Here is a 169,864-nt window from a genome sequence, read left to right as displayed (position 1 = left end):
AGTCTGACTCCACAAGCACCCACACGAATTGCTTGATTCAGTTGTTAAAGAGCGGTTGGTTAAGATCTTTCGTCTCAACCGAGGCGCGCATTCTACAGCAGCCTCATTTGCTGTCAAGTGATATTTTTCAGAAGTTTTCAAGGAATCCTTAACAACTTCAACCACTTGCGCTTTCGATCTCTCGTCAGCGGGAGGCGAATTCTACAGCGTTACTCGCTGCTGTCAACACCTCTTTTTCAACTTCCTTTCGGCTTCGATGACCTGAAGCAACCTGCTGCCGAAAACTGCGTAACTCTTTGTTTATCAAGGAGTTTTCCGTTTCGACTGCGCCGGAAGTGGGGCGAATTATAGACATCTATAATCTGCCGTCAAGCACTGATTCAGGCTTTCTACCGATATGTGCAAAAACACTGCTTATATATAGACGCGCCTGCGGGGAATGCGCAGTATATTGCCCAACACAAATAGAAACGCCCTTGATTCCCATATTCCGGACGATGCCACCTAATGAATGATCAGCCCCGCAGCCTGGCCTCTACCCTGTTCTCGGTTGGGCTGCTGCTCATCGCCATGGCGTCGATCCAGTCCGGAGCCTCGCTGGCCAAAAGCATGTTCTCCGTTGTCGGCCCTCAAGGGACGACAACATTACGCCTGATTTTTGCCAGTGTGATCATGATGCTGATACTGCGTCCATGGCGGGCAAAGCTCACCGCAAGGTCCCTGCGCACCGTCATCGTCTACGGGATGGCACTGGGCGGCATGAACTTCCTCTTCTATATGTCATTGCAAACCGTACCGCTGGGCATCGCGGTGGCGCTTGAGTTCACCGGCCCATTGGCCGTGGCGATCTACGCCTCGCGTCGCGCGATCGACTTTTTGTGGATCGCCCTGGCCGCCGTCGGCTTGCTGCTACTGATACCGACTGGAGAAGCGAGCGCAGGAATCGATCTGGTAGGTGCCGGTTATGCCTTGGGGGCGGGGGTCTGCTGGGCACTGTACATTTTGTTCGGGCAAAAAGCGGGGGCCGATAATGGCGTGCAAACCGCCGCGCTGGGGGTAATGATCGCTGCGCTCTTCGTAGCCCCTATCGGTATTGTCCATGCCGGCTCCGCGTTGCTGACCCCTTCATTGATCCCCATAGCCCTCGGCGTCGCCGTCTTGTCCACCGCCCTCCCCTACACCCTGGAGATGGTCGCCCTGACCCGCATGCCTGCCAGAACCTTCGGTACGCTGATGAGCATCGAGCCCGCCTTCGGCGCGTTATCAGGCTTGTTGTTCCTTCATGAATACCTCTCGCTGTCGCAGTGGATGGCAATCATGTGCATCATTCTGGCCTCCGTCGGTGCAACCATGACCATGGGCAATTCCACCAGGCCAGCAGTCGCGGCAGATTGATAGCAGATATAACGCAGGTCTGGTATTTGCCGCTCAATTAGGCCATGTTTAGCCCCGCACCCAGAGTCATGCCATGGACAATTTCAGATAGGGATATCGGTACGCTTCAAGCGAAAGCGAATGCAGCCAGACCCGGGCACAAGATCCGGGGACGCTATAAGGACAGTAATGAAACGATTTTTGATGCTGATCGCCGTACTTGCAATTGCGGGCTGCGCAGCGACATCCGACACACAGATCAAGCACGGCAAGAAAGGGCTACACATCAACTGTTCCGGACTGTCTTCGTCCTGGGACAAGTGCTACGCCAGCGCTGCCAACTCCTGCGCACCCAAGGGGTACAAGGTCATCGCCAAATCGGGAGACGCCGTGGAAGAGCCCGGTGATTATCCGTTCGGCCTCAATCCCGCGGGTTATACCAGCCGCAGCATGATTGTCATCTGCAAATAGGCAGGGCCGTCGCGTCAGGTTCCCGAACTTGCGATCTGACGGCCGATTTCATCGTAGCTGGACTTCAGCACCGTGCGCTGGACATCCGGGCTAGCCAGCATGCGCGCTACGACCAACGCGCCAATGCATTGCGACAGAATTGCCCACGCCAGGCTGTCGCTTTGCAGGACACCCGCCCAACTTTCCTGAAGGCGACAAATCCAGTGCTCTGCCTGTTGGCGGACACTCACATCGGAACGGGCAATTTCCGCCCCCAATGCCGGTAACGCGCAACCGGTTTCCGGATTCTCGACGTGAGACATGCTCAGGTACAGTTTCAGGCAGCGCTCAAGCTTGTCACGGTCCTGTCCTTCCCCCAGCCGCGCCAGACTTTGACCCAACTCACGCTCGACAATGGTTGCGAACAACTCGTCTTTCGATGAGAAGTGGCTGTAGAAGGCCCCACCACTCAAGCCAATGGCTTTCATCAGGCCGTCTACACCCACCGTGGAAAAACCGGACTTCTTGGCCGACAACGCGCTGCTTTCCAGCAGCCTTTGCCTGGTTTCCAGCTTGTGACCGGCCGAATAACGCATTGCCTTTCCCCTGAATTGCTCACCTTGACGTCTGTCGAATCATAGCATAACGTCCGTTTAGTTAACGATCGTTTACCAAAGGGATCAACCCATGAATAACAAGAAGGTCGTATTGGTCGTCGGTGCAGGTGATGCCACGGGCGGCGCCATTGCCAAGCGGTTTGCCCACGAAGGGTTTGTCGCCTGCGTCACCCGCCGCAGCGCGGACAAGCTCCAGCCACTGGTAGAGGCCATCAAGGCTGATGGCGGCGAGGCCCACGGGTTTGCCTGCGATGCACGTAAAGAAGAAGACGTGATCGCGCTGGTCGAGCAGATCGAAAGCCAGATCGGCCCCATCGAAGCCTTTGTCTTCAACATCGGCGCCAACGTGCCGTGTAGCATTCTCGAAGAAACCGCCCGCAAGTATTTCAAGATCTGGGAAATGGCCTGTTTTTCCGGTTTTCTCAATGCCCGTGAAGTGGCCAAGCGCATGGCCAGGCGCCAGCGCGGCACGATCCTGTTCACCGGCGCCACCGCTGGCATGCGTGGCGCTGCCGGGTTCGCCGCATTTGCCGGAGCCAAGCACGGCATTCGAGCTTTGGCGCAAAGCATGGCCCGAGAACTCGGGCCGATGAACATTCACGTGGCCCATGTCATCGTCGATGGCGCCATCGATACCGATTTCATCCGTGAAAGTTTTCCCGAGAAATACGCTACCAAGGATCAGGATGGCATCCTCAATCCCGAGCATATCGCCGAAAACTATTGGTACCTGCACAGCCAGCCCCGCGATGCCTGGACCTTCGAGCTGGACCTTCGCCCCTGGAGCGAACGCTGGTAATCGCCCACACACAACAATAAGACGAGCGCCTTGAACATGAGCAAAACCGTGGAGTTCTACTTCGACCTCGGCAGCCCCGCCACCTATCTGGCCTATACCCAGCTACCGAAGATTTGCGCACAGACCGATACCCGGCTGGTCTACATTCCGCTCTTGCTGGGCGGCGTATTCAAAGCCACCGGCAATGCTTCTCCGGCAACTATCCCGGCCAAGGGCCGCTACATGTTTCAGGACCTGGACCGCTACGCCAAGCGCTACGGCGTGCCCCTGAAGTTCAATCCGCACTTCCCGATCAACACCTTGATGCTCATGCGCGCCGTAACGGGCATGCAGTTGCGCCACCCGGAACGTTTTGCCGCCTTCCTCGACTGCCTGTTCAAGGCCATCTGGGTAGAGGGTCGTAGCCTGGACGAACCGGCAACCGTCGCGGCAGTGCTCAGCGAAAACGGCTTCAACCCACAGGAAGTCCTGGCCCTGACCGCCGATGAAGAAATCAAGTCGGTACTCAAGGACAACACCGAAAAAGCCGTACAGCGAGGTGTATTCGGAGCCCCGAGCATGTTTGTCGATAACCAGTTGTACTTCGGCCAGGATCGCCTGGACTTCGTGCTCGAAGCCCTGAGTTAGACCTCGATGACCAACCGCCCCTTTGCCGCTCCCGACAAGAGCAGTGCATGGGCGGCTTCTGCCGATTCCAGCGTAAACGAGTGCGGGTCAAGCAACGGCACGAGCTTGCCCGCCTCGATCAGCCGCGCCGCCTCGCGCAGAATCTCGCCGTGATGCTCGCGTCCCTGGCCCGTCAACAGTGGCAGCAGGGTGAAGACACCGGAGTAAGTCGCCCCGCGAAAGGAAAGCGGTGCCAGGCTGTGCTGCCCCCACCCCAGGCAACTGAGCACATGACCGTGATACACCCGGGCGGCCTTGAATGAAGCATCCAGCGTTTCGCCCCCCACGGTGTCATAGACAATGTCGAAACCCTCACCGGCCGTGTGCTCGGCCACATAGTCTTCGACCGAAGACTTGCGGTAATCGATAAACGTCGCGCCGAACCCCTCGATGATCGATTGCTGCCCGGCCGAGCCCGTGGCAAAAACCTCAGCACCAAAAGCGCGGGCGATTTGTACCGCTACATGTCCGACACCACCGGCGCCACCCTGTATCAATACCTTCTGACCGGACCGAACACGAGCCCGGTCCACCAGGCCTTCCCAAGCGGTGATCAGCACCAGTGGCAATCCGGCCGCTTCGCGCATGTCCAGGTTGTGCGGTTTGCGAGCCAACAGGCGTGCATCGACCGCCGCGAATTCGGCCAATGAACCTTGAACACCACCAATGCCGGTGGCCATGGCATACACCTCATCCCCTGGCAGCCAGCCACTGACGCCCTCCCCCAGCGCCTCTACGGTCCCCGCCAGATCCATTCCCACGATCGCCGGCAATGGTTGCCGCGCATGGGCCGCCTGCCCGGAGCGGATTTTTCCATCCAGTGGATTCACACCGCTGGCCTTGATCCTGACCAATACCTGCCCTGCCTGTGGCACGGGCCGCGCGATGGAAACCAGGCGTAACGGCGCATTGGCCGAGTCGATCATCAGAGCGCGCATGTTCAGTGAGTCAGTCATTTCGCCATCTCCCATCAGAAGTGAATACAGGTCAATCTTGCCTCGCCCTATACATGCCGATAAGACGCCATATCGCTATAGTGATCATGCCGAAACAGCATCAATGAGAAATACCGTGGACACACTCAATGCAATGGCGATTTTCGTACGGGTGGTCGAGCGTGGCAGCTTTTCCGCCGTTGCCCGGGAGTTGCAGACCAGTCAGCCAACCATCAGCAAGGTGCTGCAAGCGCTGGAAACCCGATTGGGCGGAAAGCTGATTGCCCGCAGTACCCGCAAGCTATCGCTGACGGACGAAGGTCAACGCTACTACAACGAATGCCGGATCATCCTCGCTGCCGTGGATGCGACGGAACACAGCTTCCAGTCCGGCCGGGAGCGGGTTGCAGGGCCTCTGAAAATCGGTTCGTCGGTCAGTTTCGGCCGCTTGCATATCGCCCCCCGATTGCCGGACTTTCTCAGGCACTACCCTGACGTACAGATAGACCTGCAACTGAACGATCAGAACCAGGATCTGGTCAGCGAAGGGCTGGACGTCACCTTCCGGATCGGTGCCCTGAACGACAGTGGCCTGATCGCTCGCCTGGTGGGTACGACCCATCGGGTGACCGTCGCATCACCTGACTACCTCAGGCAATACGGCCAACCGCAAACACCGCAGGAACTGGGCAGGCACAACTGCCTGATGTTCAACCTGCTGAGCAGTCAAAACCTGTGGGGTTACACAAAAGATGCGCAGCGTCATGAGGTGCGGATCAAGGGCAATGCGCAGAGCAACAGTTCCGAGGCGATCCGCGAACTGGTGCTGGGGGGATTGGGGATTGCGCTGTCGCCGACATGGTTGTTCAGTGAGGATCTGAAAGCCGGGAGAGTGACGGCGATTCTTCAGGACTACACGGCGCAGTCGCTACCGATTCATGCCGTGTCCCCGGCGAATCGTCGCCAATCCGCCAGGGTCAAAGCCTTTGTTGACTACATGAGCCAGGCGCTGGAGACAGCGCCCGAACTGAAAGCAATCAAATAGCCGCGGTACGAGTGTTCAGCCATTCAAGGGCCGCACCCTCGACCAATGGGCTCAGGCGTTCGCGCACTTCGGCGTGGTAGGCGTTGAACCACTGCTTTTCGTCTTCGGTCAGCAGCGTGGTTTCCAGGCAACGGGTGTCGATCGGACACAGGGTCAGCGTTTCGAACTTCAGGAACTCTCCGAATTCGCTTTTGCCTGCCTCACGGTTCATCGCCAGGTTTTCGATCCGCACGCCCCAACGGCCCGGACGATAGGTGCCCGGCTCAATGGACGTGATCATGCCCGGCTGCATCGCCGTCTGTGGCGCAGGCGCAGCCTGATAGGCGATGACTTGCGGACCTTCATGGACGTTGAGGAAGTAACCGACGCCATGACCGGTGCCGTGACCATAGTCGACACTTTCCGCCCAGATGGGCGCACGGGCGATGGCATCGAGCAGCGGCGACAGAATGCCTTTCGGGAACTGCGCGCGGGACAAGGCAATCACGCCCTTGAGCACGCGGGTGCAATCGCGTTTTTGCTCATCGGTCGGGGTGCCCACCGCAACCATCCGCGTGATGTCGGTGGTACCGCCCAGGTACTGGCCGCCGGAGTCGATCAACAGCAGACCGTCCCCTTCGATGACCGCGTGCTCCTCTTCGGTGGCGTGGTAGTGCGGCATCGCGCCATTGGCGTTGTAGGCGGCAATGGTATTGAAGCTCAGCGACACATAATCCGGACGACGCTCACGGGCGGCGGTGAGTTTTTCGTCGATGGTCAGTTCGGTGATGCGCTCACGGCCCAGCGCCGAGTCCAGCCAGGCGAAGAATTCGCACAGTGCTGCGCCGTCCTGCTCCATGGCCTGACGGATGTGTTCGGCATCGGCCAGGCTTTTTTGCGATTTGGCCAGGGTGGTCGGGTTCAGGCCCTCGATCAGTTTCACCCCGCTGTCGAGGTTGTCCAGCAACCCCGCCGTGACCCGCGCCGGGTCGACTTGCAGGCTCGCGCCGCTCGGCACGGCGCGCAGTGCGGCAGCGACTTCGCTGTAATCGCGCAAGGTCACGCCGTCCTGTTCAAGGATGGCGCGCAGTTCGGCACTGACTTTGCTCAGGGCGACAAACAGCGTGGCCTGTTGCTGATTGATCAGGGCGAAGGAAACGAATACCGGGTTGAACGACACGTCGCCGCCACGCAGGTTGAACAGCCAGGCGATGTCATCGAGGGTGGCGATGAAATGCCAGTCGGCACCACGGGCCTGAAGGGTTTCTCTCAGTTTGGCGAGTTTTTCGCCACGACTGACGGTCGCTTGTGGAGGCAGGTGCTGATAAATCGGTTCGTTCGGCAGGCTTGGGCGGTCGCTCCAGACGCCGCCAAGCAGGTCGATGTCGGTGCGCAGGCGGGCGCCACGCTCTTCAAGTTTAGCGCCCAGGGTCCGTGCCGAGGCCACGGCCATGACCGCGCCATCGACCGCGACGACGCCACCCTCGGGGGTTTGCTCGGCCAGCCACTCCAGTGGCCCGGGTTGACCCGGTTGCAGCTTGACCAGGTCAATGCCGCTGCCCTTGAGTTCCTTGGTCGCCTGCTCCCAATAACGGCTGTCGGCCCAGACGCCGGCAAAATCCGGGGTCACGATCAGGGTGCCGACCGAACCATGGAAACCCGACAACCACTGGCGCCCCTGCCAGTAACCCGGCAGGTATTCGGACAGGTGCGGGTCGGCCGACGGCACCAGCAAGGCGTGAATGCCCTCCCGGCTCATCAGTTCGCGGGTTTGCGCCAGGCGCTGGGGCACCGATCCATTGATCGAAAGCTGCGTATTCATCGTGTCTCCTGCTAACCACTTCATCATTATTGTTGAGTGCCGATCAACGTCGGCGCTTCGTCGCCCTATTGCCAGAATGCCGGAGCACTGGCGCAGGCTGCCTTGATCAGTTGAACCGCCTGGTCGATATCCTGCTCAGTGGTGAAACGCCCGAGGCTCAAGCGGATGGTGCGGCTGGCCGAGCGGGCATCATGCCCCAGGGCCAGCAGCACATGGGATGGGGTATTGCTCGCGGAATTGCAGGCCGAGGTCGCGGAAAACGCGATCGAGGACAGCAACGCCGCCGGATTGAACTCGCCTTCTGCGAAGGTCAGGCTCAGGGTATGGGGAATGCGCCGGGTCGGGCTGCCGTTGAGACGCACACCGGGAATGCCCTGCAATTGCTCGAGCAAGCGTTCACGCAATCGCACGATGGTGGCTTTCTCTTCATCGAACGCAGCGGCCGCCAGTGCAAAGGCCAAGCCCATGGCCACGATCTGATGGGTCGCCAGGGTGCCCGAACGCAATCCGCCCTCATGCCCGCCGCCATGGATCTGCGCCTGCAATCGTTGTTGGGCACGCGGACCGACGTACAACGCACCGATGCCTTTGGGGCCGTACAGTTTATGCGCGGAAAACGACATCAGGTCCACCGGCCACTGCCCGAGGTCGATCGCCACTTTGCCCGCGCCCTGTGCGGCGTCGACATGGAACAACGCCCCGCGTTCACGCACCACCTGACCGATGGCGGGAATATCGTTGAGCGTCCCCAGTTCATTGTTGACCAGCATCAGCGACACCAGGAAAGTGTCCTCGCGCATGGCTTCGCTGACCGCTTGCGCGGTGATCAGCCCATCGGCATCCGGCACCAGGTACGTCACGGCGACACCGGCATCCTGCAGTTGCCTGGCGGTATCGAGAATGGCCTTGTGTTCGATCTGGCTGGTGATGATATGGCCACCGCCAGTGCCACGGCCCTGGGCTACGCCTTTGAGCGCGAGGTTGTTGGATTCGGTCGCGCCTGAGGTCCAGACGATCTGTTCAGGTGTCGCGCCGACCAGTTCGGCGACCTGGCGTCGCGCCTGCTCAACCGATTGCCGGGCCTGTTGGCCGAAGACGTGGGAGCTGGAGGCCGGGTTGCCGAAATTGCCGGTAAAGCCCAGACACTCGACCATCACCTTGATGACCCGCTCATCCACCGGCGTGGTGGCGGCGTAATCGAAATACAACGGACGTTTGTTCATAAAAGACTCGCAGAGCGTGTTCCGGGATCAGGAAGCTCGTGACTGTAAACGGCAAAGCGCAGCCTTGTGAGCTGCGCGCTGTTTTCAGAACGTTACCAATACCTGATCGGATGCCGTTAAAGAAGGACTACTTCATTTAAAAGTGCGTAGGAACGCTCCTGAAAAGTCAGCTTAACAGGCATCGGGCAACCGGTTGAAGCAATGCGTCAGCTAAAGCTTTCGAGCAACAGCGGATATAACGACCCCACGAGCAGCGCGGCCATGCCCCAATTGAACAGACGCAGCCAGCGGCGATCCTTCAGAACGTTGCGCAACAGCGTGCCGCAAGCGGCCCAGACACCGACACTCGGCAGGTTGATGATGGCAAAAACGGCCGCTATCACGATCACATTAACGAAGTAACCCTGCATCGGTGTGTAGGTGCTGATGGCGCCAATGGCCATGATCCAGGCCTTGGGGTTGACCCACTGGAACGCGGCGGCGCCCAGATAACTGATCGGTTTCGCCTCGCTCTGCTGACTCTCCGACATGGGCCCGGAATGAGCGATTTTCCACGCCAGATACAGCAGATACGCCGCCCCCACGTAACGCAGCACGGTGTAGAGCAAAGGGTAGGCCTGGAATACCGCGCCAAGGCCGAAACCGACCGCCACCACCAGTACAAAGAAGCCACAAGTGATGCCGAGCATGTGCGGAATCGTGCGGTTGAAGCCGAAGTTCACCCCGGAAGCCAGCAACATGGTGTTGTTCGGACCGGGTGTGATCGAAGTGACGAGGGCGAACAGGGCAAAGCCCAGCAGCAGGTCGAGTGAGAGCGTCATGGGTGGCAGTCCGTCAGGGTCGGTCAGGTGTTGACCCTATCGCACACCTTGGGCGAAACCCATGGACAGTTACGCGAAACTTGGAGCGGTACAGTTTTGCCTCAGCTTGGACGACCGTGAAGCTGTACAGATCGCCCGGCGTTCATTTCCCCCTGGTTGTCGTAGCTGAACGACTTTTGCGGCTGGCCGAGCAATTCGGCTTTCTTCGCGTGGTATTCGTCGAAGGACAATCCGCGACGGTTCAGCGCCTCCAGCGCCAGTTCTTTGCTTTCTTCAGCCGTGTAAGGCCGAAGCTCCGGGGAAACATGGCTGGCACATCCGGCGAGTACGGAGACGGCGAGCATCAGCAAAGTGGCGATCATCGGTTTCATTTCTGGCGTCCTGGCGACTGGGTTCGAGGCAATGAACACAGGCTACCCGCGCCTCCCGGGTAGCAGAAATCAACGCTTTCAATAGTGGCTATCAGGAAATGGCGATCATTGTCCTTATCAACACTCGCCCACCAGACTGCAATGCAGTGCGTTGTCGTGACTGCGCTCCAGGCTGTGCAGCACCTGGAACGATCCGAAGGTCACTGACTTCGCCTGATGGATGCGGATCAACTGCCAGAAATCCTGTTCGCCGTTTTCAAAGGCCTGGAACGCGGCCTCCCCTGCTTCGCGGGTTTGCCATTGCAGATAGTTGAGTACGCGCCGGCCATCGTCACTGGCCTGGATGCTGGCACTGAGAAAGCCGCGGTGGTGTCGGGCCAGATGTTCGGTCTGTGCCGACAAGGCCAACACCAGCGCGGGTTGTTGATGCGGCTCGATCTGGAACTCGATCAGCTGGGTAAAGCTGCGATTCTTCGCTGAGGCTTGCATGAAATGTCCCCCACTCACAGGAAGGCGAATCTTGCGATCCGAAGGCGTGCAGGGTAAAACCTCTAGCTAACTAGAGGTCAAGAGGCAATTTTTAAATGATCACCCCGGAAAACCTGCATAAGGAACTCACCGTCGGCCAGGTCGCGGCACGTAGCGGTGTGGCGGTCACGGCGCTGCATTTCTATGAGTCCAAAGGGCTGATCAAGAGCAACCGCAATCAGGGCAACCAGCGCCGCTACCCCAGGGAAGTGCTGCGACGGGTGGCATTGATCAAGGTTGCCCAGCGCCTGGGGATTCCTTTGGCGGAGATCGGCGAAGCGCTCAAGTCGCTACCCGACAACCGGGCGCCGACGGCGGCGGACTGGAAAATCCTGTCGGCGCAATGGAGCCGGGATCTGGATGAGCGCATCAACCAACTGACCCTGCTGCGCGATCGGCTGAACGGCTGCATCGGTTGTGGTTGCCTGTCGATGGAGGCCTGTCCACTGCGCAACGCAGGTGATGTGCTGGGGGAGCGCGGGCCGGGAGCGCACTGGTTGGAGCCGACCTGATGGCACTTGTATGGCGTTGCTGCTCGTCGGGCGTTCGGTGAGGCGAAAGCGGCTGGCCTATATTTATTCGGCTGTACAACGAAGCAGGTACTTTCCACTCACAGAACAAGAACAGGGAGATCCATCATGAGTGTCAAACCCATTCCGGAGGGGTATCACAGCATCACCCCCTATCTGGGCATCCACAAAGCTGCCGAAGCCATCGATTTCTACAAGAAAGCCTTCGGCGCCATTGAGGTCATGCGCCTGGCCATGCCCGATGGTGGCATCGGTCACGCCGAACTGCGCATCGGCGATTGCCCGATCATGCTGGGCACACCGTGCGATCAAGGACCGCTGAGCAATCCGGACAATTCGCCGTCCGTGGGTCTGCATTTGTATGTGACGGATGTCGACAAGTCCTACAAACAGGCCATCAATGCCGGTGCCACCGTTGTATCCGAGGTCAAGGATCAGTTTTACGGCGATCGCTCGGGGACCTTGAAAGATCCCTACGGGCATCTGTGGTTCCTGGCGACGCGCAAGGAAAACCTGACTCAGGAACAGATTGAACAACGGGCGAAGGAAATGTTTCAGCAGGGTTGAAATCTTCGCGAGCAGGCTCGCTCGGACTCTGTGGGAGCGGGCTTGCTCGCGAAGGCGGTGTGTCAGGCAACATTGACATTGAGTGTGCCGTCCCCTTCGCGAGCAAGCCCGCTCCCACCGTTTGATCTTCAGTGAATGTGAATCCTGCGGCCGGCTGTGCGCGGAATGCTCTGCCTTTCTGCCTATCGAGAAACATTTTCTTTCACTTCCCCTTTCGGGATTTCCTTTGCTCATCCGTCTTATCTAGATGCAGTCCTGTCGCGTAGGCAAAAGCCACGACTGGACCTTCAGGGCGCTCATCCCTGCGAAGCCCGCAGCCGAGCGGCCTCTCATCCAGGCAAGACCTTCAATATGTCAAAGAAATCCCGTTCAAAAATCTGGTTCCTGGTCCATAGCTGGCTGGCGCTGCCGATCTGGTTTTTCGTGCTGATCGTCTGCGTGACCGGCACCCTGGCGGTGATCAGCCAGGAAATCGTCTGGCTGGCCAACCCGCCCATGCGCGCCAGCCAGCCTTCGGACGATGCACCGCTGCTCAGCTATCAGCAGGTCATCGAGGCCATCAACAAGGCCGAACCGCAGACCGTGGTGCAGAGCATCAGTCGGCCCGACGAGTCGCACTTCGCGCTGGATGTCGAAGTCAGCTATCCCGACGGACGCTCGGTGGTGATTTATGTCAATCCATACAGCGGCGTGATCCAGGGCGTCGCGCCGGAGTTCAACTTCCGCGCCTTCACCCGGGCGCTGCACGGCTGGTGGCTGGTGCCGTTCACCAACGGCTACAGCTGGGGCTGGTACCTGGTGTCGTTTCTCGGCTTGCCGCTGCTGGCTTCGCTGGTCACCGGGCTGGTGGTCTACAAACGCTTCTGGAAAGGCTTTTTCCGCCCGACCCTGCGGATTCGCCACGGTGCGCGGATTTTCTGGGGCGACTTCCATCGCTTGAGCGGCATCTGGTCGATTTGGTTCATCACGGTGATTTCCATCACCGGCACCTGGTTCCTGATCCAGGCATTGCTGTTCGACAACCAGATTTCCATCTCCACGGAAAAGATCATTCCGGCGATGTCCCGCGAAGCGGTACCGCTGTCGCCCGACGGGTCGCCCCCGCCGCGCATCGACCTTGATCGCGCGATTGAAATCGCCACGCAGAAGATCTCCGGGCTGGAAGCCAGCTTCGTCAGCCTGCCGGGCAATGCCTACAGCCATCTGGATGTCGGGGGACGTGGTTGGTATCCACTGATGTTCCAGACCGCGACCCTCAACCCGTACACCGGCGAAATCGCCGCCTCGCGCCTGATTTCGGACCGTTCGACCCTGGAGTTCGTCACCGAGTCCATGCGCCCGCTGCACACCGGCGACTTCGGTGGCCTGTGGATCAAGCTGATCTGGGCGTTCTTCGGCCTGTTGCTGAGCATGATGGTGCTCAGCGGCTTGCTGATCTGGACCAAGCGTACGGCACTGGCCACGGCCAATGCCTTCAAGCGCAGCAACAGGACACCGCGCGGCGCCACGGCGCAACCGGCCACCCGCAAGGAAACATCGGAGGCCAACCTGTGAGCAAAGACATTGCGGTCTCACCACCCTCGCGCCTGAGCGTGTTCTGGCACAAATGGCGCTTTCACCTGAACGTCCTGTTGCTGCTGATTCCGCTCGGTTTCATGCCCAAGTACTTCGCAGATGAAGCATTGATGCGTGGCGACAGTGGCCTGGGCGAACGCGAAGTCGGCGAAGTCCAGGTCGGCCCCTGGAGCCTGCGCCTGGCGGAGTTGCGCAACGCCGCCCCCACGCTCGATGGCCCGGCCGGCTACATGAAGGGTTTCAACGCAGCCCTGTGCGAGGCCTGTATCGGACAGGTCAAGGCCACCTACCTGCGCATCGGCAAACCCCGCAGCCTGCGCGCCGCCGGCGTGATTTTCTTCGGCACGCCGTACCGCATGGGCGCTTCACTGCCCGTCCCGGAAAAGACCACGGCCGACGCCGAGCTGTGGATCACCATGGAAGGCTGGGACGGCGCCATGCATCAGGCATCCATTCCTTTGAGCCAGGCCTCCCCCGCCACCATCGCCTGGCTGAACAAACAAGGAGGCAAACCATGATCAACCCGCTTCGTTCACTCAACACTCTATTGCTGCTGCTCTGCGCCGGCTTCAGCACCAGTGCCCTGGCCCACAACCCGATGTGCGAATGCAAGGCCATCGACGCCGAGCAGATCAAATGCACCGGCGGTTTTTCCGACGGCAGTGGCGCACCGGGCGTGACCCTCGATGTGATCGGCTACGACGAAACCATTCTGGTGCCTGGCAAACTCGGAGCCGATTCGACCCTGACGTTCAAGAAACCCGGCGCCGAGTTCTATGTGCTGTTCGACGCGGGCCCCGGTCACGTAGTGGAAATCGACCAGGCGGACATCCAGGCGCCATGAATACTTCAACGACCCAAGTCGTGCGCCCGGCGGGTGCCGGCCACGAAACCCTCTACGTCCTGCTGCTGTGCCTGATGATCCTTGCGGTCGCAGGTTCGGTGGTGCTCTGGCGCGGGGAATCCCATGAGGTGAGCAGCGTCAACAGCCACCAACTGGATGCACGCCGCGATCTCAGCGCTGCCGAGCAAGGCATCTACGCCGATTTGCGGGTGACCCTGGACGAGATTCATTTGCTGCGCCAGGAACAGCAAACCCTGCCGACTCCCGAGGCCCTCGCCGACGAGGGTTTTGCCCCGTTTGCCCGGGATGCCAGCTCCGTCAGCCGTGGCAGCCATGACTGGCAATTGCTCAACGCCAAGGCCTACTTCGGCCAGAGCCAGACGCCGACGGTCGCCGGTTCATTCCTGATGCGCCTGACCGCCACCGATGACGCTCCGGACATCTGGCTCAACCGCGCCGGCACGCTCACCGCTCCGGCCGACCTCAGCGACAGCGCGCTCGAAAGCGCCGGCTGGCAACAGATCGTCGCGCAATTCGATGCCGGCGTGACCCGCCAGCACCGGCATTGAACCCTCGCCCTCACCCGAGAGAAGACCGCTTTCCCATGTCCATTTCATCTCAACGTTCTATCTTGCGTGTGCTGCTGATCGGCCTGCTGGCCTGCCTGCTGCCATCCCTCGCCAGTGCCGAGGCAGCCAAGCACCTGCGCATCGGCATCACCCTGCACCCTTATTACAGCTACGTGGCGAACATCGTCGGCGACAAGGCCGAAGTGGTACCGCTGATTCCGGCCGGTTTCAACCCGCATGCCTACGAACCCCGCGCTGAAGACATCAAGCGCATCAGCGGGCTGGACGTGATCGTGCTCAACGGCGTAGGCCATGATGATTTCGCCGACCGCATGATCGCCGCCAGCGAAACCCCGAACGTGCCGGTGATCGAAGCCAATGAAAACGTGCCGCTGCTCGCCGCCACCGGTGTTGCCGCCCGGGGTGCCGGCAAAGTGGTGAACCCGCATACCTTCCTGTCGATCAGCGCCTCGATCGCCCAGGTCAACAACATCGCCCGGGAGCTGGGCAAGCTCGACCCGGCCAATGCCAAAACCTACACCGAGAACGCCCGCGCCTACGGCAAGCGCCTGCGCAAGATGCGCGCCGATGCCCTGGCCAAACTGACCCAGGCGCCGAACGCCGAGTTGCGCGTGGCCACGGTGCACGCTGCCTACGACTACCTGCTACGCGAGTTCGGCCTGGAAGTGACAGCCGTGGTCGAGCCGGCCCACGGCATCGAGCCGAGCCCGAGCCAGTTGAAAAAGACCATCGACCAGCTGCGTGAGCTGGACGTGAAGGTGATCTTCTCGGAGATGGATTTTCCCTCCACTTACGTCGACACCATCCAGCGCGAATCCGGCGTGAAGCTGTATCCGCTGTCGCATATTTCCTACGGCGAATACACCGCCGACAAGTACGAAAAGGAAATGACCGGCAACCTCGACACCGTCGTGCGGGCGATTCAGGAGTCAGGGGCATGACATCGAAAGAAACCATCCTGGCCGATACAGAGTCCCCTGTGGGAGCGAGCCTGCTCGCGAAGGCGTCCGGTCAGTCAGCATCATCGTTGAATGACACACCGCTATCGCGAGCAAGCTCGCTCCCACAGGTTTTGGGACCGACTCTGGAGTTCGCCGACGTCAGCCTGACCCTCGGGCGCACGACGATCCTCGACAAGGTGACCTTCCAGGTCCGTCCCGGGAGCGTGCATGCGCTGGTCGGCCCCAACGGCGGCGGCAAGAGTTCGCTGATCAAGACCCTGCTCGGGCAAATGCCGCATCAGGGCCGCTTGAGCCTGCAGTGGTCGGCCGAGCCGGGGACCATTGGCTATGTGCCACAGGCGCTGGAGTTCGACCGGGGGTTGCCGATGACCGTCGACGATTTCATGGCCGCCATGTGCCAGCGTCGCCCGGCCTTTCTCGGCTTGAGCAAACATTACGCGGCGGCGATTGGCGAGGCCCTTGAACGGGTCGGCATGCAGGACAAGCGCAAGCGCCGCATGGGCGCATTGTCCGGCGGCGAACGCCAGCGGGTGTTGCTGGCCCAAGGGCTGATTCCGCCTCCGCAATTGCTGGTGCTCGACGAGCCGATGTCGGCCCTCGATGAGGCCGGGATCCGGGTGTTCGAACGCCTGCTCGGCGACTGGCGAGCGGCGGGCATCACCGTGCTGTGGATCGAGCACGACCTGGAAGCGGTCGGGCGCCTGGCCGATCACGTCACCGGCCTCAATCGCCGCGTGTTGTTTGACGCCACGCCGCAACAGGCACTGACGCCGGAGCGCCTGCTGACGCTGTTCTCGACTCACCCACGGAGCCTTGCCTGATGAGTTACGAAGCTTTTCGCCTGATGGTCCAGGGTTGGGCATCGTCGGGTTATCTGCCCGAGGCGCTGGCCTATGGATTTGTGGTCAATGCGCTGCTCGCCGGCCTGCTGATCGGCCCGGTGCTGGGCGGCCTGGGTACGCTGGTGGTGGTCAAGCGCTTCGCGTTTTTCTCCGAAGCCGTCGGCCATGCCGCGTTGACCGGCGTGGCCATCGGCATTTTGCTCGGCGAACCCTACACCGGCCCCTACGGCAGCCTGTTCGGCTACTGCCTGCTGTTCGGCATTCTGCTCAACTACCTGCGCAACCGCACCGGCCTGGCGCCGGACACCTTGATCGGCGTGTTCCTCTCGGTGTCGCTCGCCTTGGGCGCCAGCCTGCTGTTGATTCTGGCGGGCAAAATCAACGTGCACATCCTGGAAAACGTGCTCTTCGGTTCGGTGCTGACGGTCAACGGCAATGACTTGCTGGTACTGGCCATCGTCGGTTCGCTGGTGATGGCCCTGGCTTTGCCTTTGTACAACCGCATCATGCTCGCCAGCTTCAATCCGCAACTGGCGGCGGTGCGCGGGGTGGCGGTGAAGGCCCTGGATTATCTGTTCGTGATTCTGGTGACGCTGATCACCGTCGCCGCGGTGAAGGTCATCGGTGCGATTCTGGTCGGCGCGCTGCTGGTGATTCCGGCAGCGGCGGCGCGTTTGCTCAGCCAATCGCTGAAGGGCTTTTTCTGGTGTTCGGTGCTGATCGCCACCGTCAGCACACTGTGCGGGATTCTCGCGCCGATCGTCTTCGACCTGCCGATTCCATCCGGCGCCGCGATCATCCTCGTGGCCGGTATCGCCTTCGCCCTGGCCGCCATTGCACGCGGCATCGTCCCCAGCCTGAAAGGGAACCTTGGATAAATGATTTTTTCTCTGCGCCAACTGACCCTCGCGGTGGCCCTGTGCGGGGTAGCCGCCACGACCTTCGCCGCAAACAACGGCAAACCGCTGCGCGTGCTGGCCTCTTTGCCGATCACTTATGGTCTAGGTGAAGTGCTGCTCAAAGGCACCGATGTCAGCCTCGAACGCGCCGCGCCGGCCAATCTGCCCGGCAGCCGCCAGACCGCCTACTTCACCGGCCGAGGTGCTCCGGCGCTAGCCCAGTTGGCGAAGGATGCCGATGCGGTGATCGGCCTGCGTTCACTATGGCCGGATGACCCGCTGTACCCGATCTCCCGGCGCAGCAATATCCGTATCGTCGAAGTCGATGCCGCCCGCCCGGTGGATGGCGCCCTGCCCGGCATCGCCGTGCAGCCGGGCAACAGGGTCGACGGTCTCAACAGCCAGCCGTGGTTTTCCAGCAACAACATGGGCCGCATGGCCGACGTGATGGCGGCGGACCTGGTACGCCTGGCTCCCGAGGCCAAGCCGAAAATCGATGCCAACCTGGCAGCCCTCAAGCAACGCTTGCTCAAGCTCAGTGCTGATAGCGAAGCGCGGCTGGCGACGGCCGATAACCTCAGTGTGATGAGCCTCAGCGATCATTTCGGCTACCTGATCGGTGGGCTCAATCTGGAGCTGGTAGGGCTGGATGCGCGACCGGATGCGCAATGGACACCGGAAGCGCTCAAGGCGTTGAGCGCGATGCTCAAGGACAATGATGTGGCGGTGGTGTTGCATCACCGACAGCCTTCGGAGACGGTGAAAGCCGCGATTACCGAGGCCGGGAGTCGGTTGGTGGTATTGAGTACCGATGCTGAAGACCCGGTGGGTGAACTGGAGGGGAATGTGGACAGGGTGATCAAGGGGTTGAGCAACGGGCCTTCGGCCTAAGATCAAAAGATCGCAGCCTTCGGCAGCTCCTACAGGATGCGCATCCTGTAGGAGCTGCCGAAGGCTGCGATCTTTTACCAGGAAGCCCGCTGATTCAAGCGGTCTTCTCAGCCGCCTGCTCATCCATCTTCTGGCGCAGGCTCAACGGACGCATGTCGGTCCAGGACTCTTCGATATAGGCCAGGCATTCCTTTTTCAGCCCGCTTTTGCCCACGGTGCGCCAGCCCTGCGGCACAGCTTTGTAATCGGGCCAGATCGAGTATTGCTCTTCATGGTTGACCACGACCTGAAAGAGGATGTCCTCGCGGTCGAATACTGAAGTCATGCTGTCTCTCCATCGATGTTGGGCGGGCTGCGCCGTGTGCGCAGCCGTTATGTAGAAGGAACGTTGCGCGGCGCGAAAAATTTACTGATCGCGGGTGGCAGCAGCCAGGGCCCGGCCGAAAATCCCGGCTACCTGATCGATTTCCGCAGCGCTGATCACCAGTGGCGGCAAGAAGCGCACCACCGCGCCATGGCGGCCACCGAGTTCCAGGATCAAGCCTCGCTTGAGGCATTCGCGCTGTACCAGGGGGGCCAGGCGGGCGAAGACCGGCGGGTGGCCTTGGGCATCCAGTGCGCCCGTCGGATCGACCAGTTCGACACCGAGCATCAAGCCACGCCCACGAATATCTCCCAGTTGCGGGAAGTCCCGTTGCAGGATGCGCAGGTGCTCGGCCAGGCGCTCGCCCATGGCGGCGGCATACTCGCAGACCTTGTGTTCGACCAGATAACGCATCACCGCGGAACCGGCGGCCATGGCCATCTGGTTGCCACGGAAGGTCCCGGCGTGGGCACCCGGCAGCCAGGTGTCGAGCCACTCGCGGTAGACCACCACCGCCAGCGGCAGGCTACCGCCGATGGCCTTGGACATCACCACGACATCGGGAATGATCCCGGCGTGCTCAAAGGCAAACATCTTGCCGGTACGGGCGAATCCGCTCTGGATTTCATCGACGATCAGGGCGACGCCCGCCTTTTCGGTGATCCGCCGCACACCGCGCAACCAGTCCAGGTCGGCCGGGATCACCCCGCCCTCGCCCTGCACCACTTCCACGATCACCGCCGCCGGTAATTGCACCCCGGCCTCGGGGTCGTTGAGCAGGTTTTCCAGATAACTCAGGTTGGCTTTCACCCCTTGCGCACCGCCCAGCCCGAACGGGCAGCGGTAATCGTAAGGGTACGGCATGAACTGCACGCCGCTGCCGAGCAAGGCGCCCAGCGGCTTCTTCGGCCCGAGGCTGCCCATCAGGCTCAACGCGCCCTGGCTCATGCCGTGATACCCGCCCTGGAACGAGATCACGGTGCTGCGGCCAGTGGCGGTACGCACCAGCTTCAGGGCGGCCTCCACGGCGTCGGTGCCCGTGGGACCGCAGAACTGGATCTTCGCTTCAGCAGCCAGGGCAGGCGGCAGCAGGCCGAACAGGTCCTGGACGAACTGATCCTTGACCGGGGTGGTCAGGTCCAGGGTGTGCAGCGGCAGTTCATCGGTCAGCACTTGCTGGATGGCCTGAATCACCACCGGGTGGTTGTGCCCCAGGGCCAGGGTCCCGGCACCGGCCAGGCAGTCGATGAACGTGCGGCCCTCGACGTCTTCGACGTAAATACCCTTGGCGCGCTTGAGCGCCAGGGGAATGCGTCGCGGATAGCTGCGGGCGTTTGATTCCTGCTGGCTCTGGCGGGCCAGCAGCGGTGATTCGTTGAATTGATAAAGCGTCTCGGCAGACGTCGGAGCGACCCGGGCCGGCTGATCTTCGATAAGGCTGGTAGCGACTGACATCTCTCGACCCCTCAATACGGTTTTCCTGTTCTGGAAACGCATCAGCGGGGTGAGGATTTAGGCGGATGGAGAGAAGATACATCTGATCCTTTGTGGGAGCGGGCTTGCTCGCGAAGGCGGCGTTACAGTCGACATTGATGTTGAATGTAATGGCCTCTTCGCGAGCAAGCCCGCTCCCACAGGGTTTTGTGGTGTTTTTCAGGCAGGTTGCAGCGGCATCGTCAGCTCGACCCGCAAGCCGTCCGGTCGACTATCGAAATGCAGCGTGCAACCGCAACGCTGAACGATGGCCTGGACAATCGCCAGCCCCAGGCCGCAACCCGTGCTATGGCCGTTGCGCCAGAAGCGTTGGGTCAAGTGTTGCAAATCCTCTTCGGCAATCCCCGGCCCATGGTCGCGCACCACGAACTGCACACGATTGCCGGTGGTTTCCAGGCTCAACTCCACCGCTTTGTCGGCGGGAGTGTGGCGCAGTGCGTTGTCGAGCAAGTTGCGCAGCGCGGCGATCGACAGCACGGCGGGCATTTGTACTGGCGCAGCGGAGACCTTGCCCGGCGCCTGAAACCTGATGCGCTGGCGATCGCCGCTCGCCGCATCCTGGATCGCCAGTTTTGCCACTTGCTCGGCGTTGCACTGCACACCGTCGTCAAACGACAGGCTGCCCTCGACCCGCGCCAGCAACAGCAATTGCTCGAGGGTACGGTGCATGCGATCCGCCCCTTCTTCGGCGCGCGCCAGGGATTGGTCCCGGGCGCTACCGTCGGTCATGCGCGCCACTTGCAGGTGGGTCTTGATGGCGGTCAGCGGGCTGCGCAACTCGTGGGCCGCGTCACCGGTCAGGCGACGTTCGCGCTCGATGGTCTTGCCGATGCGCTGGAGCAACTGGTTCTGGGTTTCCAGCAAGGGTTGCAGCTCACTGGGCAAGGGCTGGATCTGCAAGGGTTCCAGGGAGTCGGCGCTGCGGCGCATCAAGGCGTCGCGCATGCGGTTGAGCGGCGCCAGCCCCTGGCCGATGCCCAGCCAGAGCAGGCACAGGCAACCGAGCAGCGCCACGCCCACCGGTACCGAAGCGGCCAGCAGGATCGACATGTTCAACGCCTCGCGCTCGATCTGCCGGTCGGCGGTGGTGATGCGCAGATCGCCCCGGGCCAGTGTGAAACTGCGCCACGGCGCGCCGTCGATCATCTGATCGTGAAAACCCAGCTTCTCGGCCTCCAGCGTCTGCTGCGGATCGGTGTGGCTGCGGGCAAGGATTTCACCGCGCAGCGAGCTGACCTGGCACGCCATGCCACCCGGTATGTTCAGTTGTTCGGCGCTGAAGTGGGTGCCCTCGCCCTTGCTCGGCACGGGCGGCAGTTGCTCCATCAGGCCGGCGACCATGCGTGCCGACGCCACCAGGCGCTGGTCGAGGGAAAACATCATTTGATTGCGCAAATCGCTGAGCATCCAGGCCGCGGCCAGGGCCCAGATCAAGGCAAATGCGGCGCCGAGCGTCAGGCTCAGGCGCAAACGCAGACTCATCACTTCGATTCTTCTCCGCCATCAGCCGGCCCCAGGCGATAACCCAGGCCGCGCACGGTCTCGACAATGCCATTGCCGAGCTTGCGCCGCAGGTGATGGATATGGACGTTGAGGGCGTTGCTTTCCAGCTCGTCGTTGAAACCGTAGACGCTGTCCTTCAGTTGCTCGGTGGACAGCACTCGGCCACGGTTATGCAACAAGGCTTGCAGCAACGACTGCTCGCGACGCGAGAGGTCCACCGGCTGGCCAGCGAGTGTGGCTTCGCGGCTGCTCGGGTCGTAGGTCAGGGCGCCGTGTTCGATCAGGTTGACGCTGCGCCCCGCCACCCGTCGCAACAGCGTGTGCAGGCGCGCAGCGAGTTCGCGCAGGTCGAAGGGTTTGAGCAGGTAATCATCGGCACCGGCTTGCAGGCCATCGACGCGGTCGGTGACCGAATCCCGCGCGGTGAGGATCAAAACCGGCAACTCCAGGCCCTGATGGCGCAATTGCTGCAGCAGCTTGAGGCCGTCTTCGTCCGGCAAACCGAGGTCGAGCACCATCACGTCGAACTCGGCCACCTTGAGCATCGCCCGGGCAGCGGACGCCGTGGCCACGTGCTCCACGGTCAGGCCCTGGGCGGTCAGGCCGGCGACGATGCCGCTGGCGATCAGCTCATCGTCTTCGCAAACCAGTACGTGCATGGGGAGCCTCGTAGAAATAAAGCTGATTAAGCCTTTGACCGATTAAGCCGACATTATGCCGCAGAGGCCTTCGCCACAAGACCGGGACGGTTAATCATCGGTTAATCGCCACACGCCACTGTGCACCTCACTCGTACCGGGCAAAGGCTTATCCATGCATCGTCTGTTTTTACTGTTTACCCTTTTGATCGCGGGCCTGGCCCAGGCGGGAACCAATCCGTTCGACACCAAACCTGAATTTCTCCCGGTTGATAAAGCCTTCACCTTTACCTCTGAACGCCTGGAATCCGGTGAAACCCAGCTCTATTGGCAGATCACCGACGGCTACTACCTGTACCAGAAACGCTTGAAGTTCGACGGATTGCCTGTCGGGCAGCATCCTGCGCTGCCGGAAGGTGAAGCCCACAGCGACGAGTTTTTCGGTGAACAACAAGTCTACCGCCAGGGTCTGGAACTGAAGATACCGGCGGGTGCCAGCGGCCAGGTCAAGGTCAGTTACCAGGGTTGTGCCGATGCCGGTTTGTGTTACCCACCGCAAACCAGGATCGTGGACCTGGGCAATACCAATTTGCAGGGCGCGGCCAACGAAGCACCGGACCAGGCGCTGGCCAGCGGCCTGCAACAACGGGCGCTGGGCTGGAGCCTGCTGGTGTTCTTCGGTCTGGGCCTGCTGCTGGCCTTCACCCCTTGCTCGCTGCCGATGCTGCCGATTCTGGCCGGGCTGATCGTTGGCAGCGGCGCCTCGCCCAAGCGTGGTTTCGCCCTGGCCGGCAGTTACGTGGTCAGCATGGCGCTGGTATATGCAGCGATGGGTGTCCTGGCCGCCTCCCTGGGGGCGAACCTGCAAGCCTGGTTGCAGAATCCCTGGCTACTGGGCAGTTTCGCGGCGATTTTCGTGTTGCTGGCGCTGCCGATGTTCGGCTACTTCGAGCTGCAACTGCCAGTGGCCGTGCGGGATCGACTGGAAAACGTTTCGCGTAATCAGCGCGGCGGAAGCCTGGTCGGCGCGGGTGTGCTGGGTGCGTTGTCGGGGTTGTTGGTCGGCCCGTGCATGACCGCCCCACTGGCCGGCGCGCTGCTGTACATCGCGCAAAGCGGTAACGCGTTGCATGGCGGATTGATTCTGTTCGCCCTGGGCATCGGCATCGGTGTGCCGCTACTGTTGCTGGTGACCGTTGGCAATCGCTTCATGCCCAAGCCGGGCGCGTGGATGAACCTGGTCAAAGGCATTTTCGGCTTCCTGTTCCTCGCCACGGCGTTGCTGATGTTGCGCCCGGTGCTGGATGAGTCGTTATGGGTCGGCCTGTGCGGGGCGTTGTTGTTGATTGCGGCGTACAGTGCCTGGAAACAGTCGGATGGCTTCGGTCGCATTGCTCAACTGTTCGGTGCCAGCTCGTTGCTGCTCGGCTTGTGGGGCAGTCTGTTGATGATCGGTGCGGCCGGCGGCAGTGATGATCTGCTCAAGCCGTTACAGGTCTTCCGCGCCTCCAATTCCGCCGTCGCTGCCATGCCCACCGGCCACGACGCCTTCACTACGATCAAGGACCCGGTTGCGCTGCAAAGGGAGCTCGATGTGGCGCAGGCTCAGGGCCAGTGGGTGCTGCTGGATTACTACGCCGACTGGTGCGTGTCGTGCAAAGTCATGGAGAAGCAGGTGTTTGGCAAACCCCAAGTGCTTGAAGCCTTGAGCGATGTACGCTTGCTCCGCCTGGACGTCACCGCCGACAATGCCGCCAGCCGCGAGTTGCTCGGCCGTTACAAAGTGCCAGGACCACCGAGCCTGCTGTGGATTGGCGCTGACGGTGAAGAACGGCGCAGCCAGCGCATCACCGGCGAGGTCGATGCCGATACCTTCCTGCAACGCTGGATTACCACCCGAGACGCCCGTTGATGCTGACCTTCACCCTCGGCACCTTTGCCATCGCGCTCAATCACCTGCTGCTGATCAGCGCGTTGGCGCTGGCCACTTTTGTCGGCTGGCGGGTGGCCAAGCGTGGCGGAGAAAACCCCGAGTCCGCGCTGTTCAGCCTGTTTCTGCTGGGCATGCTGGCGGCCCGGATCAGTTTCGTGGCGGTCTATTGGGCGCACTACCGCAATGATCCGTGGCAGATCATCGACCTGCGCGATGGCGGTTTTCTCGCCTGGCCGGGGGTGATTGTCGTGCTGCTCGCCACGCTGTATCGCGGCTGGCGTCGCCCGGGTCTGCGCCGCCCACTGGGCTTTGGCGCGGCCAGCGGCCTGGCGTTCTGGTTGTTGGCAACGTTCTCCCTGTCGATTTATGAACAAGGCACACGCCTGCCGGAAATCGCCCTGCGCAACGCCGCTGGCGAAACCGTGCAACTGGCCGACTACAAGGGCGGCCCGTTGGTGATCAATCTCTGGGCCACCTGGTGCCCGCCGTGCCGCCGGGAAATGCCGGTGCTGGAAAGCGCCCAGCAACAACGTCCGGACCTGACGTTCCTGTTCGTCAACCAGGCGGAAAGCATGCAAAGCGTCGCGACCTTTCTGGAAACCCAGGGCCTGAGCCTGTCCAACGTGCTGTTCGACGGCGGCGGGCGACTGAGCCAGGCCGTCGGGTCCATGGCATTACCGACTACGCTGTTCTACAGCCCCGAAGGTCGCCTGCTGGGCAGCCATCTGGGTGAGCTGTCAAACGCCAGCCTGGCTCGCGCACTGGAAAACTTCGACACCGTACCCGCCACCTCTTCAAGGAAACTGCCATGCCCCGCCTCTGCCACCTGCTGACCCTGAGCCTCGGTGCTGCCCTATTGCACCTGCCATCGGTGCAGGCCGAAGAGTTGCCCGATGCGATCAGGAAAATCGAGGCCAAGGGCGCGAAAATCGTCGGCCAGTTCGACGCCCCTGACGGCTTGCGCGGGTATGCCGCGCAATATCAGGGCCGCGGCATGGCGCTGTACCTGACACCGGACGGTAAACACGTGCTGCTGGGCAACCTGTACGACGCCGAGGGCAATGACCTGAGCAGCGCGCCATTGCAAAAACTGGTGTACGCGCCGATGGCCAAGGAAGTCTGGGCCAAGTTCGAAACCAGCAACTGGATCGGTGACGGCAAGAAGGATGCGCCGCGCGTGGTGTACCTGTTCAGTGACCCGAACTGCCCGTACTGCAATATGTTCTGGGAACAGGCCCGGCCGTGGGTCAAGGCCGGCAAGGTGCAGTTGCGCCACATCATGGTGGGCATCATCCGCGAAGACAGCCCGGGAAAATCCGCCGCACTGCTTGCCGCCAAAGACCCGGAAAAAGCCCTGCAGGATCACGAAGCCGCCGGCAAGGGCAGCTCGCTCAAGGCCTTGAAGGAAGTGCCGCCAGCGATTCAGGCAAAGTTCGCGGCCAACATGCAATTGATGGAAGAGCTGGAGTTGCAGGCGACCCCGGCGATTTTCTACATGGACGACAAGGGTAATCTGCAACAACAGCAAGGCGCGCCTTCGCCGGACAAGCTGGTGAAGATTCTCGGGCCGAAGTAAGCAGGATCAAAAGATCGCAGCCTTCGGCAGCTCCTGCAGGGCTGCGATCTTTTTTCGAAAACCCTACGCCGGATTGCGCTCAGCCAAAAACTCCAGCAGCGCCTGGGTGACAAACTGCGGATTCTCCAGACTGGAAATATGCCCCGCCTCCGGCACCAGCACCCACGGGCAGCCGATCAACTCAGCCATTTCACGGGCTTCCTCCGGCGGACGCGGAATGTCCTGATCACCGCACATCACCAGAGTGCTGGCAGCGTCCAGCTCGCCCAGCCGGTTCATACAGTCATCACGACCAAAGGTAATGCGCCCCATCGGCACGATGCTTTCACGCAGGCGATCGGCGGGCAAGGCAGCCAACGCAGCACGGAAGTTCCGATACAGCGCCGATTGCGGGTCGATACCGGGGCGAAAGAAGATCGGCACTATGATATCCAGCAGCGCTGGAGTGATGACACCCGCCTCTTCGATCTGCTTCAACAGTGAAAAGTAATACTGGCGAGTCGGTTCCGGTTCGACGCCGAGGTAGGTGTCCATCAACACCAGGCCATTGAGCCGGTGCGCTGCCGATAGCGCCAGACGCACGCCCCACATGCCGCCGACCGACAAGCCGACCAGGGTGACCCGCTCGATGTCCAGATGATCGAGCAAGACCAATGCCTGACGCGCCAGGTCATCCAGCGATTCAGTGCCGACAGGCAACGGCCCGGATTGACCGTGCCCCCACAGGTCCAGGGCTATCACACGATACTGTTGCGCCAGCGCGGCAATCTGCGGCGCCCACATGCCCTGGTCCCACAGGTAACTGCCGGCCAGCAGCACCGCCGGGCCGGTGCCTTGATCGATATAGTGAAGGGCTTGTCCATCTATAGTTACGAAGGGCATCGACTGTCTCCGCGGGAAAAATTGAACCGGAAGACTGAGTGGCTGACCGGTCGCAGTCAATCGCCAGAATGTATGCGTTTGTATAAGCGCCATCGCGGGCAGGCGCTCGGAGCCATCGATCGGAATCACCTTTTTTCGCCAGTAAAACTGTCAACTCTGACAGTAGCCGCCACCCTGTTTCGAGTGCATACCTAACCACTGCCAAAATCGCCGATGTAGCGACAGGAGTGGTTACCGTGGCTAAAAAAAAGTCGCCGCAATTGCCGTACCCCAAAGTCAAGTACGCAACCAGTGAGAATCTGCTCTATCCCCTGGATGCCATGAATGGCACCAAGGTCACCGTTGCCTTTGAAGGCATGAGCAAAAGACACAGGATTCAATTGCATTGGGACAGGCCATCAGGGGCAAGCAGGCCAACACTGCCGGTTGTCGATGGCCGTGCCAGTGGCAGTGTGGGGATTCCGATCGATGCGTCAGTCATCGGTGCCTGTGTCGGTAAAACCATTCCCGTTTGGTACACCGCGACACTGGACGATCAGACGCAAGAGTCTTACCGACTGGAACTGACGGTCGAAATGATTGAACCTGAGGACCTGCCAGCACCTGAATTTTGTGATCTGGAATTGGTTGAAGGCGATTGGTGGCTGGACATGCGTTGGTTTCCCGGCAATGCCCGGATCGCCCTGCCCAAGTGGCCCCTCATTGCCGCCGGACAGCGCTTGTGGATCCTGGCTGTAGGCAATGAACACCTGATTGGCAACTACCGTTTCGCGTGGGTAGTGGAAAACCACGTCGTGACAACTCAGGAAGCCGAGTCTGGAGGTGAATTTGAACTGGAGCTCTCGCGCACCTGGCTGGCCGGTTGTGAGGACTATTCCTCCGTCACCTTGAATGTGGCCGTGACGTTCGACGGTGCACCCGGTACACCGCCGGTAGATCCTTCGGTCTCCCTCTTGCCGGAAAACGGCCATGAGCTGCTTCACACCACGGCCAAGCTACGGGTGACTGAAATTGAGGCGTTCGACGACTTTGAAAGCTATCCAAAAAAGGAGTTTCTCAGACCTGGCAGTACTATCGACACACGTTTTTTAAAGCTCGAACTGCCTCGAGACTCTCACACGGGCATCGGGCTCCATGTCGTGCGAACACCCTCCGAAAACTTTCCGGAAATGCTCAAGGGGCAGGCGTTGGCGCTGTGCTGCGCAGGCGCACTAGAACAATTGCGGCGAGCACGCTTACTGCTCAAGTGGAAGTGCAGCCGCATCCGGTTTGCCTACGCGACAACCGGCGAGGGTGCGACCTTCAGGTTCATCGGCGAGGGTGATGTATTGCTTGAGGAGCGCTGGGTGAAAAGTCGGACCTGGGTGAATTTTCAGGCCCCGCAAGGTCACCTGCTCCATTACATCGAAGTGGAAAGTTTAATGCACGGATCTATCGATAACCTGACCATCTGGCATAAGGGAGACCCCAATCCCGTCTGAGCATCCGACGGTACGCCGATGCAGCCTGCATCGACGTACCGTCAGCGTGACCCGTTCAACGGTGATGGAGATCTACAACCCCTCCAGCTCCGCCATCAGGTCATTCAAGCGATCCACCTTCTCCTCGGTGATCTCACTGGCCGCCAATCCGTCGATGTACCCGGCCAATTCCTCCACCGTGCTGCACTCGAACATCGCCCGCAACGGCACGTCCCGTTGCAGGGTTTTCTGCACCCGCGAGGCGATCTGCGTGGCCAGCAGCGAATGCCCGCCCAGTTCGAAGAAGTTGTCGCGAACACCCACCTTCTCGACCTTCAGTACCTCAGCCCAAATGTCCGCCAGGGTCTGCTCCAGATCATTGCGCGGCGCCTGGTAATCCTGGCTCTGCATCTGACCGATCTCCAGCGCCGGCAGGGCCTTGCGGTCCAGTTTGCCGTTGGCGTTGAGCGGCAGCCTGTCCAGCCACAGCCAGTGCAGCGGCACCATGTATTCCGGCAATTCGGCGCGCAGGCGTTGCTTGATCCGCTCCAATCCCTCGGCCGGACTCAACGCAACCTCCGTCGCCACCAGATAGCCCACCAGATGCTTGCCGTTCGCCCCTTCCTGCACACCCACCGCCGCATCGCGGACTTCCGGTTGTTCATGCAGGCGAGCCTCGATTTCACCCAGCTCGATGCGGTAGCCGCGAATCTTCACCTGATGGTCGATACGCCCCACGTACTCCAACACGCCATCGCTGCGACGGCGCGCCAGGTCGCCGGTGCGATACAGACGTTCACCCGGTGCACCGAACGGGTTCGGCACAAACACCGGAGCCGTGCGCAACGGATCGCTGACATAACCGCGCCCGACTCCGGTGCCGGCGACGCACAGTTCACCCACGGCACCCAGCGGTACCAGTTCCAGTGCACCATCGAGCACATACAACAGGTTATTGTCGGTCGGCGTGCCGATCGGCAAATAGCTGCCGCGAGTCGAAGCCATATCAACGCGGAAAAACGCCACGTCGTCCGAGCACTCCGCCGGACCGTAGGCATTCACCAGGCCGATCTGCGGATAACGCAGCAACCATTGATGCGCCAGCTCCGGTGGCATCGCCTCACCGGTCGGCAGCATCCAGCGCAGGCCGTCGAGGCGCATGCGCTCCTGGGCGAGCATGCCCTGGATCAGCGATGGCACGCTTTCCAGCACGGTGATGCCCTGGGCCGCAACATGCGCCAGCAAACCCTGCGGATCGTGGGCGATGGTGTTCGGCACGATGTCCACCCGTGCGCCGAACAGTGGTGCGGCGAGGAACTGCCACACGGAAATGTCGAAGCTTTGCGAGGCAGTCTGGGCGATCACGTCGGCGTCGCTCAGGTTCAGGTACGGCACTTTGCTCAACTGGTTATTGAGCATGCCGCGCTGCTCGACCATCACGCCTTTGGGCAAACCGGTGGAACCGGAGGTGTAGATCACATAGGCCAGGTTGTCCGCACTGCTGTAGATGCCGGGATTGTCCGCCGACAGCGCAAGGGCCTGGACCTCCTCCCAGACCAGCAGCCGTGGCCGGCTGGCGCAGCCGAACTCGTCGAGCAAGGCCTGCGCCTGTTCACGGCACGCTTGCGTGCACACCAGCAGTGGCGTGCGGCTCAGTTCGATGATCCGGCTCAGACGCTGGCTCGGCAGGCCCGGGTCCAGCGGCAGGTAACCCGCGCCGGCCTTGAAGCTGCCGATGATCATGCCGAGCAAATCGAGACTGCGTTCGGCCAGCAATGCCACCGGTTGATCGCGCCCGACGCCGGCGGCAATCAACGCATGACCGAGGCGGTTACTGCGCTGGTTCAGTTCCAGATAACTGTACTGCCGGTCAAGGCAACTGGCGGCAATCCGCTGCGGGTGGCGGGCGACCTGCGTTTCAAACAATGAAACGTAGCTCTGCTCCAGTGGGTATTCGTGTTCGCTCTGGTTGCAGCCATGGAGGAGGAAGTCCTGCTCCTCGGCCCCCAGCAACGGCAGGTCGGCCATGTCGCCGTGGAAACCTTCCACCAGCGCCAGCAGCAAACGCTTGAACTCGCCGAGCATGCGCTCGACCGTGGTTTCATCGAAGTAGCGCTGGTCGTAGGACAGGTGCAAGCCCAGGTCATCACCCGGATAGCACACGGCCGTCAGCGGGAAGTTGGTGTGTGTCCGGCCCGAATCCGAGGTCGCGTTGAGGCTCTGCGCATGGTCCAGCACCGAGACTTCCACCGGGGCGTTTTCGAACACGAACAGGCTGTCGAACAGCGGCTGGCCTTTGGGCAGCTCGCTTTGCTCCTGGATGTTCACCAGCGGCAGGTATTCGTATTCACGCAGTTGCATGTTGCTGTCGAGCAGACCGGTGAGCCACTGGCGCACGCTGCATCGTTGACCGTCCTCGGGCATCTTCACCCGCAGCGCGATGCTGTTGATGAACAGGCCGACGGTGCGCTGCATCTGCGGCATCTCCACCGGACGCCCGGCCACGGTGACGCCGAACAGCACGTCGCGATCACCGCTCAAGCGTCGCAGCACCAGCGCCCACGCCGCCTGGGTGAAGGTGTTGATGGTCAACTGATGGGCCTGGGCCAGTTCGCGCAATTGCGCACCGTCACGGGCATCGAGCCTGGTGTAGCGGTCGCCAACGATCATGCCGCCACTGTCGCCGGCATGTTCACGCAGGAACGGCCGGTCGCTCGGGATCGGCGTGGTCCGCTCAAACCCCTGCAGATTGGTTTTCCACCATTGCCGCGCTTCGTCCAGGCTCTGGCGTTGCAGCCAGCCAATGTAGTCGCGATAACGCGACACCGGCCCAAGCTGCGCTTCCCGGCCTTCGCCGAGGGCGCTGTAGATCTCGAAGAAATCGTTCATCAGCAGCGACCGGCACCAGGCATCGATGAGGATGTGGTGGTTGCTCATCATGAACCAGTAGCGCGCTGCGCCGACCCGGATCAGACGCAAGTGGAACGGCGCCTGGTTGAGCAGATCGAACCCGGCCTCGCGTTCGGTCCTGAGCAAGGTTTGCAGCTTCGGCTCTTGCTCGGCTTCGGCGATATCACGCCAGTCGAGGTACTCGATCGGTGTGCTGCCCGGTTTGTGGATCACCTGCAGCATGTCCGCGCCGACGTTCCAGCAGAACGAAGCGCGCAACGCTTCGTGGCGGGCGACGACGGCTTGCCAGGCCTGGGCGAAACGCTGCGGATCCAGCTCGCTGTTGATGCGGTAGCGGTCCTGCATGTAGTACAGGCCGGTGCCCGGCTCCAGCAAGGTGTGCAACAGCATGCCTTCCTGCATCGGGGTCAACGGGTAGACGTCTTCGATAACGGCGGCCGGGACTGGCAGCGCATCCAGTTGCGTCTGATTGAGTTGCGCCAGCGGGAAGTCCGACGGCGTCAGGCCACCGGCGTCGTCGCGCAGGCAATGCTCGATCAGACTGCTCAACTCACCGACGTAGGCATCGGCCAACTCGCCGATGGTTGACGGATCGAAGCGTTCGGCGCTGAACGTCCAGCGCAATACCAGTTCACCGCCATACACCTGGCTGTCGACGCTCAGCTCGTTGGGCAACGGTGCATGGGCATCGTGGGCCGCGCCGATGGCTTCATCCAGTGGATGGAACAGCGCGTCCGCACCGAAGCTCTGGTCGAACTGGCCGAGGTAGTTGAAGGTAATCGGTGCCTGCGGCAACGCCGCCATGCTGTGGCGACTCGGCTCATCGGCGAGGTAACGCAGCACGCCATGACCCAGGCCCTTGTGCGGCACGGCACGCAGCTGCTCCTTGATCGCTTTGATCGAGGCCCCCTGCCCGGCGGCTTCTTCGATGTTTGACGGCGTCAGGCGCAGCGGATAGGCACTGGTGAACCAGCCCACCGTGCGGGTCAGGTCGATGTCGTCGAACAGCGCTTCGCGGCCGTGACCTTCCAGCTGGATCAGCGCCGATGGTTGACCGCTCCAGCGGCAAAGCACACGGGCCAAGGCGGTCAACAGCAAGTCGTTGACCTGGGTGCGATAGGCACTTGGCGCCTGTTGCAGTAACTGCCGCGTACGCTCGCTGTCGAGACGCACGCTGACGGTTTGCGCATGACGGTTTAGCCGCCCGCCTTGAGGGTGATCGCAGGGCAAATCGGCACTTGGCCCGGCCAGTTGCGCCTGCCACCAGCCCAGCTCTTCGCGCAGGGACTCGCTGCCGGCGTAGGCTTGCAAGCGTGCAGCCCAGTCCTTGAAGGCGCTGGTTTTCGCCGGCAGTTTCACCGACTGCTGCGCCTCCAGTTGGCGATACACGGTTTGCAGGTCATCCAGCAGCACCCGCCACGACACACCGTCCACCACCAAGTGGTGAATGGCGATGAACAAGCGTTGCTGGCCTTCAGGGCCATCGACCAGCAACACACGCAGCAAGGGTCCCTGTTCAAGGTCGAGACTGCGCTGGGCATCGGCGAACAAGGCCGCGCATTTATCCATGGACGAAACACGCACTTGCCACAACACCGGTGCATCGGAAATCGGCTGGTGCAAAGCCTGCCACTGGCCGGCAACCTGGCCAAAGCGCAGGCGCAAGGCGTCGTGCTGTTCGATCACCGCCAGCAACGCTTGCTCCAGGCGATGAGATTCCAGCACCACCGTCGGTTGCAACAACAGCGCCTGGTTCCAGTGTTGGCGCTGCGCGATATCGGTGTCGAAGAACCAGTGCTGGATCGGTGTCAGGCGCGACTCGCCCATGATCAAGCCCTGCTCGGCGCTGACCTGCTCGCTGCGGGTGGCCACGGCGGCGAGGGTCTGCACGGTCTGGTGCTGGAACAGGTCGCGAGGGCTGAAGTGAATGCCCTGCTGCCGCGCCCGGCTGACCACCTGGATCGACAGGATCGAGTCGCCGCCCAGTTCGAAGAAGTTGTCGTTGAGACCGACCTGCTCGACGTTCAGCACTTCGCACCAGATCTGCGCCAGCGTGACTTCGAGCTCGTTGCTTGGCGCCACATAGTCTTGGCGATTCAGCTCCGGGTCCGGTGCCGGGAGCGCACGGCGGTCGAGTTTACCGTTGCCGGTCAACGGCATGCTCGCCAGCAGGATCAGGTGCGTGGGCACCATGTAGTCCGGCAGTTGCGATTTCAGATGCGCCTTGAGGGCTTCGCGCAACATCGATTGCTGCGCTTCGTCCTGTTCGGCGACATCCGTCACCAGATAGCCGACCAGTTGCTTGCCGCTCGGTGCGTCAAGCGCCAACACGACCGCCTCACGGACTGAATCATGGTCCAGCAGGCGGGTTTCGATTTCACCGAGTTCGATGCGGAATCCGCGAATCTTCACTTGATGGTCGATACGTCCAAGGTATTCCACCAGGCCATCGGCACCCTGGCGCACCAGGTCACCGGTGCGATAGATGCGCCCGCCATCGGCGGCAAACGGATCGGCCACAAAGCGCTCCGCTGTCATGCCCGGACGCTGGTGATAACCCTGGGCCAGGCCCGCACCACCGACGTACAACTCGCCCGTCGCGCCTTGCGGCACCAAGGCCAGGTCGGCGTCGAGAATGTAGGCCACGCGGTCGCCGATCACACTGCCGATCGGCACGCTGCCGGCACCCTCTTCCAGCACTTCAGGCGCAAGGCTGGCCAGCGGCATGACCACGGTCTCGGTCGGGCCGTAGGCGTTGAAGAACCGGCTCGGCTTGAACGCTGCACGAATGCGCGCCAGGTGCTCACCGGTCAGCGCTTCGCCGCCGGTGATGATCATGCGCACCGGCAAGGTCTGGCCCCGGGTCGCCAGCCATTGCGCCAACTGGCTGCCGTAGCTCGGCGTGAAACCGAGTACGTTGATCTGATGACGACGGATCAGGTCGCAGATTTCTTCCGCGTCCCACTGCCCTTGCGCGCGCAATACCACGTGCGCGCCGCTGAGCAGCGGCACCAGCAACCGCTCGGTGGCGGCGTCGAAGTTGATCGAATAGAAGTGCAGCTCGCAGTCGTCGGGGCGCATGCCGAAACGCTCGATCACCGCGCGGCAATGCATGGCGATTTCACCGTGGGACACCACCACGCCTTTCGGTTTCCCGGTCGAGCCCGAGGTGTAGATCAGGTAGGCCTGATGCTGCGCCAGACTGATCGACGGCAGCTCGCTGGCCGGGAAATTGGCCAGCGCAGCGGCGTCTTCTTCAAGACACCAGCGGCCGACGGTCGCCGGCAACTCGCCCAGGGCCTTGAACATCGCCGCATCGCTGAGCAACAAACCGATGCCGCTGTCTTCGATCATGTAGTGCAAGCGGTCCAGCGGGTATTCCGGATCCAGCGGCACATAGGCGCCGCCCGCCTTGAGGATCGCCAACAGGCCGACCACCATTTCCAGCGAGCGCTCAAGTGCCAGGCCCACACGAACCTGCGGTCCGACACCGCGCTCGCGCAGCATCCAGGCCAGGCGGTTGGCGCGGCTATCGAGTTCGGCGTAGCTCAGGGTCTGCCCGGCGAAAGTCAGGGCCGGCGCGTCCTGGCGCACCAGGGCTTGCTCGGCGAACAGGTGATGGATGCACTGATCCAGCCGATGTTCGCCCGCCTCGACGCCGAGGCTGTCGAGTAGAAGCTGTTGCTCGCCGGACGCCAGCAGCGGCAGTTCGCTCAAGCGTTGTTGCGGATCGGCAATCAGCGCCTCCAGCAGGTTGCGCCAATGCCCGGCCATGCGGGCGATGCGCGGTTCGTCGAACAGATCGGTGCTGTAGGTCAGGCAGCAGCCCAGGCGATGGTCGAGGTCGGTGACTTCCAGGTTGAGGTCGAACTTGGTCGCGCGGGCATCGTTGGCCAGGTACTCGACCGTCATGCCAGCCAGGGTGCGGCTTTGCTGGAACTCCCAGCGCTGCACGTTGCACATCACCTGGAACAACGGGTTGTAGGCCGCGCTGCGTGGCGGTTGCAGGGCTTCCACCAGATGATCGAACGGCAGGTCCTGATGGGACTGGCCTTCGATCACGGTGTGGCGCACCTGCTCGAACAGCTCGCCGACAGACATCTGTCCGTCGAGCTGGCAGCGCAGCACCTGGGTGTTGAGGAATGCGCCGATCAGCCCTTCGCTTTCCGGACGAATGCGGTTGGCCACAGGCGCGCCGATGCGCAAGTCGGTCTGGCCGCTATAGCGGTACAGCAGGGTCGCCAGTGCGGCGGTCATGGTCATGAACAGGGTCAGGCCGTGCCGTGCATTGAAGGCACGGACCCGTGCCGCGAGCTCGTCGCTCAGGTCAAAACGATACAGCTCACCCTGATGGCTTTGTACCGGCGGACGCGGACGGTCAGCCGGCAACTCCAGCAACGGATGTTCATGGCCCAGTTGCGTGGTCCAGTAATCGAGCTGACGCTGACGCTCGCCCGACTCCAGCCACTGACGCTGCCACACGCTGTAATCCAGGTATTGCACCGGCAACGGCGCGAGCGGCGACTCACGGTCGTCGACAAAGGCTTCGTACAGCGCGCTGAGTTCCCGGGCAAAGATGTCCATCGCCCAGCCTTCGGTGACGATGTGGTGCAGGGTCAGAACGAAGTAGTGTTCCTGCTCGCCGGTCTTGACCAGGCACGCACGCAACAGCGGTCCGGTTTCCAGATCAAACGGCCGGTGTGCTTCGTCGTCGGCCAGTTGCTGGACCTGCCATTCGCGACCTTCGGCATCCAGCGCGGTGAAATCCTTCCACGCCATGCGCACGCGGGTCTGCATGTGCACCTGCTGGCGAGCGACACCGTCAACGCTCGGGAACGTCGTGCGCAGGGTTTCATGGCGCATGATCAAGGCTTGCAGCGCCGCTTCGAAACGCGCGACATCCAGCACGCCGCGTAGCCGCGCCATGCCGCCGACGTTGTAGGCCGGGCTGTCCGGTTCCATCTGCCAGAGGAACCACATGCGCTTCTGGGAATAGGACAGCGGCACCGCCTGGCTGCGGTCGATTGTTTCAATCGGCGGCTGTTTGTTGGTGCTGCCGCTGGCCTGGATCAAGCGGACCTGTTCGGCAAATGCACCCAGTTCGCTGTGTTCGAACAGCGTCCGCAGCGGCAACTCGACGTCACAGGCCTGACGGGTGCGGGAGATGATTTGCGTGGCCAGCAGCGAGTGGCCACCGAGGGCAAAAAAATCATCGCGCAGGCCGACTGGCGTCAGGCCCAGCACTTCGCGCCAGATGCCGGCGATCTGTTGCTCCAGTTCGGTGACTGGCTCAACGTGTTCGCGAACCTGCCACTGCGGTTCCGGCAAGGCGCGACGGTCGAGTTTGCCGCTCGGACCGAGGGGCATCTGGTCCAGACGCATCAGCTGGGCCGGGACCATGTATTCCGGCAGCTGCGCCGTCAGCGCCGCTTTCAGGCGGGTCGTTTGAGCATCGATGGACTCAGCAGTGTCAGTGGGGGTGAAGTAACCGACCAGTTGTCCACCCGCCGCCGTTTCGCGCACCAGCACCACCGCTTGAGCGACACCCTCCTGCGCCAGCAGACGGGCTTCGATTTCCTGCGGTTCGACACGGAAGCCGCGCAGCTTGACCTGCTGATCGAGGCGACCGAGATACTCGATCACGCCATCGCCAGTCCAGCGTGCACGATCACCGGTGCGGTACAGACGCGCGCCGTGCTCGCCCAATGGGTCGACGACAAAGCGTTCGGCCGTCAGGCCCGGACGGCCCAGATAGCCACGCGCCAGACCGCTGCCACTGATGCACAACTCACCTGGCACACCGGCCGGAACCGGATTGAGCTCGCTGTCGAGCACGCGGCAGATCACATTGCCCAGTGGCCGGCCAATCGGCGAGCGTTCGCCATCGGCGCTGGAGCACTGCCAATGGGTGACGTTGATCGCGGTTTCGGTTGGGCCGTAGCGGTTGTGCAACTGTACGGCCGGCAGTTGCGCCAGCACGCGGTTGCGCAGCTCCGCAGGCAAGGCTTCGCCGCCGGAGAATACGCGGCGCAGGCTGGTGCATTGCGCGCTGAGCGGTTCGTCGATGAACAACGAAAGCAGCGGCGGCACGAAGTGCAGCGTGGTCACGCCGTACGCTTGCACAAGCTGCGCGATGCGATGGGGATCGCGGTGTTCGCCGGGGCCGGCAAGCAACAGGCGACTGCCGGTGATCAGCGGCCAGAAGCACTCCCACACCGACACGTCAAAACTGATCGGCGCCTTTTGCATCAACACGTCGGTTTCGTTCAACTGATAGGTTTGCTGCATCCATTGCAGGCGCTCGGCCAGCGCCGCGTGGGTGTTGCCCACGCCTTTGGGTTGGCCGCTCGATCCCGAGGTGTAGATCACATAGGCGAGGTTATCGCCTTGCAGATGCAGGCCAGGCGCCTGGCTTGGCCAGTTGTCCAGGTGCAAGGTGTCCATGGCGATCACACTGACGCCCTGGCTGGCCGGCAAGCGATCGAGCAAGCAAGTTTGCGTCAGCAGCAATTCGACACCGCTGTCGCTGAGCATGTAGGACAGGCGCTCGGCCGGGTAGTCCGGGTCCAGCGGTACATAGGCACCACCGGCCTTGATGATCGCCAGCAGGCCGATCAGCAGCTGCGGCGAACGCTCGCAGGCAATGGCCACGCAGACGTCCGGGCCGACGCCCTTGTCGCGCAGGTAGTGGGCCAGGCGGTTGGCCTGGGTGTGCAGTCCGGCGAAGTCCAACTGACCGCCGTCCCACAGCAGCGCCGTGCGCTGCGGGGTCAGTCGGGCTTGTTCGTCCAGCAGTTCCGGCAGCCATTGACTGGCCGGTGTGCAGGGTGCAACGGACCAGTTCGCTTGCTGGTTGTGCTCAGGTTCAGTGAGCAGTTGCAGATCGCCGAGGGCGGTTTGCGGACGCTCGCAGACTTCACGCAACAGGTTGGCGTAATGCTCGGACAGACGCTCAATGGTCGTCGCATCGAACAACTCGCTGGCATAGTCGAAGGACAGGCTCAGGCGACCGTTGCGATCTTCTTCACTGTGCAGTTGCAGATCGAACTTGGCTTCCCGGCTGTGCCACGGCAGCTCTTCGGCGAGTAACCCCGGCAGACGCTTCAAGGCACTGAGGTCGCGCTGTTGGTGGTTGAACATGACCTGGAACAAACCCTGTTCACGGGCCTGCGGGAAGGCTTCAAGCAGCTGTTCGAACGGCAAGTCCTGATGCGCTTGCGCACCCAGCGCTGCCTGACGGGTTTGCCCCAGCAGTTCAGAAAACGGCAGCCGTGAATCCACCTCGGCGCGCAGCACCTGGGTGTTGATGAAAAAGCCGATCAGGCCCTGGGTTTCCAGGCGCGGACGGTTGGCGTTCGGCACGCCGATGCGGATGTCACGCTGACCGCTGTAGCGATGCAACAAGGCCTGGAACGCGGCGAGCAGCAGCATGAAGGAAGTCGATTCGTGGGCCTGGGCGGTCTGGCGAATCCCATCGCTGAGGGCCGCACCCAGTCGCACGGTATGGCGGGCGGCGCTGTGCAGTTGTTGTGCGCAGCGTGGATGATCGGTGGCCAGGGTCAGGGTCGGATGCTCCTCGCCCAAACGGGCTTTCCAGTAGGCCAGTTGCCGCTCGCCCTCCCCTTGCGCCAGCCATTGGCGCTGCCAGCTGGCGTAATCGGCGTACTGCGTCGGCAATGGCGCCAGCAGCGCTGGCTGGCCTTGGGAGGCCGCCGCATACAGGCGCGAGAACTCGTCGATCAGCACATTCAGCGACCAGCCGTCAGCGATGATGTGGTGCATCGTCACCAACAACTGATGGTCTTCGTCGTCGAGGCGAACCAGCGTCACCCACAGCAGCGGGCCTTTCTCCAGATCGAACCGGGTACGCGCCTCGTCCTCACGGATTTGCAGTGCGCGGGCTTCACGCTCGGCGACCGGCAGATCGCTGATGTCGATCATTTGCAAGTTGAACCCGGCACCCGCAGTGACCTGCTGCAGGGCCACGCCATCACGCTCGAAGAAGCGCGTGCGCAGGGATTCGTGGCGCTCGATCAACTGCTGGAAACTGGCGCGCAATGCGTCCTCGTCCAGCTCGCCACGCAAGCGCAAGGCACCCGGAATGTTGTAGGCGCTGCTGTGGGGGTCGAGTTGCCAGGTGATCCACAAACGGTTTTGTGCCAGCGATTGCGGCATCGGTTGCTGGCGTGACAGCGCTGTGATCGCGCCCTGGGCCAGGCCACCGTCCTGTTGCTGACGGGCCACGGCATCGGCGAATGCGCCGAGGGTCGGGGCCTCGAACAGCAGGCGCAGGTTCAACTCCAGCCCCAGCGCTTCACGCAGACGCGCCACCACTTGCGTCGCTGCTATGGAGTTGCCGCCGAGCAGGAAGAAATGATCGTCGGCGCCCACCTGCCCGACCTGCAATTGCTCGCACCAGATCCGACCGATCAGGCTTTGCAGCTCAGAGCCCGACTCGACCTTGCTTGCACTTTCGCTGCTGGCCGACGGGAACAGCGCGTAGCTGTCGAGGCTGCCGTCCGCCAGTCGACTGCGGCACGCCGAGCGTTGCAATTTGCCGCTGGACGTCTTGGGCAGTGCACCCGGGTTGAGCAGCACCACCACGCTCGGTGCTTCCTGATACGCCTCGGCGACGGCCTGGCGAATGGCCTTGATCAGGGACTCGGGCGGCAGGATTTTCTGCACGCTGCGGCTGATTTCGGCGGCGATGCCGATGCCCTCCTGACCATCGACCGTGACGGCAAAGGCAGCAACGCGGCCCTTGCGCACCACTTCCACTTCGCTCTCGACGGTCTGCTCGATGTCCTGCGGGTACAGGTTGTGCCCGCGCACGATCAGCATGTCCTTCAGGCGGCCTGTGATGAACAACTGGCCGTTGCGCATGAAACCCAGGTCACCGGTTCGCAGCCAGGTCTGGCCGGCGTGCCGGACGAACGTCTTGGCGGACGCCTCAGGGTTGCGCCAATAACCGAGGGCGATGCTCGGCCCGCTGGCCCAGACTTCACCGACGGTGTTGTCGGCCTGTTCGCTGAGCGAGACCGGGTCGACGATCAGCACGGCGTGAGCCGGCTGGCTGATGCCACAACTCATGATCGGGCTGCCCTCGCCCGCTTCCACCCGGTTCTGCGCCAGGGCCTGATCGTCCACCCGCAGGTTGCCTATGCCTTCGCCGCGCGCCGTGCCGGCCACAAACAAGGTGGCTTCGGCCAGACCGTAGGAGGCCATGAAGCTGTCCGCGGTGAAACCGCAGGTCGCGAACTTCTCGGCGAAGCGTTCCAGGGTGTCGAGGCGAATCGGCTCGGAACCGGAATACGCCACGCGCCAGCCACTCAGGTCCAGCCGCTCCAGGGCCGATTCGCTGACCCGCTCGCTGCACAGGCGATAAGCAAAATCCGGCCCGCCGCTGATGGTGCCGCCGTATTCGCTGATCGCTTCCAGCCAGCGCAACGGCCGGCCGAGGAAGTACGCTGGCGACATCAATACGCAAGGCACGCCGCTGAAAATCGGCTGCAGCAAGCCGCCGATCAGGCCCATGTCGTGGTACAGCGGCAGCCAGCTGACGATCACGTCTTCGGGGTTGAGGTCGATGCCGAAGCCGTGACGAATCAGCAATTCGTTGGCCACCAGATTGCCGTGGCTGACTTGCACGCCCTTGGGCAGTGCGGTGGAGCCGGAGGTGTATTGCAGGAAGGCGATGTGATCGTCCTGCAAATCCGCCGCGACCCAGCGTTCGGCCAGTGCACCGTCGAGGGTGTCGACACACAGCAACGGCGGCGCCCCTTCGATTTGCTGCAATGCATCGCGCAGCCCGGCGCTGGTCAGCAACAGGCGCGGTTGGGCATCGCTGATGATCGACAGCAGGCGTTCCTGGTGATGACGGCGCGTCGACTCCGGCGGGTAGGCCGGGACCGCGATCACCCCGGCATACAGGCAACCGAAGAACGCCGCGACGTAATCCGGGCCGCTGGGAAACAACAACACGGCGCGGTCGCCAAAATCCGCTTGGGCCTGCAAGGCACCGGCAATCGTCCGCGCCCGCTGATCCAGCTCGCGATAACTGAGCACCACAGCCTGTTCCGGGGTCTCGGCAAGAAAACGCAGGGCCACCCGATCCGGCGTCAGGGCCGCGCGGCGCTGTAGGGCTTGGACCATTGTGCTGGGGAGTTCGAACGCGTCGGTCATGAGGTTTCCTGCCTGATTTCGGCTTGCAAATGGAATCGGTTTTCTGGCGTCGCACCCTGATCGAGGGCGCGCGGGACGCGGTCTTCGCCGACCGCGCAAGGCATTGGCAATGCGGTTGTGACCGGGGCTGCTGCCCGGTGCCATTCACCAATGAGAACGGATGACGTCTTGAAATAATTAGTCGCCAGGTTGCAACGCCAGGCGGGCTGAAGGGGGCGTCAACGTGTCGCAGTTCGCACTCTGCACTTTTGTCGTGCAGTAATTCTTTTTCTCATTTGACAATCATTATCATTAAGCCTAATTTGTCGCTCGATTGTGCAGGACGGCCCCCCGGTTTATCCCCGTCCCACTAACCTTTTGGCAGCAGGGTGATTTCCATGATGGAACCAGTATCCACAAGCAGGTGCGATACACCGCTACTTCAGGCATTCGTCGATAATCGACTGATTCTGGTGAAGATCGCAGCCCGTATTACCGGTTGCCGCTCACGTGCCGAAGATGTTGTGCAGGACGCGTTCTTCCGGTTGCAGTCGGCCCCGCCCATCACCAGTTCGATCAAGGCCCAGCTCAGCTACCTGTTCCAGATCGTGCGCAACCTGGCGATCGACCACTACCGCAAGCAGGCGCTGGAACAGAAGTATTCCGGCCCTGAAGAGGAAGGGCTGAATGTGGTGATCCAGGGTGCGTCACCGGAAACTTCGCACATCAATTTCTCGACGCTGGAGCACATAGCCGATGCGTTGACCGAGTTGCCGAGCCGCACCCGCTACGCCTTCGAGATGTATCGCCTGCACGGCGTACCGCAAAAAGACATTGCCAAGGAACTCGGCGTCTCGCCAACCCTGGTTAACTTCATGATCCGCGATGCGCTGGTGCACTGCCGCAAGGTGTCGGGGAATCGGGCGGACAGTTTTTCCCATCGTTGAATTCGTGGTGTCCGCTCTAAAAGATCGCAGCCTTCGGCAGCTCCTACAGGGGGAACGCAATTCCATGTTGGAGCTGCCGAAGGCTGCGATCTTTTTTTCAAGCCAGTCTGCACCGATCGAAAAACCGCTCACGCCCCAACACCATCAAGGCCGCGCGCTTGTGCGGGAAGTCGAACTCTTTCTCGCAGTGAAAGCACTGGTTGTGCATGTACCCGATCATCTTCGCGTTATCGGCACGCGGCTCGGCCACTACGCGCTGCGTGCGCGGATCATCGAGAAACAGGTAATGCACCAGCGCCGATAACCAGCTCGCCACCTTGTGCGGACCGCGATGGTTTTCCTCACCCACCAGCATGTGAATGCCACGGTCGTAATCACCGGCATCATAGAAGGGTGCGATGCGATCCTCCTTGGCCCAGTAGGCTTCGAAGTAAGCGAACGGCTGATCGTCGAAACACCCGATCAGCGTCAGGGTGTGCGGATCGGCCTCGAGTTTGCTCAGGTATTGGCGATGCTGTTCGAGACTGCCCTCCTCCTGCCAGAAGCTGGCGACGCGCGGACTGTTCTGCCAACGATTGAAACGCGCCAGGTCTTGCTCGATTTCCAGGGTACGCAGGGAAACCCAGGCGCCCAGCCGCGCATCGAATCGTCGATACACCTCACCACGGGGTTTCACCGCTCGCAGTGGGTGACGCTTGCCGCCGGTGATGACCATTTGCTGTGGGTAGCTGCCGGTAAGGGAATGCCCCAGCCATGGCTGCGGCAACTGCCAGAACAAGGTGCGCTCGCAGCAATACTCGCCGCTGACGGAAGTCGGAATCAGCAAACCACTGAGCACAGCTTCGTGCGGCACCTCTTGCAGTTGCCAGACCAGGCGCTGACAGTCGGGGTCGCGAGCGAACAGCCAGTAACAGGCCGCCCATATCGCTTGCCCTTCGGGGTGACTGAAGCGCTCCAGCAATTGCACGTGCAACTCGGGGCCACGATTGAGCCGCAGGGTCAGCAACGGTTGCCCTTCCAGGCTGAGGCTCAGGCGGCCTAGCGTTTCATCAGCGGCAAGACGACTGCCGGTCGGCAGGCACAGGGCAGTCAGGTCATTCAGATTGGACATGGGGGCGGGCTCACGATAATCGTCGACAGTTCAACGAGGTGACGTCAGCCACGGCGGGAAATTTAGGAAAAGAACGTCAATTGACGACTTGAGGCGGCGGTTCTTTGTGCGGGACCGGCACCACCGCAATCTTGTACGGATCGAAAATCCTCAGCATCTGGCCACTGTCGCGCAAGCCCTGCAACAACTTGCCGAAGGCCTCGCCACTGATGGGGGCCGCCGGGCGCAGGATGGCGTAATGGTGATAGACCTGATCGATGCGATCGGACGCCAAGAGCTCCTTGGCGACATTCGGATTGCGCAAAAAATAGTCGTTCAGGTAAGAGCGCGTGACCAGGGCGATGTCGGCGCGACCGCGTAACACCATCAGCAGATTGCTGTCATGGGAATAGGTCAGCGTGGCGTTGTAGTTTTTCGCCAGGTACTGGGGCTCGGCATTGAAGTTGGCAAACTCGTAGTGATAGCCGCTGAAGAGTGCCAGGCGCTTGCCGCTCAGGTCGGCAAAATAGCTTTGCTGCCGATCGGGCAGACGTTGCGCGACAAAAATCTCGGCGTCTTCCAGCCCCATGTCGACGGCGGTATGGGGAATGTCTTCCCAACCCCAGGCCGGATTTTCGAAGATGGCCATGTCGACCCGGCCCTGCTTCAAGTCACCGAAACGCCGTGGAATGGACGTGGGCACCAGGACAAACTGATAGTCACTTTGCGTTGCGTTCAGGGCCTCGACCAGCTGCGGCAGCAACCCGGTATCGGCGCCGGATTCCGGGCGCACGGTATAGGGCGGAAAATGCGCGGCACCAATGCGCACCAGTTGCGCAGCCTGGGATGGCAGCATCGTTAACACCGCAAGCGTCGCGAGCAAAAGCCGCGAAGCTGTCCGAATTGGCGACCCCCTCAAAACAAGCTCACTCCCCAATAAAACGGCATCGATGACTTCAAGCTAGGCGTTTTCGTCAAGTTAGCCAGTTTAATGCTGGCCAACACAAGTTTATTGCCGGTCTTCCAGCACCAGAATCAACGCTTCATCGGCCAACTGATCAAGGCTCATGCTACCGTCGGCGCGAAACCAGGTGGTGGTCCATGACAATGCGCCGGTCAGGAAGCGACGGGTGATGAACACATCGCCGCGGATAAACCCGGCGCTCTTGGCTTCGCCCAGTACTTGCAGCCAGATGTCTTCGTAGATTTCGCGCAGCGCCAAGACCTTGGCCTGGCCCTCTTCGGACAGCGAGCGCCATTCGTAGACCAGCACGGCCATGGCCTCGCCGCTGCCGCCCATGATCGACTGCAATTCACAGCGGATCAGCGCCAGCACCCGTTCGCGCACATTGCCGGCCTCGGCGATGGCCGCACGCATCAACGCGGTGTTGTAGCGGATGGTTTCCTCCATCACGGCGCGCAGGATTTCGTCCTTGCTTTTGAAATGGTGGAAAATACTCCCGGACTGAATGCCCACGGCGCCGGCCAGATCGCGCACGGTGGTGCGCTCATAGCCTTTATTGCGGAACAGGTGGGCCGCCACTTGCAGCAGCTTGCCACGGGCGCTGTCCGGGTCGGTCAATTGGCCGTCGTCCACCAATTCACGCATGACCCTCAGGGCTTTTTGCTCGTCCACCCGTTCTCTCCTACAGTCGATCAATCAATAACGCCGATCACCCCGAAAACAGCGGGGTTGCGCGGGCAATTTAAGCTCATGGATGCAACCAAGCAAGCGCTTGGCAGAAGATAACCCAGCCATTTACAAACCAAGCGCTTGCTTGGTAATGTCGACGCACTTGAGTTGGAGGTGGCTATGGAACGGACTGCGCCAAAATCAATTCGCATCGGTTGCGCCAGCGCGTTCTGGGGCGATACCTCGACCGCTGCCGCACAACTCGTGGAACACGGGCATCTTGACTATCTGGTCTTCGACTACCTGGCCGAGATCACCCTGTCGATCATGGCCGGCGCACGGATGAAAGATCCCCAGGCCGGGTATGCGGTCGACTTCATCGAAGTGCTCGCGCCCTTACTGCCGCAGCTCGCGCAGCACAACATCCGGGTCATCAGCAATGCCGGCGGGGTCAACCCCCAAGCCTGCGCCGCCGCCCTGCAAGCGGCCTGTGACAAGGCCGGGGTGGCGTTGAAGATCGCCGTGCTGCTGGGTGACGACCTGCAACCGCAACTCAAACAGCTGGGCAGCCAAGGCATTCATGAAATGTTCAGCGGTGCGCCCCTGCCATCGAGGTGCGTCTCGACCAATGCCTACCTCGGCGCACCCGGCATCGTCGAAGCCCTGCGCCTGGGCGCGGACATCGTGATCACCGGGCGCGTGGTCGACAGTGCGGTGGTCAGCGCTGCGCTGGTGCATGAGTTCGGCTGGTCGTGGCACGACTACGACAAACTTGCCCAGGCCGCATTGGCCGGGCACATCATCGAATGCGGCGCCCAGTGCACCGGTGGCAACTTCACCGATTGGCGCGACGTGCCCGATTACGAACACATCGGTTTCCCCATCGTCGAAGTCAGCGCCGACAGCCAGTTCATCGTCAGCAAAGCGCAAGGTACCGGCGGGCTGGTCACGCCACTGACGGTGGGTGAACAGATGCTGTATGAAATCGGTGATCCGCGCGCGTATCTGCTGCCCGACGTGGTGTGCGACTTCACTCAGGTCAAACTGCTGCAACAAGGCAAGAACGCGGTGCAGGTGCACGGCGCCAAAGGCCTGCCGCCGACGGCTCAATACAAGGTCAGCGCCACGTATCCCGATGGTTTTCGCTGTACCGCCAGTTGCCTGATTGCCGGCATCGATGCCGTCGACAAGGCGCGGCGAGTCAGCGCGGCGATCATCAACAAGACCTCGGAAATGTTCAGCCAGCGCGGCTGGGCGCCGTACAGCGAGGTGAATATCGAGTTGCTGGGCAGCGAGGCCACCTACGGCCCCCACGGCCAGCGGCAGGACAGCCGCGAAGTGGTGATCAAACTCGCCGTACGCCATCCGGACAAGCAGGCCTTGATCCTGTTCTCCCGGGAGATTGCCCAGGCCGCCACCGGCATGGCGCCAGGGCTGACCGGCATTGTCGGTGGCCGGCCGACGGTGTATCCGCTGATCCGACTGTTCTCGTTCCTCATCGACAAAACCGCCTGCACGCTGGACATTGATTTCATGGGCCGGCGCCACCCGTGTGCCCTGCCCGCCCTCGATACGCTCGACCCGCTGGACCTGCCAGTCCCGCTCGCCGCACCGAAACCGACTGGCCAGGCCGACGCCAGCGTGGCCCTGGTCAAGCTGGCGGTCGCCCGCTCTGGCGACAAGGGCAACCACAGCAACATCGGCGTCATGGCCCGCGATCCCGAATTCCTGCCATGGATCGCCGAAGCCCTGACCCCGGAAGTGATCGTCGACTGGATGGGCCACGTCCTCGATCCCATCCACGGGCGGGTCGAACGCTGGTACTTGCCCGCCAGCCACAGCCTGAATTTCCTGCTGGAAAACGCTCTCGGCGGCGGCGGTGTCGCCAGCCTGCGCATCGACCCGCAAGGCAAGGCCTTCGCCCAGCAACTGCTGGAAATCCAGATCCCGGTGCCGCAGCGCATCGCCGACCAGTTCAACTAGAGGATTGTCGCCATGGCCTACGATTCGATTTTCAAAGCCGATTTGTTTGCCGGCCAAAACATCATCGTCACCGGTGGCGGCAGCGGCATCGGCCGCTGCACCGCCCACGAACTGGCGGCCCTCGGCGCCCATGTGTTGCTGGTCGGGCGCAAGGCCGACAAGCTCAAAACCGTTGCAGCGGAAATCGCCGAAGATGGCGGCAAGGCCGACTGGGCCGTTTGTGATATCCGCGAGGAAGAAGCGGTGACGCATCTGGTCAGCGAACTGATTCGCAAGCACGGTCCGATCCATGGTCTGGTCAACAATGCCGGCGGGCAGTACCCGTCGCCCTTGGCCTCGATCAATCAGAAGGGTTTCGAAACCGTGATGCGCACCAATCTGGTGGGCGGTTTCCTGATGGCCCGGGAAGTGTTCAACCAGTCCATGAGCCAGCACGGCGGCGCCATCGTCAACATGCTCGCCGACATGTGGGGCGGCATGCCCGGCATGGGCCACTCCGGCGCGGCACGTTCGGGCATGGACAACCTGACCAAGACCGCCGCGTACGAATGGGGTCATGCCGGCGTGCGGGTCAATGCCGTGGCGCCGGGCTGGGTTGCCTCCAGCGGCATGGACACCTACGAAGGCGCCTTCAAGGCCGTGATCCCGACCCTGCGCGAACACGTACCGCTCAAGCGCATCGGCACCGAATCGGAAGTCAGCGCGGCGATCGTTTTCCTGCTCAGCCCGGCAGCGGCGTTCGTCAGCGGCAGCACCCTGCGCATCGACGGCGCCGCCAGCCTCGGCGGGCGCGCCTGGCCGATCCACAAGGCGACCAACAGCGAGTCGTACAACGGTTTCCACCGCGCCTACATACCCGACGTGTTGAAGGACAAGGAATAACCCATGCCGGTGATTCAGTCGCAACTCGATCCCCACAGCGAGCCGTTCGCCCAGAACCGCAAGGCGATGCTGAGCGCTATCGAACAAGTCCGCGTGCTCGAACAGAACCTGCTGGGCAAGGCCGCCGAAGCCAAACCCAGGTTTGAAAAACGCGGTCAGTTATTGCCCCGCGAGCGCCTCAATCTGCTGCTCGATCCCGGCGCGCCGTTTCTCGAACTGGCGAGCCTGGCCGGCTACAAGCTGCACGACGACAAGGACGGCAGCTGCGCCGGTGGCGGCCTGATCGCCGGCATCGGCTATGTGTCTGGCGTGCGTGTGCTGGTGGTGGCGAACAACAGCGCGATCAGGGGCGGGACCATCTCCCCCACCGGTTTGAAGAAATCCCTGCGCCTGCAACAGATCGCCATGGAAAACAAACTGCCGGTGATCACCCTCGCCGAAAGCGGCGGCGCCAACCTCAATTACGCGGCGGAGATTTTCGTCGAAGGCGCGCGCAGCTTTGCCAATCAGGCGCGGATGTCGGCCATGGGTTTGCCGCAGGTGACTGTGGTGCACGGCTCGGCCACGGCGGGAGGCGCCTATCAGCCGGGTTTGTCGGACTACGTGGTGGTGGTGCGCGGCAAGGCCAAACTGTTTCTCGCCGGGCCGCCACTGCTCAAGGCTGCCACCGGCGAAGTCGCGACCGATGAAGAACTGGGCGGCGCCGAGATGCACGCACAAATCGCCGGCACCGCCGAATACCTGGCTGAAAACGATGCCGACGGTGTGCGTCAGGTACGCGAGATTGTCAGCCTGCTGCCGTGGAACGAGCAGCTGCCCCCACTCCCCGATCGACGCTGGGAGGAGCCGCTGTACCCTATCGACGAACTGCTCGGCCTGATTCCGGATGACCCGAAAAAACCCTACGACGTACGCGAAATCATCGCCAGGATTGCCGACGCTTCGAACTTTCTTGAGTTCAAGGGCGAGTTCGATCAGCAGACCGTCTGCGGTCACCTGAAAATTCAGGGACGCGCCTGTGGCTTCATCGGCAACAACGGCCCGATCACGCCCAAGGGCGCGAGCAAAGCTGCGCAATTCATTCAGCTGTGCGACCAGAGCCAGACGCCGTTGCTGTTTTTCCACAACACCACCGGGTTCATGGTCGGCACCGAATCCGAACAGCAGGGCGTGATCAAACACGGCGCGAAGATGATTCAAGCGGTGGCCAACGCCCGGGTGCCGAAGCTGACCATAGTCGTCGGCGGCTCCTACGGTGCCGGCAACTATGCAATGTGCGGACGCGGCCTCGACCCGCGCTTCATCTTCGCCTGGCCCAACAGCCGCACCGCCGTGATGGGCGGCGCGCAAGCGGGCAAGGTGCTGCGCATCGTCACCGAGGCCAAACAGGCCAAGGACGGCCTGGTGCCCGATCCGAAAATGCTCGACATGCTCGAACAGGTCACCGCGCAGAAACTCGACAGCCAGTCCACGGCGCTCTACGGCAGCGCCAATCTGTGGGACGACGGTTTGATCGACCCGCGCGATACCCGGACCTTGCTCGGTTACTTGCTGGATATCTGTCACGAGGCCCAGGTGCGGCCATTGCAAGTCAACAGTTTTGGCGTAGCCCGGCTCTAGGCCGGCTCAAGGAGAACAATAAAAATGATCTTCACCCAGGAACACGAAGCACTGCGCCGTACCGTGCGCCAGTTCGTCGAGCACGAGATCAACCCGCACGTCGAGGAATGGGAAAAGGCCGGGCGCTTCCCCATCCACGAGATCTTCCGCAAGGCCGGTGATCTCGGCTTGCTGGGGATATCCAAACCGGAAAAATTCGGCGGCATGGGGCTCGACTACAGCTATTCGATCGTCGCCGCCGAAGAATTCGGCACCATTCATTGCGGCGGCATCCCGATGTCCATCGGCGTGCAGACCGACATGTGCACGCCGGCACTGGCCCGTTTCGGCTCCGATGAGCTGCGCGAGGAATTCCTGCGCCCGGCCATCAGCGGCGAGCAGGTCGGCTGCATCGGTGTTTCCGAAGTCGGTGCCGGTTCCGACGTCGCCGGGTTGAAAACCACTGCGCGCAAGGACGGCGACGATTACGTGATCAACGGCAGCAAGATGTGGATCACCAACTCGCCGAGCGCTGACTTCATCTGCCTGCTGGCCAATACGTCAGACGACAAGCCGCACATCAACAAGTCGCTGATCATGGTGCCGATGAATACGCCGGGCATCAGCTTGAGCTCGCACCTGGACAAGCTCGGCATGCGCAGCTCGGAAACCGCCCAGGTGTTTTTCGACAACGTGCGCGTGCCGCAGCGCAACCGCATCGGCCATGAAGGCGCGGGGTTCATGATGCAGATGCTGCAGTTCCAGGAAGAGCGCCTGTTCGGCGCGGCCAACATGATCAAGGGCCTGGAATATTGCGTCGACAGCACCATCGAATACTGCAAGGAGCGCAAAACCTTCGGCAATGCGCTGATCGACAATCAAGTCATCCACTTCCGTCTCGCTGAACTGCAAACCGAAATCGAATGCCTGCGGGCGCTGGTCTATCAGGCCACCGAGCAATACGTCAAAGGCCAGGACGTCACGCGCCTGGCCTCGATGGCCAAGCTCAAGGCCGGGCGGCTGGGCCGCGAAGTCAGCGACAGCTGCCTGCAATATTGGGGTGGCATGGGCTTCATGTGGGACAACCCGGTGGCCCGCGCTTACCGCGATGTGCGGCTGGTGTCGATTGGCGGCGGCGCCGACGAAATCATGCTGGGGATCATCTGCAAGTTGATGGGCATCCTGCCGGGGAAAAAGAAATGAACAACCTGCCGGTTTGCCAGACCTTGCTGCTGGAACTGCACAACGGCGTATTGCACGTCACCCTCAACCGCCCGGAATGCCGCAATGCGATGAGTTTGCAGATGGTCACCGAATTGCGCTCGGTGCTGGCGGCGGTACGCGATAAACCAGGGGTTCGCGCGCTGGTGATCGGTGGCGTCGGCGGGCACTTCTGTGCGGGCGGCGACATCAAGGACATGGCCAACGCCCGCGCTCAAGGTCCCACTGCGCACCGGGACCTGAACCGGGTGTTCGGCGCACTGCTGCAAGAGGTGCAACACGCACCGCAAGTGGTGATCACGGTGCTGCAAGGCGCGGTACTCGGCGGAGGTCTCGGCCTGGCCTGCGTCAGCGATATCGCCCTGGCTGATCACCAGGCGCAATTCGGCCTGCCGGAAACCAGCCTCGGCCTGTTGCCGGCGCAGATCGCACCGTTCGTGGTGCAACGCATCGGCTTGACCCAAGCCCGGCGCCTGGCCCTGACCGCGGCGCGTTTTGATGGCCACCAGGCACGGCGCATGGGGCTGGTGCATTTTGTCGAGCATGATCCACAGGCCCTCGCCGAGCGTCTCGATGAGGTGTTGGCCCATGTCCTGTGTTGTGCGCCGGGGGCGAATGCGGCGACCAAGAAACTCCTGCTGGCGAGTGCTGGTCAGCCGTCGGATGAGTTGCTTGATCAGGCTGCCGAATGGTTCAGCGAAGCGGTGACCGGGGCAGAAGGCGTCGAGGGAACGATGGCCTTCGTACAAAAACGCAAACCGGGCTGGGCCTCCTGAAAAGCTTCGCTGGCAAGCCAGCTCCCACACTGGAATGCATTTCAAATGTGGGAGCGGGCTTGCTCGCGAAGAGGCCCGAACAAACACCGCAAAATCCAGAGAGCCAACCCATGCCCGGACTGAAAAAAATCCTCATCGCCAACCGCGGTGAAATCGCCTGCCGCATCCAGCGCACGGCCCAGGCGCTGGGCTATCGCACGGTTGCCGTGTTCAGCGACGCCGACTCCGATGCATTGCACGTGCAGATGGCCGACGAGGCGGTCAACATCGGTCCGGCCGCGGTGCAACAGTCTTATTTGAACATCCCGGCCATTCTCGACGCCGCCCGGCGTACGGGCGCGGATGCGATCCATCCGGGCTACGGTTTCCTCTCGGAAAACGCCGGGTTTGCCCGCGCGTGCCAGGATGCCGGCATCACCTTCATCGGCCCCAGCCCCGAGGCCATCGAACTGATGGGCAGCAAGCGCCTGTCGAAGATCGCCATGATCGAAGCCGGGGTGCCCTGCATCGACGGTTATCAAGGTGACGGGCAGGACGACGCCACCCTGAGCCGCGAAGCCGAGCGCATTGGCTATCCGTTGATGATCAAGGCCAGCGCTGGCGGCGGTGGACGCGGCATGCGCCTGGTGCACGAAGCCGGCAACCTGCTGGAACAGATTCGCACGGCGCGCTCCGAAGCCCTGAACGGATTTGGCAGCGGCGAACTGATTCTCGAACAGGCACTGATCGAACCCCGTCATGTCGAGATTCAGCTGTTCGGTGACCGGCATGGCAACCTGATTTACCTCGGCGAGCGCGATTGTTCGGTGCAGCGCCGGCATCAGAAAGTCATCGAGGAAGCCCCCTGCCCGGTGATGACCCCTGAACGGCGGCAGGCCATGGGCGAAGCAGCGCTCAAGGCCGGCCGGGCGGTGCAGTACGTCGGCGCGGGCACCGTGGAGTTTCTGCTGGATGCCCGCGGGCAGTTCTATTTCCTGGAAATGAACACCCGACTGCAAGTCGAGCACCCGGTGACCGAATTGATCACCGGGCTGGACCTGGTGGCCTGGCAACTCAACATCGCCGAAGGGCAACCGCTGCCCTTGCGCCAGGAGCAGGTGCAACTCACGGGCCATGCCATGGAAGTGCGCCTGTATGCCGAAGACCCGGCCCAGGGTTTCCTCCCGCAAACCGGTCGCGTCGTGGCCTGGGAACCGGGATTGCAGGACGGCGTGCGGATCGACCACGGCCTGATCGAAGGTCAGCTCATCAGTCCCTTCTACGACCCGATGCTCGGCAAGCTCATCGCCCACGGCGCCACCCGCGAGGAGGCCCGGCGCAAATTGCTGCGAGCGGTACAAGACAGCGTGCTGCTGGGGGTGCAAAGCAATCAGCGTTTGCTCGAAAGCCTGCTGGAGCACCCGCAGTTCGCCAACGGTGACTTCAGTACCGGGTTCATCGCCCAGCACTTTGCCGACCATGCCTGCCTGCAGTCCCATGCTCCGGGCGCGCAACACCTGGCCATCGCAACCGCCCTCTTCTACCAGGCGTCGGCACAGGCTCATCCCGCCCCGCTGGGCGGTTGGCGCAACAATGCCAGCGTTCCCCTGCACTATCGCATCGGCCTTGAGGATCAGGACTGGGTGGTGACGTTGCAGGCAATCCCGGGTGAACCATTGCGCATTCAGGTCGCCGATCGCTGCCTCGAGCTGAAGGTCCTCCACTGCGACGGGCGCCGGGCCACCCTCGAAATCGATGGCATCCGCCAGCGCCACGTCTATCGCCTGGAGGCAGGGCAACTCTGGCTGTTTACCCGGCCGGGCAGCTTGCAGTTTGCCGATCGCACTCAGGCGCAGGTTTCCAGCCGGGCCAGTGTCAGTTCCGGCACCCTCAAGGCCCCGATGGACGGTGCGATTGTCGACGTCCTGGTCAATGAAGGCAGCCCGGTCACCAAGGGCCAGCTGCTGGTGGTACTGGAGGCGATGAAAATGGAGCACCCCTTGAAATCAGGCATCGACGGTGTGCTGAAACGCTTGCAAGTCAAAGTCGGGGATCAGGTGAAAAACCGGCAGATACTGTTGGAGGTCGAATAAGGCGCTAGGCGGAACCGCCGGGTTTGGCTACGCTCAAACCCTACAGGACGCGGATACCAGGAACCCTGCAATGCCTCACTGGCTGGTCATTGATCTGGAGGCCACCACCGATGAGGGTGGATGGCCCGTAACGGATATGGAAATCATTGAAATCGGCGCCACCCTGGTGGACCGCAAGGGACGTGAACTGGACCAGTTCCAGCGCTTCGTCCGCCCCTTGCGGCGGCCGTTGCTGACGCCGTTTTGCCGCGAGCTGACGCACATCACCCAAGCCAACATCGATGCCGCGCAACCGCTGGGCGAAGTCTGGCCGGCGTTTGAACGCTGGCTCGGCCACCACCACACGCGACTTGAAGGCTGGGCCAGTTGGGGCGACTACGATCGCAAACAACTGCTTCAGGATTGGCAGCTTCTGGGACTCGCCAGCATGCTGGCCAACGTGCCCCACATGAACCTCAAACAGCGCTTTGCCAAGGCCCGGCGCCTGGAACGCCCGCTGGGGCTCAACGGCGCCCTGCAACTGGCCGGCCTGCAGTTCACCGGCCAGCAACACCGGGCGCTGGAAGATGCGCGCAATACCGCACGCCTGCTGCCACTGGTTCTTCCGCTTTAGACAGGTGACGACACTCAGGGCCTTGTGCATACTGGCCGGCCCTTTTTAGCCCTTTTCGAGGAATCGCCCATGTTTAAAGTCAACGAGTACTTCGACGGCACCGTCAAGTCGATCGCCTTTGGCACCGCAGAAGGTCCAGCGACCATCGGCGTCATGGCTCCGGGCGAATACGAATTCGGCACCAGCCAGCGTGAAATCATGCACGTGGTCAGCGGCGCATTGACCGTCAAACTGCCAGACAGCAGCGACTGGGAAACCTTCGCCGCCGGCAGCCAGTTCAACGTGCCGGCCAACAGCAAGTTCCAGTTGAAAGTGGCCGTCGACACCGCTTACCTGTGTGAATACCGCGGCTAAACCCGCAGGCTTTGCCGAAATAAAGGTCAGCGCAATAAAAATGCCCGTGTTTTTCGACACGGGCATTTTTTTGCTCTGCGCAAAATTATTCGAGGATCTCCACCGGCATACCGACTTCAAGTCGACCGTTGCCGTCGTTGACCAGGTTCTGGCCAAACATCGCGCCGTCCGCCTGCGAACGGTATTTCTGCAGGGTTGCCAGGGGTTCGCGGTCGTCGCTGCGCTCGCCGGTTTGCGGGTCGATGGTGGTCAGGATGCAGCGTGAGCAGGACTTGACCACGCGGAACTCGACATCGCCGATGCGGATACGCTTCCAGCCGTCCTCGGCGAAGGCTTCACTCCCTTCAATCACCAGGTTGGGCCGGAAACGCAGCATCTCCAACGGACGCCCGACCCGTTTCGACAAGTCCTCGAGGGAGGCCTGGCCAATCAGCAACAGCGGATAGCCATCGGCGAACGCCACCTGGTCGTCTTCCTTGCCGTAGCCCGCCTCCGTCATCCGCGCCCGATCAAGCGGCACTTGCACCAGACGTGTCGGTTTACCAATAAATTCGCTGACCCAGGCTCCGGCTTCATCGCCTGCGTCGGGGACCCGCAAGGTATCGCGCCAGATCGTCACGCCACGCAGTTCTGCATCACGACCGGGCAAGGCTACGTCGATCGGCGAATGACCAGGCGCACTGAGGGTCAAGCCGCCTTCGGCATTCCACAACGCCGACAACTGGCTCATCTGCGCCACCGCACGCTGGGTCAGGAAACGACCACTGGTTTCATCCACCAGCATCCAGCGGCGATCGCCGTCCAGACCGAGTTTATCGAGACCGATCTGTTGCAGCGTCTCGCCCCTGGCGGACTTCAACGGATAACGATACAACGCGCTCAGACGCAACATGGCCAGCTCCCTGTCAGGCAAAACGCCACACTATACGAGCTTGATAACTGAATCAAAGAATGACGATCAAACACTACACCCCCTGTGGGAGCGAGCCTGCTCGCGAAGTGTGAGTGTCAGTCGAAAACTATGCCAACTGTCACACCGCCTTCGCGAGCAAGCCCGCTCCCACAGGTTGTCCGCAGTTTTATTCAGGCCGGTACTTCGTCAAGCATCAGGCGCTGGCGTACCACGTCGACGAGTTTGTCCGGCTGGAATTTGGAGAGGAAATTGTCGCAGCCGACCTTTTTCACCATCGAATCGTTGAAGCTGCCGGACAAAGAGGTGTGCAGCACCACGTACAAGCCGCGCAGGCGCGGATCGTTGCGAATTTCGGTGGTCAGGCGATAGCCATCCATTTCCGGCATTTCCGCATCGGTGAAGACCATCAGCAGTTTTTCGGTCATGTCCACGCCGGTGTCGGCCCAGGCCTTGAGCATGTTCAAGGCCTTCAACCCGTCGCTGGCGATGTGCATCTTCACGCCCAGCTGTCCCAGGGTATCGCGCAATTGTGCCAGGGCCACGTTCGAGTCATCCACCAGCAGCACCTCACGGCCACGGGCGCGTTCCAGTACCGGATCTTCGAGCTTGTCACGGGAGACCTTGGCGTTGTACGGGACGATTTCGGCCAGGACCTTTTCGACGTCGATGATTTCCACCAGTTGATCATCGACCTTGCTGATAGCCGTCAGGTAGTGCTGGCGGCCGGCGCTGCTCGGGGGCGGCAGGATGGCTTCCCAGTTCATGTTGACGATCCGGTCCACGCCACCGACCAGGAAGGCCTGAACCGAACGGTTGTATTCGGTGACGATAATCGTGCTGCCAGGCCCCGGCACCAGCGGGCGCATGCCAATGGCCTGGGACAGGTCGATCACCGGCAGGGTCTGGCCGCGCAGGTTGACCACGCCGCAGACAAAAGGATGGCGCTGCGGCATCAGCGTCAACTTTGGCAGCTGCAGGACTTCCTGCACTTTAAAGACGTTGATCGCGAACAATTGCCGTCCGGCGAGCCGGAACATGAGAATTTCCAGGCGATTCTCACCCACCAGTTGCGTGCGTTGGTCTACCGTGTCGAGAATGCCGGCCATCAATGACTCCTGGTCTTGTTCGGATGAATTCACTTAGAGAAGGTTATCGGCTGTTTTTGCCGAAGCTTGACCCTCTCTAAAATGCCACGCACGGGCATTGATGTCACATTAACATCATGCTTTACTGGCGCTGTGATTACATCTGCCGCACTTCTGCGCCGCGACCCCGGTTCTTGCGAAAGGTTCCGCTGCGTAAGGGATTCCCCTATCAACAATCAGGTGCAACCTGATATTCGCAATATCCAATAGCCATTAATGTGACGCCATTCTCATTGCATGAACGGAGTCAGGCTTTTGTGTGCGATCGCAAGCCAGTGGCCAACCACCTTCTCGTGTTCCCCAGCCTGCCTCTGGGCCAGCCGCCGTTCGTTCACCCGACGACTCGGCAATGCCGGGGTTCCGACCGCCCTCGTCGACACACACGATATCCCCTCATTTGACATGACGTTGTGGAGATAAGTATGCCGAACGACCGTAAAGAGTGGGCCCAGCGGCTCCCGGAGTTTCTCGTCGAGGCTGAAACACTCCTGGCTAAAACCGAGGAATGCCTGAGCCATCTGCAGTTGATCAGCAATGACAAGGACGCCATCGACTGCATGCTCAGCACGCTGCTCAAGCTGGCCAACAAGGCCGATGCCCTGGCGTTGGCGGCCGTGTCTGAATTTTCTCTGCATATTCATGGTTTGCTGAACCACGCACAGAACACCATGAGCCTGCACGACGAGGCGCTGAGCGCCCTGAAAGACTGCCTGACCCTGATTGCCTGGCAACTCGAACTCATCGACCAGACCACCGGGCAGCTCAGCCTCGACGACAGCGAGCAGGTCACCCTTATCGAAGCCTTTGCCTTTCAGGTGGGGCAAAGCCGGTTTCAGCCACCGGTCAATTCCAGGCCGTTCACCCTCGTGCCCTATTCGGAACGACAGGCTTGAACTAATCCAACTATGCCGTATGGCGTGGTTTGGTTTTCAGTACCGCACTGTTACTTGAGTGCGCCTATGTCGCAAATGAATATTTCATAGCTATAAACGACATCTTTAAAACAACCACTATTGCCTATCGACAATGGCGCGCCAGTCTTGATCAGGTATTGCCTGGTATCAACAGCAAAACCCCGGGGCTATGGCATTTTGCGATGGCAACAACCAACTTGCTCCATTATGGAAGCATTGCCGAAACGACTGGATTCCTGACTTTTCGGACATGCATACGGACGCGACCAACGGTATCTTAAGTGCTACTATGCCGCCTGTTAGTTGACGCCAATTAATGGCTGCGTGATCGCAGCCGGACACAGCTCGCTGCAGTTCGCAGCTGAACTCGTCGGCGCTCCACATAAAAAACAGGGGCCTGTCAGCCAGCATGACCGGTCAGCCCGCAGCGAACATCCATTGGCTCCATCCGCTATGTACGCCAGCCTCAAGTCAATCGCCAAGTGGCCACCCTCCCGGGAAAATGCTCGGACATTCACGCTGCTGCTATGCATCTGTTCGACCCTCGGCAGTTTGCTGGTCCATGGCTTGTCCATTGCGCTGCCCCTGTCATTGCTGGTGCTCAACATTGCGGCGCTGACCAGTGTTGCCGTGCAGTACTGCCTCTCGCGTAAATCGATCAAATTCCAGCCCCAGGAACTGGCCGACCGGTTGTTGCAGGTCCAGGAAAACGAGCGTCACCGACTGAGCCGTGAACTGCATGACGACATCGGTCAATTGCTGACCGCCGCTAAATTGCAAAGTGACTGGCTCAAACGCCGGATGCCCGAAGAGCTCCAGGGACAATGCACAGTCCTCTGCGACACACTGGAAGAAACCCTGGCCAAAGTTCGTGACGTATCGGCCATTCTCAATCCCCGGCAGTTGACCAGCCTCGGGCTGGAAGCCAGTCTGCGGGCACACCTGCTCAAGACCCTGGCCAACACCCCGGTGCACTGGAGCCTGGAATGCCAGCAGCGCCTGACCGGCATACCGGAGGAAATGGCCGTGGCAGCTTTTCGCATTACCCAGGAAGCGGTCACCAACATCCTGCGACATGCCCGGGCCAAGAACCTGCTGGTATGCCTGCAGCGCCTGCCCCAAGGCCTGAGGTTGCAGATCAGCGATGATGGTCAGGGCTTCGCCCCCGCAACAGACCCAGGTCGCGAAGGGCAACGCGGTATGGCCGGGATGTCGGAACGGATCGATCAACTGGGTGGCACGTTGACCGTTACCAGCGAGCCGGGCAAAGGCACTCAAATCGAAGCTCTATTTCCCTGGGCGCCCCGTGCGCTCGAACGGGCCAGTTCGAATAAGGTTATGCATTGACTTGTAACTTACTACTGGTGGATGACCACTCGCTGATCAGGGCTGGCGTGCGCGCCCTGGTAATGGACCTGCCCGGCTACGCCGTCATCGGTGAGGCCAATGACGGCTCGCAGTTGCTCGAAATGGTCGGGCATCTGTCCCCGGATATTGTCCTGCTGGATATTTCGATGCGCCAGACCGGTGGCCTCGAAGCCTTGCAACAGCTCAAGCGGGTGCGCCCGCAAAGCAAGGTCCTGATCCTGTCGATGCACACCGACCCGGCCCTCATCATGCAGGCCCTGGAGTCCGGAGCCCACGGCTACCTGCTCAAGGACACCACGGCGACCGAACTCGAGCACGCGCTGGACGCCTTGCGCAACAACGAGCGCTATCTGAGCCCGGCCATTGCCCACACGGTGATCACCCAGGCCCTGAGCCGAAATCAGAAGCACCAGCCCGAACCTGCCGATTCGCACAACCTGACGGCACGCCAGCTGGAAATCCTGCGGTTGATCGTTCGCGGCAAATCCACCCGAGAGATCGCCAACGGCCTGGGGTTGAGCGTCAAGACCGTCGAAACCCACCGCTCGCAGATCATGAAGCGTTTGCAGATCTACGATGTGGCCGGCCTGGTGCTGTTCGCCGTGCGTGAACAAATCATCAGCCTGGATGACTAGGCACTTCACTGGCCCGTAGCAGCGGCGAATCTTCAGGCAAATGCACGAGCAACGCCGCCGGGCGGACCGAGAAACGCAGGTTGTCCCCGACCAGCGGTTCACCATCGAGGTTGATGCAGAGCCCTTCCGAGACCTTGATCTCGACCCAGGGCAGGCGCACCCGGACAAACATGTTGTCGATGCCAAAACCTTCGGTCAGCAGGTTTTTCAAGGTACCGACCACCTCCTGCGGTGCCGGCAGGATACTGATGTCCAGCAAACCATCATCGACCAGGGCCTGTGGGCACAATTCCCGCCCGCCACCGGCCTGCCGGCCATTGCCGATGCCCAGCGCCAGCAGATCGCCGCTCCAGTGGAAATCCGGTCCCTGCAATTCACCGTAGGCGGTATGCAGCTCATTGAAGCGTGACAGGCCGGTGAACAGGTACGCAGCTCCACCAAGGATTTTCTTCAACTCCTCCGAGGTGTTCGCCGTGACATGACTGCCAAACCCACCGGTCGCCATGTTCAGGAATACCTGCCCGTCGACCTCCCCCAGATCAATGGCGGTCGGCGCCGCATCCAGCAACGCCAACGCCTGATCAGGCTGCAGGGGCACGCCCGCCGCACGCGCAAAATCGTTGGCGGTTCCCAGCGGCATCAGTACCAGGCTGGCTTTTTTCGAGTGCCCTGCCATGGCCTCGGCGATATCGCGCAAGGTGCCATCGCCGCCACCGGCAATGATGTGTCGATAACCGGCCGCCAACGCTTCGCCCACCAGTCTCTGCGCGTCGCCGGCTTCCCAGGTCAATCGCACAGCCAGCTCCCAACCTTGCTCACGCCGGCTTTCGACGGCAGCGCGAACGTCCTCGTTGAGTGCCTGTTTGCCATGCAGAATCAACAGTGCCTTGCGATCGCTCATTACTTCACTCCCCCGATTTGGATGGCATCTGGGAGATGTGGACCGCGCAGGTGCCGTTAAAGGTCGCCAGAAAACCAATTATTTCCAATCAGGCAACTTGATCCCCTACGGCAGGATTTTTCCTACGGAACGTGAGGAATCTGCTCAATTGACCGGAAATCCGAATTGGTAGACTTTTGGGGCTTCAGCAGGACACCACAGGGACGTGCCATGCAAGGCCAAAACCCTGGATCACCGACCAGCACAAAAGCCACGGGAGAAAATGATATGGAACCTCGCGTCACCGAGCTGGAAACACACCTCAAGCACATACGCAGGGACCTGGACGACATCCGCGGTGACGTCAAATCCATCAAGCACAGGCTTGCCTACTCCGCCTGCGGAACGGTCGTGCTCCTCGGTCTCCTTGGCTGGATCGCCAATAGCCGTTTCGAGCAGGTCATTTCATTGCTCCTGGCACATTGAAGGACCATTAACCAGAAACCCGGTTCAATCAACCGGGTTTCTGGTTGGCAAATCCGCCCAAGCGGTCAGGTCAGGAGTTCGCTCAACGGAATGAAGAAAACGCTTTCGCCCTGAACCAGCGTGCGACCTTCCAGGACTTCTAGCAGCCCATCAGCCCAGGCAGCGCTGCGCAGTACGCCGGAACTCTGGTTTTTGTAGATCGTCGCCCTGCCGTTCTCCAGCCGTCCACGCAAATACTCCCGTCGATTGCCAGGTTGGGGCCAGTCGAACCCTGCCGGCACCTGCACCTTCAGCGGCTCGACCTCCTTTACACCCTGACGACGCAGGAGATAGGGCCTGGTCAACAAGGCAAAGGTCACCAGGGTCGATGCCGGATTGCCCGGCAAGCCGATCACGGGTACACCGCGGAAATGCCCGAACGTCAGCGGTTTACCGGGCTTGATGGCGAGTTTCCACAGCGTCAATTCGCCCTCTTCGCGCAAGGCGATACCCAGAAAATCGGCTTCTCCCACCGATACGCCACCGGTCGAGAGGATCAGGTCGACATCCTTCAACTCACCCAATCGGGAACGAGTGGTTTGCAGATCGTCCGGAAGAATGCCCGCGTCGACGACCTCACAGCCCAGACGCTGCAACCAGCTGCACAACAACACCCGGTTGCTGTTGTAGATCTGTCCCGGCCCCAGCGGCTGGCCCGGCTCAATCAATTCGTCGCCGGTCGACAGCACCGCCACACGTACCTTGCGAACGACTTCCAGTTCGGCGCAGCCCAATGAGGCAGCCAATCCTTGCTCGATCGGCCCCAGCCGCGTGCCTGCCGGCAGAATCAACTCGCCGACGGTCGCTTCCTGGCCTTGCGGACGGATGTTCTGGCCCTGGGTCAAGGCTTGCGTGAAAGACACTCGCTCATCCGCCTGGACCTCGGCGTTTTCCTGCATTTCGACGCAATCGGCACCGGCGGGTACAGGCGCGCCGGTAAAAATGCGTGCACAGGTTCCAGGTTGCAACGGATCGGGGGCCTGGCCGGCAAACACCTTCTGGCTGACCACCAACGGCTCTCCCGTCCAGTCAGCCAGGCGCAAGGCATACCCGTCCATGGCACTGTTGGGCCAAGGCGGCAGATCAAGGGTCGACAGCAGGTCTTCAGCCAGTACACGCCCCTGCACCTGCGCCAATGGCAAGCGTTCACGCTCGACAATCCGCGTGGCCTCGGCCATTTCCAGCAAGCGTGCCAATGCCTCCTCGACGGGCATCAGGCTGCCGGTCTTGCCCGGCTTACCCACGGGATTCACAAGGCGCTGCCTGTTTCAGGTGAGGCACGAAATTGCACGGGCGATGCCGCGAATCCAGCTGTTCGGCCAGAATGCCATCCCAACCCGTGCGCACGGCATTGGTCGAACCCGGCAAGCAGCAAACCAGCGTGCCATTGGCCAGACCGGCCAACGTCCGGGACTGAACGGTCGAGGTGCCGATATCGGCAACCGAGATCTGGCGGAACAGCTCGCCGAATCCATCGACCTGCTTGTCCAGCAGGCAACTGACGGCTTCCGGTGTGCTGTCACGCCCGGTAAAACCGGTTCCGCCGGTGATCAGCACCACCTGCACGACATCGTCGGCAATCCAGTTGGCGACTTGCGCACGAATTTTGTAGAGGTCATCTTTTAGCAACACCCGGGCTGCCAGGTAATGACCGGCGGCAGTCAGGCGGTCGACAAAGAGCTGGCCCGAGGTGTCGGTTTCCAGCGTGCGGGTATCGCTGACAGTCAGCACTGCAATGTTCAGCGGTGCGAAAGGTACATCAGCCTTGGCTTTCATAGGCTCGTCCAGTTGTAGGAGAAACAGCCCGGTGTTATATCACAGCGCTTCGTTTTTTCGCCGCTCCCATGGAGACCTGCCATGACCATGAATTCACAATTGCCACCCTGCTCCATTCTGCTCCTGGCGGGCGGGCGCGGCCAACGTATGGGGGGACGGGACAAAGGGTTGCTGGACTGGCGCGGCGAACCGCTGATTGCTCACTTGCATCGCAAGACCCGTCCGCTGACCGATGACCTGATCATCTCCTGCAACCGCAACCTTGATAAGTATGCGCCCTATGCCGACCAGTTGGTCCACGACGATGAAGGTGACTTCCCCGGCCCCCTGGCGGGAATTCGGGCGGGCCTGGAAGCCGCTCGCCATACTCATATGCTGGTCCTGCCCTGTGACGTTCCGGGCATTGATGCGGCGCTGATCGGCACCATGCGCGAGACCGCCAACCTGAATCCGGACAAGCCGCTGATGGTGCGGCACGATGACCACTGGGAGCCGTTGTTGTGTGTGATTCCAGTGCTGCACAAGGCAGCCTTTGAAAAGGCCTGGAACGAGGGTGAGCGCAGCCCGGGCCGGCTGATGCGCAAGCTCGGCGCGACCGCGCTGCAATGCCCAGACAAGGACCCTCGGCTGGCCAACCTCAACACGCCGGAACTATTAAGCGGTTATGTAAGCGGTCATGACACTGTGTCAGACTGACATTGATCAGGAACTTGCGCGGACGGTTCACGTCTCAAGTTCACTAAACCAAAGAATTCTTATTCGGAGACACACTCATGATGCAACGGACCCTCGCCACTTTCATGCTCGCACTGGGCCTCGCCACCCTCGCCGGTTGCGCATCGCCTACGGTGATCACCTTGAATGACGGTCGCGAAATCCAGGCCGTCGACACGCCAGAGTTCGACAAGGATTCCGGCTTCTACGAATTCGAACAGCTCGATGGCAAACAGACCCGCATCAACAAAGATCAGGTCCGTACCGTTAAAGAACTGTAATCGGGTGCCACCGGATACAGAAAAGCCCGCTTGATGCGGGCTTTTTCATGCCTGAAGAACAGCACTTCAGGGGCGCCGTTCAGGATCACCATTGCAGGATGATTTCACTCTCGAACTCGCGCGCCTGGCCCGTGACCGGATCGATGAATCTCAGCCCCTGGGCCAGCAGTTTCAAAGGATTGGCGTAGTCATCCTGCGCATCCTTGAGCACCTCGGGGTAAAACGGGTCGTTGCAGATAGCGGCGCCCAACGCCGCCATGTGTACCCGCAGCTGATGTTTCTTGCCCGTCACCGGGTATAGACCATACCGCCAGAGTTTCTCCTGTTTCTCCCTGACTTCGATCGCCGTCTCGGTGTTGCAGGCCCCAGGCCCTTCCTGCATGCGGAAGAAAGGCTCGCCATCGACCAGCCGGCTTTTATGAACCAGCGGGAAAGCACGTTCAGGCAACGCCGCTGCGATGGCCTCGTAACGCTTTTCGATCTGCCGGGTTGGAAACAACGACTGATAAGCCGAACGACTCTGCGGATTGGCGGAAAACAGCACCAGCCCTGCGGTATGCCGGTCGATGCGATGCAATGGCACCAGATGCGGATTGTCCAGGCGACGGATCAAGCGCCTGAGCAGCGTCTGTTCGACGTATTCGCCCGCCGGCGTCACCGGCAGAAAGTGCGGTTTGTCGGCCACCACCAGATGCTCGTCCGCGTACAGAATCGACTCGATCACCGGGATCGGCTTTTCATCCGGCACTTCGCGAAAATAATGAATCCGCAAACCTTCCCTGTAGGCCAGATCGAGGGCAATCGGCATGCCCTGTCCATCGAGGACCCGGCCACGGGCAATTCTGTCCAGCCATTGTTCCCGACCAATGGCGCTGAAATGCTCGCACAGGCAATCGACAACGGTCTGCCACGGGCCAGGTGGCAAGTACAGCGTACTGGCCTGGCTGTGTGCCGCGGAAAAAGAAGAAGTGGACATACGGAAGCTCTAACCCTCAGTGCAGAGCGGCATTATCCAACAGCACGGGGAATGAGCCTAGCCTCAAGCCGGAATCCGTGTACGCGCCGCCGCTTCAGTGTATTCCTTGAGCCAGCGCAATACATCGACCGCCTCCCAGCGAGCGGGGTCATAGAGGGCGTACAACAACCCCTGATAACCCACGACATCGAGTTGCCGGTGATACCCCGCGCGTTGAAACAAGGCTTCGATTTCTGCGAAACAGGTATTGAAATGCGTTTTGTTGAAGGGTGTCTTGCCCTCGGTCACCAGTCCATCCAGACGCAACTCAAGAACGGCTTCACTCACGACGTCTGCAGACATCCGGTTCACGCTGTTCTTCAACTGTTCGACATTGACCACGATTCATCCCTCTCACGCCCGGGCTTGTCTGCTCGCTGCCGAGAATCAGCAGCGGCAATGCAGGCACCACGAATAACTGTATGCGCATACAGTATCCGATCAATGCCGGATAAGCCAAGGGGATCAATCGCAAAGTTCGACAGACGGGAAGTAACATCGGTGCAAAAGCCACTTAACCCAGGAACGCCACCACCTCATCGGCACTGAACGGCCAGCCCAGCTCAGCGCCGGTGTCGACCCGTCGCAACACCGGAATACGCAGGCTGTAAGCGGCGAACCAGGTTTCATCGTCGGCGATGTCCACCAGTTCCACCAGCAGACCGCGCTCGACAAACTCCATCAACATGGCTTCGGCTACTTCACAGAGATGGCATCCAAGGGTGCCGAACAGCTGACATTCGGGAAGCATGAGCACTCAACCAGAAAATGAAGTGACCATTCTAGGCCTGCCCCGAAAAACCGTCGAGCCATTGAGTCGCCTGCCTGATGCCACCAACGATGATGAGACCTGTATCAGTCCTGGCTCACGGCGCCGATCTTGTGGATCGACAGGTCCGCGCCGTAATACTCCTGCTCCTGACTCAGGCGCAATCCATGCAGAGCCTTGATCACGCCGTACACGGCGAACCCGCCGGCCAGTGCCACGGTGACGCCCAGTGCCGTGCCGATCAACTGGCTGATCAGGCTGACCCCACCCAGCCCGCCCAAAGCGCTCTGGCCGAAAATGCCGCAGGCAATACCGCCCCACACGCCGCACAAGCCATGCAGCGGCCAGACACCCAATACATCGTCGATGCGCCATTTGACCTGAGCGGCGGTAAAGCACCAGACAAACAACGCCCCCGCGACGGCGCCGGTCACCAGCGCCCCCACCGGATGCATCAGGTCGGAGCCGGCGCAGATCGCCACCAGTCCCGCCAACGGTCCGTTGTGCAGAAAGCCGGGGTCGTTGCGCCCGACGATCAGCGCGGCCACCGTACCGCCCACCATGGCCATCAATGAGTTCACCGCCACCAGTCCACTGACACCTTGCAGGGTTTGCGCACTCATGACGTTGAAGCCGAACCAGCCAACAATCAGGATCCACGAGCCCAACGCCAGAAAAGGGATGCTCGAAGGCGCGAACGCCACCAGCCGACCTTCGCGATAGCGGCCATTACGTGGCCCGAGCAACAGCACCGCCGCCAGTGCCAGCCAACCGCCCATGGCATGCACCACCACCGAACCTGCGAAATCATGGAAACCGGCGCCAAAGCGCTCCAGCAGCCAGGCCTGCAAACCCAGGTTGCCGTTCCAGACCATGCCTTCGAAGAACGGATAGATGAACGCGACAATCAACGCGGTTGCACACAGTTGCGGGACAAAACGGGCGCGCTCGGCGATGCCTCCGGAAATGATCGCGGGAATCGCCGCGGCAAAGGTCAGCAGGAAGAAAAACTTCACCAGTCCATAACCATGGTCGGCATTGAGCACGGCCGCCGGTTGCATGAACGTCACGCCATAAGAAATCCAATAGCCTATAAAGAAGTAGGCCAGTGTCGATACGGCGAAGTCGCTGAGGATTTTCGACAAGGCATTGACCTGGTTTTTCTGTCGTACGGTTCCGACTTCGAGAAAGGCAAAACCGGCGTGCATGGCCAGGACCATGACCGCACCGATCAGAATGAACAGCGTGTTGGAGCTATGGACCAGGGTGTCCACGGCGCTTTGCAGATTTTCCATGGGATGGGCAGACCTTATGGCAGAAAAAAGCACCAAAGCAGTTCGCGATGACCACCCATGCACCAAGTTGCGGCCTCGAAGCATCAGGAGACTGATCTCGTTGAACCGCCTTGGTGCACAGGCACCGTCCGGGAAAAACGTGACCCGGACGTTTGCGCGAGTTTTTGATTGTTGGTCCTACGGTTTTACTGAAATCATGCCCGGCTATAGCGCAATGGTGCGGACCGGCGCACCACGACACAGCAAAAGTTGTACCAGTCATTTGTACTGAACCTTCGCCAAAGGCTCATACTCGAACGCATCAGAAAGCCACTTATGGAGATCCACCATGGCCCGCATCCAGGCAAAGACTGCTCAAGAAATCCTGATGAACGATTTTCAGACACTGGTCAGTGACACCGAACGGTTGCTGGAGCACACCGCGACCCTGGCCGGCGACCAGGCCGACGAGTTGCGCGAGCAGATTCACGACAGTCTCTTGCGTGCCCGTGAAACCCTGAAGCTGACCGAAGATTCCCTGCGCGAACGCGGCAAGGCGGCTGTCACCGCCACCGAAGACTATGTCCAGGCCAACCCTTGGCAATCTGTCGGGATCGCGGCCGGCGTGGGTTTCCTGATCGGCCTGCTGGCCAGCCGGCGCTGATATGTCGATCGGTGAATCCGACCCGTCTGCGACGGGAACAAGCTCCTCATCGCGGCGCCTGGGTGCTGCCTTCCTGGGGTTGCTGCACAGCCATGTCGAACTGTTCGGCATCGAGTTGCAGGAACAGAAAGCCCGCACCGTCAGCCTGTTGCTGTTTGCCGGTCTGGCGCTGGTGTTTGCGTTGCTGCTGCTGGTAGGGCTGTCGACGCTGGTGCTGATCGTGTTCTGGGACACCTATCGCCTGACCGCCATCATCGGGCTCTGCGTGTTCTATACCCTCGCCGCCATATTCTGCGCGATGCGTTTGAGGGCAGCGATTTTCGATGAGTCTTCGCCCTTCCACGGTACGCTGGAAGAGCTGGCCAACGATCGGGAGCGCCTGCTGCCATGAACCTGCCTGAATTGCCACGCAACAGCTCACGCACGGAAATGCGCAAGGCGCTGATTCGCCTGCGCATGGAAATGCACCGCCAGGAAATCCGCCACGAATCCGCGCAACTGCTGCAACCGTTGCGGCGGGTGCGCGGGATGACGCAGAACCTGCAGGACGGTTTCGGCATCAAACACGCTCCACTCTGGGGCGTGGCCGCCGTCACCTTGCTGGGCTTTCTGACCGGCAAGGGCGCAAAGAACGGTGGAGGCCTCAGCAGCCTGACCCGGCTGATCCGTCTCGGCACCACACTGGGGCCGCTGATCAAACTGATCATGCAGGGGTCTTCGCACAAAGACTGATCAGTTTCCTTCTGGCTGCGCTCTAGCAGTGTCGACGGGATGCCCCCTCTATCGAGGGGGCAATCCTGTGCGCCTATCCGGTCAATTGCTCCCCTCCGTAAAAAGTTCTTGCAAGGAGGCCTCGATATCGACGCCGCCGGGTTGTAGTTCCGCTTGCAGGTCATGACGCGAAACGGGAAGCTAGGCCATCAGTCACCTGACGGAGAGTCCCGCCTTGGATTGGCACACCCTGCTTACCCGCGAACGCCTCGGAAAGCCTCTGCACAGCCCTGAAGAACTCGGCCGCAGCCCTTTTCACAAAGACCACGACCGCATCATTTTCTCGGGGGCTTTCCGCCGCCTCGGGCGCAAGACCCAGGTCCATCCGGTGTCCAGCAATGATCACATTCATACGCGCCTGACCCACTCGCTGGAAGTCAGTTGCGTGGGGCGCTCGCTGGGCATGCGGGTCGGCGAAACCATCCGCAACGCCCTGCCCGACTGGTGCGAACCCAGCGACCTGGGAATGGTGGTGCAATCGGCCTGCCTGGCACACGACATCGGCAACCCGCCTTTCGGCCATTCCGGTGAAGACGCGATCCGGCACTGGTTCCAGCAAGCCGCCGGTCGTGGCTGGCTGGATGCGATGAGTGAAGCCGAGCGCAATGACTTCCTGAATTTCGAAGGCAACGCCCAGGGCTTTCGGGTACTCACTCAACTGGAGTATCACCAGTTCGACGGCGGCACCCGACTGACCTATGCAACCCTGGGCACCTACCTGAAGTATCCATGGACGGCCAGGCACGCCGATTCGCTGGGCTACAAGAAACACAAGTTCGGCTGTTATCAGAGCGAGCTGCCGCTATTGGAGCAGATCGCCCATAAACTCGGCCTGCCACAACTTGAAGAGCAACGCTGGGCGCGGCATCCGCTGGTGTACCTGATGGAGGCCGCCGACGACATCTGCTATGCGCTGATCGACCTGGAAGACGGCCTGGAAATGGAGTTGCTGGAATACGCCGAAGTCGAGTCCCTGCTGCTGGACCTGGTGGGCGACGACTTGCCGGAGACCTACCGCCAGCTCGGTCCCGGCGATTCGCGCCGACGCAAACTGGCGATCCTGCGCGGCAAGGCCATCGAACACTTGACCAATGCCGCGGCCCGCGCTTTCGTCGAGCAACAGGACGCACTGCTGGCCGGCACATTGCCCGGCGACCTGGTGGAGCACATGCACGGGCCCGCCAAGCGTTGCGTGCTGAACGCCAAGGACATGGCCCGCAAGAAAATCTTCCAGGACAAGCGCAAGACCCTGCACGAGATCGGCGCCTACACCACGCTGGAAATCCTCCTCAACGCCTTTTGCGGCGCAGCACTGGAGCAGCACAACGGTCGGACGCCGTCATTCAAAAGCCGCCGCATCCTTGATCTGCTGGGTAACAATGCACCCGATCCTCACGGCCCCTTGCACACGTCGTTTTTGCGCATGATTGATTTCATCGCCGGCATGACCGACAGCTATGCCAGTGACATGGCCCTGGAAATGACCGGACGTGCCAGCCACTGAGGTGCTTCGTTTGATCAGCCATTACGGCGTTCGTTATGGCTGATCCCCCTTCAACCTCCAACAGCACTCAAGTCTCGTCGAATCGCCCTACAACACATGGCGAGCGGACTGATCGCTTGTCCGACACTCTCGCGAAACAATCACCCTCCCTTCTGTTCGACAGATGAAGTGCGCACCATGGCCGAAGACGATCTACGCATCCTCGTGGTGGAGGACCACCCCTTCCAACTGATAGCCACTCAATACCTGCTGGAAAGTTATGGCTTCACCCGACTGACTACCGCCGACAGCGCCAAAAGCGCCATGCAGCACATGCTCGGGGTCGACCAGCCGTTCGACATCCTTTTATGCGATCAATGCCTGCCCGAGCTGACAGGGCTCGATCTGGTCCGGTTCGCCAGTCAGCAAGGACTGATAAGACAGGCGATCATACTGAGCAGCCTGACGACGTCTGAACTGGATGAACTTGTAAAAACGGCCACTGAACACGGGCTGCCATTATTGGGTTACTTGATAAAACCCCTGAAACAATCTGAATTTATAAGCCTGTTGACCCTGGCACCAACATAAACAAAAAGCACATATAAAAACCGACAAATGCACAGCGTAAAACTTACAGACAACTTCTTTAAAAAGTTTTCCAGACCGCCGGACTCCCCCAGACTTCCTAATAAGAAACCTAGTTAATACGTAGTCCAATTCCTTTTAATTTGTAGGATTTCTCCTATATTGCTGCTACAGCCCGGTCCGTTCATGCGTCCCTTCAAGTATCTGAGCTAAGGTGCGCGCTTTATTTGAGCTCGCATGGGACTTGATTATGAACTCCGTTTTTATTGTCGACGATCACCCGGTTATCCGCCTTGCCGTTCGAATGTTACTGGAACACGAAGGTTACAAAGTCGTCGGCGAAACTGACAATGGGGTCGACGCCATGCAGATGGTTCGCGAATGCATGCCGGACCTGGTCATTCTCGACATCAGCATTCCAAAGCTGGATGGCCTGGAAGTCCTGTCCCGGTTCAACGCAATGAGTAATCCGCCTAAAACACTGGTACTGACCGCACAATGCCCGACACTCTTCGGTATTCGTTGCATGCAATCCGGAGCCTCGGGTTATGTCTGCAAACAAGAGGACATCAGTGAACTGGTAAGTTCTATAAAAGCAGTATTTTCAGGTTACAACTATTTCCCGAGTGAAGCCTTGAACCCCATCCATGGAGATGAAACACGCTGCATCGAATTGGAACTGTTCAAGTCTGTAAACGACCGGGAACTGATGGTCCTGCAACTTTTTGCCCAAGGTCGCACAAACAAGGAAATCGCCAAGGGCATGTTTCTGAGCAACAAGACCGTAAGTACCTACAAAAAGCGCCTCATGCAGAAACTCAAAGCCAAATCCCTGGTTGAACTGATCGAGATGGCAAAACGTAACGCACTCGTGTGAGAACCTGGATGCCCAGCCGTTTGAAGGTCTATCTGATTCAAGTGACCGCAGGTCTATGCGTGAGCACCTCGTTGTTCGGAGCACCGGGCAATGAACATTACGCACTGCTCAGCCGCTCGAAGGTCGGGGCGCTGGAGATTCGACTGGATGAATCCCAGCAACATTGGATAAACAATAAAAATCAACTGACGCTCGGCACGTCGGCCCCGGACTATCCCCCTTTCGACCTGACCACCAGTGGCCAGGACTATGAAGGCTTTACCGCCGATTACGCTGGCCTCCTGGAAAAAGCAACCGGGTTGCCCGTCAAGGTTCAGCGATTCGAATCCCGAGGGGCCGCGATCGCCGCGCTGCAGAACGGCGATGTTGATCTGCTTGGCACCGCCAATGGATTCGAAGCAGGCATTGCCGAGATTGCCCTGTCCATACCCTATGCCGTCGACCAACCCGTATTGGTGACCCGCGAAGGGGAAACCCGATCCCTCACCGATGGCCTGGCCGGATTGCGCCTGAGCATGGTGTATCACTATTTGCCGCTGGCGGAAGTCAAGGCGCTGTACCCAAAGGCGATCATCACGTCCTATCCGTCCTACCAGAATGCGATCAATGCCGTTGCCTTCGATCAGGCGGATGTGTTTCTCGGCGACACGATTTCAACTCACTACATGATCAACAAGGGGTACTTGAACAACATCCGGATGGCCAACTTCGGCAAACATGAAGCCCATGGTTTCAGCTTTGCCGTCAACAGGAACAACCCCGAGCTGCTCGGCATCATCAACGCAATGATCAGGACCGTCCCCTCCAGTGAGCGAGAAAACATCGCCAAACGCTGGAGCGCCGGAAGCGACATTCTGCTGACCGATCAAAAGCTGCAACTCACTGACCGGGAAGAACGCTGGCTGGCACATCACCCGATTGTGCGCGTCGTCGTCAACGAAGCCTTTGCGCCACTGACATTTTTCGATAGCAATGACAACTTTCGCGGGGTCAGCGCGGATTTGCTTGAGCTGATCAGGCTGCGCACCGGCTTGCGCTTTGACATCCAGCGCAGTCGAAACGATGACGAGATGATCAAACAGATCAAAAACAACCAGGCCGATGTGATCGCCGCGATGCTCCCCAGCGCCAAACGTCAGTCCCAGCTGAACTTTACCCGCCCCTTTCTGGAAAATTCCTACGTCCTGCTGACGCGCAAAGCCGCCGACAGTCCGACCAACCTCGAGCAGTTGCAGGACAAGCGCCTGGCCATTGCCCGCGGCAATCCACTCAAGGATTACCTGCGCAGAGAGTTTCCCCGGATCAAGCTGATCGAAACCCCGGACACCTTCAGCGCCGTAGAGATGCTCGCCGAAGGTCAGGCCGAGGGCGTGGTGAACTCACTGGTCATTGCCAATTACTTCATTTCGTCGCGGCTGTTCGAACACACCTTGCAAATCAGCACCACCATCGGCACCGAGCAGGCAGCGTTCTCCCTGGCCACTGCACGGGACGCCAAAGAGCTGAACGCCATTCTGAACAAGGCGCTGCTGAGCATCTCTCCGGAGGAACTGGGCATCATCAACAGTCGCTGGCGCGGCTATTCGGCGTCCTCGCAAAGCACCTGGCGCAACTATCAAAGGCTGTTCTACCAAATCGTCATCGGCGCCGGTGCGCTATTGCTGATTTCCATTGCCTGGAACGACTACATGCGACGCCAGATCAAGCAGCGCAAGGCCGCCGAGCGTGCATTGAACGATCAGCTCGAGTTCATGCGATCGCTGGTCAATGGCACGCCCCATCCGATCTACGTACGTGATCGCCAGGGGCTGCTGCAAAGTTGCAACGACAGTTACCTGCAAGCGTTCTGCGCCAGGCGCGAAGATATCATCGGCAAAAGCGTCATGCAGGGGCCGATGAGCAATGTCTTCGAAGCCCGGGAGTACCAGGCTGACTACCAGCGCGTGGTGACCGAGGGCAGACCGTTGATCGTCGATCGCGAACTGCACATAGGTGGCCGGCGGCTGACGATCTATCACTGGATTCTTCCCTACCGCGATTCCAGCGCGAAAGTGCAAGGCATTATCGGTGGCTGGATCGACATCAGCGAACGCCGGCAACTGCTCGATGATCTGCGTTGCGCGAAAGAACACGCCGATAACGCCAACCGGGCCAAAAGCACGTTTCTGGCCACGATGAGCCATGAGATCCGCACACCGATGAATGCAATCATCGGCATGCTTGAACTGACACTCAAGCGTCTTGATCATCGGCACCCGGAGCGTCAGGCCATCGATGTCGCGTACAACTCGGCGAAAGGGTTGCTGGAACTGATTGGCGACATCCTCGACATTGCCAGAATCGAATCCGGGCGCTTGAGCCTGAGTCCGGAGCGCGTTAATCCGGGTGAACTCGTGGCCTCGGTCGTACGGATTTTCGATGGCCTTGCCCGACAGAAGGAACTCGAACTGAAGCTGGAGTTTTCTTCGGCCCACCCGACCTTCGATGTGTTGCTGGACCCTTTGCGCTTCAAGCAGGTGCTGTCCAACCTGATCAGCAATGCCATCAAGTTTACCGAGCAAGGCCAGGTCCGGGTCATTGTCGACCTGCACCCGGCAATGCAGCCAGATCGTGTGCAAATGCGGGTGCAGGTTCACGACAGTGGCATCGGGATCAGCGAACAGGATCAATACCGGCTGTTCGAGCCCTTCGCCCAGGCCGACAACGCCACTCAATCGACCAGGGGGGGTGCAGGGCTGGGGCTGGTCATCAGCCGCAATCTCTGCGAGATGATGGGCGGCAGTCTGCAACTGCGCAGCGAACCGGGTGTCGGCACACAAGTGGAGGTATTGCTGCACCTGGCAACGTTACCGCTGCAACAATCCGCCCAGGTGGCCGAGGCGCAAATTGTCGTCGCCACAACCCCGTTGAATGTTCTGGTGGTCGACGATCACTCGGCCAATCGTTTGCTCACCTGCCAGCAACTGGAGTTTCTAGGCCATCATTTTACCGTCGCGGCCGATGGCCGGGAGGGATTGGAGGCATGGACAGACCAACCGTTTGATCTGGTGATCGCCGATTGCAACATGCCGGTCATGAACGGTTACGAGCTGGCCCGTGCCATTCGCCAGCATGAAAGCCAAAACCATCGCCCTCCCTGCACTGTGCTCGGTTTTACCGCCAACGCCCAGCCGGAAGAAATACAACGCTGCAAACAGGCCGGAATGGATGACTGCCTGTTCAAACCCCTTAGCCTCGGAGCCTTGAGCCAGTGGATGGAAAACATTGAACCCACCCATGCAGCCCCGCCGTTCAGCCTGCACGGGTTGAAACTGCTGACCGGGGGAAACCCCCAGTTGAACCGCAGATTGCTCAACGAGTTGGTCAACAGCAACCGCCAGGATCTGCAAACGCTACTGTCGCTTTCCAGCTCCGGGGATACGCAGGCGCTGCAGGACATTGCCCACAAAATCAAAGGCGCAGCCCGGATAGTGCATGCCTCCCCCCTGATCGACCGCTGCGAGGCGCTCGAAGCCGCCTGCCATGGGGAGGTCGATCGCGAAAAAGTGGCCGGATGCTGCCAATCCATGGAGCGCGCCATGCTTGAGCTGGAGGACGCGTTACTCCGTCAGATCAAGCATTACGACGAAGGCAAAATGACAGAGCCTTAACTATGCTTGGACCCTCGGCAGTGTGTTGACCCTCATGGAGAAACCCGCAATGCCTGACCCACTGCGCACGGATCCACGCCGGTTTCCACTGCATGTCCATATCAGCGTGATGTTCACCTTTCTGTTGTTGCTGACCGGGGTGCTGCTGGGTCTTTTCAACTACCGGCAAACGACCCAGATCATACTGTCCAGCAGTGAAAAACTCTTCAACCGTATCGAGCAGGATGTCCGGCTGGACCTGCACGCCACCTATGAACCCATTCGCCACCTGTTGAGCCTGCTGGCACTCAATCCGGCGGGCCAGTCCGCTGATCTGGAACACCGCCTGGCACTGCTCGAACCGTTCAGCCAGTCACTCGAGGACAACCCCAATCTGGCGTCGCTGTACCTGGGCTACGACAACGGCGACTTTTTCATGGTCCGCCCGCTGCATGCCCCAGAGGTCAAAGCCCTGGTCAAGGCTCCGGACACGGCGGCATACCAGGTCTGGAGCATTGAGCACGACAGCAGCGGCCAGGCTCGTTCCCAGTCTTTGTTTTTCGACCGGAACCTGGCCCTCGTCAGCCGCCAGGACAACCTGAACGACACCTACGACCCTCGCAGCCGTGCCTGGTTTACCAGTGCCCGTAGCGACAATGACCAGATCACAACCGAACCCTATGTCTTTTTTTCTACCCATGACATTGGCACGACACTGGCACGACGCAGTGGCGACAAGGCAATCATGGCCGCCGACCTGACCCTGGCCGAACTCAGCGCGACCCTGGCCAAGCACGTCGTGACCCCCCATACCGAAATCGTGCTGTTCGATGCCGAAGGCAATGCCATTGCCTACCCCGACAGCCGCAGGCTGATCATCGATGATCAGACATCCCGCCTGATCAAGGCCGCGGACCTGAGCCCCAGCCTGGGTGCGTTGCTCAACAATCCCTCTCAAGGCAGTCGCCTGGAGGTCAACGGCCGGCAGTGGATCGTGGCGCGCAGCAGCATTCAGGAGGGCGGCCCCCAAGGCCTGCAACTGGCACTGCTGGTACCGGAAGACGAGTTGCTCGTCGATGCTTACCGGATGCGCTGGCAAGGTGCGCTCATTACCCTGGCCACGCTGCTGTTATGCGTGCCACTGGGTTGGTTGACGTCAAGAATCCTGGTCAAACCCTTGCGTGCCCTGGTGCAGGAGGCCGATGCGATTCGCAGTTTCGATTTCAATTTTCCGCTTTCCCGTCGCTCGCCGGTGCTCGAAGTCGACCAACTGAGCGTATCGATGGCACGGATGAAGGACACGCTGGCGAGCTTCTTCCAGATCACTGACAGCCTCAGCGCCGAAAACCGTTTCGCCCCGCTGCTGGAACGGGTGTTGTTTGAAACCGTGAAAATCGCTCAGGCCCAGGCCGGCCTGATCTATCTGCGCGAAGGTGATGGCGGGTACATGGAACCCCACGGACTGGTCATCAATGACACCACCGAAAACCTGCAATCCTTCGACATCCGCGGACACTCACTGGAAAACCCGCAAAGCCCCCCATGGCTGCAGCAACTGGCAAAGGTCGACAACGTCGTCAGTAACCTGGGGTTCGAGCAAGCGGGCGATCTGCAGAAAGTCTTGCTCGCGCTGAAAAGTCCCCGGGTCCATCTGATCGGAATCCGCCTGCATAATCGTCACAACGAAACCGTGGGCCTGCTGGTGTTGCTATTGGCCGACAGCGGCGAGCAAAGCGATCTGGACAAACTGCGGCCGGACCGCATTGCGTTTCTCCAGGCAGTGTCCGGCGCGGCGGCCGTGTGTATTGAAAGCCAGCGCCTGCAAGCCCGGCAAAAACAGCTGCTGGACGCCTTCATTCAACTGCTGGCCGGTGCCATCGACGCCAAAAGCCCCTATACCGGCGGCCATTGCCAGCGCGTGCCGGAACTGACCCTGATGCTTGCCCGGGCGGCGGCAGCCAGCCAGGACCCCGCCTTCAGCGCCTATCGGCCGACCGAAGATGAATGGGAGGCACTGCACATCGCTGCCTGGCTGCACGATTGCGGCAAGATCACCACGCCGGAATACGTCGTCGACAAAGCCACGAAGCTGGAAACCCTGACCGATCGCATCCACGAAATCCGCACTCGCTTCGAGGTACTCAAGCGCGATGCCTGGATCAGCTACTGGCAGGCCATTGCCCTGGGCGGTGACGAGCAAACGCTGGCAGAACTGCGTGATGCCAGCCTCGCCGGGCTGGATGATGATTTCGCCTTCATTGCCCGTTGCAATCTGGGTGGCGAAGCCATGGCCGACGCTGATCTGCAACGCCTGCGCAGCGTGGCTGAACGCACCTGGACCCGGACCCTGGATGACAGGCTGGGCGTGTCCTGGGAAGAGAACCGGCGTCAGGCTCGAACGCCCGCCCCCACCCTGCCCGTCAGCGAACCCTTACTGGCGGACAAACCCGAGCACCTGTTCGAACGCAGCGAAAACGAGGTGATACCGCAAGACAACCCCTTGGGCTTCAAACTCGACGTTCCGCCCCACAAATACAATCGGGGTGAGCTGTACAACCTGAGCATTGTCCGGGGCACCCTGACCAGCGAGGAGCGTTATGTCATCAATAACCATATCGTTCAGACGATTCTGATGCTCAACCATCTGCCGTTCCCCGGGCACCTGCGCAGCGTCGCGGAAATAGCCGGCGGGCATCACGAAAAAATGGACGGCAGTGGTTATCCGAAACGCTTGAAGCGAGAAGACATGAGCCTGCCGGCGCGAATGATGGCGATTGCCGATATTTTCGAAGCGCTGACGGCCGCCGACCGCCCCTACAAAAAAGCCAAGACCCTGAGCGAGGCGCTGGGCATCATGGCGTTCATGTGCCGTGATGCCCACATCGACCCGGAACTGTTCGGGCTGTTCATCAAGGCACAGATCTATTTGCAGTACGCCAGGCGCTTCCTCGACCCCGCGCAGATCGATGCGGTGGACGCATCGGGCCTGCTGGCCAAGGCGGGCCTGGCGTCTTGATCAGCAGTCGGTCAGGCGCAGGAAAATCGCCGCCAGTTGCTCGATACCGGCCTGGTCCTGCGGGGTAAACCGCGCCAGTTTCGGGCTGTCGAGGTCGAGCACGCCGATCAATCGGCCGTCTTTGACCAAAGGCACCACCAGTTCGCTGTTCGAGGCGCTGTCACAGGCAATGTGACCAGGAAACGCGTGCACATCTTCGACCAACTGGGTCTGCAAGGTAGCGGCTGCCGTTCCGCAGACGCCGCGACCAAACGGAATTCGCACGCAAGCGATCTGCCCCTGAAACGGGCCCAGCACCAGCTCCTCATGGCGGTTGAGGTAGAAACCGGCCCAGTTCAGGTCATCAAGCTGATTGAACAGAAACGCCGAGAACTGCGCGGCATTGGCGATGAAGTCCCGCTCGTCCGCCAGCAATGACTCCAACTGCGCGTGCAGCATGCCGTAGCCTTCGAGGCCCTGGCCGCTCTTTTGTAAATCGATCATGCCTTGTGCTCCAACAGTTTCAGCCCGACCCAGTAACGGGCAAATTGATAAGCGCAACGTCCATTGCGATTGCCTCTGCCAGTGGCCCAGCGTACCGCCAGGATGTCCAGCTCTTCGCTGCGCTGCCATGCCAGTCCGGCCTTGCCGGCCAACTGGCCGATCCAGTGCTCGACAACGTTGAGGAAGTGTTCCTGGGTAAACGGATAGAACGATAGCCACAGGCCGAAGCGGTCCGACAGCGCGATCTTGTCTTCCACCGCCTCGCTCGGATGCAACTCGCCGTCGACCCGCTTCCAGTTCTCGTTGTCACTTTCCTTTTCCGGCACCAGGTGGCGACGGTTCGACGTGGCGTACAGCAAGACGTTGTCCGGCGCCTGTTCCAGCGAGCCATCGAGTACGCTTTTGAGCACTCGGTAATCGCCCTCGCCCGACTCGAACGAAAGGTCATCACAAAACAGCACGAAACGCTGGGGCAGTTTGCCGATCTGTTCGACCACGCGCGGCAGATCTGCCAGGTGATCGCGTTCAATCTCGATCAGACGCAAACCAGCTTGAGCGTGCTCGGCCAACAAGGCACGCACCAGCGACGACTTGCCGGTGCCGCGCGAGCCCCAGAGCAAGGCGTGGTTGGCGGGCATGCCATCGAGGAACTGTTGGGTGTTGCGCCCCAGTTGCTCAACTTGCCGGTCGACGCCGATCAGGTCCGACAGGCGCATGTCGAGGCTGACCTGCAGCGGCATCAGATAACCGCCGCGAGACTCACGCTGCCAGCGCGCGGCCAGGCATTGCGTCCAGTCGATGGCTGGCCGGGGTGCCGGCAGCAACGGCTCGATACGGGCCAGAACGGCATCGGCGCGTTCAAGAAAAGCATTCAATCGGGAATCCACGACTTCTCCTCGGGCACGTTCACAGTAATGATGGTGATACAGCGACGAAACACAGCGTCACACAAGCGGCTGCCCCCGCGGTACAGGCCTCGCGAGAACATCAACAGGCAGGCATGATCGACTATGCTTGAGCAGCGAAAGGAAACGGAAGTGGTTCACCCCCCCATGGATATCAAATTCACCAACCGGCTGTCATTCAAGCAAGCCCGGCTGACCGTGCTGGTCGGTTTCATTCTGGGCACGCTGCTCAGCCTGCTGCAAATAGGCATCGATTATGCCAGTGAAGACGCCTCCATCAATCGTGAAATCCTTTCATTACTGGAAATCAGCCACAACCCGGCCTCGCGAATCGCCTACAACATCGACGCCGAACTCGCCAAGGAACTGACCCAGGGCCTGCTGCGCTCGCCGGCGATCATCGGCGCGAAACTGACCGACAACAACGGCACCGTACTGGCGAACTCCAAGCGACCCGAGGTGCAAAACGGCTACCGGATGCTCAGTGACTTCCTGTTCGGTGCCAGCCGACAGTTCGAAGACCGGCTTTACCTGGATCATCTACCCAGCGAATCCCTGGGTACGCTACGGCTGAAGGTCGATACTTACGCCTTTGGCAACCGGTTCCTGCGCCGGGCCGAAGTGACGCTGATCAATGGCTTCGCCCGCAGCCTGCTGCTGTCCGGCATCCTGCTGGCGCTGTTCTATGTGATGCTGACCAAACCCCTGGTGCGGGTGATCCGTGAGCTCAGCGGTCGCGACCCGGGCAACACCGAGCCGACGTCACTGGAGTGTCCCGTCGGGCACGCCAACGATGAGATCGGTGTACTGGTCAAGGTTGCCAACCAGCAATTCAAAAACATCGCCACCGAAATCCGGCAGCGGCGCAACGCGGAAAACCGCCTGACCGAATATCTTGGCCAACTGGAAAACATCGTCTCGGCCCGCACCGCCGAACTCAAGGCGATCAACGCCCGGCTGAGCCAGTCCAACGAGGAACTGGAAGCCGCGCGCAGTACCGCCCTCGACATGGCCGAAGCCCGCTCGGTGTTCCTGGCCAACATGAGCCATGAAATCCGCACGCCCCTCAATGGCTTGCTCGGGATGATCGCGCTGTCCCTCGACGGACCGCTGAATGCCGAACAACAGCAACAGCTGTCGATTGCCCACGACTCGGGCAAGGTACTGGTGGAACTGCTCAACGATATCCTCGATTTGTCGAAGTTCGATGCCGGTCAACTCGAACTCGAACACATCCCTTTCGACCTCGGTTCGCTGATCGAGGACACCGCCAACCTGTTGTCGCAAAACGCCGCCCCCAGCGTCGAACTGACCTGCCTGATCGATCCGCATTTCCCGGCACTGGTGCTCGGCGATCCGACCCGGGTGCGGCAGATCGTCAGTAACCTGCTGTCCAACGCCCTCAAGTTCACCCGTTTCGGGCGTGTCGACGTACGCCTGTCGACATTCGGGGACGGCGTCAGAATAGAAGTGTGCGACACCGGCATCGGCATCCCTCAGGAAGCCCAGGCCAGGATCTTCCAGCCTTTCACCCAGGCCGGTGCCGGTATTACCCGCCAATTTGGCGGCACCGGGCTGGGCCTGGCGCTGACCTACAACCTTTGCGAAGCCATGCAAGGGCGCCTGACGATCAGCTCCGAAGCGGGTTTTGGCAGTCAGTTCTGCGCGGATCTGCCGTTACCCAGCCATACCCGCGCAATGCCTGCTGTTGCGCTCAATGGCAAAGTCGTCGCCATCACGGCCGCCAGCAGCGGGCTGGGCGAACTGCTGAACAGCCTGTTGCCTGGCTGGGGGCTGGACTATGAACGGCGCTCCATGGATGACTCACTGCTTGGCCTGGCGGCCGACGTGCTCATCACCGACTGCCCCGAATGCCTGTTCAATTTGCGCCCTGCCCTCAGCGCGCCGATCCTGTTGATCACTGCTTATGGCAATTTCATGCCCGGCGAAGAGGTAAACGCCCTCGCCCCCTTGCAACAACAGGCACGCCCCCTGGCCCGCAATACGCTCTATCAGTGCTTGCGGCGGATCCTGCAACCGGAAATCCACCCGATCAACGATGTCCGGCTCGAAACGCAGAGCCCGCTACGCCGCGGACGCGTGCTGCTGGTGGAAGACAATCCGGTGAACCAACTGGTGGCCAAGGGCATGCTCGGCAAACTCGGCTGCGAGGTGACCACCGCGGCCCATGGTGCCGAGGCCCTGGATCAACTCGAACAACGGGAGTTCGACCTGGTGCTGATGGACTGCAACATGCCAGTGATGGACGGCTATGAGGCCAGCCGGCAAATCCGCCGCAGCGGACGCTGGCCCCAACTGCCCATCGTCGCCCTGACGGCCAACGCCATGTCGGAGGAGCGCGAACGCTGTCGTGCCGCGGGCATGAGCGACTACCTGGCCAAACCCTTCCGGCGCGAAGAACTGGCCGCCCTGCTGGACTTGTGGATCCCCGCTACGACAGCGCCCTGATCTGTCCCAACAGGTGGTCGAGACCCTCGCGCAAGTCGTTGAGACGATTCAGGTCGACCCCACTGTCGCACAACAGGCGCGCCTTGAGTGGCCCGACCTGATCGCGCAAGGCCGTTCCGGCTGGCGACAGGCTCAGGTGCACTTCACGCTCATCGCGCGCCGAACGCTGACGCTGCACCAGTTGCAGTTGTTCGAGGCGCTTGAGCAAGGGGGTCAGCGTGCCGGAATCCAGGGCCAGACGCTCACCCAATGCCTTCACGGTCGGTTGCTCGGGGGCTGCTTCCTGCCACTCCCACAGCACCAGCATCGCCAGGTACTGAGGGTAAGTCAGGCCCAACTGATCGAGCATTGGCTTGTAGGCGCGAATGACTGCACGGGAAGCTGCGTACAGCTTGAAACACAGCTGGCTGTCGAGCTTCAGGGAATCGACGGACAAGGTGTTCATTTGAGCAGGGCTTCGATCTCGCGGGTCAGGTCCTGCGGCTTGGTCGCCGGGGCGAAGCGCTTGACCAGTTGCCCGTCCTTGCCAATCAGGAACTTGGTGAAGTTCCACTTGATGCCCTGGGAACCCAGCACACCCGGAGCGCGCTTTTTCAACTGCACGAACAAGGGATGGGCGCCGGCGCCGTTGACTTCGATCTTTTTGAACAGCGGGAAGCTGACACCGAAGTTCAGCTCGCAGAATTCGGAGATCGCCCCTTCATTGCCCGGCTCTTGCTTGCCGAACTGGTTGCAGGGAAAACCGAGCACTACCAGGCCCTGGTCCTTGTAGGTCTGCCACAACTCTTCCAGGCCTTTGTACTGCGGAGTGAATCCGCACTTGCTGGCCGTGTTGACCACCAGCACAGCCTTGCCGGCGAAGTCCGCCAGGGTCTTTTGCTCTCCCTTGATCGTGGTGCAAGGGATGCTCAGCAGGTTGTCGCTCATGTTTGAGGTTCCGAGTGAATGCCAGAGACAACAAAATAGCGAGCAATTGAATTGTGTGCAATCTATTAATCCAGTCAGGCCAGCTATCCGGCACGTAACCCTGTAGGAGCTGCCGCAGGCTGCGATCTTTTGATCTTGATCTTCTGCGATCCAGAAAAAACAAAATCAAAAGATCGCAGCCTGCGGCAGCTCCTACAGGTTCAGCGCATGGTCCGCTCGCTTCGGATCAGTCGCGAGGAACCAGGTCCAGGCACACCGAGTTGATGCAATAACGCAGGCCTGTCGGCGGCGGACCATCAGGGAAAACATGCCCCAGGTGCGCGTCGCATTTGGCGCAGACCACTTCGGTGCGGATCATGCCGTGGCTGACATCACGGATCTCGGTCATGGCGCTGTCGCCGATCGGCGCGTAGAAACTCGGCCAGCCGCAGCCGGAATCGAATTTGGTCCTGGAGTCGAACAGCGGTTCGCTACAGCAGATGCAGTGGTAGACACCGTCGGTTTTGGTGGCGTTGTATTTACCGGAAAACGGCCGTTCGGTGCCTTTGAGGCGGCACACGTTGTACTGCTCTGGATCGAGCATCGCCTTCCATTCTTCCAGGGTTTTTTCCAACTTTTCCATCATCACACCTCAGCGGCTGAAAAAGCCCGATCTGTACCTTTTCCACGGATCGGGCGGCACGTATGATTGCGCCTCGTAAAACGCCAGTCTGGCAGCCAGACCACGCGCATTCAAACGGAAATATGGGTGCTGCATCTCAAGGCGCCGGGCCTGTGTGAATACGCAGGATTCCCAGCACGGCTGTCCAAACGCCGTCTGGATCGTTCATTTTCGGGAACACATCGCCATGCAGGTCAGCAAATCGAACAAGCTCGCCAACGTCTGCTACGACATTCGCGGCCCGGTGCTCAAGCACGCCAAGCGCCTGGAAGAGGAAGGCCATCGCATCCTCAAGCTGAACATCGGCAACCCGGCGCCTTTTGGTTTCGAAGCGCCGGATGAAATCCTCCAGGACGTGATCCGCAACCTGCCGACCGCCCAGGGCTATAGTGACTCCAAGGGCCTGTTCAGTGCGCGCAAGGCCGTGATGCAGTATTACCAGCAAAAGCAGGTAGAAGGCGTCGGCATTGAAGACATCTACCTGGGCAATGGTGTTTCCGAACTGATCGTGATGTCGATGCAGGCCCTGCTCAACAATGGCGACGAAGTGCTGGTGCCTGCACCTGACTACCCGCTATGGACCGCCGCCGTGAGCCTGTCCGGCGGCAATCCGGTGCATTACCTGTGCGACGAGCAAGCCAACTGGTGGCCAGACCTGGCCGACATCAAGGCCAAGATCACGCCGAACACCAAGGCCCTGGTGATCATCAACCCGAACAACCCGACTGGCGCTGTGTATTCGAAGGAAGTGCTGCTGGGGATGCTGGAACTGGCCCGCCAGCACAACCTGGTGGTGTTCTCCGACGAAATCTACGACAAGATCCTCTACGACGATGCCGTGCACATCTGCACCGCCTCCCTGGCGCCGGACCTGCTGTGCCTGACCTTCAACGGTCTGTCCAAGTCCTATCGCGTGGCCGGTTTCCGTTCCGGCTGGATCGCCATTTCCGGTCCGAAACACCACGCCCAGAGCTACATCGAAGGCATCGACATGCTGGCGAACATGCGCCTGTGCGCCAACGTGCCGAGCCAGCATGCGATCCAGACCGCCCTGGGCGGCTACCAGAGCATCAATGACCTGGTGCTGCCACAAGGTCGACTGCTCGAACAGCGCAACCGCACCTGGGAACTGCTCAACGACATTCCTGGCGTGAGCTGCGTCAAGCCGATGGGCGCGCTGTACGCATTCCCGCGCATCGACCCGAAAGTCTGCCCGATCCACAACGACGAGAAATTCGTCCTCGACCTGCTGCTCTCCGAAAAGCTGCTGGTGGTTCAAGGCACCGCATTCAACTGGCCATGGCCAGACCACTTCCGCGTCGTGACCCTGCCACGGGTCGATGACCTGGAGATGGCCATCGGACGCATCGGCGGCTTCCTCAAGTCCTACCGCCAGTAAGTGCCCGCCACCGTGCGACACGCCTGCGCGTCGCACGGTGATTTTCATCCGGCAACATTTGTTTGCATTGCGTCACTGGCAGTCGTTTTGCCCGCTGCCGGACAACGCCGTGCCTGCTCGCGCCTAACAAAGGCGGGGCGTTCGACATGAATTGACTGACAAACACTTCCTGCACTCGCGTCGGAAATGCCCTGCAAGCAGCTAGACTATTGCCGTAGGACACAGTTTGAAATAGTCACCCGGTTGAATACCCCGGTGCAGCACCTTATATACCCCGCAGTACGCTACATCTTTAGCATGAGGAGATTTCTACAACCATGATGCGCATCCTGCTGTTCTTGGCCACTAACCTGGCGGTCGTGCTGATTGCCAGCATCACCCTGAGCCTTTTCGGCTTCAACGGGTTCATGGCGGCCAATGGGGTTGACCTCAACCTCAATCAGCTGCTGATTTTCTGTGCGGTCTTTGGTTTCGCCGGTTCACTGTTCTCGCTGTTCATCTCCAAGTGGATGGCGAAGATGAGCACCAGCACCCAGATCATCACCCAGCCACGCACCCGTCACGAGCAATGGCTGCTGCAAACCGTCGAGCAACTGTCCCGCGAAGCCGGGATCAAGATGCCCGAAGTCGGTATTTTCCCCGCCTACGAGGCGAACGCCTTCGCCACCGGCTGGAACAAGAACGACGCACTGGTCGCCGTGAGCCAGGGCTTGCTCGAGCGTTTTTCGCCCGATGAAGTCAAAGCCGTCCTGGCCCACGAAATCGGCCACGTGGCCAATGGCGACATGGTTACCCTGGCGCTGATCCAGGGCGTGGTGAACACCTTCGTGATGTTCTTCGCCCGGATCATCGGCAATTTCGTCGACAAGGTGATCTTCAAGAACGAAGAAGGCCAGGGCATTGCCTACTACGTGGCGACCATCTTCGCCGAACTGGTTCTGGGCATCCTGGCCAGCGCCATCGTCATGTGGTTCTCGCGCAAGCGCGAATTCCGTGCCGACGAAGCCGGTGCAAACCTGGCCGGCACCGCCGCGATGATTGGCGCCCTGCAACGCCTGCGGGCGGAACAAGGCCTGCCGGTGCACATGCCCGACACCCTGAACGCTTTCGGCATCAATGGTGGCATCAAGCAAGGGTTCGCTCGCATGTTCATGAGCCACCCACCACTGGAAGAACGCATCGACGCCCTGGCTCGTCGCCGCGGCTAAGAGGTTCCACCGCAAATGAAAAGGCCCGCAGCGATGCGGGCCTTTTTTTGTCTGCTTGAATACTTCGGTGCGTTTCAGGGCCTCTTCGCGGGCAAGCCCGCTCCCACAGGATCTGTGAACGCCACAGATCATTGTGGGAGCGGGCTTGCCCGCGAAGAGGCCTGGACTAACAACTAATTACTGACTGGAAACCCGATACACCCGCTCCTCAAGTCGCGTCACACCCGCCTCCAGGAACTTCCCGCTCTCGCTCAACACGTCCTGATCTTCCAGGATCTTCAGCGCCCATGAGTCCCCGAACAACCGCCGCACCTCATCATCGAGCACAGCAAACGGCGGACCGGGCATTTGCGCCTGGTCATAGTCCAGGGTAATCAGCAGGCCAAGGGACTCCCTCGGCAGAATCCGCTTCAAATGGGCGGCATAGCGCTCTCGCATTTCCGTCGGCAACGCGATCAACGCCGCGCGATCATAAAGCGCGGAGCAATCGGCAACATCGCCGGCCGTCAGCTCAAAGAAATCGCCGCACCAAAGCTCGATGGAACCTGCCCGATAGACCTTGAAAGGCCCCTGCTCACTGACGGCCGGATCAAAGCCATGCTCGCTGAAAAACTCCTCGATGGCTTTTTCCGACAGCTCGACGCCCAGGACCTCATGACCTTGATGGGCGAGCCAAAGCAAATCCAGGCTTTTTCCACATAACGGCACCAACACGCGTGCCCCCTCTTCAAGGCTTAACGCTGGCCAGAACCGTTTCAGATAAGGGTTCACCTGTGGCAGGTGAAAGCCGATCTGATTCGCCGCCCATTTCTTGTGCCAAAACTCCGGCTGCATAAATAACCCCGAAAATTCGATCAAAACACCCTAAAACTTATATTAGATTTAGATTAATGATCTGACTGAAGATGTTGCATCTTAACTCTCAGGAGCTCATTCATGTTCCCCAGCCTGTACATATCCCACGGCTCCCCCATGCTCGCCCTGGAACCCGGTGCCAGTGGACCGGCACTCGCCCGCCTGGCCACCGAGATACCCAGGCCCAAAGCCATCGTGATTGTGTCTGCGCACTGGGAAAGCAACGAGCTGCTGGTCAGCGGCAATCCGCAGCCTGAAACCTGGCATGACTTCGGTGGATTCCCCAAAGCCCTGTTCGAGGTCCAGTACCCGGCACCCGGCGACCCGCAACTCGCCGCAGAGGTTACCGAACTACTGATAACCGCTGGCTTTCCTGCGCGCATCGACAGCAATCGGCCTTTCGACCATGGCGTCTGGGTGCCTTTATCGCTGATGTACCCGCAAGCAGACATCCCGATTGTCCAGGTTTCGCTGCCCACCCGGGCCGGCCCTGCTCTACAGACCCGCGTTGGCCACGCGCTGGCCAGCCTGCGCGAGCACGGCGTCCTGTTGATCGGCTCCGGCAGCATCACTCACAACCTGCGGGAGCTGGACTGGCATGCCGGCCCCGAGAGCGTTGAGCCCTGGGCGCTGGCGTTTCGCGACTGGATGATCGAGAAACTCGCAGCGAACGACGAAGCCGCACTGCATGACTACCGCGCTCAGGCCCCCCATGCCGCGCGCAATCACCCCAGCGACGAACACCTGTTGCCGCTGTACTTCGCACGCGCCGCCGGTGGGCCGTTCAGCATTGCCCATCAGGGGTTCACCATGGGCGCACTGGGCATGGACATCTATCGTTTCGGCTAGCCAAGCAAAAGATCGCAGCCTTCGGCAGCTCCTACGGAGGAATGCGATCCCCTGTAGGAGCTGCCGCAGGCTGCGATCTTTTTTTCAGGCAAAAAAAATCCCCGAACCAGTCGGGGATTTTTCATGTTCGATCAATCAGCTCGAGAGCGGATCAATCTTCGCGGTAGCGACGCAGCTTCAACTGCTTGCCGGCAACGCGAGTGTCCTTCAGCTTGGTCAGCAACTTCTCCAGACCATCTTCCGGCAGCTCGACGAGGCTGAAGCTGTCACGCACCTGGATGCGACCAATCGCTTCACGCGCCAGACCACCTTCGTTGAGGATGGCGCCCAGCAGGTTCTTGGCAGCGATACCGTCACGCGCGCCCAGCGCGGTACGGCAACGTGCACGGCCTTCGCCCAGTGGCATCGGAGCACGACGCTCGCGGTCGCCACGCTCAGGACGATCACCGGAACGCTCTGGACGATCGCCACGCGGTGCATTGTTCGGCACCAGTGGACGCTCTTTCTCGATAGCGGCCAGGTTCAGCGCTTGACCGTTGGTTGCCTTGCGCAGCAGGGCTGCGGCCAGGGCACGCGGGCTGCAACCGATGTCGGCGGTCAGGCGATCGAGCAGATCACCGTGGGTCGATTCGGCTTCAGCCACCAGCGGCGACAGGCTGTTGGTCAGTTTCTTGATGCGCGCATCCAGAACAGCTTGAGCGTCTGGCAGGCGAACTTCAGCAACCTTTTGACCGGTTACACGCTCGATCACTTGCAGCATGCGGCGCTCACGCGGAGTCACCAGCAGCAATGCACGACCTTCGCGACCGGCACGGCCGGTACGGCCGATACGGTGAACGTAGGACTCCGGATCGTACGGCATGTCAACGTTGAACACGTGAGTGATGCGCGGAACGTCCAGGCCACGAGCGGCAACGTCGGTCGCCACAACGATGTCCAGACGGCCATCCTTGAGGGAGTCGATCACGCGCTCACGCTGGTTCTGGGCGATGTCACCGTTCAGCGCAGCGGCTTTGTAGCCTTTGGCTTCCAGGGCACTGGCCAGGTCCAGGGTCGCTTGCTTGGTGCGCACGAACATGATCAGGGCGTCGAAATCTTCCACTTCCAGCAAGCTGAGAACGGCCGAAGTCTTCTGGTCAGCGTGAACCAGCAGGTGAGCCTGCTCGATCGCGGTAACGGTCTGGGTCTTGCTCTGAATCTTGACGTGCTTCGGATCGCGCAGGTGGCGTTCGGCGATGGCACGGATCGACTGAGGCAGGGTTGCCGAGAACAGTACGGTCTGACGGGTTTCCGGCATGGCCTTGAAGATGACTTCCAGGTCGTCCATGAAGCCCAGCTTGAGCATTTCGTCGGCTTCGTCGAGAACCAGGTGGTTCACGGTCGCCAGTACTTTTTCGTCGCGACGCAGGTGGTCGCACAGACGGCCCGGAGTGGCGACAACGATTTGTGCGCCATTACGGATTGCTTTCAGTTGTGGGCCCATCGGCGCGCCGCCGTAGACAGCCACAACAGTCACGCCCGGCATTTGCTTGGCGTAGGTTTCGAAAGCGGTTGCAACTTGTAGCGCCAACTCACGAGTTGGGGCCAGGATCAGAGCTTGCGGCTCGCGCTTGGACGGATCAATGCGGTGCAGAATTGGCAGGGCAAAGGCAGCGGTTTTACCGGTACCGGTTTGCGCCTGACCAATCATATCGTGACCGGCGAGAATGATCGGGATCGACTGCTGCTGAATGGCCGAAGGCTCTTCATAGCCGGTAGCGACTACTGCAGCGACAATATTTGGATGAAGTTCAAGAGCGGCGAAGCCGCCGATTTCCTGGGTCATGGGTCTGCCTCTAAGTGCATCCGCAAAGACCCATGCTCCAAAGCTGCACATGCCGTGTTGAGACTCAAGAGTCGCCCTGGCAGCTTTGTCGGCGGGGATTTGCGAAAACGAATGAATGAAAAGAATCGTCAAGGAAGAGTCCGCTGGGCGGACGTGCAGCCGAAGCTGGCTTCGGGGAATTGCGCTACCTAAACGCGGCCCGGTTAAAGGCCGGCGCGCACTATACCGGAATTCGTCAAAAAAGGGAGCTTTTTTTATCGGAAATCCACCGGATACACCGTTGTGTCACAGGCTTTGCGAATAATCGGTGAGCCGTCTATTTTTCAAAGGCCCGGCCTTGCGGGTGATGGCGCTAAAACGGTTCACCCCTTACCGTGCAGACCGCAGGTCCCCGCACGCCTTTCCCACCCCCGAGGACCGCTCCATGAATCAGTCCAGCTCCAGTCGAGTCAGCCGCGAACGGCGCGGCCATGTGTTCCTGATCGGTCTGGATCGGGTGGCCAAGCGCAACGCCTTCGATCTCGACCTGCTCAACGCGCTGAGCCTGGCCTATGGCGAATTCGAGGCCGACAGCGAAGCGCGGGTGGCGGTGGTGTTCGCTCATGGCGAGCACTTTACCGCCGGGCTCGATCTGGTCAATGCCAGCGTCACACTGGCAGATGGCTGGCAGGTTCCACCCGGCGGCTGTGATCCGTGGGCGGTGTTCGCCGGTCCCAGGGTCAGCAAACCGGTGATTGTCGCCGCCCAGGGTTATTGCCTGACCATCGGCATCGAGCTGATGCTGGCCGCCGACATCAACCTGTGCGCCAGCAACACCCGGTTCGCGCAGATGGAAGTGCAACGCGGGATCTTCCCGTTCGGCGGTGCCACCCTGCGTCTGCATCAGGTGGCCGGCTGGGGCAATGCCATGCGCTGGCTGTTGACCGGGGATGAGTTCGACGCCCGTGACGCCTTGCACCTGGGCCTGGTGCAGGAGGTCATGGCCAGCGAGGACTTGCTGCCCCGGGCGATTGAACTGGCCGAACGGATCGCCCGTCAGGCGCCGCTCGGCGTTCAAGCGACACTGATGTCTGCGCGACAGGCCCGCTATGAAGGGGAAACCGCGGCGGCACAGGCGTTGCCGCTGCTGGTGAAGAAGTTGATGGCTAGCGAGGACGTCAAGGAAGGTGTGCGGTCGATGGTGGAGCGGCGGCCTGGGGTCTTCAAAGGGATTTGATTTTAATTTTTGGCTTTGATGGCCCCTTCGCGAGCAAGCCCGCTCCCACAGGGGATCGCGTTCAAATGTGGGAGCGGGCTTGCCCGCGAAGGGGCCAGTCCAGACAATCAATTAATCAGGTAGCCCGGCGAATGCACTTGATCAACGAATCCAGCGAATACCCCAACCGTGGCGCCAGCGCTTCGGCGCGGGCGATCAGGCCGGCCATGTCCAGATCCTGATCCAGCTCAGAAGGCACGATCAGGATCACGTTGCCCTCCTTCACCGGCAATTCCCAATAGTGGCGGTGATACAAACCGCGCAACAAGGCGGCGCCCAGGGGTTTGCCATCGTCGGTCGCCCACTGATTGATCACCAGCCAGCCACCCGGATTCAATCGCTTCTGGCAGTTTTCCAGGAAGTTCCAGGCCAGATGCCCGACACCGGGGCCGACATCGGTATAAAGGTCGACGAAAATCAGGTCCGCCGATTCTGCGCTATCCAGCAATTCCAGCGCATCGCCAACGCGGATGTACAGGCGTGGATCGTCATCCAGCCCCAGATACTCAATGGCCAGGCGCGGCACGTCCGGGCGCAGCTCGATGGCTTCGACATCTTCCAGCGGCAGGAACTTGAGGCAGGCCTGGGTCAACGTACCGGCGCCGAGACCGAGAAACAGTGCGCTTTCGGGTAGTTCATGGCACAGCGCGCCGATCAGCATCGCCCGGGTATAGTCGTACTCGAGCCAGCTCGGATCGGCGGTGAACACGCAGCTTTGCTCGATGGCATCACCGAACTCGAGAAAACGGTAATCGGCCACTTCCAGCACACGAATCACACCGAACTCGTCCTGTACCTCGGCGAGCAGATGCTCGACGCGTTCCTCAGTCATTTCATCTCCTGACCGTTACCGGGGCCGGCAACGCAATAACACCGCGTGCAGAGAGCGGCAAAGGCGAGATTGTCAGCGATGCGACGGGAACAGGTCACGCACTAATTTGCTGATAACATGGACGTCCGAGCGAAAACACTAGAGACCGTGATGAGCCAACCCTGGAGCCCTGACAGCTGGCGCGCCCTGCCGATCCAGCAACAACCCCGATACCCCGACGCCGCGCATTTGCAGCAGGTCGAGCAGACCCTGGCCAGCTATCCGCCGCTGGTGTTTGCCGGTGAAGCCCGTGAGTTGCGCCGTCAGTTTGCCGAGGTGACCCAGGGCCGCGCGTTTCTGTTGCAAGGTGGCGACTGCGCCGAAAGCTTCGCCGAATTCTCCGCGGCAAAAATCCGCGACACCTTCAAGGTGTTGCTGCAGATGGCCATCGTGATGACTTTTGCCGCCGGCTGCCCGGTGGTCAAGGTCGGGCGCATGGCCGGGCAGTTCGCCAAGCCGCGTTCGGCCAACGACGAAACCATCGATGGCGTGACGCTGCCCGCCTACCGTGGCGACATCGTCAATGGCATCGGTTTCGACGAAAAAAGCCGCGTGCCGGACCCCGAGCGCCTGTTGCAGTCCTATCACCAGTCCACCGCCACCCTGAACCTGCTGCGTGCGTTCGCCCAGGGCGGTTTTGCCGATCTGCATCAGGTGCACAAGTGGAACCTGGACTTCATCGCCAACTCGGCGCTGGCGGAAAAATACAGCCACCTGGCCGATCGTATCGATGAAACCCTGGCGTTCATGCGCGCCTGCGGCATGGACAGTTCGCCGCAGCTGCGCGAAACCAGTTTCTTCACCGCCCACGAAGCGCTGCTGCTGAACTACGAAGAAGCTTTCGTGCGTCGCGACAGCCTGACCAACGATTACTACGATTGCTCGGCGCACATGCTGTGGATCGGCGACCGCACCCGCCAGCTCGACGGCGCCCACGTCGAATTCCTGCGCGGGGTGAACAACCCGATCGGGGTCAAGGTCGGCCCGAGCATGAACCCCGACGACCTGATTCGCCTGATCGACGTGCTCAACCCGGACAACGATCCGGGCCGCCTGAACCTGATCGCACGGATGGGCGCGAACAAGGTCGGCGATCACTTGCCGCAACTGATCCGTGCCGTCCAACGAGAAGGCAAGCAGGTGCTGTGGAGTTCCGACCCCATGCACGGCAACACCATCAAGGCCAGCAGCGGCTACAAGACCCGCGACTTCGCGCAGATCCTTGGCGAGGTGAAGCAGTTCTTCCAGGTGCACGAAGCCGAAGGCAGTTATGCCGGTGGTATCCATATCGAAATGACCGGGCAGAACGTTACCGAGTGCATCGGGGGGGCGCGGCCGATTACCGAGGACGGTTTGTCGGATCGCTACCACACCCATTGCGACCCGCGGATGAATGCCGATCAGTCGCTGGAACTGGCGTTTTTGATTGCTGAAACCCTGAAGCAGGTTCGTCGATAAACGATAACTGTAGGAGCTGCCGCAGGCTGCGATCTTTTGTTTTTTCAAGATCAAAAGATCGCAGCCTGCGGCAGCTCCTACAAAAGCAGGGCTTCAGTCACCTTCAAATTGTGTGAATGCCACCCGCAACCTTGCCGCACTCGCCCGCGGGCAGTTCAACTGAACCTGCGCCAGCCCCAGCCAATCCGCCATCTGCCGCAGATTGACCGCCAACGCCAGCATCCCCTCCTCATCCAGTCCCGTTTCTTCTTCATGCACCGCATGCACAGCCAAACGACCCGCCGCACGCTCGGCACGCAGATCGACCCGTGCGGCAATCCGTTCGTTGTGCAGAAACGGCAGCACGTAATAGCCGTAAACGCGCTTGTCCTGCGGCGTGTAGATTTCCAGCCGATAACGGAAATCAAACAGCCGCTCCGTACGGCTGCGCTCCCAGATCAGCGAATCGAACGGCGAGAGCAAGGCACTGGCCGCGACTTTGCGCGGCACCTTCGGCTCGGGCAGGCAATAGGCCGGTTGTCGCCAGCCCTGGACTTCGCAGGTCAGCAATTCACCGGCCTCGACCAACTCGGCCAAACGTGGACGACTGTCCGCAGGGTTCAGGCGGAAATAGTCTCGCAAGTCCTTCTCCGTACCGACACCCAAGGCCGTTGCCGCATGCCGTAACAGGCCGCGCTGGGCGTCAGCTTCATCCAGGACGGGCTGCGCAAGCACCGCCGAGGGAATCACCCGCTCCGGCAAATCGTAGAGCCTTTCGAACCCGCGCCGTCCAGCAACGGTCACTTCGCCGGCAGCGAACAGCCATTCCAGCGCATGCTTTTCCGCACTCCAGTCCCACCAGGGCCCGGCGCGCTCCTGGCGGGTCGACAGACTCCCGGCACCCAGCGCGCCCTGCTGCTCGACCGATGCCAGCACGCGACGAATCGTGTCTTGCTGCTCACGCCCAAAACGCGCCAATTGCTGATAGATGTCTTCGCCACGGCTCGCTCGCTGCATGCGCCAACGCATCAGCGGGTACAGGGAAAGCGGTAACAACGAGGCTTCATGGCCCCAATACTCAAAGAGTGTCCGACGCCGGCCCTGGCTCCAGGCAGCCTGGTCGAGCAAGTCGGAGGAGTAATGGCCGAGGCGGGAGAACAGCGGAAGGTAGTGCGAACGCACCACTGCATTGACCGAATCGATCTGCAAAATGCCTAGCCGTTCGATCAGTCGGTTGAGCGCAACAGCCTTGATCGCCGCTGGCGACTGCCGCCCGTTGAACCCTTGGGCGGCCAGCGCCAGACGCCGAGCCTGTTTGAGGGTAAAGGACAATGTTGCGGGCATGGGCATCTCCTTGTCTGCTCGCAACCTACCTCACCGGTAAGGGGTTTGTGTAGCGTGGCATTCATCATTTATTGATCGGATCATTTATGCATCGGGTCGCTCCAGAACGGTTTGATCGACTCGTTCTCCACATCCGCACGACTCATGCCGATGTCCTTGAGCGCCTCGTCGCTCAAGCTCGCCAGCAGTTCGCGCTCGCGATGCAGTTCGTACCAGCGGCCGACCTTGTGCAGCAGATCGGATATCAGGTGAATGGAGTGTTTTTCCGCACCGTGGAACTCATGTTGACCTTTCATCTTGTTGCCCTCCGTTTGGATGGCTCCAGTCTCGCGCCGGGTCTAAGATCAATCCAACGAATGTTTCTGATGTCACATATCTCGGAGATTGATGAATGTCGGCCTACCCGAGTATCGATACCGAAGTGCTGCGCACCTTCGTCGCCATCGCCGACCAGGGCGGCTTTACCCGCGCCGGCGAATTGGTCAACCGCACCCAGTCAGCCGTCAGCATGCAGATGAAACGACTGGAAGAAGATGTGCTGCAGCGCCAGTTGTTCCAGCGCGACGGACGGCAGGTGCGGCTGACGGCCGAAGGCCAGGTGCTGCTGGGCTATGCGCGGCGGATCCTCAAGCTGCACAGCGAGGTCTTCAATACCCTGCGTGAGCCCGACATGGTCGGCACGGTGCGCATCGGCACGCCGGACGATTATGTGATGCGATTTCTCCCGGGGATTCTGCGCCGGTTTGCCCAGTCCTATCCGTTGATCCAGATCGAAGTGCACTGCGAATCATCGAAACAGCTGTTGATGCGCCAGGACCTGGACCTGTCCATCGTGACCCGCGAACCGGGCAGCGAAATCGGCCAGTTGTTGCGCAAGGAACGTTTTGTCTGGGCCGAGGCGCAATGCTACAGCGCCCACGAACAGACGCCGCTGCCGCTGGCGATGTTCAACAGCGATTGCTTCTGCCGCCAGTGGGCCTGCAATGCCCTGGATGCCCGGGGGCGCGATTACCGGGTGGCGTACAACAGCGACAGCCTGTCGGCGATCATGGCCGTGGTCAGCGCCGGCCTGGCAGTGACCGCGCAGCTTGAAAGCCTGATCACCGCGGACATGCGCATTCTGGGTGAAGCCGAGGATCTGCCGTTGCTGCCCGAGGCCAGCATCATGCTCGTGCGCAACCTGCATAACCCGTCACCGATCACCGAGTGCCTGGCCGACCACATCATTGATGGCTTCAAACTTTGAAAGCGAGCGTCACCGCACAGAACACCAGGAACCCGCAAAACAGCCCGCGCAGCAACCGCTCCGGCAAGGCGTGGGCAACCTTCACGCCCCAACTGATGCTCATCAGCCCCCCGACCGCCAGGGGTAAGCCGATCCCCCAGTTGACCTGATGGTGCACGGCATAAGTCACCAGCGTTACCCCCGTGCTCGGCAAGGCCAGCGCCAACGACAACCCCTGCGCAACCACCTGGCTGGTGCCGAACAGACTGGTCAGCACCGGTGTCGCCACCACCGCGCCTCCCACGCCGAACAACCCGCCCATTGTGCCTGATGCAGCGCCAAGCACGCCCAGCCAGGGCCATGAGTAGTTCATCTGTGACGTCGCCGTGGTGTGTGCGGCGAACATGCGAACAAGGTTGTACGCCGACAGTGCGATCAGAAACCCGACAAAACCTATGCGCATGGTTCGAGCATCGATGCCCACCGCCCAGATCGACCCGAGCCAGGCGAAGCAGAACCCCATGAGGGCCAAAGGTAGCGCGTGGCGCAGCTCGATCCGGTTGCGCTGATGGTAGCGCCACAGCGCCAGCATCACGTTCGGCACGACCATCACCAATGCCGTGCCTTGGGCGATCTGCTGGTCGAGCCCGAACAGCACGCCCAACAGTGGAATGGCAATCAGGCCACCGCCGATGCCGAACAAACCACCAAGCGTGCCCAGGGCGGCACCGAACACCAGGTACATCAGAAACTCAATCACGGCCGATTTCTCCTTACATCACGCCATTGATCCTACGCAGTTGCTGATGGCACGGAAACGCACAGCGACGCACAATGGCTGTGCCAAATTCGCACAAGCGCAGACTTGCCATGAATCCTAATCAACTGACCGACCAACTGGCTTTATTCCTCGATGTACTGGAAACCGGCAGTTTTTCCGCCGCCTCACGCCGTCATCCGATGACCCCTTCGGCCGTGGCACGGCGTATAGACAGCCTGGAAAACGCGGTCGGCAGTCAACTGTTCATCCGCAGCACGCATGCGGTGCGCGCTACCCCGGCAGGATTGGCCTTCGCCGAGCGAGCACGGCGGATCGTCGCCGAGTTGCGCCTGGCCCGGGCCGAGGCGGTGTCCTTGAGCAGCGCGCCGGAAGGCCTGATTCGTATCGATGCGCCAGCAGCCTTTGGGCGCCGGCACCTGGCACCGGTGATTGCCGATTTCCTCATGCTCTATCCGGGACTCGATGTGCAACTGCACCTGATCGACAGTTTCGTCGACATGCAGGGCCAGAACCTCGGCAAGGTCGATCTGGTGCTGCGCGCCGGACAATTGGCCGACACCCGGCTGGTGGCCACGCCACTGGCGAGCATGGTGCGTATTGCCTGCGCCAGCCCTGACTATTTGCGCCGACGCGGCGTGCCGACCGATCCGTCACAGCTGATTGAACACGACGGCCTTGATTGGGATGGCCTGGCCCCGCTCTTCGCCTGGCGTTTCGAACGGGACGGGCACATGCAGTTGCATCGACCGGCGCGGGTGCGCATGAGCGCCAACAATGCCGAGGCGCTGGTATGCGGCGCATTGGCCGGATTGGGTATCGCGCACCTGCCGACCTGGCTGGCCAGCGAGTACCTGTTGCGGGGTGAGTTGCTGCCGCTGTTCTGCGACAGCGGCCTGCCGAAACCGGAAAACGCCGGCATCTATGCCTTGCGCCTGGAACAACAACCCAACTCCCGTAGCCGCTTGTTGCTGGAGTACCTGAAAACCCGCTTCAGCCCGGTTCCGCCCTGGGATCTGCTGTTGCAAACCCATTTGCAACGGCACTGATCAAAATTATCTGGCGCATTAAAGATTCGCCCGCTAGATTCCAAAGATCACAGATCAAGGCTTCGACATGAGCACCGAGCGCAACACCCCGGACAACTGCGACAACCTGCTGCTGGATAACCAGGCCTGCTTCGCCCTGCACTCCACTTCGCTGATGATGACCAAGGTCTACAAGCCCCTGCTGCAAGCGCTGGGCCTGACCTACCCGCAATACCTGGCAATGATGGTGTTGTGGGAAAAGGACGGTTTGACGGTAGGCGAAATCAGCACGCGATTGCTGACCGACCCCGGATCCTTGACGCCACTGCTCAAGCGCCTGGAGGCCGAAGGCCTGCTCAGCCGAACCCGCAGCCGCGAAGATGAACGCGTGGTGATCGTCGAGCTCACCGAACAGGGCCGGGCGTTGCGCGACAAGGCACGTGATATTCCCCAATGCATCCTCGGCGCCAGCGGGATGACACTGGAGCGCCTGCAAAACCTGCAAGCGGAGTTGCAAACACTGCGTCGTCACCTGCAGGACAGCCTGTAATTCCCCCCCCACTGTGGGAGCGAGCCTGCTCGCGAATGCAATGTCACATTCAACATAGATGTTGACTGACACACCGCAATCGCGAGCAGGCTCGCCCCCACAGTAGCTTTGCGGCCTACCAGAAACTCGGGCTCGTCACCTGCTCCTGAAAAAACAGACTGCCCCCCACCGATAGCTCTAAGTCAACACTTGCGAGCATAACCGTCTCGCTGCCCTTTGGTTTTTTCAAATTTCTTTGAAAATTTATCTTGCGCACTAAACATTGGCGCGATACATTCATTTCGCACTTACTTAGCGCGCAAACATTTAGCGCAAAAAATCAAACCCCTGAACGAGGCTTTCACCATGCAAACTCTCTACACCGCAATCGCAACTTCCACCGGTGGCCGTGACGGTCGTGCGGTTTCCAGCGACAACATCCTCGACGTCAAACTCGCCACGCCGAAAGAACTCGGCGGTGCCGGCGGCGCAGCCACCAACCCTGAGCAACTGTTCGCCGCCGGCTACTCCGCCTGCTTCATCGGCGCTCTGAAATTCGTCGCCAGCCAGACCAAGCGCAGCATCCCGAGCGACGCTTCGATCACCGCCCATGTCGGCATCGGCCAGATTCCTGGCGGTTTCGGCCTGGACATCGACCTGCACATTAGCCTGCCGGGTCTTGAACAAGCCGATGCCCAGGCACTGGTCGACGCCGCCCACCAGGTCTGCCCGTACTCCAATGCCACCCGTGGCAACGTCGATGTGCGCCTGCACGTAACCGTCTAAGCGCCGACTTCCCAGGCCCGAACAGGAAACGAACATGAACACTTTCAGCAAAGTCTTGACCGGTACCCTTCTCGCTCTGTCGATCAACGGTGCGTTCGCAAGTGATGGGGTTGAACACAACACCCAGGCGTTTCTCGATGTGCTGAATGCCGGTACCGGCAAGCCACTTGAACAACTCAGCCCGAAAGACGCCCGCGCCGTGCTGACGGGCGCGCAGGCCGGGGTGAAACTGACACTGCCAAAAGCCGATGTCAGCCAGAAGACCATTCAAGTCGACGGCCAACCGCTGAACCTGACCATCGTCCGGCCGGCCGGGGTCAAGGGTGAACTGCCCGTGTTCATGTTCTTCCACGGCGGCGGCTGGGTACTGGGGGACTTCCCGACCCACGAGCGGCTGGTGCGTGACCTGGTGACGGGGTCGGGGGCAGCGGCCGTGTTCGTGAACTACACGCCGTCGCCGGAAGCCCATTACCCGGTGGCGATCAACCAGGCTTACGCCGCGACAAAATGGGTGGCCGAGCACGGCAAGGAGATCAACGTCGATGGCAAGCGCCTGGCGGTAGCCGGCAACAGTGTCGGCGGCAACATGGCGGCCGTGGTTGCGCTGATGGCCAAGGACAAGGGAACCCCGGCGATCAAGTTCCAGGTGTTGCTGTGGCCGGTGACGGATGCCAACTTCGAAACCGCGTCCTACAACCAGTTTGCCGAAGGGTACTTCCTCAGCAAAAATGCGATGAAGTGGTTCTGGGACAACTACACCACCGACGCCAACCAGCGTAACGAGATCTACGCCTCACCCCTGCGCGCAACCACTGCCCAGTTGAAAGGGTTGCCGCCAGCGCTGGTACAGACCGCCGGTGCCGATGTGTTGCGCGACGAAGGCGAAGCCTACGCCCGCAAACTAGATGAAGCCGGAGTGCCGGTGACCTCGGTGCGCTACAACGGCATGATCCACGACTACGGTCTGCTCAACGTGGTGAGCCAGGTGCCAGCGGTGCGTTCGGCGATGTTGCAGGCGTCTGAAGAGTTGAAACAGCACCTGAAATAAAACTGTGGGAGCGAGCTTGCTCGCGATAGCGGACTGTCAGGCAACACCTTTGTTGAATGCTCGGACGCCATCGCGAGCAAGCTCGCTCCCACAGGTTTTTTGGTTGAACCCGAAATCGCAGGCACAAAAAAGCCCGACTCAATGGTCGGGCTTTTTCATTCCTCAAGCAGTGCTTATTTGGCACGGCCTTTGTAGGAACCGCCTTCGCGGGTATCGATCTCGATCATGTCGCCGATTTCGATGAAGTCAGCAACCGACAGCTCGGTACCGTTCTTCAGTTTGGCAGGCTTCATTACCTTGCCGGAAGTATCGCCGCGAGCGGAACCTTCGGTGTAGTCAATCTGACGCACGATGGTGGTCGGCAGCTCTACGGAAACCAGACGGCCTTCGAAGAATACGGCTTCGCAAACGTCGGTCATGCCTTCTTCCACGAATGGCAGAACGCTTTCGATGTCTTCGGCGTTCAGCTCGTACATGGTGTAGTCGGTGGTGTCCATGAACGTGTAGGAGTCGCCGCTGATGAAGGACAGGGTCGCTTCCTTACGGTCGAGGATCACGTCGTCCAGCTTGTCGTCCGCACCGTATACGGTTTCGGTCTTGTAGCCGGTCAGCAGGTTCTTCAGCTTGGTCTTCATGATCGCGCTGTTACGACCGGACTTGGTGAATTCAGCTTTCTGAACCAGCCAAGGATCGTTGTCGATACGGATCACGGTACCGGGTTTGAGTTCTTTACCAGTTTTCATTGCGAATATCCGAATTTGGATGGGATTTACAAAAATCTAGGCCGCGTATCATATCCAATTTCCATAAAACTGTACCAGCGCCGTGGCAAGATCGGCCTGCAAGGCCTGTTCCAGACACCACGCTTCGGCGTGTTTTTCCAGCTCTGGCCAGTGTTTACAAGTGGATTGCCAGTGGTCGGGCATTTTTTCACCGGCGTTCCAGGCCCGCCAGAGACCGCTGATCGCCTCTCGCGCAGGGTCCGATAGCCCCTTCACATAGAGTTCGAGGAAAGCTTCGAGCTTGTCCAGATGGATATCTTCTTCCTGCCGGTAGATGTGCCAGAGGAATGGCCGCCCCGCCCATTGAGCGCGCACAAAGGAATCTTCGCCACGCACGGCATTGAAATCGCAGCACCACAGCAACCCGTCGTATTGGTCCTGGCGGACGAATGGCAGCACTTGCACGGTCAAGGCGTCACGCACATGCACGGCACCGGCCGCCAGCCCCTGCACACCGAGCCAACGCTCGACGTCGCCGAGAATCCGCCCTTCCGGTACCAGCAGGTGAGTGGCCGTCGAATCGCCAGCCATCGCATCGAGCCAACTGGCCAGCCCGGTGTTTTCGTAGGCGAACAATGAGATCAACTGTGCGCCGGGTGCAGGATCAATTCCTAAACCGTGCAGGAATTCTCTTTGAGCTTGCGGGTCCTGCTGAAATTGCCGACGACGCTCAAGCAACCCGCGCTCACGCAACAATCCGCCAGTGCCCTTCTGGAAACCCGGGAAGAAAAAGAACTTCTGTACGCTTTTGTACTTCACCGAGGGCAAACCGTGACAGCCGATCACCCAGTCCTCGGCACTCAGGTAGTCGAGGTTCATCCACAGCGGAATCTTTTCCCGTTCGACCATGGCGTCCATGTAGGCGCTCGGCAATTGGCAGGCAAATGCAGCAATCACCACATCGGCGGCTTCGGTCCGTTGCCACTCGGCTGGCCATTGGCGCACTTCGACGCCTTGCTGCCATTGCTGCGCAGCGTGGATGTCGATTGGCGGACACAGGCGCTCGAACGCTCGCAGATCATCGACCCACAGACGCACCGCCAGCCCATGTTCGGCCACCAGTTGCCGGGCCAGTCGCCAGGTCACGCCGATGTCGCCGAAGTTGTCGACCACGGTGCAAAAAATATCCCAGCGGGTTTTCAGTTCAGGCATTCCAGGCTCCCGTTGGCAAAGGCGCCGATTGTCCGCATAAATTACCCCGTGCAGAAGAGCCGACGGCGATTATTCTTCATGCGACAATCGCCACTCGCCAGTGACCTTTCGCCAGGAGGCAACCATGCCCCACCGCCCCGCTCCGCGCCGATCCTTCCCGATCAGCCTCAATGCCCTGCAACTGACCGGCAGCATCGCCCTCGGCATGTGGCTGGGATTCCTTGCCATCGTGCTGACCTGCTGGCTCGCTTCACGCCTGCTTTTCAGCGAACAATTGGCACCCGTGGCGGCAGCTGTGGAGCAACTGGCCAAACCACCGGTGGTGACTCAACCTGTGCCGGACATTCCGCCACAGAGCCCGCTGTTCGAGCAATATGAAGAAAACCTGCGCAAGAACGAACAGGCACAACGGCTCGATCAGGCCCGCAGCAGCACTCGCAACCTGGCCAACCCGAACTGTCAGTTCTGGCTGCAACAGGACCGAACTGCACCCAGCGAAAAAAGTCGCGCCAACGTCCTGCAATTCTGCGATTGATCATGAATAAGCACACCGTCCACCAACTGATTCTCGACAAGCTGCAGATCGATCTCGACATCGCCGAACGGGCCGCGCAAACCGCCTACGAAACGGCGACCCATGAAGAAAACATCGCCGAGAACAAATACGACACCCTGGGACTCGAGGCGTCCTATCTCGCGGCCGGGCAAGCCAAAAGGGTCGAGGAAATCCGCCAGTCACTGAGCCTCTGCCAGAACCTGGCCCTGCGCCCGTATGACGATCAGCGGGGCATCGAAGTAGGCGCGCTGCTCGGGCTCGAAGACGAAAAGGGGCGCGAACAATGGCTGTTCCTCGCCCCTGATGCAGCGGGGTTGAAAGTCGACCTGGTGGGGCAACTGATCACCGTCATCACCCCGCGCTCACCGCTGGGCAAAAGCCTGCTGGGCAAGTTCGAGGGCGACGAGGTGGAAATCACGGTGGCGGGCGCTCGGCAACAGTTCGCTGTCACCGAGGTCGTTTAAACGGGCTTAATGGACTGGCAGTTCGACACCTTCGAACAGCTCTTCCAGCTCCTGCTTGTTGTGGCATTGAATGGCCTTGGCCATGACTTCGCGGGTCAGGTGCGGCGCGAATTTCTCGATGAAGTCGCACATGAAGCCACGCAGGAAGGTGCCGCGACGGAAGCCGATCTTGGTCACGCTGGACTCGAACAGTTCGCTGGCATCAAGTACGACCAGGTCGCTGTCGAGTTTGGTGTCGACGGCCATTTTCGCCACGATGCCCACGCCCAGCCCCAGGCGAACATAGGTCTTGATCACGTCGGCGTCGGCGGCGGTGAACACCACTTTCGGCGTCAGGCCTCGATGGCTGAACGCTTCGTCGAGTTTCGAACGGCCGGTAAAACCGAACACGTAGGTGACGATCGGGTATTCGGCCAGCGCTTCGAGGGTCAGTTTCGACAGTTTGGTCAAGGGGTGGCCCTGAGGCACGACCACACAGCGGTTCCAGCGGTAGCACGGCATCATCACCAGATCGCCGAACAGTTCGAGCGCCTCGGTGGCAATGGCAAAATCCACGGTGCCGTCAGCGGCCATTTCGGCGATTTGCATCGGCGATCCCTGGTGCATATGCAGGGCAACGTCCGGGTATTGCTTGATGAAATTGCTGATCACCGGCGGCAACGCATAACGCGCCTGGGTGTGAGTGGTGGCAATCGACAGGGTGCCTTTCTTCTCGTTGGAGAATTCCTGGGCGATCTGCTTGATGCTTTCAACCTTGCGCAGGATTTCGCCAGCGGTGGTGATGATGCGCTCACCGGCCGGGGTGACCCGGGTCAAGTGCTTGCCGCTGCGGGCAAAGACTTCGACGCCCAGCTCATCTTCCAGCAGACGGATCTGTTTGCTGATGCCCGGTTGAGAGGTGTAAAGGCTTTGGGCTGTAGCGGAAACGTTGAGGTCGTGGTGCGCCACTTCCCAGATGTAGCGCAATTGTTGAAGCTTCATATGAATCCCTCAAAGCAGGTAGACGCCACGGGCATCAGCGACGATATATAACTATATTAATGGCTCGAAGAATAAATCTAGAACTTTTTTATCAGATTGCCATTATTCGGGTCCTAGAGGTCCCCTTGACGACGACGTTGCACCAATGGCACCAGATAGACCGGCACCTTGGACAGTTGCAACACACGGGCGGCGGTGCGGCCCAAAGGCGTTTCCGCACCCGCACCGTGGCTGTGACTTCCTACGATCAACAAATCCACGGAGAGTTTCTGCGCCTGGTCCAGAATCACCTGCGATGGGTCGCCCTGCAGCACCCTGACTGCCTGAATCCGCTCCAGGTCGTGCTCCCCTTCATCCCCCAGCTCCTCACGAAAACTGTCGAGCACCCGCTGCTCGATACTGGCAATCACCGTATTCAGGCCCTGGCTGTGAAACTCGTTCAGCGCCTGTTCATCGAGATAGCTTTGCAGCACCGATTCGGCAAACAACCCCATGGGCTCAACCGCATGCACGACGTACAAATTGGCATTGAAGGTGCGGGCCAGTTCCAGGGCATGCTGCATCACCACGGGCGCGTACAGGCCAAGGTCAGTGGCGTACAGCATCGAACGAATCATATGACCTCCTCGACTGCCAACATGGCGGAGATTTGATTCAGCTTAGCAGTGCCTTGGCGACTACGACGTCCGGCGCAACACATTGAACGGCGGGCTTAAACCTTTTGCTCGTTGCTTATGCCGTGGGGCACATGACCGGTGGCGACGACTTCACGGGCCAATTCGCAGTGGCCGGCCTGATCATCGAAAAATACATCGGCGGCGAAGGCTTCGAGAAAGGCGGACTTGGTCAGGCCGCCGAGGAACAGCGATTCGTCGAGACGGATGTCCCACTCGCGCAACGTGCGAATCACCCGCTCATGGGCGGGCGCCGATCGCGCCGTGACCAGCGCGGTACGAATCGGACAGGCGTCCTCCGGGAACTCACGCTGCAACAGGTTCAGGGCCGCGAGAAAGCCCTTGAACGGCCCACCGCGCAAAGGCTCGCGAGCGGCCTCACGCTCGCTGGCCTGGAACGCCTCCAGACCACCGGCCTGATAAATGCGCTCCGACTCATCGGAAAACAGCACCGCGTCTCCGTCGAAGGCAATGCGCAGCTCGTCGCTGGCCGCACGGCTGGCACCGCCAGAGAGGATGGTCGCCGCGGCGAATCCGGCGTCAAGGGCATTGCGTACGTCTTCGGCGTGGGTCGAGAGAAACAGATCGCAGCCAAAGGCCTTGAGGTAGGGATACGGACTACGCCCGCCGACGAATGCCGCACGGGAAATCGCCAGACCGTAGTGGTCGATCGAATTGAATACCCGCAGCCCGGTGTCGGCGCTGTTGCGCGACACCAGAATCACCTCGACCCGGGCGCGGCCCAGGCTATTGTTGAGGCTCAGGAGTTTCTGCACCAACGGAAAAGCATCGCCGGGCTGGAGGATTTCGTCTTCGTGTTCGATCTGATACTGCCGGTAGGCTTCGACGCCCCTCGACAGATAGACCTTGTGGCTTTCGCTCAAATCAAACAGCGCCCGCGAAGAAATCGCCAGCACCAGCTTGTCGTCAATTGCCTTTGGCATGCCCTTCCCCCTCAGGTCGGTCGACTCAGGTGTTGCGTCGATCAATGAAACACAGGCTGCGATACAAGGCCTCGATGCGCGGCATTTCACATCCCGCGGCCCTGGCGGCCGCCAGGGGTCTGGCGTAGATCGCCACCAATTCGAGCGGCCGCTTGTGCAGGAAATCGTGGTACATGCTCGGCCAGTAGTCGGGCATTTTTTCGGTCACCATGAACAGGTGCTCGGCATACCCTGCCGGTACGTCATGCCCGCAGGCAATTGCGCCTTGCACCACTTCAGCCATCAGCGCCTTGATCAGTTCGCGACTGTCGGCATCGGCCATCAAGGGTGTGGTGCTCGCCCCGAGCAAAACCGAGAGACCGTTGTAAGGGATATTCCAGACCAGTTTTTGCCAGCGCGCCTGATGCAAATTCGCCATGGCCTGGGAATCGAGGCCGGCGCTGCGGAACAGGCCGACGCCCTCCTCGACTATCGCAGTGCGTGTCGGCCCATCGGCGGGACCGCTGTGATAACCCACGTGCACCGCGCCCAGCGCCTGATGGGTGATGACGCCCGGGGCCTCGCGATGGACGCAGATGTAGCAGAGTCCGCCGAGCACATGCAGCGAATCGGGGAGCAACTCGCGCAGGCTGTCCTCCACGTCCAGGCCATTTTGCAACAGCAGCACCTTGGCATCCGGTGCTGCCGCCTGCAGGATGGCCGGTGCCAGATCTGCGTTGCTGGTGGTTTTCGCGCCTACCAGCAGCCAGTCGCAGGGCGGCATGTCTTCAGCCTTCGAGTAAGCCTGTACCGGGTTCAGTTTCAGCGCACCGTGGGGCGCGCTATCGACTTGCAACCCGTGCTCGGCCACGGCGGAAAACTCGCTGCGCAGCAGAAAATGCACATCAAAACCGGCACGCGCCAGCATCACCCCATAGAAACCGCCGATTGCGCCGGTCCCGATGATGCCGATCGTCGGCCTGGCAACTGTCCCCATCATGGCAACTCCTCTGCTGTTCGACTCAACGCCTGGCGCACGGCTCGATTGAGCTCTGTGTCGGTCAGGCGCGATTTCAATGTTCCGAAGAATTCGCCGTCGCGTACCACAAACAGCGCCGGCAAGTGAAAGACCTGATATCGCTCGACCACCCCGCCGTTATTGCCGGCATCGATCCAGCACAGTCGATCGACGGCCAGATCGAGTGTCGGCAATTGCTCGCGGGCAAAACGACAGCTGGCGCAGCCAACACTGGTGAAAATGACCAGCGAAACACCGCTCATCGCCAGCAGCCGTTGGTCGGCGTCAAAATCGGTCAGTTCCAATTCGACCACTATACTGGGGAGAACAATGTCAGATGGCCGACACATGGAGTCTGTGTTCATGGGACGATTCATTCCTCACCCTGACGATGTGCCCGTCGAATTAACGTTGCTGAAACCTGAGTGTATTTCGCGACGGCAGCTGCACACTATCAGCCTCGGGGGCATGGCTTGCAATTATCACCGCGCGTGGCGCTACGGCACGGCGCTGGAAGTACGCATGCCGACCGTGAACCCGGACATGCGCTACCTGGGCTATGTCGCCTGGTGCCTGCGGCGCAAACGCGGTTATCTGGTGGGCATCGCCTTCGTCGACGAACAAACGCTGTTCAGCGCCCGAATGGGTGAGCAGGTGTGCCAGATTGAACGCTACTGCCGCCTGCATGAGTCCCACGAAGACTTGCAGGATGTTCAGGCCCTGGCCCTCGAATGGGTCCAGGAGCATGCCGACGAGTTCTCGCACGAATCGGTGCGCAAGGCTTTTGCGCAACCTGTGCCGGAATAGGGGTGTACTTGATCGGTTTGGCCCTCACGGCAGGGAAACTGACTGCGAAAGCCCACCAAACCGGCGTCTGCCCATTGTCGAGCCACGGTGTAACGCGCTAAGGTTCGGCTCCCCGACGCGCTTAATTTGCTGTGCTCCGCCGCGCGGGTTCGCTGGCGGCCGGCACCCGTGACCTGACGAGTAAACGATGGCTGATTTACCGATCAACGACCTAAACGTCGCCTCCAACGAGACGCTGATCACTCCCGACCAGCTCAAGCGCGATATTCCCCTGAGCGACGCTGCACTGCGCACCGTCACCAAGGGCCGCGAAGTCATTCGCAACATTCTGGATGGCACCGACCACCGCCTGTTCGTCGTCATCGGGCCTTGCTCGATCCACGACATCAAGGCCGCCCACGAATACGCCGAGCGCCTGAAGGTTCTCGCGGCCGACGTGTCCGATACCCTGTATCTGGTCATGCGCGTGTATTTCGAGAAGCCACGTACCACCGTCGGCTGGAAAGGCTTGATCAACGACCCGTACCTGGACGACTCGTTCAAGATCCAGGATGGCTTGCACATCGGTCGCCAGTTGCTGCTGGACCTGGCCGAAAAAGGCCTGCCAACCGCCACCGAAGCCCTCGACCCGATCTCCCCGCAGTACCTGCAGGACCTGATCAGCTGGTCGGCCATCGGCGCGCGCACCACCGAATCCCAGACTCACCGTGAAATGGCGTCCGGCCTGTCATCGGCCGTCGGCTTCAAGAACGGTACCGACGGCGGCCTGACCGTGGCGATCAACGCCCTGCAGTCGGTTTCCAGCCCGCACCGCTTCCTCGGCATCAACCAGGAAGGTGGCGTCTCCATCGTGACGACCAAGGGCAATGCCTACGGTCACGTGGTGTTGCGCGGCGGCAACGGCAAGCCGAACTACGACTCGGTCAGCGTTGCGCTTTGCGAGCAGGCGCTGAACAAGGCGAAGATCAAGCCGAACATCATGGTCGATTGCAGCCACGCCAACTCCAACAAGGATCCGGCCCTGCAACCGCTGGTGATGGAAAACGTCGCCAACCAGATCCTCGAAGGCAACAAGTCGATCATCGGCCTGATGGTTGAAAGCCACCTGAACTGGGGCGCCCAGGCGATCCCGAAAGACCTCGCCGACCTGCAGTACGGCGTGTCGATCACCGACGCCTGCATCGACTGGACCGCGACCGAAAACACCTTGCGCAGCATGCATGCCAAGCTCAAGGATGTGCTGCCTAAACGCGATCGCAGTTGATCGCCTGACGGCCGGATCAAAAAGCGCACACAAAAAAAACGCCGGGTAGAACCCGGCGTTTTTTTTGTGCATTCGTTTGACTGAAAGTCACTGACTCAGCTTGGCTGCATGCCGCTGGTGACGCTCCATATAGCGCTCGACGTAGGAGCACGATGGAATGACGGTGTAGCCCATTTCGTCAGCGTACTCCAGCGCCTTCTCGGTCAAGGCTGCCGCAATACCGCGACCACGCAATGCGTTGGGCACGAAGGTGCGATAGATATCCAGGGTCTGTTTCCCCAGATCCATATAGGTCAGATAGGCACGATGACCGTCCACATTGGTCTCGAACTGATGACCAGCCTGGTCATGGTGGATGGACAACGCCTCGCTCATCACTACTCCTCGCGGGTCTGGAATTCCGACCCCTACCTTACCGATGTTTTTCCGGCGAAGGAACATCTACGCCACCCCGTGCCTGAATGGACACCGAGAAGAACCGCACCGATCTCGCGCTACCGAGCACGTACAAATAGTAGGCACCATTGACAGAAATGCTCAAGGTGCGCTCGTCATCATGCCCGTTGGCGGGTGCTGCTCCGTAATCACGCAGGAATGGCTCGACCGAAGGTCACTCCGGGTCGATAGCCTGAACATTGCCGGATGTTGAGACTTAAGACGAGCGCCCGTTGTTAAAGTCACCTGAACATCGAGAAAGATAGTGAGAGGCGCTGCGCAAAAGCCGAACAAAAGTGTAGACGAATCCATATAGGCGGACTTTAGCCAACCGCGGAAAAAGAGCGCCGTGCCGAAGGAACTTTTTCTCGGCAGTTCGCTCAGCCACGGGCCTTGCAGCTGGATATTTTTTAAACAGTTCAGTTAAAAGTTGCTCGAAAAAGAATCAACGCCTACAATTTTTTTTGCTTCTTGCTTCACGTCAGTTTTACTTACTACAAGTAATGGGTAGTATGTACGCCGGCTATTTCCTCAATCGGAGGAGATAGCTACTTAATAGAAAGTCCTTGAAGGGGAACACGATGAACAACGTTCTGAAATTCTCTGCTCTGGCTCTGGCCGCAGTTCTGGCTACCGGTTGCAGCAGCGCATCGAAAGAAACCGAAGCACGTCTGACCGCTACTGAAGACGCAGCTGCTCGCTCCCAGGCTCGTGCAGACGAAGCTTACCGTAAAGCTGATGAAGCTCTGGCTGCTGCTCAAAAAGCACAACAGACTGCTGACGAAGCTAACGAGCGTGCTCTGCGCATGCTGGACAAAGCTAGCCGCAAGTAATAGTCCTTCGGGATTGTTATCAAGCCGACCCATTTTTTGGGTCGGCTTTTTTATTGCCCGGCGTTTCTCCAGGCAATAAAAAACCCGTCGACGCGGTCTGCGTCGACGGGCTCTTGACCCGTGTTACTGCAGCGGATCGATCGGCGTGCTCGACACCATCGGCGCGACGCCGTTGCCCGGCACCGCGATCTCTACCGGCAGGCCATCTTCAGCGGCCACCACGTCCCGCACCACATCCCAGTTCATGCGCAGGTTGTTGGTGATGTCTTCACGCTTGAGCATCGCATTGATGACCGCAGTGTGCTTGTCGACCACCGACGGGTTGCCCTTGTCGTCCAGCGGCGTGTGCGCCTCCAGATAGACCTTGCCGCCACTCATGCCGAATTTGTACGGGTCGTTGATGATCCGTACCGAGGTACCGACCGGCACCATGCCTGCCATTTGCAGCACGTTGTTGTTGAACATGCGGAAGCAACCGTGGCTGGTGCGCATGCCGATACCGAACTTCTTGTTCGAACCGTGGATCAGGTAGCCCGGTGTGCCCAGGGTGAACTTGAACGGGCCCAGCGGGTTGTCTGGGCCTGCCGGCACGACGTTGGGCAGCGGATCACCGTCTGCGGCGTGCTCGGCCTTGATCGACGCTGGAGGCGTCCAGGTCGGGTTAGGCGTCTTGGCGGTGATGCTGGTGTGGGCAATCGGAGAGCCCCAGCCTTCACGACCGATACCGAGCGGGAACGTGTACACCACGTTCTTGCCTTTCGGGTAGTAGTAGAGACGGTATTCAGCCAGGTTGATCACGATGCCTTCACGCGGGCCTGGTGGCAGGATGAAGCGGGTCGGCAGAATGATTTCCGTGCCGGCGCCCGGCAACCATGCATCGACACCCGGGTTGGCCGCGACCATTTCCGTGTAGCCCAGGTCATAGGCAGTACCAAGGTCGGCGAACGTGTCTTCGTACTTGGCCTTGATCACCTGCACCTGACCGATGATGTCCTCACCGGGCGGTGGCAGGGGAAACTCCAATGCTGCAACAGGACCGGCCACGAAAAGGGCGGCAAGGGTCAGGCAGCGGGTGACGGCAGGAAAGCGCGGCAACATCCGGAAAATCCTTCGCATGATCGACAGAGGGTATAAGAACGGGATTGTACACTGCCGTCCGTTATTTCGGGGAGATGGCCCGATTGCAGGCAATGTAAGGCGATTTTGCGATTGTCCTCGCTCCCACATTGGGTCCCCGGTTTTACTCGGGACTTGTGGCCACTGAAGATCCCTGTGGGAGCGGGCTTGCTCGCGAAGGCTGCGTGACAGGCGACATGGATTTTTGAGGGTGTACATATCCGTTGCTGCGGTCACGGCCGCTTACGGTTCCGCTCTTACAGCGGGTCACTTTGGAAAAGCCGGAATGCCGGCCCAGCCCAAAGTAACCAAAGGGCTCTTGCCCCTGACATTCGGTGCCTCGCCGTGGCTCGGCATGCCCTCGCTCCGGTCCTGCTCCGTGGGCCCGCCGCCATCGGCCATCCATGGCCGGGGGCGGCTAACCCGGCCTCCATGCCGGGTTGCCCACTGCGCAGGACCTCCACTCGGCCTCACGAGGGGGCGTACACCGCAAAAGCAAAGCGAGGCGGCCTACCGGCCGGCCTGTTTGTTGGGTTCGTTCGTCTGTGATGTACCTGCGCCTGTCAGGCCGCCATCGCGAGCAAGCTCGCTCCCACAGGGGATTGGGTATACCTGTGAGAGATTGGACGGCTAGCAGGCCGCCTTCGCGAGCAGGCTCGCTCCCACAGAAGGGCAAAAGCAGATCTGCGTACACAAACGCTCCCCACCACTCAACAGGCCGAGCGTTAGCTCGCCTGCCGCTCTTGATCTACCCGCCCCCTCGGCAGGCTGAGCGCAGGTGTTCATCCGGGGATAGGCGCGCAGCGCCGTTCGACGCAGTCGAACTCATTGCATGTAGGTCGAAGCGAAGCCGACCGGAGGGCAATGCCCCCGGATGGACACCGGAGCGAAGGAACCCCGAGCCTCAGCGAGGGGCCGTACGTTCGGGGCGAGCGTTTTTTGCTTCCTTTTTTAGGCGCTTGTAAAAAAGGGAGTCGCCGTAAGGGCGAAACCATAAGCCGCCGTTACCTAAAAAACGGATATGTACCCAGTCAGCAAAAGACAAGCGCACAACTAAGGATCAAAGCTCAAACCGCAATTCAGGCCAGATCGGCGACGTCCCCCGCTTCTGCGACTCAAGAATGGCCCTGCACAACGAACACAACCGCTGATCCTGAAACACCCGGCGATCAACACTCGACCAGCGAGGCGAAGCCGGTAACAGGCTGCCGCACAAGGTCCGGTCCGCCGAGCCACCCAGCTCCAGCTGACGGGTCACCAGATGCACCCGCACTTCCTGGCAGGCGAACAGATCCAGCTGTTCGTCAGGCTCGATCAGTTGATAGGCAAAGAGTGACCAGGCGGGACGCGGCATCGGGGGCTCCAAATCGGGGGCGCCACCTTAGCCGAAAGCCTGCGTCTAGAAAAGTGTCATAACAGCGGTTTTAGAGTAGGCCAGACATTTTCCAGCAACTTGTCCTGGGCCCCGGCCGCCGGGTGTATGCCGTCGGCCTGCATCAACTCCGGATGACCGCCCACGCCGTCGAGGAAAAACGGCACCAGCGGGATCTTTTTCTCATCGGCCAGGTTGCTGTAGACCTCGGCGAACGCCTTGGTGTAACGCGCACCGTAATTGGGTGGCAATTGCATGCCGAGCAACAGCACCTTGGCACCGCTGGCCCGGGAGCTGTCGATCATCGAGGCAAGATTTTGTTGCAATTGAGTTGGCAGCAAGCCGCGCAGGCCGTCATTGCCCCCCAACTCGAGGATCACCAGTTCCGGTTTATGCTCTGCAAGCAGCGCGGGCAGGCGCGCCTGGCCTCCGGCACTGGTGTCGCCACTGATGGACGCATTGATCACTTTGTCGTCGAAACCTTCGCGCCTGAGCCGTTGTTCAAGCAGCGACACCCACCCCAGCCGGGTATCCAGCCCGAAACCGGCGCTGATACTATCGCCAACGATCAGGACTGTACCCGCCGCTGCGTTTTGGGCCATGCACATCAAGGCCAGGCCAGCACTCAAAAACCAGACACGCATCGGACTCTCCATGGGCGCAAGCATTCTCATCGCGAAGGACCTTAGCAAAGTGGTTCCCAGCGCGGAAGGTGAACTGACCATCCTGCACGAACTCAGCCTGGAACTGAACAAGGGCGACAGCCTGGCCATCGTCGGCGCTTCCGGCTCCGGCAAATCCACACTGCTGGGCCTGCTCGCCGGTCTCGACCTGCCAAGCAGCGGCGAAGTCACCCTCGCCGGGCAAGGCCTGAGCAACCTCGATGAAGACCAGCGTGCGCGCATCCGCGCCGAGCACGTGGGTTTTGTCTTTCAGTCGTTTCAGCTGCTCGACAGTCTCAATGCCCTGGAAAACGTCATGCTGCCGCTGGAGCTCGATGGCCGCAAAGACGCCCGCGAACGCGCCACCGAGTTACTCCAGCGTGTCGGACTCGGCCAGCGCCTGACGCATTCGCCGCGCCAGCTCTCCGGGGGCGAGCAACAACGCGTGGCGATTGCCCGCGCGTTTGCCGCCGAACCCGATGTGCTGTTCGCCGACGAACCGACCGGCAACCTCGACAGCCACACCGGCGAGCGCATCAGCGACTTGCTGTTCGAACTCAACAAGGAACGCGGCACGACCCTGGTGCTGGTGACCCACGATGAACGCCTAGCCCATCGGTGCCGGCGCCTGATCCGTCTTGAAGCCGGCCTGCTGGTCGCCCCTGTGGAGCCTTGATGGTACGCCTGCCGCTGTTGCGCCTGTTCAGTCTCGCCATCCGCCAATTGCTGCGCGACGCCCGCGCCGGTGAATTGCGTGTCTTGTTTTTTGCCTTGCTGGTGGCCGTGGCCGCGAGCACTGCCATTGGCTATTTCGGTGCCCGCCTGAATGGCGCCATGATGCTGCGCGCCACTGAGTTTCTCGGTGCCGACCTGCTCCTCGAAGGCAGTTCGCCCGCACGCCCCGAACAGATAAGAAGCGGCACGGAGCTGGGACTGCAACATGCACAGGTGGTGGAGTTTTCCAGCGTCATCGCCACCGACAACGGCATCCAGTTGTCCAGCATCAAGGCCGCCGATGACACCTACCCGCTACGCGGCGAACTGAAAAGCGCACCCGCCCCGTTCGCCACGGAAACCGCCGGTGGCGGACCGCAACCCGGTGAAGCCTGGGTCGAGGCACGCCTGCTGACCGCCCTGGACCTGAAGATCGGCGACAGCATCGATGTCGGCATGAAAACCTTGAAACTGGTGCGGGTGCTGACCTACGAGCCCGACCGCGCCGGCAATTTCTACAGCCTGACGCCGCGGGTGCTGATCAATCTCGGCGACCTTGCGGCAACCGGCGTGGTGCAACCCGGCAGCCGGGTCAGCTATCGCGAGTTATGGCGAGGCAATGCCCAGGCACTCGAGACGTATCGGCAACTGATCAAACCGGGACTCGCCGCCAACCAGCGCTTGCAGGACGCCCGGGATGGCAACCGGCAGATCGGCGGCGCCCTGGGCAAGGCCGAACGCTACCTGAACATGGCCAGCCTGGTGGCAGTGTTGCTGTCCGGCGTGGCGGTGGCGTTGTCGGCGACCCGCTTCGCCACCCGCCGATTCGATGCCAGTGCCTTGCTGCGCTGCCTCGGACTGTCGCGCCGGGAAACCCTGGTGTTGTTCGGCCTGCAACTGACTGTGCTCGGGCTTCTGGCCAGCATCAGCGGCGCCCTCCTCGGCTGGCTCGCACAACTGGGGTTGTTTGCCCTGCTGCACGACTTGCTGCCGACCGACGTACCTCCGGGCGGACTGTTTCCGGCCGTCGCCGGGATCGGCACCGGCCTGGTGGCCCTGGCCGGTTTCGCCTTGCCGCCGCTGGCGGCTCTGGGCCGGGTTCCGCCATTGCGCGTGCTGCGCCGGGACATGCTGCCGATTCCTTCCAGCACCTGGATGGTCTACGGTGCAGCGCTGGGCGCCCTCGCCCTGATCATGTGGCGCCTGAGCCTGGACCTGGTGCTGACCTTTGCCCTGCTTGGCGGTGGCGTGATTGCAGCGTTGGTGCTGGGCGGTTTGTTGTTGCTCTTGTTGAAGAGTCTGCGGCGCTTGCTCGCGCGTGCGTCATTGCCCTGGCGCCTGGGACTCGGGCAATTGCTGCGTCATCGGCTCGCTGCCGCAGGACAGTCCCTGGCGTTCGGCCTGATCCTGCTGTCGATGGCGCTGATTGCGCTGCTGCGCGGCGAATTGCTGGATACCTGGCAGAACCAGCTGCCGAAAAACGCCCCCAATTACTTCGCCCTGAACATCCTGCCTGCAGATAAACAGGCTTTCACCGATCACCTGATCGCCGTGTCGGCAAAATCGGCCCCCTTGTACCCGGTGGTGCCTGGGCGCTTGATCAGTATCAACGGCGAACCGGTGCAGCAGATCGTCACCAAGGAATCGGCCGGCGACCGGGCTATCCAGCGCGACCTGAGCCTGACCTGGGCCGCGGACCTGCCGGAGGGCAACAAGCTCACGGCGGGCAATTGGTGGAACGAACAAACGCCAGACGATATTCCCGGCGTGTCGGTGGAAGGCAAGGTCGCTGAAAGCCTGAAACTCAAGCTCGGCGACCACCTGGTTTTCAGCGTTGGCGGGGTCAATCGCGAGGCGAAAGTCACCAGCCTGCGGGAGATCAACTGGGACAACTTCCAGCCGAACTTTTTCATGATCTTCCAGCCTGGCACCCTCAAGGATCTGCCGGCGACTTACCTGACCAGTTTCTATCTGGCATCGGGACATGACCAACAGATAGTCGACCTGTCCAGAGCCTTCCCGGCGGTGACGATCCTGCAGGTCGAAGCCTTGCTGGAACAACTGCGCAGCATCCTCGCCCAGGTCACCCTGGCGGTGGAGTACGTATTGTTGTTTGTGTTGGCGGCGGGGATGACGGTGCTGTTTTCCGGCCTGCAGGCGACGCTGGACGAACGCATTCGCCAAGGTGCGCTGCTGCGCGCGCTGGGGGCCGAACGGCAATTGCTGGTCAAGGCGCGACGCATCGAGTTCGGTTTGCTGGGTGCGGTCAGCGGTTTGCTGGCGGCATTGGGCTCGGAACTGGTGAGCCTGGTGCTCTACCGCTATGCCTTTGACCTGCCGTGGCATCCGCATCCTTGGCTGTTGCTGCTGCCACTGCTGGGCGCGGTGCTGATCGGCGGTGCCGGTGTGTTCGGCACCCGTCGGGCATTGAACGCCAGCCCGCTGACAGTCCTGCGCGAGGGTTGATAGACTCCAGCCGTCTCCCCCACAAGAAGTTGCCATGAGCCGTTACCGCCCTCCCCGCACCGCCGGCACCGCGCTGATCACCCCCGAGGGTGAAGCGCGGATGCGCGCCGAATTCCATGAGCTGTGGCATGTGCGTCGGCCCCAGGTGACCCAGGCCGTCAGCGAAGCCGCGGCACAGGGTGATCGCTCGGAGAACGCCGAGTACACCTACGGCAAAAAGATGCTGCGAGAGATCGACAGCCGCGTGCGTTTTCTCACCAAACGCCTGGAAGCACTCAAGGTTGTCAGCGAAAAACCCAGCGATCCGAACAAGGTGTATTTCGGCGCCTGGGTCACGATCGAGGACGAGGATGGCAAAGAGTCGCGCTACCGCATTGTCGGACCGGATGAACTGGACCTCAAACAAGGCCTGATCAGCATTGACTCGCCATTGGCCCGAGCCCTGATCGGCAAGGCACTGGACGCCGAAGTCCGGGTCCAGACACCGACCGGTGAGCAGTGTGTCTATATCGTGGCGATCGACTACCCGTAAAACTCAAGGGCGGGTGATCAGCCCTTGCCGGGCAACGCGGGTCAGTTGCCTGATCACCTCGGGAGCGTCTTCGAGGCTGGGGGATTGAATCACTGCCAGATCAAAACTGTCGTCGGCGAAACGCGCGAGCGACTCACCGTCTTCGACAAACTGGATCAGAAAGGCAGCGGGACCGCCGGTACGACGGGGCCAGCCATCGAGATAACGCAAGAGCGTCGGCTGATGTTTGCCGCCAAGCAGGATTTTTGGATTGCGCTGGGTGAGATGTGCCGTGATCGGCGCGGGACGTACAACCGGGTTTAGTGCATTCATTGTGTCGTGTCTCTGCCTCAAAAGTCTGCATGGCAGGTGAGAGGCAACACCGAACCAGCGCTTTAGCGGTATTTCGAAGCCTGTTTCGGCTTCTATCGGCAACTGGATGAGTCACCTGGCGCCCCGCAAGTAGCTGTTTAAATCGGCGCATGAGCAACATCCTAGAGAAGCTGACTGGACAGTGTCAAGAATGACGCTCAACAAAAAAGGCCCGCACGATGCGGGCCTTTTTTGTTGAGCCAGAGCGGTCAACCGGCGATGACACGGTCCGCCGAGAGTTTGCCCGCACCTTCGATCAATACCGCGATACTGCCACCGAGCAAGGCCAGGGCGAATTCATAACCGTTGTTGGCCATGAACAGTCCGTTGCTGATGTGCACCGAGAAAATCGCGACCAGCGACAGGAAAATCAGGCCCAATGCAGCCGGGCGTACCAGCAAGCCGATGATCAGCGCCAAACCGGCGAAGAATTCGGTGCCGCCCGCCAGTGCCGCCATCAGGTAACCCGGCGTCAGTCCGAGGCTTTCCATGTACTGCGCGGTTCCGGCCAGACCATAACCACCGAATGCCCCGAAGAGTTTTTGCGCGCCGTGAGCGGCGAAAACAATGCCGACCACGATGCGCAGAACGGTCAGGCCGTAGCCGGCGCGAGTAAACAGTACCTTGTTGATCAGAGTGCTCATGCTGTTTCATTCCTTGTCAGTGTGTTGGTTGGCGGCCATATTAATCAATAAATCACATGTTAAAAGCGGAAAAAACCCACCATTACAATCAGATTAGTTGATCATTTGCGAGAAACAACCTTTTGTCCCTGAGGCTCCAACGACTCCCGCTCCCGGTCGAACGCCAAGTAATACTTGTTCACGCTATTAACATAGCTGACGGGCCCCATACCCACCTGTTCCATGGCCACGCGTTCGACCTGGAAGAACCACTGGTTGGGATTCAAGCCGCGCCGCCGGGCTTCGGTGCGCATGCCCTGAACCCGCTCCGGCCCGATGTTGTAGGCCGCCAACACGAAGGCCATGCGTTCGCGCTCGTTGAGTTTCGGGCTGGCAAAGAACTTGCGCCGGATCATCGCCAGGTACTTGGCCCCGGCCTGCACATTGCCGTCTACGTCCTGAATGTTGCTGACCCCCACCCGCTGCGCCGCAGAAGGCGTGATCTGCATCAGGCCGGTCGGGCTGCCGCCGCTGCGGGCGGTGGGCTGCAACGCGGACTCCTTGAAGGCCAGCGCCGCCAGGTTCAGCCAGTCCATGCCCTGGGCATCGGCGTGTTTCTGCAGCACCGGGCGGAGTTTTTCCAGGCGCTGCCGGTCCGCCTTGGCCAGTGGATAGTGCACTTGATAGAGACGGCGATAGATGCGCAGGAATGCAGCGTCCTGATCCGATGGCTTTTTGTAGACGGTGAGGAAGCGATCAATGCTGGCCCGCAGCATCGACGCATCGCGGCGCACGAACCAGAACTCTTCGCCCGGCTCACTGATGACGACCTGCTTGTCGAAACGCAACTTGGGCAGGATCTTGCCCCAGCGTTCGGCAATCGGCTGCTCGACGATGGTCAGGTGAAAGATTCCGCCCTGGACCATCTCCAGTACGTCCTCGACGGCAAGGCTCGGATCGACCCACTCGATGTTGACCGGCGGCAGTTTGTGCAGGGCGAGCTTTTGATTGATCTGGCTGACGGCATCCCCGGCGGCGCTGCCAGCGGGTAGCGCCAGGGTCTTGCCGGAGAGCTGTTCAAGCCGGGTGTAGCGGCGTTCGCCCTTGATGCCCACCAGGACCAACGGGATGTTGCTGGCAACCGGCTCACTGGTGCTGACGGCGAAGCCCGGTTGCAGATCGAGCAACTCGCCTGGCGCCACCAGATCGCCCTCCCCGCGCTGCAAGGCGCCGAGCAGTTGATCCTTGGCCTTGGGAATGATCTTGAGGGTAATTTCCTGACCGTCACGGGCGTGGCCGTTGAGGTATTGCTCGAACGCTCTCAGGCGATGGTATTCAACCCCGATCGCCTGCCCCTGGACTTCGCCGGAACTGTTGCGGCTCTGGTTGACCAGCACCCGCAGCACACGACTGCTGCGGATCTGCGCAAGGTCGCGCACCTCGCTGGCCGGTACGGCTTGCAGCGGCCCGGGCAGACGCGCGACCGCCGTCATCGGCAGTAGCAGCGAACAACACAGCAGTAGCAAAACCGAGGGACGAATCATCCACTCTCCGGAAAGAATACGGGGCCGCTTCAATGAAGCGCGGCGACAAAAACAGGGCATCCAGGGCGCTGACAACGCACGAAAGACTGGCACAATGATGGCAAAACTACCAATCCAGCCAGGTCCGCGGCTCAAGAGACAGCGTTAACCCGTTGTAGTTCTTGGCTTTTCTTATAAATCCACGGCTCTGATATGCTTTCCGGCCTTTGGGCCGAGGTAGCACCATGCAACTCATCGATATCGGCGTCAACCTGACCAACGCCAGTTTTGCCGACAAACACCAGGCCGTACTCGACCGCGCCTACGCGGCCGGCGTGTGCCAACTGGTGCTGACCGGCACCAGTGTCGAGGGCAGCGAACAGGCCCTTGAGCTGTGCCAGCAACTGGACGGAAGCAATCAGCGCCTGTTCGCCACCGCCGGTATTCACCCTCACTGCGCCAGCGACTGGAACGCCGACAGCGCCCGCCGTCTGCGCAGCTTGCTCAACGAGCCGAATGTGGTGGCCGTCGGTGAATGCGGACTGGATTTCAACCGTGATTTCTCACCACGCCCGCAGCAGGAAAAGGTCCTCGAAGAACATCTGGCCTTGGCCGTCGAATTGCAGCTGCCGGTTTTTCTGCACGAACGCGACGCCAGTCAGCGTTTGCTGGAAATCCTTCGCGACTTCCGCGACCAATTGCCGGCCGCGGTGGTGCACTGCTTCACCGGGGAGCAGAAGGCACTGTTCAGCTACCTCGACCTCGACCTGCACATCGGCATTACCGGCTGGATCTGCGACGAGCGCCGGGGCACGCATTTGCATCCGCTGGTCAAGGAGATCAAGCGCGGACGCCTGATGCTCGAAAGCGATGCACCGTACCTGCTGCCGCGCAGCCTGCGCCCCAAGCCGAAAAACGGACGAAACGAGCCGGCGTACCTGACCGAAGTATTGCGCGAAGTGGCACTGCATCGCGGGGAAAGCCAGGAGGATCTGGCGGCGCACACGACAGCCTGTGCACGCGCGTTTTATGGCCTGCCATTGATCTCCTGTTCACCATAAATCCCTGTGGGAGCGAGCTTGCTCGCGATGGCGGCAACACATTCGGTACGGATGTGACTGACAAACCGCAATCGCGAGCAAGCTCGCTCCCACGGTTCGAAATTGATCTGCATCAAAAACCAGCCACCTGAGTAGCGGCACAATAATGGCACCTTGCCAAAACTGTTTCCGCTATCAGAGAAGACCTCCATGGGTGCCTGGCTTAGCAATATCTCGCTGAAATACAAATTCTGGGCGGTCAACGCCGTCGCGTTCGTCACCACCCTGTTGTTGGTGCTGTACGCGGTGCAGCTTGAACAGCAGGCCCGCAGTCACGCGTCCCGGGCTTCGGCCCAGGCCCAGGCGCGATTGCTCGAAGCCTGGCCCACCGGGCAACCGCTGCCCAACATCGATAACCTGCTGACGCTCAATCGCGGACAAGTGCCTTCGCTGCTTGAACAACCCATTCCCGAGCTCATCAATGCAAAAGGTTGGGTCGAGATCAACCCGATGCCGCTGTTCGGTGACAACCCGTTGATGGGCGCCGAAGTATTCACGCGCGCTGACGGGCAGCGGGTCGCCGTGATCGCCCACGGCCCAAGCCTGAGCCAGGTGTTCAGCGAGCGTTTCGCTAACTACGCGGTGGCGGTGTTCATCCTGATGCTGGCCATGCTCGGCGCATCGCAGTTGTTGATCCGCTTCCTGCTCAGCCAGCTCAACACCCTGAAGGACGTCATGTTGCACGTGGAGAAAACCGGTGACCTGTCGGCCCGCGTGCCATTGGCTTGCAGCGACGAAGTCGGGCAGATGGCCAACGCGTTCAACGCCATGCAGGCCGGTTATCAACGGGTGGTCAACACCGTTGCCAGCACCGCCCGGCAACTGGACACCGGCGCTGCGCGACTGGCGGCGAGCATGAATGAAGTGCGCCACGGCATGCTCGGTCAGCAAAGCGAAACCGATCAGGCCGCCACGGCGATCAATGAAATGACCGCCACGGTCTATCACATCGCCCAACACGCGGGCGCCACCCGTGACCTTTCACAATCAGCCGATACCCTGGCCGGTAGTGGCCAGGAAGTGGTGACGCGGGTGCAGCGCTCGATTGCCGGGCTGTCCACCGGCGTGCAGCAGACCGCCGAGATGATTCAACGCCTGGCCGAGGACAGCCAGAAGATCAACGGCGTGGTCAACGTGATTCACAGCATCGCCGAACAGACCAACCTGCTGGCGCTGAACGCCGCCATCGAAGCGGCCCGGGCCGGCGAGATGGGGCGCGGCTTTGCGGTAGTCGCCGATGAAGTGCGCAACCTCGCCAAACGCGTGCAAACCTCCACTGACGAAATCACGATCATGGTGTCGGCGCTGCAGGCCGGGACGCGGGACGCCGTGGATTTCATGCAAGAGAGCTCGTTCAAGGCCGATGACTGCGTACGACAAGCCCAAGAGGCCGGCGCGGCCCTGGCCGAAATCACCGGCGCAGTGGCACAGATGCGTGAAAGCAACACGCAGATCGCCGTGGCGGCCGAGCAGCAGAGCCAGGTGGCGGAAGAGATGAACCGGGCGGTGGTGAGCATCCGTGACGTGACCGAGAACACGGTGCAGCAGACGGTATCTTCAGCGACCACCAGCAATGAGCTGGCGGCGCTGGCCGGGGAGTTGAGCAAGGCGATAGGTCAGCTCAAACTCTGAGGGCCTCTTCGCGAGCAAGCCCGCTCCCACAGTGGAAATGCATTCCCCTGTGGGAGCGGGCTTGCTCGCGAAGGCGTCAGAACTGGCACCCTCTTTTCCAGTCATGGCTCCTATCAAGCCAATAGCCAGCCTTGATTCGCCGCCGGCATTGACCGGGCCTATTCTTCATTACATGTGTTCAACATGGATCGAGGATCAGCATCATGGGCAAACGTCACCCCAACCTTCCCGCCTGGCAATGGCGAGCGTACCCGAACAATCATCAGCACCCGACCAATCTGGTGTTGCACCTGATCGCGGTGCCGCTGTTCATCGTGGCGTTTCTGCTGATCGTATCCGGGGTCTTCAGCCTGAGCCTGGGCAACATCGCCATTGGCGTGATCGGCGTGATTGCGGCGATGGCCTTGCAACGCCACGGCCACAGCATGGAGACGCAAGCCGCCGAGCCGTTCAGTGACCGCAAGGATGCAGTATCGCGCCTTTTGGTCGAGCAGTTTCTGACCTTTCCGCGGTTCTTCCTCAGCGGTGGCTGGTGGCGCGCCTGGCGTGAGCGCCACCGTCGGCACTGATCAGGCGAACACCGTCACCGTCTGCCGGCTCATGGCGATCAACCGGCCATCGGCGCTCCACATTTTGGCGGCGGCATGCCCGTAGCCGTCCGCGGCGTGCTCGGTCTCGACGAGATATTTGCACCAGTCCAGGGTGGTCAATTCCAGCAGCGGTTGCACGAACTCGATGGTCCAGGTCAGCGTGCTGCCCATCGCTGGCTTCTTCAAAAACGGCATCAGGGCCGGCGGCCAGGCGTCCACCAGCGCGAGGATATGCGCCTCGCTGATGGCCTCTTCCTTGACATCGCCGCGCAAGCGCACCCAACCACCCATTTGCCGCGATGTGCTACCGCTGAACGGCAGTCCGCCTACACTCCAGCGCATCGCCAGGTGTCGCATGAACTCCGGGATGACGCCTTCGACAAAAGGCAATTCCTGGCACTCGTCCCAGTGCTTCATTTCAGGTGCGGGTTCAGCGGCCACGGCCACTACCGAAGGGCGTGAAGCGCCAAAGCTCCCCTGGATCAACGTCACCACCTGCCCCTTCTGCATCACCCGGCCCAGCACCTGGCTGACCGCCTTGCCTTCGCGCAATACGTCGACTTCAAAGCTGACTGGAACCTCGGGCTCAACCGGGCCGACAAAGGTGATCGCCAATGAGCGCACCGGGCGATCCGCTGGCACCCGGGCACGCATGGCTTCGTACTGCAAAGCCGCCACTACGCCACCGAAACTGGCGCGCCCCTGGCCCCAGGAGGCCGGAATGGACAGCTCCAGCGGCTGGCTACGGACAGCGTCAAGCAGTTCGGAAAAACGCATGAAAACCTCAGGGATCGGAAAAAGATGAGGGGATGTTAACCATCTGGCGAGGTGGATACATCGCCTATTCCGGACAAATTGACTGACAGATAAGTCGCGCAGGTTTCATATCGAACATAAACCCCTGTGGGAGCGGGCTTGCTCGCGAAGAGGCCATCAGCTTCAGCATCAATGCTGACTGACACAGCGCATTCGCGAGCAAGCCCGCTCCCACATTTGTTCGGTGGGGGTCTCAGGATTTGAAGCAATCGCGACTGAGCTTTTCCAGCACCCGGTCCGCCCGGCTTTCTGCCTCGGCCATGGTGGCTGTCCAGATCGCGACACAGGGCTGCAAATCCGCTTCCTGCTCAACCATGGCCAGCCATTGCACGCAATCGTGCCAGTCACCCAGCGCGCCCTGGGCTGATTTCAATCGGGGCATGGCCGCTTTCGGCAAACGGTCCAGCTCGGGGTAAGCGTCGATGCCATAGCGTACGCGCTTGATCAGCAGGCGTAGCCGATGACGGTCGTGGGCAGGGTCGTGCAGTGCTTCGTCGAGTTTTTTCCACTGTTTGCCCAGGCGTTTTTCGATGTGCTTGCGCAGGCCCTTGAGCAATCCCTGGCGCTGTGCAGCGCGCAGAAAACGCGGGAACGCATCGAGGACGATCAGCAACCGCGCGAGCTCGGGACTGGCCGCCACGGCCGGATAGGCTTCGGCCATTTGCGCCATTCGCGAATGTGCAGCTCGGGGTTGACCGTGTTGAAGCAGGTACGCCGCCAGCACTTCGCGATCACGTAACGGCGTAGTCAGATCGCCCACCCGTGAAGCGGCCGCTTCCAGTTGTTCGACACCGGGTAACCCTCGCAAGGGTCGCAACAGGCTGCGTAACCGACGCATGGTGGTGCGCAGATCGTGTAAAGCTTCAGGGTCAGTACGCTCTCTCAAGCGGGCCTGACAGGCCAGCAGACGAACTTCAAGGCCCAGGATATGAGCCACCAGCCGATCGATCATGGGGGGTTTACTCCGTAAACAGCGCCAGGCTGCAAGCTACGAGCTGCAAGCCCGATGAGTCTTGCAACTCGTAGCTTAGAGCCTGCAGCTGCTTTTTGCCTTCAACGCCCCGCGCGCGATTCACGGATATAGAAACGAGCCTTCTCGGCTTTCCTGGTGCAGCCTTCGAATCCTTCGAATTGCTGTTGTGTCTTGGCCGCGGTCAACAGCGACAGGGCCTTGGAGTAGCTGACGGTCCCGGCGAAACCTTCGACTTTGGCCAGGTCCAGTTCATGCCATGCCGCATCCAGGTTACTACCGCAACTGTCGCGGTAGGTGGTCTTTCCAGCACAACCGGCGAGCGCCAGGGCAATCAATGGCACGCAGATCCAGGCTTTCATCACTTACTCCTCAAAAATAGGTCAACAGTCATGCAGGTAAGACGGTGTGGCACCTGAAAAGTGCCGTTGGTCCGCTGTGCGAACTATAACGCTGACGAGAACAACCCTGTGCCGCCATGGAGTGTCGAAAATACGACGCTCTTGCCCCTTCGAACGACCATGACGATTGAAGCATGGCCCTCGATAGGTGCATTGTTGAAGCATTCAAACGAGGGCGATTCATGAAAAAGCGTGTCGCGCTGGTATTGGGCTCGGGTGGAGCCCGGGGTTACGCACATATTGGGGTCATTGAAGAGATCGAACGTCGCGGCTATGACATTGCCTGTATCGCCGGTTGCTCCATGGGCGCGGTGGTGGGCGGGATCTACGCCGCCGGCAAACTCAATGAATACCGCGACTGGATCGAGAGCCTGGATTACCTCGACGTGTTGCGCCTGGTGGACGTCAGTTTTCGTCTGGGGGCGATTCGTGGCGAGAAGGTGTTCGGGCAGATTCGCAAGATCGTCGGCGAGATCAACATCGAAGACTTGCGCATCCCCTATACCGCCGTTGCCGCCGACCTGACCAACCAGCAGGAAATCTGGTTCCAGGAAGGTTGCCTGCACCAGGCGATGCGCGCCTCGGCAGCGATTCCCAGCCTGTTCACCCCGGTGATGCAGGGCAACCGCATGCTGGTCGATGGCGGCATTCTCAACCCACTGCCGATCGTGCCGGTGGTGTCGAGCCATTGCGACCTGATCATCGCGGTCAACCTCAACTCCACCAACCAGCGCCACTACCAATTGCCGGTGATCCAGCGCCCCGCCGCGTTCAAGACCCGCTTCGACAACCTGATCAGCTCTGTCGGCTCGAAGTTGCCGTTCCGGCGTAAACAGGCTGAACAATTGTTGATCCTGGAACAGGAAGCGTTGAAAGCCGAAGGGGCGGATTTCAACCCGTGGATCGAGTCCGCCGAGCCCGAAGCACAGCAACCCGCGGCCGCCCCGGAAGCCAGTGGCGCGCCCCGCTCCGCCACCGGTTCGTTCATCATCGACAACGTCGGACCGGCGTCCTTGCTCGACTTGATCAACCAGAGTTTCGAGGTGATGCAGACGTCGCTGGCGCAGTACAAGATTGCCGGGTATCCGCCGGACATTCTGATCAACGTGCCCAAGCGCGTGTGCCGGTTTTTCGAGTTCTACAAGGCGCCGGAGCTGATCGCGCTGGGACGGGAGATTGCGCGCGATACGCTGGATCGGTATGAGAATGAGCAGAATTGAACGTCTGAAAGTTCTCGATTGAATGTAATGCCCTCTTCGCGAGCAAGCCCGCTCCCACAGTGAATCTTTGGTGTACACAAAATCCCATGTGGGAGCGGGCTTGCTCGCGAAAGCGCCAGATCAGTCACCACAAAACTTCAAAACTGCTCACTCAACAACCGATACCCCACCCCCGCCTCGGTCACGATAAACCTTGGCCGGGTCGGGTCATCCGCCAGTTTCTGGCGCAAGTGCCCGACCACGATGCGCAGGTAGTGAGTGTCTTCGGTGTGCGTCGGCCCCCAGATATCCTTGAGCAATTGCTGCTGGGTGATCACTCGCCCGGGATGCCGCGCCAGTTGTGCCAGCACGGCGTATTCCTTGCGAGTCAACGCGACTTCGATACCTTCGAGCAACACCCGGCGATACGCCAGGTCGACCGTCAATGGACCGAAGCTCAGCGCCGCTGGCTGGGCTTCGCCCACGGGTGCCTGGCGCAGCAACGCACGAATCCGCGCCAGGAATTCCTGAATGCCGAATGGCTTGGTCACGTAGTCATTGGCGCCGCCATCCAGGGCCTCGACTTTCTGCCCTTCACCGGCGCGCACGGAGAGCACCAGCACCGGCACCGTCGACCACTCGCGGAAATCGCGCAATACCTGCTGGCCGTCCATGTCCGGCAAGCCGAGGTCGAGCACCAGCAAGTCCGGTTTGTTCAATGCCGCCTGGGCCAGGCCTTCACTGCCCGTGCCGGCCTCCAGCACTTTGTAGCCTTGGGAAGCGAGGCTGATGCGCAGGAACTTACGGATCTGCGGTTCGTCGTCGATGACCAGGATGGTCGCGGTCTGGCTCATGAGTTCACATCAACACAAAGAAGTGGCAAGAGAGTAGCGCAAGCACGATCAGGCTTCACTCTCGTATCCCGGCTGAGCCTGTAGCGGCAGGTGCAACGTGATGCAGGTGCCGCGCCCCTCGATGCCGTCGGCGACGCTGATGCGCCCGCCATGGGCACCGACCATGCCCTGACAGATCGCCAGCCCCAGTCCGGTGCCCTGCCCGCCACGATCACCTCGCGCGGCGGTGTAGAACATGTCGAAAATCTTCGCCCGATCCTCCTCCGGAATCCCCGGGCCCTCATCGCTGACCGAAAAGAACAGCTCACCGTCGTCGGCCCCGGCGCGCAATTGCAAACGCCCGTGGGGCGGCGAAAACCGCGCGGCGTTTTCCACCACGTTGACCAATGCCTGTTCGATGAGCGCGGCGTGCACATACAACAGCGGTAACTCGGCCGGCACGTCGGTGCTGACTTGCAGCGACGCAAGGACTGCGCGCAGGCGATTGAGCGCACTGCCGACGATATCGGCCGGTGACACCCAGTCCCGCGCCAGCTTCAGGGCTCCGTGGCCGAGGCGGGTCATGTCGAGCAGATTCTGGATATAACGATCAAGACGCTCGGCTTCATCGCGGGTGCCTTCGAGCAGTTCACGCCGGTCCTCCAGCGGGATCGCTTCACCCAGGGCCAGCAGGCTATCGATACTGCCGCGCATGGACGTCAAGGGTGTGCGCAAATCGTGGGACACCGAAGCCAGCAAGGCGCTGCGCAACTGCTCGGTTTCACCGTGCAGCCGCGCCGCTTCCAGATCATCGGCCAGTTGCGCCCGGGCCAGCGCCTGGGCCAGCGGCTGGCTCAGCGCGGTCAACAAACGACGGCGCTGGCCGCTCAGGGTCTGGCCTTCCTTGGCGCACACGCCAAGCAGCGCGAGCGGGCCGTCCTCGACCGATAACGGCCACCACCACCAGCGACCGAACGGCAAGGTGCCGGTGCCCGCACCTGCCGGTTGATCGTGCTGCCAGGCCCAATCGGCGGCGGCGCGCTCAGCTTCGGTGAACTCCAGCGGGCCACCGGTTTCGACTTTCCAGCCGCTCTGCCCGTCGCGGTTGAGCAGGCACAGTTGCACGTCGCTCCAACCGTTGAGGTGCTGGGCGGCCGCACTGACCACGGCCTGGCGGTCGGTGGCGGCCGTCAGTTTGCGTGACAGGTCGAGCAATTCAGTGGTCTCTTCCTGGGTATCGCGCAGCGCCTGCAATTGCCTGCGCTGGCGCGCCGCGAGGTTGCCGGTGAGGGCTGCCATCAACAAGAAAAACAGCAAGGTCAGCACGTCTTCTTCGCGCTGGATGCTCAAAGAAAAAGTCGGTGGAATGAACAGGAAGTCATAGGTCAGGAACGACAGCGCCGCACAGGCCAGCGCCGGCCCGAGACTGCTGCGCACCGCCACCAGCAACACGGCGGCGAGGAACACCAGTGAAATATTGGGCAGTGGCAGAACGCTCGCCACGGCCCAGGCCAGGGCGCTGGCCAGAACCGTCGCGACCACGGCCAACGCGTAGTCGAACCAGACCAGTGACCCCATCGACCGTTGATGGGGTTGATGCTGTTGGTGATCGCCGTCGAGAACGTTGATTTCCAGTCCGCGCGCATTGCGCAGCAGCCGCGCCGCCAGCCCGCCACCGAACAGGCGTCGGCGCAATCTCGGCCGGGACTGGCCGACCAGCACCAGGCTGGCACGACGCTCGGCGGCATGCTGGATCAGGGTTTTCGCCACTTCACCGGCGCGCAGCAACACCACTTCGCCGCCCAGGCGTTCGGCCAGTTGCTGGGCGCTCTGCAGGCGCAGGCGGGACTGTTCGTCACGCACTCGACCGTTGTCCACGTGCACCAGGCTCCAGGGCAGGTGCCGCCGCTGGGCCACGCGACTGGCATGCCGTACCAGACGCTCGGCCTGGGCATCGCCGTCCACCCCTACCAGCAAACGCCCGCGCACCGCTGGCGCCGCTTGTCCGAGTTGGCGATAGCCCAGGGCCAGATCGTTATCGACCTGAGCCGCCGCGGTTTGCATCGCCAGTTCGCGCAGGGCTGTCAGGTTGGTCTGGGAAAAGAACGCGTCGATAGCCGCCCGCGCCTGCTCCGGCACATAGACCTTGCCGTCGCGCAGGCGCTCGAGCAGTTCCCGTGGTGGCAAGTCGATCAGCAGCAGTTCGTAGGCTTCTTGCAGCACCCAGTCCGGCAGGGTTTCACGGACCTGCACGCCGGTGATGCCACGCACCTGATCGTTGAGGCTTTCCAGGTGCTGGACGTTGACCGTTGTGTAGACATCAATGCCGGCGGCGAGCAGTTCCTGAATGTCCTGCCAGCGTTTTTCGTGACGGCTGCCGGGTGCGTTGGTGTGCGCCAGTTCGTCGACCAGCACCAGCTTCGGTTTGGCGAGAAGCAGACCGTCCAGGTCCATTTCTTCGAGCAACACACCACGGTATTCCGAGCGCACCAACGGCTGCTGCGGCAAGCCGCTGAGCAGTACTTCGGTTTCGGCGCGGCCATGGGTTTCGACGACGCCGGCAATGACCTTCACGCCTTGACGCAGTTGGGTGTGGGCCGCCTGGAGCATGGCGTAGGTCTTGCCGACTCCAGGCGCGGCGCCGAGAAATACCTTGAGCCGGCCACGGCCATCGCGGGGCAGGTCTGCTAACAGCGCGTCGGCGCGGCCGGAGTTGCTCATGCTTGGAGTTCTCGTCTTTCAGATGTTGATGTAGTGATTGTCAAACCGTCTTCGCGAGCAAGCCCGCTCCCACAGGAGTACGCATTCCAATTGTGGGAGCGGGCTTGCTCGCGAATGGCAGCACCACGGACCTAAAGCTTTTCCAGCGCCAGATTCAACTCAAGCACATTCACCACCGGGGGGCCTACCAGTGGCTGCTCGATGTGCGCGTCCAGCAGCTGTTGCAGTGACGCGACCGGCAGATTGCGCGCCGCGGCGACACGCGCCAGTTGATAGGCAATCGCCGCCGGTGGCAAGTGCGGATCGAGACCGCTGCCCGACGTCGTGACCAGCGCCAACGGCACCGGTCCCTGGCCGGGCACCAGCAGCTTGCCGGCTTCGTCGATCACCCGCGTGGCCAGGGCCGGGTTACTCGGCGACAGGTTGCTGGCGCTGCTCGATACGGTGGCAAAGGCACCGGCCGAAGGACGCGGGTGGAACCAGGCGTCGCCGACGAAATCCTGGGCGATCAGCGAGGAACCGCGGACCTTGCCCTCGGCATCGCGCACCAGGCTGCCGTTGGCCTGATCCGGGAACGCGACCTGGGCGACGCCGGTAACCACCAGTGGATAGGCGACGCCGGTGATCAGCGTCATCAGGACCAGCAGGCTCAGGGCCGGGCGTATCAATGTGGACATTTCAAAATCCTCGAATTCGTAATTCAATCAATTGGACCGTGTCGCATTCTTCGCGAGCAGGCTCGCTCCCACAGGGCGAAAGCATTTCAAATGTGGGAGCGAGCCTGCTCGCGAAGGCGGTGCATCTGGCACCCCGCGCAGGTCAAACCAGATGCAACGCCGTCAACAGCATGTCGATCGCCTTGATGCCCACGAACGGCACCAGGATCCCGCCCAGGCCATAGATCAGCAGATTGCGTCGCAACAGCGCCGCCGCACTCGCCGCCTGCACGCGCACACCGCGCAATGCCAGGGGAATCAGCACCACGATGATCAACGCGTTGAAAACGATCGCCGACAGAATCGCGCTCTGCGGACTGCTCAGGTGCATCACGTTGAGCACGCCCAGTTGCGGGTAGATCGCGGCGAACAGCGCCGGCAGGATCGCGAAGTACTTGGCCACGTCGTTGGCGATGGAAAAGGTGGTCAGCGCACCGCGGGTGACCAGCAATTCCTTGCCGATCTGCACCACGTCCAGCAACTTGGTCGGGTCGCTGTCGAGGTCGACCATGTTGGCCGCTTCACGTGCCGCCTGCGTGCCGTCGTTCATCGCCATGCCGACGTCCGCCTGGGCCAGTGCCGGGGCATCGTTGGCGCCGTCGCCGCACATGGCGACCAGGCGACCGTCGTTTTGCTCGTGACGAATGCGCGCCAGTTTTTTCTCCGGCGTGGCTTCCGCCAGCACATCGTCCACACCGGCCTCAGCGGCGATGGCGGCTGCAGTCAACGGGTTGTCGCCGGTGACCATGACCGTGCGAATACCCAGCTTGCGCAACTCGGCGAAACGCTCGCGGATGCCGGGCTTGACCACGTCCTTGAGGTGGATCGCGCCGAGCAACTTGCCCTCGGCGCAGACCAGCAAGGGGGTGCCGCCGCTTTGCGCGATCTTGTCGATTTCGCGGGACAAGGCCGGTGCCAGGTCAGCACGTGTCAGGCCGACGAAGGCCAGCAATGAATCCACCGCACCCTTGCGGTACACACGCCCTTGATAGTCAACACCGGACAAGCGGGTTTCGGCACTGAACGGCACGGCTGTCAGCACGTCGGCGGACGGCTCCGGTTGCGGATGAGTGCCACGCAGGTACTCGACGATCGACTTGCCTTCAGCGGTGTCGTCGGCCAGCGACGCCAGCAACGCGCCTTCGGCCAATTCCCTGGCTGTCACGCCTGGCGCGGCATACACCGCCGAGCAACGACGGTTACCGAAGGTGATGGTGCCGGTCTTGTCCAGCAACAGGACGTGCACGTCCCCCGCCGCCTCCACCGCACGACCGGACTTGGCGATCACGTTCAGGCGCACCAGACGATCCATGCCGGCGATACCGATGGCCGACAACAGACCGCCGATAGTGGTCGGAATCAAGGTGACCAACAGCGCCACCAGGAACACCAGCGGCAGGCTGCCGTTGGCGAAGTGGGCGAACGGTTGCAGGGTGACGACCACCAGCAGGAAGATCAGGGTCAGGCCGATCAGCAGGATGTCGAGCGCCACTTCGTTCGGGGTTTTCTGGCGTTTGGCGCCTTCGACCAGGGCGATCATGCGGTCCAGGGTCGACTCGCCTGGGTTGGCGGTGATCTTCACCAACAGCCAGTCGGACACCAGCCGTGTATTGCCGGTGACGGCCGAGCGGTCGCCGCCGGACTCACGAATCACCGGTGCCGACTCACCGGTAATCGCCGCTTCGTTGACCGCTGCGATGCCTTCGAGCACTTCGCCGTCACCAGGAATCATCTCCCCAGCTTCGACACGCACCACATCGCCCTTGCGCAGACTCGTGGCCGGCACGACCTGGAAGGTGCCATTGCTGGTTTTGCGCCGGGCGCTCAAGCCTTCGCTGCCGGCCTTGAGGCTGTCGGCGCGAGCCTTGCCGCGACCTTCGGCCAAGGCTTCGGCGAAGTTGGCGAACAACACGGTGAACCACAGCCACACGGCAATTTGCGCGGCGACGAAGGTCGGTACGGCCGTATCGGGAATGAAGCACAGCACGGTAGTGAGGATCGCGGTCAGTTCGACCACCAGCATCACCGGCGCACGTTGCAATTGCCGTGGGTCGAGCTTGACGAAGGCTTGCACCAGCGCCGGGCGCCACAGGGCCGAGATCGCGGTTTTCGGTTGTTCCGGCGCCTTGACGGCGACGGTTTTGGATACGGGCATATTCATCTTCAACTTCCTCAGAAGGCCATGCTCAGATGTTCAGCAATCGGGCCCAGTGCCAGGGTCGGCAGGAAGGTCAGGCCACCCACCAGCAAAATGGTAACGGTCAGCAAGGTCACGAACAGCGGGCCGTGGGTCGGGAAGCTGTTCTGGCCGATCGGCGCGGTTTTCTTCATCGCCAGGCTGCCGGCCAGGGCCAGTACCGGAAGGATGTAGCCAAAACGACCGATCAACATGCCCAGGCCCAGCATCAGGTTGTGAAACGGCGTGTTGGCACCAAAGCCACCGAACGCCGAACCGTTGTTGGCACTGGCCGAGGTGTAGGCGTAGAGCAGTTGACTGAAACCGTGAGCGCCGGGGTTGGTCACCGAGGCCACCGGGCCCGGCAGGCTGGCGGCAATCGCGCTGAGCACCAATACGCCAATCGGCATGACCATCAGGGTCACCACCAGCAATTGCACTTCCCTGGCTTGCAGTTTCTTGCCGAGGTACTCCGGCGTACGACCGATCATCAGGCCGGCGAGGAACACCGCGATCAGCACGTTGAGCAACATGCCGTAGAGTCCGGCACCGACACCGCCGAAGATCACCTCGCCAACCATCATGTTGACCAGCGCGACCATGCCGCTCAGCGGGTTGAGGCTGTCGTGCATGCCGTTGACCGAACCGTTGGACGCCGCCGTGGTGGTTACCGACCAGAGCACCGTGGCGGTAGTGCCGAAACGCGCTTCCTTGCCTTCCAGCGGCGCAGTCTGCTCGACGGCGACGTTGTTCAGGGTCGGGTTCGGCTGGTATTCAGCCCATAGCGAGGTCGCGCCGCCGATCAGGAACAGCGCCAGCATGCAGGCGATGATCGCGCGACTCTGACGCAGGTCCTTCACGTAGTGGCCGAAGGTGAACACCAGTGCCACCGGGATCAGGATGATCGAGGCCACTTCGAACAGGTTGCTCCAGGCCGTCGGGTTCTCGAACGGATGCGCCGAGTTGACGCCGAAGAAGCCGCCACCGTTGGTACCCAATTGCTTGATCGCAATCTGGCTGGCAGCCGGGCCCAGTGGAATGACCTGGTCGACGCCTTGCATCGTCACCGCATTCACGTACTGCGCGAAGGTTTGCGGCACGCCCTGCCAGACCAGGTACAGCGCCAGCAGCAGGCACAGCGGCAGCAGGCCGTAGAGGGTGGCGCGGGTCATGTCGACCCAGAAGTTGCCCAGCGATGCCGTGGATTTGCGGCCGATGCCGCGGCACAGCGCAACCAATACGGCCAGACCGGTGGCGGCGCTGACGAAGTTCTGCACGGTGAGGCCGGCCATCTGGCTCAGGTAGCTCAGGGACGCTTCGCCGCTGTAGGCCTGCCAGTTGGTGTTGGTCATGAAACTGACGGCGGTATTGAACGCCAGCGTCCACTCCTGGCCCGGCAGGTTTTGCGGGTTCAGCGGCAGATGGTCCTGGAACAACAGGATCGCGAACAGCAGCAGGAAACCCGCAAGGTTGAAGGCGAGCAAGGCCAGCGCGTACTTCTGCCAGCTCTGTTCGGCGTGCGGATCGACGCCGGCCAGCCGATAGCAACCGCGTTCGACCGGGCCCAGGACCGGCGACAGCCACGTGCGCTGCCCCTCCATCACCTTGTAGTAGAAGCGCCCGAGAAACGGTGCCGGGACCAATACCAGGGCGAAAAACCCGAGGATCAGCCAATAGTCATAACTGTGCATAGCCGCTCCTAGTTCCGGTCCGCGCGCAACAGCGCAACCAACAGATAAATGAACAGCCCCACTGCCAACAGCAGTGACACCCCGTCCAGAACGCTCATGGAAGTTCTCCGTGTTACGGCGTATTGCCGCGTGTGGAGTCATTGTCGGAAAGGAGGCTGTAAAGGAACGAGACCGAGGGTGCGGGCCGGGCATAAAGAAAGCGTAAAGAGTGGGTTTACGCTGGGGTTACGGGGAGAGCGAAGGCCTTGCGATACGCAAAAAACCACGAGGGTCGTACCTGGAACGCCAAATTGTGCGCAAGGGTGGTGAGTGACGGCGGCAACTCATGGATAATCGAACCTGATTGGCGCGACGCAACCAAATGGATCAAGAACTCTTGCACCTCCCCGCTCGCGCCTGCAAGCTACCGCCATTCGCATTACTGAAAAAGGCTGGCCCAACGTGCGTATCCTCATTACCGGCGGAGCCGGCTTCATCGGCTCGGCCCTTGTTCGCGAGCTGATTCAACACACCGGGCATGAAGTGCTCAACCTGGACAAACTGACGTATGCCGGCAATCTCGAATCGCTGACCAGCATCGCCAACGACACGCGCTACGAGTTCGTTCAGGCCGATATTGTCGACCAGGCCACCGTCAGTGCAGTGCTGGCCCGTTTCCAGCCTCACGCGATCATGCACCTGGCAGCGGAGTCCCACGTCGATCGTTCCATCGACGGGCCATCTGAATTCATCCAGACCAACATCGTCGGCACCTACAGCCTGCTCGAAGCCACCCGTGCCTATTGGCAAGCCCTCCCGGAGCCTGAGAAAAACGCCTTCCGCTTTCATCACATTTCCACCGACGAGGTTTACGGCGACCTGCACGGTGTCAACGACCTGTTTACGGAAACGACGCCCTACGCCCCCAGCTCGCCCTACTCCGCCAGCAAGGCCGCGTCCGACCATCTGGTCCGCGCCTGGCAGCGAACCTATGGCTTGCCGGTGCTGCTGACCAATTGCTCGAACAATTACGGGCCTTTCCACTTCCCCGAGAAACTGATTCCGCTGGTCATCCTCAATGCTCTGGCCGGTAAGCCGCTGCCGGTGTATGGCAACGGCCTGCAAGTGCGCGACTGGCTGTTCGTCGAAGATCACGCCCGGGCACTGCTCAAGGTGGTGACCACCGGCACCGTCGGCGAGACCTACAACATCGGCGGGCACAACGAACAAAAGAACATCGACGTGGTGCGCGGCATCTGCGCCCTGCTCGAAGAACTGGCACCGCACAAGCCTGAGGGCGTTGCGCATTACGCCGACCTGATCACGTTCGTCCAGGACCGCCCTGGACATGACTTACGCTACGCAATCGATGCCGGCAAGATTGAACGCGAACTGGGCTGGGTGCCCGAAGAGACCTTCGAAACCGGCCTGCGCAAAACCGTTCAATGGTACCTGGATAACCTGGAGTGGTGCCGCCGTGTCCAGGACGGCAGCTATCAAGGTGAACGCCTTGGCGCCATCAATCCCAAGGAGCTGCTCGCATGATGAAAGGCATCGTTTTGGCGGGTGGCTCGGGCACGCGCCTGCACCCGATTACGCTCGGCGTGTCGAAGCAGCTGTTGCCGGTCTACGACAAGCCCATGATCTACTATCCGATCTCGGTGCTGATGCTGGCCGGTATCAAGGATATCCTGCTGATCTCCACCCCGCAGGATCTGCCGCAGTATCGCAATCTGCTGGGTGACGGCAGCCAGTTCGGGGTGAACTTCAGCTTTGCCGAGCAGCCTTCACCGGACGGTCTGGCCCAGGCTTTCCTGATTGGCGAGGAGTTCATCGGCGATGACCCTGTGTGCCTGATCCTGGGCGACAACATCTTCCACGGTCAACACTTTGGCGAACAGTTGCAGAACGCGGCACAACGCTGCTCCGGCGCCACCGTGTTCGGTTACTGGGTCAAGGACCCCGAGCGCTTCGGTGTCATCGACTTCGACAGCGATGGCCGTGCGCTGTCGATCGAGGAAAAACCGAAAAAACCGAAATCCAGCTATGCCGTTACCGGCCTGTATTTCTACGACAATGACGTGATCGAGATCGCCAAGGCGGTGAAACCTTCGCCTCGCGGCGAGCTGGAAATCACCGACGTCAACAACGCCTACCTGCAACGCGGCGACCTGCAGGTCGAGCGTTTTGGTCGAGGTTTCGCCTGGCTCGACACCGGCACCCACGACAGCTTGCTCGAAGCCTCTCAATACGTGCAGACCATCGAACACCGCCAAGGCCTCAAAGTCGCCTGCCTCGAAGAAATAGCCTATGAAAATGGCTGGATCGACCGCGAACAGCTGCTGGAGCGCGCCCGGTACTTTGGCAAGACGGGTTATGGCCAGTACCTGGCCAAACTGGCAGGGGATGAGCAATGAACCTGTGTGAGCCCGATTTGCCTCGTGAGGAGATTGGGCTGCAGCCATGAAAGTACTCATCAATGGCCGCAACGGCCAGGTCTCACATGAGCTGCAACGGCGGTTGGGGGCTGTCGGCGAACTGATCGTATTGGGTCGCGATCAGCTCGATCTCGCGCAACCCGATCAGATTCGCCGCCAGGTGCAAAACATCAGGCCCGACCTGATCATCAACGCGGCGGCCCATACCGCGGTTGATCTGGCAGAGAGCGAGCCGCAAGCAGCCTTTGCCATCAACGCAATCGCTCCCGGCATCCTCGCCGAAGAGGCGCTGGCTCTGGACATCCCGTTGATACATTACTCCACGGACTATGTTTTCGACGGGTTGAAAGCCGGACCTTACAACGAGGACGACACGCCCAATCCGCTCGGGGTATACGGCAAGAGCAAGCTGGCCGGTGAACAGGCCATCAAGGACGTGCAAGGCAGACACCTGATCCTGCGTACCAGTTGGGTCTATTCAACCCATGGCCGCAACTTTCTGCTGACGATGCAGCGCTTGCTGCAAGAGAAACCGGAGTTACGCGTAGTCGCCGATCAAATCGGAGCCCCTACCTGGGCCGGCACAATCGCCAACAGCACCCTTGCACTGATTGAGCGCTGGCGGGCGAACGAGGTGGCCAACTGGGGCACTTATCACCTTAGCGCTCAAGGTGAGACCTCCTGGTTCGGCTTCGCCCAGGCAATCGGCGAAGCATTGCGACAACAGGGCAAGCCCTGCGCCACCCTGTTACCGATCCCGTCCAGCGACTACCCGACGCCTGCTGCCCGGCCGCTCAACTCGCGTCTGGATTGCAGTCGCTTGCAACGCGATTGGGGCGTCAGTCAACCTGACTGGCAGACGGCGCTGCGAGAGTGCCTGGCCGAACAGACCTGAACATCAACGGCAGCCCGCACCTGACTTGAAATACGACGTACCCGCATCGCAGCGGCGTCGTGTAGCAGACAGGCGGGCTTGCTCGCGAAAGCGGCATTTGCAGCAACGACGCCCCCGACTGACGCACAAAATTCGCACAATCAGTCGCGAACATCTCCGATACGACGCCTTTCAGCCCATTACGACGCACCCTGGCGAAATGGCACGCCCACTGCACCGGCCTCCCCCCGAGCGTTCCAAACCACTCAGGGAGCAAGCGCATGAACACACAACTCAAACCCACGCTGGGCACGTTGCATCTGTGGGGTATTGCCGTCGGGCTGGTGATTTCCGGGGAATATTTCGGCTGGAGTTATGGCTGGGGCGTGGCCGGGACCTTGGGCTTTCTGGTGACCTCTTTCATGGTCGCCACGATGTACACCTGCTTCATCTTCAGTTTCACCGAGCTGACCACCGCCATTCCTCATGCTGGAGGCCCCTTTGCCTACAGCCGTCGCGCGTTTGGGGAAAAAGGCGGATTGATCGCCGGCCTGGCGACATTGATCGAATTCGTCTTCGCCCCACCGGCGATTGCCCTGGCCATCGGCGCCTATCTCAATGTCCAGTTTCCAGCCCTGGACCCGAAACACGCGGCAGTCGGTGCCTACATCCTGTTCATGGGTCTCAACATCCTCGGCGTGAAACTGGCGGCGACCTTCGAGCTGGTGGTCTGCGTGTTGGCAGTCGCTGAATTGCTGGTGTTCATGGGCGTGGTCGCGCCGGCGTTCAGCTTCAGCAACTTCGCCCTCAATGGCTGGGCCGGCAGCGACGTGTTCGGCGCTCCGGCGATCGCCGGCATGTTCGCGGCGATCCCCTTTGCCATCTGGTTCTTCCTGGCCATCGAAGGCGCCGCCATGGCCGCCGAAGAAGCCAGGGACCCGAAACGCACCATTCCCAAGGCCTACATCAGCGGTATTTTGACTTTGGTGCTGCTGGCGATGGGCGTGATGTTCTTCGCCGGTGGCGTCGGCGACTGGCGCACCCTGTCGAACATCAACGACCCGCTGCCCCAGGCGATGAAAACCGTGGTCGGCGAAAGCTCGGGCTGGCTGCACATGCTGGTGTGGATCGGCCTGTTCGGCCTGGTGGCGAGTTTCCACGGCATCATCCTTGGCTATTCACGCCAGTTCTTCGCCCTCGCCCGCGCCGGCTACCTGCCGGCGTCCCTGGCCAGATTGTCGCGCTTCCAGACGCCGCACCGGGCGATCATCGCCGGCGGCGTGATCGGCATCGCGGCGATCTACAGCGACGGTTTGATCAACCTCGGCGGCATGACGCTGACGGCGGCGATGATCACCATGGCGGTGTTCGGCGCCATCGTCATGTACATCATGAGCATGCTCAGCCTGTTCAAACTGCGCAAAACCGAACCAAACCTGGAGCGCACCTTCCGCGCCCCATGCTACCCGCTGGTGCCGTTCATTGCGCTGATGCTGGCGGTGGTGTGCCTGGTGGCGATGGCCTGGTTCAACACCTTGATCGGCCTGATCTTCCTGGGCTTCATGGCTGCAGGTTTCGTGTACTTCACGCTCACCGCGCAATTGCGCGCCGACGCACCGGCGGACGCGATGCTGACCGGACATTGAATGCGTTCGGGTGAACCTTGAACAACAGGCATAGAATGGGGGTGATAGCGATGGAACTGCGACGAAACCCCGTCACTCAAAGTGCTATACGCGATCGGTTGGCGAACCCTCGTCGACCCGCCTGCTTTTCAAGGAGAGTCCTATGCCCTGGTATGCCTGGTTGATTCTGGTCGTTGCCATTGGCTCGATCGTTGGTGGTCTGATGATGCTGCGCGACACCGCCCACAAAGTCGAACTGACCGAAGAACAACGTAAGCGCGTCGCCGAACGCAATGCGGAAATGGACGCCAAGGAAGCGCAGGACCGCTGAATGAAAACCCCGCCTTGGACGGCGGGGTTTGTTTTTGCGTGGCCTCCCCTGAAATCATGCCGCTTTGTACCCATATCGAAGCATCTGCATGCTTTTTAGAAGTAGAAGTACAGTCACCATGCAATTTTCATTGGTTAATATGGGCCGCATTGATGCGGAGATATCAGATGCGTTACTCGCAGGACCATAAAGCCCAGACCCACCAACGCATAATCAAGGAAGCTTCAGCGCGATTTCGACGCGACGGTATCGGCGCGACCGGGCTGCAACCCCTGATGAAAGCACTGGGCCTGACTCACGGTGGCTTTTACTCGCACTTCAAGTCCAAAGACGAACTGGTAGAGAAAGCCTTGCAAGAGGCTGGCGCACAAGTCGACGAATTGTGCGCGCAAATCTTCGCCGAGGAGCATCCTCTCGAAGCCTTCATCGACGCTTACCTTTCCGAATGGCATCAAACCTCACCTCACGAGGGTTGCCCGCTGCCGACCATTTCTTCCGAACTGGGACTGCGTGGCCAACCGAGTCCGACCAGCGACGTCGTGCTCCAGGCGCGACTCGACCAGATCCGGCACACCCTTGACGGAGAGCGCACCGCCGACCGTAGCATCGTCATCATGTCGACGCTGGTCGGCGCCTTGCTGTTATCGCGCAGCGTGGCCGACGCCGGGTTTGCCCAACGGATTCTCGACGTCGCACGCGAACACCTCAAACACCCGCAGGATTAACCCTGCCAACGCTTGAACAGCACACTGGCATTGACCCCGCCAAATCCGAAGCCGTTGGACAACGCATATTCGATGGCCATCGGCCGTGCGCTGCCATGAACAATGTCCACGCCCTCAGCGGCAGGGTCCGGGTTTTCGAAATTGAGGGTCGCCGGCACGACCTGATCGCGGATCGCCAGCAGCGTAAAGATCGCTTCGAGTCCACCCGCTGCACCGAGCAAATGCCCGGTCGCCGACTTGGTCGATGTCACGGCAATGCCGTTTTGCGCCCCGAACAACGCCTTGATCGCCGCCAGCTCCCCCAGATCCCCCACCGGAGTCGAGGTTGCATGAGCATTCAGATGCTGGACCTGAGCCGGTGAAACACCGGCCTGTGCCAATGCCAACGACATCGCTCGCCGCGCACCGCTGCCGTCCTCGGGACCGGCGGTCAGGTGATAGGCATCGGCGCTGGTGCCGTAGCCGACCAGCTCCGCCAGGGGTTGGGCGCCCCGGGCCAGTGCATGGTCCAGAGACTCGATGACCAGCAGCCCGGCCCCTTCACCCATGACAAAGCCATCGCGACCACTGTCGAAAGGTCGTGAAGCTCGCTCAGGCGTGTCGTTGTAAGCGCTGGACAAGGCGCGAGCAGCCGCGAACCCGGCAAGGCTGACCCGATCGATCGCCGCTTCCGCACCGCCGCACACCGCGATATCCGCCTCACCCGCGCGAATCATTCGCGCCGCGTCGCCAATCGCCTGAACCCCGGCGGCGCATGCCGTGACCGGCGCGCCCAATGGCCCCTTGAAGCCATGCTGGATCGACACATGACCGGCCGCGAGGTTGACCAGAAATGAAGGAATAGTGAATGGAGACAAACGCCTCGGACCACGGCTATCGGTGGTACGCACCGCGTCGGCAATCGCACCGAAACCGCCCACACCTGAACCGATGATGGTAGCCGTGCGCTCCTGGGCATTGGCATCCAGCGCCTGCCACCCGGCTTGCTCCAGCGCCTGACGCGCGGCTTCCATGGCGAACAGAATGAAGCGGTCCATCTTCTTCTGCTCCTTGGGTGGGGTCGCCCGGTCCGGATCGAAACCCGCCTGGGGATCATCAGCCAGCGTCGGCACCGCACCGCCGACCGTGGCCGGCAGATCGGCAACCACCGCACCCGGCAGATTGCGCAGCCCGGAACGGCCGGCCAGCAGCCGCTCCCAGACCACTTCGACACCGCTTCCCAGCGGCGACACCAGGCCCATGCCTGTTACAACCACACGACGATCACTCATACCGCTCACACCTCAATCTGGTTGATGCCACTTACCGATAACGGGCAGCAGCCTTGCTTTTGGACAGGTTAGGCGCCATCACAAGACGCGCCGCCACGAACGCATTCCAATCCGCCGCATCGGGCAATGAAGGAATAGTGATCAACTCACCCTGATCCAGACCCGACAATGCAGCATCGACCATCTCACCCGCCTCCATCACCATGTCCGCAGGAATTTGTGACGCGTCGATGCCGGAGCGCTCCCAGATCTCGGTTCGGGTCACACCGGGCAGCACCGCCTGGATCTTCACCCCGGTGCCGTCCAGTTCGGCGTTCAACGATTGAGTCAGGCTCAATACGTAGGCCTTGCTGGCGCTGTAGGTCGCATTGAAACGCTCGGGAAACAAGGCCACCACCGACGCAATATTGATGATTGTGCCGCGCCCGGCCTTGGTAAAACCGGCTGCAGCCGCCGCGGCCAATCGCGTGACAGCGGTGATATTCAACTGAATCATTCGCTCCAGTTGGTCGAGATCGGCATTGGCCAAAAGCCCGTCCGCCGCCACGCCGGCGTTATTGAGCAAAAGACTGATACTCGAATCGCTGCGTAACCGCTGTTCGAGCTGCAGCACGTCTGCTTTTTGAGTCAGGTCCGCCTTCAGCACTTCAACCTTGATCCCATGGTCCGAGCGCAGTTTGCTCGCGGCCGCCTCCAGTCGCTGCTCGTCGCGCGCCACCAGCAATAAATCAAAACCACGGGCCGCCAACCGCTCGGCGTAAACCGCCCCGATGCCGGACGAAGCACCGGTGACAAGGGCCGTACCTTGGGACTGAACTGAATTCATGACGGTGCTCCTGAAGGATGCTAAGGGACGCCTGACACCAGGGCACGCCGGCGCAAGCGGTATTTATTATAGTCATAATCCAAAGGCAATATGATAGTCGTAATTTTAATTCTCGAGAAACGCTCGGCTCTCGTCGGTGACCCTGCCAGAATGAGAGTAGACCCTGAATGAACATGAAACCGCGCCGGGCCTATGCGATGGAATGAATGGTATTGCGGGCTAACCGATAAATGGTGAGGGAGGAACAAAGCGGATTAAGGGTACCGAGGGGACAGGGGGCAACCAGTCTTTGAAGCTATCGAGCGAGGCCAGATCAACCCTGGGCTCGTAATTGCGAGTGTTTCTCACCCTTGCTGTTTGGTAACAAATGCAGGAAAATCCAAAAAAATTTAACCAGATGTAAATTTTTCAACCTGGATGACGATAACTTTCCAAAAACTTTTTTGGAGCGTCTGTCCAAACTTTCAGAGCGTGCGATGAATATTCCAGTAAATACAATTGATACCCCCCGACACGAAGTTGCTGAAGTAAAGGAGCTTATTGGTAGCCTCTGGAGCCAACGGGCGATTGTTTTACTGTTTACTGCACTGACTGTTACCGCCGCTATTGCTTATGCACAATTGGCAACTCCGGAATATGAGGCTGAAACGACTATTCGTCCCGTTCCACTGGCTGATCTGGACGAGTTGAATGAGTCCGGACTTTACAAAATCCGGCCAAGTGATGCGTTGAATAACGTTGGCTCATCAATGCAGTCTTATGATGTCCGCCTGAAGTTCTTCCAGGCCAACCCGCAGTTCCTTGCGCCCTTGCAGGCACCTGGGCAATCCATTGAAGAAACATTTGAAAAATTTAACGAAAAAGCATTTTTGCTTGAAAAGATCGACCCTAAAAAGAGCTCCAGCCTTACCGAAGCCGTTGGCCTTAGTCTCAGGTATCCCCAGGGTGTAGATGGCGTAGGCATCTTGAAAGCCTTTACCGACTACGTCGTCAAAACCGAGAAAGAAAAAGCTGCCGCAAACTTGAAAACACTCGTTGCCAACCGTATCGACAACGTGGAAAAGAAGCTGGAGTCAAAAAAATCGATCTATGAGGCGGAAAGAGACTCAAAAATCGCCCACTTGCTGGAAAAAGACAAGTTAAAAAAGCAAACACTTCAAGACGAACTCAAAGCACTGCGTCAACAACTGCAAAGCCGCAGACAAAACCGCATCAAAGAGCTTGATGAAGCCATCGTCATCGCCAAGAAACTCGGCATTGTCAAACCCACCACGCCCTCGGCGCTGGGAGATGGAGAGCAGGCACATCAGGGCAACATGATCCGCACGGAAGTCAACAACCAGAAAATACCGCTGTACTTCCTGGGACAGGCGGCACTGGAAGCAGAACGCGCTACCCTGGTAACTCGTAATTCCGATGACTTCACCGAGCCGCGTATCGATGAGATTCAAAAAGAACTCAGTCTGCTGGCTACAAACCGCGAAGCGGCACTTCTCAAAGAGCGGGATAATCCTGAGATGTTTCTCAAGGACTTCGCAGACATTCGCGGAGAGTTGACTCACTTGAAACAGCTGAGTGTAAACTTCGATCAATTCAACCTGGTACAAGTTGACAAAGATGCGACAGCACCTCAATCGCCTATAAAACCGAAGAAAGCCCTGATCGTCGGATTTGGCCTGATCTTCGGATTCATACTCGGCGTGGGTGTCGCCATTCTGCGTCGCGCCCTGCTTTCAATGCATCCATCTCGTCGTTGATTGTCGAGGGCTGCGCTTGCTCTGCAGGCGCTGCCCGACTTGACCCATTGCTTTGATGCCCGCCTTTATCGCCGTAAAAACCAACATCGCTTTTTCGACTCTCCAACTTGTCCAAGGCGACACACCAAGAGCGGTAACAGGCGACAACTTATTCGCGCAGTGTCTCTGGTGAAGTGGTCGCTTGATCATTCCCACTCAACCAGACATTGACGTTCTCGACACTTTCTTCCGACAACTTTCCAGCCCAGCGATTCAGGATAAAAAGGTTGGTTATAAAGTCGTACTGAGTCTTGAGCAGATCGCGACGTGCCGTGAACTCGTTCTGCACCGCAGTCAATACATCCACGGCATTGACCACGCCATAGGCGAATGCCTTTTCTGCCGCGATGCGCGACTGCTCGGCCGAAGCCAGTGCATTGCGATTGGCATGAATCTTTTCCACGCTTGAGTCTGCAGTCAAATACGCGTTAGTCGTTTCCTTGACCACCTGACGACGTGTCGCCACCAATTGCTGTTCTGCGGTGAGCTGATCCTGATACAACTGCCTGACCCGCGCGGACGTCGCACCACCGCTATAGATCGGAATCTGTACCCCCACACCCGCGACATAGCTGTCGGTCTGCGGCGCCAACGAATTGTTGTAACCCTCGTTGGTCTGTTGTGCGCTCAGGTTCAGATTGACCGTGGGATAGTGCCCGCCCTTACCGGCGCGCAGGGCAGCCTCGGCAGCCTCCTGCGCATTTTCACTGGCCTTGATCGCCGGATTGTCGGCGATCGCCAAATTCACCCAACTCTCCAGGCTTTCGGCGGACACCTTCAATTCGACGTCATTACGCACACGGCTGAGCTTCTCTTTGACCGGCCGTCCGATAATCTCCGACAACGCGACGCGGCTCAGACTGGACTGGTTACGCGCTTCGACTTCCTGGGCGGCCAGCGAATCGACTCGAGCCTGGAGATCCAGCAAATCGGTAACCATTGCCAACTGTTTGCTGTAGAGCGCACTGACCCGGTCGAGGTTTTTCTGGGTAGCCCTGCGCTCGGCCTGCACCAGTTCAAGTTCATCATCGGCAGCCAATGCCGCGAAGTAACGCTGCGCAAGATCCACCGTGGCTTCGGCCTGAGCCTCCTTTGATTCGGAGTCCGCCTGCTTTGCCAGGCTTTTGAAGTGCTGGTAATTTTCCCAGGCAGCCTTGTTATACAAAGGCTGGGTCAACCCCACCGAATAATTGCGGCTATCGTAGGCCTCGTCGATCTGAATGTTGTTCTGTTTGATCCGGTTGAATCCGGCGTTAGCCGTCACCGAGGGCAACAGACTGCCAAATGCCTGGTTTTGCTGTTCGACCCCGGATTGCGCCTTGGAGTAAGAAGCGATCACCCGAGGGTCTTCCAGGCGTGACTCGCGGTACAACTGCATCAAGTCAACCGAGTAGTTCTGTTTACTGACCGAAGCCGTTGGCGGTGTCGTGATAGAGGACCGGGCGACGGGCGCTTCGGCGGCGTGGACAGGCAATGCCATCGAACCCATCACCAGGCAGGGAAACAGACGCACGATCACTCCTCGATCATCGACTGGGCGATAACGTTACGTGCCGGCTGCATCAAGTACTGCAGCATGGTGCGCTCTCCGGTGTTGATCAATACGTCTGCCGGCATGCCCGCCAACAGCTTGCGATCACCCAGTTTGCGCGCCCCTTCCCGAGTCACGCTGATCCGGGCCAGGTAATACGGCGCACTGGTTTTCTCGTTGATCAGGCGGTCGCCGGAAACACTGGTCACTCGACCTTCGATGACAGGCGTCGTGGCCGTGTTGAAGGCATTGAAGCGAATGTCCGCCAACTTGCCGACAGCGATTCGGTCGATGTCATTGGGCGAGACCTGCGCTTCGACCACCAGATCGGAAACCGATGGAACGATATCCAGCAAGGGCGTCGCGGGTCGCACAACGCCACCGATGGTGTGAACCGTCATGCCGATCACCATCCCGTCATCCGGAGCGCGGATAACCACCCTGCTCAGGCGATCCTCCAGCGCCGAGGCTTTTTCCTGCAAGTCATAGGCCTTGGTCTGGGTCTCTGCCAACTGCCTGGTAACGTCGGCGCTGAAGTCCTTGTCGATCTGCAGGATCTGCAACTGGGTTTCGTTGATCTGCAACCTGGTTTTGATGTTGGTCGAGCGGTGATCCGCCACTTCAGACTTGAGCAAGTCCAGCTTGCGTGCCTGTTCGAGCATGCGCTGTTTGTCGACAAAACCCTGGGCCAGCAATTCTTTCAATTCGGCAATTTCGCCGCTATAGGATTCCTGCAAGCTGGTCTTGGTACCGATCATGGTGTCGGTTCCCTTGATTTGCTGATTCAACTGACCAATACGCTCTTGCAGGACCGAGATTTGTCCAAGTCGCGAGCTACGCCTTGCGTTGAACACCTGAGTCTCGCCGTAACGCGCCTCGGCACTTCGCTGATTATCGGAAATGAGGTCCTTCGGGAATGCGATCGCCGGCAGGTCATCCCGCTCGGCGAGCAGGCGCGCCTCCATTGTCCTGGCAGCAATCAACTGGCTGCGGGTCATTTCGTATTCGGAGCGCAGTTGAGCGTCATCGAGCACGATGATCGGGTCGCCTTTTTTCACGACATCGCCATCATGGGCAAGCAGATCCTTGACGATGCCGCCCTCCAGATGCTGCACCGTCTTGCGATAGGTTTGCACGGTGACGACACCCGGCGCGTAAGCCGCGCCGTCCAGCGGAGCAAACGCCGCCCATCCGCCGAACAGGCCGAACGTCACCAATACAATGAGAAATCCTTTACGGCGTACGGATCTGTCGGACATGGGCAGATCTGCGAAAGTATCGGCAGGAGTAGTGAGCGTGCGGTTCATCGATAACTTCCTGTCAAACTTCGGTCGAAGCGACTTCTGTGCCTGCCCGTGCGCCAGGCTTTTGCTGGGCGGCCAATTGATTCGCGTTGAGTTGCGCGAGGACCTGATCCCGTGGGCCGTACAAACTGATCGTGCCGGCGTTCATCACCAGCAAGCGGTCAAGCTGGGCCAGAATCGAGGTCCGGTGGGCGATCACGAAAACCGTTGCCCCGGTGAGTTTTATCTGTTGCAGCGCCAACGCCAGCGCCCGCTCACCGACCTCGTCCAGGTGAGCGTTCGGCTCATCCAGCACGATAAGCCGCGGGCTGCCATAGATTGCCCGGGCCAACCCGATACGTTGCCGTTGCCCACCCGACAGATTGATGCCGCCCTCGCCGATGACCGTATCGTAGCCATCAGGCAGCATCAGAATCATTTCGTGGACACTCGCGGTCCTGGCCGCCAGCACGACTTTATCCGGGTCCACGACACCAAAACGCGCGATGTTGTCGCTGATAGTGCCTTCGAACAATTCAATGTCTTGCGGCAAATACCCGAGGTGCGGTCCCAATTGGCTTTTGTCCCAATTGGCAATATCGGCAGTATCCAGACGGACGACGCCATGCTGTGGCTTCCATACGCCCACCAAGGCCTTGGCAAGCGTCGACTTGCCCGAGGCGCTTGGCCCGACGACACCGATCATTGCGCCTGCCGGTGCGTTGAAACCGATGCCTTTGATGATCGGGGTCTTTGCTCCGGGAGCACCCAGGGTAAGGTTCTCCACCGTCACATGACCGATTGGAGCGGGCAATTGCATACGCTCGGGTTCGGCTTTTTGCTGGTCGAGAATGCTGTTCAGGCGTGCGTATTGTGAGCGGGCGGCGATGAATCCTTTCCAACTGCCGATCATCAAGTCCAGAGGGGCCAGCGCTCGACCCAACAGCACTGAACCTGCGATTACCAGTCCGGCGTTGATCTCATGGCTAACCGCCAGATAAGCGCCGAGGCCGAGAATCAGTGATTGAACAAGCAGACGGAAAGTCTTGGATATCGACGTGATGATCCCGCTGCGATCGCTGGCTCGGGATTGCAGCAGCAGCACTCTCTTGTGCCGCAGACTCCAGCGCGACATGAGGGAGTCAAGCATGCCCATGGACTCGATCACTTCGGCATTGCGCAAATTCTTGTTGGTTTGCAGCGTCGAACCAATGCTCTCTTTATTGGCCGCTGCCAGAACCTTGCCCGTGGATTGCTCATTGATAATGGCCAGCGCCAGCAAGATCACCGCACAACCGATCGCCGTCCAGCCAAACCAGGGATGAAACAGGAACAGCACCGCGACATAGATCGGCAGCCACGGCGCATCAAAAAACGCGAACAGGCCATTCCCGGACATGAATTGGCGCAGCCCGGTCAGATCGCTGAGCGGCTGCGCCGACGCGTCCTGGCCACCGCTGTCCAGGGCCCGTTTGAAACTGGCCCGGTAGACATCCCGGCCCAGCAACACGTCGAGCCTGGTGCTGACACGAACCATGATCCGCGAGCGCACCCACTCCAGCAGGCCCATCGTCACCAGCAGGAAGGTCAGAATAAGGGTCAACATGGCCAATGTCGTCAGGCTGCCGCCCGTGACGACCCGCCCGTAGACCTGAAGCATGTAGAAGGTCGGGACCAACATCAGTGCGTTGATGAACAGGCTGAAAAAACCCACCGACATGAAACTGCTCCTGCAGGCTCTCAGGGCTTCCTGCAAGCTGTTTTCGGGTGTACTGCGTATCATCTCGGGACTGACAACCTGGCGTGTTGATCGGGGATTGCGGGGCGCGCGAGTGTATCACCTGAGCAACGTTTGCAGAATGAAATCGCCAGCATCCCGTCTTTGCCATGCAATCGACGAACAGCGCTGGTCCTCACTCTCTGAAGATTTATAATTCCACTAGAGTTGATAATGGTTCTTTAAAATACCGGCCAATGAACTGTAACATATGTGAAATTTTGGCCAGCAACGCCGTTTGCAGAACGATTTGGATATCGGGGGCGGCCACCCAATCAATATGGAGTCACTCTTGATCAATTATTTTTCTTTACTCGCCAATATCGTCCGTGAAGAAGCGGCCGCAACCGGCGCGTTGCTGCAAGACGTCGCCCGCGAACTCTTGGCCACCAATACAACTCACTCGGATGGTGCCTGGTGGGCTGCCCACGGCAATGACCCCTTCTATACCGCCGAGCAAATTTACAAAACCGTCACAGGCGACCCGACTGCCGAACGCGCAGAACTTCTTTGCGGCAATATGGTTAACGTTTTCAGCGGCCTCTGTGCGGAGCTTGGCTTGCAAAAACGCACCATCTGGACGTATTCAGACTCCCAGGGGTTCTTTCAGGGACATACGTACCTAGAAATTTTTAATACAACTACCAACAAATGGGAAATTCAAGACGCGGACTACAACGTCTATTACACCGACGTTCGCACGGGCGAGCGTGTCGGTGTCAAGGACATGATGAACGCCGATGACATTGAATATTTCATCCCTAATAATGCAACTGAATCCGGATGGTCAGAGACAGGCGCAGAAGCCTTGCGCCTGGCTAATCTATATGCAGCGCAAATAATTACTACAGAGCATAAGCTCTATACCAGTAAGGACAGTCTGAGCGATACCTTGCTGGACAGTATTGCCAATTCTCTTAGCGGAGTCTTTGACTATACGGTAGATGGCGGTATCGCCGATCTGACTGCCACGCATCTGACAGATAGCAACGCCGTCACCAACAACGGTAGAGCCACGATCACCGGCAGTTCGAGCGCTGACTTCATTTCATATGATGGCAGTTCACTCAGCCCTGTGTTTGCCACGCTCATCGGTGGAGCCGGTGATGACACGCTTGCGCTACGTTTTTCCGGCGGTCAACTTTACGGTAATGAGGGCAACGATATCCTGATTGGCGGGCAGGCTGCAGATCTACTGGTCGGCGGTACGGGTGATGACTACCTGTCTGGCGGCTACGGTGCGGACCAGTATGCGTTTTCCAAAGGCGACGGCTTCAACGACATCGTCGACAGTTTCGGCGTAGGTGTCGACCAGCTTGTTTTCCTCGGCGTCAGCGGTACCGGTGGTACCGGTCGTACGCAAATTTCGGAAAAAGAGTTCAACTTCAGAGTCGACCAGAAACTGACCTCGGACGGTGTCTATCTTCGCTATGACACTGATGGTGACGCACGTTTTGATGGCGGGATGCTGCTCGAAGGCCGTACGACACTGCTCACCGCCAACGACGCCACATTCATATTCAACGCCGACCCACTCAAAGGCTTCAATACGACTGCCGTCGCTGGCAATCCTGGTTCCGGCTACGCCGAAAAAATCTACGGCGGCAGTGCGGCAGACAAAATCCTCTACACCGGCACGCGTGGCGCAGAACTGGCTGGCAGCACCAGCGGAGCAAACAGCGGCAATGACATTATCCAGTCTCACTCGGATGCGAACTGCTCGCTGTACGGTCAAGATGGCAACGATGTATTGGCTGGAGGAAACGGCGGCGACTTCATCGTCGGCGGCACCGGCAACGACCTGCTGATTGGTGGAAAAGGGCGGGACGTCTTCGTATTCAACGCAGGCTCGGGCGCAGACACCATCCAGGATTTCAAACAAGGCGAAGACACCCTCTACATCTACGGCTGGACGACTACCAAGTCCGTGACGCAGACGCTGCAGGACAATGGACTGGTTGTGACTTTCGACACCGCCGGAGATGGTGCTCACGGGGGCAATATCACGCTACTCGGCCAGACCACCTTGCTGAACAATGCCGACCTGTACTTTGCCTGAGTTCAGATGAGCAGCCGCAACGCACCGTACGCGTAAAAGAGACTGGCCCGCCGCGCATAAGTCTCGCTACAGACAAAGGCCGATCAATGATCGGCCTTTGTCGTTTCAATCACACCTCAGTTCACTTCGATCCTGTCGCGGTTTCTATCCAGTATCGCTTTGCCGATACCCTTCACTTCCAGTAATTCGTCAACTGACGCAAACGCACCATTACTGTCACGATGAGCAACAATCGCTTGAGCCTTGGCTTCGCCCACTCCAATCAACTCACGTTGCAGCGTAGGTGCATCAGCACTATTGAGATCGACTTTGCCAGATTGCGCCTTGGCGGCGACATCCTGCACCAACGGCGCATTCATGACTTCAGGTGTGTTGACAGGTGCGGCGATTGCCGTAAGAGAGGTGCTGGCGAGAAGGGCGAAAACCAGAGAATGGAAACTGCTTGTACGCATTAGTGAAGCTCCATGCCGTCGTTTGAGAAAGCAGCTTTCCGAAGCTGCTCTCCAAACTTAGGCCATGACATCGAGCTGTCAAAAATGTGTACGTTACTGGATATGAAACAATCAGGGTTCCAGGCGGCGCTGCTGGTAGATCCAGTCGACAATCTCACCGTCCGGGGTGTAGCCGCTGACGGTGTCGCGCAACAATTGACGGACGCGCGCATAGTCGTCCTGATCCACCGCGGCAAGCAATTCGGTCAGCTTGACCTTCAGCACATCCCAGGACAGATGATCCTCGTTGGCCGTCATGATCATCGGGTGCTGAGTGGCCGCCACGTTGTCACCAATCAGCAACTCTTCGTAAAGCTTCTCACCCGGACGCAGCCCGGTGAACTCGATAGCGATGTCGCCATGCAGGTTCTTTTCCGAGCGCACACTCAGGCCGGACAAATGGATCATCTTCTCGGCCAACTCGACGATCCTCACGGGCTCACCCATGTCGAGGACAAATACATCACCGCCCTGCCCCATGGAACCCGCCTGAATCACCAACTGCGCCGCTTCCGGGATGGTCATGAAGTATCGAGTGATCTTCGGATGCGTGACCGTCAGCGGACCGCCCGACTTGATCTGCTTGTGGAACAACGGAATGACCGAACCTGACGACCCCAGAACGTTACCAAACCGCACCATCGTGAAGCGCGTTTTGTTCACGCGTGAAACATTGCTCGTATCACCGAACAACACCGGAGCCAACTCGCGACTCAACGCTTGCAGCGTCAACTCAGCAAGGCGCTTGGTGCTGCCCATGACATTGGTAGGTCGTACGGCCTTGTCGGTCGAAATCAGGACAAAGTTGGCCACTCCTGCCTGGAGCGCGGCCTGGGCCGTGTTAAGCGTGCCGATCACATTATTGAGCACACCTTCGGCAATGTTGTGTTCGACCATGGGCACATGCTTGTAGGCGGCGGCGTGATACACCGTGTCTACTCGCCAGGTTTTCATGACATCCAGCAACTTGTCGGGGTTGCGAACCGATCCGAGAATCGGCAGGAGTCGGATCGACAGCGACTCTCGAGCGACCCGCTGCTCCAGCTCGGACAAGATGGAGTAAAGATTGAACTCGCTGTGTTCAAACAGAAGAAGCGTTGTCGGACGCAACGCCAGAATTTGCCGGCAAAGCTCGGAGCCAATGGAGCCCCCGGCGCCCGTGACCAACACGGACTGCCCCGTGATGCAATGCTCGAGTAAATCAGCCTGGGCCGGGACGGCGTCGCGCCCCAGCAGGTCGGCAATATCTACTTCCTGGATATCGTCGACCTTGACCCGGCCGCTGGCCAGATCCATAAAACCCGGGACGCTTCGAACGTGCAGCGGAAAGCCTTCGAGAAACCCGAGAATCTCGCGACGGCGTCCACGGTTTGACGACGGAATTGCGAGGAGAATTTCCTGGGCACCGGTGTTATCGATCATCTGCTGGATGTGCTTGGGCTTATACACCTGCAATCCGGAAATCACCCGGTCGGCGATTCCGCTATCGTCATCGATAAAGGCAACAGGCCGCATGACGCGCCCCATCCGCAAGGCTGCAACAAGTTGATTACCCGCCGCTCCCGCGCCGTAGATCGCCACTTTCGGCAGACCATCATCGCGGCTGGTGAACGGGACGTGCTGGGCGGCGCTGAACCAGTCGCCCATAAAGTACTGACGCATGGCCAGGCGCAGACCGCCGATCATGATCAGGCTCAACCACCAGTAGTTGAAAATGATCGAGCGCGGAACGACGTTTTGATGATTGCTGTACCAGTACACCACGACGCCAAGTATCAGGGACGATAGTGTCACCGCCTTGATAATGGCAATGAGCGCGTCATTTCCAAAGTAGCGCATGACCGCACGGTACATGCCAAAGCGAACGAAAAGAGGAATGGCGATGACAGGTGCACTGACAAAAAGCCAGACGTGCTGAGTGAACGGGTTGACCAGCTCGTCCAGCCCAAGTCGCACGACAAACGCCATCCACAGGGCACACCAGACCAGCGAAATATCAGTCAGGACCTGCAGAATGCGTTTATGTCGTCTTGGCAGACTTAACAACTTTGCCCGAATCTTATCCATAACCCCTCTAAACACCTGTCGAAGCTCCTAGCATTGATACAGCAACTGCAGCTTTCGGTAACTCACTTACCGACAAAGCAATACTCAAAAACCAATGCGTTCATCACGCCTTGCCAGCGATTTCCAACTCGCCCGCGTGAAACTTGAAAGCCAGCAACACCAGAGGCACGTAGGCCAGGACCACGCCTGCCACGCCATCGATATATTGCATGACGACCAATATAGCCACTGGCACTAACCACAACAAATTGATCGCAGCAATTGTCAGCGTGACCGCCCGATGGCTGCCATATTTCCGCGAAGCATACTGGTATCCATGGCTGCGATGGGCCTCATAAACCTTATCCCCACGCAACAGCCGACGAATGAGGGTAAAGGTGGCATCAACAATAAAGACGCCCAACAAAATGAGCCAGGCCCAGAGAAACAGTGGATTCGTCCATGCGGCATAGAGCGACATCACCGCCAGCACGATGCCAAGAAAACCACTGCCGGCATCGCCCATGAAAATCTTCGCTGGCGGGAAATTCCAGGCCAGGAAACCCGATACCGCCATCGCCAGCACCAGCGGAGCAATCGCAAGGCTGGTGTGGCCTGCGATCCAGTAGACCAGGCAAGCACCGACACAGGCACAAATCGCCTCGACGCTGGCCAGGCCATCAATGCCATCCATGAAGTTGTAGAGGTTGAGCATCCAGACCAGATAGAACGCACCGATGACATATCCGAACCAGCCGAGACTGAACTCGTAGCCGAACAGGTTGATCGGCGCCATCCCGCCAATCCAGATCAATGCCCAGATGGCACCCGCGAAATGCGCAAGCAGCCGCCAACGCGCGGCAATATGCCCATGATCGTCGAGAAACCCGATGATCGCGATCCAGCCGCCGGCCCCAAGCAGAGCCAGCGCCATCGGCCAGGCGAGCGCATCTGTCCAGGCCAGGACTGGCAAGGCGATCAGAAAGCTCAGGACAATAGCCACACCACCACCCCGGGGGGTCGGGACCGAATGTGAGCTACGTGCATTAGGAATATCAATCAAGCTGCGTGCCAGCGCGTATTTGCGCAATGCACCGGTGCCCAAGAATGAAACACCCACCACCAACGCCAACAACCATATCGTGTTCAAAGGTCAACTTCCTGAAACAGCCACAATCAATTCTGCAATTGAAGCGGCATTGTCATAAGCCAGCTTAGCGCTGCCTTTCCTTGTAGTAGTTGGCAGCCGAGACTAGCGCCTCATCGACGCTGACCGGCGGAATCCAGCCCAGCAACTCTCGAGTTTTGCTGATATCGACTTGCAACGAACCGCACAGACGCTGCGACAAAGCCTTCTTGCCGAGAAGCTGCGCCCCTCGTTCAAGCAACACGCTTGGCACAGGCAACAGGCGGGCAGGTTTACCCAATGCCTTTGCCATCCGCGTCAACAATTGTGTCGTTGACAGATCCTCCCCGTCGCTGACGAGGAAGGTCTGATTGGCGGCGGCCGGGTGACGGATGCAGGTCACGATCAGGTCCGCAAGATTTTCCAGCGCGACCAGGCTGCGTCGATTATGGATAGCCCCGAACGGTAAGGGTATTCCCTTGTCCAGCCAACGCATCATGTTCAGGAAGTTGGCTCTCACGCCCGGGCCGTAAACCAGCACCGGACGGATGATCACCACCTCCATCCCGCAAGTGCTCGCAATTTCACGCAGCCCTTGCTCGGCCTCCATTTTCGAAACGCCGTACGGATCACCAGGTGCGGGCGTGGCGTCGGCGAAGTAAGGCTGATTGAGCGGCGTACCTTCGCCATTCACCTTGATCGAACTGATGAACACAAAGCGCCGAACACCCGACGAGGCTGCCTGCCGAGCGAGGCTTAGCGTGCCCTCGACATTCACCTTGCGAAACGCCTCCAGCGGATCGGATTCGGTGTCATTCATGACGTGAACGCGAGCCGCGCCATGAATGACAACCTCCACTTGATCCAGCGCCTGAGACCAATCGGTATCAGCACTGAGCCCGGCGGTTCGAACGGTAATAACGCGCGACGGACAGTCAGGCAGGGCGTGCCCACGAATGGCTGCCACCGGTTCCAGATCGTCAGAGGCCGCCAAGCGACCCAATACTGCGCGACCAACGAAACCCGTAGCACCTGTCAATAAAACACGCATTTTTCAAACCTCGACGACGCTCAGGATTTCGACCAGACAGTACGATTGATGTAGTCGGTGTAACTCAGCACGACCCGAACGACCTGCTTCGACACAGGACCTGCCTGGTAATCCCTGACGACCGGGATAACGCGCTGACTACGATCATGTTGGCTGGTTACCACACGCACGGCGTCCAGAACGCCCTCCACTTTCAGGCCGCTCATGATGAGAGTGCCCTCATCCATCCCTTCCGGACGCTCGTGCGCATTACGAATGGTAATGGCGGGCAGATTCAGAAGAGAGGCTTCTTCGGTGATGGTGCCGCTATCGGACAGCACGCAGAACGCCGACATCTGCAACTTGATGTAGTCGAGCAGACCAAATGGCTTCGAGAAGCGAATCAGGGGGTGGTCCAGCGATTCGCCTATCGCTTCCAGACGTTTGCGCGTACGAGGATGCGTGGAAACGATAATAGGGTACTGGTATTTGTCGGCCAGGGCGCGCAGCGTTTTGAGCAAGTCGCGAAGGTTTTCCGGCGTATCGACGTTTTCCTCACGGTGAGCACTGATGATGAAGAACTTGTCCTGCTCCAGGCCTTCTCGCGCCAGCACGTCGGAAGTGAGGATTTTCGGCATGTAGTAGTCGAGCACCTCCTCCATATGCGAGCCGGTCTTGATGATGGTTTCTGGACGAATGCCTTCAGCGATCAGGTAACGCCGGGCATGCTCGGTCAGGACCATATTGATGTCGCTGAGGTGATCGAGCACCTTGCGGTTCAACTCTTCAGGGACGCGCTGGTCAAAACAGCGGTTGCCGGCTTCCATATGGAACACCGGTATCTTGCGGCGCTTGGCGGCAATGACGGCCAGACAGGTATTGGTATCGCCGTAGAGCAGAAGCGCATCAGGCTTTTCGGCCTCGAATACTTCGTCCGCCTTGGAAATGACTTCGGCGATGGTCTTGGCCGCGGTTTCGCCGGCAGCACCCAGGAAGTAATCAGGCTTGCGAATTTCGAGATCATCGAAAAAGACCTGATTCAATTCGAAGTCGTAATTTTGACCCGAGTGAACCAACACATGATTAACCTGCTTATCAAGCTCGGCAATAACGCGGCTCATCTTGATAAGTTCTGGTCGCGTCCCGACCAGCGTCATGACCTTAAGCATCAAGTTGCTCCTGAATGTATTCCAGATTCAACAGAACTTTCTTCACGCCTTCTACATCGAGACGCTCGGTGTTGTGGGAGGTGTAGTCGTCAAGATCGGAAATTTCCTGCTCGCCCTCGACAAAAAACTTCTTGTAGTTAAGGTCGCGATTGTCCGAAGGGATACGGTAGTAGCGCCCCATGTCTTCGGCCTTGGCCATTTCTTCTCGGGAGATCAGCGACTCGTAGAGTTTTTCGCCGTGGCGAGTACCAATGACCTTGACGGCATTGTCGCGAACAAACAGTTCCTTGAGTGCCTGGGCCAGGTCCGCCACTGTCGAGGCTGGTGCTTTCTGAACGAAAATATCACCTTGCTCGGCATGCTCGAACGCGTGCAGGACCAGGTCAACGGAATCCTCGAGCGACATCAGGAAACGTGTCATGTTCGGGTCAGTGACGGTCAGCGGCTCGCCACTCTGCAGTTGATTGATGAACAACGGGATCACCGAACCGCGCGATGCCATGACGTTACCGTAGCGGGTTGCGCAAATCACCGGGCCTGTCGCCGGAATCATCCGCGATTTGGCAACCATCAGCTTTTCAGCCATGGCCTTGGAAATACCCATGGCATTGATCGGGTATACCGCCTTGTCGGTACTGAGTACGACAACGCGTTGCACGCCCGAAGCAATGGCCGCATTCAACACGTTCTCGGTACCCATGACGTTGGTACGCACGGCTTCCATCGGGTAAAACTCGCAGGAAGGCACCTGTTTCAGGGCGGCGGCGTGGAAAATGTAATCCACCCCCACCATCGCCTGGTCCAGGCTGTCGCGATCACGCACGTCACCGATGTAGAACTTCACCTTGTCATTAGACAAGGCAATACGCATATCTTCCTGCTTCTTCTCGTCACGGCTGAATACGCGAATCTCTTTTACATCGGTATCCAGGAAACGCTTCAACACCGTATGGCCAAACGAGCCCGTACCGCCCGTGATCATCAAAACTTTATTATCGAACATAACTACCTTCCCAAACCTGATTGAATTTAATGATCAACGCAACGCGCGCATCGACTTAACCAATTCCAACCACGACGGTGGAACGTAACCGGTAGCCGCCTGAAACCTCGAGGAGTTCAGCGAGCGATCTATAGCAACTTGACTGTCCGCGATGATATCGATTTCCTTTTCGTAAACTTCCGCTACCAGCTTCAGAAGAGACAACTTGTCAATCGGTGCCACCGAAACATGATACAGGCCGTGAAGCTGTGGATTCGGAATCACATAGTCGCGAATGACACGTGCCAGCTCAACGGTAGGCAGCCCCGAGAAAATGGCCTTCTCATAGCCCTTGACCGGCCCGTTCTGGGACAGGAACCAGTCCACCAGCGAGTACTGGCTCCCCAGTTCATGACCGATGATGGAGGTCCGCAGCGTGACGGCATTCAGGTCCGTGTGAAGCTCGCCGATGTACTTGGACTTTCCATAGAGATCCTCCGCATCGGAGATATCTTCCTCGGTGTACATGCCTTTACGACCGGAAAACACGCAATCGGTGCTGATATGAATCAGGCGAGAACCGGACAACGCGCACAATTTGGCAATGCGATGCGGCAACATGGCATTGATAGGGAGCGCAGAAAGTGGGTCCTTGGCATCGGCCAATTGCTTGATCAGCCCGACGCAGTTGACGACGACATCCGGCTTGACCCGTGCCAGAACCGAGACCAGTGAGTCCTGATCAAGCACGTCGACATTACTGATCAACGAACTGTGCATGTCCTCAGAAAAGTATTTTGCGCCACCCGGATTGCGCAAAGTGCCCCACACCTCGAAGTGCGGGTTTCCATGGAATTGCCTGAACACTGTGCTACCCAGCATTCCGGTGACCCCTAACACGAGAACTTTCATTTTGAGATACCTTTTAATTCATTGATCCTGCTACTGAGGATTTCGACCAAACGCTGGCTTTGCCGCTCCATCTCGAAATGCTCGAGGTAGTACGCCCGACCCGCCTGCCCCAACGATTCCCGCTCATCCGAAGTCATGCGGAAAAGTTGCTCAATGCAGTTGGCCATACCTTCGGCGTCCTGCGCCGCAGTGGTCAAACCGGCTCCCGCCTCCAGAATGACACGCGCACCCTCGCCATCCAGCGCGGCGATAATCGGCCTCCCCGCTGCCAAGTAAGCCTGGACTTTACTGGGGATGGTATAGGAGAACGCCTCATCCTGCTTCAACGTCACCAACAATCCCTGCGCACGGCTGAAAAAATGCGGCATTTCAGTGGCCGCAAAGCGTCCGGCAAGAATAAGGTTGTCCAAACCGCGGGATTTCTTCTGGCTTTCGATCCAGCTCAGCATGCTGCCGCTACCGACCAGTACAATCCTGACCTGCGACAAATGGCGAAGCTTGTCAGCTACCTCAACGAGGGTCTCGACCGACTGCGCGGTCCCCAGGTTTCCGGCAAAAACAAGACAGAAATGATTGTCGAGCTCCGCGAGCAAAGGCGCGGGAATCCGGGTCTCTTCTACACTCGGCGGCACGTCCTGATAGGAGTTGGGGTAATACACGACCTTGCCAGGATTGGCATAACGGGCGACCGGGTCTCGAAACGCCCTCGATTGAACAAGCAGCGTATCGACGAAGGCGTAAATACCTTTCACCAGCCAGCCCACAACGCGCAATATTGCCTTGTTCTTGATGAACCCGGTCGCACTCAAGCTCTCTGGCCAGAGATCTTGAACCCATACAACCAGATGGCTTTTGAGTTTCCACTTCAAGTAAATCGCCGGAATAACCGACGTAATGGGAGATGGCGCAAATACAAAAATCGCATCATAGGCCTCCCCTTTCACTGCGCGTGGGTAGTGCTTCAAGCCATTCAAGATAAATGACAAATAGTTCAATACGAGGTTTTTTGCACCAGAAGTACCACGAGGTCTGAGCGGTGCACGGAAAACACTGACAGAGGACTCGAACTTTTCTTCCTGAGCCCCGGAGGCACTGTAGCCGTTAAAGACTACTCCATCCGGGTAGTTTGGCTTTCCGGTAAGAATTTTTACAACGTGGCCCTGGGCAGATAAAGTTTTAACCAGGTCATTGATAATAAAAGACTCTGGCCAAAAGTATTGCGACACCACAAGAACCTTCATTTATCAAACACCTTTTTTAGGGCTCACGGCCAACGCCAGCAACTCGGACCATGTTTTTCTTGAGGTTTTTTCCCAGTCAAACTTATCGCTCTGCGTCACCGCCGCAACGGACAACGCCTTCAAAGTATCAGGGCTTGTCAGTGCCTCAGACAGCACGTTTTTTATATCCTTTGAATCAAACGGAGAAAAATACAGTGCTGCATCTGCTCCAAATTCCGGCATCGGCATTACGTTGGAGCAAATCATCGGCCTTCCGGAAGCCAGCGCTTCGAGAAGAATATTAGGGCAGTTCTCGCACGACGAGGCAAAGAGATTCAGATAGGCGTGATGATAAAGTGGAGGAAGCGTGTGATAGGGAATAGCGCCCAATAAAAGCACTTGGCCTTCAAGGCCTAGCGTTGCAATGAGAGACTTGACCCGATCGGCCTCCGGCAGGTTTGTTTCACCCACAAGAACCAATGGAAATTTTTCACGAAGTTCCTTTGGCAGCTCCGCATAAGCGCTAACTACTTCATAATGATGTTTGTAAACATCAAATCGCGACACGTATAAAACATATTCTCCAGCGGGTAAAAAGTCCGGCCGAAGAACGGCAGAATCGCCATGTGTCCTGAATACCGAGCCGATTCCGTGAGGAATCGTAACTGGATTCTTGATATTGGTCAGCGACTCAATGACACTTCGCGCGTAATTTGAGATGAATATCGTCAGATCCGCTTCGCGCATGCTCTTGAGCATAATACGATTCAACAACCAATTTCGCAGACGCTGCAATCCAAGTGGAATGCTTTTGCGTACTCGCAAATCAAATGGAATCATATTCCGAAACATAGTCGCAACTTTGCAGTCTGCTGGAGCAGAAGTGCCCACTACGCCACCGGGACAAAACAGAACGTCAGCTTTCTCAGCCTTCAAAATACCTGGCAGCACCCACCGCTCCCACACGGCTCTCACAATCGGGTTTTCAGTGGGCCAGGCTGGTTCGATCCGCTTGATCCTCGGGTGATCAGGCAGCTTGAGTGACGCCGGGGCGAAAACCAGAATCTCAAGATCCGTATTGTCAGGTACGAACTGAAAAAGATTAATCAGATATGTCTGACCTCCACCAAGACGGGCAGAGAGTGCATTGAAAACTATCTTCATGGAAAACCTTTTGCTCAATCTGGATTAGTGGCTATTTTTATCGAGCCAGGATTGGAACATTAGAATATTCCACAAATGAAGACTACGATCGTACGTTCCGTTCTGATGTTGGAGCCATGCCGAGCGAATTTTCTGAGAATCGAAGTAGCCCTCTCTCTTGAGCCGTTCCTCCGTTAACAGTTCCTCTGCCCACTCTTTCAGCGGCCCACGCAACCATTGCGCCAATGGAATAGAGAATCCCGCCTTCGGCCTGTCAAAAAATGAAGTAGGAACATATCGCTTAAGAAGCTCGCGAAGCGGCCACTTCCCCACACCATTTTTTATCAGTTGGTCTGACGACAGGGAAAACGCGAGTTCCGCAACCCGATGATCAAGCAAGGGAGCGCGGGTTTCCAGGCTTGCGCTCATCGCACCACGATCCACTTTAACCAGCAAATCGTCAGGCAAATACTGAGAGACGTCCCAACGACGCATTTCCTCGACGTAATCCACTGCCGACTCCCAGGAAACTACGTCTTGCCGTTGAGCGTCGACACCCAGCACCACATTGTCGGTCGACTGCCACTGAGACATCAAACCGGTATACATCTGCGCCAGGTTTTCAGAACCCAACAGTTCGGACATTCTGTAGATACGTCGACCATTGACTTTGGTTCGAAGGCTACCCGGCAAAATCGAACAGACGTTGTCCCAACCTTTGGACGAAAGCGAACGAAGTGAATAAGCCATGACCTGGCGTGCAGGCAAAGGCAGCTTCTTTATGCGCGCCCATAGCCCTGCCGTAATCTGATAACGGGGATATCCGGCAAAAAGCTCATCACCACCATCACCGGACAGGGCTACGGACACATGCTGTTTTGTCATCCTGGAGACCAGGATTGTAGGTATTTGAGAGGAGTCAGCAAAAGGTTCGTCGTATATTTCCGGCAGGTGCGGAATTATTGAAACAGCATCATCGGCACTCAGGTAAAACTCGGTGTGGTTAGTCCCCAGGTGCTTGGCAATCGCTTTGGCGTAAGGCGCTTCATCAAACTCAGGTTCATTAAACCCGATCGTGTAAGTGTTGATACTGGTAGAACTTTGTGACTGCATCAACGACACGATCAAACTTGAATCGACACCGCCTGACAAAAACGCACCAAGTGGAACATCGGCAATCATTTGCGACTTTACTGCAGCAGACAATCTTTGACCGACAACATCCACAACTTCCTGATCGCTGGCCTGCGAAAGTTCGTGTTTTAACTCGCCAGCCGGCGGCAGCGACCAGTAGGAAACGGGTTCCAGCGCACTAGAAAACGAGCCGACATTCAAATAGTGTGCCGGCTCCAATTTTTTAATGCCTTCATAGATGGATTCCGGAGCCGGAACATAACCATACCTAACGAACTTGGCTAGCGCATGACGATCAATTCGCAGATCGCTACCAAATGCAGCCTTGATTGCTTTCAACTCGGAGGAGAAGACAAAACGGTCGCCCACAATACCGTAGTAAAGTGGTTTCTCTCCCATTCTGTCTCGTGCCAATGTAATCGTTCTGGAAACTTTATCCCAAACCGCAAAGGCAAACATGCCCACCAGGTTTTCAAGGGTTTTTTGTACCCCCCACGCACCGAGCGCTGCCAGCAACACTTCTGTATCAGAGTGCCCGCGCCAGACACGCGTCAGACCTGACGCAATCAACTTCTCGCGCAACTCATTAAAATTGTAGATTTCACCATTGAAAACAATAACATACCGCTCATCATCGGAAACCATCGGCTGACTTCCGTGCACCGAGAGTTCCAGGATCGAAAGCCGTCGGTGTCCCAGCGACACTCCACTATCGGCATCTGACCAAACTGCTCCATCGTCGGGCCCACGATGTATCAGCGCATCCACCATCTTGCCAACGGCAACGGCGCCTTGCTGATCCAGCTTCCACCCGACAACTCCCGCAATTCCGCACATACCTACTCTCTCAATCCAATGAAAATATTAAAACTCACTTCAAAACCCGAACGAGTTTCATCGTGAAGAATAATCCTAATGCCATCACATAAAAAACCAATGAGTTCAGCAAGTATATTTCGCCGTACCAAACCCAGTGCATAACTGATGCAGCACACAGCATGTACAAGAAAATTCGCAAAAAATCATCCTCGCGGCAGCGCGAGTCGATCAACCGCAAGAAGCAGACACTGATGAATCCATTGAGGAAAACACCAAACAGTCCGAAATTCTCAAAAGCCACGCCGGCAACGTGGATCCCACCGAGCCCGGTAATGTAATACCAGAGGGCAGGATTATCCACCATAATGGGTTTTTCCATACCCAAAGCCGAATAGAAAGGTGACGGTGCCAACGAAAGAAACATATCGAGATAGGTCTGGCCGTAACGCAGGTGCTCCCCATCCCAGAAATTGGTTAACTGCTGAACAAGCGGTAAAATTATCGCATTCCAGGAGTTGAACAATAAATACTGTGTAATGTTATCCGACGTTAAGTCCACATCCATTCGGCTCATTGAAACAACAACACCGCTGACGAGCAGAAGAGCCATGAATACAGCAACGGAGAACAGAGCTTTAAGCTTGATTAATTGATTGTAGCGAAACAACAAACCCAAAATCGAAGCGACAACCAGGACAACAAAATCACGATCCCCCGTCATTGCATTGGCAACACAATAAGAAACCACCAGAGCCGCAGACACAAAAAACATCAATCGGGACGGGTAGGAAAATGCCAAGGCAATGATCGCAATGATGGAAAAAACCACTACTGACTCGATACCCGCGAACATTTCAAGCAACGCGTTCGCGTTCACAAGCCTGAAGCTGATAAAGAAGACGGACAGCGCAAGGAAAATGAAACCTGCCAACTTGAAGTCCAACGCAGAAAAAAACGTTTTTCGCTCTGCGTGCAAACTTCTGGGCGGCACCAGCAATGACAATAGATAACCAACGAGTCCACCAGAAACACCAAGAAACCAGACCAGTGAAAGTCGGAATACTAATAAGTCATCCAGATAAAAGGCATAGTCTCCAATAGGCCAAAGTGTAATAGTTTCGCCCCACAAGCAACTGACAAGACCCAAAAAAGGTACCGAATAGCAAACAGCGTACAACGCAACGAGATACTTTTTTGATATCAGGCACAAAACGCATTGCGTGAGCAATACCAGCAAGCACGTCGAAACCAGTAATATAACCATTAACCTTGACCAACAAAAACAAAGCAACTGAACCGTAAACCAGACTCAATACTGGCCCCAATATTACTTTCAGCCATGCACCTTGTGTCACCAACGCACATATTCAACATATTCATCACTGCACCAACTTACGGCCACCCAGGACCGCAAGCACGGCAATTTGAGCTGCCAGCGCAAAAACAAAGGATCTGAAAAGATCGACTGCCAACATATCGCCTTTTAACCCTGCCACTACTGTCAGCGATAAATAAACAAACGCATAAACACAGCTACCAAGAAAAACAATCCTGGTCATGTTTTTACTATGCAATATTTGAGTGACGATTGTAGTCGTAAGCCCTATGCCACCCGCCAATACTGCGTAAGCCAGCAGATCATTCTTGCTGCAAAAGCTACTACCGAGCAGGCACAGCCAGTAGCTCTGCGACAAGACCAGGAACACAGGCAAACAAATTGAAATTGATAGCCCGAGCATCAAGTACAGCTTACTGGCACTTTTCCCGTGCCCTGCCAGCTTTACAATGGCATAGGAAGTCAGCGAGCTTGGCAGCACAGTGACCAGAATATAAAAAAGAAAAAACAGATTAAAATAGCCAATCTCCGAGACATTCAAGCTCGAGTTGGCAAATATCATCAAACAAACAATATGAACAGGCGCCCCGAGAAGCATACTACCGGCGATAGTCGGAGCCCCTGAGCGCGAAAGCAATGCCACCATTTGTCGAAAAAAGGATGACGCTCGTTCCCCCTTGTCATCACTGAACCGGTTTTTCTTTATTGTAAAAAATCCATATGCAGGCGCGATTAGCGTACAGATCGCGAAGGTAAGAATGACCCCCTCTATTTGCCCTGCTATTTTCGCAATGGAAACGACCAGCAGCAATCCAAGAAGACCATGGGCCGCCAGCGCAGCAGCCCATTTTCCCGAGGTGTTAAGGGAGAACATCAACCCGGTTATAGTCAAATTGCAAACACAAGCGAAACCTAGAAAAAAAGCTCCGATCAGCAAGTAACCAGGATTCATTTCGTAAGAGGAAGCAGGCGCCGGAAAAAGCAAAAACACGATGACACAGAGGGCACCTACAATGATGCCGCCCCATGACATGAGACCCAAGGAAGTCTTGTAATTTACTTCCTCGGGATTCAGGACCGCATAACGACTCAACGCCACGCTCAAGCACTCTCCGACCACCGTTGCGATGCCAGTGACTATCGCGTAATGGTAAGAGAATACACCGTATAGTTCGACGCCTAAAATTCGTGCCAAACTGAACAACAATACAAACATACAAAGTTTGTTTGCAAGGACAGTGATTGCACAGATCTCTTTAATCACTAGCCTTAACTTCTTGCAAAGAACGAGACATACCAACTTGCTGCTTTCAGCATACCCTCACCAACAGTGAAAAGCGGCTCATAGCCCAACAAACTCTTAGCCTTATCAATATTCGCCTGCGAGTGCCTTACATCGCCAGCCCGGAAATCCCGATAGACCATATCCGATGTAGACTTGACATCAACGCGAGCCAAAGCGTCCTTGATGCAGGAAAAAACCTGATTCAATGTTGTCCTGTCACCAACGGCGACGTTGTAAACATTATTCTTTGCTTCAGGACTGGCACAAGCAGCCAGTATATTGGCTTGAACTGCGTTTTCTACGAAGCAGAAATCCCGACTTGTTTCACCATCACCATTGACGAAAACCTCCTCGTTATTGATCATGGCCGCCGTCCACTTAGGAATCACGGCTGCATAGGCGCCATTCGGGTCCTGACGCTTGCCAAAGACGTTAAAATAGCGAAGCCCGATGGTATTGAACCCGTATGTACTGGAAAAAACCTCAGCATACAGTTCGTTTACATACTTTGTGACCGCATAAGGGGACAGCGGCTTGCCAATCACACCTTCAACCTTTGGAAGTCCAGGGTGATCACCATAAGTAGAACTCGACGCGGCATAAGTAAAACTTTTTACCTTCGCATCTTTCGCCGCAACCAACATATTCAGAAAACCGTCGATATTGGTACTGTTCGTTGTAACAGGATCATTGATGGAACGCGGAACAGAGCCTAATGCTGCCTGGTGCAAAACGTAATCCACCGGAATATCGGTGGCTGCCGGGAAAGTCATTGCAGTTCTGCAATCGTCAATATTTCTGATATCACCTTTTACCAGCACGAAGCGCGCCCATTGCTCAGGACTCACTACTGATTGCACTTCATCGAGATTACGCTGGTGCCCTGTTGCAAAGTTATCGAGACCTACAACCCGCTGATCTAATTGCAGCAGTGTCTCCAATAAATTGGAGCCAATAAATCCGGCCACCCCCGTAACCAGCCAAACCTTTGGGGATTGTTGAATTTCAGCTTTAACTTCTTCGAAACGGATCATTTGATTCTCGACTTGTTTTTCCGGCGGTAACGAATCAGGGTCTTTACAGACCCTGATATTCAGAGACGCAGATCTGATTGAGAGGCATCCAGCAGGTACTTGAGATCGTAGAGAACGTGCTCTGCTTTACCCAGGCTGCGAATCTGTTCAGCCCCCATCGCAGAGAACTCATTGTGTGCGACAGCCAGGATGATACCGTCGTAAGAATCAACCTGTGGTTGCCCGATAGGAGTGATTGAGTACTCGTGCATTGCTTCCGCCGCATCTACCCACGGATCATAAACATCAACAACAATATTGAATTCAGCAAGTTCATTCACAATATCGATGATTTTAGTGTTACGCAGGTCCGGGCAGTTCTCTTTGAACGTCAACCCCATGATCAAGACGCGAGCACCATCAACATGAATCTTGCGTTTGAGCATCGCTTTGACAAGTTGAGATACTACATAGGCTCCCATGCTGTCATTCAAGCGACGACCCGCCAAAATGATCTCCGGATGATATCCGATGGACTGTGCCTTGTGAGTCAAGTAATAGGGATCTACACCAATGCAGTGGCCGCCAACCAGCCCCGGACGGAAAGGCAAGAAGTTCCACTTCGTCCCCGCTGCCTCCAGCACCGCCTGAGTATCGATACCCATTTTATTAAAAATAAGTGCCAACTCATTGATCAGGGCAATGTTCAAGTCGCGTTGTGTATTTTCAATAACCTTTGCCGCCTCGGCAACCTTGATACTCTTGGCCTTATGAGTTCCGGCGACAATTATTGTGTTATACAAAGCATCAACCAGATCAGCGACCTCTGGAGTGGATCCGGCAGTTACTTTCTTGATGGTAGTAACACGATGTTCTTTATCGCCAGGATTTATCCGCTCCGGGCTATAGCCTGCATAAAAATCGACATTAAACTTCAGCCCGGATACTTTTTCCAGCACTGGAACACAGTCTTCCTCAGTAGCGCCAGGATAGACCGTTGACTCATAAATAACGATATCGCCCTTTTTCAAAACACGCCCAATCGACTCACTGGCTTTAACCAAAGGAGTCAGGTCCGGTCTCTTATGCTCATCAATTGGGGTTGGGACGGTAACAATATATATATTGCAGGCGGACAACTCTTCCAACACAGAGCTAAAACTTAAACCCGACGCAGAACGCAATTCAGCATCAGACACTTCGAGAGTAGCGTCATGACCTGCTTTGAGCGCTTCGATACGACGCTGGCTGATATCAAATCCGACGACTTGCATTTTTTTGCCAAACTCAACCGCCAGCGGCAAGCCCACATAACCGAGACCCACTATGGCCAACTTCACATCTTCGAGTTTAAGCATTGTTTTCCCTTGCCATTCATCAATATTAAGTCGATCGTAAAAAGCGCGCCAAATCCTGCGCTTTAGAAACAAACATCACGGCTGCGTAAATTAGAAATTATACCGAAAGCGCCTAAGGGAGCCATAAGAATTTTCAGAAAGCCAACGAAGAGCTCAAACGCCCTCCTTTCCGCTTGCATACACTCAAAGCCACGGCTGCAACGCAAGCCGCCACAACGCAATTGCCAGCTTTGATCAAACCCCGCATAGCATGGTATCGGGCACAGACTCAACCCCTCACATGAAAAAATATGCGAAACCCGGAAAACCGCGTTCTGCCTGTAAAAACTCCTGCCAGAATTGACAGCAGCAAGGTCACTGGAATCAATACCCCCACCAGAACCCGAGCCGTTTTGACTAAACAGCAGGCAGCCTGTTCCTGGCCCAAAGATAGAAACCCCCTCCCTGGGTGATTTCCTACAATCTCAGCTATTCCTGCCTCACGACAAACAGCCCGCGAAGCAATACGAAAGCAATACCAGTGATCAGGCCCGTAATAACACCCAATACAAGGATCAGAGCCTTGTTAGGCTTCACCGGGTTATCTGGCAACTCCACGACCCCGTCTTGCCGATAGACGGATACCACCGCCGGCTCTGTTTTCAGCCCCTTGAAGAAGTTGTATCGATCCTGAAGATCACGCAAATTATCCGTAAAAGGGTCATCGGACTCGCGCGCCTGCAAACTTTCAATTTCCGCCCTTAGCGCTTTCGAGCCACGCATATACGTAAGCTGACCAGCCTCCCCACCCGCAATGACCGACTGACTCACCGTGATCGCCGGCGGCTTCTCCAAACCGATTGACTCGGCGATCCGCAGCGCCTCACTCAACCTGGCAATCGAATCTTCTCTGGCCTTGCTGCTTTTCTCTCTGGCGGAACTTATCTGCTGCTCCAAATTACGAGCCCGGACCTCAGACTCAATTGAAACGTTCTTGATCATTTCCTTCTTGGCCAATTCACCAGCCTGAACCACATATTCAGTAACCCACTCTTTGGCCTTCTCGGGATTGCCGGTCTGCACGACAACCGAATACCTGTCAGAGTTTTCCCTGAGCGGCGGAACTACACGCAACGTCTCGGAAAACTTTGAATACAGGACATCCCGGGATTTTTTTTGCTCCTCCAAGGGCAAACTCGGCACATAAATCTTGCTAAAAAAATCTAGACGGAGGGACTCTGCCTGCAAATATCGAGTGTAAATATCATAGACATCCTTAACTGTGTAAGGAACCAACTCTGACTCTTTCATTCGACCGTAGTTAAAATTGGATATATCACTCTGAGACGGCGGCATCACAAAAGCTCTCGCCTCATAGACGGGAGAAGCCAGGAAAGCATAACTCGCTGCCAGAGCAGCCCCCAAAACAGCAAAACCGACAACAACAAGTTTCTGCCTTAAAAGCGCACGAACAAATCTTTGAAACTCAAAATCTTCCAGCCCATTATCTTTTTTTGAATCAACATGCATATATTGTTAGCCTTTTTCACTTAAGCGGTTAAGCCAACCACAAAAACCAGACCACTTGAGAAGAATCAACATAAACCAGACAGAAAAGGAGGAGATAACAACACTCCTTTTCTAAACTCACGCAAAATACTTTATTACATCTACGGACGCGCAGATAAATAACACCAGGCAAAATCAATGCTCGGCCTATCGTCCACGCCTCCCCCTCAGGAAATGAACCACCACGACCCCTCCACCAAAAATCATCCCCATCAGGAACGAAGCAACTCCGAACATCGAGATCTGTAGCTGGGGTGACGAAAAGCCGAAGAGGGAAACAACGACAAGCTGCTGGTTTTCCAGCACGAAGAGCAGGCTTGTAATTGATATCAACAAGACAAGCCCAGTGATCATGAATCGCTTGATGCGACTCTTATCTCGCCAACTCATCGCCACCTAAACCCTCCTCTTCCTCATTTACGCGATCACGCAATTCTTTACCCGGCTTGAAATGCGGGACGAATTTGCCGTCGAGACTGACAGACTGCCCGGTTTTCGGATTACGACCAACCCGTGGAGCGCGGTAGTGCAGAGAGAAGCTGCCAAACCCCCGGATCTCGATACGATCTCCGGTAGCCAGGCATTGGGACATTTGCTCAAGCATGGTCTTGATGGCCAGCTCTACATCCTTGGATGAGAGCAGCCCTTGATGGGTGACAATTCGTTCGATCAACTCCGACTTCGTCATATTTTTCCCTTCTTTTTCAAGCAGCTAGATCAGCGCTCCAAAGGTTTTAGCACGCCGGCATGATTTTGAACAGCCCGAGTTTTGCCATACATCCCACCACTCAGGAAAGCCTGATTCCTGAACAGGGGAGACCTCCGAGCCATCACTGTCTCATCGGCAAATCACCAACATAGTGCGCGTCAGGAAACCTGCGGGATTGAAGCCGAAGGGGAAGCCATCTTCCTCTTCCTTGACATCGTCAGACCTCGCCACCACTTTATAGCCCGCCCCCCTGCACTCCTTGGCCGCGCGTTTGTAACATTTATCCCATTTCGAACCGAGCCCCGAACAATCAACCTCAATGCCGCTCACCCCGCGCACCGCGTGAGTTTTGGCATTGGTGGTACAACCCGCTAGCGCCAGCACTGCTACTGCGA

General features: G+C 59.5%; 153 protein-coding genes and 1 pseudogene (1 of these 154 running past the window's edge). 73 read left to right on the top strand and 81 right to left on the bottom strand.

Going from position 1 to position 169,864, the window contains the following annotated elements; translation table 11 throughout:
* Window positions 1-507 precede the first annotated feature (507 nt).
* Entirely contained in the window at window positions 508-1,395 is an 888-nt protein-coding gene (rhtA, locus tag KW838_RS15590) for a threonine/homoserine exporter RhtA (RefSeq protein WP_102700863.1), read from the top strand.
* A gap of 168 nt (window positions 1,396-1,563) precedes the next feature.
* Window positions 1,564-1,845, top strand: a complete 282-nt coding sequence (locus tag KW838_RS15585; RefSeq protein WP_007973400.1) for a hypothetical protein — start codon at window positions 1,564-1,566, stop codon at window positions 1,843-1,845.
* A gap of 14 nt (window positions 1,846-1,859) precedes the next feature.
* On the opposite strand, the gene KW838_RS15580 is transcribed toward KW838_RS15585, so the two are convergent.
* The gene (locus KW838_RS15580; protein ID WP_218501537.1) at window positions 1,860-2,420 is read right to left on the bottom strand and encodes a TetR/AcrR family transcriptional regulator; all 561 of its coding nucleotides are present in this window, start codon (window positions 2,418-2,420) and stop codon (window positions 1,860-1,862) included.
* Between the two features lie 91 nt (window positions 2,421-2,511).
* Between KW838_RS15580 and KW838_RS15575 the strand changes: the two genes are divergently transcribed.
* Window positions 2,512-3,240: an SDR family oxidoreductase gene (locus tag KW838_RS15575; RefSeq protein ID WP_218501536.1), complete on the top strand. Its 729-nt coding sequence runs from the start codon at window positions 2,512-2,514 to the stop codon at window positions 3,238-3,240.
* 36 nt (window positions 3,241-3,276) lie between these two features.
* Window positions 3,277-3,867 (top strand): 2-hydroxychromene-2-carboxylate isomerase, encoded by a 591-nt coding sequence (locus tag KW838_RS15570; RefSeq protein ID WP_218501535.1) that lies wholly within the window; start codon window positions 3,277-3,279, stop codon window positions 3,865-3,867.
* Here the strand turns inward: KW838_RS15570 and KW838_RS15565 are convergent.
* Window positions 3,864-4,862, bottom strand: coding sequence for a zinc-dependent alcohol dehydrogenase family protein (locus KW838_RS15565; RefSeq protein WP_218501533.1), 999 nt, complete (start codon window positions 4,860-4,862; stop codon window positions 3,864-3,866). The genes KW838_RS15570 and KW838_RS15565 overlap by 4 nt on opposite strands.
* 103 nt (window positions 4,863-4,965) lie before the next feature.
* Here KW838_RS15565 and KW838_RS15560 point away from each other — a divergent pair, with 103 nt between their 5' ends.
* The gene (locus KW838_RS15560; RefSeq protein WP_218501531.1) at window positions 4,966-5,886 is read left to right on the top strand and encodes a LysR family transcriptional regulator; all 921 of its coding nucleotides are present in this window, start codon (window positions 4,966-4,968) and stop codon (window positions 5,884-5,886) included.
* Here the strand turns inward: KW838_RS15560 and KW838_RS15555 are convergent.
* The 5 genes from KW838_RS15555 to KW838_RS15535 form a co-directional block, all read right to left on the bottom strand.
* On the bottom strand, window positions 5,879-7,687 hold the full coding sequence (locus tag KW838_RS15555; protein WP_218501529.1) for an aminopeptidase P family protein: 1,809 nt from the start codon (window positions 7,685-7,687) through the stop codon (window positions 5,879-5,881). The genes KW838_RS15560 and KW838_RS15555 overlap by 8 nt on opposite strands.
* Before the next feature lie 65 nt (window positions 7,688-7,752).
* The gene (locus KW838_RS15550) at window positions 7,753-8,910 is read right to left on the bottom strand and encodes a cysteine desulfurase family protein (protein ID WP_218501527.1); all 1,158 of its coding nucleotides are present in this window, start codon (window positions 8,908-8,910) and stop codon (window positions 7,753-7,755) included.
* A gap of 206 nt (window positions 8,911-9,116) precedes the next feature.
* Entirely contained in the window at window positions 9,117-9,731 is a 615-nt protein-coding gene (locus tag KW838_RS15545) for a LysE family translocator (protein ID WP_218501525.1), read from the bottom strand.
* Between the two features lie 101 nt (window positions 9,732-9,832).
* On the bottom strand, window positions 9,833-10,102 hold the full coding sequence (locus KW838_RS15540; protein ID WP_007973410.1) for a hypothetical protein: 270 nt from the start codon (window positions 10,100-10,102) through the stop codon (window positions 9,833-9,835).
* 117 nt (window positions 10,103-10,219) lie between these two features.
* Window positions 10,220-10,591, bottom strand: coding sequence for an antibiotic biosynthesis monooxygenase (locus KW838_RS15535; RefSeq protein WP_218501523.1), 372 nt, complete (start codon window positions 10,589-10,591; stop codon window positions 10,220-10,222).
* A gap of 95 nt (window positions 10,592-10,686) precedes the next feature.
* On the opposite strand from KW838_RS15535, the gene soxR reads away from it, so the two are divergent.
* The 10 genes from soxR (at window position 10,687) to KW838_RS15485 (ending at window position 18,330) form a co-directional block, all read left to right on the top strand.
* Window positions 10,687-11,142 (top strand): redox-sensitive transcriptional activator SoxR, encoded by a 456-nt coding sequence (gene soxR, locus KW838_RS15530; RefSeq protein WP_104448868.1) that lies wholly within the window; start codon window positions 10,687-10,689, stop codon window positions 11,140-11,142.
* Between the two features lie 126 nt (window positions 11,143-11,268).
* Window positions 11,269-11,727, top strand: coding sequence for a VOC family protein (locus KW838_RS15525; RefSeq protein ID WP_102700854.1), 459 nt, complete (start codon window positions 11,269-11,271; stop codon window positions 11,725-11,727).
* Between the two features lie 351 nt (window positions 11,728-12,078).
* Entirely contained in the window at window positions 12,079-13,281 is a 1,203-nt protein-coding gene (locus KW838_RS15520; protein WP_218501521.1) for a PepSY domain-containing protein, read from the top strand.
* Window positions 13,278-13,820, top strand: a complete 543-nt coding sequence (locus tag KW838_RS15515) for a thiamine pyrophosphate-binding protein (protein ID WP_218501519.1) — start codon at window positions 13,278-13,280, stop codon at window positions 13,818-13,820. Before KW838_RS15520 ends, KW838_RS15515 begins: the two co-directional genes overlap by 4 nt.
* Window positions 13,817-14,146, top strand: a complete 330-nt coding sequence (locus KW838_RS15510; RefSeq protein ID WP_218501517.1) for a hypothetical protein — start codon at window positions 13,817-13,819, stop codon at window positions 14,144-14,146. Before KW838_RS15515 ends, KW838_RS15510 begins: the two co-directional genes overlap by 4 nt.
* Window positions 14,143-14,715, top strand: a complete 573-nt coding sequence (locus tag KW838_RS15505; protein ID WP_218501515.1) for a DUF6162 family protein — start codon at window positions 14,143-14,145, stop codon at window positions 14,713-14,715. Before KW838_RS15510 ends, KW838_RS15505 begins: the two co-directional genes overlap by 4 nt.
* Window positions 14,716-14,750: 35 nt before the next feature.
* A complete protein-coding gene (locus KW838_RS15500) occupies window positions 14,751-15,677 on the top strand; it encodes a metal ABC transporter substrate-binding protein (RefSeq protein ID WP_218501513.1) in 927 nt (308 codons plus the stop codon).
* Entirely contained in the window at window positions 15,674-16,519 is an 846-nt protein-coding gene (locus KW838_RS15495; RefSeq protein ID WP_256358851.1) for a metal ABC transporter ATP-binding protein, read from the top strand. Before KW838_RS15500 ends, KW838_RS15495 begins: the two co-directional genes overlap by 4 nt.
* Window positions 16,519-17,418 (top strand): metal ABC transporter permease, encoded by a 900-nt coding sequence (locus KW838_RS15490; RefSeq protein ID WP_095968106.1) that lies wholly within the window; start codon window positions 16,519-16,521, stop codon window positions 17,416-17,418. Before KW838_RS15495 ends, KW838_RS15490 begins: the two co-directional genes overlap by 1 nt.
* Entirely contained in the window at window positions 17,419-18,330 is a 912-nt protein-coding gene (locus KW838_RS15485) for a metal ABC transporter solute-binding protein, Zn/Mn family (RefSeq protein ID WP_218501511.1), read from the top strand.
* Between the two features lie 94 nt (window positions 18,331-18,424).
* Here KW838_RS15485 and KW838_RS15480 read toward each other — a convergent pair whose 3' ends face one another.
* The 4 genes from KW838_RS15480 to KW838_RS15465 all read right to left on the bottom strand — a co-directional run bounded on the left by KW838_RS15480 (window position 18,425) and on the right by KW838_RS15465 (window position 22,350).
* Window positions 18,425-18,655, bottom strand: coding sequence for an MbtH family protein (locus KW838_RS15480; RefSeq protein ID WP_218501502.1), 231 nt, complete (start codon window positions 18,653-18,655; stop codon window positions 18,425-18,427).
* Window positions 18,656-18,736: 81 nt separating this feature from the next.
* A complete protein-coding gene (locus KW838_RS15475; RefSeq protein WP_218501501.1) occupies window positions 18,737-20,149 on the bottom strand; it encodes an aspartate aminotransferase family protein in 1,413 nt (470 codons plus the stop codon).
* A 198-nt stretch (window positions 20,150-20,347) separates the two neighbouring features.
* The gene (locus tag KW838_RS15470) at window positions 20,348-21,673 is read right to left on the bottom strand and encodes an ATP-binding protein (RefSeq protein ID WP_218501500.1); all 1,326 of its coding nucleotides are present in this window, start codon (window positions 21,671-21,673) and stop codon (window positions 20,348-20,350) included.
* Window positions 21,670-22,350, bottom strand: a complete 681-nt coding sequence (locus KW838_RS15465; protein WP_007973435.1) for a response regulator — start codon at window positions 22,348-22,350, stop codon at window positions 21,670-21,672. Before KW838_RS15465 ends, KW838_RS15470 begins: the two co-directional genes overlap by 4 nt.
* A gap of 154 nt (window positions 22,351-22,504) precedes the next feature.
* Between KW838_RS15465 and dsbD the strand changes: the two genes are divergently transcribed.
* Genes dsbD through dsbG form a run of 3 tightly spaced genes read left to right on the top strand, consistent with a single transcriptional unit; the run spans window position 22,505 to window position 25,838 of the window.
* The gene (gene dsbD, locus KW838_RS15460; protein WP_218501498.1) at window positions 22,505-24,241 is read left to right on the top strand and encodes a protein-disulfide reductase DsbD; all 1,737 of its coding nucleotides are present in this window, start codon (window positions 22,505-22,507) and stop codon (window positions 24,239-24,241) included.
* Complete coding sequence (locus KW838_RS15455) at window positions 24,241-25,095, top strand: TlpA disulfide reductase family protein (protein WP_095968100.1); 855 nt, start codon at window positions 24,241-24,243, stop codon at window positions 25,093-25,095. Before dsbD ends, KW838_RS15455 begins: the two co-directional genes overlap by 1 nt.
* Complete coding sequence (gene dsbG, locus KW838_RS15450) at window positions 25,071-25,838, top strand: thiol:disulfide interchange protein DsbG (RefSeq protein ID WP_218501496.1); 768 nt, start codon at window positions 25,071-25,073, stop codon at window positions 25,836-25,838. The genes KW838_RS15455 and dsbG overlap by 25 nt, the downstream gene beginning before the upstream one ends.
* Before the next feature lie 63 nt (window positions 25,839-25,901).
* Here the strand turns inward: dsbG and KW838_RS15445 are convergent, their stop codons facing one another.
* Window positions 25,902-26,720 (bottom strand): alpha/beta fold hydrolase, encoded by an 819-nt coding sequence (locus KW838_RS15445; RefSeq protein ID WP_218501495.1) that lies wholly within the window; start codon window positions 26,718-26,720, stop codon window positions 25,902-25,904.
* A gap of 236 nt (window positions 26,721-26,956) precedes the next feature.
* Between KW838_RS15445 and KW838_RS15440 the strand changes: the two genes are divergently transcribed.
* Window positions 26,957-28,201 (top strand): hypothetical protein, encoded by a 1,245-nt coding sequence (locus KW838_RS15440; RefSeq protein ID WP_218501494.1) that lies wholly within the window; start codon window positions 26,957-26,959, stop codon window positions 28,199-28,201.
* Between the two features lie 72 nt (window positions 28,202-28,273).
* On the opposite strand, the gene KW838_RS15435 is transcribed toward KW838_RS15440, so the two are convergent.
* Window positions 28,274-41,272, bottom strand: coding sequence for a non-ribosomal peptide synthetase (locus KW838_RS15435; RefSeq protein WP_218501493.1), 12,999 nt, complete (start codon window positions 41,270-41,272; stop codon window positions 28,274-28,276).
* A gap of 377 nt (window positions 41,273-41,649) precedes the next feature.
* Here KW838_RS15435 and KW838_RS15430 point away from each other — a divergent pair, with 377 nt between their 5' ends.
* Entirely contained in the window at window positions 41,650-42,198 is a 549-nt protein-coding gene (locus KW838_RS15430; protein ID WP_102700836.1) for an RNA polymerase factor sigma-70, read from the top strand.
* A gap of 97 nt (window positions 42,199-42,295) precedes the next feature.
* On the opposite strand, the gene KW838_RS15425 is transcribed toward KW838_RS15430, so the two are convergent.
* The 3 genes from KW838_RS15425 to KW838_RS15415 all read right to left on the bottom strand — a co-directional run bounded on the left by KW838_RS15425 (window position 42,296) and on the right by KW838_RS15415 (window position 44,924).
* Window positions 42,296-43,309 carry a GNAT family N-acetyltransferase gene (locus KW838_RS15425; protein WP_102700835.1) on the bottom strand — a complete coding sequence of 338 codons (1,014 nt, stop codon included), beginning with the start codon at window positions 43,307-43,309 and terminating at the stop codon, window positions 42,296-42,298.
* A 76-nt stretch (window positions 43,310-43,385) separates the two neighbouring features.
* A complete protein-coding gene (locus KW838_RS15420; RefSeq protein WP_218501492.1) occupies window positions 43,386-44,144 on the bottom strand; it encodes an ABC transporter substrate-binding protein in 759 nt (252 codons plus the stop codon).
* A gap of 153 nt (window positions 44,145-44,297) precedes the next feature.
* Window positions 44,298-44,924, bottom strand: coding sequence for a TetR/AcrR family transcriptional regulator (locus KW838_RS15415; protein ID WP_218501491.1), 627 nt, complete (start codon window positions 44,922-44,924; stop codon window positions 44,298-44,300).
* A 177-nt stretch (window positions 44,925-45,101) separates the two neighbouring features.
* Here KW838_RS15415 and KW838_RS15410 point away from each other — a divergent pair, with 177 nt between their 5' ends.
* The 8 genes from KW838_RS15410 (at window position 45,102) to KW838_RS15375 (ending at window position 54,421) form a co-directional block, all read left to right on the top strand.
* Window positions 45,102-46,904: an acyclic terpene utilization AtuA family protein gene (locus KW838_RS15410; protein WP_218501490.1), complete on the top strand. Its 1,803-nt coding sequence runs from the start codon at window positions 45,102-45,104 to the stop codon at window positions 46,902-46,904.
* 12 nt (window positions 46,905-46,916) lie between these two features.
* Entirely contained in the window at window positions 46,917-47,786 is an 870-nt protein-coding gene (locus KW838_RS15405) for an SDR family oxidoreductase (RefSeq protein ID WP_007973449.1), read from the top strand.
* A 3-nt stretch (window positions 47,787-47,789) separates the two neighbouring features.
* A complete protein-coding gene (gene atuC, locus KW838_RS15400) occupies window positions 47,790-49,406 on the top strand; it encodes a geranyl-CoA carboxylase subunit beta (RefSeq protein ID WP_218501489.1) in 1,617 nt (538 codons plus the stop codon).
* Between the two features lie 24 nt (window positions 49,407-49,430).
* Window positions 49,431-50,588, top strand: a complete 1,158-nt coding sequence (gene atuD, locus KW838_RS15395; protein ID WP_008020379.1) for a citronellyl-CoA dehydrogenase — start codon at window positions 49,431-49,433, stop codon at window positions 50,586-50,588.
* A complete protein-coding gene (locus KW838_RS15390; RefSeq protein ID WP_218501485.1) occupies window positions 50,585-51,382 on the top strand; it encodes an enoyl-CoA hydratase/isomerase family protein in 798 nt (265 codons plus the stop codon). Before atuD ends, KW838_RS15390 begins: the two co-directional genes overlap by 4 nt.
* A gap of 110 nt (window positions 51,383-51,492) precedes the next feature.
* Window positions 51,493-53,454 (top strand): acetyl/propionyl/methylcrotonyl-CoA carboxylase subunit alpha, encoded by a 1,962-nt coding sequence (locus KW838_RS15385; protein ID WP_218501484.1) that lies wholly within the window; start codon window positions 51,493-51,495, stop codon window positions 53,452-53,454.
* Window positions 53,455-53,524: 70 nt separating this feature from the next.
* Window positions 53,525-54,067, top strand: a complete 543-nt coding sequence (locus KW838_RS15380) for an exonuclease domain-containing protein (protein ID WP_218501483.1) — start codon at window positions 53,525-53,527, stop codon at window positions 54,065-54,067.
* A gap of 69 nt (window positions 54,068-54,136) precedes the next feature.
* On the top strand, window positions 54,137-54,421 hold the full coding sequence (locus KW838_RS15375) for a pyrimidine/purine nucleoside phosphorylase (RefSeq protein ID WP_007940055.1): 285 nt from the start codon (window positions 54,137-54,139) through the stop codon (window positions 54,419-54,421).
* 85 nt (window positions 54,422-54,506) lie between these two features.
* Here KW838_RS15375 and KW838_RS15370 read toward each other — a convergent pair whose 3' ends face one another.
* Together KW838_RS15370 and KW838_RS15365 are read right to left on the bottom strand one after the other, a co-directional pair.
* On the bottom strand, window positions 54,507-55,313 hold the full coding sequence (locus KW838_RS15370) for an MOSC domain-containing protein (RefSeq protein ID WP_218501482.1): 807 nt from the start codon (window positions 55,311-55,313) through the stop codon (window positions 54,507-54,509).
* A gap of 191 nt (window positions 55,314-55,504) precedes the next feature.
* Entirely contained in the window at window positions 55,505-56,440 is a 936-nt protein-coding gene (locus KW838_RS15365; protein ID WP_007973464.1) for a chemotaxis protein CheV, read from the bottom strand.
* Between the two features lie 461 nt (window positions 56,441-56,901).
* Here KW838_RS15365 and KW838_RS15360 point away from each other — a divergent pair, with 461 nt between their 5' ends.
* From KW838_RS15360 to KW838_RS15350, 3 genes are all read left to right on the top strand, one after another.
* Entirely contained in the window at window positions 56,902-57,372 is a 471-nt protein-coding gene (locus KW838_RS15360) for a hypothetical protein (protein ID WP_102700827.1), read from the top strand.
* Between the two features lie 474 nt (window positions 57,373-57,846).
* Window positions 57,847-58,740, top strand: a complete 894-nt coding sequence (locus tag KW838_RS15355) for a sensor histidine kinase (protein ID WP_218501540.1) — start codon at window positions 57,847-57,849, stop codon at window positions 58,738-58,740.
* On the top strand, window positions 58,737-59,396 hold the full coding sequence (locus tag KW838_RS15350) for a response regulator transcription factor (protein WP_102700825.1): 660 nt from the start codon (window positions 58,737-58,739) through the stop codon (window positions 59,394-59,396). The genes KW838_RS15355 and KW838_RS15350 overlap by 4 nt, the downstream gene beginning before the upstream one ends.
* Here the strand turns inward: KW838_RS15350 and yegS are convergent.
* The gene (gene yegS / locus KW838_RS15345; RefSeq protein WP_218501481.1) at window positions 59,380-60,297 is read right to left on the bottom strand and encodes a lipid kinase YegS; all 918 of its coding nucleotides are present in this window, start codon (window positions 60,295-60,297) and stop codon (window positions 59,380-59,382) included. The genes KW838_RS15350 and yegS overlap by 17 nt on opposite strands.
* A 240-nt stretch (window positions 60,298-60,537) precedes the next feature.
* Between yegS and KW838_RS15340 the strand changes: the two are divergent.
* Window positions 60,538-60,762 (top strand): annotated as a pseudogene (locus KW838_RS15340) (hypothetical protein); the annotation flags it as partial.
* Between the two features lie 65 nt (window positions 60,763-60,827).
* Here KW838_RS15340 and glp read toward each other — a convergent pair.
* Window positions 60,828-62,015, bottom strand: coding sequence for a gephyrin-like molybdotransferase Glp (glp, locus tag KW838_RS15335; protein ID WP_218501539.1), 1,188 nt, complete (start codon window positions 62,013-62,015; stop codon window positions 60,828-60,830).
* 22 nt (window positions 62,016-62,037) lie between these two features.
* Window positions 62,038-62,577 (bottom strand): molybdenum cofactor biosynthesis protein B, encoded by a 540-nt coding sequence (gene moaB, locus KW838_RS15330; RefSeq protein ID WP_008020368.1) that lies wholly within the window; start codon window positions 62,575-62,577, stop codon window positions 62,038-62,040.
* Between the two features lie 81 nt (window positions 62,578-62,658).
* On the opposite strand from moaB, the gene mobA reads away from it, so the two are divergent.
* On the top strand, window positions 62,659-63,273 hold the full coding sequence (mobA, locus tag KW838_RS15325) for a molybdenum cofactor guanylyltransferase MobA (protein WP_218501480.1): 615 nt from the start codon (window positions 62,659-62,661) through the stop codon (window positions 63,271-63,273).
* 77 nt (window positions 63,274-63,350) lie between these two features.
* Window positions 63,351-63,572, top strand: coding sequence for a YgdI/YgdR family lipoprotein (locus KW838_RS15320; RefSeq protein ID WP_007973479.1), 222 nt, complete (start codon window positions 63,351-63,353; stop codon window positions 63,570-63,572).
* An 85-nt stretch (window positions 63,573-63,657) separates the two neighbouring features.
* Here the strand turns inward: KW838_RS15320 and KW838_RS15315 are convergent, their stop codons facing one another.
* From KW838_RS15315 to KW838_RS15300, 4 genes are all read right to left on the bottom strand, one after another.
* A complete protein-coding gene (locus tag KW838_RS15315) occupies window positions 63,658-64,548 on the bottom strand; it encodes a pseudouridine synthase (protein ID WP_218501479.1) in 891 nt (296 codons plus the stop codon).
* 63 nt (window positions 64,549-64,611) lie between these two features.
* Window positions 64,612-64,929 carry a hypothetical protein gene (locus tag KW838_RS15310; RefSeq protein WP_015094058.1) on the bottom strand — a complete coding sequence of 106 codons (318 nt, stop codon included), beginning with the start codon at window positions 64,927-64,929 and terminating at the stop codon, window positions 64,612-64,614.
* A gap of 172 nt (window positions 64,930-65,101) precedes the next feature.
* On the bottom strand, window positions 65,102-65,338 hold the full coding sequence (locus KW838_RS15305) for a glutaredoxin family protein (RefSeq protein ID WP_104448903.1): 237 nt from the start codon (window positions 65,336-65,338) through the stop codon (window positions 65,102-65,104).
* Window positions 65,339-65,442: 104 nt separating this feature from the next.
* A complete protein-coding gene (locus KW838_RS15300; protein WP_007973484.1) occupies window positions 65,443-66,651 on the bottom strand; it encodes an ammonium transporter in 1,209 nt (402 codons plus the stop codon).
* A 328-nt stretch (window positions 66,652-66,979) separates the two neighbouring features.
* On the opposite strand from KW838_RS15300, the gene KW838_RS15295 reads away from it, so the two are divergent.
* The 8 genes from KW838_RS15295 (at window position 66,980) to KW838_RS15260 (ending at window position 77,658) form a co-directional block, all read left to right on the top strand.
* Complete coding sequence (locus tag KW838_RS15295; RefSeq protein WP_007973485.1) at window positions 66,980-67,294, top strand: YqjD family protein; 315 nt, start codon at window positions 66,980-66,982, stop codon at window positions 67,292-67,294.
* A 1-nt stretch (window position 67,295) separates the two neighbouring features.
* Window positions 67,296-67,685: a phage holin family protein gene (locus KW838_RS15290; RefSeq protein ID WP_102700817.1), complete on the top strand. Its 390-nt coding sequence runs from the start codon at window positions 67,296-67,298 to the stop codon at window positions 67,683-67,685.
* Window positions 67,682-68,026 carry a hypothetical protein gene (locus tag KW838_RS15285; RefSeq protein ID WP_218501478.1) on the top strand — a complete coding sequence of 115 codons (345 nt, stop codon included), beginning with the start codon at window positions 67,682-67,684 and terminating at the stop codon, window positions 68,024-68,026. The genes KW838_RS15290 and KW838_RS15285 overlap by 4 nt, the downstream gene beginning before the upstream one ends.
* 214 nt (window positions 68,027-68,240) lie before the next feature.
* Window positions 68,241-69,569, top strand: coding sequence for a deoxyguanosinetriphosphate triphosphohydrolase (locus KW838_RS15280; protein ID WP_102700815.1), 1,329 nt, complete (start codon window positions 68,241-68,243; stop codon window positions 69,567-69,569).
* 177 nt (window positions 69,570-69,746) lie between these two features.
* The gene (locus tag KW838_RS15275) at window positions 69,747-70,139 is read left to right on the top strand and encodes a response regulator (RefSeq protein WP_218501477.1); all 393 of its coding nucleotides are present in this window, start codon (window positions 69,747-69,749) and stop codon (window positions 70,137-70,139) included.
* A 247-nt stretch (window positions 70,140-70,386) separates the two neighbouring features.
* Window positions 70,387-71,013, top strand: a complete 627-nt coding sequence (locus KW838_RS15270; RefSeq protein ID WP_007973494.1) for a response regulator transcription factor — start codon at window positions 70,387-70,389, stop codon at window positions 71,011-71,013.
* An 8-nt stretch (window positions 71,014-71,021) separates the two neighbouring features.
* On the top strand, window positions 71,022-74,663 hold the full coding sequence (locus KW838_RS15265) for a transporter substrate-binding domain-containing protein (RefSeq protein WP_218501476.1): 3,642 nt from the start codon (window positions 71,022-71,024) through the stop codon (window positions 74,661-74,663).
* Between the two features lie 49 nt (window positions 74,664-74,712).
* Window positions 74,713-77,658, top strand: coding sequence for an HD domain-containing phosphohydrolase (locus KW838_RS15260; RefSeq protein ID WP_218501475.1), 2,946 nt, complete (start codon window positions 74,713-74,715; stop codon window positions 77,656-77,658).
* Here the strand turns inward: KW838_RS15260 and KW838_RS15255 are convergent, their stop codons facing one another.
* Window positions 77,659-78,141, bottom strand: a complete 483-nt coding sequence (locus KW838_RS15255) for a GAF domain-containing protein (RefSeq protein ID WP_218501474.1) — start codon at window positions 78,139-78,141, stop codon at window positions 77,659-77,661.
* On the bottom strand, window positions 78,138-79,028 hold the full coding sequence (locus KW838_RS15250; protein WP_007973504.1) for an ATP-binding protein: 891 nt from the start codon (window positions 79,026-79,028) through the stop codon (window positions 78,138-78,140). Before KW838_RS15250 ends, KW838_RS15255 begins: the two co-directional genes overlap by 4 nt.
* A 165-nt stretch (window positions 79,029-79,193) precedes the next feature.
* Here KW838_RS15250 and KW838_RS15245 point away from each other — a divergent pair, with 165 nt between their 5' ends.
* Complete coding sequence (locus KW838_RS15245; protein ID WP_218501473.1) at window positions 79,194-81,515, top strand: response regulator; 2,322 nt, start codon at window positions 79,194-79,196, stop codon at window positions 81,513-81,515.
* Here the strand turns inward: KW838_RS15245 and KW838_RS15240 are convergent.
* From KW838_RS15240 to msrB, 3 genes are all read right to left on the bottom strand, one after another.
* Window positions 81,499-81,960 (bottom strand): MarR family winged helix-turn-helix transcriptional regulator, encoded by a 462-nt coding sequence (locus KW838_RS15240; RefSeq protein ID WP_102700809.1) that lies wholly within the window; start codon window positions 81,958-81,960, stop codon window positions 81,499-81,501. The two genes, KW838_RS15245 and KW838_RS15240, sit on opposite strands and share 17 nt — an antisense overlap.
* Window positions 81,957-82,442, bottom strand: coding sequence for a glutathione peroxidase (locus tag KW838_RS15235; protein WP_008002671.1), 486 nt, complete (start codon window positions 82,440-82,442; stop codon window positions 81,957-81,959). The genes KW838_RS15240 and KW838_RS15235 overlap by 4 nt, the downstream gene beginning before the upstream one ends.
* Window positions 82,443-82,668: 226 nt before the next feature.
* A complete protein-coding gene (gene msrB, locus KW838_RS15230) occupies window positions 82,669-83,064 on the bottom strand; it encodes a peptide-methionine (R)-S-oxide reductase MsrB (RefSeq protein ID WP_007973511.1) in 396 nt (131 codons plus the stop codon).
* 226 nt (window positions 83,065-83,290) lie between these two features.
* Here msrB and KW838_RS15225 point away from each other — a divergent pair, with 226 nt between their 5' ends.
* Both KW838_RS15225 and htpX read left to right on the top strand, forming a co-directional pair.
* The gene (locus KW838_RS15225) at window positions 83,291-84,502 is read left to right on the top strand and encodes a pyridoxal phosphate-dependent aminotransferase (protein ID WP_007973513.1); all 1,212 of its coding nucleotides are present in this window, start codon (window positions 83,291-83,293) and stop codon (window positions 84,500-84,502) included.
* 317 nt (window positions 84,503-84,819) lie between these two features.
* On the top strand, window positions 84,820-85,710 hold the full coding sequence (gene htpX, locus KW838_RS15220) for a protease HtpX (protein WP_007973520.1): 891 nt from the start codon (window positions 84,820-84,822) through the stop codon (window positions 85,708-85,710).
* A 177-nt stretch (window positions 85,711-85,887) separates the two neighbouring features.
* On the opposite strand, the gene KW838_RS15215 is transcribed toward htpX, so the two are convergent.
* Window positions 85,888-86,544, bottom strand: a complete 657-nt coding sequence (locus tag KW838_RS15215; protein WP_102700345.1) for a thiopurine S-methyltransferase — start codon at window positions 86,542-86,544, stop codon at window positions 85,888-85,890.
* A 102-nt stretch (window positions 86,545-86,646) separates the two neighbouring features.
* Between KW838_RS15215 and KW838_RS15210 the strand changes: the two genes are divergently transcribed.
* The gene (locus KW838_RS15210) at window positions 86,647-87,414 is read left to right on the top strand and encodes a class III extradiol ring-cleavage dioxygenase (protein WP_218501472.1); all 768 of its coding nucleotides are present in this window, start codon (window positions 86,647-86,649) and stop codon (window positions 87,412-87,414) included.
* Between the two features lie 151 nt (window positions 87,415-87,565).
* Here the strand turns inward: KW838_RS15210 and KW838_RS15205 are convergent, their stop codons facing one another.
* The gene (locus tag KW838_RS15205; protein WP_007973525.1) at window positions 87,566-89,239 is read right to left on the bottom strand and encodes a DEAD/DEAH box helicase; all 1,674 of its coding nucleotides are present in this window, start codon (window positions 89,237-89,239) and stop codon (window positions 87,566-87,568) included.
* Between the two features lie 424 nt (window positions 89,240-89,663).
* Here KW838_RS15205 and KW838_RS15200 point away from each other — a divergent pair, with 424 nt between their 5' ends.
* Window positions 89,664-90,455, top strand: a complete 792-nt coding sequence (locus tag KW838_RS15200; protein ID WP_218501471.1) for a crotonase/enoyl-CoA hydratase family protein — start codon at window positions 89,664-89,666, stop codon at window positions 90,453-90,455.
* Window positions 90,456-90,570: 115 nt separating this feature from the next.
* On the opposite strand, the gene KW838_RS15195 is transcribed toward KW838_RS15200, so the two are convergent.
* Window positions 90,571-91,326 carry a spermidine synthase gene (locus KW838_RS15195; RefSeq protein WP_218501470.1) on the bottom strand — a complete coding sequence of 252 codons (756 nt, stop codon included), beginning with the start codon at window positions 91,324-91,326 and terminating at the stop codon, window positions 90,571-90,573.
* Window positions 91,327-91,476: 150 nt separating this feature from the next.
* On the opposite strand from KW838_RS15195, the gene KW838_RS15190 reads away from it, so the two are divergent.
* On the top strand, window positions 91,477-92,823 hold the full coding sequence (locus tag KW838_RS15190) for a class II 3-deoxy-7-phosphoheptulonate synthase (protein WP_007973530.1): 1,347 nt from the start codon (window positions 91,477-91,479) through the stop codon (window positions 92,821-92,823).
* A 93-nt stretch (window positions 92,824-92,916) separates the two neighbouring features.
* Here KW838_RS15190 and KW838_RS15185 read toward each other — a convergent pair whose 3' ends face one another.
* Both KW838_RS15185 and KW838_RS15180 read right to left on the bottom strand, forming a co-directional pair.
* Window positions 92,917-94,146, bottom strand: coding sequence for a winged helix-turn-helix domain-containing protein (locus KW838_RS15185; protein ID WP_218501469.1), 1,230 nt, complete (start codon window positions 94,144-94,146; stop codon window positions 92,917-92,919).
* A gap of 80 nt (window positions 94,147-94,226) precedes the next feature.
* Window positions 94,227-94,442, bottom strand: a complete 216-nt coding sequence (locus KW838_RS15180) for a DUF1127 domain-containing protein (protein WP_007973532.1) — start codon at window positions 94,440-94,442, stop codon at window positions 94,227-94,229.
* Between the two features lie 95 nt (window positions 94,443-94,537).
* Between KW838_RS15180 and KW838_RS15175 the strand changes: the two genes are divergently transcribed.
* Entirely contained in the window at window positions 94,538-95,392 is an 855-nt protein-coding gene (locus KW838_RS15175) for a LysR substrate-binding domain-containing protein (RefSeq protein WP_102700339.1), read from the top strand.
* On the opposite strand, the gene KW838_RS15170 is transcribed toward KW838_RS15175, so the two are convergent.
* Complete coding sequence (locus KW838_RS15170; protein WP_102700348.1) at window positions 95,382-96,116, bottom strand: sulfite exporter TauE/SafE family protein; 735 nt, start codon at window positions 96,114-96,116, stop codon at window positions 95,382-95,384. The two genes, KW838_RS15175 and KW838_RS15170, sit on opposite strands and share 11 nt — an antisense overlap.
* A gap of 125 nt (window positions 96,117-96,241) precedes the next feature.
* Between KW838_RS15170 and KW838_RS15165 the strand changes: the two genes are divergently transcribed.
* The 4 genes from KW838_RS15165 (at window position 96,242) to KW838_RS15150 (ending at window position 99,540) form a co-directional block, all read left to right on the top strand.
* Window positions 96,242-97,198, top strand: coding sequence for a LysR family transcriptional regulator (locus KW838_RS15165; protein ID WP_218501468.1), 957 nt, complete (start codon window positions 96,242-96,244; stop codon window positions 97,196-97,198).
* A 67-nt stretch (window positions 97,199-97,265) separates the two neighbouring features.
* Entirely contained in the window at window positions 97,266-97,727 is a 462-nt protein-coding gene (locus KW838_RS15160) for a MarR family winged helix-turn-helix transcriptional regulator (RefSeq protein WP_218479695.1), read from the top strand.
* 345 nt (window positions 97,728-98,072) lie between these two features.
* Window positions 98,073-98,492, top strand: a complete 420-nt coding sequence (locus tag KW838_RS15155) for an organic hydroperoxide resistance protein (protein ID WP_007973539.1) — start codon at window positions 98,073-98,075, stop codon at window positions 98,490-98,492.
* Window positions 98,493-98,526: 34 nt separating this feature from the next.
* Entirely contained in the window at window positions 98,527-99,540 is a 1,014-nt protein-coding gene (locus KW838_RS15150; protein WP_102700336.1) for an alpha/beta hydrolase, read from the top strand.
* A 173-nt stretch (window positions 99,541-99,713) separates the two neighbouring features.
* Here the strand turns inward: KW838_RS15150 and KW838_RS15145 are convergent, their stop codons facing one another.
* Window positions 99,714-100,283 (bottom strand): elongation factor P, encoded by a 570-nt coding sequence (locus tag KW838_RS15145; protein WP_017134022.1) that lies wholly within the window; start codon window positions 100,281-100,283, stop codon window positions 99,714-99,716.
* A gap of 48 nt (window positions 100,284-100,331) precedes the next feature.
* Window positions 100,332-101,474 (bottom strand): elongation factor P maturation arginine rhamnosyltransferase EarP, encoded by a 1,143-nt coding sequence (gene earP, locus KW838_RS15140; protein ID WP_102700335.1) that lies wholly within the window; start codon window positions 101,472-101,474, stop codon window positions 100,332-100,334.
* A gap of 124 nt (window positions 101,475-101,598) precedes the next feature.
* Here earP and KW838_RS15135 point away from each other — a divergent pair, with 124 nt between their 5' ends.
* Both KW838_RS15135 and KW838_RS15130 read left to right on the top strand, forming a co-directional pair.
* Window positions 101,599-102,009, top strand: coding sequence for a hypothetical protein (locus KW838_RS15135; protein ID WP_102700334.1), 411 nt, complete (start codon window positions 101,599-101,601; stop codon window positions 102,007-102,009).
* Between the two features lie 2 nt (window positions 102,010-102,011).
* A complete protein-coding gene (locus tag KW838_RS15130; RefSeq protein ID WP_102700333.1) occupies window positions 102,012-102,494 on the top strand; it encodes a GreA/GreB family elongation factor in 483 nt (160 codons plus the stop codon).
* A gap of 6 nt (window positions 102,495-102,500) precedes the next feature.
* Here KW838_RS15130 and cysB read toward each other — a convergent pair whose 3' ends face one another.
* The 5 genes from cysB to KW838_RS15105 all read right to left on the bottom strand — a co-directional run bounded on the left by cysB (window position 102,501) and on the right by KW838_RS15105 (window position 106,455).
* A complete protein-coding gene (cysB, locus tag KW838_RS15125; protein WP_015094029.1) occupies window positions 102,501-103,475 on the bottom strand; it encodes an HTH-type transcriptional regulator CysB in 975 nt (324 codons plus the stop codon).
* A 113-nt stretch (window positions 103,476-103,588) separates the two neighbouring features.
* Entirely contained in the window at window positions 103,589-104,092 is a 504-nt protein-coding gene (locus tag KW838_RS15120) for a universal stress protein (RefSeq protein WP_008023285.1), read from the bottom strand.
* Between the two features lie 95 nt (window positions 104,093-104,187).
* The gene (locus tag KW838_RS15115) at window positions 104,188-105,093 is read right to left on the bottom strand and encodes a 5'-nucleotidase (RefSeq protein WP_218501467.1); all 906 of its coding nucleotides are present in this window, start codon (window positions 105,091-105,093) and stop codon (window positions 104,188-104,190) included.
* Between the two features lie 25 nt (window positions 105,094-105,118).
* Window positions 105,119-106,072, bottom strand: coding sequence for a putative 2-dehydropantoate 2-reductase (locus KW838_RS15110; RefSeq protein WP_102700331.1), 954 nt, complete (start codon window positions 106,070-106,072; stop codon window positions 105,119-105,121).
* Window positions 106,069-106,455, bottom strand: coding sequence for a co-chaperone YbbN (locus KW838_RS15105; protein WP_102700330.1), 387 nt, complete (start codon window positions 106,453-106,455; stop codon window positions 106,069-106,071). Before KW838_RS15105 ends, KW838_RS15110 begins: the two co-directional genes overlap by 4 nt.
* Between KW838_RS15105 and KW838_RS15100 the strand changes: the two genes are divergently transcribed.
* A complete protein-coding gene (locus tag KW838_RS15100) occupies window positions 106,454-106,897 on the top strand; it encodes a PilZ domain-containing protein (protein WP_007973560.1) in 444 nt (147 codons plus the stop codon). The genes KW838_RS15105 and KW838_RS15100 overlap by 2 nt on opposite strands.
* 187 nt (window positions 106,898-107,084) lie before the next feature.
* A complete protein-coding gene (locus KW838_RS15095) occupies window positions 107,085-108,161 on the top strand; it encodes a 3-deoxy-7-phosphoheptulonate synthase (protein ID WP_102700329.1) in 1,077 nt (358 codons plus the stop codon).
* Window positions 108,162-108,248: 87 nt separating this feature from the next.
* Here the strand turns inward: KW838_RS15095 and KW838_RS15090 are convergent, their stop codons facing one another.
* Entirely contained in the window at window positions 108,249-108,536 is a 288-nt protein-coding gene (locus KW838_RS15090) for a GNAT family N-acetyltransferase (protein WP_007973562.1), read from the bottom strand.
* Between the two features lie 641 nt (window positions 108,537-109,177).
* On the opposite strand from KW838_RS15090, the gene oprI reads away from it, so the two are divergent.
* Entirely contained in the window at window positions 109,178-109,429 is a 252-nt protein-coding gene (gene oprI / locus KW838_RS15085; RefSeq protein WP_003199355.1) for an outer membrane lipoprotei OprI, read from the top strand.
* A 123-nt stretch (window positions 109,430-109,552) separates the two neighbouring features.
* Here oprI and KW838_RS15080 read toward each other — a convergent pair whose 3' ends face one another.
* From KW838_RS15080 to KW838_RS15070, 3 genes are all read right to left on the bottom strand, one after another.
* On the bottom strand, window positions 109,553-110,527 hold the full coding sequence (locus KW838_RS15080) for a L,D-transpeptidase family protein (RefSeq protein WP_102700328.1): 975 nt from the start codon (window positions 110,525-110,527) through the stop codon (window positions 109,553-109,555).
* 1,078 nt (window positions 110,528-111,605) lie between these two features.
* The gene (locus KW838_RS15075; RefSeq protein WP_007991769.1) at window positions 111,606-111,899 is read right to left on the bottom strand and encodes a hypothetical protein; all 294 of its coding nucleotides are present in this window, start codon (window positions 111,897-111,899) and stop codon (window positions 111,606-111,608) included.
* A 56-nt stretch (window positions 111,900-111,955) separates the two neighbouring features.
* Window positions 111,956-112,561 carry an arylesterase gene (locus tag KW838_RS15070; protein WP_007973565.1) on the bottom strand — a complete coding sequence of 202 codons (606 nt, stop codon included), beginning with the start codon at window positions 112,559-112,561 and terminating at the stop codon, window positions 111,956-111,958.
* Between the two features lie 10 nt (window positions 112,562-112,571).
* Here KW838_RS15070 and KW838_RS15065 point away from each other — a divergent pair, with 10 nt between their 5' ends.
* Genes KW838_RS15065 through greB form a run of 3 tightly spaced genes read left to right on the top strand, consistent with a single transcriptional unit; the run spans window position 112,572 to window position 116,291 of the window.
* Window positions 112,572-113,255 (top strand): ABC transporter ATP-binding protein, encoded by a 684-nt coding sequence (locus KW838_RS15065; protein ID WP_102700327.1) that lies wholly within the window; start codon window positions 112,572-112,574, stop codon window positions 113,253-113,255.
* Window positions 113,255-115,759, top strand: coding sequence for an ABC transporter permease (locus KW838_RS15060; protein ID WP_218501466.1), 2,505 nt, complete (start codon window positions 113,255-113,257; stop codon window positions 115,757-115,759). Before KW838_RS15065 ends, KW838_RS15060 begins: the two co-directional genes overlap by 1 nt.
* A gap of 34 nt (window positions 115,760-115,793) precedes the next feature.
* Window positions 115,794-116,291 (top strand): transcription elongation factor GreB, encoded by a 498-nt coding sequence (gene greB, locus KW838_RS15055; protein ID WP_007973570.1) that lies wholly within the window; start codon window positions 115,794-115,796, stop codon window positions 116,289-116,291.
* Window positions 116,292-116,294: 3 nt separating this feature from the next.
* Here the strand turns inward: greB and KW838_RS15050 are convergent, their stop codons facing one another.
* The 3 genes from KW838_RS15050 to KW838_RS15040 form a co-directional block, all read right to left on the bottom strand.
* A complete protein-coding gene (locus KW838_RS15050) occupies window positions 116,295-116,603 on the bottom strand; it encodes a hypothetical protein (RefSeq protein WP_007973571.1) in 309 nt (102 codons plus the stop codon).
* A 248-nt stretch (window positions 116,604-116,851) separates the two neighbouring features.
* Window positions 116,852-117,286, bottom strand: coding sequence for a DoxX family protein (locus tag KW838_RS15045; RefSeq protein ID WP_015094020.1), 435 nt, complete (start codon window positions 117,284-117,286; stop codon window positions 116,852-116,854).
* Between the two features lie 101 nt (window positions 117,287-117,387).
* The gene (locus tag KW838_RS15040) at window positions 117,388-118,809 is read right to left on the bottom strand and encodes a transglycosylase SLT domain-containing protein (protein ID WP_102700325.1); all 1,422 of its coding nucleotides are present in this window, start codon (window positions 118,807-118,809) and stop codon (window positions 117,388-117,390) included.
* 224 nt (window positions 118,810-119,033) lie between these two features.
* Between KW838_RS15040 and KW838_RS15035 the strand changes: the two genes are divergently transcribed.
* The 3 genes from KW838_RS15035 to KW838_RS15025 all read left to right on the top strand — a co-directional run bounded on the left by KW838_RS15035 (window position 119,034) and on the right by KW838_RS15025 (window position 122,089).
* Window positions 119,034-119,849 carry a TatD family hydrolase gene (locus KW838_RS15035; RefSeq protein ID WP_218501465.1) on the top strand — a complete coding sequence of 272 codons (816 nt, stop codon included), beginning with the start codon at window positions 119,034-119,036 and terminating at the stop codon, window positions 119,847-119,849.
* A 189-nt stretch (window positions 119,850-120,038) separates the two neighbouring features.
* On the top strand, window positions 120,039-121,520 hold the full coding sequence (locus KW838_RS15030) for a methyl-accepting chemotaxis protein (protein ID WP_218501464.1): 1,482 nt from the start codon (window positions 120,039-120,041) through the stop codon (window positions 121,518-121,520).
* A 203-nt stretch (window positions 121,521-121,723) separates the two neighbouring features.
* Window positions 121,724-122,089: an Mpo1-like protein gene (locus tag KW838_RS15025; protein ID WP_218501463.1), complete on the top strand. Its 366-nt coding sequence runs from the start codon at window positions 121,724-121,726 to the stop codon at window positions 122,087-122,089.
* On the opposite strand, the gene KW838_RS15020 is transcribed toward KW838_RS15025, so the two are convergent.
* The 3 genes from KW838_RS15020 to KW838_RS15010 all read right to left on the bottom strand — a co-directional run bounded on the left by KW838_RS15020 (window position 122,090) and on the right by KW838_RS15010 (window position 124,258).
* The gene (locus KW838_RS15020; RefSeq protein ID WP_007973583.1) at window positions 122,090-122,887 is read right to left on the bottom strand and encodes an acyl-CoA thioesterase II; all 798 of its coding nucleotides are present in this window, start codon (window positions 122,885-122,887) and stop codon (window positions 122,090-122,092) included.
* Window positions 122,888-123,119: 232 nt separating this feature from the next.
* Window positions 123,120-123,878 (bottom strand): CHAD domain-containing protein, encoded by a 759-nt coding sequence (locus tag KW838_RS15015; RefSeq protein WP_218501462.1) that lies wholly within the window; start codon window positions 123,876-123,878, stop codon window positions 123,120-123,122.
* A 101-nt stretch (window positions 123,879-123,979) separates the two neighbouring features.
* Window positions 123,980-124,258, bottom strand: a complete 279-nt coding sequence (locus tag KW838_RS15010) for a hypothetical protein (RefSeq protein ID WP_102700320.1) — start codon at window positions 124,256-124,258, stop codon at window positions 123,980-123,982.
* A gap of 221 nt (window positions 124,259-124,479) precedes the next feature.
* Here KW838_RS15010 and KW838_RS15005 point away from each other — a divergent pair, with 221 nt between their 5' ends.
* Entirely contained in the window at window positions 124,480-125,517 is a 1,038-nt protein-coding gene (locus KW838_RS15005; RefSeq protein WP_102700319.1) for a patatin-like phospholipase family protein, read from the top strand.
* A 137-nt stretch (window positions 125,518-125,654) separates the two neighbouring features.
* Here the strand turns inward: KW838_RS15005 and KW838_RS15000 are convergent, their stop codons facing one another.
* The 6 genes from KW838_RS15000 to kdpF all read right to left on the bottom strand — a co-directional run bounded on the left by KW838_RS15000 (window position 125,655) and on the right by kdpF (window position 133,731).
* A complete protein-coding gene (locus KW838_RS15000; RefSeq protein WP_102700318.1) occupies window positions 125,655-126,350 on the bottom strand; it encodes a response regulator in 696 nt (231 codons plus the stop codon).
* 48 nt (window positions 126,351-126,398) lie between these two features.
* Window positions 126,399-129,050, bottom strand: coding sequence for a sensor histidine kinase KdpD (locus KW838_RS14995; RefSeq protein ID WP_218501461.1), 2,652 nt, complete (start codon window positions 129,048-129,050; stop codon window positions 126,399-126,401).
* Between the two features lie 131 nt (window positions 129,051-129,181).
* Window positions 129,182-129,727 (bottom strand): potassium-transporting ATPase subunit KdpC, encoded by a 546-nt coding sequence (gene kdpC / locus KW838_RS14990; protein WP_116580133.1) that lies wholly within the window; start codon window positions 129,725-129,727, stop codon window positions 129,182-129,184.
* 142 nt (window positions 129,728-129,869) lie between these two features.
* Window positions 129,870-131,927: a potassium-transporting ATPase subunit KdpB gene (gene kdpB, locus KW838_RS14985; RefSeq protein WP_218501460.1), complete on the bottom strand. Its 2,058-nt coding sequence runs from the start codon at window positions 131,925-131,927 to the stop codon at window positions 129,870-129,872.
* Between the two features lie 11 nt (window positions 131,928-131,938).
* Window positions 131,939-133,633, bottom strand: a complete 1,695-nt coding sequence (gene kdpA / locus KW838_RS14980) for a potassium-transporting ATPase subunit KdpA (protein WP_218501459.1) — start codon at window positions 133,631-133,633, stop codon at window positions 131,939-131,941.
* 8 nt (window positions 133,634-133,641) lie between these two features.
* The gene (gene kdpF, locus KW838_RS14975; protein WP_007899818.1) at window positions 133,642-133,731 is read right to left on the bottom strand and encodes a K(+)-transporting ATPase subunit F; all 90 of its coding nucleotides are present in this window, start codon (window positions 133,729-133,731) and stop codon (window positions 133,642-133,644) included.
* A gap of 343 nt (window positions 133,732-134,074) precedes the next feature.
* Here kdpF and rfbB point away from each other — a divergent pair, with 343 nt between their 5' ends.
* From rfbB to KW838_RS14945, 6 genes are all read left to right on the top strand, one after another.
* Entirely contained in the window at window positions 134,075-135,157 is a 1,083-nt protein-coding gene (rfbB, locus tag KW838_RS14970; protein ID WP_218501458.1) for a dTDP-glucose 4,6-dehydratase, read from the top strand.
* Window positions 135,154-136,029, top strand: a complete 876-nt coding sequence (rfbA, locus tag KW838_RS14965) for a glucose-1-phosphate thymidylyltransferase RfbA (protein WP_102700312.1) — start codon at window positions 135,154-135,156, stop codon at window positions 136,027-136,029. Before rfbB ends, rfbA begins: the two co-directional genes overlap by 4 nt.
* Before the next feature lie 46 nt (window positions 136,030-136,075).
* Window positions 136,076-136,945 carry a dTDP-4-dehydrorhamnose reductase gene (rfbD, locus tag KW838_RS14960; protein WP_218501457.1) on the top strand — a complete coding sequence of 290 codons (870 nt, stop codon included), beginning with the start codon at window positions 136,076-136,078 and terminating at the stop codon, window positions 136,943-136,945.
* A gap of 260 nt (window positions 136,946-137,205) precedes the next feature.
* Window positions 137,206-138,570 (top strand): ethanolamine permease, encoded by a 1,365-nt coding sequence (eat, locus tag KW838_RS14955; RefSeq protein WP_218501456.1) that lies wholly within the window; start codon window positions 137,206-137,208, stop codon window positions 138,568-138,570.
* Window positions 138,571-138,712: 142 nt separating this feature from the next.
* Entirely contained in the window at window positions 138,713-138,880 is a 168-nt protein-coding gene (locus KW838_RS14950) for a DUF2897 family protein (RefSeq protein ID WP_007973599.1), read from the top strand.
* Between the two features lie 167 nt (window positions 138,881-139,047).
* On the top strand, window positions 139,048-139,605 hold the full coding sequence (locus tag KW838_RS14945) for a TetR/AcrR family transcriptional regulator (protein WP_102700309.1): 558 nt from the start codon (window positions 139,048-139,050) through the stop codon (window positions 139,603-139,605).
* On the opposite strand, the gene fabF is transcribed toward KW838_RS14945, so the two are convergent.
* Window positions 139,602-140,876 carry a beta-ketoacyl-ACP synthase II gene (gene fabF / locus KW838_RS14940; protein WP_218501455.1) on the bottom strand — a complete coding sequence of 425 codons (1,275 nt, stop codon included), beginning with the start codon at window positions 140,874-140,876 and terminating at the stop codon, window positions 139,602-139,604. The two genes, KW838_RS14945 and fabF, sit on opposite strands and share 4 nt — an antisense overlap.
* Window positions 140,877-140,907: 31 nt before the next feature.
* On the bottom strand, window positions 140,908-141,702 hold the full coding sequence (locus tag KW838_RS14935) for an SDR family oxidoreductase (protein ID WP_102700307.1): 795 nt from the start codon (window positions 141,700-141,702) through the stop codon (window positions 140,908-140,910).
* Between the two features lie 476 nt (window positions 141,703-142,178).
* Between KW838_RS14935 and KW838_RS14930 the strand changes: the two genes are divergently transcribed.
* Window positions 142,179-143,459 carry a Wzz/FepE/Etk N-terminal domain-containing protein gene (locus KW838_RS14930; RefSeq protein ID WP_218501454.1) on the top strand — a complete coding sequence of 427 codons (1,281 nt, stop codon included), beginning with the start codon at window positions 142,179-142,181 and terminating at the stop codon, window positions 143,457-143,459.
* 148 nt (window positions 143,460-143,607) lie between these two features.
* On the opposite strand, the gene KW838_RS14925 is transcribed toward KW838_RS14930, so the two are convergent.
* The 3 genes from KW838_RS14925 to KW838_RS14915 are packed head-to-tail and all read right to left on the bottom strand — an operon-like array spanning window position 143,608 to window position 148,092.
* Complete coding sequence (locus tag KW838_RS14925) at window positions 143,608-144,978, bottom strand: TolC family outer membrane protein (RefSeq protein WP_371317844.1); 1,371 nt, start codon at window positions 144,976-144,978, stop codon at window positions 143,608-143,610.
* 35 nt (window positions 144,979-145,013) lie between these two features.
* Window positions 145,014-146,336 (bottom strand): HlyD family type I secretion periplasmic adaptor subunit, encoded by a 1,323-nt coding sequence (locus KW838_RS14920; protein WP_218501453.1) that lies wholly within the window; start codon window positions 146,334-146,336, stop codon window positions 145,014-145,016.
* 13 nt (window positions 146,337-146,349) lie between these two features.
* On the bottom strand, window positions 146,350-148,092 hold the full coding sequence (locus tag KW838_RS14915; protein WP_102700346.1) for a type I secretion system permease/ATPase: 1,743 nt from the start codon (window positions 148,090-148,092) through the stop codon (window positions 146,350-146,352).
* Window positions 148,093-148,381: 289 nt separating this feature from the next.
* On the opposite strand from KW838_RS14915, the gene KW838_RS29720 reads away from it, so the two are divergent.
* Window positions 148,382-150,148, top strand: a complete 1,767-nt coding sequence (locus tag KW838_RS29720) for a calcium-binding protein (protein WP_218501452.1) — start codon at window positions 148,382-148,384, stop codon at window positions 150,146-150,148.
* Window positions 150,149-150,264: 116 nt separating this feature from the next.
* On the opposite strand, the gene KW838_RS14905 is transcribed toward KW838_RS29720, so the two are convergent.
* The 17 genes from KW838_RS14905 to KW838_RS14825 form a co-directional block, all read right to left on the bottom strand.
* The gene (locus KW838_RS14905; protein WP_218501451.1) at window positions 150,265-150,600 is read right to left on the bottom strand and encodes a helix-hairpin-helix domain-containing protein; all 336 of its coding nucleotides are present in this window, start codon (window positions 150,598-150,600) and stop codon (window positions 150,265-150,267) included.
* 111 nt (window positions 150,601-150,711) lie between these two features.
* Window positions 150,712-152,706: a nucleoside-diphosphate sugar epimerase/dehydratase gene (locus KW838_RS14900; protein WP_218501450.1), complete on the bottom strand. Its 1,995-nt coding sequence runs from the start codon at window positions 152,704-152,706 to the stop codon at window positions 150,712-150,714.
* A 103-nt stretch (window positions 152,707-152,809) separates the two neighbouring features.
* Window positions 152,810-153,835, bottom strand: a complete 1,026-nt coding sequence (locus tag KW838_RS14895) for a glycosyltransferase family 4 protein (protein ID WP_218501449.1) — start codon at window positions 153,833-153,835, stop codon at window positions 152,810-152,812.
* A 64-nt stretch (window positions 153,836-153,899) separates the two neighbouring features.
* A complete protein-coding gene (locus KW838_RS14890; protein WP_015093997.1) occupies window positions 153,900-154,862 on the bottom strand; it encodes an SDR family oxidoreductase in 963 nt (320 codons plus the stop codon).
* A gap of 20 nt (window positions 154,863-154,882) precedes the next feature.
* A complete protein-coding gene (gene wecB, locus KW838_RS14885; RefSeq protein ID WP_218501448.1) occupies window positions 154,883-156,010 on the bottom strand; it encodes a non-hydrolyzing UDP-N-acetylglucosamine 2-epimerase in 1,128 nt (375 codons plus the stop codon).
* Window positions 156,003-157,013: a polysaccharide biosynthesis protein gene (locus KW838_RS14880; protein WP_015093995.1), complete on the bottom strand. Its 1,011-nt coding sequence runs from the start codon at window positions 157,011-157,013 to the stop codon at window positions 156,003-156,005. The genes wecB and KW838_RS14880 overlap by 8 nt, the downstream gene beginning before the upstream one ends.
* Window positions 157,014-157,046: 33 nt before the next feature.
* Window positions 157,047-157,904, bottom strand: coding sequence for an SDR family oxidoreductase (locus KW838_RS14875; RefSeq protein ID WP_218501447.1), 858 nt, complete (start codon window positions 157,902-157,904; stop codon window positions 157,047-157,049).
* Window positions 157,901-159,145, bottom strand: coding sequence for a glycosyltransferase family 4 protein (locus tag KW838_RS14870; RefSeq protein WP_218501446.1), 1,245 nt, complete (start codon window positions 159,143-159,145; stop codon window positions 157,901-157,903). The genes KW838_RS14875 and KW838_RS14870 overlap by 4 nt, the downstream gene beginning before the upstream one ends.
* Before the next feature lie 3 nt (window positions 159,146-159,148).
* Window positions 159,149-160,288 carry a glycosyltransferase family 1 protein gene (locus KW838_RS14865; protein ID WP_218501445.1) on the bottom strand — a complete coding sequence of 380 codons (1,140 nt, stop codon included), beginning with the start codon at window positions 160,286-160,288 and terminating at the stop codon, window positions 159,149-159,151.
* A 24-nt stretch (window positions 160,289-160,312) separates the two neighbouring features.
* On the bottom strand, window positions 160,313-162,238 hold the full coding sequence (gene asnB / locus KW838_RS14860; protein WP_218501444.1) for an asparagine synthase (glutamine-hydrolyzing): 1,926 nt from the start codon (window positions 162,236-162,238) through the stop codon (window positions 160,313-160,315).
* Between the two features lie 34 nt (window positions 162,239-162,272).
* Window positions 162,273-163,457: a hypothetical protein gene (locus tag KW838_RS14855; protein WP_218501443.1), complete on the bottom strand. Its 1,185-nt coding sequence runs from the start codon at window positions 163,455-163,457 to the stop codon at window positions 162,273-162,275.
* Between the two features lie 142 nt (window positions 163,458-163,599).
* The gene (locus KW838_RS14850) at window positions 163,600-164,820 is read right to left on the bottom strand and encodes an oligosaccharide flippase family protein (RefSeq protein ID WP_218501442.1); all 1,221 of its coding nucleotides are present in this window, start codon (window positions 164,818-164,820) and stop codon (window positions 163,600-163,602) included.
* Window positions 164,821-164,825: 5 nt separating this feature from the next.
* Window positions 164,826-165,875, bottom strand: coding sequence for an NAD-dependent epimerase/dehydratase family protein (locus KW838_RS14845; RefSeq protein WP_218501441.1), 1,050 nt, complete (start codon window positions 165,873-165,875; stop codon window positions 164,826-164,828).
* Window positions 165,876-165,934: 59 nt separating this feature from the next.
* A complete protein-coding gene (gene tviB / locus KW838_RS14840) occupies window positions 165,935-167,212 on the bottom strand; it encodes a Vi polysaccharide biosynthesis UDP-N-acetylglucosamine C-6 dehydrogenase TviB (RefSeq protein ID WP_218501440.1) in 1,278 nt (425 codons plus the stop codon).
* Window positions 167,213-167,680: 468 nt separating this feature from the next.
* Window positions 167,681-168,721: an LPS O-antigen chain length determinant protein WzzB gene (locus tag KW838_RS14835; protein WP_218501439.1), complete on the bottom strand. Its 1,041-nt coding sequence runs from the start codon at window positions 168,719-168,721 to the stop codon at window positions 167,681-167,683.
* 412 nt (window positions 168,722-169,133) lie between these two features.
* A complete protein-coding gene (gene ihfB, locus KW838_RS14830; RefSeq protein WP_104448966.1) occupies window positions 169,134-169,448 on the bottom strand; it encodes an integration host factor subunit beta in 315 nt (104 codons plus the stop codon).
* 150 nt (window positions 169,449-169,598) lie between these two features.
* On the bottom strand, window positions 169,599-169,864 hold the 3' portion of the coding sequence (locus KW838_RS14825) for a hypothetical protein (protein ID WP_218501438.1). Its footprint extends 16 nt past the window's final position; the window shows 266 of its 282 coding nt (coding positions 17-282); the start codon falls outside the window, past its right edge — the gene reads right to left on this strand; the stop codon is at window positions 169,599-169,601.

The organism is Pseudomonas sp. PDM27, assembly GCF_019219205.1.
Classification (GTDB): Bacteria; Pseudomonadota; Gammaproteobacteria; order Pseudomonadales; family Pseudomonadaceae; genus Aquipseudomonas; species Aquipseudomonas laurylsulfatiphila.
Note: the sequence above shows the minus strand (reverse complement) of the source record. Positions and strands in the feature narration are given on the sequence as shown.

Coding starts and splice junctions, on each gene's coding strand:
- KW838_RS14890 (WP_015093997.1), bottom strand. CDS start 154,862: ATGCGTGTTTTATTGACAGGTGCTACGGGTTTCGTTGGTCGCGCAGTA.
- rfbA (WP_102700312.1), top strand. CDS start 135,154: ATGATGAAAGGCATCGTTTTGGCGGGTGGCTCGGGCACGCGCCTGCAC.
- rhtA (WP_102700863.1), top strand. CDS start 508: ATGAATGATCAGCCCCGCAGCCTGGCCTCTACCCTGTTCTCGGTTGGG.
- KW838_RS15480 (WP_218501502.1), bottom strand. CDS start 18,655: ATGACTTCAGTATTCGACCGCGAGGACATCCTCTTTCAGGTCGTGGTC.
- KW838_RS15135 (WP_102700334.1), top strand. CDS start 101,599: ATGCCCCACCGCCCCGCTCCGCGCCGATCCTTCCCGATCAGCCTCAAT.
- KW838_RS15065 (WP_102700327.1), top strand. CDS start 112,572: ATGGGCGCAAGCATTCTCATCGCGAAGGACCTTAGCAAAGTGGTTCCC.
- KW838_RS15545 (WP_218501525.1), bottom strand. CDS start 9,731: ATGACGCTCTCACTCGACCTGCTGCTGGGCTTTGCCCTGTTCGCCCTC.
- KW838_RS15285 (WP_218501478.1), top strand. CDS start 67,682: ATGAACCTGCCTGAATTGCCACGCAACAGCTCACGCACGGAAATGCGC.
- KW838_RS15095 (WP_102700329.1), top strand. CDS start 107,085: ATGGCTGATTTACCGATCAACGACCTAAACGTCGCCTCCAACGAGACG.
- KW838_RS15190 (WP_007973530.1), top strand. CDS start 91,477: ATGAGCCAACCCTGGAGCCCTGACAGCTGGCGCGCCCTGCCGATCCAG.
- KW838_RS15420 (WP_218501492.1), bottom strand. CDS start 44,144: ATGCTGCCATCCCAGGCTGCGCAACTGGTGCGCATTGGTGCCGCGCAT.
- KW838_RS15035 (WP_218501465.1), top strand. CDS start 119,034: ATGCAACTCATCGATATCGGCGTCAACCTGACCAACGCCAGTTTTGCC.
- moaB (WP_008020368.1), bottom strand. CDS start 62,577: ATGAAAGCCAAGGCTGATGTACCTTTCGCACCGCTGAACATTGCAGTG.
- kdpB (WP_218501460.1), bottom strand. CDS start 131,927: ATGAATATGCCCGTATCCAAAACCGTCGCCGTCAAGGCGCCGGAACAA.
- KW838_RS15405 (WP_007973449.1), top strand. CDS start 46,917: ATGGCCTACGATTCGATTTTCAAAGCCGATTTGTTTGCCGGCCAAAAC.
- KW838_RS15495 (WP_256358851.1), top strand. CDS start 15,674: ATGACATCGAAAGAAACCATCCTGGCCGATACAGAGTCCCCTGTGGGA.
- KW838_RS15390 (WP_218501485.1), top strand. CDS start 50,585: ATGAACAACCTGCCGGTTTGCCAGACCTTGCTGCTGGAACTGCACAAC.
- KW838_RS15120 (WP_008023285.1), bottom strand. CDS start 104,092: ATGATTCGTTCGATGCTGTACGCCACTGACCTTGGCCTGTACGCGCCC.
- KW838_RS15565 (WP_218501533.1), bottom strand. CDS start 4,862: ATGACTGACTCACTGAACATGCGCGCTCTGATGATCGACTCGGCCAAT.
- KW838_RS15245 (WP_218501473.1), top strand. CDS start 79,194: ATGGATATCAAATTCACCAACCGGCTGTCATTCAAGCAAGCCCGGCTG.
- KW838_RS15050 (WP_007973571.1), bottom strand. CDS start 116,603: ATGAATGCACTAAACCCGGTTGTACGTCCCGCGCCGATCACGGCACAT.
- KW838_RS15435 (WP_218501493.1), bottom strand. CDS start 41,272: ATGACCGACGCGTTCGAACTCCCCAGCACAATGGTCCAAGCCCTACAG.
- earP (WP_102700335.1), bottom strand. CDS start 101,474: ATGCCTGAACTGAAAACCCGCTGGGATATTTTTTGCACCGTGGTCGAC.
- KW838_RS15385 (WP_218501484.1), top strand. CDS start 51,493: ATGCCCGGACTGAAAAAAATCCTCATCGCCAACCGCGGTGAAATCGCC.
- KW838_RS15320 (WP_007973479.1), top strand. CDS start 63,351: ATGATGCAACGGACCCTCGCCACTTTCATGCTCGCACTGGGCCTCGCC.
- KW838_RS15180 (WP_007973532.1), bottom strand. CDS start 94,442: ATGAAAGGTCAACATGAGTTCCACGGTGCGGAAAAACACTCCATTCAC.
- KW838_RS15090 (WP_007973562.1), bottom strand. CDS start 108,536: ATGAGCGAGGCGTTGTCCATCCACCATGACCAGGCTGGTCATCAGTTC.
- KW838_RS15505 (WP_218501515.1), top strand. CDS start 14,143: ATGAATACTTCAACGACCCAAGTCGTGCGCCCGGCGGGTGCCGGCCAC.
- msrB (WP_007973511.1), bottom strand. CDS start 83,064: ATGGAAAAGTTGGAAAAAACCCTGGAAGAATGGAAGGCGATGCTCGAT.
- KW838_RS15235 (WP_008002671.1), bottom strand. CDS start 82,442: ATGAGCGACAACCTGCTGAGCATCCCTTGCACCACGATCAAGGGAGAG.
- KW838_RS15200 (WP_218501471.1), top strand. CDS start 89,664: ATGAATCAGTCCAGCTCCAGTCGAGTCAGCCGCGAACGGCGCGGCCAT.
- kdpF (WP_007899818.1), bottom strand. CDS start 133,731: ATGAGCGTTCTGGACGGGGTGTCACTGCTGTTGGCAGTGGGGCTGTTC.
- KW838_RS14875 (WP_218501447.1), bottom strand. CDS start 157,904: ATGAAAGTTCTCGTGTTAGGGGTCACCGGAATGCTGGGTAGCACAGTG.
- KW838_RS15145 (WP_017134022.1), bottom strand. CDS start 100,283: ATGAAAACTGGTAAAGAACTCAAACCCGGTACCGTGATCCGTATCGAC.
- KW838_RS14950 (WP_007973599.1), top strand. CDS start 138,713: ATGCCCTGGTATGCCTGGTTGATTCTGGTCGTTGCCATTGGCTCGATC.
- KW838_RS15105 (WP_102700330.1), bottom strand. CDS start 106,455: ATGAACACAGACTCCATGTGTCGGCCATCTGACATTGTTCTCCCCAGT.
- KW838_RS15175 (WP_102700339.1), top strand. CDS start 94,538: ATGTCGGCCTACCCGAGTATCGATACCGAAGTGCTGCGCACCTTCGTC.
- KW838_RS15080 (WP_102700328.1), bottom strand. CDS start 110,527: ATGTTGCCGCGCTTTCCTGCCGTCACCCGCTGCCTGACCCTTGCCGCC.
- KW838_RS15240 (WP_102700809.1), bottom strand. CDS start 81,960: ATGAACACCTTGTCCGTCGATTCCCTGAAGCTCGACAGCCAGCTGTGT.
- KW838_RS15170 (WP_102700348.1), bottom strand. CDS start 96,116: ATGTACCTGGTGTTCGGTGCCGCCCTGGGCACGCTTGGTGGTTTGTTC.
- KW838_RS15075 (WP_007991769.1), bottom strand. CDS start 111,899: ATGCCGCGTCCCGCCTGGTCACTCTTTGCCTATCAACTGATCGAGCCT.
- KW838_RS14880 (WP_015093995.1), bottom strand. CDS start 157,013: ATGTTCGATAATAAAGTTTTGATGATCACGGGCGGTACGGGCTCGTTT.
- KW838_RS15560 (WP_218501531.1), top strand. CDS start 4,966: ATGAGAAATACCGTGGACACACTCAATGCAATGGCGATTTTCGTACGG.
- asnB (WP_218501444.1), bottom strand. CDS start 162,238: ATGTGCGGAATTGCGGGAGTTGTCGGGTGGAAGCTGGATCAGCAAGGC.
- soxR (WP_104448868.1), top strand. CDS start 10,687: ATGATCACCCCGGAAAACCTGCATAAGGAACTCACCGTCGGCCAGGTC.
- dsbD (WP_218501498.1), top strand. CDS start 22,505: ATGCATCGTCTGTTTTTACTGTTTACCCTTTTGATCGCGGGCCTGGCC.
- KW838_RS15355 (WP_218501540.1), top strand. CDS start 57,847: ATGTACGCCAGCCTCAAGTCAATCGCCAAGTGGCCACCCTCCCGGGAA.
- KW838_RS15015 (WP_218501462.1), bottom strand. CDS start 123,878: ATGATCGATCGGCTGGTGGCTCATATCCTGGGCCTTGAAGTTCGTCTG.
- KW838_RS15585 (WP_007973400.1), top strand. CDS start 1,564: ATGAAACGATTTTTGATGCTGATCGCCGTACTTGCAATTGCGGGCTGC.
- htpX (WP_007973520.1), top strand. CDS start 84,820: ATGATGCGCATCCTGCTGTTCTTGGCCACTAACCTGGCGGTCGTGCTG.
- KW838_RS15025 (WP_218501463.1), top strand. CDS start 121,724: ATGGGCAAACGTCACCCCAACCTTCCCGCCTGGCAATGGCGAGCGTAC.
- KW838_RS14845 (WP_218501441.1), bottom strand. CDS start 165,875: ATGATCCGTTTCGAAGAAGTTAAAGCTGAAATTCAACAATCCCCAAAG.
- KW838_RS15155 (WP_007973539.1), top strand. CDS start 98,073: ATGCAAACTCTCTACACCGCAATCGCAACTTCCACCGGTGGCCGTGAC.
- KW838_RS15275 (WP_218501477.1), top strand. CDS start 69,747: ATGGCCGAAGACGATCTACGCATCCTCGTGGTGGAGGACCACCCCTTC.
- KW838_RS15195 (WP_218501470.1), bottom strand. CDS start 91,326: ATGACTGAGGAACGCGTCGAGCATCTGCTCGCCGAGGTACAGGACGAG.
- KW838_RS15020 (WP_007973583.1), bottom strand. CDS start 122,887: ATGCGTTTTTCCGAACTGCTTGACGCTGTCCGTAGCCAGCCGCTGGAG.
- KW838_RS15265 (WP_218501476.1), top strand. CDS start 71,022: ATGCCCAGCCGTTTGAAGGTCTATCTGATTCAAGTGACCGCAGGTCTA.
- KW838_RS15510 (WP_218501517.1), top strand. CDS start 13,817: ATGATCAACCCGCTTCGTTCACTCAACACTCTATTGCTGCTGCTCTGC.
- KW838_RS15580 (WP_218501537.1), bottom strand. CDS start 2,420: ATGCGTTATTCGGCCGGTCACAAGCTGGAAACCAGGCAAAGGCTGCTG.
- ihfB (WP_104448966.1), bottom strand. CDS start 169,448: ATGACGAAGTCGGAGTTGATCGAACGAATTGTCACCCATCAAGGGCTG.
- glp (WP_218501539.1), bottom strand. CDS start 62,015: ATGCCCGTCGAGGAGGCATTGGCACGCTTGCTGGAAATGGCCGAGGCC.
- KW838_RS15045 (WP_015094020.1), bottom strand. CDS start 117,286: ATGAGCACTCTGATCAACAAGGTACTGTTTACTCGCGCCGGCTACGGC.
- KW838_RS15300 (WP_007973484.1), bottom strand. CDS start 66,651: ATGGAAAATCTGCAAAGCGCCGTGGACACCCTGGTCCATAGCTCCAAC.
- KW838_RS15525 (WP_102700854.1), top strand. CDS start 11,269: ATGAGTGTCAAACCCATTCCGGAGGGGTATCACAGCATCACCCCCTAT.
- KW838_RS15005 (WP_102700319.1), top strand. CDS start 124,480: ATGAAAAAGCGTGTCGCGCTGGTATTGGGCTCGGGTGGAGCCCGGGGT.
- KW838_RS15260 (WP_218501475.1), top strand. CDS start 74,713: ATGCCTGACCCACTGCGCACGGATCCACGCCGGTTTCCACTGCATGTC.
- KW838_RS14920 (WP_218501453.1), bottom strand. CDS start 146,336: ATGAACCGCACGCTCACTACTCCTGCCGATACTTTCGCAGATCTGCCC.
- KW838_RS15205 (WP_007973525.1), bottom strand. CDS start 89,239: ATGACCCAGGAAATCGGCGGCTTCGCCGCTCTTGAACTTCATCCAAAT.
- KW838_RS15185 (WP_218501469.1), bottom strand. CDS start 94,146: ATGCCCGCAACATTGTCCTTTACCCTCAAACAGGCTCGGCGTCTGGCG.
- dsbG (WP_218501496.1), top strand. CDS start 25,071: ATGCCCCGCCTCTGCCACCTGCTGACCCTGAGCCTCGGTGCTGCCCTA.
- KW838_RS15270 (WP_007973494.1), top strand. CDS start 70,387: ATGAACTCCGTTTTTATTGTCGACGATCACCCGGTTATCCGCCTTGCC.
- KW838_RS15210 (WP_218501472.1), top strand. CDS start 86,647: ATGTTCCCCAGCCTGTACATATCCCACGGCTCCCCCATGCTCGCCCTG.
- KW838_RS15040 (WP_102700325.1), bottom strand. CDS start 118,809: ATGATTCGTCCCTCGGTTTTGCTACTGCTGTGTTGTTCGCTGCTACTG.
- KW838_RS14930 (WP_218501454.1), top strand. CDS start 142,179: ATGAATATTCCAGTAAATACAATTGATACCCCCCGACACGAAGTTGCT.
- KW838_RS15000 (WP_102700318.1), bottom strand. CDS start 126,350: ATGAGCCAGACCGCGACCATCCTGGTCATCGACGACGAACCGCAGATC.
- KW838_RS15150 (WP_102700336.1), top strand. CDS start 98,527: ATGAACACTTTCAGCAAAGTCTTGACCGGTACCCTTCTCGCTCTGTCG.
- KW838_RS14900 (WP_218501450.1), bottom strand. CDS start 152,706: ATGGATAAGATTCGGGCAAAGTTGTTAAGTCTGCCAAGACGACATAAA.
- kdpC (WP_116580133.1), bottom strand. CDS start 129,727: ATGTCCACATTGATACGCCCGGCCCTGAGCCTGCTGGTCCTGATGACG.
- KW838_RS15030 (WP_218501464.1), top strand. CDS start 120,039: ATGGGTGCCTGGCTTAGCAATATCTCGCTGAAATACAAATTCTGGGCG.
- KW838_RS15165 (WP_218501468.1), top strand. CDS start 96,242: ATGAATCCTAATCAACTGACCGACCAACTGGCTTTATTCCTCGATGTA.
- KW838_RS15215 (WP_102700345.1), bottom strand. CDS start 86,544: ATGCAGCCGGAGTTTTGGCACAAGAAATGGGCGGCGAATCAGATCGGC.
- KW838_RS15225 (WP_007973513.1), top strand. CDS start 83,291: ATGCAGGTCAGCAAATCGAACAAGCTCGCCAACGTCTGCTACGACATT.
- KW838_RS14925 (WP_371317844.1), bottom strand. CDS start 144,978: ATGGCATTGCCTGTCCACGCCGCCGAAGCGCCCGTCGCCCGGTCCTCT.
- rfbD (WP_218501457.1), top strand. CDS start 136,076: ATGAAAGTACTCATCAATGGCCGCAACGGCCAGGTCTCACATGAGCTG.
- KW838_RS15410 (WP_218501490.1), top strand. CDS start 45,102: ATGGAACGGACTGCGCCAAAATCAATTCGCATCGGTTGCGCCAGCGCG.
- KW838_RS15070 (WP_007973565.1), bottom strand. CDS start 112,561: ATGCGTGTCTGGTTTTTGAGTGCTGGCCTGGCCTTGATGTGCATGGCC.
- KW838_RS15570 (WP_218501535.1), top strand. CDS start 3,277: ATGAGCAAAACCGTGGAGTTCTACTTCGACCTCGGCAGCCCCGCCACC.
- oprI (WP_003199355.1), top strand. CDS start 109,178: ATGAACAACGTTCTGAAATTCTCTGCTCTGGCTCTGGCCGCAGTTCTG.
- cysB (WP_015094029.1), bottom strand. CDS start 103,475: ATGAAGCTTCAACAATTGCGCTACATCTGGGAAGTGGCGCACCACGAC.
- KW838_RS14865 (WP_218501445.1), bottom strand. CDS start 160,288: ATGAAGATAGTTTTCAATGCACTCTCTGCCCGTCTTGGTGGAGGTCAG.
- KW838_RS15305 (WP_104448903.1), bottom strand. CDS start 65,338: ATGCTTCCCGAATGTCAGCTGTTCGGCACCCTTGGATGCCATCTCTGT.
- KW838_RS14995 (WP_218501461.1), bottom strand. CDS start 129,050: ATGAGCAACTCCGGCCGCGCCGACGCGCTGTTAGCAGACCTGCCCCGC.
- greB (WP_007973570.1), top strand. CDS start 115,794: ATGAGCCGTTACCGCCCTCCCCGCACCGCCGGCACCGCGCTGATCACC.
- KW838_RS14905 (WP_218501451.1), bottom strand. CDS start 150,600: ATGCGTACAAGCAGTTTCCATTCTCTGGTTTTCGCCCTTCTCGCCAGC.
- KW838_RS15575 (WP_218501536.1), top strand. CDS start 2,512: ATGAATAACAAGAAGGTCGTATTGGTCGTCGGTGCAGGTGATGCCACG.
- KW838_RS15520 (WP_218501521.1), top strand. CDS start 12,079: ATGTCAAAGAAATCCCGTTCAAAAATCTGGTTCCTGGTCCATAGCTGG.
- KW838_RS15490 (WP_095968106.1), top strand. CDS start 16,519: ATGAGTTACGAAGCTTTTCGCCTGATGGTCCAGGGTTGGGCATCGTCG.
- KW838_RS15010 (WP_102700320.1), bottom strand. CDS start 124,258: ATGAAAGCCTGGATCTGCGTGCCATTGATTGCCCTGGCGCTCGCCGGT.
- KW838_RS15115 (WP_218501467.1), bottom strand. CDS start 105,093: ATGCCAAAGGCAATTGACGACAAGCTGGTGCTGGCGATTTCTTCGCGG.
- KW838_RS15360 (WP_102700827.1), top strand. CDS start 56,902: ATGCCGAACGACCGTAAAGAGTGGGCCCAGCGGCTCCCGGAGTTTCTC.
- atuD (WP_008020379.1), top strand. CDS start 49,431: ATGATCTTCACCCAGGAACACGAAGCACTGCGCCGTACCGTGCGCCAG.
- KW838_RS15100 (WP_007973560.1), top strand. CDS start 106,454: ATGGGACGATTCATTCCTCACCCTGACGATGTGCCCGTCGAATTAACG.
- KW838_RS14945 (WP_102700309.1), top strand. CDS start 139,048: ATGCGTTACTCGCAGGACCATAAAGCCCAGACCCACCAACGCATAATC.
- wecB (WP_218501448.1), bottom strand. CDS start 156,010: ATGCTTAAGGTCATGACGCTGGTCGGGACGCGACCAGAACTTATCAAG.
- mobA (WP_218501480.1), top strand. CDS start 62,659: ATGACCATGAATTCACAATTGCCACCCTGCTCCATTCTGCTCCTGGCG.
- KW838_RS15295 (WP_007973485.1), top strand. CDS start 66,980: ATGGCCCGCATCCAGGCAAAGACTGCTCAAGAAATCCTGATGAACGAT.
- KW838_RS14935 (WP_102700307.1), bottom strand. CDS start 141,702: ATGAATTCAGTTCAGTCCCAAGGTACGGCCCTTGTCACCGGTGCTTCG.
- KW838_RS15380 (WP_218501483.1), top strand. CDS start 53,525: ATGCCTCACTGGCTGGTCATTGATCTGGAGGCCACCACCGATGAGGGT.
- atuC (WP_218501489.1), top strand. CDS start 47,790: ATGCCGGTGATTCAGTCGCAACTCGATCCCCACAGCGAGCCGTTCGCC.
- KW838_RS15060 (WP_218501466.1), top strand. CDS start 113,255: ATGGTACGCCTGCCGCTGTTGCGCCTGTTCAGTCTCGCCATCCGCCAA.
- KW838_RS14870 (WP_218501446.1), bottom strand. CDS start 159,145: ATGAAGGTTCTTGTGGTGTCGCAATACTTTTGGCCAGAGTCTTTTATT.
- KW838_RS15465 (WP_007973435.1), bottom strand. CDS start 22,350: ATGCACGTACTGGTTTGCGAAGACGATGAGCTGATCGCCAGCGGCATC.
- KW838_RS14835 (WP_218501439.1), bottom strand. CDS start 168,721: ATGCATGTTGATTCAAAAAAAGATAATGGGCTGGAAGATTTTGAGTTT.
- KW838_RS15535 (WP_218501523.1), bottom strand. CDS start 10,591: ATGCAAGCCTCAGCGAAGAATCGCAGCTTTACCCAGCTGATCGAGTTC.
- KW838_RS15375 (WP_007940055.1), top strand. CDS start 54,137: ATGTTTAAAGTCAACGAGTACTTCGACGGCACCGTCAAGTCGATCGCC.
- KW838_RS15500 (WP_218501513.1), top strand. CDS start 14,751: ATGTCCATTTCATCTCAACGTTCTATCTTGCGTGTGCTGCTGATCGGC.
- KW838_RS15160 (WP_218479695.1), top strand. CDS start 97,266: ATGAGCACCGAGCGCAACACCCCGGACAACTGCGACAACCTGCTGCTG.
- KW838_RS15425 (WP_102700835.1), bottom strand. CDS start 43,309: ATGTCCAATCTGAATGACCTGACTGCCCTGTGCCTGCCGACCGGCAGT.
- KW838_RS15550 (WP_218501527.1), bottom strand. CDS start 8,910: ATGAACAAACGTCCGTTGTATTTCGATTACGCCGCCACCACGCCGGTG.
- KW838_RS15485 (WP_218501511.1), top strand. CDS start 17,419: ATGATTTTTTCTCTGCGCCAACTGACCCTCGCGGTGGCCCTGTGCGGG.
- fabF (WP_218501455.1), bottom strand. CDS start 140,876: ATGAGTGATCGTCGTGTGGTTGTAACAGGCATGGGCCTGGTGTCGCCG.
- KW838_RS15445 (WP_218501495.1), bottom strand. CDS start 26,720: ATGCCCTTCGTAACTATAGATGGACAAGCCCTTCACTATATCGATCAA.
- KW838_RS15315 (WP_218501479.1), bottom strand. CDS start 64,548: ATGTCCACTTCTTCTTTTTCCGCGGCACACAGCCAGGCCAGTACGCTG.
- KW838_RS15290 (WP_102700817.1), top strand. CDS start 67,296: ATGTCGATCGGTGAATCCGACCCGTCTGCGACGGGAACAAGCTCCTCA.
- KW838_RS15475 (WP_218501501.1), bottom strand. CDS start 20,149: ATGTCAGTCGCTACCAGCCTTATCGAAGATCAGCCGGCCCGGGTCGCT.
- eat (WP_218501456.1), top strand. CDS start 137,206: ATGAACACACAACTCAAACCCACGCTGGGCACGTTGCATCTGTGGGGT.
- KW838_RS15365 (WP_007973464.1), bottom strand. CDS start 56,440: ATGGCCGGCATTCTCGACACGGTAGACCAACGCACGCAACTGGTGGGT.
- KW838_RS15370 (WP_218501482.1), bottom strand. CDS start 55,313: ATGTTGCGTCTGAGCGCGTTGTATCGTTATCCGTTGAAGTCCGCCAGG.
- tviB (WP_218501440.1), bottom strand. CDS start 167,212: ATGCTTAAACTCGAAGATGTGAAGTTGGCCATAGTGGGTCTCGGTTAT.
- KW838_RS15110 (WP_102700331.1), bottom strand. CDS start 106,072: ATGATGGGGACAGTTGCCAGGCCGACGATCGGCATCATCGGGACCGGC.
- KW838_RS15130 (WP_102700333.1), top strand. CDS start 102,012: ATGAATAAGCACACCGTCCACCAACTGATTCTCGACAAGCTGCAGATC.
- yegS (WP_218501481.1), bottom strand. CDS start 60,297: ATGAGCGATCGCAAGGCACTGTTGATTCTGCATGGCAAACAGGCACTC.
- KW838_RS15430 (WP_102700836.1), top strand. CDS start 41,650: ATGATGGAACCAGTATCCACAAGCAGGTGCGATACACCGCTACTTCAG.
- KW838_RS15255 (WP_218501474.1), bottom strand. CDS start 78,141: ATGATCGATTTACAAAAGAGCGGCCAGGGCCTCGAAGGCTACGGCATG.
- KW838_RS15455 (WP_095968100.1), top strand. CDS start 24,241: ATGCTGACCTTCACCCTCGGCACCTTTGCCATCGCGCTCAATCACCTG.
- KW838_RS15555 (WP_218501529.1), bottom strand. CDS start 7,687: ATGAATACGCAGCTTTCGATCAATGGATCGGTGCCCCAGCGCCTGGCG.
- kdpA (WP_218501459.1), bottom strand. CDS start 133,633: ATGCACAGTTATGACTATTGGCTGATCCTCGGGTTTTTCGCCCTGGTA.
- KW838_RS15540 (WP_007973410.1), bottom strand. CDS start 10,102: ATGAAACCGATGATCGCCACTTTGCTGATGCTCGCCGTCTCCGTACTC.